Raw genomic sequence first — 205492 nt, 5'->3', positions numbered from 1 at the left:
AAAAAAAAAAAAAAGTATTTGTACTTAATCAGAATTCCCTTCAATTCAACCGTTTTATTCCCTTACCTAAGTTACAAAAAATGGGGACATACTAATCTATATACTATTAAAAAGATAGTAATCCCATTACAAAAAGTATTTCCGCGCTTACTCCTTTTAACAGCTTGATTGTAAATAACTTTAAAAATTTAGCGTGTAATATGCCTGAAAATACCAACTAATAGGAATAGCTCCAAAATACATCTAATAAATGTAATCTTCATTAAAATTACAAGAACCATAGAAATCTTATTTTTAATCTTTACTTAAAGCTGCACTCAAGCGTTCAGTTTGTTCTGAAAAACCGATCGATCATTCTTCCACTCGAATCCCTATGATTAACTCATCAGTATAAAAAAAAGAGAGAACCTACTTGTTCTCTCTTTACTGGTCATCTGCATAACTATTCTTCTGTTGTTTCAATCTCATCTTCATTTTCTAGAGTTGTTAATTCAGCTTCATTTTCAGCTTCTTCATCAACTTCCTCTTCTTCTTTCGCAGCAATTGCTACAGTCGCAACATGGCCTTCTTGATCCAGTTTTATTAATTTAACACCTTGAGTAACTCGACCTAAACGAGAAATTTGCTCAATTGGCATACGGATCATTACACCAGACTCAGTAATTAACATTAGATCCTGTTCGTCACTTACACATTTTAATGAAATCATTTTACCGTTTTTGTCTGTAACGTTAAGAGTTTTTAAACCTTTACCACCACGACTTTGAATTCGGTATTCTTCCTGTGCAGTTCGCTTACCATAACCTAATTCTGTAACAACAAGAATATCTAAGTGCTCTTCAACGACTTCCATTCCTACAACATAATCGTCATCAGAAAGTGTAATTGCTTTAACACCTGTTGCTGTTCTTCCCATTGATCTAACATCGTCTTCATTAAAACGGATCATCATACCTTTTGAAGTACCGACAACAATATCTTTTGTACCGTCAGTTAAACGCACCGAAATTACATCATCATCTTCTTTCAAATTAATCGCAATTAATCCGTTAGTACGAATATTTGCAAAGGCAGATAAAGGTACACGTTTTGCTATTCCTTGTTTTGTTGTAAAGAATAGGTACCAATTCTCTAAAAATTCACTTACTGGAATAATAGCGTTAATATTTTCATCTCGATCAATTTCTAGTAAGTTTACGATTGGTAAACCTTTAGCTGTACGACTATACTCTGGAATCTCATAACCTTTCGAACGGTATACTTTTCCCTTATTCGTAAAGAATAAGATTGTATCATGAGTTGAAGTTGTTAGTAAGTGTTCTAAGAAGTCATCATCATTAGTACCCATTCCTTGAATACCGCGTCCACCTCTTCGCTGAGATCGGTAAGTAGAAACTGGAAGACGTTTAATATATCCATTATGAGTTAAACTAACAATGATATTCTCCACTGGTATTAAGTCTTCATCTTCAATGATTTCAATACCACCAGGAACAATTGCAGTTCTTCGTTTATCATTATACTGCTCCTTTAGCACGGTTAATTCTTCTCGAATAATTTCAAGAACTCTTTCCTCATCAGCAAGAATTGCTCTTAATTCTGCAATTAACTTGATTAGTTCTTGATATTCTTCTTCTATTTTTTCGCGCTCTAATCCAGTTAAACGTTGTAACCTCATATCTAAAATTGCTTGAGCTTGCTTTTCAGATAAATTAAAAGTTTCCATTAAGCCATTTTTAGCTATTTCTCCTGTTTGAGAAGCTCTAATTAAGCTAATTACTGCATCTAAATGGTCTAACGCAACCTTCAAACCTTCTAAAATATGTGCACGCGCTTCTGCTTTTTCTAATTCGAACTGTGTTCTACGTTTAATAACAACAATTTGATGATCTAAATAGTGTTTTAAACAACTCTTTAGAGATAGAACTTTTGGTTCACCATTTACAAGTGCTAATAAATTAATACCAAAACTTGTTTGTAGCGCAGTTTGTTTATAAAGATTATTTAAAAGTACATTAGCGTTCGCGTCTCTTCTAACTTCAATGACAACACGCATACCATTTCTGTCAGATTCATCGCGTAAATCAGTTATACCCTCGATTTTCTTATCTCGAACTAGTTCAGCAATTCTTTCAACAAGTTTAGCCTTATTTACTTGATATGGTAATTCTGTAACAATAATCGTTTGTCTACCATTTGCTTTTTCTTCAATTTCTACTTTTGCTCTAATAATTATTGAGCCTTTACCAGTTTCATAGGCCTTACGTATTCCGCTTTTACCTAGAATCATACCTGACGTTGGGAAATCAGGACCTTGAATATACTCCATTAATTCTTGTGTAGTGATTTCTGGTTCTTTACTTAATGCAAGAACACCATCAATTACTTCACCTATTTGGTGAGGAGGAATATTCGTAGCCATACCAACTGCTATACCCGTTGCTCCGTTTACTAACAAGTTAGGGAATCGTGCAGGAAGAACAATTGGCTCTCTTTCCGAACCATCATAGTTATCTTGATAATCAATCGTATTTTTATTAATATCACGAATTAATTCCATCGAAATTTTAGACATTCTAGCCTCTGTATAACGCATCGCCGCTGCTGCATCTCCATCAACCGATCCAAAATTTCCATGGCCATCTACTAACATATATCTGAAGTTAAAGTCCTGAGCCATACGTACCATTGTTTCATATACAGCAGAGTCACCATGCGGGTGATACTTACCAATTACTTCACCAACGATACGCGCTGACTTTTTATAGGCTTTATCAGCTGTCATACCTAAATCATTCATTGCATATAAAATTCTTCTATGAACAGGCTTAAGGCCGTCTCGTACATCTGGTAACGCTCGAGAAACAATTACACTCATTGCATAATCTAGGAAGGAATTACGCATTTCATGACTAATATTTATTTCTTTAATTTGTTGATTTTCACTCAACATCGGCACCTCCCTTTAGTTTCCTTATCTACCTGAGAAAAGGAGCATAAAAGCTCCTTATAAATAATTATTAAATATCTAAATTCTTTACATACTTAGCGTTATCTTGAATAAAGTTACGTCTTGGTTCTACTTTTTCACCCATTAATGTTTCAAACGTTTCATCAGCTTCAATTGCATCTTGAAGGTTAACTTGCAGTAACGTTCTAGTTTCAGGATTCATTGTAGTTTCCCATAACTGTTCAGGGTTCATTTCCCCTAAACCTTTATATCGTTGAATAACAGGTTTTGGTACTGCATTTAAAGTCGACATAATCTCATCCATTTGTCGATCATTATAAGCATATTGTATTTTTTTCCCTTGTTGGATCTTATATAAAGGTGGTTGAGCAATATAAATATAACCACTTTCAATGATTTGACGCATATAACGATATAAGAACGTTAACAATAAAGTACGGATGTGGGCACCATCTACATCAGCATCCGTCATCAATATAATTTTATGATATCGTGCTTTCTCGATATCGAAATCATCGCCGATTCCAGTACCAAAAGCAGTAATCATTGAACGAACCTCGTTATTTGATAAAATTTTATCAAGTCGAGCTTTTTCTACATTAATAATTTTTCCACGTAAAGGAAGAATTGCTTGGAAGTGGCGATCTCGTCCTTGTTTAGCACTTCCACCCGCTGAATCACCCTCAACGATATAAATTTCACTTATGGAAGAATCTTTTGAAGAACAATCAGCTAATTTCCCAGGTAAACTTGATACTTCTAAAGCACTTTTTCTTCTTGTTAATTCACGAGCCTTTTTAGCAGCAACACGCGCTCTAGCCGCCATTAAACCTTTTTCAACTATTTTTTTACCCTCAGTTGGATTCTCTAATAAAAACTTTTCAAGGTTTTCTCCAAAAATTTGCTCAGTAATCGTACGAACTTCACTATTACCTAATTTAGTTTTTGTTTGTCCCTCAAACTGTGGATCCGGGTGTTTAACAGAGACGATAGCCGTTAACCCTTCACGTACATCCTCACCAGACAAGTTACTATCTTGATCTTTAATCAAACCATTCTTACGACCATAATCATTAATTACACGAGTTAAAGCTGTTTTAAACCCAACCTCATGTGTACCACCTTCGTGTGTATTAATATTATTTGTGAATGAGTAAATATTACTTGTATAGCTTTCATTGTATTGAAGTGCAATTTCTACACTAATTCCATCTTTTTCACCAATAACAAAAATTGGTTCGTCATGAATCACTTCTTTAGAACGATTCAAATGTTCAACGTAAGATTTGATTCCACCTTCATAATGGAATTCTTTCTTTTGTTTATTTTCTCTAAGGTCTTCAATTGTTAAGCGAATACCTCTATTAAGGAATGCTAATTCTCTTAAACGGTTTGCTAATGTATCAAAGTCATAAACTGTAGTTTCAGTGAAAATTTCTGCATCAGGTTTAAAATGAGTAATCGTACCAGTAACATCAGTTTCACCAACGATACTCATATCTGCAACAGGTATACCTTTAGCAAATTGTTGATAATAAATAGTACCTTCACGATGAACGTGAACTTCTAGCAAAGTAGACAATGCGTTTACTACTGAAGCACCTACCCCGTGTAATCCACCAGATACTTTGTATCCACCACCGCCAAATTTTCCACCCGCATGAAGTACCGTCATAATTACTTCTAGTGCAGGTCTACCCATTTTTTCATGGATACCTACAGGAATCCCACGGCCATTATCTTTAACTGTAATACTATTATCTTCTTCAATTGTTACATTAATCTCATCACAGTATCCAGCCAATGCCTCATCTATACTATTATCAACGATTTCCCATACTAAGTGATGTAATCCCTTACCGCTTGTAGAACCGATATACATCCCCGGTCTTTTACGTACGGCTTCTAAACCTTCAAGAACTTGTATCTGATTCTCATCATAATTATTTTCTTGCATCTTTTGATCCATTGTCATGAACACTCACCTACTTTTTTTATTTTACATAAAAGAATTAGTAAATTTCAGCTATGCTTATTAGGCGGCGTAGTAGAAATTTTATAAAAAATTTATTGAGAAGTACTTACAATTGTTCCATGTGAAACATTTATAATATTAGCTTGTTTTATCGTTTCGTGCTGAATCCCGTCGACACTTGTTGTTGTGACAAAAGTCTGTACTTTATTTTGAATTGCATTTAATAAGTGTGTTTGACGATAGTCATCTAGCTCTGAAAGAACATCATCCAACAAAAGTATAGGATATTCTCCAACTTCCTCTTTAATCAGTTCAATTTCTGCTAGTTTTAGTGAAAGAGCTGTTGTCCGCTGTTGTCCTTGCGATCCAAAAGTTTGAACGTTTTTATTATTTACCATAAAAACTAAATCATCTCTATGCGGACCAAGCAATGTAGTACCTCTTGATACTTCACGCTCTTTTTCAGCTTCGAATTGTTTTATGTACTCATCTTCCATTTTCGTCAAATCTGTTAAATCTGATACATTAATGCTTGGTTTATATATAATTTCTAGTTTTTCGGTCTCTCTAGAAATTTGACTATGAATAGGCGATGCCCAGTCTTGTAGTAATTTGATGAACGAAATTCGTTTTTCGATAATTTTTACGGCATGTTTTACAAGCTGAGATGTTAGGACTTCAAGCATTAAATAGTTCCGATCTCGGCTGGTTTGTAATGTTCTTAGTAGTGAATTTCGCTGTTGGAGGATTCTCTGGTACTGACTTAGTTCATGTAGGTAAACTGGCGAAACTTGTCCTAGTTCCATATCTAGGAATTTACGACGCACTTGCGGACTACCTTTTACTAAATGTAAATCTTCCGGTGCAAACATAACGACATTCATCACGCCTATATATTGACTTAACTTCATCTGTTCAAGATGGTTCAGCTTGGCTTTCTTACCTTTCTTAGAGAGGATTAGCTGTAGTGTTACTTGCTGATTTTTCTTCTGTAACGTACCTTTTATTGTACCATATTCTTCATCCCAACGTATCATTTCTTTGTCATTACTTGTGCGATGGGACTTTGTTAAAGCTAGCACATAAATGGATTCCATTAAATTTGTTTTACCTTGAGCATTCTCACCAATGATGACATTAACATTATTTTGAAAATTCAACTCAAGTTTTTCATAATTACGATATTGTTTTAGTTGTAATTCTTTAATATACAATGGGATTCCCCCAAAACTTATGAAGTTATAATATACGAACCTTTTCCAGTTATAGAAACTGTATCATTTAAAACTAATTTTTTCCCTCTTCTATTCTCAGGCTCATTATTTACAAAGATTTCGTGCTCCGATAGAAACCATTTAGCCATTCCACCTGTATCAATTACTCCAGCAAGCTTTAGAAATTGGCCTAATGTAATATACTCTGTATTTATTTTAACTTTTTCTGTTTTCATTTTTTATCACCCTCATTTATCCATTCCTTAATTGTACTAAACTTCTGTAAGAAAAAAAACACTTAACCCTTATTTTGTCTTTTAAGTACAAAAAGACTGACCTAAATGTACTATGCACTCCCCAAACAAATTTGTAGAATAAATTCTTTCTTCATTCTGATCGTTGGAGATTGCTAGTACATTCTATTAGGTCAGCCCCTTTCGATAGAATTTACTAACTAGTATGTGCGAACTGGTAAAATTAATTGCAATGTTCTTGAATCATTTACAGTACGAATTAAAAATGGTCTCATAGCCCCTGTGAATTGGATATAAATTTCTGGGCTTTCTATTGCTTTTAATGCATCCATTACATACTTCGCACTAAAAGAGATTTTTAACTCTTCACCTTTTATATCCTCACAAACAATTTCATCTACTACTTTACCAATCTCAGGAGAATAAGAAGAGACATTAACAACGGAGCTACCGACTGTTTCTAAGTGAACAACGTTATTTCTACCTTCTCTTGCTAATAAAGATGCACGATCAATTGCTTGTAAGAACTCTTTAGTCATTACAGTTAATTCTGTTTTACTTTCACTTGGAATTAACTTTGATGTGTCAGGATAATTACCTTCTAATAATCGAGTAAAGAACAATAGATGTTTTGTCTTAAATAAAGCTTGATGTTCAGTTAAGACGATTTCTACTTTTTCATTATTGTCATCTAGAATTTTACTTAATTCGTTTAAACTTTTCCCAGGAATTACTACGCTAGCTTTAAATTCACTTGTTATAGAATGATCGTCAATTTTAGCTTGTCTTAAAGCTAGTCGATGGCTATCTGTCGCTATGCACGTTAGATCACCATTTTCAATCTTCCAGTTTACCCCAGTTAGAATTGGTCTAGTTTCTGAAGTTGATACTGCAAATACTGTTTGACGAATCATAAATTTTAATAAATCTGCTGAAATAGAAATTGTTTCATGTTCTTCAATTTGAGGAAGCAGTGGATATTCCTCAGAATCAAACCCGTTTAAGCTAAATTCAGTTTTTCCCGCTCTTATTGTTGTTACATAATTATTATCAGATTCTAATTCGACAAAATCTGAAGGTAATTTTTTTACAATATCACTAAAATATCGAGCATTTAATACAATGCTTCCAGTTCTTTTTACATCAACCAGTTGCTGATCATTTACTACTGTTGGTAAATAAGATTCTATAGATATATCTGAATCACTACCTGTGAAAGTTAGTCCTTCATTTGTAACAACTAATTTAATACCAGTTAATATTGGAATAGTAGTTCTTGATGAAACAGCTCTCATAACATCTTGTACAGCTTTGACGAGATGATCTTTTTGTACAGTAAATTTCATTGTTTGTACTCCTTATATAATTTATAAAATAATATAGTAATAGTAGTAGGGCCTGTGAATTTGTGGATAACTGTATATTATTAAAGAAAAATAAGTCTATCAACATGTGGATAGACTGTGTAAAAAAAATAGAAAGTTATGCACAGGTAACTAAATCTACTGATTTAATTTTTCATTGATTTCTTTGATTTGAGATTGCAACTGTGAGTCAGTTTCGATTAATTTTGAAATTTTTTCATGTGCATGAATAACAGTTGTATGATCACGGCCCCCAAACTCTTCTCCTATTTTAGGTAAAGAATGGTCGGTAAGCTCTCTTGAAAGATACATTGCAATCTGTCTTGGGAATGCTACGGATTTTGTACGTTTCTTTGCTTTAAAATCCTCTAATTTAATACTAAAAAATTCTCCAACTGTTCGTTGAATGTCGTGTATTGATAATGTTTTAGGCTTCGTGGCTGTAATTAAATTCTTTAAGGCTTCAGCGGCCACACTAGCATTTATGTCTTTATTAATTAACGATGAATAAGCGACTACACGTATAAGTGCTCCTTCTAATTCACGGATATTCGTATCAATTTGATTTGCAATATATAACATTACCTCATTTGGAATATCTAATCCCTCAGCCTTAGCTTTTTTACGTAAAATTGCAATCCTAGTTTCTAAATCAGGTGGCGTGATATCCGTAATAAGACCCCATTCAAATCGTGAGCGAAGTCGATCTTCTAATGTAGGAATTTCTTTAGGTGGTCGGTCACTTGAGATAACAATTTGTTTGCTTTCTTCATGAAGAGTATTAAATGTATGGAAAAATTCTTCTTGAGTTTGTTCTTTTCCAGCTAAGAACTGAATATCATCTATAAGTAGCACGTCTACATTACGGTACTTATTTCTAAATTCAATTGCTTTGTTATCACGAATTGAGTTAATGAACTCATTTGTAAATTTTTCTGATGATAAATAAACGACTTTTGCATTTGGATTATGTTCGAGTACATAATGTCCAATCGCGTGCATTAAGTGGGTTTTTCCTAACCCAACTCCCCCGTATATAAATAGTGGGTTATAGGCTTTTGCTGGCGCCTCAGCAACCGCTAGTGATGCTGCGTGAGCAAAACGATTACCTGAACCAATTACAAATGTATCAAAAGTATATTTAGGGTTTAACATACTTTGTCCGAACTCTACTGGTTCTTCAAATTTTACTTTAGCTTTAACTGCCGGTATATTCATCTCTATTTCTTCTACATGATTTTGAGGAAGGATAAATTTTATTTCTAATTCCGCTCCAGTTATTTCTAAAACTGTATCCATTATTAAAGATGAATACTTTGACTCAAGCCAGTCACGTGCGAATTCATTTGGGGCAATAATTGTTAAAGTATCATTCTTTAAAGAAAATGCCTTTGTTGATTTAAGCCATGTTTCAAAGCTTGGTTTACTTATTTTTTTTTCTATTTCTGCTAGAACCCTGGACCACAGATCCCCTATATTCTCCAAAAAGTAATCCCTCCTTACAAAGCTTGTTCAACTTTTGTACAAGCACATAAATTGATTATTTATTTTTATTCATGTCTTTGAATATGCGTTATTTTATAAAACTGCAAAAATCCACTTTATTTGACAGTATTCACCTATGTGGATAACTTAAATATAGTACAAGTGTAAAACCTGTCCACAAGTTATTAACACCTGTGGACAAATAAAAATAAAAAACAACTTGTCCAAAGTGGAAAACAAATTAATAATATCAAAAATCTTTAGCTATTTCAATGAGTAGTTAATGTTATCCACATGCTAATCCACTTGTTTAAAAAAATTGTCCACAGAAAAAGAAGTTGTGTAAAAATTGTCGATAACTGTTGTGGGTAAAAAATGTGCAGTAAAATATTATCCACAGAGCACTTAACAATTTTTAAAAAAGGGGAAGTAATAATTTTTAGTAGATTTTTTTATTCACTTAAAAGTCAGGTAAAAAAAATCTTTCGACACCATTATTTTTTGCTCGGATTACTCGTTTATAAATTTATTGGCAGGAAATGATAGAAATAAATCGGATTTCTTATTAAATAAGTAATTACGTTTTATTTTTTTTACTAAAACTCACTGGATCAACCAATGTTCATAAATTGGAAATAATTATTCGTCATGATTTAACATCTTACATTGACATTAACAGTAGTTATTCTTTATAATTTATAGGACTGTCTATTACAGTAATTCCTCAGGGAGGTGTCATATAATGAAAAGAACATTTCAACCAAACAAACGTAAACGCAGCAAAGTACATGGTTTCCGTAGCCGTATGAGCACTGCAAATGGACGTAAAGTTCTAGCAGCTCGTCGTCGTAAAGGAAGAAAAGTATTATCTGCGTAGGCCACTGTCAACAGTGGTCTTTTTCACTAATAAGAAGGCCTTTTTTGCTTTTATGTCACAATTTGTAAGTAAAAAAGGCCTCATTTTTTATAAAAAAGTTGTTATGATAATTGAAGGAATCATTTGAGGTGTCAGTGGAACATGAACAAGAAAAACAGAATAAAAAAGAATGCAGATTTTAGTCGCGTTTTTCAAGAGGGATCGTCAACTGCGAATCGACAATTTGTAATCTATACATTAAAAAAGGAAGATCAAAAACAATTTCGTATAGGATTATCTGTTAGTAAGAAGTTAGGTAATGCTGTAGAGAGAAATCATATTAAACGGTATATAAGACAAGCTCTTACTGAATTAAGTGATGATCTTCGTGTGAATATGGATTATGTTGTAATTGCAAGAAAGCCCTGTACTGAACTACCTTTTAATGAATTTAAAAAAAGTTTAATTCATGTATTGAAAAGGGCGGAAGCGCTTAAAATACGTGATTCAAAACATAAATTAGATAAAAATCAAATTAAGTAATTACATATTTAAATGTAACTTCTTAAAGGAGGAACTAGTTTGAAGACTAAGAAGTACCAATTGCTAGTTACAGTTCTTTTATTAGTAGTCGTGTTAGCCGGATGTTCGCAAACAAACCAACCGATTACATCTGAAAGTACGGGGATTTGGAATGAGTATTTCGTTTATCCACTATCATGGTTAATCACAGCTGTATCTAAAATTTTTGGTGGAAGTTATGGTATGTCGATCATCGTCGTAACACTTTTAATCCGTTTAGCATTATTACCATTAATGATTAAACAAATTAAAAGCACGAAAGCGATGCAATCAATCCAGCCTGAAATGGCCAAACTTAAAGAAAAATATTCTTCTAAGGATCAAAAAACTGTCCAAAAATTAAATGAAGAAACAATGAAGTTGTACCAACAACATGGTGTAAATCCATTATCTGGTTGTTTACCAATTTTTATTCAAATGCCAATCTTAATTGCTTTCTATCATGCAATTATGAGAACAATGGAAATTAAAGCACATGACTTCTTATGGTTCCAATTAGGTCATCCGGATCCAATTTATGCTTTACCAATCATTGCTGGTATTACAACTTTCATTCAACAAAAGGTATCAATGAGTACTGGTTCAATGACAGGACCTGCTGCTCAACAAATGAAAATCATGCTTTATGTTATGCCAATCATGATTTTAATATTTGCTGTTAGACTTCCATCTGCTTTAGCTTTATATTGGGTAGTTGGTAATACATTTATGATTCTACAAACATTATTTGTTAATAGAGGTAATACTACCGTAAAAAATAACAATGTAGGAGGGGCTAGTAAGTGAGAGAAGTAACTGCTACTGGTCAAACAATCGAACAAGCAGTTCAAATAGCACTTCAGCAACTTAGTTCAACAGAAGAAGAAGTAGAAATTACAGTAATCGAAGACGGTAAAAAAGGATTTTTAGGATTTGGTGCTAAACCTGCTAAAGTTTTAGTTGTTAAAAAGAAGACTTTAATCGAGAAAGCATATGACTACCTTTTAAACATTGTTAAGAGTCTTGATGAGACTGCAGATGTACACTTTGAATTACAAGGTACTAAAGAACAAACCTTCTTATTTACGATAAAGGGTGATAAGGTTGCTCTTATTATTGGTAAAAGAGGTAATACTTTAAATGCTCTTCAATTCTTAGTTCAAACATTTGTAAATCGTCATTCAAAACAATTGATTCATGTTGTCGTTGATGCAGAAAACTATCGATTAAAACGTAAGGAATCGCTAGAGATTCTTGCAAAAAAGACTGCTCAAACAGTTTTAAAAACAAGAAAAGCGATCTCTTTAGAGCCAATGCCTTCTTTTGAAAGAAAAATTATTCATCATATACTGACGGATATGCCAAATATTTCTACGAAGTCTGTAGGCCAAGATCCACATCGTCAATTAGTTATAGATTTAAAGAAACCAATTAAGGGTTAATCCTTAATTGGTTTTTTAATGTTCTACATTCAAGTCATATAAGTTTACTTGTACTTTCGTACGGTTATAATATAAAAACATTCAATTATAAAATTCTTTATGCTATGCTATAGATTTAGAAGTAACATGTTAACTTTTGTTTAACATGCTCCGAGGTGATTTTTTGATGGAATTCGATACAATTACAGCAATTTCGACACCAAAAGGCGAAGGTGCAATTGCGATCGTTCGTTTAAGTGGCGATGAAGCTGTTCAAATAGCGAATAAATTATTTAAAGAAAAAGATTTAAATATAGTAGATTCTCACACAATTCATTACGGGCATTTAGTTGACCCAAGTTCAGGGAATACTGTTGAGGAAGTCATGGTCTCAATCTTAAGAGCGCCAAAAACGTTTACACGTGAAGATGTTGTCGAAATAAATTGTCACGGTGGAATTTTTTCGGTTAACAAAGTACTTGAATTAGTACTATCACAAGGGGCTAGATTAGCAGAGCCTGGTGAATTTACAAAAAGAGCATTTCTTAATGGACGAATCGACTTATCTCAGGCCGAAGCAGTAATGGATTTAATCCGTTCTAAGACTGATCGAGCAATGGCCATAGCAATGAATCAAGTAGAAGGTCGGTTATCTAAGTTAGTTAATAGCTTAAGACAAACATTACTTGAGATTTTAGCCCATATTGAAGTAAATATTGATTACCCAGAATATGATGATGTTGAAGAAATGACAAATACTGTTTTAATTGAAAAAGCAAAAACAGTTCGAGTTGAAATACAAAAACTGCTAGAAACATCAAAACAAGGTAAGATTTTACGCGAAGGTCTGTCTACTGTCATTATAGGTAGACCAAATGTTGGGAAATCATCTCTTTTAAACACACTTGTCCAAGAAAGCAAAGCAATTGTTACTGATATTCCAGGTACAACGCGTGATGTAATTGAAGAGTACGTGAATGTAAAAGGTGTACCATTACGACTAATTGATACTGCCGGTATACGTGAAACTAAGGATGTTGTAGAAGCAATCGGTGTCGAAAGATCTAAAAAAGTATTAAATTTGGCCGACTTAGTATTATTTGTTTTAAATAATAATGAGAAATTAAGTGAAGAAGACCGTAAATTATTTGGCGAAATGATCGGTAAAGATGTAATTGTGATCATTAACAAAACAGATTTGTCACAAAAGCTTGATATAAATGAAGTAAAAGCGTTAGTTGGTAATGCTACAATTGTTACGACTTCCTTAAAAGAGGAAAAAGGTATTGATGATTTAGAAAAAGCAATTGCTGACTTATATTTTGAAGGGCAAATTGAGGCACAAGATTTAACTTATTTATCGAATGCTAGACATATTGCGCTATTAAACCAATCAGAAAAGACAATCAATGACGCAATTGAAGCAATGAAAAATGGCATGCCGATTGACTTAGTACAGATTGACTTAACAAGAGCGTGGGAGTTGTTAGGTGAAATCGTTGGAGATACAGTTCAGGAAAGTTTAATCAACCAACTATTTTCTCAGTTCTGTTTAGGAAAATAAAATGGTTAGGAGGAGAAAAAAATGAGTTTTGAAGCAGGCAATTATGATGTAATCGTTATTGGAGCTGGTCATGCTGGATGTGAAGCCGGTTTGTCATCTGCTCGAATGGGTGCAAAAACATTAATGCTGACAATAAATCTCGATATGGTAGCATTTATGCCTTGTAACCCATCAGTAGGTGGTCCTGCCAAGGGGATTGTTGTACGTGAAATTGATGCACTTGGCGGTGAAATGGGTCGAAATATCGATAAAACACATATTCAAATGAGAATGTTAAATACGGGTAAAGGTCCTGCAGTACGCGCGTTGCGTGCTCAAGCGGACAAATTCGCGTATCAACACGAATTAAAGAAAACGATAGAAAATACTGAGAATCTAACACTAAAGCAAGGTTTAGTAGAAAGATTAATTGTAGAAGATGGACAATGCACAGGTGTAATTACTCAAACAGGTGCAATTTATCGTTCAAAGACAGTTGTTATTACAACTGGAACCTTCTTACGTGGAGAAATTATTGTAGGAGAATTAAAATACTCAAGTGGTCCTAATAACCAACAACCTGCAATTAAGCTTTCTGAGCATTTAGAGGAATTAGGAATAGAGCTTGTTCGTTTTAAAACGGGTACTCCTCCTCGCGTAAATAGTCATAGTATTGATTATTCAAAAACAGAAATTCAACCTGGCGATGATGTACCTCGTGCATTTTCATTCGAAACAGAACCAGTTGAAACAGAACAAATTCCATGTTGGTTAACTTATACAAGTGAAACTACTCACCAAATCATCGACGATAACTTACACCGTTCGCCTATGTACTCTGGTATGATTAAAGGTACTGGGCCACGCTATTGTCCTTCTATTGAGGATAAAGTTGTCCGATTTAACGATAAACCGAGACATCAAATTTTCTTAGAACCAGAAGGAAGAAATACTCAAGAAGTTTATGTACAAGGATTATCAACTAGTTTACCTGAAGATGTACAAGAAAAAATGCTTCGATCAATTGCAGGTCTTGAAAATGTTCAAATGATGAGAACTGGATACGCAATTGAATATGATGCAATTGTACCTACTCAATTATGGCCAACATTGGAACTTAAGCAAATTAAAAATCTGTATACTGCTGGTCAAATTAACGGAACTTCTGGTTATGAAGAAGCAGCAGGTCAAGGTTTAATTGCAGGCATTAACGCTGCATGTCGTTCACTAGGTAAAGAAGAGTTAATTCTTGATCGCTCTGAAGCTTACATTGGTGTTTTAATTGATGACCTAGTAACTAAAGGGACAAATGAACCATACCGTCTTCTAACTTCTAGAGCGGAATATCGATTATTATTACGTCATGATAATGCAGATTTACGCTTAACAAAAATCGGTCAAAAACTTGGATTAATAAGTGATGAAAGATATGCAGAGTTTGAAGAAAAGAAAATGTTAATTGAAGAAGAAATAGAGCGTTTAAAAGCAACTCAATTAAGACCGACAAAAGAAGTACAGGAATTAATTGTAAAAAATGGTGGTAGCGAACTGAAAGATGGCATTCGTGCAGCAGATCTTTTACGTCGTCCAGAAATGCTTTATGAACATATTCATCTTCTTGCTCCATCTGAAAAAGACTTACATTCAGATGTTAAAGAGCAAGTTGAAATACAAATTAAGTATGAAGGTTATATTGAAAAATCATTAAATCAAGTAGAACGTATGAAGAAAATGGATTTAAAGAAAATCCCTGAAAATATCGATTATCAAGCTATTCATGGCCTTGCTACTGAGGCAAGACAAAAGCTTGAGCAAGTGCGCCCGCTATCAGTAGGTCAAGCTTCTCGTATATCTGGTGTTAATCCAGCAGATATTTCAATTCTACTTGTTTATTTAGAACAAGGAAAAATTGCAAGAATATCGAACTAATAATAGATAGGGGTATTACTAGTGAATAAAGAACAATTTATCGCTGCTCTTAAAGATAAAGGAATCCATTTGTCAGATTTTCAATTAAAACAATTTGATATATATTTCCACACATTAGTTGAGTGGAACAATAAAATGAACTTAACTGCTATTACAGAAGAAGATGAAGTATATTTAAAGCATTTTTATGATTCAATTAGCGCTTCCTTTTATTTCGATTTCTCTGATGAAATTACTTTATGTGATATTGGTGCAGGAGCGGGTTTCCCCTCTATCCCAATTAAAATATGCTTCCCGTCTATCAAATTAACGATCGTAGACTCCCTTCAAAAAAGGATTACATTCCTAAATCATTTAGCGAAGGAATTACAATTAGAGAATGTATCATTTATTCATGATCGAGCAGAAACTTTTGCTAAAAGACCTGGCATGAGAGAATCCTTCGATGTTGTAACTGCGAGAGCTGTTGCAAGAATGTCTGTGTTAACTGAATTATGCTTACCACTTGTTAGACAAAACGGCCACTTTGTTGCACTTAAAGGCGCTGCAGGTCAAGAAGAGTTGGAAAAAGCAAATTATGCTATAAAAACTCTTGGAGGAGAAGTTAAATCAATTAACTACTTTACTCTCCCAGGTGAAGACAGTGATCGAAATATTGTTATAGTAGAAAAGAAACGTAAAACACCAACTAAGTATCCTCGTAAACCGGGTACTCCTGGTAAAGAACCGTTAGAGGTTTAATATGATAAACTAACAAATGTTTCACGTGAAACATTTGTTATGTTTATTCTATTGTGAACGAAATTCTAAAAGGGTGGGAATCACATTGAAAAGCACATTATCTAGGTTATTTGGCTTATCAGAAAAAGAAATTAGTGATGATGTTCAAGATTCGGTTTCGAGTAATGAAGTTATTCGCCAAATTCCAGTATCAGACATTGTACCGAATCAGTATCAGCCTAGAACATTCTTTGATGATGAAAAAATTAAAGAACTAGCGCTAACGATTCGAACTCATGGTATTATTCAACCAATTGTTGTAAGGGAAATTAGACCAAACTTTTATGAAATAATTGCCGGGGAAAGAAGATTCAGAGCTGTTTCATCTTTAGGTTGGGATACAATTCCTGCAATTGTGAAAACGTTTAACGATACAGAGACTGCCTCCGTCGCTCTGATTGAAAATTTACAACGTGAAGAATTATCTCCTTTTGAAGAAGCTGTAGCATACCAAAAACTAATTGATTTACATAACTTAACACAAGAGGCACTAGCACAGCGATTAGGTAAAGGCCAATCGACTGTTGCAAATAAATTGAGATTGTTGAAACTTCCTGGAGAAATACAACAAGCATTATTGGATAAGTCGATTACAGAACGTCATGCGCGAGCACTTATTCCATTAAAGTTGCCTCAACTACAAATTACACTTCTTCAAGAAATAATGGAAAAGCAATTGAATGTTAAACAAACAGAAGAACGAGTAGTTACATTACTTACCGAGAAAAAACCAAAGGCTAAACGTAAATTTAAGGCGATTAGTAAAGATATAAGAATTGCGATGAATACAATCCGTGAATCTTTACAAATGGTTTCTAAGACAGGCATGAATATTGATAGTCAAGAAGAAGAACATGATGACTATTACCAAATAACAATTAAAATACCAAAGAAATAAACATTAAATTCACCTCTTTTCAGTGGTGAATTTTTTTATTCATTTTTAAATCTAGACACAATGATGAATCTATTCATGGTAAAATAGAGAATAAGAATTGTTTGTTGTGGAAGGAGTAGATTACATAGTGGTTAAAGTGATCTCTATAGCTAATCAAAAAGGTGGTGTTGGTAAGACTACAACATCGGTTAATTTAAGTGCTTGTTTAGCTCACTTAGGAAAAAAAGTATTACTAGTCGATATAGATCCTCAAGGTAATGCAACTAGTGGTATTGGAATTGAAAAAGCTGATGTAAATCAGTGTGTTTACAATGTATTAGTTGATGATGTTGAGGCGAAAAATGTCATTTTAAACACTGCTATTCCAAATTTTGATATTATTCCAGCAACAATTCAACTTGCTGGAGCAGAAATTGAATTAGTACCTACTATTTCTAGAGAAGTACGATTGAAACGTGCTTTAGATACAGTAAAAGGTAACTATGATTATATTTTAATAGATTGTCCTCCATCACTAGGGTTATTAACTTTAAACTCACTAACTGCTTCTGATTCAATTATTATTCCAGTTCAGTGTGAGTATTACGCACTTGAAGGTTTAAGTCAGCTATTAAGTACTGTACGGTTAGTACAAAAACATTTAAATAAAAATTTAGCAATTGAAGGCGTATTATTAACAATGCTAGATGCTCGTACAAATTTAGGGCTTCAAGTTATAGAAGAAGTAAAAAAGTATTTTCAAGATCGCGTCTATAAATCAATTATTCCAAGAAATGTACGCTTAAGTGAAGCACCAAGTCATGGTAAACCGATCATTACATATGATCCAAAGTCAAGAGGTGCAGAAGTATACCTCGATCTAGCAAAGGAAGTGATTGATAATGGCTAAAGGTTTGGGTAAAGGTATTGGAGCATTTTTTCAAGATATTAATCAGCAAGAAGAGTTAGTACAGGAAATTGATCTAAAAGAACTTAGACCTAATCCATACCAACCTCGCAAAGTATTTGATGAGACTGCAATGTTAGAATTAACTCAATCAGTGATTGAACATGGAATTCTTCAACCAATCATTGCTAGAAAAAGCATAAAAGGTTTCCAAATCGTTGCTGGAGAAAGACGATATCGCGCTGCAAAAAACGCTGGTTTAAATACAGTTCCAGTTATTGTTAGAGACCTTACTGAAGAACAAATGATGGAATTAGCTGTTCTAGAAAATTTACAGCGAGATGATTTAAATCCTCTTGAAGAAGCTGAAGCATATCAAACTTTAATTGAACAATTACACTTAACGCAAGAACAACTTGCAAAGAAACTTGGAAAAAGTCGTCCACATATTGCTAACTATTTAAGAATTTTGACGTTACCTAATTCTGTTCAAAAAATGGTTGAAGAAGGTACTCTCTCAATGGGACACGGAAGAGCACTTTTAGGGCTAAAACGAAAAGGGTTAATTGAAGGTACCGCATTGAAAGTAATTGAAAAAAATCTAAGTGTTCGTGAGGTTGAAACGTTAGTCAATGATCTAAATGAAAATGTTTCACGTGAAACACAAAAGAAAAATCCAACTAAAAACATATTTTTTAGTGAGTACGAGGATCTTTTACAAGAAAAATTCGGAACATCAGTTAAAATTAAATCGGCTAAAGATAAAGGGAAAATAGAAATCCAATTCTTTAATAAAGAGGATTTGGAAAGAATTCTTTCAATTATAAAATGAGTTACTCATAGGGAATATTAAATGTGTTGGCTTCCAATGCAGTTAATACTCCCTTTTTGTTTTTATCTGACCTTTTTGTAATTGAAAGTTAGGAAACTATTATGTTAAAAATCTAATTGGCAGGTAAATTTTCTTTCAGTTTCTTTAATAGAATTCGCAATAAACTTAGCCATTTTCATTACAAGGCTTAACCTAGTATTCTGTAATACGTAGAATTCCATAAATCCACTAACATTTACAACGCCTGTTAAGTTGATTTCACCTACTAAAGGTAATTCTTTTTTCATTGCAGCGCCAGGTTTTAATGGACCATTGGATAGGCGCACGCTTCCGATACTTTTTACTCGACCTAAACATGCATCTACAGCAATAATAAAAGGGTTGTTATACTTACCTTTAATTATTTCAAGTTGTTCTGAAAGATTTAACGCATGAATCGGCTCATCAAGAGTACCATAATAATGGAATCTACTTAAGTTTAATTCTCCTAACATGGTTCCAACTAAAGGACCTAAAGAGTCTCCCGTGGAACGGTCAGTTCCAATACATACAAAAACAATTTCTTTAGTGCGTACACTTGGAAGCGACTTACATAAACGATCTGCAAATCTGTTAATAGCGTTTTCGTCATCTAGAAATACAGAATAATCATCCTTGAATAGGTTACGCAAAGGATTTGCTGAAAATTGCATAATATCGCCTACTTTTCATTTAAGAGAGTAGTATTAGTTTATGCAAAATTTAAACAATTTATACTTTCAGCAACCGATCTTCATTATTAAATTAAACTATTATTACATTTGTTCATATTTTGTAGTTTTAAGATAACAATTCAGTTAGTATTACGTTTGAAGTCATTTGAAAATAGATAGGGGGAAAAAGACAAAATGAATGATACATCAGATAAATTAGAACATGCTGAGAGTGTAATAAAAAAGAGCATGCTAACGCCAGAACAATGGGACAAAATTTTTAGTTCATCAATAAAAATAGCTCTAATTATTATTGTTTCAGTATTGGCTGTAAAACTCGGAAGAAAGCTAATCCGTAACCTCTTAAAGGTTAATGCGAGAGGACCATTACAAGTATCAGAAAGAAGATCAGTAACACTTATCAAACTGATGGAAAATGTACTTGCATATGTAATATTTTTTATTGCTGCTTTGACGATACTTCCGATATTTGGTGTGGAAATAAAAGGACTTTTAGTTGGAGCTGGAATAGGTGGTGTAGCAATTGGTTTTGGTGCACAAAGCTTAGTAAAAGATATCATTTCTGGATTTTTTATTTTGTTTGAAGATCAATTTTCAGTTGGTGACTACATTAGAGTTCAAACTTTCGAAGGAACAGTATTATCAATCGGTTTAAAAACAACTAAAATTAGAAGCAGTACTGGTGAACTTCATATTATCCAAAATGGAATGATTACTGAAGTAACCAATTTTTCATTACATAATGCTGTGGCAATGGTAGATGTTAGTATTTCATATGAGGGCGATATTGAACATGCGCAAAATGTAATCGAAGAGCACTTAGAAACAATGCCAGCTAGATATGAAGAAATGGTAAAACCTCCAGAGTTTCTTGGAATACAAAACTTAGGTCCATCTGAAGTAACATTGCGAATCGCTTCAGAAGTTAAACCAATGACACATTTTAAAATTTCTAGAGCAATTCGAAAAGAAATTAAGGAAGTACTTGAAAGAAATAACATAGAAATTCCATATCCAAAGATGGTATTATATAAACAACCAGAAACTAAAAATGAAAATGCGAATGTATAGTTTGTATGCTACTATTTTAAGGAAGTGAAGTTTTCGCGTGGAAGAAAAAAATTTTAACCTAAATGATATAGTAGAAATGAAAAAACCTCATCCTTGTGGTGTGAACAGATGGAAAATTATTCGAATGGGTATGGATATTCGATTAAAATGTGAGGGATGTGAGCATAGCGTATTAATACCTCGCAGAGAGTTCACACGAAAATTAAAAAAGGTTTTAGTTCGATCTGAAGAGTAGGGAGATTTTAAAACAATGGGTATCTAGTAGAGCAATCTCAAAGAGCGCTCGTATTAGATACCTTTCGTATGTTTAGAAATAATATTCAGATTTTCTTGTTATTTTTTTTTGAAATCAATATAATTGTGAAAGATTAACTAAGTTCGTATAGGAGTGGAAAATATGCCATTAACAGCAGGGATCGTAGGATTACCAAACGTAGGAAAGTCGACATTATTTAATGCAATTACACAAGCGGGGGCTGAATCAGCAAACTATCCGTTTTGTACAATTGATCCAAACGTAGGTGTGGTAGAAGTACCGGATTACCGTTTAGAAAAATTAACTGAATTAGTTCAACCTAAAAAAACTGTTCCAACAACTTTTGAATTTACTGATATCGCAGGGATCGTTAAAGGCGCAAGTAAAGGTGAAGGATTAGGAAATAAGTTTTTATCTCATATTCGTGAAGTGGACGCAATTTGCCAAGTAGTACGTTGCTTTGCTGATGATAATATTACTCACGTATCTGGAAAAGTAGATCCAATTGCAGATATTGAAACAATTAATTTAGAGCTAATTCTTGCCGACTTAGAATCAGTTGAAAAACGTATTGATCGTGTAGCTAAATTAGCGAAGCAAAAAGATAAAGATGCATCTTATGAACATGAAATTTTAGTGAAATTAAGAGAAGCATTTGAAAACGACAAGCCAGCTCGTTCAGTAGAGTTTACGGAAGAGCAAATGAAAGTAGTAAAAGGATTACACTTATTAACGACAAAACCAATGCTTTATATCACAAATGTTGGTGAAGATGACATCGCAGATTCTTCAACTAATGAATACGTTGAAAAAGTAAGAGAGTTTGCAGCTGAAGAAGGTTCTCAAGTTATTGTAATCAGTGCAAAAATTGAGGAAGAAATTGCTGAGTTAGATGATGAAGAAAAACGTACATTCCTTCAAGAACTAGGAATTGAAGAATCAGGTTTAGATCAATTAATTCGTGCAGCTTATTCTTTATTAGGATTGGCAACTTATTTTACAGCAGGTGTACAAGAAGTAAGAGCTTGGACATTTAAAAAAGGTATGAAAGCTCCACAATGCGCTGGTGTAATTCATAGTGATTTCGAACGCGGCTTTATCCGTGCAGAAACAGTTTCTTTTGAAGATTTAGTAACTAATGGTAACATGACTGCAGCAAAAGAAGCAGGTAAAGTACGTCTTGAAGGTAAAGAGTATATCGTACAAGATGGAGATGTAATGCATTTCCGATTTAATGTTTAATAAAATAGCAATACAATTATTGGTTTGCTATCTTAAAAAAACTATGCTATAATTTTAACTCGTGAGTGATTAATTAAATTGCTCCTTGCCCTTAATTGGGCCGTTAGACCAAAAGGAGGTGACATTGTGATGAATAAATACGAAATCATGTACATCGTTCGTCCAAACATGGAAGACGAAGCACAAAAAGCATTAGTTGAGCGTTTCAACAGCGTTTTAACTGAACAAGGTGCTGAAATCACAAACGTTAAAGAGTGGGGTAAACGTCGTTTAGCTTATGAAATTAACGATTTCCGTGATGGACACTACATGCTTGTAAATGTTTCTGCTAAGCCAGAAGCTGTACAAGAATTCGATCGTTTAGCGAAAATCAGCGAAGATATCATCCGCCACATCGTTATCCGTGAAGAAGAAAAATAATATTTTTTAAATGCTTTAGGGAGGTAGGAATCAGATGATTAATCGTGTTGTACTTGTAGGTCGCTTAACAAAGGATCCGGACTTACGTTATACACCAAGTGGGGTTGCCGTAGCAACATTTACTCTAGCGGTGAATCGTACCTACTCAAATCAGCAAGGTGAAAGAGAAGCGGATTTTATTAACTGCGTTATCTGGAGAAAGCCTGCTGAAAACGTAGCAAACTTCTTGAAAAAAGGAAGCTTAGCTGGCGTTGAGGGTCGTATTCAAACTAGAAGTTTTGATGGTCAAGATGGTAAGAGAGTATATGTAACTGAAGTTGTAGCCGACTCTGTTCAATTCTTAGAACCAAGAAATGCATCAGGTAACCAAGGTGGTTCATTCGGTATGAATCAACAAAATCAAGGTTTTAACGCTGGAAATCCTTTCGAAGCACCATCCGAGAAGCCTAGCTTTAACGATGATCCGTTTGGTGGGACAAGCAAAACGATTGATATTACTGATGACGATCTTCCTTTCTAATAATAAAAACCAATGTAATGTTGAACGGTTAGCATTACTAAAAAACTAATTTTTAAGTAGAGGAGGGAAATAACAATGGCAATGGGTGGACGCAAAGGTGGACGTGCTAAACGTCGTAAAGTTTGTTACTTTACTTCAAACGGCATCACTACAATCGACTTCAAAGATACTGAGTTATTAAAACGTTTCGTTTCTGAGCGTGGTAAAATTTTACCTCGTCGTGTAACTGGTACTTCTGCAAAATACCAACGTAAATTAACGATCGCAATCAAACGTGCTCGTCAAATGGCTTTATTACCATACGTGGCTGAATAAGCTGAATAATAAAAAGTACAGCATTCTCGTGCTGTACTTTTTTTGTATTTATGAAAAAATAAGTTTTATGGTAAAATAAGAAATAGTATGCTTATCGCGAAATAAGTAGGGGTAGTTGAAAGGAGCTTTATTTTGAAATCGACTCGCTTTATTACCGAGGGTGCAGTACTTTTAGCTATTTACTCAGTACTACTGTTAATATTTAGATTTGTACCGTTTCTCTCAATTATTATGGCATTCCTTATGCCGTTGCCGTTTATTATTTTTAGTATTAAATACTCAATTAAGGAATCACTTCTACTTTGTTGCGTGGCGCTGGGATTAACAATTGTGATTACCTCATTTAATTTACTTCCAGTTTCTTTAATGTACTCAACAGTTGGTATAGCATTTGGATATCTACTGAAAAATGAGCGAAGTAAAAGCGAGATTTTACTTACTAGTACTTTTTTATATTTAATACATACTGTACTAATGTACATAATATTCAAAGCTGTTTTTCATATTGATTTCGTTAAAGAGAATATAGACTTAGCAACGGAAGCAATAGAAAAAAGTAAGGAAATTAGTGCCAGTCTTGGTTCAAACACTAATGAAAAGGCTCTAGATAGCCTTACAGATGCTATTAAATTAATCCCTACATTAATCCCTTCATTACTGTTAATGGTTAGTTTTATACTTGCTTTTTTAACACAACTAGTAACTTTTCCATTAATAAGAAGATTAGGTTATAAAACACCTAAATTTAAGCCGTTTAGAGAGTTTAGACTCCCAGTTGGATTCATGTGGTTCTTTTTAATTGTAATGATTTTTTCGTTCTTCAATTTAAAACAAAGTAGTTTCCTCAGTACAGCAGTGATTAACTTAACATATGTACTTCAAATATTACTGCTAGTCCAAGGTTATGCATCAATCTTTTATTTTAGTTATTTAAAACAGTTTTCTAAAGCGGTACCAATAATTATATTGATCGCAAGTTTTATCATTCAACCATTAATTTATATTGTTTTACTAATTGGAATTGTCTCAATTGGAATATTTAATAGAAGAAAAATTTAAACTTAAAAACATATTAGTTACTAATTAGTTGTGTAAAAATGAATAAACTTTAATATGTGAGTTAGATTTTATTTGGTTTAGGGGTTGAACTTATGCAAGATTTTCATAAGAAACAGATGTTTCTTATACCCGTCTATCTTTTAACGGCTCTTTCAGTATTTCTGATTGGAACTGTAGTCTATATTCAACCTAAAATAGGGATAATTTTTATAGTTATCTTTTTATGCGTTATTTTTCTAGTTGTAAAGTTAGAAATTAAGTATCGCTACGTTTTAGATATGTATATAGAATCAGTTATGTCGAGAGTGAAAAATTTAAGTAACGAAGCAATTACTGAAATGCCAATTGGAGTATTACTTTATGATAGAGAGTACCATATTGAATGGGGCAATCAATATATTTTAAATATTTTAGACGATCGTTCATTAATTGGTAAACACATTTATGATCTATCTGAAGGATTAATGGCTTTAATTTCAAAAAAAGAGAAAAAAGAAGATGTATTAAATATAAATAAAAGAACATATCGCGTAGTTATTAAAAGAGAAGAGCGATACATTTATTTATTTGACGTGACAGAACAGGCACAATTAGAGAAGTTATATGAAGATCAAAGAACTGTTATCGGAATTATTTTACTAGATAATTACGATGAAATGACACAGGGATTAGATGATCAGGAGCGCTCTAGTGTAAATGGCGCAGTAACAACTATGTTAAATAGTTGGGCTAATAATCATGGTATCTTCTTAAAACGTGTTTCATCAGATCGATACAGTGTAGTTTTAAATGAAGGAATTCTGGCTTTATTAGAAAATAATAAATTCTCCATTTTAGACCAAGTAAGGGAAGAAACGACAAAACGCAATTTACCTCTTACTCTAAGCGTTGGTGTCGGAGTAGGAAGTTTAAATTTAACCGAACTTGGTCAACTAGCTCAATCTGGTTTAGATTTAGCACTAGGGCGTGGAGGAGATCAAGTAACTGTTAAAAACATTAACGGTAAAGTAAAGTTTTTTGGTGGAAAAACAAACCCTGTAGAAAAAAGGACGAGGGTTAGAGCAAGGGTAATCTCACATGCTTTAAGAGATTTAATGAAGAGTAGCACTAATGTTATGATAATGGGTCATAAGTTACCTGATATGGATGCTCTTGGTTCAGCAGTTGGTATCTTAAAGATGGTAATGCATAATGAAGTTGATGGCTATGTAGTAATAAATAAAGATGAAGTAGATAAAAGTGTTAATCGGTTGATGAAGGAAATGTCTAAAAATGAACAATTCTTATCTTGTTTTATTTCACCTGAAAAAGCAAAAGAACTTATTTCTGAAGACACATTAATAATCGTAGTAGATACTCATAGGCCAACAATGGTTGAAGAAGAATCACTTTTAGATGAGACAGATAAAATTGTTGTTATAGATCATCATCGAAGAGGAGAGGACTTCATTAAGGATGCAATTCTTGTTTATATGGAGCCGTACGCTTCCTCTACTGCAGAATTAGTAACAGAGTTATTGGAGTACCAACCTAAAAAGATAAAATTAAGCATGCTTGAGGCAACAGCCTTACTAGCTGGTATTATTGTTGATACAAAGAGTTTTACGTTTCGAACAGGGGCTAGAACTTTTGACGCAGCGTCATACTTACGTTCGAATGGTGCGGACACGATCCTCGTTCAAAATTTATTAAAACAAGATATGAATGAATATATTCGCAAAGCAGAATTAATAGAGGAAGCCTATATGTACAAAGAGGGCTTTGCGATTAGCTTTGGAAAAGACAATGTAAACTATGATCAAGTTTTAATCGCGAAGGCTGCAGATACATTATTAACGATGACTGATGTCATTGCATCTTTTGTTATTGCAAAAAGGTCAGATAATGTTGTAAGCATCAGCAGTCGTTCATTAGGAAATATAAATGTTCAATTAATAATGGAAGAGCTTGGCGGTGGCGGTCACTTAACAAATGCTGCTGCACAAATTGAATCTTCTTCAATTAGAGAAGTAGAACAACATTTATTGAGAATAATCGATGAATATATTGAAGGGAGAACAAACAAATGAAAGTAATTTTCTTAAAAGATGTAAAAGGAAAAGGTAAAAAAGGAGAAACTAAAAATATCGCAGATGGCTATGCAAACTTCCTAATCAAAAATGGAGATGCAATTGAAGCTACTGCAGGTAATATGAAAACACTTGAAGCGAAAAAAAATAAAGAATTAAAAGATGCACAAATCGAATTAGAAAATTGTAAAAAGCTAAAAGAAACAATTGAAACGCTAACAGTAGAATTAAAAGCTAAATCAGGTGAGGGCGGTCGTCTTTTTGGGTCAATCACAAGCAAGCAAATTGCTGACGAGCTTCAAAAAGTACATGGTATTAAACTAGATAAACGTAAATTCGAAATGAATGATGCGATTAGAGCACTAGGTGTAACAAATATTAAAGTGAAATTGCATCCTGAAGTAAGTGCAACTTTAAAAGTACACGTTAAGGAACAATAAGAAAAAACAAGCATCTGGAGGACTAGAAATGAGTGATTTGCTAAATGATCGTACTCCACCACAGAATATAGAAGCTGAACAGGCTGTATTAGGTGCCATACTGTTAGACTCAGAGGCGCTAATATCAACTTCAGAACGGCTTTTACCAGATGACTTTTATCGAGCTGCCCATCAAAAAATATTTGAAGCAATGCTTAAGATTGCTTCAAGGAATGAGCCTCTAGATGTTATCACGCTAACTTCTGAATTAGCTAATCAAGGAGTGTTAGAAGAAGTTGGAGGAGTATCATACTTAAATGACTTGCTGGCTTCAGTACCAACGGCATCTAACGTTGAATACTATGCAAAGAGTGTTGAAGAAAAATCTACTTTAAGAAGACTGATCAGAACCGCTACTAATATTGTAACGGAAAGCTATGCACCAGATATTCCAGTAGATGTTGTACTAAACGAGGCTGAAAAAAGTATTTTAAAAGTAGCTCAGCGCACAAACGTTTCTGGTTTTCAAAGTATTAAAGATGTAGTATTTACTACATTTAGTAAAATTGAGACATTATTTAATCAACGTGGCGAAATCACAGGTGTACCGACAGGCTTTACTGATTTAGATCGAATGACAGCTGGATTTCAGCCAAATGACTTAATTATAGTAGCTGCTCGTCCTTCAGTAGGTAAAACAGCTTTTGCATTGAATATCGCGCAAAATGTAGCTACTAAAACAGATGAAAACGTAGCAATCTTTAGTCTCGAGATGGGTGCAGATCAGCTTGTTATGCGTATGTTGTGTGCGGAAGGAAATATTAACGCACAGGCATTGCGTACAGGTAATCTTGAACAAGAGGACTGGAATAAGCTTACGATGGCTGCTAGTAGTTTAGCTGGTACAGGTATATACATCGATGATACACCTGGTATTAGAGTTAATGATATACGTGCTAAGTGTAGAAGACTGAAGCAAGAGCATGGCTTAGGAATGATTCTAATTGATTATCTTCAGCTTATTCAAGGTAACGGTAAAAGTGGAGAAAATCGGCAACAAGAAGTATCTGAAATTTCACGTTCTCTCAAAGGACTGGCGAGGGAATTAAAAGTACCTCTAATTGCTTTATCTCAGCTATCACGTAGCGTAGAGTCCCGACAAGATAAACGTCCAATGATGTCTGATATTCGTGAATCAGGAAGTATTGAGCAAGATGCGGATATTGTAGCGTTCTTATACCGAGACGATTACTACGATAAAGAATCAGAGAATAAAAATATTATTGAAATCATTATTGCTAAACAAAGGAATGGTCCAGTAGGTACTGTTTCATTAGCATTCGTAAAAGAATATAATAAGTTCGTAAACTTAGAACGAAGGTTTGATGAAGCACCAGGTGCCTAAAAATAGTTTGTCATCAGAAGGTCGAAAATACATTCAATCAGTCTGATCTTTACTACTTGAAATGTCATTTAAAAAATAATCACATAGTGAATCTATGTGATTATTTTTTTTTGTTAGGGCAAACTATTTTTATCAAATTCTTTAGTTTGTATTTACGAACAAATAAAACTTAGAACAGAAATAATCAAAGAGATTTATTGACAAATCCCGTAAGTTTGATATACTAGTTTTGGTTTTAGTTCGGAAATAGCGTATTTTAATCGGAGGTGCAGTACATTGTCATCAGTAGTAGTAGTTGGTTCTCAATGGGGAGACGAAGGAAAAGGAAAAATTACTGACTTTTTATCACAACAGGCAGAAGTAGTTGCTAGATATCAAGGCGGTAACAATGCAGGTCATACAATCGTATTTAATGGTGAAAAGTACAAACTTCATTTAATTCCATCAGGTATTTTCTTCTCAGATAAAATCTGTGTTATTGGAAATGGTATGGTTGTAGATCCTAAAGCTTTGGTTCAAGAGCTAGCATACTTACATGATAAAGGTGTTACAACTGACAACTTACGTATTAGTAACCGTGCTCATGTTATCTTACCTTATCATTTAAAACAAGATGAGCTAGAAGAAGAGCGTAAAGGTGATAATAAGATTGGTACTACTAAAAAGGGTATTGGACCAGCTTATATGGACAAAGCTGCACGTGTGGGGATCCGTATGGCAGACCTTTTAGATAAAGAAGAGTTTTACGAAAAATTAAAACGTAATCTTGAAGAGAAAAATAATTTATTTGAAAAAATGTATGATTCAAATTCATTAAATATCGAAGAGATTTTTGAAGAATATTACGAGTTCGGACAACAAATTAAAAAATATGTGTGTGATACTTCTGTTGTATTAAATGATGCAATTGATGGTGGAAAGCGCGTATTATTTGAAGGTGCACAAGGTGTAATGTTAGATATCGACCAAGGTACATACCCATTCGTTACTTCTTCTAACCCAGTAGCGGGTGGAGTAACAATTGGTTCTGGTGTTGGTCCAACAAAAATTAATCACGTTGTCGGTGTATGTAAAGCTTACACTACTCGTGTTGGTGAAGGTGCATTCCCGACTGAGCTTTTCGACGAAATCGGAAATACAATTCGTGAAGTAGGTCGCGAATACGGTACAACTACTGGGAGACCAAGACGTGTTGGTTGGTTTGATAGTGTAGTAGTTCGCCATGCTCGTCGCGTTAGCGGTATTACTGATTTATCACTTAACTCAATTGACGTATTAACAGGCCTAGAAACTGTAAAAATTTGTGTTGCTTATAAATTCCGTGGAGAAACAATTACTGAGTTCCCTGCTAGCTTAAAACAACTTGCAGAATGTGAGCCAGTTTATGAAGAGCTTCCAGGTTGGACAGAAGATATTACAGGAGTAAAAACTCTTGATGAACTACCAGTTAATGCAAGACATTATGTAGAACGTGTGTCTCAATTAGTAGGTATTCCATTATCTGTATTCTCTGTAGGTCCGGATCGTAACCAAACAAATATCGTACGTAACGTTTACGGAGCTTAATATAATAAAAAGCCCTTAAATAAAAATTTAGGGGCTTTTATTATTTTTTTTAAAAAAACAGTTGCAAATTTATTAGAAAGTGTGATAAGATAAATCTTGTCGTCATAACTAGTACATAGTTTATGAACTTAATCATTTTATGAGCCATTAGCTCAGTAGGTAGAGCACGACTGAATAAGCTTCGAAGCAATTACTTCAGCGTACTTGTCGAGCCGCTACTTGAATTACTACCCTGAGACAAGGACGTCATTAGAGTAGGGCTAATAAAATATTCAAACTGTTTAAGTAATATATTTTTAATTGTGAGCCATTAGCTCAGTAGGTAGAGCATCTGACTTTTAATCAGAGGGTCGAAGGTTCGAATCCTTCATGGCTCATCTTTTCTTAAATTAATGTGGCCCGTTGGTCAAGCGGTTAAGACACCGCCCTTTCACGGCGGTAACACGGGTTCGAGTCCCGTACGGGTCATCCTTTTTTATTAAACATATCTTGGTCCCGTGGTGTAGCGGTTAACATGCCTGCCTGTCACGCAGGAGATCGCCGGTTCGATCCCGGTCGGGACCGCCATATAATGGCTCGGTAGCTCAGTCGGTAGAGCAGAGGACTGAAAATCCTCGTGTCGGCGGTTCGATTCCGTCCCGAGCCATCATAGAAACTACTGTATATACAGTAGTTTTTTATTTTATATCAACCTTATAGAAATAGATTTCTAGTTTAAATAAAACAGTTCGATTTTACAAAAAAACCTACTTAATTTAAAATAGAAGTAAGTGGAATAGACCTCTAGCAACAAGCTAGAGGTTTTTTTCAAAAAATCTAGTGTTTGTATATAAAAAGAACAACACGTAAGATGTAGTCGTATTATATTTGGAGAGATAGTCCACAAAACGAAATTACTATGAAAAGTTTATTTGTTGCCTAATTTAATATTAAATTGCAAAAGATATGTATAGAAATTGATGGTAGCAAAAACTGACTAGAAAAGGAGTGCGGGGAATGAATAAAAAAATATTAATAGTCGATGACGAAAAACCAATTGCTGATATATTGAAGTTTAATTTAGAAAAAGAAGGTTTTGAAATTGTTTGCGCGTATGATGGAGAGGAAGCATTACAAAAAGTAGATGAGTTTCTTCCTGATCTAGTTTTATTAGATATCATGTTACCAATTAGAGATGGTTTAGAAGTTTGTAGAGAGATTAGAAAGAATCATGAAATGCCGATCATTATGATTACAGCAAAAGATTCTGAACTAGATAAAGTATTAGGTTTAGAAATGGGAGCAGATGACTACGTAACAAAGCCATTTAGTACACGCGAGTTACTTGCCAGAGTAAAGGCAAATTTACGAAGACACCAAACAGGAACTACATCTGAAAAAGAGGAGTCAGTTGAAGTTATTATTGGTTCACTTGTTATCAATCCAAATGCTTATATCGTAACGAAACGTGGCGAGAAAATAGAATTAACTCACCGCGAATTTGAATTACTATATTACTTAGCGAAGCATATTGGACAAGTTATGACGAGAGAACATTTACTTCAAACTGTTTGGGGTTATGATTATTTTGGAGATGTACGAACTGTCGATGTAACAATTCGAAGACTTCGTGAAAAAATTGAGGACAATCCAAGTTATCCACTTTTCATTGTAACAAGAAGAGGAGTAGGATATTACCTGCGTGATCCGGAGCAAGATTAATGGCAGCTTATAATAAAGTTGGTTTATTTAAATCAATTGTATTTAAATTTGTACTTGTTTATATTTTGCTCATATTGGTAGCTATGCAAATTATTAGCGTTTATTTTTCGCGAGAGCTTGAAAAGCAACTCGTAAACAGTTTTACAGTTGCGATAAACGAACGTGCTAAGCTACTAGCTTATAATATAAAAATTGAGTATGAAAAAAAGAAAACGCTGGATGATCCAGAAGTAAAAGATAATATCCAAAAAATTGTTTCTGACTTTGGAAACAATATTGGCATATCAGACGTAAGAGTTATTAACCAAAATAGTGAAGTCATTGCTACTTCGGATGCTAGTAATCGCTCTATTGTAGGTAAAAGGACAACGAATATTTTAGTTAAGAGAGCACTTTTAGTAGGTACTAGAACTGAAAAAGTGTTAATTGATCCTAAAAATGGTCATCGAATGAAAACGATTGTAACCCCAGTAATGGAAGGTGACGAAATTGTTTCGGCCATTTACACGAGTGCATCAATGGAAAGCACGTATGAAAGAATGGAACTAATTAACCGTATTTTTTCAACTGGTACACTTATAGCAGTCGCGATTACATCGATTCTAGGAATATTATTGGCTAAAGCAATAACGAAGCCAATCTCTGAAATAAGAAGACAGGCCCAAGAAATGGCGAAAGGAAATTTCTCTCGCAAATTAAAGGCTTATAGTGAAGATGAGATTGGTGAATTAACGGTATCATTTAATAATCTATCACGTAATTTACAGCAAGCTAGAGCTTCAACGGATGGAGAAAGAAGAAAGCTTCAATCAGTACTAGAGCATATGTCTGATGGGGTTATTGCAACTGACCGCAGAGGGAAGATTATTCTCTTAAACGATCCAGCTGAAACGATGCTAAATGTTTCACGTGAAACAGTATTAAATAAATCTATCTTAGAGGTATTAGGAATCGAAAAGATTAATACTCTAGATGATTTATACGATGAGCCAGATTCAATTATGTTAGATTATAGTGATAATAAGAGACCAATGATTATACGAGCTAGCTTTTCAACTATTCAAAAAGAGTCTGGTAAAGTTAATGGTCTAATCGCTGTACTCTATGATGTAACTGAACAAGAAAAAATAGAGCAAGAACGTAGAGAGTTTGTTGCAAATGTTTCGCATGAATTAAGAACGCCGTTAACAACAATGAGAAGTTATTTAGAGGCATTGTCAGATGGAGCTTGGGAGAATAAAGAAATTGCACCTAAGTTTTTACAAGTAACTCAAGACGAAACAGAACGAATGATTAGGCTAGTAAATGACCTATTACAATTATCTAAGTTAGATAGCACAGAATATCGGTTAATGAAAGATTGGGTTAACTTTACAGAATTGTTTAATCGCATAATTGATCGACACGAAATGAGTAAGTCTCAAAAAGTATCGTTCAAACGTGAGTTTATGAGTAAAACAAGATTTGTATTTATAGATGAAGATAAAATTACACAAGTGTTAGATAATATTATTTCAAATGCATTAAAGTATTCACCAGAGGGTGGGACTGTAACTTATCGTATTAAAGAATCTAGAGATCAAATATTAGTTAGTATTACTGACGAAGGTATGGGAATTCCAAAAGAAAATCTATCAAAGATATTTGATCGTTTCTATCGAGTAGATAAGGCTAGATCTAGACAAGTTGGAGGCACTGGACTAGGGCTTGCTTTGGCAAAAGAAATGATTTACGCGCACGATGGTCATATATGGGCTAAAAGTGAAGAAGGAAAGGGTACAACAGTCTATTTCACACTTCCAGTGGCTGATGACCAAGAGGATGAGTGGGAATGAGAAGAGAACATATAAAATCAGTTATATTAACTACTCTTGTTATAGTAAGCTTAGTTCTTTCATATAGCGTATGGTCATATCAACCAACATACGATGTACTTCAAAATCAAGATTATGTAAAAAAAGTTTCTATTGGTGCAAAAAAAGACTTTAAGGACATAGTAATTCCGAATTTATTAGTTGTTCATGAATCAAATAAAAATTATGTAACAACTAAACAAAGTAATATATCACCAATATATAGGTCATTACAGAAATCTAAAATCACAAATTTCGAAAATCTGACAAATAAAACATCTGAAGTTGGCTACCAATCAATAACAAAAGGAAAAAATAAATTAGAAATTATTTTTCCAACTGTAGTGCCAGTGGAGACATTAAGTAGAGTGTTTAATTTAGATGCCAAACGATTACAAAATGTTTTATTTGACCGAATGATTATCAATTTATCTACTAAACAGGATTCTACAGCAAGGATCTATTTTTCAAATGAGGCACAAAAAGTTCTCTATGGAGCAACTTTTGATAACTCATCAATCATTGAATCAGTTGAAAAGATAAGAGACAACTACCAAAACTTTACTGAAAGTTTAAGATATAAGTTAGAATCAGGTAAGATAATTTATTTACCTAAAAAACCAATCAAATTAACATCAATGGAGTACCTTACTACGGATATAGATGTTGATAAATTAAAAGATGCTATATTTAGTGATCCTTCAAATGTTCGAAAAGAAAGTACTGATTCAGGAGATACGTTCACAGACGGTACTAGATTAATGTCAGTTTCGCCATTAAATCGTTCGATTTCATTTGTTAACCCGACAACACCTGAAAATAATAATAACCAAAGTCCTAATTTATTAGTCCAAAGAAGCGTTGATTTTATTAATGCTCATGGTGGCTGGACTGATGGGTATATTTTGTCTGGAGTTAAACCTGAAAATAATGAAGTTTCATTTAGACTTTTTGTAAATAATTTACCTGTGTATAATAATTCAACAATTACGACGAGCTGGGGAGTAGACGATATAGAAACCTTTAAACGTCCATTGTATAAATTTACTAGAATCCAGGTGGACAAGAAGGAAAGTGAAATGGAATTAATGGCTGGTTCTCAAATTATGGAGATCATATCTAATAATAAGTCTATTAACAAATCCCTTATTAAGGATATTAGCTTAGGGTACGAGACGATATTTGATGAAGATAATTCAACAATCAATCAACCGTACTATAACAGAGCAATTCAGTTAAAACCTGTTTGGATCATAAATTACGATGATTCATATAAGAAGATTGATCAAGATTTGCTAAGTAGAACTGGGGTGAATATTGTTGGATTGGAGTAGAATCAAAACAATATTTATTTTAACTTTCTTAGTATTAGATTTATTTTTAGCGATTCAATATTATCAAAAGCGAAGTAGCGATCAGTTTGATACGATGGCGGAATCGAGTATTGAGGAGCAATTAAAGGAAAATGATATCACATATGTGACATTACCTAAAAATTCTTTAAAGGAATCTTATATATCGGGTAATAGTAAGGATTTCTCGAAGAAAACTATTGCTGATAGAAAAGGGCAGAATATACAAATATACAAAGATATATTACAAAGTCAATTGAAAAAACCAGTTCCAATTGCGGAGACAAATAAAATACTCTTCTTAGAAAACTTTGTGAAGGAGTATGTTTGGAATGGTAGTAACTATCGTTATTGTCAAATAGATGAAACGTCAAAAACGATATACTTCTGTCAAACCTATAAAGATCGCCTAATTTATAATATCGAAAGCTCAGTAGTTGAAATAAAGTATAACGATAATAATGAGATTTACGGGTATCGTCAAAGATATTTAGAGAACTTAAAGGAAATGATTGATAAAAAGAATGTGCAAGAGGCTTTACCGGCAATTAAAGCAATTGAAAATTTGTTTGTTAAAGATGAATTAAAACCGAGTGATCGAATTACAAAAGTTGATTTTGGCTATTATACAGTAATCCCGTTATCGAATGGAGTTAAATTCATTGCACCAGCGTGGCATATAGTCGTCAATGAACAGCAGGATTACTTTGTAAATGCAATAGAAGGACAAATAATTAAGATTGATAAAGAACAATGGAGTGAATAGCGATGAGTCTGCATTTTAGTGTACTTGCAAGTGGAAGTACCGGAAATGCGTTATACGTTGGGACGGAGAAAACTAAGCTTTTAGTTGATACAGGGTTGAGCGGTAAAGCAATGGAGTCTTTATTTAAAGAAATCAACAGGGATATAAAAGAAGTTTCCGGCATTTTAGTCACGCATGAGCATAGTGATCATATTAAAGGACTTGGAGTTCTTGCCAGAAGATATCAAATCCCTATTTACGCGAATGAAAAAACATGGAAAGCAATGAACCATTTAATTGGAGAAATTCCAACAGAGCAAAAGTTCATTTTTAACATGGAAACGACGATTCAATTTGGGGATATAGAAGTTGAATCATTTGGTGTATCACATGACGCTGCTGAACCAATGTTTTACGTATTTCATCATAACGAGAAAAAATTTGTTACAATTACGGATACAGGCTATGTAAGTGACCGAATGAAGGGAATTATTTCAAATGCGGATATGTACATTTTTGAAAGTAACCATGATGTCGAAATGCTACGCATGGGTAGATATCCATGGAGTATTAAACGCCGTATATTAAGTGACGTCGGTCACGTATCAAATGAGGATGCTGCACTTGCAATGGCAGATGTAATTGGAGATAAAACAAAACGTATTTATCTTGCTCATTTAAGCCAAGATAATAATATGAAAGAGCTTGCCAGAATGTCTGTGACACAAACATTAGAGGGAAAAGGATTTGAAGTTGGAATGCAATTTGAAATTCATGATACGGACCCTCAAAAACCAACAGATATAGTGTATGTATAAAACAAAACGCATACTTTAGGGGAGAGTTTACTTTCTCCTCTTTTTTTTTACGTTAAAAAAGTATAAATTGGCAGCAAGGAATTTTACTCGACGTAGTAGCCAATTTTAGGAATTAAGTATAAGTGCAACTACGCCTCTGAACGTGCCTTTAAGGCTCGTCAATCTACGAGTTTTCTTTATGTGATAAAAAAGGAGCTGTGTATAAGTGAAAAAAACAATTTTAAGCTGTGATGAGCATGTAGAATGGGCTCTTGATGATTTTGTGGATAAGTATAGTGAAACACCTCTGTTGAATAAAGTCGAAAAAACGCATAATATATCCACAACCTGTGAATATTGTCAAAAGGATGCCATATATATTGTATCGAACATAGATTCCCCCACTAAATGTGGATAGAAATTGTGGGTATGTGGATAACTTTTGTGGATAACTTGTTTGTAAAGTGAGGATATAGTGTGAATATCTCAATTATTAGTGTTGGAAAGTTAAAAGAGAAGTATTTAAAGATGGGGATAGATGAATACATAAAACGATTATCCAGTTATGCAAAAATGGATATTGTCGAAGTAGCAGATGAAAAGGCACCAGAGAATTTAAGTGATGCAGACATGCTAATCGTAAAGGAAAAAGAAGGCGAAAGAATTTTAAGTAAAATAGCAGAAGATGCTTATGTAATTGCATTAGCTATTAAAGGGAAGGAACATACTTCAGAATCACTGGCCAAAAAAATAGATCAGCTTGCTACATATGGAAACAGTAAAGTAGCATTTGTGATTGGTGGTTCATTAGGTCTAAGTGATGCTGTTATGAAAAGAGCGGATGATACATTATCCTTTTCAAAAATGACTTTTCCACATCAATTAATGAAATTGGTTTTAGTTGAGCAAATATATCGCTCATTTAGAATTAATAGGAATGAACCTTATCATAAATAAAAATAGTATTTTCTAAAATAGAAAAGGGAATGTGCTACCAAAAGTTTTTTGGATCACATTCCTTTTTCAATATATTTAATCTATTTTTCATCAATAAGTGAAGAAATTATTTTCTGACTTAATTTGTAGGACCATTGTCAACGCTAGCTTCGATGGTACTTTGAATGTTAGCAGGCACCGAGGATAGAAAGTCATAACCAGTCAAAGACTCAATTGAATCTACACTTACTCTGTAGTAGCTCCACGGATGGCTTGAAGTTGTTTGATCATTTGGTAGCATTACAGCTATTACTCTAGTAGAAGCTGTAATTTGACTTAGGTCATTACTTCCATTAGGAATTACAACAATCACTTTCCATGTTTTCGCTGGTACGACAACGCCATTCCCAACAGTAGTCTTAAATCCATTAGACCCAGTACCTCCAGATCCATAGCCTCCAGATATTACATATAATTCATTTCCAGCTGATACAAGTGAACGACTATACTCTTCTAAATTTGCCCAAGTAATCTCGTTGTTATTTGGAGCTTGAGGAATCATATTGCTCATTAGAAAAGTTGCTGAATTGTTAGTAACAGTGGATGTACGGTCAGCTGATGGGCACATGTGACCTCGATCAAATCCACTTCCTGAAAATTCACTAGCAGTCACTTGATACCACCCTGAAGGCAATGATGTATCGGCACGGAAGTCATCCTGGCGAGATGCACTTCCAAGGTCAGATGAACCTACATGCCAGCTAACCCAGTTAGGCTCGTGTTTGCTATTATTGTAGGATAGATCATACTGAGGTTTGACCATCAAATAATTATTAGAATTGGCTATATTACTCGTAGCACCACTAGGATTCCCCAATCCGATATGATCATTATCAGTGCCCGTTTGTGTTTGTGCCTCCGGTTCAGCTGTAGAAGACGAATTTTGAGGAGCTAGACTACTTGTAATTACAAAGTCATTAGCATTATTATTCGTGTCCCAACCGTTTCCTTGACCTTGAACAGTTCCACCATTATTGTCTTTGCGTTCTATACTTGTCGTTGCAGAAAGAGTACCTACAGGACTAGTTTCTGAATCGTTTACAGAGCCGAAACCAACAAAATCTACCACATTTGAATTCGTGGATCCTGGTACCGCTGTGGTAACTTTTGCTAGTGCAACTTTTCCGCTGCTTGCACTTAAGTTTATTGTACCTGTAACATCAGCAGTTGGTAGATCAACAGTTCCTCCACCACCACTTGCTTGTTTAATTAAATAGTACTGATGTGGACCAATGCTGCCCGTTAAATTTGTAATGTTGCTGAATGTACCTGTTGAAGAAGCATATTGGACGGACCATCCAGACAAGCTAACACTAGAATCAGTAGGGTTATAAAGTTCAATATAATCATTTTTGTAGGAAGAACCGCTATTACCTCCGCCACCATAAACCTCGCTAATAACAACATGAGTTCCCGCAGCAGCCTGTACAGGTTTCGTAAATAAATTACCTAATGCACTACTAAAAAGAACTAAGCTTGAACAAACGAGGAAGGATGTCTTCCTTTTTAAATTTTTCTTAATTTTTTTTGATAAGATTGTATTTTGTACCGTTCGACTTTCTAACATTGAATGAAAACCTCCTACTAAGTTTTGGTAGAGTAGTTGAAACAACCCCAAAATAAGAAGCCCGTGAAGGGTTGGAGTTAAAAAATAAGATAGTAGGGTGTCCTAAAGATGGAGTTCTCGTTGAGGTTTTCTTGTGGTACCCTGGTACCTGGTTATAGAGAAAATGGGCTAATATGATAATTTGCTCGAGATGAGTATGAAAGTATTCTTTAAATAGGGAAAAAATCAGTACCTATTCTAGAGTAAGAATGTTTACATGGTGCCTCTAAATAACGCCTCCTTATAGTATTTTTAGTGAACCCAATTTTGGCAAATGAGTATTCTTACAAAACACACCGTGAATGATTCGAATAAGTATTATATGTCCCTTGCCTAATTCCACAATATCACAAATGTTTTCTGAAAAATTTTAATTTATTTGTAAATATTTATTTATCTTGTATTAAGTACGTAATTTTATGCTCAAAATTTTATCCAATAAATATTTAAATGGCTGTTTTATAATAACGTGTTCAAAGAAGCGGACCTCTCAAAATACTAAGTGACTTTTCATTACTACTTATGAGTGGGCGACATTATAAAAGAAGCCAAAGTCTATATTTTTTAATAATCGTAAGAAAATCTTAAGATTTACATTGAGAGGTTATTAAGATTTTACTGATATCATCCTCTTAACATGAAAAATAAAGAGGTGATACAATTTTGAAAAAGGTAAATAGGAGAGAGTGTACATGAACATATTAGTTTGTGATGATGATCAGTCAATTGTAGAAGCTATTTGTATTTATTTAGAAAATGAAGGTTATAGCATGTTTAAGGCTTATAACGGAGTAGAGGCTCTTGAAGCTATTGAAAACCAAGAATTCCATCTCATTATTATGGATATTATGATGCCTAAGCTAGATGGGATTCGGACTACGATGAAGATTAGAGAAAATTATGGGGTGCCTGTCATTCTGCTGTCAGCGAAATCTGAGGACTCAGATAAAATTTTAGGTTTAAATTTGGGAGCGGATGATTACATAACAAAACCATTTAATCCTTTAGAGCTAATTGCCCGAGTTAAATCACAATTGCGAAGATATACAAGCTTAGGCAGTCTTGAAACTAAGAATAGTTTGTATCGTAGTGGAGGGCTTGTAGTCGATGATGAAAGCAAAATCATTACAGTTGAAGGTGAAGTTGTCCATCTTACTCCAGTTCAGTATAAGATTGTAAAGCTCTTGACTGAAAATGCAGGGAGGGTATTTTCAATTGAGGAAATTTATGAAAGAGTATGGAACGAAACAGCCTTTAATCCTGAAAATACAGTATCTGTCCATATTCGAAAAATTAGAGAGAAAATCGAAATAAATCCTAAAGAACCAAAATATTTGAAGGTGGTGTGGGGAGTTGGATATAAGGTCGAAAAAATATAGTCATTCACTAACAACAAAAATAATTGTTTTTACGGTCGTCGTTCTATTTTTTTCAGGCATACTTAAATCGATTTCAAATGTCTCAGCTTTAACTGACGATGATTTTGGAATAGTCTTTGAAGATAATTACTTTCTCAGCAAATCCTATATGCTTGAAGTTGAACCTATTTTAAGTAGCATGTCTCAATTAGTAGGTGAGTATAAGAGTGAAGAGAATATTACAAAGGGCGGAGCAATTAGCACAGAGGATATGAAAACAATTGAAGAATCATTATATCCTGACTTTATGGCACGGTCGAAAGTATATAATCCAAGCTTAAGTGAAGAAGAAAACTTTAAAAATTTTAAAAAGGCTTATGTAAAAGAAATTAATCAAGCAAAGAACCAAATGATAACGGATGATTTAAAAAGATATCAAGGCCTATTGCAAAGTTTAGCTGAAAAGAAAGATTTATTATATTATGCCAATGATGGTGTTAATGAATTTACAAATAACACTCTAAAAGGTCAATTTAAAGGGAATCCTTCCTATGTAATTTATAAAGATTATAAAAGAGAAATTTATCCATCTACGATTGAAAAGAATAAACGGTTTAACTGGATTACTGAAGATTTAGATCAGTTAAATGCAAAAAATATGGTAGTTTCTTTGGCGTTCACACAAGAAGCTTTGGATCAAAAAATAAAAGACTGGAAAGAAAATAAGTCAATTGCAACGAATGCATTCATTCTATTTTTAACTAGTTCAATCGGATTTTTACTATCTTTAGCGTACTTAGTACTTATTATTGGTAGAAAATCATTTAATGACCGAGAACTACATTTAAACGTAATAGATAAATTATTTAATGATGTTAATCTTGTATTGTTAATGGCTCTCATTGCTTCTTGGATATCATTAGTAGACTCGATCACAATAGATGTTATTAATGAGTTAGCTTTCATCCTTACAATTCCATTTTTCATCGTGGCACTAGTATTGATTTTGTCTTTAGTAAAGCATATTAAAAATAAAACATTGTTAAAACATACATTAATTTATCTTTTATTAAGTAAGTTGTTTACTTTTAGTAAAAACGTCTATAAAAGCGGCAGTACTGGCGTTAAAACAGTACTACTTGTAGTTGGTTACCCAATTGTAATTGCGTTAACATTATTTATTTTTCCGATCACGATCGGCTTTGCGGCATGGATTACGTATAAACAAGTAAAAAAATTTAATGCGATTAAAGAAGGGGTTGGGAAAATAAAAGCAGGCGATTTCCAACACCATATAGAGGTAGATGGGAAAGGTGAGTTTGCAAGTCTTTCAAATAATATAAATAGCATCACAGAAGGTTTGAAAACGGCTGTTGATCGGGAACTAAAGAGTGAGAGGATGAAAACAGAGCTCATCACTAATGTATCACACGATATAAGGACACCACTTACGTCGATCATTACGTATGTCGACTTATTGAAAAAGGAAAAGGATCCTGTAAAAATAGAAGAGTACGTTGAAGTTTTAGATCAAAAGTCACAAAGATTAAAGCTACTAACCGATGATTTGTTTGAAGCAGCGAAGGCATCTAGTGGAACGATACCCGTTCACCTTGAGCGAATAGATATTTTATCACTACTAACCCAGGGTCTAGGAGAAGTTAATGCAAAAATTGAAGCTTTAGATTTAGTCATTAAAATAAATCATCCTCAAAATAAACTTTATGTTGCAGCGGATGGAAAACTTTTATGGAGATCTGTTGAGAATTTACTATCGAATATATTCAAATATGCACTTAGAGGATCAAGAGTATATATCAATATAGAAGACGTAGGGAATGATGTAGTTCTTACATTCAAAAACATTTCAGCTTATGAATTGAATATTTCAGCTGATGAACTAATGGAACGATTTAAAAGAGGCGATGAGTCGAGAAATAGTCAAGGAAGCGGTTTAGGTCTTTCAATAGCGAAAAGCCTAATTGAAATTCAAAAAGGACAGTTTACAATTCAAGTTGATGGAGATTTATTTAAGGCGATGATTCGAATACCTAAACATAATAATTTGATTTCATAATTATATATAAATAATAATCAGCACTTCATTTTTTCGCAATGGAGTGTTTTTTTGATATACTTCATATTTATTTAATGAGTTAACATGATAATCACGATTCGTGCAAAAATTTAGTAAAGCAAAGTATACTTAATATAGACAAAATAGCACGACCAATTTCAATAAGGGGGGATTTACATATTGAGGGGAAACATAAAAAGAATACTTATATCATTATTAATAAATCCGATTTTCTTAATTGGATACTGGATTTTTGGACAAAAGTTAGCTTCAATATGCAAGTATGGGAGTATTAATAAAAATCTACCTATTTTATTATTAAGCATATTCTTATTAATATCGGTCAGTTTCTTTACCACAAGAAAAATCATAAAAAATGGCGAATACAAGCTAAAAAAATTAGTAGATTTAAAAGCGTGGAAATACATTTCTATTATCTTCTTTGTTTCAATTACATTATTTTATGGAGTAAATATTTATAAAAGTGCAACCAATTTTGGTGGTAAACTCGCTTGGTATATCGAGCGTTTAAAGAATGAAAGGTCAGTTAAATTTGAACATAACAATCTTTATAGAGATGGCGTAGAAGGTATTTTTGAAGATATTAATAAAAAAATTACCTTGCCAAAAAAATTATATGTTGTTAATAATTTTTCAATTAAATTTAATTCAGATGGAATAATTACATCATTATATACATTTATCCATGGGAAAAATAACAATGGGAAAGAAGAAACTTACCTAATATCTTATGACAAAAATAAGTCTGAAAATATTACTATACATTTAAACGGGTATGCCACTCCTAATTATAATGATGACAAACTGTTAGAACCTCTAATTGAAACGGTTAATGTAATTCCAATTAAACAAGCGGTTAGTAAATGGAACGAAGAGAAATATGGCTTGGTCTATTACGGTAAAAGAAATTGGGGATATAATACAAATGGAATCATTAACATTGATAAGGAAGGAAAAGAATATAGTCTGGAGAATGCAAGTTCCGAAATAATAGGATATACAGTTTCCTTATTTGTCCCTGGAAAGGAAAAAGTGATTACACCTGCTAGATATAACTTAATAGGTAATCGTAATCCAAATTGGAGTAAGCCATCTACTACTCCAAATCAAGCTCCTTCAGATGGGAAGAAAAATGAACTAACAAATACAAACGAACAGTTTTTTCAATCTAAAGAAGTCGGTTATAAACTAAATGTGGCAGACAAAGCCCTGGGAAGCACATTTTATTCATTAAGCAAAACCACTGATGGTGGAAATACATGGACCGTTATTAATAATGACCCATATAGCGGAACAGTTGGTGGTGCTTCAGGAATCGTCTTTTTGAATGAAAAGCTTGGGTTTTTAGGAGCAGTTAACCCATCCGGAAATGAAGGAGCCTTATATCGCACTGAAGACGGAGGCATAACTTTCAAAAGAGTAAACTATACACCTCACGAAGTAATGTTGAGTAATGGACATTTCATAAGACCTTTTGATACCCCGAGTATTCCTTTTGAGAAAGACGGAGTTTTAAGTATGTTAGTTGGTCAAGGTTCAGATGGAGATTATAACGGTAATAGTAGTGAACTTTATCAATCAGAAGATAAAGGGCAAACATGGAAATTTGTCCAGGAAATAAAAAAATAGATCGCATTAGACAAAAGTTGTAGTAAAAATTATTGAAAGATACTATAAGCTTGAGGAAGTTAAAACGGAATTGATGGAAAAGGCGGTGTATTAGTACTCAGTAAAGTGAATTTCAAATTGATTCTGGTAAATCAGATACTTACAAATACCTCATATAATAGAAAATATATTTTTTCAATTGAAGGAATTAAAGGGCTCATTTTGAGTCACATCAGTCTGTCGGGTCATTCTCGGCAGTCTCTTTTTTTGTGTACAAATCAATTAAATCGGAGTAAATTTAAACTAAAGTTAGTTCAATTAAATAATTTTAAAATAATAAGCAAATCTTTCCTTCAGTTATTTTGTATTGTTCACAAGACAAAGTTAAAATAAGCGCTTACTATATAGAGGTAGTTTTCACTAAGTAATAGTGAGTGAGAATTTATTTTTCTAAAATAAGGACCTTAATGATAGATTTTTAACTTTTTTACATTGTTTAAATAGTTTATAATTATCAGATAAAGAAAAAATTTTTTTTAGGGCAATTAATAATAGAATTATACTATTAATTCGATATAATTAAATAGTGATATACTATTATTAAAATGTGATATAAATGTGTTATACTATTAATAAGATATAATCGAGACAGAAAAGGTGTGTTCCTAGGTGGTGCCTTGCTTTTTGTGACACCTAAGCAGGAAAACCTACTTTTTTGCAAATAAAGGGGAAAAGGAAGGTTATTATGAGCAACAGACAAACTAGAACAGACATTATCTTAATTGGTGCCGGAGTCATGAGCGCGACTTTGGGATCATTACTAAAAGAGTTAGCACCGGAAATGGAAATTAAAGTATTTGAGAAATTAGAAAAAGCAGGAGAAGAAAGCTCTAATGAGTGGAATAATGCAGGTACGGGACATGCTGCATTATGTGAGCTTAACTATACATCAGAAAAAGCTGATGGATCGATCGATATTAGCAAAGCAATAAAAATTAATGAACAGTTTCAACTTTCAAGACAATTTTGGTCATATCTTGTAAACAACAACTTGATTGGTAATCCTCAAGACTTTATCATGCCAATTCCTCATATGAGTTTAGTGCAAGGTGAAGAAAATGTGGAATTTTTGAATAAACGATTTGAAGCGCTTTCTAAAAATCCACTATTTAAAGGAATGGAATACTCGGAGAACGCTGAAGTACTTAAGAAATGGATCCCGCTGATCATGGAAGGACGCACATCTAATGAACCAATAGCGGCGACAAAAATAGATTCAGGAACGGACGTAAACTTTGGGGCATTAACGCGCATGATGTTTGAACACTTAGAGAGTAATAATGTAGAAATAAACTATAGACATGCCGTGGAAGATATTAAGCGCACTAGTGATGGTCAATGGGAAGTAAAAGTGTATAATATGAGAACTGGTAATATTGAATCCCACATTGCAAAATTCGTCTTTATCGGTAGCGGAGGAGCTAGTCTACCTTTACTGCAAAAAACTGGGATCCCTGAGTCAAAACATATCGGAGGATTCCCTGTAAGTGGATTATTCTTAGTATGTAACAACCCAGAAGTTGCGAAGCAGCATCATGCAAAAGTATACGGAAAAGCTAAAGTTGGCGCGCCACCAATGTCTGTTCCGCATCTTGATACTAGATTTATCGATAACCAAAAATCATTATTATTTGGACCTTTTGCTGGCTTCTCACCAAAGTTCTTAAAAACTGGTTCAAATATGGATTTAATTAGTTCTGTTAAACCAAATAATGTCATGACTATGTTAGCAGCAGGCGTAAAAGAGATGGCATTAACTAAATATTTAATCCAACAAGTCTTATTATCGAATGAAAAACGTATGGAAGAATTACGTGAATTTATTCCAAACGCTAAGAGCGAGGATTGGGATATCGTAGTAGCTGGTCAACGTGTACAAGTTATTAAAGATACTCCAGCTGGAAAAGGAACACTCCAATTCGGTACTGAAGTAGTTAGTGCAGCCGATGGCTCGATCGCGGCATTGCTTGGAGCATCTCCAGGTGCTTCGACTGCTGTTCATGTAATGCTTGAAGTATTAGAAAAATGCTTCCCCGGGCATATGATGGAATGGGCTCCAAAGATTAGAGAAATGATTCCTTCATTTGGTCTATCTCTTGAAGAACACCCAGAACTTCTAGAGGAAATTCAAGCTTCAACTTCAAAAGCACTTGGGTTAAACGAAAAAGAGCTAGCTTATAGTTAATTCATTAATTAGTAAAGAACCTTCAATTGAGATTGGATTGGAGGTTCTTTTTGTGCGGTAGGAAATAGGTGAGTAATGCTAAATGACGAAGATAATGATGAATCATGTCGATTTAAATTTTTTGAAAAATTAAAAAAAGGTATTCATGAATTAAAAAAGAGATGATATACTACTTACAACTGGTAATGACATCATTACTAAGTGGTTTTATGAAAGTTAAACAGGGGGTGTTGAGCTTATATATAGAAAATAAACACTTTTGTAAGCCTTTACAAATAAACTGGTAATAACATCATGACAACAGGTTCAGATGTGTAGTTCATTATCGAAAAGATGTCTTTTAAAGAAACTACTAGATTGTATGGCTATTAAACTTTTAAGAGAAAGAAGGGGAATGGGATGAAAAAATGGCTTATTATGCTATTAACCTTGGCTTTAGGCTTACTAGGTTTAGCTGGATGTGGTAGCAATAACACATCGGGGGATGCAAAAGATGGAAAGGTTGAAATTACCTACGGTTTTTGGGATAAGAAGCAAGTTCCCGCAGTTGATGAAATTATAAAATTATTTAATGAAAAGTACCCTGATATTAAAGTGAAAACAGAGCTTACCCCATATGCACAGTATTTCCAAAAGCTGGAAACAGCTGCAACGGGAGGAGCATTGCCGGACGTTTTATGGATGAATGGTCCACATATAGTCCAATATGCGGAAGGTAAAGTAATTGCCCCACTTGGTGACTTGGCATCAAAAGACAACTATAGTCTAGACAATTATCCTAAGTCATTAGTCGACCTTTATACAGTTGACGGAAAGCTTTATGGTATCCCAAAAGACTTTGATACAACTGGATTTTGGTATAATAAAAAGATTTTCGATGAAGCAGGTGTACCTTACCCAGATGATACTTGGGATTGGAATAAGTTAAAAGAGGTAGCTAAGAAGCTTACAAATAAAGAAAAAGGAATTTATGGATTTGCAGCTTTAATGGGTAATCAAGGTGGATATTATGATTTCATTTGGCAAAATGGTGGACATATTATTTCTGATGATGGCAAGTCAGTAGGATTTGATCAACCTGAGGCAATTGAAGCACTTAAATATAATATTAGTTTCATAAAAGAAGGGATTTCTCCAACACAAGCTCAAATGACAGAAACAGCACCGTCGGAGTTATTTGCTTCAGGAAAAATTGCAATGATGTTTGATGGACCTTGGATGGTACCAGAATATAAGAAAAATCCAGATTTAAATGTAGCTGTCGTACCTAAAGGAAAACAACGTGCAGTTTCTATCCATGGATTAGCAAACGTTATTGCAGCAAATTCGAAACATAAAGAGGCTGCTTGGAAGTTTGTTCAATTCCTTGGTTCTAAAGAAGCGGCAGAAGTATATGCGAAAACAGGCACGGTAATTCCTGCTTATAATGGTACACAAGATGCTTGGTTAAAATCTGTTCCAAATTTAAATCTTCAAGCCTTTATCGATGAAGTTGACTACTCAGTTCCGTTACCAAGTGTAAAAAATACGGGTGAAATCTGGCAATATGAAACAGATATCTTGAAAAAAGCTTGGAGCAATGAAGAAAGTGTTGAAGATGCTGCAAAAGAACTAACGAAAAAGGCAGACGAGGCACTAGCTAAGAACTAAAAAAAATGAAGAGAAGAAGCTTGCTAATATAGGTTAAGTCATAACTTCTTCTCTTTATTTCCCTTAAAAGGAGTGAATACAGTGAAGGAAATGCCTCTACAAGTTGAAATGAAATCAAAAAGTAAACTAAGCATACCAAGTTTAACAAAGACGAGAAAACGATCAGATTATTTTTGGGCGTATTGTATGATTGCACCAACAATGATTGGTTTAACGATTTTCTACTTATGGCCAATCATTCAAACGATTTACTTCAGTTTTACGGAATGGGGAGCATTTGGACAATATGAGTGGACAGGATTAGATAATTATAAACGAATGTTAGAAGACTCTAATCTTTTACAGTCATTTAAAAATACAGGCATTTATATTATTTTTACAGTTCCTATTGGTATTTTTTTATCGATTCTTATAGCAGTTCTCTTAAACCAAAAAATTAAAGGCAAATCTGTTTATCGAACTTTATATTTTTTACCTGTTATTACCATGCCAGCAGCAATCGCTATGGTTTGGAGATGGCTATATAATTCAGATTATGGGCTGCTAAATTATCTTTTATCTATCTTTGGAATTAAAGGTCCGCAGTGGGTAAGTGATCCTAAAATAGCATTGTATTCAATAATTGTCGTAGCAATTTGGAGTGGACTCGGTTATAACATGGTTATTTTTCTTTCAGGACTCCAAGGGATTCCAAGAACATATTACGAAGCAGCGGAGATAGATGGTGCTGGGCCAATTAGGGTCTTCTTTAAAATAACACTACCGTTACTTTCCCCAGTTATATTCTTCGTAACAATCATGTCCTTTATTGGAGCCTTCCAAGTGTTTGATTTAATTTTTATGATGATTGGGAAAAGCAGTACAGCACTCGAAAATACTCAATCAATCGTGTACTTATTTTATCAGCATGCATTCGTGTTAAATGACAAAGGCTATGCAGCTGCAATTGCAGTTTTATTGTTAATCATTATTTTAATCATTACAGCAATACAAATGGTTTTACAAAAGAAATGGGTTCATTATGATTGAAGGAGGAGTAACCATTGGAGAAAGCAAGACATCAGATCATAAGTAAAACAATCTTAATTCATTTAATCCTAATTGTCGGCGCCTTGGCTATGGTCTTCCCTTTTATATGGATGTTACTAACTTCATTAAAAACTTATGCTGAGTCGATTCATGTTCCACCTGTTATTGTTCCGAAACATTTACAATGGGTGAATTATAAAGATGTTTTTGACTTACTACCGTTCTTTAAATTTATGTTTAACACGTTAATCATTACAGTGATACGTACAATTGGACAATTATTATTATGTTCTTTAGCTGCTTACGCTTTTGCGAGAATTGAATTTCCAGGAAGAAATATTCTTTTTTTAATAGCATTATCAGTTTTAATGGTACCAGGACAAGTCTTTTTATTGCCACAGTATATGATCATGGTGAAATTGGGCTGGTTAAACACTTTACAAGCAGTAGTAGTTCCAGGTTTATTTAGCGCATTTGGTACATTCCTTTTAAGACAATTTTTTATGGGGCTACCAAAAGAATTAGAGGAAGCAGCTAGATTAGATGGTTGCAATCATTTTCAAATTTACTGGAAAATCATGCTTCCATTAGCAAAGCCAGGTTTAGTTGCATTAGGTATTTTTACAACTTTATGGAGCTGGAATGAATTAATGTGGCCAATGATTGTTAATAGCTCACCAGAATCAATGACGTTGTCAGTAGGTTTGTCATCATTACAAGGACAATATTTAACCAATTATCCAGTTTTAATGGCAGGATCATTTTTAGCAATTTTGCCAATGCTTGTTTTATTTATGATTTTGCAAAAACAATTTATTGAAGGAATTGCAGTTACAGGAAGTAAATAAAAATTAACAAAGCTTGGAGGAAACTGATTATGAAAGCAGCTTTAATAGGAGCGGGAAGCAGAGGATTTTACGCATACGGATCATATGCACTACAGTATCCACATGAAATTCAATTCATAGCTGTAGCGGAGCCAAATAAAGAAAAAAGAGAAAAATTTGCGGAAGCTCACAATATCCCCGAGAATATGAGATTTGAAGACTGGACTGAGTTGTTAGAAAAAGAACAGCTGTGTGAAGCATTATTAATTTGTAGTCCAGACCGTAATCACTACAAGCCTGTTATGAAGGCAATTGAAAAAGGATATAGTATTTTGTTAGAAAAACCGATGTCACCAGAACCAATTGAAACGTTAGAAATTGCTGAAGCAGCTAAAAGGCATAATACATTATTAACGGTTTGTCACGTTATGAGATATGCGCCTTTTTATCAAGCATTAAAAGAAGTTGTTGATCGAAAAGTAATTGGCGACATCGTATCAATCCAGTGGAATGAGAATGTAGGTTACTTTCATCAAGCTCATAGTTTTGTACGTGGTAACTGGCGTAATTCATCTGAATCAAGCTCAATGCTCTTACAAAAAAGCTGCCATGACATGGATATGCTTGCGTGGCTCATTGGTACAGAGTGCAAGAGTGTATCTTCATATGGAAGTTTAACTTACTTTAAAAAGGAAAATGCACCAGAAGGTTCAACATACCGCTGTTTGGATGGTTGTAAGGTGGAAAAGGAATGTCCTTATTCAGCAGCTAAATGGTATTTACATGACCGTGATGTTTGGCCAGCAAATGTCATTTCAGCAAGTTGTAGTCTTGAAAGTAGACTAAAGGCAATTCAAGAGGGACCGTATGGTCGTTGTGTATATCATTGTGACAATGATGTTGTTGACCATCAGGTAGTTAATTTATTATTTGAAAATGACGTAACAGTTGCATTTACTATGACGGCATTTACAAATGAAACATTCCGTAACTTCAAAATTATGGGGACAAAAGGCGAAATAATTGGAAATGATGCTAAAAATGAAATTGAAGTTAACTATTTTTCAGGTAAGAAAGAGTTAATTAAGCCTTCAACTGTCGACGGTGGCCATATGGGGGCCGATACAAGTATTATGGCTGATTTCATTCAACGTGTATCTAAGAAGGATAAAGGCAGCTTAACATCTGCTATCGTATCAGCTAAAAGTCATATGATCGCTTATGCTGCAGAGGAATCAAGAGTTTCAGGAACAATGGTTTCACTAGATGATTATATGAAAAAACTAAAAATGACAGAAGAGGGAGTCTTGTAGAAAATTCTGTTGCGACATAATGTGGTATCTTTTTCAATATTATGTATAATAGATGTATATTTAACTGGTTATGACAAAGATACCACCTAAAGGAGCTAATCATGGTAGAAAAGGATTCCCGACTTCCTCTTTATTATCAATTAATGGATATTTTATTAGAAAAAATCGAATCAGGTGAACTTGCTGAAAACGATCAGCTACCATCTGAACGAGAGTTATGTGATACGTATCAAGTTAGCCGAACAACAGTAAGGCAGACGATGCAAGAGCTTGAAAAACAAGGGTATATTTATAAAGTTCATGGCAAGGGGACATATGTCTCTCCTAGAACGCACAACCAAAGTCTTGTAAAATTTTATAGTTTTACAGAAGAGATGAAAAAAGCAGGGAAAATCCCTACGACAATAGTCGTTTCATTTGAAATAATCAATTGCACTAGTAAAGTAGCAAAGGTCATGAATATACCGGTAGAAGAAGAGGTATTTAAGATCGTTCGGTTAAGACTTGCGGACCAGGAGCCAATGTTATACGAAACCTCCTATGTACCCGTAAAGGATTTTAAAAATCTTTCCAGTGAAGAATTGCAACATACGCCAATGTATGAAATCTTCAGAACCCAATATAATGTGAATATTTCTAGTGCTTTGGAAAGTTTTATGGCTGTTAGTGCTAATAAAGTGGAGTCAGAAATGCTAAAGATAATCGAAGGTGCACCATGTCTAATGCTTAAACGAGTAACTTATGATCAAAGCAAAGTAATTGAGTATACAATTTCTATTGCAAGAGGAGATAAATTTACTTATACAGTGGAGCTTAAATAGATACAAGATGTATCTATTTAAGCCAACTGGTAATGATGACATTAACAGTGAAATAGGAGGAAGAAGTATGGAGCTATTAAAATCGAGTGAATATGAAAGAATGAATGTTGGCGCAAGCCACACAGCAAAAGAAATAGCCCAGCAACCTAGATTGTGGAACGAAACAAAGGATATTCTTTTATTTAATAGAGACCGAATTCTTGCATTTTTAAAAAGTATTGAAAATAAACACGATCAGTTACGAATTATTTTAACCGGTGCGGGTACATCTGCATTTGTTGGTGACACAGTGCTTCCTTATTTAAAGCAAATCATTAACAATAAAAAATTAGTAGTAGAAAGTATTGCTACGACAAATATTGTTTCAAATCCGTATTCTTATTTAAACAAGAACCTTCCAACAATTATGATTTCATTTGCTCGTTCAGGAAATAGTCCAGAGAGTTTGGCTGCTATTCAATTAGGAGAACAAATTATTAATGATTTTTATGGAATCGTTTTTACATGTAACCAAGATGGACTACTGGCTCAAAAGAAGAAAAATGATAAAAATCATTTGGTCATTTATATGCCAGAAGAAGCAAACGACCAAGGATTTGCAATGACGAGTAGTTTTACGACTATGCTTCTATCAGCATTATTGCTCTTCAATATTGAACAGATTCATACTTTGGAGAAGAAACTTGATGAACTTATACATGCTGGTAATTCAATTATTAGTGGGAGTGAGCAAAGTATTAAACAGCTGGCGAATTCGTCTTTTCAAAAAGTTGTTTATTTAGGCTCAGGAGTTTTTGAAGGATTGGCAAGAGAAGCCTCATTAAAATTATTAGAGTTAACAGGCGGAACAATTCCTTCTACTTTTGATACCTCATTAGGTTTTAGACACGGTCCTAAGTCCATTTTAGATAAAGATACCGTTGTATTTGTATTTTTATCTTGTGACCCTTATACAAGGCAGTACGATCTTGACATATTAGAAGAGATTTATAAAGAAACGAATCGGGGAAAAGTAGTGGCAATTTCATCTTTAAAGGATCAGGTGGCTGAAATTTATAGTGATCTTTTCTATCATGTGGATCTTCCTAAAATTAATGAAGATATTTTTCTAACTTTTCCTTTTATCTTATACGCACAAACTTTTGCAATGTATAAATCTATTAATCTCGGCTTTTCCCCAGATAACCCTTCTCCATTAGGAGTAGTTAATAGAGTTGTTAAAGGAGTTACGATTCACCCTTTCACAAATGAGATGAAGAATGGAGGAGATTTATCTTGATTACATCAAGAAGTACGATTCTTTTAGAGGCAAAATCCAAAGGATACGCAGTTCCGGCATTTAATATTCATAACTTAGAAACAATGAAAACAGTTTTAGACACTGCTGAGGAGCTGCGTTCACCGGTTATGATTGCAGCTACACCAAGTACAGTTACTTATATCGGGGAAGAGTTTCTAATTAGTATGATGGAGGCTGCTAAAAAAAGATACGATATTCCAATTTGTTTTCATTTAGATCACCATGAAAAAATTACAGATATTAAAGCTTTAATTGAGAGTGGAATTCATTCGGTCATGATTGATGCTTCTCACCATGACTTTGAAGAAAATATTCGAATCGTTCGTGAAGTAGTCGATTATGCTTCTTCATTTGGAGTTACTGTTGAGGCGGAGCTTGGTCGTCTAAGTGGAGTGGAGGATGACCTGGAAGTGGATGAAAAGGATCAAATTTATACAAATCCGGCACAAGCTAAAGAGTTCGTCTCTAGAACAGGAATTGATTCATTAGCTGTTGCTATTGGAACAGCCCACGGACTATATAAAGGAGAACCTAAATTAGATATAGAACGATTAAGTGCAATCCAAAGAGAAGTTGATATTCCATTAGTTCTTCATGGAGCTTCGGGCTTGCCTGATGAATTAGTACAACAAACGATCAAAAGAGGAATATGTAAAGTAAATATTGCTACTGAATTAAAAATTGCTTTTGCTAAGGGGTTACGTGGCTACTTAAAAGAACATCCAGACGCCAATGACCCTAGATATTATTTTAAAGATGCAGTAAGAGAAATGAAAATAGTCGTTGCTGATAAAATTAAAATGTGCGGTAGTATGAATCGGGGTTAGAAAAATGATTGCTACAATTACATTAAATCCAGCTATAGATATTCGGTATAATCTTCCTGCCTTTCATTTAGATGGAGTTAATCGTGTTACAAGTGTAGATAAAACGGCTGGTGGAAAAGGACTTAACGTTTCACGTGTATTATCTCAGCTAGGTGCTAAGGTTACTTGCACCGGGTTTTTAGGTGGAAAAAGCGGCGAGTGGATAGCTGGTGAGCTCCCAAATTATAATTTAATTAATTGTTTTGTAGGAATAAAAGGAGAGACAAGATTTTGTTTAGCAATTGAATCTAAAGAAAGTCATACAGAAATTCTTGAACAAGGGCCAGAGATATTGGAGAATGAAAGAGAAGAATTTTTGAAAAATTTTGATACTATACTAGAATCGAATAACTATATTGTAGGATCAGGTAGTTTGCCATACGGAATCGATTCTGATTTTTATAGATACCTAGCAGAAAAAACAAAGCAAAAAGGGAAGTATTTTCTTTTAGATTCTAGTGGAGAATCACTAGCCCAAGGTATAAAGGGAAAACCTTTTTTAATCAAGCCGAATAGAGATGAGTTTTGCAAATTGGTCAGATCAAACCAGTTATCATTAGAAGATATGATCAAGCACGCCCGAAAAATATGCCAGAACGGTACCCGATACGTTTTACTTTCTTTAGGAAAAGAAGGTGCTCTTTTAATTAGCAAAAGCATTACACTGCTGGCAGTTATTCCAACTTTGACAGACGTGCACCAAGTTGGATCAGGAGATAGCATGCTTGCAGGCTTTACCTTTGCTCATTCGAAAGGTTATTCAATTGAAGATATTTTTAAGTGGTCATGTGCCTGCGGGATGTCCAACGCTGCCTCGGAGCGGACTGGTGCAGTTGAATTATCACAAGTACAATATTACTTTAATCTCATTAAGGTGAAGGAATTAACAGGGGGCGATCAAGGTGGAAAATATAGTTTGTTTTGATATCGGAGGTACATTTATCAAATTTGGACTAATAAATCGTGATGGGCAAATGGTTTACAAAGATAAGGTACCAACACCTAAAAGTAATATACAAAAGCTGCTTCCTGAACTTTTAGCTGAGAAAATAAAAAAGCTTCAAAATGATTTTTTAATAGCAGGAATCGGAATCTCCTCGTGTGGACTTGTAAACCCTGAAACAGGTGAAATTTTATTTTCCAACAATATACCTGATTATTCAGGAATGAATTTGGGCGAAATACTTTTCAATTTATTTAAATTACCAGTTAGTGTTGAAAATGATGTGAAAAGTGCTTGCTTCGGCGAAATGTGGAAAGGTGCAATTCAAGGGGAGAAAAATGTAGTTTTTTTAACACTAGGAACAGGTATTGGAAGCACCATTATCATAGATGGGAATATTATAAGCGGATCTCGTCATTTAGCTGGAGAACTAGGGCATACCGTAATCATTAATGACGGACGGTCTTGCGGATGCGGACGAAGAGGGTGCTTTGAAAGATATGCCGCTACATCAGCCTTAGTAAATGACTTTATTGATGAAAAGAACAAAAATGGTGAAGTTATTGAGAAGATTTCTGGAGAAGAAATTTTGGCTCTAGTGGAAGAAGGAGATTCAATTGCAACGGGTGTATATAAAAGATTTATCCATTACATTAGCATAGGTCTATCAAATATAGTCCATCTTCTGAATCCGGAGGCAATTATTATCGGGGGAGGAATTGCTGAGCAAAAGGAGCGGTTTATTCAGGACATCAACTCTGAGATTAAAAAGGAGACCATGCCAATTTATCATCAAGAAACAATCGCATTTCCTTCGATACTTGGGAATGATGCCGGGTTGTATGGAGCATGTTACTTAACTTTAAAAAAATTAAACTACTTACACGTATAAGTATTAAGCTGACAGGCAGCATCCTATTTTGGTGTTGCCTATTGTTCTTCTAAAAAAGTATTCCTGTGAACAATAGAGGGGGAAGTGTTATGAAAGCAATTAAGGTAGAAAAAGTTTATACACCCGATAAAATAATTGAAACTGGATATATACTGATTGAAAACGGAAAAATAAATGAAGTAACAGCGAATAGACCCTCCTGTGAGATTTTGGATTATTCAAGTCTTGTAGCCATCCCGGGTATGATTGATATACATGTTCATGGAATTGCGGGAAATGATACGATGGATGGCAGTATTCATTCATTACAAGAAATGTCTGTTTCGCTTGCACGTCATGGAGTTACAGGATTTTTGCCAACTACACTGACTCATGATTTCGAAAAAATAAAAAAAGCTGTAATGACCGTTGGCGAAGCGATGGGACAAACAGAAGGAGCGGAAATCATTGGGTCGTATGTAGAAGGCCCATACATTACAACTGAGCATCGCGGTGCTCACCCGGTCAAGTATATTCGTGAACTAAATACGGATGAGTTAATCGAACTCATAAAGGTTTCCAATAATACGGTTAAAGTGATTACAATAGCGCCAGAAAAACAACATGCAGAGGAAGCTATTAAATTGATAACAGATATAGACATTCATGTATCAATGGGTCATACAAATGCAGATTATGACACAACGAATAACGCAATTGAACATGGTGCAAGGATTTCAGTACACACTTTTAACGGCATGAGAGGATTTAATCATCGTGATCCTGGGTGTCTTGGTGCCGTTCTAACAAATGATCAATGTTATTGTGAATGTATAGCTGATTTACAGCATGTCCACCCTGGAGCAATTAAGCTGCTATACAAAGCAAAAGGGAAAGAGCGTATCATTTTAATAAGCGATTCAATGGCAGCTGCAGATTTACCAGATGGGTCTTATACTCTCGGTTCATTAGAAGTTAAAGTGGAAAATAAAATTGCACGAACACTAGAAACAGGCTCGTTAGCGGGAAGCACGACTAATTTAATGGAATGCTTAAAAAATGTAAAAGAAGTTTTAGAAGTACCGTTAGAAACAATTTTACCGATGGTTAGTCTCAACCAAGCAAGATTGCTTAATATTGACAATGAAGTTGGAAGTATAGAACGTGGGAAAAAAGCAAATATCGTCTTAATTGACCATAAATTTAATGTTAAAGCCACAATTGTTAATGGAGAATTTGTATTTAGGAATGATCATAAATAATTTGGTCGATTTTAATAAAAATGTAAAATTTCATAAAAGGTAACTGATCGAGGTATGTACAGAAAAAATAAATAAATAATAATGATGACCTTACTATAATTGATTAAATGATCATTTTTGGGAGGGTCATTTTACTTTTTTTAGTGTGCGAAAATTAGAAATTGAGAAGAAATAATGATGATTTCAAACGAGGACTATTGCTTAAAACATAAAAACGTGGTAGATTAGTACAGTATATATAATTAAAATTTTATAATAGGTCACATTTTCCCTACTTTAATTTTACTATACAAATCCTCTTGAGTCAACCCCCATTTTTATCTTTTAAAGGAGTGCATGATATGAACACGGAACTTCAAAAAGAACAAAAAAGAGTAAATGCTGTATTAGATCTAATCACGGACAAAATTAGTAAACTAACAGATGAAACGGCCCAACGTCGAAACGAAGTAATCAATGTTCGTAAAAACTTTTGGGATGAGGTTAAAGTTAATACAGATAGCTTTGATGACTATTTAGAAACGATTATTAGTTTAAGACAACAGTCACAACTTTTGGCAATTGGCCAAATTAATCATAAGCAATCCTCTAACCGATTATCCGCTCTTCGTCGAATGAAAGAGGTTCCTTATTTTGGGCGTATTGATTTTACAGAAGAAGGTATACCTGAAACAGAACGTATTTATATTGGCGTTTCAACTCTAATGGATGAAACTGGAGAAAATATTTTAGTTTATGATTGGAGAGCTCCTGTATCGAGCGTTTACTATGATTATCCACCAGGTCCTGCAGAATATGATACACCTGGGGGAAAAGTGAGTGGAGTATTAGACCAAAAATGGCAATATATTATTCGTAATGGTGTAATTGAATCAATGTTCGATACTAGTCTCACAATAGGTGATGAGATTTTGCAACATGTGCTTGGTAAAGGAACAAACAAACACATGAGAAGCATAGTAGCCAGTATTCAAAAAGAGCAAAATCAGATTATCCGTTATGACAAAGGTAGATTACTTATTGTACAAGGAGCGGCTGGAAGTGGTAAAACATCTGCAGCTTTACAAAGGATTGCCTATTTGCTTTATAAATATAGAAATTGGATAAAGGCAGATCAAATCATCCTATTTTCACCTAACGCAATGTTTAACAATTACGTATCAAGGGTTTTACCTGAACTAGGCGAAGAAAATATGCAACAAGTTACATTCCAAGAATACCTAGTTCATAGACTAAGTGATGCGTTCTCGGTGGAGGATAATTATGAGCAATTAGAATATGTGCTAACTGCTATGGATGAACCTTCCTATAAGACTAGAACTTCAAGCATTCGATTTAAAGCTTCAACTCGTTTCTTTGAGACGATTAAGGCATACAGACAATCACTGGAATTATCCGGAATGGTTTTTAGAGGATTTAAATTTAGAGGGAAGCCAGTCGTTACAGCTAAACAGATTTCTGAAAGATTTTATAACACCGACACTTCTTTAAAATTTAACAATCGATTAGAGAAATTGACGGAATGGGTAAACAAACAAATCGATGAAATGGAAAAGCTTGAATTGAAAAAAACATGGGTACAAGATGAAATCGAGTTACTTGGCAAAGACGATTATCAAAAGGCATATAAGTACTTGCAGAAAAAACAAGGATCTACAGAGGATTCATTCGACGATTACGAACAAGAAACTAAAATATTAGGTCGAATGGTCGTCCGTAAAAAACTAAAGCCACTACGTGAATGGGTTCGAGCATTGCGATTTATTGACATAAAGGGTGTATATAAACAGTTATTTTCCAATCCAACTCAAATTGAAAAATGGATTGAAGGGGATACCCCTGAGAATTGGGTAGATATATGTCAGTTAACATTAAATATGTTAGATGAAGGCAAATTGTTTTATGAAGATGCTACACCGTATTTACTTTTAAAAGAATTGATTCAAGGCTTCCAATCGAATGTTACAATTAAATTTGTTCTTGTAGATGAAGCCCAGGATTATTCTCCTTTCCAGTTTGAGTTTTTGAAACGACTGTTTCCTTCTGCAAAGATGACCGTGCTAGGTGATTTTAATCAAGCTATTTTTGCGCATGCTAGTGAGATGGTAGATTTTAATGTCCTTAAAAGCTTATATGGATCAGAAGAAACAAAAGTGATTAATCTGACTCGCAGTTACAGATCAACAAAACCAATTGTAGAGTTCACACGTAGACTCATACCTGGAGGCAATCTTATTACTCCTTTTGAACGAGTTGGGGATAAGCCTGTATTAACACAGCTATCTAGTCGAGAAGATTTGCACAGTCATATTACATCTAAAATCGAGGTCTTAAAGAAAAGTGAATTTAATACAATTGCTGTTATTTGCAAATCTGCTGAAGAAAGCTCAGATGCATTTGAAGCATTAAAAGATATTGAAGGAATTAAGCTAGTGAAGAGGAGTTCAGTTGAATATGAACAAGGGATTGTCATAATTCCTGCATATTTAGCAAAAGGAATTGAATTCGATGCAGTTATTATTTATGATGCATCAGCTCAAGTTTACGAAGACGAGAGCCTCCGTAGACTATTCTACACTGCATGTACACGAGCAATGCATCAATTACATTTATATAGCTTAGGAGAAACGACTCCTTTTATACATGATATTGACTCAGAGTTCCTAATATTAAATCAGACTATAGCTCACGATTAAATTTTAAAAACTTCCCTTAATTTAAATAAGGGAAGTTTTTCTATTAATTTCAAGGATTGGATCGCCGACTTGTATCTATTCGTAAAGATAATTTTTTAAAAAAGTTCATACTTAATTCATAATTAGTCGATATATTCAACTTGTAATAAGTCGTGAAGAGTGAAGGAGGAATTAAATTGGAATTTTTAAATAAAAAAATAATTACCCCCAATAATGGAGATTTAGCTGTAGAAGCAAACGGTTTAGTTAAAATATTCGGAGATAATCGTGCGGTTGATGGGGTAGATTTAAATGTTCGTGCAGGTAGTATATACGGTGTACTTGGACCAAACGGTGCAGGGAAAACAACAACAATTAGAATGCTAGCTACACTACTTAGACAAGACGCAGGTACGGCACGGATATTCGGACATGATGTATTAAAAGAGGCTCAAATTGTGCGTCAATTAATTGGCGTCACAGGTCAATATGCCTCAGTTGATGAGTCACTAAGTGCTACAGAGAATCTTATTATTTTCTCGAGATTATTAGGTCTAGGTAGAGCGGAAGCACGAAAGAAAGCAGCTGATTTATTAGAGGAATTTGGTTTAACGGAAGCAGCAAAACGCCCACTGAAAAATTTCTCAGGGGGAATGCGTCGTAGATTAGATTTGGCTGCAAGTTTAATTGCTAGGCCACCACTTATCTTCTTAGATGAGCCGACAACTGGCTTAGACCCTCGCACAAGAAATCAAATGTGGGATACTATTCGTCGTTTAGTAAATGAAGGATCAACAGTGCTATTAACAACACAATATCTTCAAGAGGCAGATGAACTAGCTGATCGAGTTGCAGTAATAGATTGTGGTCATGTAGTTGCGGAAGGTACTGTTGATGAATTGAAAGCTTCAGTTGGTAGTTCATCATTACAATTAAAAATTCAGGATAATAGAGATGTTCAAAAGGCGCGTCAAATAGTTGAACACGTACTAAAAGTAAAATCCAATATCATATTAGAAGAAGGAAAGATTACAGCTCCTATGGCAGATGCTGATCGAGTAACCGACTTGCTAATCGATTTACGCGATGCAGGTATTCATCTAGCCGAGATGAGTGTACAAAAGCCAACTCTTGATGAAGTATTCCTTACTATTACTGGTAACAGTGTAGAAAATGATGGATCAAAGGATTCAAATAAATCAAAAGAAATGGAGGGAGTAAGGGTATGAGCACTTCAATAAAACCAGCTACTTATCGTGATTTAAAAAATAAAACTAGTTTTAGTCAATCAGTAAAAAATTCATTTACGATGGCCTATCGTGGTCTACTAAAAATTAAGCGTACACCAGAACAATTATTTGATGTAACGTTACAACCTATTATTTTTACACTTATGTTTACTTATATCTTTGGTGGGGCAATCTCTGGGGATGTTAAGAGTTATTTACCAGTAATCATACCAGGAATCTTAGTACAGACAGTCATCACTACTTCGATTGTTACAGGTGTACAATTGCGTGAAGATATGGATAAAGGTGTATTCGATCGATTCAAGTCACTACCGATTGCACGTATTGCACCACTGGCCGGAGCTTTATTGGCGGATACGATTCGTTATACGATCGCTACTGTCCTTACTTTCACTATGGGGTATATAATGGGATATCGTCCTGATGGTGGCTTGGGCTTTGTAGTTTTAGCTGGGCTACTTGTAATTGTATGTTCATGGGCGATGAGTTGGATTTTTGCCTTCTTCGGAGTAATTGCACGTACGGCTTCAAGTGTACAAGGGATTTCAATGCTTGCACTCTTTCCGTTAACATTCCTTTCAAATGCCTTTGTACCAGTAGATACAATGCCAAATTGGCTTCAGTGGTTTGTAAAAATAAACCCAGTCTCTCATCTAATAACTGCAGTAAGAAATCTCACGAACTCAGGAACTGTGGGATCAGATTTAGTAATCTCACTTATTGGAGCTGCTATAATCGTAGCAATTTTTGCACCGCTAACTGTAAAAGCTTATATGCGTAGAACATAATAAAAAGGTGTTCCATTAGTTTTTTCCTAATGGAGCACCTTTTCCTGCATTTTCTACTTGAAAATATTGTTTAGCCTGTGTAACATAATTTAGGTACAAATATATATATAACTCATATAATCATGGGGATATGGCCCATAAGTTTCTACCGGACGACCAATATAATCGACCGACTATGAGTGAAAGCACATCTAGGGTTCCGCATTTTTGTATAAGGAAAATGGCTGGTCCAAGCGATGTGGGCACTACCCGTGCTACACCATTAGGGATAAAAACCCAGAAGGACAGGTTTCACTTGAGAGAAACATACTCAAGTGGAACCTGTCCTTTTTTGTTTTATAAAGAGTAATAACGGTACGCTAATAAATATAGATAAATCTAGCAATGACAAGGGAGAGAATCAGATTGTTAAGTAAACAAAAAGCATTTACATTAGGTTTTCAACACGTCATGGCTATGTATGCAGGTGCAGTTGTTGTGCCTCTTATTATAGGTGGCGCGCTTAAACTTACGCCAACTCAAATCGCGTATCTCATTGCAGCAGATTTATTTACTTGTGGTATAGCAACGATCCTGCAAAGCATGGGGACAAAATATATTGGTAGCAGATTGCCAGTTGTTTTAGGATGTACTTTTACAGCAGTAGGTCCCATTATTGCGATTGCATCCTCTTCAAATTTACCGACAGCATACGGTGCAATAATCATTTCTGGGATCTTTGTTATACTAGCTGCCCCATTTTATGGAAAGCTTTTAAAATTTTTTCCCACAATTGTAACAGGATCAGTTGTAACGATTATTGGACTATCTCTAATACCAGTAGCTATGAATAATGCAGCAGGTGGGCAAGGGAGTCCAGACTTCGGTCAAGTACACAATTTATTACTAGCTCTTCTTACACTTATCGTCATTTTAGTTGTTAACCGATTTGGTAAAGGATTTTTACGTACAATTTCCGTACTTGTTGGTTTGGTTGTAGGAACAATTGCTGGCTATGCAATGGGAATCGTTCACTTTTCAAGCGTATCAGAGGCATCATGGTTTAGTATCGCTCAACCATTCTATTTCGGAGCACCAAAAATCAGTATTACAGCTATTATCACAATGATTATCGTATGTATTGTTAGTATGGTGGAATCAACTGGAGTCTATTTTGCAGTTGGAAAAGCGACTGACCAGAAGGTTAAACAGGATCAGATCGTAAATGGCTTGCGTTCAGAAGGTCTTGCAATTATGCTCGGTGGTATTTTTAATGCATTTCCGTACACAGCCTTTTCTCAAAATGTTGGTTTAATCTCGCTTACAAAAGTTAAATCTCGAGAAGTTATTTATGCTGCGGGAAGTATCATGGTTGTTCTTGGATTATTACCTAAATTAGCAGCGTTAACGACTGTTATTCCAAATGCCGTTCTTGGAGGCGCAATGATTGTTATGTTTGGATCTGTCGCAGCTGCTGGTATATCAATCCTTTCAGAAGTCGATTTAGGTAAAGGAGAAAACCTATTAATCGCAGCTTGTAGTATAGCTGTAGGGTTAGGTTCAGCAACACTTCCACAAATGTTTGACCAACTACCTGACTTTTTAAAAATGTTAATGCAAAATGGAATCGTAACAGGTTCATTAACTGCGATTATTTTAAATTTATTCTTAACAAAACGAAATGTAGCAATAGAAGTACAAGTTACGAAAAAAGTCTCGTAATTTATCCAAAAATGTTTACTGTACTTTGTCGACAGTCTGAAAATCAAGTTTTTGGACTTTGTCTACACACTAAGACCCCTACTAATAAGTAGGGGCCTTTTTAGTATTTGTTACTAATAAACTTCGATTTTAAATAATGAAAAATCATGTGTGAACTAACGACTAACCTAGCTGTACTGCCATAAACACTAATAAATTTACCTTGAATTGCTGAAATCTCGATATTAAATTGCATACGTTTTGAATACCGATCCCAACACCCAAGCAGAATGACCGTCAGGAAACCAATTTGTGGAGAGAACACTGGCTCATCAAATACACCTGTAAACAAAATAACTGGTAGGCCAAGAAAAAAACTGTTAAAAAAACATTTTTTACTGCGCTCAAAAAAGAATAAGTGAATGCATTTTACAATATTTATACTAATTAGTGTTATAAAGGCCAATCCTCCTAATGTTCCATATTCTGCAAACATACCCAGCAATAAATTATGTGCATGGGGGATGAAATGACCATATTGTATTTCATATTCTTGACCAAATCCAATCGGTGTCACACCAAAGAATGGGTGATTTTTCCACATAGTATATGCGTTTTTCCAAATGTCCAACCTTTTTTGCCCTGCTTGAATAACAGAATCGGCTCTTGGCATTATATAGAGCAACCATTTCGAAAAGAATAGTCCGATGATTGTACAAACAAAGAAAAAGATTCGATTAAGTCGGAAGATAAAAAGTAAATAAATCAAAATCATCGTTGCAAATCCAGCTCTTGAACCTGTAAGAAAAATTCCATAACTAAGTAGTAGTTGGATCGGAAGCTGCCACGCTAAGTTAATATAGTGTTTCCTCTCTAAACTAGAAAGTAGGCTGGCAAAGAGAAAAGAAATAGCGATTAATAAAATAAAAACAGTAAAATTGGGATTATATGCACAACCTATTAGCCGGTTAAAATGCTTAGGTTCAACTTCCCCAAAAAGCACAGTCCCTAATAAATAACCAATAATTTTAGGAAATACAAACCATTTGGATATCCATCCAATTACACAACTATATACGCCCCCAAAGATTATAATCATACGAAATCTCTGAAATAATTGACCTTTTTCAGTTATTAAAATCCTACAATATATACCCCAATAACCAAGAATCATGATACTAACCAATAAAAATAATATATTTCTAAATAAAAGGGCAGCACCAATAGTAGAAATAAATAGGCATAAGAAAAAGTACGAACTAAAAGAATAAATAAAACGCTTATTTATAAACCAATGAGTATAGAGTGTACGAAGCCCGATTATCAATAGCAACGAAATACCTACTGGAGGTAAGAGAAAGCAGAGAAGTGCGCTTTTCTCCACTAACGAGAAATTTTTATAAAACTGTAAAAACTTTTTCATTGTGTACCCCTAGTTAAGTGACATAAATATCCTTAATCATATGGAGGATGTTGTGTTTTCATTTAAAATGAAATGTATTTTAGATATGTTGTCATCAGATTAACAAACAATTTAAAATACATAGGTTTAAAATACCACAATAATATAGTAATTATGTTTTGAAATTGTAAATTGAGTCTAAACTTTTATGTCGGTCTAATTAATGTACAGATTATAGATTTATACTTCTTTTAAAAGAAAAATTGTTAGTAGTAATTTTTATGAATGTGACGTTTATGTAAACAAATATACGAAAATAAAATATGAAATTTCTTCCTTATGAACTTTTATATTGAAATTTTATTTCAATAATAGTTATAATAAGTATGAAATTAAATTTAGTTTAAAAAATTACTTGAGGTGAAGCAAACATGCTTGAGAATTTAACAACCGAAACAAGAAATGAAAAAACAATGAATTTAGATGAGATGTCTATAGAAGAATTTTTGACCGTAATGAACGAAGAGGATGCAAAGGTTGCCGCTGCTGTTCGAAATGAAATTCCTAATATATCTAAAGCTGTTGAAAAAATTGTAACTGCTTTCAAAAGTGGGGGTCGCTTGATTTATATAGGTGCAGGTACAAGTGGCCGCATAGGACTTTTAGACGCAGTTGAATGTCCTCCTACATTTGGAACAAGCCCAGAAGAGGTAGTAGGGTTAATTGCAGGTGGAGAAAAGGCTTTTATAAAAGCAGTTGAAGGCGCAGAGGATAGCGAAGAACTTGCAACTAACGATTTAAAGGAAATTAAGTTGAGTAAAAATGATATTGTAGTTGGAATTGCAGCAAGTGGTCGTACGCCATATGTTATTGGTGGTTTAAAATACGCCAAAGAAATTGGAGCTTCTACTGTAGCAGTTAGTTGTAACAAGGGCTCGAAGATTGGTCAAGAGGCAGAAATTGCAATCGAAGTTGTTAATGGACCTGAAGTATTAACTGGTTCTACACGATTAAAGGCCGGTACTTCTCAAAAGTTAGTTTGCAACATGTTATCTACGGCATCAATGGTTGGTATTGGAAAAGTATACGGTAATCTAATGGTTGATGTTCAATCAACAAATGAAAAATTAGTTGAGCGTTCAAAACGCATTGTAATGGAAGCAACTTCTTGTACGTATGAAATTGCAGAAGAGTATTTAATGAAGTCGAATCAAAGCCCAAAAGTTGCCATCGTTATGATTCTTACTGGATTTAGTTACGAGCAAGCAATTGAGCAATTGAAAAAATCAGAAGGATTTGTTCGAAAAGCGATACAAAAATAAATTTTAGGGGGAGTAGAAGATGGATAAATATCAAAGATTAGCTTCTGAAATTGCTGATGCTATTGGCGGTACTGGTAATGTAGTTTCATATACAAACTGTATGACAAGACTTCGTGTCAATGTAGCTGATCGCAGTTTAATCAATGAAGACCAAGTTAAAAAAATTAACGGAGTTCTTGGAACTGTTGATGATGAGACTTACCAAATCATCTTAGGTCCTGGTACAGTAACAAAAGTTGCTGAACAATTTGGTCTATTAGGAAATGGTTCAACTGGAAAACAAGGAACTTCATCAGCGGCTTTAAAAGATAAGGGCGCAGATATGAAAGCTGAGTTAAAAAAGAAAAATAACACAACTTTTAAAAATTTCTTACGCAAAGTCGGTAATATCTTTATTCCATTAATTCCGGCATTCGTTGGAGCAGGTTTAATTGCAGGTATTGCTTCGATTTTATCAAATAATATTACGGCTCAAAATTTAGATGCAGCGACTTGGTCACAGTATGTTACAGTTTTAAATGTAATTAAAAATGCAATCTTCTCATATTTAGTAATTTATGTTGGTATCAACGCAGCGAAGGAATTCGGGGCGACACCATCCCTTGGGGGAGTAATTGGTGGTGTAACACTTTTGACAGGTATGCTTCCTGAACAACCAATTAAAAATATCTTTAATGGTGACCCGTTAGCTCCTGGTCAAGGTGGCGTTATTGGTGTTCTACTTGCAGTATATTTACTATCACTTTTAGAAAAACAATTACGTAAGATTGTTCCTGATTCTTTAGATATCATTATTACACCTATGATTGCTTTACTAGTAGTTGGTTTACTGACAATTTTCTTCATTATGCCATTCGCAGGATTTATTTCTGATAACTTAATTGGCTCTATTAACTGGATTATTGCAAAAGGCGGTATTTTTGCAGGATTTGTATTAGGTATGGGATTCTTACCATTAGTTATGTTAGGCTTACACCAAGTATTAACACCGATTCATATCGAGTTAATTAACACAACTGGTGCAACACAATTATTACCAATTCTAGCAATGGCAGGTGCTGGACAAGTCGGAGCAGCTTTAGCACTATGGTTACGTTGCAAAAAGAATAAATCATTATCAAACATGATTAAAGGTGCTCTTCCAGTAGGTATTTTAGGAATTGGTGAACCATTAATTTATGGTGTTACTTTACCTCTTGGTCGTCCATTTATCACTGCGTGTATTGGTGGTGGTATTGGAGGTGCAGTAATTGGAATGTTTGGACACGTTGGTGCAATTGCAATTGGTCCTTCAGGAATTGCTTTAGTTCCACTTATTGCAAATGGAATGTGGTTAAAATATGTGATCGGATTACTTTCTGGTTATGCTGGCGGTTTCGTCCTAACGTATTTCTTCGGCACACCAAAAGATGCAATGGCTGAACAAGAATAAAACTTAAATAAAACCCGGATAATTAGAATTACAGTCTAATTATTCGGGTTTTTTATTCAATTTACATTTGAATCGATATACTGGACAATTCTTTCGCAAATTTCATGAGTAATCAATGAATCATTAATTGATGGATTTGGGGTTTTATTCTGTTCTATGCAGTCTAGAAAGTGGTCTACTATTTGGTAAAAACCACGTTTAAATAAAGTCGGTTCCCAATCGCCAAATTTCGAAATGTTGATTTCTTTATTATGATAATGGGTTGTTTCAACTAAGCTATTTACTACATATTTATTTTGTGGTGTCATATAATCAATAATTTCTTCCGTAACACCATTGTTTCTGTTCATTATTCCAATTGCTGTGCATCCTTCACCTATAAGATGAATGACTAGGTGTTCAAGCATATTATTATTTTTTAAGAAATTGATTTTTAAATCAATTACATTAGTAGCCATTAAATACCTAAGTGTATCCACCACATGAATAAAATCCTCTACAACAAATCTTCTAGTATATTCAGGAGAGTTAAATCTATTTTTTTGCATGAGTATTAAGTTAGCCTTTCCATGCATAGTAAGATCTTTTACTTTAGGGATAAATCGTCTATTGAATCCAACCATCGCTATTTTTCCTTGTTCTTTTGCTAGAGTGACAATTTGTTCAGTTTCATGAAAATTCATCGAAATAGGTTTATCAATATAAACGTTTATACCATTTAATAATAACTTTTTAGTTATCTCAAAATGAGCTTCTGTAGTTGTACTAACAAAAGCTGCATCAAGATTCTTTTCTAACAATTCTTCTACTGAATGAACGGTTTCATTGATCCGATATTTGTTTGATAAATAGTCTAGTGTTTCATTACTTCTTGTACATAGAACCAATTCGATCTTTTCTTTTTCGGAAAGAACTGGTAGATAGGCCTTTGTAGCTATATCTCCTAAACCAATTATTCCAATTCTCATATGATAACACCTCACTTGTTATTTATTGAAACATAGAAAAGTTGTAAAGTAAGTAATTGTATGTATTTCAGTTAAGTTAAAATGTTTTTTAAATTTTCGAAAAACTATTTATTCATTTAAGCCTTTCCATTATAATAAGTTCTAAAGGATTTTTACAAAGATTTACTATTCCTTTTTCCATTCAAACTTGTCTTCCCACACTGAACTTAGCAATTGCCTCATTTTGCAATTTACTTTCAAATAATTTCAAAGATAATATTAAAAGCAAAATATTTTGTAAGCGTTTTCTGTTAGAAGGTTATTCATTAAGTAGAGATCATATATGAATATTTATCCTGAATTTTTTTGTTAATGACAAAATATTTAAAACATAAAAGAAAGTACTGTCATATTAAAAATTAAATATAAAAAGTAAATAAACGGAGGGAAAATTATGAGTACTTCACATTTTGCATATTGGCCAAAAAGGGTTTCGAAATCTTTAACTGTACCTGAGACGACACTCTATGATAATTTAGTCGTTTCGGCAAAAAGATATCCAAATAAAACGGCAATAGAGTATTATGGTGCTTCAAAAACGTACAAGCAGCTTCTTGAGGAGGTTGATCATTTAGCAGGATATCTTGAGCATAGGTTAGAAGTTTACCCTGGTGAACGCGTAATGCTTTATATGCAAAACTCACCTCAATACGTCATCGCCTTTTATGCAATTTTAAGAGTAAGAGGAATTGTAGTACCAATTAACCCGATGAACACCACTGATGAACTCGAATTTTATATTAATGATTGCGAAATTAAAACTGCATTCATTGGCCAAGAATTATCCCCTCAAATTGAACCTTTACAAGCTAAAACTGGTTTAGAGAATTTAGTAGTTGCAGTTTACTCTGAATACTTACCAGCAATTCCTTTAGTTTCTGATTTATCGACAGAAATAACTCAGCCAAAGAAAATTTATGAAAGCGAAAATATATTTTATTGGGAGGATGCTATACAAACACAGCTAACTCCATCATTATATGAAGGTAATTGTGAAGATGTTGCAGTCCTTCCATATACTTCAGGAACAACAGGTTTACCAAAAGGCTGTATACACACACATAAAACGGTACAAGCAAATGTAGTAGGATCTGCAGTTTGGATGAATATTTCTGCAAATGCTGTTAGTTTTTCAACTTTGCCACTGTTCCATGTAACAGGAATGGTTCATGGAATGCATACACCGATTTTTACCGGTTCAAGTATGGTATTGCTAACGAGATGGAATCGAAACCATGCATGCAAACTAATTGAAAACTATCAGTGTACCCATTGGGTAAATATTAGTACAATGCTAATCGACTTTTTAGCGAATCCAAGTTTAAATACAGATGACATCAAGTCTCTTGTAAATATTGCAGGTGGTGGAGCTCCTCTTCCAGAAGCAGTAGGTGAGCATCTATTTCAATTAACAGGTTTAAAGTTTGTTGAAGGCTATGGATTATCAGAAACAATTGCACAAACTCATTTTAATCCGCCAGATCGACCAAAACTTCAATGTCTTGGAATTCCATCATTCGACGTAGACGCTAGAATTATCGAGCCAATAACAATGAAACAGCTAGGTGTTGGTGAAGTTGGCGAAATTGTTGTAAATGGGCCACAAGTATTTAAAGGCTACTTTAACCGCCCAGAAGAAACAAAAGACGCCCTTATTGAAATAGACGGAAAACTGTTTTTCCGTACAGGAGATATCGGTCGGTTTGACGATGAAGGGTATTATTTTATCGTTGACCGTGTTAAAAGGATGATTAACGCGTCGGGCTTTAAAGTGTGGCCAACCGAGGTGGAAAACCTACTTTATAAACATCCAGCCATTCAACAAGCTTGTGTTGTTAGTAAGCCTGATGAAAAAAGGGGCGAAACGGTAAAGGCATATGTAATCTTAAATCCTGTTTATTTAGGCAAAGTAAGTGAGGATGACATTATCGATTGGTCAAAAGAGCATATGGCTAGCTATAAATATCCTAGATATGTCGAATTTACTAAAAAATTACCAACTACGGCAAGCGGGAAAATTTTATGGAGGACTCTTCAGGAAGCAGAATGGAGTAAAGTTGAACAAGTTAGTGAGTCAGAATAGCTAGAAATATGGGCAAAGAGTAAATGAATAGTAAATAATAAAATGAAAAGGGAACCTAAACAAGTGAAGTTTTAGGCTCCTTTTTTTCGTGTTGTTTTTAATTTAATTAAATTTCCTCTATCCCTAAATTGTCCTTTATTCTGGAAGTTATTACTAGATAGTTGTTTTTAATATTCAGACTAATACTAAATATAGTATGATAATTTTTAAAGAAAACCCTTACATTAACTTACTACTGAAAAGGTGATTACAATCTTCAAAATTAGATTACGGTTAAAAAAATTAAACACTTTACGAAATCAAATATTGGCCGTCTTCTTGATTGTTATGGTGATTGTTTTATCCATTATGGTATATAACCAAGTTGGAACTTTAATGAAGGATACAACAGAGAAGCAAATCAAACAAACGGCAGTTGAAGCAAACGGAAGAATGGAAACCTTGTATAAGCAAATTGATACTTTATCGAATCAATTAATGACGAACGAGACGGTTCAACAAATATTACTCGGATTGAAAAACGGAGATAGTGTTGATTTTGCAAAAAGACAATCATTGATTAGAGTAATAAATAACTTTTTAGCTTATTCAAATGGAATCTCTTCTTTTGAGTTATATTCTTCGGAAGGAAATCGTATTTTTCCATTCGGTGAAAAAAATTTATCAAGTGTAATCGATGAGAAATGGGTAAAGGAAGCAGAAGCAGAAAAAGGAAGATTAGTATGGGTAGGGAAAGATCCTAAAAATGGTAACTATTCATATGCAATAAGAAGAGTAAGTTTAATGGATCGATGGTTTTCAAATGGAGGATATTTAGTAGTAAGAATCGTTAATAGTTACTTTCAGGTTGAAGAAAGTAATTTATCTCCTGGGGAGAAGGATTATATGATGCTTCTTGATAGGGATTTAACACCAATAACAGATAATTACGGCATTGATATTCAAAAATTTTTACTAGAAGGATATGAATCGATAAAGATCAATAAAAAACAATATATGATTGTGACACAACCATCTCAAAAAACAGGCTGGACGCTTGTCATTTTAAAACCTACAAGCTTTTTAAATGAGCGGGTAACACCGGTAAGAAAAGCGACTCTTTTTTCTGGTGTGATTGGATTTATTATTTTTGTCGTATCTTCAATTATTCTAGCAACAATGATCACAAGACCAATAAAAAAACTTACAAATACAATGAAGAATGCGAAAATGGATGAGTTGAAAATTAACAAGGAAAGTGCAGCTTCATTAGAAATAATTGAATTAAATAGAACTTATAACCAGATGGTAGAAAATACAAATCATTTAATACAAGTCGTTTATGAAAAGGAATTACTTCGAAGTCAAACTGAGTTGAAGGCGCTACAAGCCCAAATTGATCCGCATTTCCTTTATAATACGCTAAATGCACTTTACTGGTCTTTAGATGATAGGGGCGAAGATGATTTAGCTGAAATAGTCATTGCAATGTCAGGGTTATTTCGCTATACAATTGGCAATGCAAACAGTAGTGAATGGGTAACTATACAAGCTGCTCTCGAGCAAATTGAACGTTATTTACAGATTATGAAAATGAGATTAGGAGAACGGTTGTTATGGGAGATATCTGTTGATCCAAATCTATTAAACATTAGAATTCCTAAGCTGCTAATCCAACCATTAGTTGAGAACGCCATTATGCATGGTATTGAAAGTAGTCGCGAACAAGGAATTGTTTTAGTAAAGATTAAAAGGATTAATGACTCATCTAATTTGTTAGTGACTGTTAAGGACAATGGACCAGGTATTAATAAGGATGATCTTAATGCTCTTAATCTAGCAATAAAAAATGATAATGTATCGTCCTTTAAAGGAATGGGTATGGCGCTTACTAATGTAAATAAAAGAATTAAATTATATTACGAAGGATATGACTTAAGTGGTCTTCGTTTAGAAAGTGAGATTGGTAAAGGTACAACTGTATTATTCGAAGTTCCAGACAAAGGTGGGGAATAATAGTGGATACAAAAACAATTCTAATTGTTGATGATGAACAAGCAACTAGGCAAGGGCTAAAAAAAACATTAGAGAAATGGTCAAATGGTCAGTTTGAAATTCTTAGTGCGGCGAATGGTCAAGAAACATTTGAACAAATGAGTAGAACAAAAATTCATCTATTAGTAACGGATATTTGTATGCCTGAAATGGATGGTTTAGAGCTTTTAAAAAACCTAAAGAATAAAGGCCATAAGTTTGTTTCAATTATTATTTCTGGACACCCTGACTTTGAATATGCCCAGGAGGCTATTCGTCTAGGAGTTGTAAACTATTTATTAAAACCAGTAAGTAAGCAAAAATTAATTGAAGCCATTGAACAAGCGCTTGAAAAGGAAGCGAATATTGAACGTATTGAGTATATGGAAAAGGTGACTGATCAGAAATTATTAAAACTAGATCAAGTTAATAGCCGCTCTAAATCCATTAAGGCAGCAAAAACATTTATAAATAAAAATATAAGAAACCAAATTTCATTAAAGGATGTTGCAGAAGCTGTACATCTAAATGCAAGCTATTTTAGTGTGTTATTTAAAGAGCAAGTCGGGTTAACATTTAGTGAATATTTAACTAGAAAGAGACTACAAATTGCAAAAAATCGTCTACTGACGACGGATTTGCAAATTGAAGAAATTGCACTAGAAGTAGGCTATCAGACAGCAAAATATTTCATTAAGATCTTTAAGGATTACGAGGGAATTACGCCAAGTAAATTTAGAAAAGTGTCAGAACTTGATGATTCCCTAATCCAAAAATAGTGGAATTTTATCCAATCGTGGTTACCTTACCGCGATTTTTTTTTAGTGCTAGAATTTACTTGTAACGAAAAATTCAAAAAAATGGGGGTTTGACATGTTTAAGAAAGCGTCTTCATTAATGTTAGCACTAGTTCTTATACTGATGGTTGCTTTAACTGGCTGTGGTAAATCTAATAACGCGTCAAGTGAAAGCGGTTCCAAAAAAGTAATTAAATTTATGCATCTTTGGCCAGCTGGAAGTTCCAAGCAGCAAAACTTAATTGTATCTGACATTATTAAGCAATATGAGGCTGAACATAAGGATGTAAAAATTGAAGTAGAAGTACTTGAAAATGAGCAATACAAAAATAAGATTAAAGTTCTTTCTTCTTCTAACGAACTTCCTGATGTAGGGTTTACATGGGCAGCAGGATATATGACACCATTTGTAAAAGGCGGTCTTTTTGCTGATTTAGATGACGTGTTAAATAACGGGTTAAAAGATTCTTTTGTAAGTGGAACAACTGAAGCATATGCAATCGATGGTAAAACTTATGGATTACCTCTGGAACTGAACATCGCTCCAATTTATTACAATAAAGCAATTTTTGAAAAATATAATCTTCAAGTACCACAAACTTATAGCGAATTCCAAAATGTTGTTAAAACACTTGCTAAAAATGGGGTTGCTCCAATCGCCTTAGGAAATAAAGATCGTTGGACAGGTTCACTTTGGTATATGTATTTAGCAGACAGAATTGGTGGGTCTGATGTATTAAATAAAGCAATTAATCGTACAGGCACATTCGAAGATCCTGCACTTGTATCAGCGGCTCAAGAGGTTCAGAACCTAGTTAAAGAAAAAGCATTTAATAAAGGTTTTAATGGATTATCTAATGATGAAGGTAAATCTGAATTCTTAAATGGTAATGCAGCTATGTACTTAATGGGAACATGGGAGCTTCCAAACTTTACGACAAATGAAGAAATATCAAAAGATTTCCGTGATAATGTAGGTTTCTTTAAATTCCCTACTTATGAAGGCGGAAAAGGTAATATTAACAGCTGGGTTGGTGGCCCTGGAGTAGGACTATTTGTATCAGAACATTCAAAGGTTAAAGCTGAAGCGAAAGACTTTGTTAAATTCTTTGTAGAGAAGTGGGGAGAACAATCGGTTGAAAAAGCGGGTGTAATTCCAGCAACTAAAGTTGATACATCAAAAGTAAATTTACCACCGTTATATATTGACGTGTTAAATGAATTAAATAAAGCTAGCAACTTAACATTATTTGCAGATGTTCAAATGAGTGCTTCAGTAGCAGAAACTCACTTAAACCTAATTCAATCTCTATTTGGAAATGAAGTAAAACCAAAAGATTTTGCTAAACAACATGAAGATGCTTTAAAGGCAGAAGATAAATAATTTCTGATTTATTAAAGAAAAGGGCATATAGATTCATTCTTATATGCCCTTGATTTTAAAATTAAGGGGAAGGAGTTGAATCGAAGTGAATAAAACTATGTCTAATAAAAAAATAATTGCCCTGTATATTACACCAGCTCTTTTTCTGATCCTTGCTTTGATATACGTTCCAATCGTACAAACTGGATACTTTGGCTTAATGAAATGGAATGGAATTGGGGAAAAGGAGTTCATAGGTTTAAAGAATTACTCCCACTTACTACATGATCCTCTATTTTGGAAAAGTGCTTTCCACTCCTTTTTATTAGCAGTATTTTCGGCAGTTAGTTTAATTGGTTATTTGTTCATCTCATTTATACTTGCAGGAAAAATTAAAGGTGCAGACCTTCTTAGAAAAATATATCTTATTCCAATGCTACTTGCTTCTGTTGCAATTGCTCAGCTTTGGCTTAAAATTTATCACCCTACTAACGGTATTCTAAATAGCTTACTTGTTTCACTAGGAGTTAATAATCCACCAGCATGGTTAGCAGAAACAAACTTAGCATTATATGCGATTATTATTCCGATTATTTGGCAGTATGCCGGTTTTTATATTCTGATTTACTATGCAGCTCTTAAAAATATTCCAGACTCTCTTATTGAAGCTGCAAGAATTGATGGGGCGACACCAATACAGATCGCACTAAAAATAAAATTACCATTAATAATGAATGTTGTTAAAGTAACGATTGTTCTTGCTGTCGTTGGATCACTTAAATATTTTGATTTAATTTACGTTATGACAGGTGGGGGTCCTAATGGTTCAAGTGAAGTAATGGCTTCCTATATGTATCAAAAAGCATTCAAAGGTTTTGATTTTGGATATGCAAGTGCGATTGGATTTTTCTTATTAGTTATTTGTTTAGTTGTTACTTGGATTATTCGAAAGTTTACTGAATCAAATAATGACATTTACTAAAAGAAAGGGGGATTTTAAATGGATACGGTAAGAGCTACTGGTTCACAAGCCATTGTAACTGAAAAGAAAATTGACCGTAGCAAGAATAGTATTTTTAGTAAAATTGCTTACGGATTTATGTATCTTTTCCTTATAATCGTAGCGATTTTTCAAATATTTCCGATCATCTGGTTGTTTCTTTTTTCACTAAAAAATAACCAAGAAGTTTTCAATATGTCTCCTTTTTCATTACCTGAAAGCCCAAAGTGGGAAAATTATACGAAAGTTTGGACTGAAGGAAACATTAGCCAGTATTTCTTTAACAGTGTGACTTATACAATCGCTGCTGTTATCTTAACGGTTGTATTAGCAAGTATGGTGACCTTCGCAATTACAAGAATGAATTGGAAAGCAAGTAAATGGGTATTGGGATTATTTATGGTAGGTTTAATGATTCCAGTCCATTCAACACTGATTCCTTTATTTAATACTTTTACAAAAATAAATTTAATTGATAATCCACTCTCGGTAATTCTTACGTATACAGCTTTTAACCTGCCAATTACGATTATGATTTTAATTGGTTTTTATGAAGCTCTACCAAGAGAAGTAGAAGAAGCAGCGATAATGGATGGGGCATCAATTAACCATATCTTTTTTAAGATTACTTTACCAATGACATCACCAGTAATTGCTACAGCTGCAATTATTAATATGATTTACAACTGGAATGAGTTTGTTTTTGTTAATACATTTATTAGTTCCGATCAATTTAAAACACTCACTGTTGGTATTCAAAATTTTATTGGGCAGTATACGACTGATTGGGGAGCAATTGGAGCTACATTAGTTATTAGTATTCTACCAATCCTGATTGCCTTCTTTATATTGAGTAATCGAATTGTAGAAGGAATTGCTTCTGGGTCAGTAAAAGGTTAATTACATTAAATAAAGCTATAGATGAGTTCGTAAAGGAGGGTGATTAATGATACTCGGAAAAACAATGGGAAAATTGTTTACGATATGTGAATGGATTATGAAATTAGCATATGTCAATCTACTATGGTTCCTTTTTTCAATAGGAGGGTTAGTCATATTTGGTTTTTTCCCTGCTACGGTAGCCCTTTTTACAATTGTTCGTAAATGGATCGTAAAAGAAACGGATCTTCCAATTTGGAGAACATTTCTAACTGTCTTCTTGAAGGAATTCAAAAGTTCTAACAAACTTGGGCTAGTATTCATTTTTAGCGGCATCTTCCTAACGTTTGATGTATTTTACATTCGAACGATCGAAGGGTTGTTCCAATTAATCTTAATCATGGCTTTATTAATCATTGCAGCAGTTTATTTAATGGTTTTACTTTATATTTTCCCACTATATGTACATTACGAATTTAAATTTAAAGACTATTTAAAAAATGCATTCTTCTTAAGTATATTTCATTTTCACATTACCTTGCTAATGCTAGTTAGTCTAATCGCTATACTATTTTTGTTGCTCTATCAGCCAGGATTAATTCCATTCTTTAGTGTCGTATCAATTGCCTGGATTTTGATGTTCTGCGGTATGTACAGCTTTAATCGAATAGACGAAAGACAAGGTAAGATTAGCAAAGTCTAAATGTAGAAATTATAACAGAACGGGGAATATAGATGAATACTTATGCAAAGGAAATCTCTTTTTTAGAAGAACCGGCGATTAAAGCAGGTAATAGTGAATTGGAGATTATCATTATTCCTGGATGGGGATCAAACTTGATTTCCATGGTTCATAAAAAATCAAATACTGAGCTTTTGAGAGTCCCTAACTCAACCGAGGAATATTTGAATAATCCGGTTCTGTTCGGTACACCAATCTTGTTCCCACCAAATCGAATTGACCAAGGTAAGTTTAGATTTGGCAAAAGAACGTATCAGTTTGAAATTAATGAAATAGACAAGCAGAATCACATTCATGGTTTTGTTCACACAAGGAAGTGGAATATTTCGAGTGTAGAAGTTAATGAGCAAACAGTGAAAATTATAACTGAGTTTGATTCAAGTAAGCACGAAGATGTAATGGTTCAATTCCCACATCATTTTATTATAAGGATGAGCTTTATTCTGAATGATAATTTATTTGCTAAAAAAGCAGAAATTATTAATAAAAGTAAAGAAGTTTTACCGTTTGGCTTTGGATATCATACTAGTTTTTTATTCCCAGAAGAAACTTCAATCTTCAAGCTGCCAGTTGATAAACGTTGGAAACTAAATGATCGATTTTTACCAACGGGGGAATTAGAAGATATTGAGTACAAGTATGAGTTGGGTGAGGGAATGAGCTTGTCCGGGCTAGAGTTAGATGATGTATTTCTATCTAATCCCAATAACAGTGGCCTTCACACGGCACAAATAACGAACAATTCAACCGGAGTTGAGATTAATTATACCGTTGACCAAAGTTTTAAGCATTGGGTCGTTTATAACAAGGATGGGAGAAGCGGTTTTTTATGCCCAGAGCCTTACACATGGGTAACTAACGCTCCTAATCTTGAAGTAAATGAAGAATTGACTGGCTTACAAGGAATTGAGCCAGATGATATGAAGGTATTGCGCACATGGATTGTTATTTCAAATAAGTCATAGAATTTTAAACTACTATTTTAGGAGGAATTAAACATGAGTTACTTTACTAATATTAACAAAATTAAATTCGAAGGTCCTAAATCAAAAAATCCATTTTCATTTAAGTATTATGATCCTCAAAGAATAATTAATGGCCAAAAAATGGAAGATTTACTTCGTTTTTCAGTTGCTTACTGGCATACATTTACTGCAGATGGTTCAGATCCGTTTGGAGCAGGAACAATGCAACGTCCTTGGAACCATTTAACGGGAATGGATCTTGCTAAAGCGCGTGTAGAAGCATCGTTTGAGTTTTATGAAAAGCTAGATGTTCCTTTCTTCTGTTTCCATGATTCAGATGTTGCTCCTGAAGGAAATACACTAGGTGAAACTTATAAAAACTTAGATGTAATTGTAGAAATGATAAAAGAATACATGAAAACAAGTAAAACAAAATTACTTTGGAACACGGCAAATATGTTTACTCATCCTCGCTATGTAAATGGAGCTGCAACTTCTAACAACGCGGACGTATTTGCATATTCGGCAGCAAAAGTGAAAAAAGGTTTAGAAATTGCGAAAGAACTTGGTGCAATTAACTATGTATTCTGGGGTGGACGTGAAGGGTATGACACGCTTATGAATACAGATATGAAGCTTGAGCAAGATAACTTAGCACGTTTCTTCCATATGGCTGTGGATTATGCAAAAGAAATCGGATTCGATGGTCAGTTCTTAATTGAACCAAAACCAAAAGAACCAACGAAACATCAATATGACTTTGATGTGGCAACTGGACTAGCTTTCTTACAAGCTAATGGATTAGAGAAACAGTTTAAATTCAATATTGAAGCAAATCATGCAACGCTTGCTGGTCATACATTTGAGCATGAATTACGCGTTGCTCGAATGAATGGAATGCTTGGTTCAGTCGATGCAAACCAAGGTGATAAGTTAATTGGTTGGGATACAGATGAGTTCCCTACAGATCTTTACTCTACTACATTAGCAATGTATGAAATCTTAAAAAATGGTGGCTTAGGAAAAGGCGGCCTGAACTTTGATGCAAAAGTAAGAAGAGGATCATTTGATGTAGAAGATTTATTCCATGCACATATTGCTGGAATGGATAGCTTTGCAATTGGCACATTAGTAGCAAATAAACTAATTGAAGATAAAGTATTTGAAAGCTTTATTGAAGATCGTTATAGCAGCTTTACTTATGGTATTGGTAAAGAAATCGTAGAGAATAAAGCAAATTTCCATACACTTGAAGCATATGCATTAAATTTAGGTGATATCCAAAATAAATCTGGTCGTGAAGAGCGTCTTAAATCAGTATTAAACCAATATTTATTAGAAGCGATTTCTGAATTCGCAACAGTTTAAAAATCTCTTGACCATAAAATGTGCTGGGAAATTCACTATTTCCAGCACATTTTTCTCATACGATACGATCAAAAACAAAAAAGGGATGATTTTTATGAAATATGTAGTAGGTATTGATTTAGGTACAAGTGCCGTAAAAATTTTGTTAGTTAATCAATCTGGAGAGGTATGCCAAGAAGTATCTCGTGCCTATCCATTAATACAAGAGAGATCCGGGTATAGTGAACAAAATCCAGAAGAATGGGTTGAAAAAACAATCGATGGACTTGCCGAACTAGTTAGAGATTTTAATGGTAATCCGAATGATATACAAGGGATTAGTTTTTCAGGTCAAATGCATGGTCTAGTGTTATTGAATAAAGAAAATGAAAGCCTTCGCAATGCAATTTTATGGAATGACACAAGAACGACTAAGCAATGTGACTATATCAATGAAATAGTAGGAAAAGAACGACTACTTGAGATAACGAAAAATCCAGCGCTTGAAGGATTTACTTTACCAAAACTTTTATGGGTAAAGGAATTTGAACCGGAGATTTATCACCAGGCAGCAGTATTTTTGTTACCTAAAGACTATCTTCGTTATCGTCTAACTGGAAAAATTTATACTGAATACTCGGATGCTGCTGGAACATTACTTTTAAACGTAAAAGAAAAGCAGTGGAGTGAAGAGTTATGTAATAAATTTGATATACCATTACACCTTTTCCCACCAATTGTCGAGTCTCATGATTGTGTTGGAACAATTACAAAAGAGGTTTCTAATTTGACAGGACTTAATCGTGAAGTGAAAGTATTTGCGGGCGGGGCGGATAATGCATGTGGCGCAATTGGCTCAGGTATTTTAAAAGAAGGCAGTACGCTATGTAGTATTGGTACCTCAGGAGTTGTCCTTTCTTATGAAGAGCATGGAGAACACAATTTCAAAGGGAAAGTTCATTATTTTAACCACGGGAAAGAAGATGCTTTCTATTCAATGGGTGTAACGCTAGCCGCAGGGTTTTCGTTAAGCTGGTTTAAAGATACTTTTGCTGAGAATGAGCATTTCGAACAGTTATTAGAGGATGTCGATAGCGTTTCAATTGGTTCAAATGGTTTAATGTTTACTCCGTATTTGGTTGGTGAAAGAACGCCTCATGCTGATTCAACTATTAGAGGTAGTTTTATCGGTATGGATGCGGCACATAAGAGAAGAGATTTTACGAGGGCTGTCATGGAAGGTATTACTTTTTCATTGAACGAGTCAATTGAAATTTTCCGAAATAACGGTAAAAAGATTGATTCGGTTATTTCAATTGGAGGCGGTGCAAAAAATTCTGTATGGCTTCAAATGCAAGCAGATATTTTTAATGCGACGATTATTAAGCTTTCAAGCGAGCAAGGTCCTGGGATGGGTGCGGCGATGCTTGCTGCTTATGGATGTAATTGGTTTGAATCATTAGAGGCTTGTGCAGAAGAGTTCATAAAGCCAATCACTTCATATAAACCAGTTAGTGAAAACGTTAAACAATATGAGAAGCTTTATTCTATTTATAAGCAAGTTTATTCCAAAACGAAGGAACTAAATACAATGTTATCTGAATTTAGAAAGTAGTATGAGACGCTAAAAATAGCACTAAAGGGGGAGTTTTACTTGAATTATCGAGAACTTGGTAATACAGGTTTAATGATTAGTGAAGTTAGTTTTGGCACTTGGGCAATAGGTGGTGCGTGGGGAAAAACAGATGATACTGAAGCTTTAAAATCTTTACAATATGCAATCGATCAAGGCGTGAATTTTTTTGATACTGCAGATGTTTATGGTGATGGTCATAGCGAAGAACTATTGGCTAAAGCTACAAAAGGGCTTGAGGACAAAATTTATATCGGAACAAAGTTTTGTCGAAAAGGTGATATATTTTCTCCGGAAAATTACTCATATGATGCGGTTAAATCGTATTGTGAGGATAGTCTAAAACGCTTAAATCGTGAAGTGATTGATTTATATCAAGTACATTGCCCAGCAACTGAAATTTTAAAAGATGGACAAGTATTTGATGTACTTGACCGTTTAAAAAGTGAAGGAAAAATCCGCCATTACGGGGTAAGTGTAGAAACGGTTGAAGAAGGAATGATTTGTTTAGAAAACCAAAATGTGAAAAGTTTACAGGTTATCTTTAATATTTTTAGACAAAAGCCATTAGAAGTATTACTTCCAGAGGCTTATAAGCGTGGGGTTGGAGTTCTTGTAAGATTACCACTAGCTAGTGGACTTTTGTCTGGAAAGTATAAGGCTGATCATGTTTTTGAAGAAGATGACCACCGAAATTTTAATGAAAATGGAGCGGCTTTTAATATCGGAGAAACATTTGCAGGATTAGGCTTTAAAAAAGGAGTAGAATTGGCAAATCGAATTAACTGGATTGCTGAAGGAAGGTCATCAATGGCAAGTGCGGCACTTAGATGGATTTTAGATCAAAAGGAAATTACATGCGTAATACCTGGATTTAGAAACGAAAGCCAAGTGAATGCAAACTTAGAAGCAATGAGTATACAATCCTTTTCGAAAGCTGAATTGGATCAATTAGAGCTTTTCTATGAAAAGAATGTTTCTGAATTTATCAAAGGTGCTTACTAAAAAAGTAATGTAATAAATTATATAGATGCATATGGAGGAGTTTAAAATGGCTAAAATTAGTAATCCAATTTTACCGGGATTTAATCCGGATCCAAGTATTTGCCGAGTTGGGGAAGATTATTACATTGCAGTTTCAACATTCGAATGGTTTCCAGGAGTTGGAATCTATCACTCAAAGGATTTAAAGAATTGGCGCTTAGTATCAAGACCTTTGAATCGTTTAAGCCAATTAAACATGACAGGTAATCCAGATTCGGGTGGAATTTGGGCTCCTGCATTATCATATCGAGACGGACAATTTTGGTTAATTTACACTGATGTAAAAGTAGTTGAAGGTCAATGGAAAGATTGTCACAACTACCTCGCAACATGTGAAACGATTGATGGAGAATGGTCAGATCCAATTTACTTAAATAGCACTGGATTTGATCCATCGCTATTCCACGATGAGGATGGTAAAAAATATTTAGTTAATATGGTTTGGGATCATCGCGTAGGAAATCATCATTTTTATGGTATTTCATGTCAAGAATACAGTGTTGAAGAACAGAAACTTATTGGAAAAGCAGAGGTTATCTTCAAAGGAACTGATATTAAACTGACGGAAGCACCGCATTTATATAAAATCAATGATTACTATTACTTACTTACGGCAGAAGGTGGTACGAAATATGATCACCAAGCTACAATTGCTAGATCAAAACAGTTAAAAGGTCCATATGAAGTACACCCAGAAAATCCGTTAATTTCGTCATTCCATGCGCCAAGAATTCCTCTTCAAAAAGCAGGACATGCATCAATTGTTCAAACGCATACTGATGAATGGTTCCTTGTGCATTTAACAGGAAGACCATTACCAAGAGAAGGGCAACCGTTGTTAGACCCAAGAGGTTTCTGCCCATTAGGAAGAGAAACTGCTATTCAAAGGCTTGAGTGGAAAAATGATTGGCCGTATGTCGTAGGAGGGAATAGTCCATCACTTGAAATAGAGGGTCCAAAAATAGAAGAAGTAAAATGGGAAAGTGAATACCCCATGAAGGATGACTTTAACTCAGAATTATTAAACCCTCACTTTCAAAATTTGAGAATTCCATTAGGTGAAAACATCGTTTCACTAAAAGATAATCCAGGAAATCTACGTCTTTATGGAAGAGAGTCATTAACATCTAAGTTTACTCAGTCATTTATAGCTAGACGTTGGCAACACTTTAACTTTATTGCAGAAACAAAAGTAGCATTTAATCCAAATACATTTCATCAATCAGCCGGTTTAGTCAATTATTATAACACTCAAAATTGGACTTCATGTCAAATTACTTGGAATGAAGAAAAGGGTAGAATTCTTGAATTAGTAACATGTGATAATTTTACGTTCGATCAACCTCTTCAAGGCAACGAGGTTATCATTCCAGAACATATTGAATATGTGTATCTTCGAGTAGATGTGAAAACGAATGTTTACAAGTACTCTTATTCATTTGATGGGGAAGAGTGGACAACTATCCCTATATCTCTATACTCATATAAACTGTCTGATGACTATATTCAAGGCGGAGGATTCTTTACAGGTGCATTCGTTGGAATGCAATGTCAGGATACAACTGGACAAGGTCTTCACGCTGATTTTGATTATTTTATTTATAAGAGCTAATAAAAAAGTTCAACCATTTACTGGTTGAACTTTTATTTTTACTTGAGATTAAAACTATTAATTCTCTGCTAACTTTTTCTTAAAATTTGTACTTGTGTTAGTACTAGTGTTTTCCTTCACTACAGCGTCTTCGGCTGGTGTTGAACGCTTGATAAAGAATGCAAGAACCAATGCAACAGCCGCAACGAAAACAGTCACATAAAATGAGAAGTTAATTCCATCTAACATTGCTTTCATTGTTATCTCTTGTTTAATTTGAGCAAGCATTTCAGGTGTAGGTTTACTAGTCACATGCTTCATCGCTTCAGCAGCAAGTTCTTTAGCTTTTGAATCTGTACGATTTGACATTACTGTTACAAGTAAAGCAGTACCAATCGCACCAGATACTTGTTGTAAAGTATTATTCATCGCAGTACCATGTGGATAAAATCGCTTAGGTAATTGATTTAAACCATTTGTTGATACTGGCATCATTACCATCGACATACCTAACATACGTAATGAGTATAAAATAATAATATGAGTATAAGTTGTATCCATTGTTAACTTACTTAGAAAATAAGTTGTTACCGTCATAATTGTTAAACCAGTTACTGCAAGTATTCTTCCGCCAATTTTATCAAATAATTTACCATTAATTGGCGACATAATTGCCATTAATAAGGCACCTGGTAACAGCATTAAGCCTGCATCAAAAGGTTTAATGCCTCGAAGCGTTTGAGTATAAATCGGTAAAAGCATCATTGCTGAGAACATAGCCATTGTAACAACAATTGAAATCGCTGATGATAAAGCAAACATAGGGTAGCGATAAATTCTAAAGTTTAGCATTGGTGTATCAAGTTTTAATTGACGTAAGATAAATAGTACTAATGAAATAACCCCTACAATTAGAGTAACGTAAGCTTCTGGACTATCCCATCCTTTTGTTCCTGCAGTACTAAAACCGTACAATAATCCACCAAAACCTATACTAGATAAAAGAACAGAGAAAAGGTCAATGGTACTATTTGATTTTTCTTTTTTATCTTTAAGCAAGAAAAAGCCAATAATTAAAATCGTCAATGCAATCGGTGAAACAACATGGAAAAGCATTCTCCAGTCATAATGTTCAATGATCCAACCAGATAATGTTGGTCCGATTGCTGGTGCACCCATCATTACTAAGCCAAAGAAGCCCATCGCAGTTCCTCGTTTTTCAACAGGGAAACTTGTTAGCATAACATTCATTAATAATGGCATTAAAATAGCCGAACCGGAAGCTTGAATCATACGGCCCGCTAATAAAAAAGGAAATACATGTGCAAATCCTGCAGTTAAAGTACCGATATTAAATAAAAGTAGTGCAGTTATAAATAAATGTCTAACAGAATATTTTTGGATTAAAAAAGCAGTAGTCGGAATTAAAATTCCATTAACTAGCATATATCCAGTAGAAAGCCATTGAACAGTCGAAGGCTCAACGTCCAAATCCTTCATAATAGAAGGTAAAGCAATATTAAGTAATGTATTGTTTAAGAAAGCAATAAACGCCCCAATCATTAGGATTGTAATAATCCCATACGGTGGACGAACCGATTTATTCATGGAATGATCCATGATTTCCCCTCCTTTGTACATCTAGTTCAAATTTTTGAACTATGTTTCCATCTTCTATATAACACAATATGATATACCATTCATTCATTAGATGCAATTATAATAACCATTAGAAATCTTTAATAAACTAATCAGATATTTACTAGTTAAAAATGTTAAAATAATGTACTATGTTTTTTAAACAGTTATTAACTAGAACCAAGGTGATTATATGAATGATCGTAAACAACATGTTGTAAAAATAGCTCATGAATTGTTTATTGAAAAGGGATTTCAAGCAACGTCAATTCAAGACATATTAGACTATAGCGGTATTTCTAAAGGTACATTTTATAATTATTTTTCGTCTAAAAGTGATTTAGTAGTCGCATTATTTAATATGATTTATAAAAAACTTGAACATGAAAGAAATGAGTTGTTAATCGGACAGAGCCCTTCAAATATTGAAATTTTTATTAAACAAATTACCTTATTAATGGAGGCAAATAGGGATAATAAATTGATTTCTCTATTTGAAGAAGTAATTTATATAAATGACTTAGATATAAAGCAGTTCATAAGAGAAGGTAATTTTAAGACATTAAATTGGGTGTATACACGTTTTTTAGACATTTTTGGTAGTGAAAAGAAAGATTTTTTATTAGATAGTGCCATTATGTTTTTAGGGATTATACACCATAATGTGAGATATTATGACCTTGCTAAAGATATCAGCATTAGTATGGATCAAGTTGTCCGCTATAGTGTTAAACGAATGATAAAAATCGTTGAGGATGTTGAGGAATCTGGTGAGCAATTATTCAATTTGGAATTATTAGATAGATGGTTACCAGTAAGAAAGACCGAAGAAAATCTTCAACAAAAGCTTTGTAGTATTATTTGTATAATGAAAAAATCTGTGTTAAATAGTGATGAACAACAAAAATACAATGAGTTACTAGACTTTTTACAAAACGAATTGTTACAGTCAAAAACACCACGAAAGTACTTAATTGAGAGTGCTTTAGGATCCTTAAACGAAGGGAAAACCTTACTAGGAGAAAAAGAACTACAAAGACTGAATGAACTAATCGACATTAATTTCATTCAACACGTTAAATAACCTGAAAATCATCCTTTAACTTTTAATGTTAAGGATGGTTTTCTTTTTGCTTAAAAAAAGTATTAAATGATCTTAAATATTATTATAGCTAAAGTTGTATTTTCCCTTGAAATTCTTCTGTTAGAAAACTTCAATACAACTTTTGTCTACTTTTATGAAGAAATCCCACTTTAAAATCAGTATAAATGTCGTTATTATACTTTTTTTACCATTAATTGACAAAAAATTCTGAATTGATGATATACTTTCTTTTATAAATGAAAAAGGAGGTTGCTTGTTTGTGAAATCTTTGAAATCAATAGTAGTTTGGGGATTAATTTCAGTACTTGGGGCTTTCTGTTTTTCTGTATTAGCTTTAAAAAGAGGGGAAACAATTAATGCAATTTGGCTCCTCACAGCGGCAGTTTGTACATATGCAGTGGCTTATCGTTTTTATAGTAAGTTTATTGCGGAAAAAGTATTTAAACTTGATGAAGATCGTAAAACACCTGCTGAAATTAATAACGATGGTAAAGACTTTGTACCGACGAATAAGTGGGTATTATTTGGTCATCATTTTGCAGCGATAGCAGGGGCTGGACCATTGGTTGGACCAATTTTAGCTGCGCAAATGGGTTATTTACCCGGAACGATTTGGATTATTGTAGGAGTTGTATTTGCTGGAGCAGTACAGGATTTTGTCATATTAGCTGCTTCGACACGGAGAAATGGTAAATCGCTTGGAGAAATGATTAAAGAAGAGATTGGTCCAGTAACTGGGGTCATCGCTTTAATAGGTATTTTAGGAATTATGGTTATTTTATTAGCTGTATTAGCTCTTGTTGTAGTCAAAGCGCTTGCAGGGAGTCCGTGGGGAATGTTTACGATCGCGGCAACTATCCCAATCGCGATTTTTATGGGTATTTATATGCGATACATACGTCCTGGCCGAGTAGGAGAAGGATCTTTTATTGGTGTGATTTTATTACTACTTTCATTATATGCAGGACAATATGTAGCAGAAAGTCCAACACTAGCGGCAATGTTTACGTTTAAGGGCGAAACGATTGCTCTTATGTTAATTGGTTATGGATTTATAGCATCTGTACTTCCAGTTTGGCTACTATTAGCTCCACGTGATTATTTAAGTACTTTTTTAAAGGTTGGTACGATTTTAGCTTTAGCAATTGGAATTATGATTGTAGCACCAGACTTACAAATGCCGGCCGTTACAAAATTTATTGACGGAACAGGTCCAGTATTTGCCGGAAATCTATTTCCATTTTTATTTATAACAATTGCTTGTGGATCTGTTTCTGGATTCCACGCATTAGTTGCTTCTGGCACTACACCTAAAATGATTGAGCGTGAAACGCATGCACGTGCTATTGGTTATGGTGCTATGTTAACGGAGTCTTTTGTAGCAGTAATGGCTATGATTGCAGCTTGTTTATTAACTCCAGGAGCATATTTTGCCATAAATAGTCCACCTGCCATAATCGGAACTGATGTGAATCAAGTGGCCCAAGTAGTTTCAAGTTGGGGTTTTACAATAGCTCCAAATGATTTGACTTCGCTTGCCAAAGATGTAGGTGAACAAACGATCCTTTCTCGTACTGGTGGGGCACCGACTTTAGCAATCGGCATGGCAGCACTGTTTTCTAAAGTAATAGGTGGTAAGGCATTAATGGCTTTTTGGTACCATTTTGCTATTTTATTTGAAGCTTTATTCATATTAACAACAATCGATGCTGGAACTAGGATTGGGCGTTATATGACACAGGATATTTTAGGAAATGTGTACAAGCCATTTGGAAAGACGGATTCACTTCCTGCAAATTTAATTGCGACAGCTATTTGCGTTTTCGGCTGGGGATATTTTCTATATCAAGGAGTTATTGATCCACTTGGAGGCATTAATACTTTATGGCCATTATTCGGTATCGCAAATCAAATGCTTGCAGCGATTGCATTATTGCTAGGCACAACGATATTGCTGAAGATGGGGAAAAAGGCATATGCATGGATTACACTAGTGCCAACGATTTGGATATTAATCGTCACAATGACTGCAGGTTGGCAAAAGCTGTTTCATTCATTACCAAAAATAGGATTTTTAGCGCATGCTAAAATTTTTAAAGATGGTTTAGATGCTAGTAAAATCCTTGCTCCGGCAGCTAGTAAAGCACAAATGAAACAAATTATTTTAAATGACTACATTGATGCCACAATTTGTGGATTGTTTATGGTGATTGTGCTTTTAGTTCTAATTGCTTCAATTCGAAATTGGATAAATATATTGTCTAATAAACCAATAAAATTACATGAAACTCCGTACATTAAACGCGAAGAAAGTGAATCGAAAAATTATGCATTATAAGATGAAGGAGTTCAGAAAATATTATAAACAGTTTATTAGTTTATTAGTAGGTGTACCTAGCTATGAGAAATATGTTGAACATATGAAGGCACACCATCCTGATCAACAAATTCAATCTAGAAAAGAGTTCTTTATCGAAGCGCAAGAATCACGTTTTAATTCTAAAGGTGGTAAAGTTACTCGTTGTTGCTAAAGAATAGAAACCGTCTAAAATGATCTAGTAAGTGAAGAAAATCCACGAGGAATTCCTTGTGGATTTTTGACTTTTGCAATCTTATTTTTTATCTCTACGATATAAATCCATCGTTTTATAACCAGCGCCAAGGGCCATTTTCATTTCGTCACGTCTTTTTGCTTTCGTTGCTTCTTGCTTAGCACTATATATGTGGCGAGCCCAATCTTTACGATATCCAGGAGTTAGAGACTTATAGATCGTAAGTAATTCAGGAGAATCTTCTAAATCCTTTTCCACGTTTGGAATCATATCGATATAATCATCTACACATTGACTTGCTTTTGATGAGTTAGTAGCTTTTGTTTTAGATTCATCCTTTAATCCAACAACCGTAAAGACGTCATCCAACCCAACCATTCGAGCAAATTTAATTGTACTTGAACTTGAACCAATATAGCCACTCTCATCTGCACCTAATCCTACAAATAAATCATCACGATGAATATAGGTAGGATATACTTTGTTTCCTTTTTTAGGATAAGCAATAAAAATATAGCCATTTTTATCTAAATAGTGATTCTTAATAATTTTTGTAACTAGTTCTTTAAGCGAGTCCATATCTAGTACAAAAGCAAATATAAGATCGTAAGGATTGTTTAGTAAATCCGTATCAAAATGTGGTAAATCTGTAAAATAATTTGTATCACTTGGTTGATTTAAAACGGTAGCTTTTTTATATTTTTTTAAGTTTAGCTTTTCAACAATTGTTTTTGTCATCCCGATCCACCTTTAAATTCGTATAAGGTTATTATAAATCATAAAAGTAAAAAAATAATAGAAGCTCAGTTCGAGCTTCTATTATTTTTAATGCGATAGAGTAGAAGGGAGGAGAAAAAATTTTAATAATCTTCCCTTACTTATACATTTCATTTAAAGGGCCTCTTTAATCACTTTTTTATAATAAAGAACGGATAGGAGACCAAATATAGAATATAAAACAGCATATAAAACCATCACGATAATCATTGGTGTCCAGACTTCAGTACCAAATAAGAACCATCCAGATTGGACTGCAAAGTAGCTATGAATCAGTCCGATTACTAATGGGATACCGAAATTAAACAATTGCTTAGAACGTATGCCTCTTAATAAGTCTCTACGGGAGAAACCTAGTTTACGTAAAATTGTATAATTTGGTTTTTCGTCAACACTTTCATCCATTTGTTTGAAGTATAAAATACATCCTGATGTCATTAAGAACGTTAGTCCTAAAAACCCGACGATGAACATAATTAGTCCCATATTTGCTTTCTGACTTTTAACGATTTCAAGTCGTGAAGCATTAGGATAATTCTTATCAAATTGATGGTCCACATAAATATTATTTGCTTTTTCTATTAATTTTTCATCACTTATATTAATCCCATTGTAGACAGTAGAATCTTTTTGAATTGAAGAATCAAGATTCTGTTTTAACGTTTTATACACTTGATCGTCTACTATGACAGTAGGAAATCCTCCATTTGTGAAATAGGAAGGTATAATCTTTTCTCTTTTTAAACCTAAATAGTTTAGTTTAAATGTTTTCTTGCTGCTAGTTAATTCAATATGCCCTGAATCCTTTAAGGTCATAAATTTTTGAAGCATATCATCATAACCAGTAAATAGCGCTTCATTTGAGGAAAGGTTTACTTTAACTGCTTTTTCACTTACGACAGCAAGTGGAAACTTGTCTGCATCCTTCATCATGCCTTCTAATTCATTATCGAGTATATTCTTTATATTTGCATTAACTTGAATAACCTCAGTGTGTTTTTCTGTATATTTAATGCCATTGTCATTTAGCGCAGACGTGAAAGTTTGTAAATCCTTCTTATTATTTAAGAAAAAATTAGCAGGGACATGGCTCTCGGCCGTCTTTTCTGCAGAATAATAAGATATATAGCTTAAAGATAATAAACCAATCGCTAGTGCTGAAACAGTTGTTATAATTGTTAGTAATAAGGCATTAGACTTCATTCTAAACATAATTGATGATAAAGATAGAACGTCATTAATATTTAAATATCCATTTTTCTTTTTGCGAACTATATTTAAAATAAAACGAACAGAGCTTTTATACACTAAATAAGTTCCAATAATGACAGACGCTAAAATACAGATCATTACTGTAAACAGTTCAGTCATAGTTGTAAAATCACCATCAAATAGTTTTGATGATAAAAAGTAGCCAGATATAATTAATAATATACCTAAAACTCCAATGGAAATCTCAAAAATAGACATCTTTCTAAGCTTTCCTTCAGTCGATGAGACTACTCGGAATAAAGATAAAATAGTTTGTCTTTTAATAAAACTATAATTCATTAACATAATGAACGCGTATATTACAACAAATACAATTAATGTTTGTACTAATGCTTGTGTAGAAAAATGTAAAGTCGCAATCGCTTTAACTCCTACGATTTTATATAAAATCATAATGATCAGTCTTGAAATTGAAAAACCTACTAAGATACCAAGTATCAATGAACTAAAATAAAGAATACAATTTTCAACTGTTAAAATACCAAATATCCTGTTTTTAGTCATTCCGATTAATTGAAACAAACCAATTTCTTTACTTCTTCTTTTTATAAAAATCATATTTGCATATAAAAGGAAAATCGAAACGATTGCAACAAGTAAAATTGACGCTGAGCGAATTGCAGCTCCTCCTTTAATCGAACCTTTTGTTGCTTCCATTGAAGGGTCATACTGCAATGTAACGAATGAGAAGTACAAGGCAGCACTAAATATTAAAGCAAAAACATATAGATAATAATTTTTTAAATTCTTTTTTAAATTTCGGAATATCAAATGATTAATGCTCATGGTGAACACCACCTAATACACCTTGGGTTTTCATGATATCTTTAAAGAAATTCTGTCTCGTTTCATCGCCTTTGTGTAGTTGTGAATAGATTTGTCCATCTTTAATAAAGACAACTCGATTGCAAAAGCTTGCTGCCACTGGATCATGTGTGACCATTACAATAGTCGCATTTCTTTTTTCGTTTAGTTCACTTAATTTATTTAATAAATCAGATGCAGATTTTGAATCTAATGCGCCTGTAGGTTCATCTGCGAAAATAATACTAGGTTCATGAATAAATGCTCTAGCGGCTGAAGTACGTTGTTTTTGTCCCCCAGAGATTTCGTTAGGATACTTATCTTTTAATTCATAAATACCAAGCTCTTTAGCAATTACATCAAACTTTTGATTGGCTTCTTTTGCTGACGTATTTGTTATTGATAAAGGTAGAAGAATATTTTCTTTTACAGTTAATGTATCTAGTAAGTTGTACTCTTGAAAAATAAAGCCTAAATAGTACTTACGAAATTCAGCTAATTGTTTTTCTCTCATATCCGTTATATCTTTACCTTCAATTGCAATCGTTCCGCTATTAATCTTATCAATCGAGGAAAGAACGTTTAGTAAAGTTGTTTTACCAGATCCAGATGGACCCATAATACTAACAAATTCACCTTTTTCAATGTTTATATTAATACCACTTAACACTTCTTGTTTATTAAATTTATTTCCGTAACTTTTATGAATTTTATTTGCTTCTAAAATATTCAAATCGTCCACTCCTTTATTTTCATTCGATAAATTTAGTATAAATGGTTACAAAGACCGTTTCCTTTGATTAACCGAACAATAAACAAAAGCATGTGACAATTTTGTCACATGCTTGTTATTTTTACAAATTCATTTCGTTTAGGGAAGGTTAGCGTGAAAATTGAACCTTTATCCAACTCTGATTTTACTTGGATAGTTATATGAAGGGACTGTGCAGCCTTCTTTGCTAAATATAAACCCATCCCTGTTGAAGCATTGTCTTGATGCTGAATCGTAGAAGTAAATCCTTTTTCGAATATTCGCGGCAAATCTTTTGAATGAATGCCACGACCAAAGTCTTCAATTTCAAGAATTACTTGCTCATTTTTTTGCTTACTTATAATCCGAATGTCTGAAGATGTACTATATTTCACTGCGTTTGTTAATAGTTGTCGTATTATATACGAAAGCCATTTAGCATCACTGAATACTTCTAGCTCATCTAATTCAATATCAAATCCTAAACCTTTATGTATGCACCATGATTGCAAAGTTTTAATCTCAGGATAAATGACATCTTCAAGCTGAATTTTTTCTATATAAAGATCATTTTCAATAAAAGGTATTCTTTTTTGGTGAAGCTGCTGATCTAGTAATAAGTGGATACGTAACCATTCATAGGTCAAATTTGATTTCAACTTTTCATCCTTCATACGATCAATCATTAAATGCATTGCTGTTAAAGGCGTTTTTACTTCATGAATCCACGATAGGAGCTCGTCTTTTTCTTGCTCTAAATAAGTTTGATTCTGAATGGCTATTTTTTTTAATAGGCTTGTTTGGTTCGTTAAACTGTTTTCAACAATTTCTTCAAATGGACTATTTGAATCTTCAATCCCTGTCAAGTCAAGGTTGTCTTCACGTTCGACAAGACTCGTATAAAATTTTGTTTCGTTAGGATATCGAATAAATAAAAAAATGATAAACAATATTAGGGATAAGAAGACAATATAAAGTAGTGATTTTAAAGGTATTGACGAATCAATAAATGAAACAAATACAACAAGGACCTGTGTAAGTAGAAAAAAAAGAATCCAACTAAATCGCTCAATTAGAAATTTTTTAATCATTAGATGACCTCTTCTAAAGCAATATAGCCTTGTCCAACCTTTGTTTCAATAAATTGTCCTAATCCTATTTCATCTAGTTTTTTACGCAATCGATTTACGTTTACTGTTAAAGTGTTATCACTAATAAATCGTTTATCGTCCCAAAGGGCATTAATTAAATCCTCACGACTTACGATTTTATTTTTTTGTTCAATTAGCAGTTTTAAAATATAGACCTCATTCTTTGTAAGTTCAATTGCTCCATTTTCATTTGAAACAGTATTTTTTTCATAGTCGACGGTTGCACCACACCAAGTTTTAAGAGCAATTTTTTCAGTATTGTAATTATAGACACGTCTGAGGGTAGCCTGTATTTTTGCAATTAGTACATCAAAATGGAATGGCTTTTGTATAAAATCATCTGCTCCAAGCTGCATCGACATGACCATATCTGAGGGGTGATCTCTTGAAGATAGAAAGATAATTGGTACGTTTGAATGGGAGCGGATCATACGACACCAATGGAAACCATCATATTTTGGGAGTTGTATATCAATGATGACTAAATCTGGTTTTATCTCTGTAAATTCTTGAATTACCTTACTAAAATCTGTTATCCCATATACCTCGTAGGACCATCCTGATAAGCGATCTTTAATTTCAGTGAAAAGAGAAGAATCATCTTCAATGAGTAATAGTTTAAACAAATGGTTTCACCACACTTTTTATTTACTTTCCATTAATTGTAAAATAAAAACAAATTAAGTGCCATAAACGAATATAGTATTTACTTGAATAAAAAAAGTACACTGTATTTTATACAGTGCACATTTTTTATTCAGACTGATTGCAAGCGTTTATCAATAGTCTGAAAGTTATTTCTTATCGATTATCAATCTTTTCAGGATATAAATCATGGTTCATCATACGATGTTCAGCCATTTTTTCGTATTTTGTACCTGGGCGACCATAGTTGCAATATGGGTCAATTGAAATTCCGCCACGTGGAGTGAATTTTCCCCAAACCTCAATATAACGAGGATCCATTAATTTGATTAGATCATCCATAATGATATTCATACAATCTTCATGGAAGTCACCATGATTACGGAAGCTAAAGAAGTATAGTTTTAATGATTTACTTTCAACCATTTTTTTCTCAGGAATATAGCTGATATAAATTGTTGCAAAGTCTGGTTGACCAGTTTTTGGACAAAGTGAAGTAAATTCAGGGAAATTAAATTTTACGAAATAATCACGATCAGGGTGAGTATTATCAAATGTTTCTAATATTCCTGGATCATATTCAAATAAATATTTTGTGTTGTTGCTGCCAAGTAATGATACATCTTCAAGTGATCCTTTTGATCTTCCTACCATTTTGGTTAAACTCCTCTCTTATTTCCCCAAACAAATGCATGTAATTGAGGTAAAACTTTTACATTTTTAAAGACTTTTGATTTCATTGCTTCATCTATAAGCCATTCATAACGATTTAGCATGTATTGCAATAAAGTGCCATCATCTGCATTTAGCCAACTATTACCGACTTGTAAGAAGAACGGAACGTGTGGAAACTTTTGATGAACAGTTTCAGCATAAGCTAAATCTTTTTCATCAAAAATAACAACCTTTAAGCAAAATTTAGGATGGTTTTCTAAATTTTGAATGATATTTCCGAGCATATCAAAATCAGTATTCATGCCGCTGCTAGGCGGTTTAGGTGATAAAGTTACTTCATCAATAGAAGGTAACCAAGTTTGCCACTTACTACCTTGAGTTTCAAGAGCCAAAGTCATATTCTTTTCTTTTAAAAACTCAACTACAGGGCCTAATGAAGGAAGAAGCGCGGGGTTTCCACCAGAAATCGTTATATGAGAGAATGTATCGCTACCTAAATTCACTAAATTCTCCCAAACTTCTTCTGCAGTCATCCATTTTATATTCTCTTTTTCACTACCATCCCATGTGAAAGAAGAATCGCACCAACTACAAGAATAATCACAACCAGCAGTACGAATAAACATTGTTTTTTGACCGATTGCCATTCCTTCACCTTGTACAGTAGGTCCGAATATTTCAAGTACTGGAATTTTACTCATTGATCATCCACTCCCTACGAGCTTCTGCATAGCTTGTAGGCGTTTCAAATAAACGAACAAACTCAACTCTAATATCTTGTGCAGGATTTGTTTCATCTTTAAGCGCATTTTCCATTTGCTCAAAAATCCAAACAACCATATTCTCTGCTGTTGTATTCATCAGAGGTAGCATCTCATTTAAATAACGGTGATCTAAATAAATTTCAATTTTTTCTTTCCAAATTTGTTTAATATCACCGAAGTCGATTACTAAACCGATCTCGTCAACAAAACCACTAATTCCAAAAATAACTTTATATGTGTGGCCATGTAGGTTCTTGCATTTACCTTCATAGCAGTGTAAGTGATGTGCAGCATCAAAGGTAAATTCTTTATTAACAAGAACGCGTTTATGGTGATATTTTAAGTCTTCTTTTTTGATATGTTCATCAATTTTATGAAGTCTTTCTACGATGCGAAAATCAAACATGCTTTGTGGCTCCCTTCGATTGTAGGTAACGATCTAAACCAGCCTGACGAAGCTCACATGCCGGACATTCTCCACAACCATCAGAAATAATGCCATTATAGCAAGTTAATGTTTTATTTTTAACGTATTCAAATGCGCCTAAATCATCAGCTAATTTCCATGTGTCAGCTTTATCAATCCACATAAGTGGAGTATGGATAACGAATGGATAATCCATTGATAGATTAAGAGTTACATTTAATGATTTAACAAAGATATCTCGGCAGTCAGGGTATCCGCTAAAGTCAGTCTCACAAACACCAGTAATAATGTGCTTTGCTCCTTTTTGTTTAGCAAGTACTGCTGCAAAAGATAGGAATAATAAGTTACGTCCATCGACGAATGTAGAAGGTAGTTCACCTTCTTCGTGAGTTATATCAATATCTGATCTTGTTAAAGCATTTGGTGCAAGCTGATTTAACAAGGACATATCAAGGATATGGTGGGGAATATTTAATTCCTTGCAAATATCTGCAGCTACATCTAATTCTAGTTTATGGCGTTGATTGTAATTAAACGTAACAGCTTCAACCTCACCAAATTGTTGCATAGCCCAGAATAAACAAGTAGTACTGTCTTGGCCACCGCTAAATACAACGATTGCTTTTTCATTTTTCATATTTCTTCTCTCCTTTACATGATTAAAAAGAAGAGGGCATCCCGAATAACAAAAATAAAAACAATACGACAAATATTGTTTTTCGCCTTATTTTTTTGTAGAGGGGAGTTTGCGACCTCTACCATAAGTAATATAACTTATGGATTTTTTTATTTAATTTTCTATCTATTAAATTGTACTAGAAAAGTACAATCATAATTCCCATTATAATCGTTTCATGTTAAAAGAACAAAAACTTTTGTAAGAAAGTAAAAAATTACAAATAGAAGGTTAAAAAAACACATTTTCCACCTAGCGGGGGAAGATAAGGTGTTGGAACGTTAAATCCAAGAATTCGACATCGCGATGCGCTTCGGAGTAGATTACAAATAGTAGAATATGCTTCTATTATTGGAGTTATAAAAAGTTCACAAAGAACGTTAGGTAAAATGATGACTTTATTTGGCAAGTTGTTGCATTTCGGAAAAAAGTACTTGTCGATATAGGATATGGGAAAGTGACATGATTAAAGAGGATATAGCAGTATGTTGGAAGCTTCAAGAAAGGTTCTGGTTTTGGGGTATTCGCTATGAATTACGTACACTGTGCCGGATGTTAGTCCCTGAAACATTAAAAGGAATTTGGAATCAATGAATTCGTTAGGCGCAAAGTGGACAAGAAATAATTATGCGATATTGGCTACTATTATTAGACTGTTGAGATAGGAGATATATTGGGTTTTAAATGCAATAATTGTGATGTTTACATAACCTAAAGCAATTAAATCAAGAATAAAAGGTGGTTATTCAACATGAACGAGTCTAGACAGGGGGAAGGGGAAGCTGGAGTAATCGCCAAAGAAAAATTGGCTAAGTGAAGTGATTAGTACTATTACAAGCATAGTAGTTTGGATCTATTACATAATTGAAATAGCTTTTTTCAATAGTTCGCTAATAAATTACAATAATCGATCTATAAAAATAGTAAAGTTCTATTTCAAAATGATGAATCATGACATACGTTTTTTTATTTTATTTGGAGTCTTTTGTGGTTTTTCTTTGAAGAAAATCCTATTCAAAGGCTAGTTAATCATTATAAAAAAAGTAATCCACATGTGGATACTATTAATAAAAGGATTTATCCACATGCTGACAGGTAGAAGCCATCTGCCTGTTTTTTAATTTTTAGAGGAAAATCGATTTAAAGAGAATTGTACACATGTTTGTAAACAAGAATACATTTTGTAAACAATTGTATACGATAAAGTATACTTGTACACGAATTGTACACATTTTATTAACAGGTAGGAAACAACGATTCTGAAAAAAATTTTAGAATAAAAAGGATAAGTATACACTTATGTGTACAAGTACACGTTTTTGTAAACAATTGTATACATTTTTGTACACATGTATACGAAAATGTATACAAGTTTATGTGTTTACATTTTTGTATACAAGATGTCAATTCAGTTACATTTTTATAATAGTTCAGTATGGGACATTGACCGGATGGCTAAATTTAGATAATCTAATATCAGAATTATCTATTAATATGTAAACCTATTAACGAAAGGGATGATTTAGGTGGTAAATGCTCGTATAGCTGCTATTGATGTAGGAAACGATTCACTCAAAGGAATTTTTGGGAAGATGGAATCTGAGATAAATATTCCTAATATTATTGCAAGGGATACAGAAGATCGTCCAATCATTGGGATAGAAGAATTAGACAACCAAGATCCAGTTGATGGAATACATATTCGCGTTCACTCCCCTACTTTGAAAGAGAATAACACTGTTTATCGTGTAGGAAACTTAGCAACTAAAAGTGGTAATGCAACAGAACTAGATCCTGGGAGTAATAAGTCTGAAGAGGATCAAACACTTATCATGTTATTTGCAGCATTAGCGTTAGATGCAGCTAGAGAAGAAAACAAACAGATTGTAAAGAACTCTAATAATGTAATCGAAGCAACTTACGTATTAGGAACTGGTCTTCCGCTTAGAGAAGTTAAGGAAGGAAAGGACGTTGGTTATCGATCACGATTACTAGGCTCAGTTCACCAAGTAGAGTTTTTAGTAACACCAAGACATCAAGGATTAAAAGTTAATATTAAATTTGAAGAAGTTAAAGTTTATCCTGAAGGATTTGCTGCTTTTATTAACTTAGTTATGGACAATCATTTAAACATAATTAATAAAGACCTTATAGATAAAAAAATCCTTATTCAAGACATCGGAGGATTATCAACTGATATTGCAGTCATTAGGAATCGAAAGGTAGATGACGATAAAGCTCAAGGCTTTAATCTCGGCGTTGCAGAGTCGTTAGAAGCAATTCGTGAAGAGATTCGTTCTAGACATGGAGTTGAACTTGATAGCCGAAGAGACGTTGTAGAGATCATTACTAAGAAAAGTGACCGAAATCATATAATGGTTAAAGGTAGTCGGACAAGCGTACATGATATTGTAGACCGAATTCTGTTAGAATTAGCAAAAAAACAGTATCGCCATTTACGAAATATTTGGCAGAAAAACTCTCAAACTGAAATATGCTATTTCATTGGTGGAGGATCGCTAATCTTAAAAGAATATCTTAAGACACTTAATAATAATCTAGATGGATATAATATTGATTTCTTTGAGGATGAGAAGGAAAGTATCTGGATGATGGCGAATGCTTATTATAAGCTAATCGCTGATTTTGAAATAAAAAGAGTAAGAGAATCCAGAAGAGAAACTCAACAAACTCAAAGAGAAGAACAAAAAATGTCTAAAGCAAAATAAGGTGATTCCATGAAGGAAAAAGAATTGACGAGGGGACAACCTATTACATTTCGTATCCCTTCCGATACGCCTGAACAAATCATAAAACATTTGCAACAGCTTAAGCAAAGCGAAAGGCGAAACTTTTCAAGTAAGATTGCTGAGTACGTAATAAGCGGAATTAATGACTCATTATCCAAGCAAAGGCAAACAATAACGATTCCACTTCCGAAAAGCTTAGATAAAGCTCAAAGAGATTGGTTAAAACATGAACATTCTGAGGCATTATTAGGTAGTATAGTGTATCAACTATTATCCAACCCAATTCGTACGGCATCTCTTATTACATCGCTAAATAGTAATAGTTTAGCGATTGAAGAAGCTCTATATCTTCAAGAAGAAATGAATGAGTTAGAGCCAGAATTGGAACCCGTTCAGACCAATATTCTTACAAACGAACGGAAAGTAATAAATCTAGATAACATTGGAAGCAAAAGCGATCGTGATGATGATTTAGATAACTTTAATTGGGAAGTTGCAAGCAAAAATGAAATTTCAGCAGCTGAGGAAGAAATTGAAGAGGAAGATATGGATAGTCTCCTTGGAGATTTTCTTGCACAAATGAATAAATAAGGAATCATAAAAGGGACCGAGTGAAACTACGGTCCCTTTGTTCATTTTAAAATTATTGAATATCATTCTCTGAGATTTGTGACAACGCTTCGCCAGCACTTTCGTCCGACTGCTCTTGTACAGCTAAATCACCCAGTGAAAGCATTCCTACAAGATTACCATTCTCAACGACCGGTAGTCTTCTTATCTGATGCTGAGCCATTAAATTTGACGCTTCTTGAAGACTAGCATCACAATCAATTGTCACAATATTATTGGACATAACTTGAGAAGCATTTGAGTTTCCACTTTGACCAATACCACGTAAAGCTAAATCTCGATCTGTAATCATCCCAACTACTTGTCCGTTTTCAACAACTGGAATTGCACCAACATTTAACGATTCCATTTTACTTGCCACAGATTGTAAAGAATCCTGATTTGAACAACATTCAACATTACTAGACATGACGTCTTTTACTCTCATAATAACACCTCCATAATATAACAAAGATATTATTTGGAATATCAATTAAATTATTCATTGCATTGGACATTATTTTGCGAATTGAAGTGATTTTCTTTTAAGGAATTCAGGTAAAATGATACCGATTAAAATTAAAATAATACCAAAATATTGTGATGATCCAATTGCTTCCTTTAACACAATCGCTGACATTAATGTAGCCGTCGGTAACTCTGCCGCTCCTAAAATAGAGGCAAGACCAGAACCTGTTAAAGGAACACCCTTTGAAAACATTAAAGTAGAGAAAAACGGACCTAGAAAGCCAAGAATCAAGCCATACTTTATTGAAAGTTCTACAAATAAGTGCCAATTTGTGAAAAATGTAGGTGGGAGGAAGATTGCACAAATTATAAAACCACCTGTTATCATTAATGCTGTTTTTGTAATCGGGTTGGCCTTTAAAGCAACTCTACCGCTAAGTAACACAAAAGTACTATATGAAAGTGCGGACAACGCCCCAAATAAAACTCCTAACCAATTCAATGAACCAAGTCCATCGGTTAAAACATTTGTCGCAAAAATCGTGCCGACTACGAGTGGAATCAATGAGAGTAATTTACTTTTTTCTGGAAGTTTTCGATTGACGACTGATTCTAATAAAACACCAATCCATGTGAACTGGAACAACAGCACAATGGCTAATGATGCGGTAATATATTGTAAAGCCAAATAATAAAACATCCCTGTTAAGCCAGTGGTAGACCCTAATACAACAAGTAATAAAATATCCTTCTTTGTAGGCTTTATATATTGTTCGTTATTTGAATTAGCGGATCTACTTTTATTAAAAAGTACGATGGACCATAATAATATAGCCCCAACAAACATTTGCATACCGACTACATCATTTACAATAAAACCATCACCATAAGCCAATTTTACAAAGGTAGACAAAACGCCATAACAAATAGAACCTATAATGATATATAGTATACCTTTCAAGATAACACCCCGTTCTAATAAAAAGAAGTAAAGAGGAAAAACCTCTTTACTTCAGACTGTTGACAAACGCTCGCTTTCTTCGTTGCTTCGCCTGTCGCGGTGCTCATTACCGTCTAAGGTAACTCCGCTCCTCACCAGGTTTCGCGCCTCGAAAGACAAGCGCTTGCAATCAGTCTGAAAATCAAGTTTTTAGTACTTTGTCCACACACCGAAGTAAAGAGGAAAAACCTTTTTACATATATCTAATTTCATATTTAATTACGGACTAATCAGGCAATTAATTTCTCCGGGAATATTTCCCTTATAGGGCTGATCAAACGCCTTCCGCATTTCGTATTGTCTAGCTCCAGACGTTAGCCCCTCGAGGTCATAAGCCAAAGCCCAATAAAGGTTAAAGACCACCTTTATCGTTCTTCGTCTTATGCTTGTCGGGGCTGATCAAACGCCTTCCGCATTTCGTATTACATTTCTTCTAATATGCCTTTAACTAAGTTAACGAATTTAGTTCTAACCATGCTTGCTACTTCAATTACTTCTTCGTGGTTTAATGGTTGGTCTAGGATGCCACAAGCCATGTTTGTTAGGCAAGAGATACCTAAAACTTTCATACTTCCGTGAACAGCAACGATTGCTTCAGGAACTGTTGACATTCCTACTGAATCAGCACCAAGTGTACGGATCATTCGGATTTCAGCAGGTGTTTCGTATGAAGGGCCACTCCACCAAGCATAGACACCTTGTTGTAATTTAATATCTTGTTTTGTTGCTACATTTAATGCAAGGTTGCGTAATTCTTTGTTATATACTTCAGAAACATCAGGGAAGCGAGTTCCTAGTTCTGGGTTATTTGGTCCGATTAAAGGATTTGTTCCTACTAAATTAATATGGTCAGTAATTAACATTAAGTCGCCTGGATTAAAGCTCGTATTAACAGCGCCACAAGCATTTGTTACGATTAACTTTTCTACTCCAAGTGCTTTCATTACACGCACAGGGAACGTTACTTCATCTAAAGTAAAGCCTTCGTAATAATGGAAACGGCCTTTCATTGCTACTACAGCTTGTCCCTTTAATTCACCGATTACTAATTCATTTGCATGTCCAACTGCCTCAGACTTTGCAAAGTGAGGTATTTCACTGTAAGGGATTACAACAGAGTTTTCGATTTCATCTGCAAGAGTTCCTAAGCCAGAGCCTAATATTAATCCAACCGTTGGACGGTAGCTAGTTTTACTTAAAATAAAATCTCTTGTTTCTAAAATATGTTCAGTTTTATGCATTTATTTTTCCTCCTGAAATGAGCTATAAGGATGTTAATAAGAAATCTATAAAATAATAATGCTTTCACCATAAGTCTAATGGATAATTCCTTACTTGTAAATAAACTAAAATTCATTTTGGTAAAAAGTTTATTCTTTTTTTATAAAAATACTGTAATTACATCGTATAAATAGCTATACTTAATTCATAAAATATAAAAAGTTAATCGATGTGTGGGTAGGAAAATCAGATTAGAGTTTAGGAGGAGCTAATGATCAGGCAATTTATAGGCTATCAGTCGCCTAAAACCAAAAGTTTAAAGCTTTTATATAGCTTAATACGAAAATTAGGACCAATTAAAGTTAGTTCATTAACTGAAATGACAGGATATAAGCATACTACTTGTGTCCGGTTATTAGACGAGTTAACGCAGGATGGACTTATATACGACAGTGGTTTAGGGGTTTCTAGCGGTGGAAGGAGACCAGCAATGTTTGTGATTAACCCAACTGCATTCTACTTAATTGGTGTCGAAATTACGAATTTATTTACAACGGTACTACTGCTTGACCTAAATTTAACAATTGTCGAATCAAAAAAATTAAAAATGAACAATGAGAATACTGGAGAATATACATTAAATTTTGTAACGAAAAGTGTAAGTGAATTATTAGATCAAAATAAGATTAATAGAGAAAAATTATTAGGTATTGGTATTGGAGTTTTGGACCCAATTGATCATGAAAAGGGAGTAATAATAAAATCGGAATCATTTTTAGCTGATGGGTGGGACGATTTAAATATTGTTAAGTACTTAGAAGAAGCTAATCAGTGCCTCGTATTACTTAATAACGGTACAAATTTAGCTGCCTTAGCAGAGTACCGACTAAATTATAGTAAAGAAAATGAAAATATTGTTTTTGTCTCGAGTGATATGGGAATTCGATGTGGCATTATTCAGCAAGGCAAACTAATAAGTAATAAAAACGAAATGGACGATGCCTTTGGACATATGATCGTAGATATTCATGGTAAACTTTGTTCGTGTGGTACTTATGGTTGTCTACAAGCGTACAGTAGTTTACCCGCGATTCGGGAAGAGGTTATCAAACGTGTTAAGCGGGGAGAGATCACTTCTCTGAAGGGCGAACTAAACGATGCCGAAAATATAAGCTATCATCAAATTCTTGAAGCTTTAGAGAAGGAAGATCCACTTTGTTTGGAAGTAATAAAAAAGGCAGCAAATTACTTTGGAATTGGACTTACTAATCTTATTTATATCGTGCGTCCAGATATTGTAATTTGTGGAGGCACATTAGTTCCAAAGCCATTATTCTTTGACGTAGCATGCGAAATAGCACAAGGAAGAATGAAAAAATATCCAAGCAGCTCTGTTCAAATTATTAAATCTTCAACAGCTTATAATATTGTTGCACAAGGAGCGGGCTGTATTGTTTTGGATTACTTTACAGAAGAAACTATATAATAAAAGCTAAAACCGTTAATGCTCTAACTGAGAACAGATAGAAGTTAACGGTTTTTTTGTGCTTTTTATGTCTTAAATATCAAATAAAATATAGTCTGCTAGTACTTGGTTATCGTAATTTTCACCTAGTTAAAGGACCGGTGTTTTAAATTGGGGCCAAGCTGTTAATTTCCCCTGTGCACTAGGAAATAAAAATTCTTGGTATTAGACTATCAAAATTATTAGTGGTTAATAGTAGCAATTTCCATGGAAATTACTAAGAAGTGATAACGTTTACAAAAAACGCTTGCAATCCTGTACGTACAAGAATATACTTATCTTGTACGTACAGGATTGTTTTGAAAAATTATAAATATATAATAGATTGCTCGAGGAGGGGATATCATGAGCCGATTTGGTGATGAAGCAAAACAATTACTTCAATTTATTGGTGGTAAAGAAAATATTGCTACTGTATCTCATTGTGCAACACGTATGCGTTTTGTGCTGAAAGATGTTAAAAAAGCTGATGAAAAAAAGATTCAAGAAATCAAAATAGTTAAAGGTACTTTTACGCAAGCTGGGCAGTTTCAAGTAATTATCGGTAATGAAGTTTCTATTTTTTATAATGATTTTGTGAAATTAGCTGGGGTAGAAGAAACATCAAAAGAAGAAGCTAAAGTAGCTGCAAGGCAAAATATGACATGGATTCAAAGGCTACTTGCTCACCTAGCGGAAATCTTTTCACCATTAATTCCAGCCATCGTTGTAGGGGGTCTGATTTTAGGTTTCCGTAATGTAATTGGAGATATCAAACTTCTAGATCACGGTACAAAAACGCTTGTCGAAACCTCTCAATTTTGGGCAGGTACACATTCATTTTTATGGTTAATTGGCGAAGCCATTTTTCATTTCCTACCAGTTGGTATTACATGGTCAATTACAAAGAAAATGGGTACGACTCAAATTCTAGGGATTGTTTTAGGTATTACACTTGTTTCACCACAGTTACTAAATGCATACGCAGTAGCAGGTGGGGCTGTACCGCCAGTTTGGGATTTTGGTTTTGCTAAAATTGATATGATTGGTTACCAAGCGCAAGTTATTCCAGCTATTTTAGCAGGTTTCACTTTAGCCATTTTAGAGACAAATATTCGAAAAATCGTTCCAAGTGCAATTTCAATGATCGTGGTACCGTTCTTTGCACTAGTACCAACCGTTTTAATTGCACATGTAGTATTAGGTCCAATCGGTTGGAAAATCGGTTCAGTTATCTCACATTTAGTTTATTCAGGATTAACATCTTCATTTGGATGGCTATTTGCATTAGTATTTGGATTCTTTTATGCGCCATTAGTTATTACTGGATTGCATCATATGACTAACGCAATCGACTTACAACTAATGAGTCAGCTCCATGGTACAAATCTGTGGCCGATGATCGCTTTATCAAACATAGCTCAAGGTTCAGCTGTTTTAGCAATCATTTATTTGAATAGAAAGAATGAAGAAGAAAAGCAAGTATCAATTCCTGCTGCTATCTCTTGTTTCTTAGGGGTAACAGAGCCAGCTATGTTTGGTATTAACTTAAAGTATGCTTATCCATTCCTAGCTGCTATGATCGGTTCTGGTATAGCTGCAATTGTTTCTGTTGGTACAGGTGTAATGGCTAATTCAATTGGGGTTGGAGGTCTTCCAGCGATTTTATCTATCCAGCCTAAACATATTGGAATGTTTTCGATTGCTATGCTAGTTGCCGTCGTAGTCCCATTCGTACTAACAATTATCTTTAACAAGAAAAAACTGCTAGTGAAAAACTCATAATTATTTAAGAGGAAGGAAAGTAATTTTTCCTTCCTTTCGTTCTTTATTATTTATAGATCAAGGAGATTATCAAATGAAGGATTTTAAGAACAGTGTCGTATACCAAATTTATCCTAAGTCTTTTTATGATTCAAATGGAGACGGTTTTGGAGACCTAAGAGGAGTTACAAACAAGCTTGATTATTTAAAAGAATTAGGTATTGACTACATTTGGCTTACTCCATTTTATGTATCTCCTCAAAATGATAATGGTTATGATGTCGCAGATTATCGAAAGATTGATCCAGCATACGGAACAATGGAAGATTTCGATGAATTAGTAAAGGTTGCAAAACGCTTTGATATAGAAATAATGCTAGATATGGTTTTTAACCATACTTCATCAGAACATGAATGGTTTAAGAAAGCTCTTGATGGAGATGAAAAATATAAAAATTACTATATTTTTAGAGAAGACAAAGACGGGAAAAAGCCAACGAATTGGATCTCAAAATTTGGTGGTTCAACTTGGGAAAAAATTGAGAACTCGAATGAGTATTACCTACATCTATTCGATAAAACTCAACCAGATTTAAACTGGGAAAATTCTGAGGTACAAAACGAAATATTTGATATCGTAAATTTCTGGATTAATAAAGGAGTAAAAGGATTTCGTTTGGATGTCATTAATCTTATTTCTAAGCCAGAAGTTATGGTTGATGATGAAACAGGTGATGGCAGAAAATATTATACAGACGGACCTCGTATTCATGAGTATTTAAAGAAGTTAAATAAGGAGACATTTGGTAAGAGTGAGGAAATCATTACTGTTGGTGAGATGTCTTCAACTTCAATTGATCATTGTATTCGATACTCAAATCCATCTGAGAATGAGTTATCAATGGTTTTTAGCTTCCATCATTTAAAAATTGACTATAAAGATGGACAAAAATGGTCATTAATGGATTTTGATTTTATGTCGCTTAAGTCAATTTTGGATCAATGGCAAAAAGGTATGCAATCAGGAAATGGCTGGAATGCCTTATTTTGGTGTAACCATGACCAGCCGCGCATTGTTTCACGAATTGGAAATGACCAGAAATATCATAAAGAATCTGCCAAAATGCTTGCTACTTCAATGCATTTATTAAGGGGAACTCCATATATTTACCAAGGTGAAGAAATAGGAATGCCTAATCCTAAATTTGATGCAATTGAAGACTATCGAGATGTGGAAAGCTTAAATTATTATAAAATATTAAAAGAAAATGGGGTTCCAGAAAGCGAAATATTAGCCATTTTACAGAGCAAATCAAGAGATAATTCTCGTACGCCTATGCAATGGGATGATTCAAAACATGCAGGATTCACAACTGGAACACCATGGATTTCAACTGGAAAGGACTACGAACAAATAAATGTCGAAAGGTCTCTTGCTGATGGAGATTCAGTGTTCCATCATTATAAAAAACTAATTAATTTAAGAAAAGAATTCGACATTATTTCGACAGGTACGTATGATTCTATATTAATGAATCATGAACAAATCTTTGCATACACTCGTAAGCTGGGTAATCAAATGTTGTTAGTAGTTAATAATTTTTATGGCGAGGATACACTATTTAAACTACCAGAAGAACTTGTTATTGGTGAGTATAACAAGCAGATCTTAATTTCGAATTATAGTGATTCTAGTCAGGATATAACCGAATTTACGTTGCGTCCATATGAGTCTATTTGTTACCTTCTTGAGAAAAATGGGAGAATATAATAAAATTTTTTTAGGTGATGAAAATGAACGCAAAGTATATTTCAATCTATCATAAGTTAATTGAACAGATTGAAAAAGGGGCTTTTACTGTTGGTAGTAAAATCCCTTCTGAAAAGTCATTAATGGAGCAATTCGGTGTTTCTAGAGATACAATTAGAAAATCATTACAAATGCTTGAGCAAAACGGTTATATTAATAAAGTCAAAGGTAAAGGTTCCTTTATTTTAGACACTGCTAAATTAAATTTCCCGGTAACAGGTTTAATTAGTTTTAAAGAATTATCAAATCAAATCGGTAGAGAAGCAGAAACGATTGTAGAAATTCTTGAAAAGAAGAGACCTAGTAAATTTATAAGCGAACAATTAGAAATAGATGACCAAACGGCGATTTGGAAAGTAGTTAGAGCTAGAAAAATCGATGGGAAAAAAATTATTTTAGACAAAGAGTACTACAATAGTGCATATGTCGAAAAGCTTTCAAGGTCGATCTGCGAAGGGTCAATTTTTGACTATATAGAAAATACACTACACTTAAATATTGGCTTTGCAAAAAAAGAAATTGTTGTACAAGCTAGTACTGAAGATGACCAAAAATATTTAGATTTAGATGGCTATGATATGGTAGTAGTTGTAAATACTTTCGTATACTTAGACGATGGTTCTCTATTACAATACGGTCAGTCTAGACATCGCCCTGATAAGTTCAAATTTGTCGATTTTGCTAGAAGAATTCAACAGGTTAACGAATGATATAAAGAACCTTATTCAATTGGATAAGGTTTTTTTATTTTTTCTTAGCTTAAAATTGCTATTCATTCAAGTGTATACTATGCTTAATCAAGCTTATAAAGAAAATAAATATAACTCATTATTAAAATAAGAAAACGAGTAGACTAAATCTACACTTATGTTTTTTAGATAAAATTTGCAATACTTATCTGGATATTAAAACTCTACGGTTTTGTAGTGTTTCTAAGAAAAATAAAGAATATTACTCAAATTAACAATTTTATCTAAAAGGGTCACAATATAAAAAATGTGGAAATAATGAGTAAAAAGAAAGTGAATGGATGGGCTTATGGATAAAGAAATGAATCTTAAAATTAAACAAAAATTTGTAAGAGATTATAAAAACGGGTATCCATTAATTTCAAAAGATTCGATATTGAATAGTAAGGATTTAAAAATTGAGGGTACACCCATTAAACTAGTGGATGAACGTAATGGTTTTATTGGAAAGGGTTACTATGGAAAGCAAAATAAGGGCTTAGGTTGGATCCTTAGCTTAAAGGAACATGAAAATATTGACGCTGGGTTCTTTGAAGATAAAATTAAACAAGCAATCGAAAACCGCCAACAGCTTTATAATAGCTCTGATACGACAGCGTTTAGAGTATTTAATGGAGAGGGCGATGGTATTGGCGGGTTAACGATTGATTTTTTTGAAGGATTTTATTTGATTAGTTGGTATAGCGAAGGGATTTACCAATTCAAAGATTGGGTTATTCAATCATTAAAAAATATTGTCGAATTCAAAGGGATTTATCAGAAAAAGCGTTTTGATACAAAAGGTCAGTATATTGAGGAAGATGACTATGTGATGGGGGAAAGAGGTCAATTTCCTATTATCGTAAAGGAAAACGGCGTTAATTTTGCTATATATTTAAATGATGGAGCAATGGTAGGTGTCTTCTTAGATCAACGTGAAGTTAGAAAACTAATTCGAGATAAATATGCTTACCAGAAAACAGTTTTAAATACTTTCTCTTATACAGGCGCATTCTCTGTCTTTGCAGCAGTCGGAGGGGCAAGTAAGACAACAAGTGTTGACTTAGCAAATCGAAGCTTAGATAAAACAAAAGAACAATTTAAAATTAATGGAATCGATCCTGCTACTCAAAGCATTATTGTTGAGGATGTTTTTCATTATTTTAAATATGCAGTTAAAAAGAACCTATCATTTGATATGGTTATATTAGATCCACCAAGCTTTGCAAGATCTAAAAAACATACATTTAGTGCCGAAAAGGACTATAAAAACCTGTTGAAAGAAGCAATTACGATTACAGAAAATGATGGTGTAATTGTTGCATCGACGAATTGTAGTACTTTTGGAATGAATAAATTTAAAGGGTTTATTGATACAGCGTTTAAAGAATTAGGCGGGCAATATAAATTAATGGAAGAATTCAGTCTTCCTAATGATTTTAAAACAATTAAACAGTTTAAAGAAGGTAACTATTTAAAGGTTGTATTTATTCGTAAGATTAAATAAGGAAAAAGGGTGTCCAAAAAGTGGGGCACCCCTTTTTTAGCATAAAAATAAGAAATTCGTTCTTTTGGATTCATGAAAATATCGAAAAATAAAAACCGACGTGGAACTGGTATTTTTGACAAATAATCGAATGCATTTCCAAAAACTTTAATAAAAATCAAAAACTGACCCAAAAAGTCATTTTTCAACAACTTTTTGGGTCAGTCCTTTCGTTATTTACTTAGAAGCTTTTTGTTCATATAATTTGATAACTTCAATCATAACATTTGTTGCTTTCATCATATTGTCGATTGAGATGTATTCAAATTTACCGTGGTAGTTTTCTCCACCTGTAAAAATATTTGGAGTAGGTAGTCCCATATAAGAAAGCTGTGAACCATCTGTACCACCACGAATTGGTTCGACAATTGGTGTAATTTCAAGGTTCGTCATTGCTTCGTGAGCAATATCAACAACTTCTTTAACAGGTAAGATTTTCTCACCCATGTTATAGTACTGGTCTTTTAACTCTAAAATTATGCTGTTTTCACCATGTGTTTCTTTTAAACGATTTACAATATTCGTTAATGTCTCTTTTCGATTAGCAAATTTCGTTTTATCATGATCTCTAATAATGTAGTGCATTTTTGTTAACTCTACATCACCTTCAATTGATACTAGATGATAAAAGCCTTCGTAACCTTCAGTTGATTCTGGCGCTTCTTCAACAGGTAATAAATTATTTATTTCCATGGCAATTTTCATAGAATTTATCATTTTACCTTTAGCAGTACCTGGGTGTACATTTTTACCTTTTACTGTAATCTGTGCACCTGCAGCATTAAAGCTCTCATATTGAAGCTCTCCAAGTGGACCGCCGTCCATTGTGTAAGCATATTTAGCATCGAATGCCTTTACATCAAATTTATGTGGACCTCTACCGATCTCTTCATCCGGTGTGAAAGCGACTCTGATTTTGCCGTGTTTGATTTCTGGATGTTGAACTAAATACTCCATCGCAGTCATAATTTCGGCGATTCCAGCCTTATTATCTGCACCAAGTAATGTCGTCCCATCAGTTGTCATTAATGTGTGACCTATATATTTACTAAGCTCCGGTGAATGACTTGGAGATAATACAACGTTTAAACTTTCATTTAAAACGATGTCATTTCCGTCGTAATTTTCAACTAACCTAGGATTAACATTTTTTCCAGTAAAGTCTGTCGCTGTGTCTAAATGTGCTAAAAATCCAATTGTCGGAATATCTTTGTCGGAATTTGCTGGAAGCGTAGCCATTACATAACCGTTGTCATCCATTGTTACGTCAACTAATCCAATTTTATTTAACTCACTAACTAACATGCGGCCCAAAGTTAATTGGCCAGGTGTAGAAGGGCATGTTTCACTACTTGCATTTGATTGTGTATCAACTTTTGCATAACTAATTAAACGATTAATTAACTCATTTTTCATATGAAAATCTCCTTTTTTACATTTCATAATCCGTAGATAATGCGCTTTCATTTTTTATTTTTAGTGAAAAGAAGCTACACCTATATTGTAGTTCTTTCGTTGATTGAAAGTAAAATATTACGCAGTTCTCTTTAAATTTAAAATGCTTTTAGCAATTAAAAACTGTGCTGAGTAATAGGTAATCATAATCAATTCATGACCATATTTAATGCTTTCTACAAACAGGTCCCACGATAATATAGAATCTGAAATGATGAATAATAGACTCCCTAAAATGGCCCATTTATTTCCAGTCATTACCGCTGTAAATACCATCATTGAAATTGCAACTGAATATGCAATTACCGGAATAACTAAGTTATCTTTTCCACTTTCGTTTAAAGAGTTTACTAAATTAGAGCATAGAAAAAACGCATAAATTGCAATTGGAATGATCGCTAGTACGCGATAAATTGAAAATTTCCATCCAGATATAAAACCGGCAGAGTAAAACAAATGCCCAATTAGAAATGCACTTAAACCGATTACAAACCATATTAATGTACCGTCACCAACCATACAAAAAATAAGACCTATAAGTATTAGCGTGCGATATTTAGTTGATTGATAAGGAGTTTGTGAAAAGGCATAACTAATAATCAACAACATTGGGATTAACTTAACTAGTATTTTTATGCTTACTGGCTCTGAAGGAATAAAAAAGATATAGAGAATACTAAAAAACAAAATAAATATAGGTAGATACCTCTTCAAAATAAAATTACCCCTTTCTAACTATTTCCTTTTTACTAAATATTATCAGTGAAAAATGAAAAGAATGCTATGAGAAATAAAGATAGCAGTCTATTAAACTATAAAAAAAGCAAACCATAATTGGTTTGCTTTTATACGATGGAAATACCATATGAGTGAGCAATTTGCCCATTTGTATTAGAAGATTTTGCAATAATAACTGTCGTTCCAACATTTAATTGATCGAATAACCATTGAATTTCACTGTTATGCATTCGGATACAACCTGAACTAACTGATTTTCCGATTGAACTTTCATTAGCGTTTCCATGTATCCCGTATGAGCTTCCAGGAGAGCTACCCATGCTTAAGCCCATCCATCGTTTACCAAGAGGATTATTTGGTGCGCCGCCGGGAATATTTCCCTTATACCAAGGTCTATTTTTAATCTTATTTAAGATTTTAAACTTACCAGTAGGTGTAGGTGTAGAAGCTTTTCCTGTTGCAACACTAAATGTTTTTACTAGTTTTCCTTTATTGTAATAAGAAAGTTTATTTGTTTTTGTATTAACAATAATTAACTGCCCATTCGAAAGTGGTTTGGAGCTCTTTGCCTCGGTAGATGAAGGCTTACTTTGATTTCCAGCTGCGTCAATTGATTGTACTTTTATAGGAGTAAATACTTTTAATTTACTGACCTTAAAAGTATAACTACCATTCTTTAACGCAGACGTTTTAGCCGTATATTTACCGTTTAGATATAGTTTAACGGAAGCATTTGGTTCTGTTTTTCCACTAATGACAGTAGCGTTTTCCTTAACTGTTTGGATGGTAGGTGCTGAAGGTGCAGTACGATCTAACACACGAATTGTAACAGGTTTACTTTGATTTTTACTCTTATCAACTGCAACAACTTGAAGAACTGTATTTGCCTTTTGCTTCACCATTTTTATCGTAAACTTTCCTGCTGTGTTAACTTTACCTTTTGCTAATACTTTCTTGTTAAAGTAAATGAGAACATCAGCATTCGGCTCCGATTTACCTGATATACTTTGAGATTGATCTGAGATTGAAGGTATAGAAGTGATAGAAGGTGCGATTACATCAGAAACATATGATGTAGTAGTCTTACTTTTTAATCCAATTGAAACACCAACTGCATTTATTTTAGTAAATTCCTTTAGAGGTTTAGTATTGTATTGAAAATTGCCTTTTGCATCCGTTTGTACAGTGCTTACTAATTTATTATTAATCTGAATTTGGACGCTACTTTTTTCTAAAAATATTCCTGTCACGGAAGTAGATTTATTAGTCATTGGATTGATTTTCGGAGTTGGTAAATCTTTAATCATAAATTTAATATTTTGGTCTGAAACAGTTAGAGTTTGATCACCTAACGTGATTGAACTTAGTTGATAAGTACCTTTTGTAAAGGAAGCTGTAACCCCTATTTTTCCAGAATAGTAAAGATCTGATGACGATGAATTTTTTAGTAAAACATCCGTCAAATTAGTCCCGTTTTTAAACGTAAGAACTACATTGTCGAAATGTTTTTTAGTTGTTAATCCAATTTCAATAGATTGTCCAAAAGTGGCTTCAGTAGTGTTTAAATTTAGATTATCTATATAATTTGATAACTCATCATCACTAAAACTTTGTGAAAAAGAAGTCGCGTTGGCTGTGGGTAATAGGAATAAAAATACCCCTAAAAGTACAGATACAATCTTATTAATCATGGTCTCTCTCCTTATATATGGAATTAATTACTAAATTTGCCATATAGAGAGTAAATTCCTTTGTTTTATTCATAAAATAAAACGTCAATTTTCTGCAAAAAAAAGAAAAAGTCGGCATTTTTCAATGATGGCTTTTTCCGTAAGATACAACAGATACTGCAATAATACATATAATTGATGAAATTAAGAGTGCAATCCAACTGCACTTAATCCAATCCCTTCCCACCTTCCTACTACAATTCCAAAAATTATTAAAGCGAGGCTTACGATTGATATAATTAATGGTAAAACATATTGAAATAATGATTGTTTTCTATTAAGAAATAATAAAATAAATATAAGAAAACAGCTTGAAATAAGGGTAATTAACAATATAGAATACATGGTTATATTTACTCCTTTCCAATGTGAATAACAAAAAATATATAGTTAATTTAATTTTCAATTGTTTTTATTATATAAGCTAATAGCCGAGATTAAGGGTGCAAAATGTGGACAAATTATGTGAAAATAAACTCTAGCATTCTTTTGAGTGACGAATAGTATTGGTGAACCAAAGTAATTTAGATTTTGAATTTAGATAAGTAGAAGTGTTAAAGTTAGTTAATAAGAAAATTGAAAATAAGCTAAGGAGTATTATATGAGCAAAACTGTAGTATTAGCGGAAAAGCCTTCAGTTGCTAGAGATATAGCTAAAGTGCTAGGGTGCAATCAAAAAGGTAATGGTTTTTTAGAAGGTAAAAAGTATATTGTGACTTGGGCGTTAGGGCATCTTGTGACTTTGGCTGATCCAGAGGGATATGATAATAAGTATAAGTCATGGAATTTAGAAGATTTACCAATGATTCCAGAGAAATTAAAGCTTGTTGTTATTAAAAAGACAGGTAAGCAATTTCAAGCTGTCAAAACTCAATTATTAAGAAAAGATGTTTCAGATATCGTTATCGCAACGGATGCAGGACGAGAAGGTGAACTTGTTGCAAGATGGATTCTTCAATTGGCAAAGGTTAATAAACCAATTAAAAGACTGTGGATTTCTTCTGCAACAGATCAGGCGGTAAAAAAAGGCTTTGAAAATTTACGTAGTGGTAAGGAATATGAAAATTTATATCTTTCTGCTGTAGCAAGAGCTGAGGCAGATTGGATTGTAGGGATTAATGCAACGAGAGCACTAACTTGTAAGCATAATGCTCAACTTTCATGTGGTAGGGTTCAAACTCCGACACTTTCGATGATTTTAGAGCGTGAAAAGGAAATTAAAGAATTTAAGCAGCAAACTTATTACGGGTTACAAGTATTAGCAAATAATGTAACCTTTACGTGGCAAAATCGTAAGTCCAATGACCAGAAAATTAAAACGTCCGAAGAATTACAAACAATTATTGGAGCGGTAAAAGGAAAACAGCTAAAGATTAAGGAAGTTTCGACGACGGAAAAAAAATCTTTTGCTCCACAGCTTTATGACTTAACTGAGCTCCAAAGAGAAGCGAATAAAAGATTTAACTTTTCACCAAAAGAAACCTTGTCCATCATGCAAAAGCTATATGAGCACCATAAGGTTGTCACGTATCCACGAACTGATTCTAGATACTTATCATCGGATTTAGTTGATACATTAAAGGAACGCTTATTAGCATGTAACATAAAACCTTATGGAAAAATTATTATGAAGTTAACGAATCAACCGATTAAAGTAAATAAGTCATTTGTCGATGATAATAAGGTTTCGGATCACCATGCGATTATACCGACAGAACAGGCACCTATAATAAGTGAACTTTCTTCAAAAGAATTTAAAATATATGATCTTATTGTAAGAAGATTTTTAGCAGTCTTACTACCTCCGTACGTTTATGAACAAGAAAAAGTTATCGCAGAAATTGATAATGAGGTATTTGTTGCGAAAGGTAAAAGGGTTATATCACTAGGCTGGAAAGAAGTCTTTAAAGACGAAGACGATCTTGATAGTGCAGAAGATCAGAGATTACCAATTATGAATGAGAATGAGCGTATTGAAGTAGCTAATGTTATTGAAACCAAAGGGTATACGAAACCACCAGCGTACTTTAATGAAGCCACACTATTAAGTGCAATGGAAAATCCAGTTCATTTTATGTCTGGGAATAGTAATGATTTAAAGAAGACGATTGGCGAAACAGGAGGATTGGGAACAGTTGCAACAAGAGCGGATATTATTGAAAAACTTTTCAGTAGCTTTTTAATTGAAAAAAAGGGAAAAGATATTTTCATCACAAATAAAGGCAAACAATTATTAAACCTTGTTCCAGAAGCTTTGAAGTCACCAGCCCTAACGGCTGAGTGGGAGCAGAAGCTTCAAGCCATTTCCAAAGGTAAGTTAGCTAAGTCAATATTTATGAGTGAAATGATTAGTTTTTCTTCAGATGCTGTTAAAGAGATAAAACAAACTGAACAAAAATTTAAACATGATAACATGACTAGTACAAAATGTCCGGACTGCGGTAAGTTAATGTTGGAAGTAAATGGTAAGCGCGGTAAAATGTTAGTTTGTCAGGACAGGGAATGTGGTCATCGTAAAACCATTTCACAGTCAACTAACGCGAGATGTCCTAATTGCTTCAAACGTTTAGAACTAAGAGGCGAAGGAGAAGGTCAAATTTTTGTATGTGCATGTGGGCATAGAGAAAAACTTTCTACTTTTAAAGATAGACGTTCGAAAGAAAAAAATAGTAAAGTTTCAAAACGAGATGTTCAAAAATATTTAAAGCAACAGAACAAACAAGATGATGAACCATTTAATAACCCATTTGCAGAAGCCTTAGCAAAACTAAAAAATAAAAATGCAGAAAAATAGGGAAACTACCCCTGGTTCTGCTCTTAAAACCAGTCATAAAAGTCTACTCTATGACTGGTTTATTTCGTTCAATTGCATATTCATTTACGATTTCACTATAATGATCGTCAAAATGACTTTCTAATTCCTTTTTTAACTTTTTTGATAGGACTGGACTTTTACCTGAAGTTGAGACTGATACAATAAGGTCTCCTCTACGAACCACAGCCGGAGTATGGAAATCACTATTATTTTGATCACTTACATCATTAAACCATTGGAAATCTGAGGTACAATCTTTGACGAATTTATTTATACTTTTATCATCTGTAGCTGCAATAACAATATGAACTCCATTAAGATCATCTTTTTCAAAATACTTTTTCATCCATTTTATAGTAGGTAACTGTTTAAATTCATCACATAGTTGAGGGCTAATTATCGTAATAGAAGCACCACTTTTTATAAATGCTTTTGCTTTACGAAAAGCGATTTTCCCTCCTCCGATGATTGTTATCTTTTTGTCTTGAAGTGAGAAAACTAATGGAACCATTTCAGTCATTTAATTGCTCCTATCTTTTAATTTGATTTGATTGGATAAATTTTGTTCATTATTAATTTTATCACAAGTATTGCCAATTTTTAGAACTAGCTGATTAATGATAAATGGTAGGATTTTCATGTCTTTTATTGTAGAAATGATACAGTTTCGTTAATATTTCAATAAAAGTTCATCTTTTCTTTAGCATAAAAGTATTTTTTCTGTTAGGATAATTAGTATTATTTTTTTTGAAAAGATAATGATAAGACTGGAATCTAATTTAAAGAAAAGGTGAGTAATATGTTTAACAAATTAAAAAAAATGTTCGGTTTAGAGGAAAATGAACAACAACAAGGATCTGCATCAGTAACTACAGGAGCAGCTAAGGAAGTTGTTATTAAAGCGCCATTAACTGGACAAATACATCCACTATCTGAAGTACCAGATCCTGTATTTGCAGAAAAAATGATGGGTGATGGATTTGCTATTACACCTTCAGAAGGTGTTGTTGTAGCGCCATTTGATGGAGAAATCGTACAAGTATTCCATACGAAACACGCTATTGGAATTCGTTCAAAAGAAGGTGTGGAAATCTTAATTCACGTTGGACTAGAAACAGTTAAATTAAATGGTGAAGGTTTCGATGCTCATATAACAGAAGGACAAAATGTTAATGCTGGAGATCATTTATTAACATTCAATATGGACTACATAAAAGAAAATGCAAAAAGCACAATTACTCCAGTTATTTTTACAAACGGAGATGCGCTAGAAAATATTAAAGTTACAGCAACTGGCTCAATTCAAAAAGGTTCAGATGCAGCTGTTGCTACAATAAAATAAAAAAAATAGCCCTTCCTAGGGCTATTTTTTTTATGCAGTTCTTACTTTTAAATGTTGTTTTCGTTTTACATTTAACCCAATGAACAGGGGTTTTATGGTAGGTTGTGATTCAATAATAAATTTCTTTGCGATCATAGGGACGGCTAAACCGATTATGGTGTACAACAACGGACCATAATCGAAAAACTGCGATAATACAGCATTTGCAAAAATGTGAATGTACATAATTGTTAACGATTCCTTACCAAAAATTGTGCAAGGCTGAATAAATTGTAATTTAGCAAGCTTTTGACATAAATAAAGCACTGCAATCGTCATTGTTATTGGAATTAATGCATCTAAAAATAAATGGTTATATCTTAAATATTTAAGACTTAAATGATAGTCTAATTTATTCAATTCATATAAGGTCATATAAAAGATGCTAAGCGCAATACATGAAATTCCAAAGAAGTTAGAAATTGACGCGATCAATTTTTTTGAAAAGAATCCTAACCCTAAAAAGAAAATTGCCAGTAGAGCAACATCCATATTCCACGGAATCGAAATTTGATTAAAGGTGTTTTTACCAATTTGTGGAATTAATTTAATTGTTTCAAAATGTGCAAGTAAATAGCATGCAATAACAATAATCAGACGGGTACTATTCTTTTTAAAGTATAAACAGATTAACGCAAATAATATTTGTGTAATAAATAAACATGTCACATACCAAAATACGCCGTGGACTCCAGTAATAAATCTACCACCAATTAACAGTGAAAGGACTTCTTTTGATAAATTTGATTGGTTAATAGTTCCGTTTAGTACTTCAATTGTAATGTTATATAAACTAAATAAAAATAAATACGTACAGTAAGGTACAAGTAATCTACATGTTAGTTTTTTTATAAAAAATTTGAGTTCATTAATCGAATTGACCGGTTTAAATAAATAGCCACTAATAATAAAAAACAGAGGCATATGGAACCAGTAAATAAATGTAATAGAATTCGGACCTTCTGTAGAATGACCATAAACAACCAAAAAGATGCCGATCATTTTGGCAACATCCAACCATTTTTCACGTTCTATTCTCATTTTATCACCTTGTTTTTATGGCTCGCTTAAAGTAAATAACTTTAAATCATAGCCAAATTTTTTTAATAATGTCCAACATATTGTAACTGATGAGTATTACAAAGTGACAACATGGACGTTACAATCAAGTAATAAAATGTAAATGATTATTTCATAAATTCTGCAAATAAATTTGGAGATAAGTATAGCATCGGATGACACGAGTTGGTAAAATATGTAAGTTTTATTAAAAATTATTAATAACCAGTTCTTTCGACATATAAATTATGTTCTGCATTATATACTTAGCAGGCTGAATTAAAAAAGAAAGTAACTTTTTAAATAACCATTTAATTAGTCGAGGTGAAGGAAATAAAATGGGCTCAATTATTAACGTTGAAAATCTTAAAAAGAGATATGGAAATTTTTACGCTGTAAATGGTATTAGTTTTGAAGTTGAAAAAGGTGAAGTTTTTGGATTACTCGGTCCAAATGGAGCTGGTAAATCTACAACAATGGAAATGCTTGTAGGATTAAGAAAACCAGATGAAGGTACGGCTACTATTGCAGGGCATGTGATCGGTAAAGACTCATATAAAATCAAGCAAGAGATTGGAATACAACTCCAATCAACATCATTATTTGAACTGTTAAAAGTTAAAGAAATCATTGAAATGTATGCAAGCTTTTATCCAAGCCATATCCCAATTCAACCGTTGATTGATGAAATGCTTTTATCCGAAAAACAAAATAGTCTAGTAAAAGGATTATCAGGTGGACAAAAGCAGCGATTAGCGATTGCATTAGCATTAATTCATGATCCTCAAATCATATTTTTAGATGAGCCAACTACAGGGCTCGATCCACAAGCTCGTAGAACGTTGTGGGATATCATATTAAAACTAAAAGAACGTGGTAAAACAGTTGTGTTATCAACCCACTATATGGATGAGGCTCATGTACTAGCCGATCGTATCGGTATCATGGATAAAGGAAAATTAATTGCGCTAGATACACCAAACAATCTAGTTAGTTCAATATCTGCAGAGAGCGCGATTGAATTTAAAACAAAACTACCAGAGCAAGAAGAAAAGTTCGCACATTTAGACAGTGTAATGAATGTCGTGATCAATCATGATTTCGTAACATTATACACTCGTAACTTACAAGCTTCATTAATGGCATTGCTTGAATATACAAAAGATCAAGATATGACGATATCTGATTTATCGACTAGAACTGCGACTCTTGAGGACGTATTCTTACATATGACTGGAAGGGGGTTACGTGAGGAATGAAGGCTTATTATCAATTGACTTTAGCGCAACTCCGGATTTATGTACGTAATCGTCAAGCACTAATTTGGACACTCTTATTTCCTTTTTTCTTTATGATTATTTTTGGATTAATGTTTAACGACGGGAATACAACTAGCTATTCAGTAAACTTAATTGATTATGACAACAGTCAAGCAAGTAAACAAATTACATCTGTTTTAGATAAACAAAAATCGCTTAAAATTCATAAAAAAACGAATGAATTAAAGTCTAGGAAATTATTATCTGATGGTAAAACAGATTTTGTAATCGTCATTAACAAAGGTTTTCAAAATCAAGTTACCTCTAAACAACAAACCGCTCCTGCACAAATAAAAGTTCTCTATAATGAAAGTAATGCGGGCCAGCTCCAAGGTGGAATAGCAACGATTACAGCATATGTTGATGCCGCTAGTAAACAAATGGCAGGGTATACACCTAAAATCGTTACAGACTTTAAAGGTGTAGCTGGAATTACTCTTTCATATTTAGATTTTTTAGTGCCTGGAATTATTGCAATGCAAATCATGAATAATAATATGAATGGTGTCGCTGGCCAAATTGCTTCTTGGAGAGAACGAGGAGTTTTAAGACGAATGCAAGGCACCACATTAAGAGCCTCAACATTTATTGCCGCGCAAATTACAGCAAGGCTAATATTGAATAGCTTACAAGCCATCTTAACAATTCTAATTGGCTATTTTGGATTTGACGTAAGTATTCGAGGATCATTCCTATTAGTCGTACTGTTTGTAGTATTAGGTACATTAACATTTATGAGCATTGGATTTATTATAGCAAGTTTAGCGAAAAGTCCAGAAAGTGCTGGACCAATTGCAGGCTTCATTTCGTTCCCACTAATGTTTTTAGGTGGAGTGTTTTTCCCTGTAAATAATATGCCTGAATACTTACAACCGATTATAAAGACAATTCCAATTACGCATCTATCAACTGCAATGCGTGATATCATGAATGTCGGAGCAACTTTTGGAGATTTACTTCCAGATTTCGGCTGGTTATGTGTCTGGATGGTCGTAAGCTTCTTAATCGCTGCTCGTACATTTAGATGGGAGTAAGGGCAGAAACTAGGAAAAGATCGAAACTGTAAAGCATAACAAAGATAATAAGTATTAGTCAGAAAAGACTTTCTCTATATTTAGAGAAAGTCTTTTTTAATGCATAGCGTCTTGAAGAACCATACCATTCTTGCCTTTAAGAATAGTTATACATTATTTATTGCATACTATTTAAAAATTAAGATTAGGTGAGTTATAGGTGAGTTCAATATTTGAAATCTATTTTCGTGATGTAAAGCGGGTTGTAACGAATTGGGCTGCATTGATGATTATAATTGGTTTAATTATTATGCCGTCAATGTATGCATGGTTTAATATAAAGTCTTCTTGGGATCCGTATGGAAATACAAAAGGCTTAAAGATTGCAATCGTAAATGAGGATAATGGTGCTACCGTTCTAAACAATAAAATTAATATCGGAAACGAAGTAATAAATTCTTTAAAACAAAATCCTTCTTTAGGTTGGAGATTTACAAGTAAGCAAGTCGCTAATGAAGGAGTTAAACAAGGGAAATATTACGCTAGTATTTTAATACCGAATGATTTTTCAAAGAAAATTAGCACGATAGTAACAGATCATCCTCAAACACCCGAACTAGTTTATCAAGTGAATGAAAAGCTAAATATCGTTGCGCCCAAATATACTGAAAAAGGAGCAACCGGAATTGCAAGTGAGATTACAAAGAAATTTGAAAAGACCGTAAGTAAGGAAGTATTGCAGGAGTTTAATAAAATAGGAATTAATTTACAAGCCAATATACCTGAAATAAAAAAATTTGAGCAAATGGTTTTCAAGCTTGAAAACGATTTACCCGAAATAAGGACAACGGTAAATACAGCCTTAAATGACTATAGAAAAGTACAAAGCGTTATTCAAACTACAAAAAAAGACATGGAATTGATTAATAATATCTTAGCAAATGGTGAAAAATTAACAGTTAGTTTAAGTGGGTTTTTTAATCAAATTAATCAAGCAATTCAAGATTCAACTCCATTTATTAAAGAGACACTTAACCTACTCCAAAATCAGTCTGTTGTTATACAAAGTACATTATCACAATTACAGAATCAAACTATTAGTCAGGACGAATCGATGAGGTTAATGAATGAAATCGGAAAAATACTACCTAATTCGAGAAATATGGTTTCTTCTTTAAATCAAGTTCTTCAATCGTTTAATGGTTTAGGTACTAAAGTAGATTTTAGTAAAGATGTTAGTGCATTAAAAGATCTAGAATCAGATCTAGCGATGATTCAAAATGAGAATGATCGATTAAAAAGTACAATCCAAAGCGGAAACGATGTACCGAATGATTTACTTCAAAAAATGAATGAGACAGCAGCAAGTATAAATAACAAGATAAACAGTTTAAATGGAAATTTTGATCAAAATTTAGCGCCAAAAATAAGGGAAGCTTCAAGACTAGTAAATGAGTCAATAAAAAATACCCAGATTGTTTTGGCTGATGCAAAAACGAGTATTCCTACAATAAAAGGTGTACTCGAAGATACTTCAAGTTTATTAGCAACAAAAAAGGGTGATATACAACAATTAGTAAATGAGTTACCAATAATTGAAATGAAAATAAAAAAAATAGCAAATGAGATTAGAAAGGCAGAAGAAAAAGGAAGTATCGAGGATTTAATTAATTTTCTTCGAACAGATATAGAGAAGGTAAGTGACTTTTATTCAAGTCCAATCGATATAAAAAAGGAGCGAATGTTTCCAATACCAAATTATGGTACAGGCATGACCCCTTTTTATACAACATTGTGTTTATGGGTAGGAGCTTTATTAATGGTATCTTTATTAACTACAGAAGTTCATGAAGAAAAATCATATAAAAGTAGAGAAGTTTATTTTGGAAGACTATTGACCTTTCTTACTATTGGGGTATTACAGACATTAGTCGTAACTATTGGTAACTTTCTGATACTAGGTACTTATGCGGCAAGTAGAGGATATTTTATCTTATTTGCACTATTGATTAGCATTGTATTTACATTTATTGTATATACGCTTGTTTCCGTTTTCGGAAATATTGGAAAAGGCATAGGTATTATCTTTTTGGTTCTTCAAATATCTGGAGCGGGAGGAGTTTATCCGATCCAAGTAACTCCACCATTTTTCCAAAAAATATACCCGTTTTTACCTTTTACCTATGCATTAAGCTTGTTAAGGGAGGCGACTGGTGGAATCGTATGGGAAACTATCCAAAAGGACCTTCCAATGTTAGTTCTTTTTGTCATTATCGCAATCATAGTAGGAGTTGTTCTTAAAGCCCCTATTAATAAAAGAGCAAGTAAAATTGTTGATCTTTCGAAGAAAAGTAGACTCATCCATTAGTCGTTAAAAAAAATAAATTCATATAAAAATCATTGAACTGTTTTGCCAAGTGCTATAACATAGATAAAAGTTATATCTTCATAGCTTTTAGGAGAAGTAGGTGTTTTGTATGAAATTATCAGTTGTTGTATATTGTTATAACAATGGAGAAAATTTTGAGAGATTTCACGTTAATTTATCAAATACAGTAAAGTTACTTAAAGAAGATTATGAAATTATATATATAAATGACGGAAGTGTTGATGATACACTACTAGCACTTCAAGTTGTTGCAAATCATAGCAGTCATTTGAAATATATCTCGTTTACTCGCCGCTTCGGAAGAGAGGGAGCAATTTGTGCAGGACTTGAACACGCTAAAGGGGATGTAGTCATTCTAATGGATGGAAGCTTTGTACATCCAGCGAATGTTATTCTAGAGATGATGGATGAATACAAAAAGGGTCATAACCATGTAGTTGCTTCAAAAAAATTAGAGAATTCAGTTCTAAAAAAAGCGAAAAAAGGCATTTTTGAGAAGGTCATTAAAAAATTTGTGGACCCTGATATTTTGCAAAACGAATCAGACTTTCGTTTGTTAAGTAGAAAAGTAGTGAACGCTATTTTAAGTATGCCTGAATCAAACCGATATTCAAAAGGTATTTTTAACTGGATTGGTTATAAAATAAAAACGATTGAGTATGAAATAACATCAAGAATCATTAACAAAGAGTCAGAAGTTAAAAGGCTAGATTCGTTAAAAAGATCAATTGAATATATATTGTGTTTTAATACAAGACCATTGAGACTTTTAACGAAAGTCGGATTATTATTAATTGGTATGAGTCTTGTAATCTTTATTATGATGAGCTTTAAAGTACTTTTAGTTGGGATTAGAATTCCTGGTTTATATACGATTTCCAATTTCATTATGTTATTTGGCGGAGTTCAAATCTTGATGATTGGCGTATTAGGAGAATATTTAGGAAAGATATATTACGAAACAAAAAGAAGACCACAATACATTGTTGAGGCTTCTAGCTATGATGAAAATTAAATTTTACGATATGATAAATTTGGAAATTCGACAAGAATCTTGTCGAATTTCTTTTTTCGTTACATAATAATTAAAGATAGAATAATATTTTAGTGAAAGCTTGGAGAATAATATGGGGAATATTTTTAAAGTTATTCCAGGGTTACTTCTTTGCCTTATTATTGCACTTATTAGTCAAACACTTTCTTATATATTGCCGGTTGGGGCTGCTACTTTTTCAATTTTAATCGGATTAGTTGTAGGTAATACAGTACAATTAAAGCCTTATATTGAAGGCGGTAGAAAGTTTGCAGAAAGTAAATTATTAGAGATCTCAATATGTTTATTGGGAGCAACTATAAGCGTTCAAATGATTAGCTTACTAGGATTAAAAGGAATTTTGTTAATCGTAATACAGATGTGTTTAGTCATTATTTTTACGATTTGGTTAGGTGATAAATTAGGTTTTGGATTGAATTTTAGCTATTTAATGGCAAGTGGAAATGCAGTTTGTGGTTCATCGGCAATTGGCGCCACAGCCCCTGCTATCCAAGCCACTCAAGAAGAAAAGGGACTAGCTGTGACACTTGTAAATATGATGGGTACAGTCTTAATGTTTGTCATGCCTTTAATAGCTTCAGTATTATATCACTCGGAAACGTTGCCGACCTCTGCATTAATCGGAAGTACATTACAATCAGTCGGACAAGTAGTTGCCAGTGGTAGTTTAGTGAATGATGAAGTAAAGAATTATGCAACTTTATTTAAATTAATTCGGGTAGTTTTTTTAGTTTTTGTAGTTTTTAGTTTATCTACCATAAAAAAAAGACATATAGCGGAGGATTCAATTGAAAAAGTAAAAATTCAATTTCCTTGGTATGTAATTGGTTTTGTCATTCTTTGTGTTTTTTATAGCTTAGGAGTGCTACCGAGTTGGACTGCGGATATTTCGAACAAGACTAGTCATTTATTTGAAATTATTGCACTTGCTGCGATTGGTTTAAATGTAAATTTAAAAATGATCATCAAACAAGGAAAGTCACTTTCACTCTACGCATTAAGCATTGTAGGTTTTCAAATCATTATAGCGATTTTGCTAATTCAAATAATTTATTAATAATCGCTAACAACGACAAGAAACAACAAATCATATCTATTTCTCGGGAAATTTCGTCAGGAAAGGTGGTATTTCATTGCTTCAACTATCATCAAATTGGAGAGAAAAACTAAAACCAGAGTTTGAAAAAACGTATTTTAAAGATTTATTGCAATTTCTTGAAAAAGAATACAAGGAACAAACAATATACCCTGCCAAAGAGCATTTATTTCAAGCTTTAAATGAGTGTTCATATGAAGCTTGTAAAGTAGTGATTATTGGACAAGATCCTTATCATCAGCCAGGTCAAGCGCATGGTTTAAGTTTTTCTGTATTACCGGGAGTTAAAATACCGCCTTCTTTAAGAAATATTTATAAAGAATTAAATAGTGATTTAGGTTTAGAAATACCAACAAGCGGATATTTAAATAATTGGGCAAGACAGGGAATTTTATTATTAAATACTGTTCTAACTGTTCGTGAAGGTGAACCAAATTCCCATAAAAATAAAGGGTGGGAATTATTTACGAATACAATCTTATCCGAGTTAAATAAGCAAAATCGTCCGATTATTTTTGTTCTATGGGGTAAACATGCCCAAGCTAAAGAAGAATTGATTACAAGTAACCACCATGTAATATTAAAAGCGCATCATCCAAGTCCATTGTCAGCAAGTAGAGGGTTCTTTGGAAGTAAACCATTTTCACAAATTAATCAAAAACTAGTTGAGCTTCAATTGGAGCCGATTGACTGGACTGTAGTCTAGTACAATAAAGGGTTGTCTTTTTTAGACAACCCTTTATTGTATTTATTATTTATTACTTAATATGAACTTTTCAACTACTTTCGCTACGCCATCTTCATTATTTGTAGCAGTGACATAATCTGCTTGTTGTTTAATTTCTTCAGGAGCATTTCCCATCGCAACGCCTAGTCCTGCAAATTTAATCATCGGTAGGTCATTATATCCATCTCCTACAGCGATTACTTCGTCCTGTCGAATACCTAAAATTTGAATTAATTGATTTAGACTTTTACCTTTATCTACTTCACTGTTCGTTAGTTCTAAAAAGAAAGGCTTCGAGCGCATGACACTAATTTTGCCTTCAAGCTCCTTTTGGAGTATTTTTTCAACTTGAGCTAGTTTTTCTGGATCCTCTAACATTAATAATTTAACAACATCATTTTGCACATGCTCGGTGAAGCTGCTTACCTCTTTAATTGGCATGCCTGTGAGCTGACCCTCAATATCAGTATATTGATTCCCTTTTTCTGTAATAATATCATTTTCAACATATGTATGAACAAAAACATTATGTTTCTTACTAATCTCATAAAGTTCATGTGCTTGCTCTTTTGTTAGCGTACATTCATAAACATTATTTTTAGTGCGATAGTCAGTAATGATTCCTCCGTTAAATGATAGGACATAGCTTCCATAATCATGGAGTAATAGTTCCTCAGCTAACTTATGCATTGCAAAGGTTGGTCTACCGGAAGCCAACACTACTTTTACACCCATATCTTGAGCTTTAAGTAAAGCTTCCTTCGTTCTTTGCGATATAACATGTTGATCCGTTAAAAGTGTGTCATCGATATCCAAAACGATCATTTTATAGTTCAAATTACATTACCTCCTAAAAATTAACTTTTTTAGTATACCACCGTTCGATTAAAATTGTGCTTAATTTGGTTCGTATTCGCTTTCAGAAAAAAGCCATAGTATAATAGGGTTTATTGAATTGTGTTTATAAAGTTTGGTGGTGATTTATCTGAATATCAGTGTAGAAAAAGTAATCCAGCAAATTGAAAATGAGTTACATAAGGCAAAAGTAAGTACTCAAAAAACTGGACAATTTCGAGAAAGAATTGCAAGTATTCGATCTTTGTGCGAGCTACTACTTGAAGACGAGAGCAGTGTAGAGGTTCCAAAAAGTATAGTTACTAGTAGTTTCGTTCAATCAATACCAAGTCAACCTATCATGTCCGGGCCTTCTGTTATGTCTAAATTGGATGACTCGGAACAAAGTGGATCATTATTAGATTTTTAAGATAAAGGGGGAGAAGAAGTGAAACTATTTTTCTTGTTCGGTAGTATTTTCGCATTTTTATCAATCGCATTAGGTGCATTTGGGGCACATGGACTTGAGGGGAAAATTTCCGAAAGATCACTTCAAATTTGGCAAAAAGCTGTTCAATATCAAATGTTTCAAACAGGTGGACTATTTATTATTGCATTTTTAATTGATAAATTTGGTTCAACAACTCAATTAATGTGGGCGGGATGGTTATCTATAATAGGAATCATCTTATTCTCAGGAAGCTTGTACATATTAAGTATTTCTGGAATTAAAATACTAGGTGCAATTACTCCATTAGGTGGTTTAGCATTTTTAGTAGCTTGGATATTAGTAGGGATTTCAGTAATGAAATAAAAAAAGTGTTCAATAAGTGCAATTATTGCACTATATTGAACACTTTTTTTTAAAGTTGATAAGGCAAAGCTATTTCTTCGTCAAACGTGACGTAATCTAAGTAGATTGTCAATAATATGAAAGTTTTGGTTGTATTTACATCTCTGAGTACAATATGATCACGTCCAGCTCCCATAATATACCCGACAAATACTTGTTGTTGGTGACCAGTGAAAGTCATGTAAACCGTAGCAATTTTCCCACGATTTGCTCTAAGTATATTTTCTACATAGGATTGTTCAAACATTCCAGCCGAGGCGGTAACTTGACCTTGTTGGGTTATCATACCGCCTGATGGGGCTGCAAACCCTTGGCCTTGGCCCTGGCCGGTTTGTTGTTGTCCTTGTTGTGGAGTAGGTTGCGCCGCACGATAAATATTTGGATAGTATTCGTAAGGATTACTCAAAGAAAAAACCTCCCTTAGTTATATCAATTTAAACACTGTAAACTTTAGGACAATCTTGAGAAGTTGGTTGATAAAAGCAATGCGACTTAAATCTCCCTGCTAGTTTTTGGTTAAACCAAGTCCCTGGGCATGATCCGGCTGGTTTGAAGAACCATAGGCCGTAAGTAGCAGGCCAAAAACGCTGCCCAGCTATTACTTTTCTAGAAAGTTCAATATCTTGGTCTCTGGCACGTTGGTAAAAGTAAGATTTTTGAACAGCTTCGAATCCACCAGGATTTTGATATACCATATCTGTTATACTTCGAATGTCTCTAAAATCTAAGCAATCACATAAAACCCTATTAACACAAACATTTCCAACCATTAACATACCTTCTTTACCTTCACCTTCAGCTTCAGCACGCATTAACCTAGCAAGCAAAGAAACCTCGGCGTCGGTATAACGAATTACAGCCATAAAAAAGCCTCCTCATCCGAATTAAATATTCTGCATAAATCCCATTGGTGATCGGAAAGCGAGGACTAATTAGTTCATTCACTACTGTAACTATATTAAAATTGAAAGAAACATATGACATCTTTTCCAACAGGAAAATAAAAAAACTTCTCAAAAAAGAGAAGTCTTTTAATTTATATACTATGACTGATCGTGTTTTATGGATACTCTTAAGTATTCAATTATACGTAAAGATATTTCGAGAATGCGTCTTCTTTTAGAATCGTTCCAACAAAGAATGAACCAAATACTCCGTAACGAGCACTTACTTCGTCAAAGCGCATTTCGTAGATTAATTTTTTGAATTGTAGTACGTCTTCAGAGAATAAAGTAACGCCCCATTCATAATCATCAAAACCTACTGAACCAGTAATAATTTGTTTAACTTTACCAGCATAAGTGCGACCAATTTTTCCGTGGCTGTACATCATTTCTTTACGTGCACCTGAAGGAAGCATGTACCAATTATCTTCACCTTCACGCTTTTTATCCATTGGATAGAAGCATACGTATTGAGATTTTGGTAAAGCAGGGTAAAGTCTAGCGCGAACATGCGGATTTTGATATGGATCGCCATCTTCTTCGCTTAAGTAATTACTTAATTCAACTACAGAAACGTATGAATAAGTTGGAATCATAAACTGAGATAGTGTAGTTTTATTAATTTCTGTTTCAATATGTAATAACTCATCCATTGTAGGTCGTAAAACCATAAACATAATGTCTGCTTTTTGACCTAAAATATTGTAAATAGCATGGCTACCTTCACCAGAATCAGCAACTTGATTCCATTTTGAGAAAACTTGTTGGAACTCTGTGATTGCTAGTTGACGCTCATCACTACTTAATTGTTTAAAAGCATGCCAATCCATACTTCTAAAATCATGTAAACAATACCAGCCATCTAAAGTTTTTGCAGCTTCACTCATTTTAAATCCCCCAAACGTTATCGTATTGATTTTCATTTAAATAGCATACTACAAATAAAAGTATTTTGTAAAAACATACAAAATTATACAATATCCAAATTTAGTTAGAAAATTAGGAATTAATTTACTTTAAATGATAGCGCTTTATTAAATATATTATATTTTTCATTATTCTAAAAAGGTTTTATTCTAATTATGTACAAATAAAATAATTTTAAAGATTTTGGAGGCTATTATGAGCAATCTATTTGAAAGTATTAAGCAAAAAGTATCAGGTAAAGGTATTTCAATTGTTTTACCAGAAGGTACAGATGAGAGAATCTTAACAGCAGCTGACAGACTAGCGAAAGAAGATGTATTAAAACCGATTTTAATAGGTAACGTAGAAAACGTGAAAGAAAAAGCAAGTAGCTTAGGTTTAGAGCTTCAAGGAGTAGAAATTTTAGACCCATCTACTTACGGAGAAATGGACCAATTAGTTGCATCATTTGTTGAACGCCGTAAAGGTAAAGCGACAGAAGAGCAAGCTCGTAAAGCATTATTAGATCCAAACTACTTTGGAACGATGTTAGTATATGCTAACAAAGCTCATGGATTAGTTAGTGGTGCTACACATTCAACAGCAGATACAGTACGACCAGCGCTTCAAATCATTAAAACAAAACCTGGCGTTACAAAAACATCTGGTGTATTTATCATGGTTCGTGAGGATGAGAAATACGTATTCGCAGATTGTGCGATTAATATTGCTCCTAATAGCCAAGACTTAGCTGAAATTGCAATTGAAAGTGCAAAAACAGCTAAACTATTTGATATTGACCCTAAAATTGCAATGTTAAGCTTTTCAACTAAAGGATCTGCTAAATCCCCTGAAACTGAAAAGGTTGCTGAAGCAGTTAAAATTGCAAAAGAACTTGCTCCTGAATTAACTTTAGATGGCGAATTCCAATTTGATGCAGCATTTGTACCATCTGTTGCAAAAAGCAAAGCTCCTGATTCAGTAATTCAAGGAGATGCTAATACATTCGTATTCCCAAGCTTAGAAGCAGGAAACATCGGCTACAAAATTGCTCAACGTTTAGGTAACTTTGAAGCAATCGGACCAATCCTACAAGGGTTAAATATGCCTGTTAATGACCTATCTCGTGGGTGTAACAGTGAAGACGTTTATAAATTATCAATCATCACAGCTGCTCAGTCACTATAATGAGCCAAAGTTAAGGAATAAGAGTGCTCTTTAAGTCAATGAACTTTTGAGCACTCTTTTTTTATTAGAACACTTTGTGAAATTAGTTTATTTAATGCAGAAATTCACTCAAATATTGATAAATCCAAATCTTAATAAAAACATAAAAAACCAAAAGGAATATTAATCAGCCTTTTGGTTTTTTCATTTTAAGAATGCTTTTTTTGTTCTTATAGTTCTTGCATAGAACTTATTTCCGAATTACGATTGATCATTCGTTGTAAATGATAATTATATAATTCTATCTCATCACCAAATAAGGAGTTAGGAGTTAGTTTTGGAGTTAATTTAATTAATGATTGTAGTAGTCTCGTCATTACATCAGTCACTGTAAGATTTACTGATAGTAGTTCGGAAAGAGATGCCATTGTATTAGGAATAATTGTAGGATATTTAAATGAAGTTTCTTTGTTATTGATCGCAATTTCATAAAAATCTTTAATAATTGAAGCACGTTTTGAACCACTTTCATTAATACATAAATAAATTTGAACAGCAACCCCTTTACGTATGCGACGTTGAGATATACCAGCAAATTTCTTGTCATCAATACTTAAATCAAAATCTCCTGGACAATATGATCCGACTATTTCTTTTGCAACTATTTTATCTGTTAAATCCTTAAACATATCTTGAATTAGTGCATACATCGTTTCATAGCCATCATTAATTTGCAGCTTATGTTCAGCCTCTGGAAAGAGGATTGATATATTTAGTACACCTTCATCTAAAACAACAGCAAGCCCACCTGAATTTCGTACGATTGCTTTGTATCCTTTGTTATTGAGAAATTTAACCCCATTTGCTAGATTTGGTAGCCTAGTATCTTGTATTCCTAAAACAATTGTGTTGTGGTGTACCCATGTTCGAATTGTTGTTGGAGACTCCATTTTCCCAATTTTTGTACATAATGTGTCATCTAATGCAAAAGATTGGATCGCCTCAAAGGATGGCCCTAAAGTTGAGCCGTCAATAAAACGTATTTCATCTGTTTGTAACCGATTCAAATGTTGATTCATTAAATAAGCCCCTTGCGTTTTGCTTTTGTTTTCCTATTTTAGCATGATTTTAAACTAAATAAAAAAACTTCATATTCTGAATAGTTATAGGTTGACAATATTTCGATTCAAATTTATAGTAAATAAATTAATGAAAATGATAATCGTTATCAATTGAGTTCAAATTGATAATAATTTTATAAAAGGAGATTCAAATGAAAAAGTTATTATTACCGCTTATTCTTATTTTTGTATTATCCATAAGTGCATGTAGTCATAGTTCGTCAGATAAGAAGGCGAGTATTTCAAATATAGACGATCAACCTAAAACATTTACATATCAATCGGAAACTGGTCCCGTTGAAGTACCAACGCATCCAAAACGCGTTATCTTACTCTCAGGTTTTACTGGTAATGTCATTTCTTTAGGAGTAAATGTTGTTGGGGTAGATGTTTGGTCAAAGAATAATCCAACATTTAAGAAAGAATTAAAAGATGTGACAGAAGTATCAGATGAGAATCTTGAGAAAATTATTGAATTAAAACCTGATTTAATTATTGGATTATCAAATATTAAAAATATAGATAAATTGAAAGAGATTGCTCCAACAGTTACATACACATGGGGTAAGTTAGATTATTTAGAACAGCATATAGAAATTGGCAAACTCTTAAACAAAGAGAAGGAAGCCAAGGAATGGGTAGATGACTTTAAACAACGTGCGGAAAAAACCGGTGATGAAATTCGCGCTAAAATCGGTGAAGATGCAACTGTATCAGTATTTGAATCATATGATAAACAGCTATATGTATTCGGCAATAATTGGGCTCGTGGAACTGAAATACTATACCAAGCAATGAAATTAAAAATGCCCGAGAAAGTAAAAGAAATGGCTCTAAAGGACGGTTATTATACACTTTCTACAGAAGTGCTACCTCAATATGCAGGGGATTATATTATTTTAAGTAATTACGCAGATGCAGATATTTCGTTCCAAAAAACAGATACATATAAATCTATTCCAGCTGTAAAAAATAATCGCGTATATGAAATGCTTGGCAATGGAGCTTCATTTAGTGACCCAGTTACACTTGAAAAACAGCTAGCATTCTTTAAAAAATCATTTTTAGGAAATTAATAGATTGTAGAGGGAATTTAAAATTTAGTGAGTATAAAAATAGAGGAACTAAATCAAAATTTAGATTTAGTTCCTCTATATTATAACCGACAATGTTATTCTGCAATTTTTTCTAAATTTCCGTTTTTATCCATTCTAAAGGATGTTGCTGCTGGTTTCTCTTCCTCTTCAAATAATACTAATTTTCTAGCACGGTTCATTATTTTCATCATTGTTTCATAGTCTTCTTGAACAGTAGTAGCATCTTTTTCAAGCTTTTCTACTTGTCTCTGTAACTGTGAATTTCGTTCCTGTAATTGCATAAGCTCTCTTTTTAGTTGGTCATTTTCACGAACTAAACGGTCGCTACCAATCTGACTACTTGAAAGACCTTGTAAGAACTGGATTACATCAAACATTGTAATTGAACTTTTTCTTGTATTCGCTGGTGAAACTGGTGAAGTTTGTGCTTGATACTGATTTTGAACTGAAGGAATACTTGAAAATATCTCAGTTGTTGATTCCTCATTATGTGTAACCTCAACACTTGTGTCATTTTCATTATCAGTTTCCACAAAAGATCCAAATTCTTGATCGAGATCAACACCGTATTCTAAATCTTGTTCATCATTCAAATAACGATCAAAATTACTAGATACATCTGTTTGTATATAGCTAGATTCAGAAGGTGTATATAGCAATTTTTTCTTTGCGTCTTCACCTTTAGCGTGACGAAGCTTTTCTTTACGGAATTTCTTTGCTAATTGAAGTGCTTTTTCATAATTATAGCGAACTACAGCATTCCATCGAAAACCACATGCAGCCGAAGTACGTTCTAAAATGTCGCCCACTTCCTCGAAGGCGTTTAATTGGGTACTTCCTTCTCGTACATGACGTAAAACAGTTTCCGCTAAAAGCAAATCATTTTCTTCAGTCCAAGCATCTTGTCTTAATTTCATCATAAAAATTTCCCCTCAACTTTCTTTTATTCATTTGGTCGATTTAATTTCCTAGCTGATTAATAGAAGTTTGGACAAAAAAATAGAAAACTATACAAAAAATAGAAAATAGTAGAATACTATTTGGAGTGATTTATTTGGAAAACTTGCATGTCCTTTTTGGAACGAGTAAAATTACTGCTGAGTATGTTCAATTTAGAACAGAAAGGATTGTAGAAAAATGTCAAATGAATTTAGAATATGTGATGATTGCCAGGCGACAAATATTAAAACATTAGTCCCTCGCTTAAAAAGAATAGATGAAGAAGCAGAGATTAAAATTGGTTGTCAATCTTACTGTGGACCAGGACGAAAAAAATCATTCTGTTTCGTAAATAACCGTCCCTTATCTGCACCAAACGAAGATGATCTACTTGTAAAGATAAAGTCAAAACTAGGTAAGAATTAAACGTTCCTTCATCTTCAGGAGCGTTTTTTTGATATAATAAGAAAAGCGGAAGGCCTGTTCAGAAAGTAAAGCCATTAGCATATAAAGAAATAGTGTACATATTGAAAGGGGGCCAACATATGTCGTATCGTTTCCAGAAGCTTTATGAGGAAAAAGTATTTAAAGATCCCGTACATCGTTATATTCACGTAAGAGATCAAGTTATATGGGATTTAATAGGAACTAAAGAATTTCAGAGACTACGCAGAATTAAACAGCTTGGTACTACATATTTGACGTTTCATGGAGCTGAGCATAGTCGATTTACTCATTCGCTTGGCGTTTATGAAATTATAAGACGTATGGTAGATGATGTTTTTTCTGGTCGTCCTGAATGGAATGATGATGATCGCTTATTAGCTCTTTGTGCTGGATTGTTACATGATGTTGGTCATGGTCCTTTTTCGCATACATTTGAGAAGATATTTAATTTAGATCATGAAGAATTAACGAGAGAAATTATTGAGGGTTCAACAGAAATTAATGAAATTCTAAAAAAAGTAGGGGATGACTTTCCTAAGAAAGTTTCGGAAGTCATTGAGAAAACATCGGTGAATAAGTTAGTTACGAGCATGATTTCAAGTCAAATTGATGCAGATCGAATGGATTATCTTCTTAGAGATGCATATTACACTGGCGTGAGTTACGGCAATTTTGATATGGAGCGTATTTTGAGAATTATGCGTCCTAGACCTGACGGTGTCGTTATTAAACAATCGGGTATGCATGCTGTTGAACATTACTTAATTAGTCGATTCCAGATGTACTGGCAAGTTTACTTTCACCCTGTGTCTAGAAGTGCGGAAGCCATTTTACAAAAGATATTACAAAGGGCAAAATATTTGCATGAAACAGGTTATCATTTTAATTATGTACCAGTGCATTTTGGGCATATGTTTGAAGGAAAAGTTGACTTAGATGAATATATCAAATTAGATGAATCAGTTCTTCTGTATTATTTCCAAGTATGGCAGGAGGAATCTGACCAAATCTTAAGTGATCTGTGTCAGCGTTTCTTAGATCGAAAATTATTTCAATATGTAGATTTTGATACGCAAAAACATACTGAAAAGTTTGCTGAATTAAAAGAGTTATTTTTAGAAATAGATATAGATCCAGAATACTATTTAGTCATCGATACAATTTCAGACGAGGCTTATGATTACTTTAGATACGGTGAAGAAGGCGGAAAGAAGCCTATTTTACTATTGCAAACTAACGGTGATTTGAAAGAAATCTCACGTAAATCGGAGCTAGTAGATGGAATAACTGGTAAAAAGTTATTCGATTCTAAATTATATTTTCCTCATGATTTAATCTATAAAAATCCTGATGAAAAGAAAAAGAAAGTAATCGAAATGATTGAAGAAATAGCAGGAGCAAAAAGAAGATAAAAACAGTAAACGGAAGTTACTCCCGTTTACTGTTAATGTATGTAAGAATTCTACTCGTCACTAAGGCGTTTACCTGCAACGGCGTAATGGTTCTTTGTCATTTCTTCAATGAAAACAACAATCTTTTCAGTTGGAGCACCTGTAGTTTCACTTACAGCTGAAGTAACTTTTTCTACTAAAGCTTTTTTTTGTTCATCAGTGCGACCTTCTAGCATTTTTACTGTAACGTATGGCATAATATGACCTCCTTCGTTTTGTCATTTTTATTATAACTCAGGAAGTCAGAATAATAACGATTAAAACGATTAACATTGAAGAAATCATAAAGAATAATTTAAACTATTAATAAATCCGTTTAGTGATCAAAACAGCAATATCTCGAGAGGAGCAAAGAATGGGATCATTTTTTCAATATCCATTAAAAGATATACCATTAATATTACTAGTTGTTGCAATTTCGTTATCAGTTCACGAATTTGCACACGCTTATGTAGCTTATAAATTTGGGGATGACACGGCAAAAAGACAAGGCAGATTAACTCTTTCTCCATTTAGACATTTAGATATTTTTGGAACAATTGCGATTATTATATTAGGCTTTGGTTGGGCAAGACCAGTTCCTGTAAATCGTCATAACTTTAAAAATCCGAGACTAGCAGGAATCTTGACAACCGCAGCGGGTCCGATTAGTAACTTGATACTAGCGACACTAGGTTTGATTGTTTATTTACTATTAATAAAGCATGGTTTCTTTCATTCTTTCCCACAGGCTTTATCAATTACTTTAGATTCTTTCTTTAGTCTTTTCATTCAAATGAATATTGTATTATTTGTGTTTAACTTAATTCCTCTTCCACCATTAGATGGATATCGAATTTTAGAGGATTTGGCACCAAATGATATTCGTGCAAAAATGTCACAATATGAGCAATATGGAGCATTTGTATTTTTAGTTTTAGTATTAACTCCATTAGATAACTATACAATACAACCAATTTTCCAGGTTGCTATACCTTCAGTTTTCCACTGGATTAATTCAATTGTTACACCATTAATTATGTAATTTACTATATAGGAGGGGTACAATGACTGATCAACCAAAAAAGAAATCACTAGGATTTAATATATTAAAAAATGATTCAACGAGTGGGCATGGCGGATTTGGTGTTGGAGCAATTAGTTTAGAAAATATTTCTCCAGTCTTTATTGATATTCAAGAGAATGATGTTTTTGTAGATATTGGTGCAATGCATGCAAGAAGTTCAGTTGAAAAAGGGATCAAGTTTTTAACAAATGAGGATGAAGTACCTAATGGAAAACCATATTGGTTAGTGTGGGTTGCAACTGAGCGAACTGAAAGTGGACCTTATTATGCTGGAGTAACAGGCTGTTACATGACAGTTGATCGTGAAGCAAGAAGGGGATACAAACTTCTTCCTGACCATGTAAATAAAATGGATAAAGCGATGAAACGTAAAATAATGGTTGAACAGATGGATGAAAAGTCTCGTAAATTGCTAGCCAATTTCTTAAAATCGCACAATGAAGAGATGTGGAATAATTCATCTGACCAATTAAAAACTGAACTTTTAGGTTAGTATACTTTTTGCCTATTAAGAATGTATAAATTGGCAGCAGGGCAGAAAAAGTGACGATAAGTGCAACTACGCATATTTCATCCTAAAGGCTCGCCAATTGGCAAAGTTTTCTTTGGAAAAATATATAAAAAATTTGAAGAAATCGTCGAATAATCTTTTTACATTTATGACTAAATAAAGTAAACTAATAATAGCTTGGACAAAGCTAGGACTAGGACAAACAAAAGACCTTACCAATTTGGTGAGGTCTTTTGTTTTTAAAGTAAATATTGCGAATACCAAGGCTTGTTATCTTTATTTTCCTTTTTTTGTTTTTTGGTTGTTTTTTTATTCATACAAGGTTTTGTAGGTTGTGTCCCTTTACGAAAATAAAGTGAAACCTTATCACCACAGCCTTCTTTATACAAAAGGCCAGTCTTTTCGTCTACAGCTACTTTAACTAGTTTATTAGGTAGTTTCGTGTCTATATTTTTATCCGATAAATTTGTCATTATTGATGCCCATACCTTCTTGGATAGTGAACTTTCCTCTACAGTTAAATTTTTTGAATGATCATACCCAACCCATACTCCAACAATAAGATTCGAATGGAATCCAATCATCCAGCTGTCAGTTTTTGTAGTGCCAGTTTTACCATAATAATCTTTTGACAATTCAGGAATGATACTTGTACCTGTTACAGGTAAGTAGCTTGAAAAACTAGTATTGAACATTCCATTCATTAATTGTTTAAGGATAACTGTCTGATCTTTTTCTAATCTTTGCTTACTATTAATTTTTTCTTTATAGATCGTCTTTCCAGATTGAGTTTTAATCTCCTTTACGAAATGAGGTATAACTTCTTTACCATTATTTGCAATTAAAGCATAAGCCCTTGTCATATCGAGCAATGAAGCATCTTGTGTGCCGAGTGCCATTGAAGGTAATTTATTATTTGGTGTGGTTAAATGGAATAGCTTCTGTGCTTTAATAAATTCGTCCGTACCAACTGCCTGTTGAGTTTTTACTGCGTATATATTATCTGAAACAGCAATAGCTTTAGCTAGAGTAATTGAATCATGTGCGTATAGATTACCACTATTTTTTGGACTATATGAATCTCCATTTTCAAAGTGAAATATAGTAGGCTTACTTTGAAGTCTTGTTGATGGAGTATATCCATTTTCAAGTGCACTGTAATATAGAATTGGTTTTATTGTACTCCCTACCTGTCTTTTCGACGCAATTGCACGATTAAATAAAAACTGTCCTTTCTCACGACCTCCAGTCATGCCTAATACTTCACCATTTTGACTATTTAAGACGATCACACTAGCCTGTAAATCAGGGTTTGGTCTAATATATTTGTCAAATGCTTGATCAATATGCTTTTGAATAGATGGATTAAATGTTGTATAAATTTGGCTGCCATTGTTATTAATCGATTGTCCTGTTGAAGCCGTAATCTCTTTTTGAACACTTTGTTGAAAATAGGATGTAAAAGAAGAATTAGAAGTATGTGTTATTGGTTTTAACTTAATCTTTTCATCAATTGCATTTTTAACACTTTTTGAGTTGATTAATTTATTCTGTTCAAGTGCTGTTAAAATTCGTTGTTGTCGTTTCTTTACAGATGAAAAATGAACGTAAGGGTCATACTTTGAAGGATTAGCCGGAATACTTAATAAAAATGTAGATTCACCAATAGTAAGCTCGTTTGTCTCTTTTCCTAAAAAGGTATTCGCTGCAGTTTCTAGACCATAAATACCATGTCCAAAATAAATGGTGTTTAAATACGCTTCTAATAATTTATTTTTACTATAAGCGGATTCTAGCTTCATAGTTAAAAAAGCCTCTTTTATTTTACGGCTAAGCGTTTTTTCTTGAGAAAGATATAAATTTTTTGCAAGTTGCTGAGTTATTGTACTTGCTCCTTGAGCGTATTGTCCTTCCGCTATATTAATTAAAATAGCAGAACCCAACCTTTTTAAGTCGAAGCCATGATGATGAAAAAAATTTCGATCCTCAGAAACTAAAATACTATTGATCGCAATCGGAGGTACATCTGTAATTTTAAGTGTTTTTCGATTTTGAAGTAGCTTAGTTTTACTAATTAATTTATGATTGTGATCATAATAACTTGAATTTGACTCAATAAATAGTGAAGGTTTTGTAGAAGTAATAGCGATCATATAGACACAAGACAAAAATAATGTACCTGAAATTGAAATAATAGTAAGTAAAATGCCGACCTTCTGAAGTGTACGCCAATGATAAGAGTAGTTGATATTATACAAAAAGTATCCTCCTCTCGATATGTTTCTCTAATTTAATACTAGTATGGTAGATTAAGAGAAATTTTATTCAAATTACCGTAGTAAAAAATATCAAATAATTTAGCTTTAAAAATCTTGCATTTCACAAAAATTACTCTATACTTTTCTTTTGTACGGCAAAAAATTGTTGTAACAACACAAATCCGATAGGAATTAGGAAGAGTGGGGATAATACGAAACACATTCGAAAAGTGGAGGCGCCATAGTCAGCTCCGAAACTGGACAAAACGTGTTTCAGACTAAATCTTGATAAAGAAGGGTAGATGCTTTAAATGGAATTATGGTTTACTGAAAAACAAACAAAAAACTTTGGAATTACTGCTAAAATTAATAAAACTTTACATACAGAGCAAACTGAGTTTCAAAAGCTTGACATGGTAGAGACAGAAGAGTTCGGAAACATGCTTATTTTAGATGGAATGGTTATGACAACTCAAAAAGATGAGTTCGTTTACCACGAAATGGTTGCGCATGTACCTTTATTCACACACCCAAATCCTGAAAATGTATTAGTTGTAGGTGGTGGTGACGGTGGTGTTATTCGCGAAGTACTAAAACACCCAAGCGTAAAGAAAGCAACTCTAGTTGAAATCGATGGAAAAGTAATTGAGTACTCTAAAATATACTTACCTGAAATTGCAGGGAAATTAGAAGACCCACGTGTAGAAGTAAAAGTAGACGATGGATTTATGCATATTGCAAATAGTGAAAATGTGTATGATGTAATTATGGTAGACTCAACTGAACCTGTTGGTCCTGCAGTTAACTTATTTACAAAAGGCTTCTATGCTGGTATCTCAAAAGCGTTAAAAGAAGACGGTATTTTTGTAGCTCAAACGGACAACCCATGGTTTACACCTGAGTTAATCACACAAGTTCAACGTGATGTAAGAGAAATCTTCCCAATTACTCGTTTATACATTGCAAATATTCCTACATATCCAAGTGGAATGTGGACATTTACAATCGGTTCGAAAAAACATGATCCTCTTGAAGTAGAAGAGAATCGTTTCTTCGATATTGAGACAAAATATTATACAAAAGAGCTACACAAAGCAGCGTTCGTATTACCAAAATTTGTAGCTGATCTTACTAAATAAGGGGGCTTTATTATGCGTTTTGATGAAGCTTATTCTGGAAATGTATTCATAAAGAGTCATCCAAGCTTTGAAGAAAGTAAAGCAGTTATTTACGGTATGCCTATGGATTGGACTGTAAGTTTCAGACCAGGCTCTCGTTTTGGTCCTGCACGTATTCGTGAAGTTTCAATTGGACTAGAAGAATATAGTCCGTATCAAGATAAAGAACTAGAAGAAGTTAAATATTTCGATGCAGGGGATATTCCATTACCATTCGGTAATGCTCAAAGAAGCCTTGATATGATTGAAGATTATATTGACGGCTTATTAGCTCAAGGTAAATTCCCTCTAGGAATGGGTGGAGAGCATCTTGTATCATGGCCAGTAATGAAAGCTATGTATAAGAAATACCCAGATTTAGCAATTATTCATTTTGATGCTCATACTGATTTACGTGATTCATATGAAGGTGAGCCATTATCTCACTCAACACCAATTAAAAAAGTTTGTGATTTAATTGGACCAAAAAATGTTTATTCATTTGGAATCCGTTCTGGAATGAAGGAAGAATTTGAATGGGCTAAAGAAGTTGGAATGAATTTATTCAAATTCGAAGTGCTTGAGCCGTTAAAGAAAGTACTTCCAACTCTTGCTGGACGTCCAGTATATGTAACGATTGATATCGATGTATTAGATCCTGCACATGCACCTGGAACAGGAACTCTTGAAGCAGGAGGTATTACTTCAAAAGAAATGCTTGATAGCATTTTAGCAATCGCAAACAGTGATATAAATGTTGTTGGGGCAGACTTAGTAGAAGTAGCTCCAGTTTACGATCATGCAGAGCAAACTCAAGTAGCAGCAAGTAAGTTTATACGTGAAATCTTATTAGGTTGGGTAAAATAATAAGATTTATAAAAGGCGATTTTTCGTTCATAAGAACGAAGAGTCGCCTTTTTTATTTTAGTTTGAAATTGAAAAACTTGAAGTCACTTAATAAAAATTTACTAAAAATGTAAAAATGTTATTGATAATGATAATCATTACCTTTATAATTGAGAACGATTATTGTTATCATATTATGGGGGAAGATGAAAATGAAAAAAGGGGTAAGGAAATTTATTTTGACACTACATTTGGTGTGCAGCTTAGTTTTTGGACTTTTTATTATTGCTGTTTGTGCAACAGGTAGTGTATTGGTGTTTGGGAATCAGATTGAGCATATATTAAATCCGCAGTATTTTAAACCTGCAAGTAGTGAAAGAAATGTTGGAATTAAAGAAGCAGAAAAGATTTTTCTTGAACATTACAAAGGTTTTCAAATTTCGAGGATGGATGTGCCTTCAAAGTTAACAGATGTATATCATGCAAGTATGTCAAAAGGACATAATGAAATTGACGCATATGTAGATCCTAGCAATGGTAAATTATTAGGTAATTTTGATAGGGAGAAATCAATCGTTTCTTTTGTTAAAGAGTTACACACACATTTATTGTTAGATGAGATTGGTGAAACAATTATAGGTATCGTTGCAATTGCATTTATTTTAATTCTTATTACAGGTATTTATTTATGGTATCCAGGCATTAAAAGAATGTTTAAAAGCTTAAAAATTAAATGGAATAAAAGCCAAATGGCAAAAAATCTATCATTACATAATTTCATAGGGGTTATTACCTTACCATTTTTACTTGTTGTAGCAATAACAGGAATGCTATTTCCTTTCCAAGAAAAGATTGAAGAAACTTTGAAATTGAAATTTACATCGAATTATCCTGAAGAACTTAAATCAGTTGATAATGGTAAACAACAAATTGGACTAGATGCTATAGTTGCCCAAATTAATAAATTACACCCAGAAGGTGAGTTATACAAGTTGAGACTACCAACAGAAAAAGATGGTGTTATAGAAGCACAATTAAGTGATGGTAGCTACGATCCTGAAGGTAAAGGAAATACAACTGAATTCTTCGATCAATTTTCTGGAAAGCATTTAGGAACTTTTTCGAAAAAAACTGAAACAGCCTATGACAAATTTTTTGTTTGGCGAGAAAGTTTACATAGAGGAACTTTTGGCGGGGTGTTTGTAAAAATAGTTTATGCCCTAGTTGGAATAGCTCCACTTGGATTAGGAATAACTGGAATTACAATGTGGGCGTTAAAACGAAGAAATAAAGCTAATAAAGTGAGAAGAAAATTACAACAAACAGCGTAAGATGAACGAAATTTTATATGAATTAACTATGTCGGTTAAATAATTTGCTAGAACCCGAAAGAAAATACGCTAAAGCCGTATTTATCTTTCGGGTTTTTGTGTTTGGTAACAATATGATTATTTGTACAGTTTTTATAGTAAAACGATAATTTTGTAGAAAGATAAAAATAGAAGAATGTACAAAGTTAACGTTGACGTTAACGATATATTAGGAGTAAGATAGATAAGTGATAAAAATTTAAAATATAAATTCATTTTGAAAGGAGGAAGTGATTTGCTATATAAAATAGATGAAGTAGCGAAGGAATGTGGATTAACAAAGCGATCGATTCGTTACTATGAAGAAATCGGATTAATCTCCCCACCTGAAAGAAGTGAAGGAGGATTTAGGCTTTATTCAGACTCGCATATCGAACGACTGAAGAAAATAATGAATGTTCGTGATGTTCTTGGTTTTTCTTTGCAGGAGGTTCAGGAGTATATGGCAATTAGTGAGGCGTTTGAAGAATTCCGATTGCAATATAGGGAAAACAAGGAAAAGATGAATGAAGATGAAAGAAAGAATAGTCTATTAGGAGCTGAAGAAGTACTCGCTCAACAATTAAAAATGATTGATGAAAAGCTTAAAAAAATGAACGATATTCGAGATGAAATGAATGAGATGTATCAGAGGGTGCGAAAAGCATTAGAACAATAAATAAAATGGGAGATGGATGAAATATGTCAAACTTGGCAAAAGGTAAAAATCAAAAGACAAATGTAAATCAAAAGTCAGGTCTTTTGAATCAACCAAAAGCTATATGGGCTGTTGGATTTGCATGTATTATCGCATTCATGGGAATTGGTTTAGTTGACCCAATTTTACCAGCAATCGCTGAAAAGATGCATGCTTCTAAAAGTGATGTAACGCTTCTTTTTACAAGTTACAATTTAGTAATGGCAATCGCGATGTTAATAACAGGTTTTATCTCTTCACGTATCGGAATTAAATGGACGCTACTTTTAGGAATACTAATTATTGCAGTTTTCGCAGGTCTTGGAGGAAATTCAAGCAGTATATGGGAATTAGTATGGTTACGTGGAGGCTGGGGTTTAGGTAACGCGCTATTCGTTGCGACTGCATTATCTGCAATTGTTTCATTATCTAGATCAGGTGTTGCACAATCAATTATTTTATACGAAACTGCGATTGGTCTTGGTATATCAGTTGGTCCGCTTTTAGGTGGAGAATTAGGTTCAATCTCTTGGAGAGGTCCGTTTTTCGGCGTGGCTTGCTTAATGGTAATTGCATTTTTATCTCTATCATTTATGATGCCAAAAACACCTATAACACAAAATACTAAAAGAACATCGTTCCTTGATCCATTCCGTGCTCTTAAACATAGATCATTATTAACATTAGGTATTACAGCATTTTTATATAACTTTGGATTCTTTACTTTATTAGCATTCTCACCATTTTTTATGGGATTAAAGGAACATGGTTTAGGATTCGTTTTCTTAGGTTGGGGACTTTTATTAGCAATTACATCTGTATTTATGGCACCAAAATTACAAAAGAAATTCGGTACACTTAAATCGATGTATGCTATGTTAACACTTTTTGCTATTACACTGATCGTTATGGGAATTGGAACAGAAACAAATAGTGTCATTATCGTCTGTGTAATAATTGCTGGTGCATTTTTAGGTAATAATAATACATTAATTACGACAGCAGTAATGCAAGCAGCACCAGTTGAACGTTCAACTGCATCAGCTGCATATAGCTTTTTACGTTTTCTTGGTGGAGCAATTGCTCCTTATCTAGCTGGTAAACTTGCTGAATGGTATAATCCACATGTACCTTTCTATGTAGGTGGATGTTTTGTATTACTATCGGTACTTTTCTTATTTATTAATAAAAAGCATTTAATTCATATTGATAAAGCAGAGTCTGCACATTAATTATATGGTGTACTTCTCAATTAGTGAAAGCCCGCTTGGAATTACGTATTCCTGGCGGGTTTTTTATTTTGAGTGTAGTGATAGGACGATATGAACAAACAAAAAACAGCCGTTTTCGAGGCTGTTTGTCATGGTCCGAAATGACCGAACATCATCAGATAAACGATGAATCCGATAAGTGCGAGTAATCCGATTAGTGCAGCTGTAAAACTGCCGAACATGATTGCTTTTCGTTTGAAAATGAACCACAAGATGAGTCCCACAACGAATGGCACGAAAAAGGCGTACAAATAAATGAGGAAAATACTCGATAATGAAATGATTCCAATGCCTAATCCAATGAAAAATAGTTTGCTTGAAGATTGTTGTGCGATTGTTTTCATAAAGTCCCCTTTTAATTATCATATGTTCTTTATTGTCTCACAAACAGTTTTCAATTGAAAACAATAATCTTCTCAATTTACATGAACTCTCACCTTAAATCGCTCCCAAAAATTTTATGAATAGAAGTCATCATTATAAAAAACAAAACTATGTACAATAAGTCAAAAAAACCACTATGAACCCCGTTTTAAACCAAGAGGGAATACCGACTTTTGAGATAGACTTATAATTTCGTTCATTTTAATGAATATTTTTCACAACTTTTTTCTTACCTATTTTATTTTTTTTATTAGATTATGCTAAAATGGGAAAAGATGATTTTTGGATGTGATTCGTTACGTTCATTGGGAGAAAAGGACGTGTAAAAGTGAAAGGACAACAAGGCATACCCGTCTCAATTGATTTTGAGACTTTGATAAAAGATCCACACGGGCGTGATAAAATCAGTTTTCAAGCAAATGGCCTATACTATAAAAAAGATGATGTTTCATATTTATTATTTGATGAAAATCACGAAGATCGAAAAGTAAAGGCTACTATGAAAATAGGTAAAGGGGAAGTAACAATTATTCGTAACGGCGGAGTTATGATGCGCCATCAATACCGAGTAAATGAAACAACTGAAGGTACTTTCTCTAATGAATTAGGAGTATTTCAAACTAAGGCTTATACAAAAAAACTACAATTTCTAGTATCAGAAGGACCTCTAAAAGGAGTACTTCAATTAGGATATAAGTTATTCGTAGGAGATGAAAATGCAGGGTCGTATAACATTACAGTATCAATTAAGGAGGCAACGATATGAATACATTAGAACAAGTAAAAAGTCGTTTAAAAAATGAAATCGAAGCTGCTGTATTAAAAGCAGGATTAGCAACGGAGGAACAATTACCACAAGTCGTATTAGAAACTCCAAAAGATAAAGCGCATGGAGATTTTTCAACAAATATGGCGATGCAATTAGCACGTGTTGCTAAAAAGGCTCCTAGAATGATTGCAGAGGAGTTAATTAATGCTTTTGACCAAAGTAAGGCAAGTATTCAAAAAGTAGAAATTGCTGGACCAGGTTTCATCAATTTTTATATGGATAATAGTTACCTAACTGATCTAATCCCAGCAATTATAAAATCAGGAAATGAATATGGTCAAACAAACTTTGGTAACGGTGAAAAGATTTTAGTTGAGTTTGTTTCAGCGAATCCGACTGGAGATTTACATTTAGGTCATGCTCGTGGAGCAGCGTTTGGAGATTCACTATGTAATATTTTAGACAAAGCAGGTTATGAAGTAACTCGTGAATATTATATTAATGATGCTGGAAACCAAATTAATAATTTAGCATTATCAGTAGAAGCTCGTTATATGCAAGCTCTTGGAATGGATAAAGAAATGCCTGCAGATGGTTACCATGGTGCAGACATTATTGAGATTGGTAAAACATTAGCTGCTGAATTCGGTGACCGTTATATGAATGAACCAGAAGATACTCGCTACAAATTCTTCCGTGAGTATGGTTTAAAATTAGAAATGGAAAAACTGCAACGTGATCTACGTAATTTCAGAGTAGACTTTGATGTGTGGTACTCAGAAACTTCATTATATGAAAATGGCAAAGTGTTAGAAGCGCTTGATGATTTAAATCAACGTGGCGAAACATATGAAGAGGAAGGCGCAACTTGGTTCCGTTCTACAACATATGGAGATGACAAAAACCGTGTACTAATTAAAAGTGATGGCTCTTATACTTATTTAACTCCTGATATTGCTTATCACCGAGACAAACTTAGTCGCGGAGCAGATAAATTAATTGATATTCTTGGAGCTGACCATCATGGATACATTCCTCGAATGAAAGCAGCAATTCAAGCGTTGGGATATAATGCGGATACGCTAGAAGTAGAAATTATCCAAATGGTTCAGTTATATCAAGACGGTCAAAAAGTAAAAATGAGTAAACGTACAGGTAAAGCTGTAACGTTACGTGATCTAATGGAAGAAGTAGGTATCGATGCGACACGTTACTTCTTTGCAATGCGTGGCTGTGACTCACATTTAGACTTTGATATGGACTTAGCTGTTTCTAAATCAAATGAAAACCCTGTGTATTATTCACAATACGCTCACGCTCGTGTATGTAGTATTCTTCGTCAAGGTGAAGAAATGGGTATGGTTTATAATGGAGAAGCAGATTACAGCCTTGTTTCTTCTGAAAAAGAATATGAGTTATTAAAGAAATTAGGAGAATTCCCAGCAGCGGTTTCATTAGCTGCTTCAAAACGTACTCCTCATCATATTACAAACTATGTGTTTGAATTAGCGGGTACATTCCACAGCTTCTATAATGCAGAAAAAGTGCTAGATGCTGAAAATGTTGAAAAATCAAAAGCTAGACTAGCTTTAATGAAAGCAGTTCAAGTTACATTACAAAATGCATTAGCTTTAGTTGGAGTTTCTGCACCAGAAAAAATGTAAGTAGTAAATTAATGAAAGTACCATGTCCCAATTTTGGGTATGGTACTTTTTTTGTAAATTAGAAACATTTAAATGTATGAATTTGTAATATTTTAGTTTATTAATTTATAAAAATTTGTCGGTAAATAAGGAAATAAAACAAGTTTCGCCATTTTTTTATTAATTTTTTTTAAATGACCCCCTAAAAAATGAAATTCTCTTCGAATAGTTATAGTGAGAATATATTAAGAAGTTTTTACAAAGGGGAAAAATTTATGAAAAAGTTATTGGTACATACAACTGCAACGGCATTATTATTATCTCAGTTAGGATTCTCTAGTTCAGTACTTGCTGCTGAAAATGATACGGTTTCGTCAACTGACCAAAAGGAAGAAGCACCTGCATTAGTTAAAGGCGATTTCTTTTATTTTGTAAAAACAACTGTAGAAAAGATTCAATTGTTACTAACAACAGACAAGGTTAAAGAGGCAGAACTTTTATCGGATTTTGCACAAGAGCGTATTCATGAAGCAAGAGAATTAATTAAAGAAGGCAAAGAAGATTTAGCAAAACAAACAATAAAAGAAGCTTTAGGTCAGATGGAAAATGCTCAAGGCCAACTTGACGATAAGCTTCCAACTGTTACTGAGCCAACGACTTCAGAAACAACAACAGAAAGCACTGTTACTACAAAGCCAGCTGAAGATTCAACTGATGTAGAAAAAGAAGATCAAGAAAAAGCTGAAACAGAAAAAGAAAACGTTGAAAAACATGAAAAACAAAAATTAACAAAAGAGCAAAAAGAAATTACAAAAATTCAACACCATCTAAATAACAATTTACTTGTTTTAGCAAATGTTTTAGACCAAGTTAAAAATCCAAAAGCAAAAGCTGCGATTGCTAAAAATATTGAAAAGAGCTTTAACAAAATTTCTGAAAGATTAGAAAAAGTCTTAAAGCAAACAGAACAAGAAAAAACTGCTCTAACACCAGTTATTACAATTCAATACCCTGATGCAACAACAGATCAGTCAGCTACACCAGAAGTGATTACAACAATCACTAAAATTGAAGATGTTGAAGATACAGACGTGAAAACTGTAAACGTTAACGAAGATAATCAAGGTGAAAATGATGATAAAGATGCTACTGAAGTTGCTACACAACCTGTAAAAGTAGAACATAAGGAAGATCATCAGAAAATTGAATACAAGTCAAAAGAAGTAAAACCAGTTAAAGTAAAAAAAGTAAAAGTTGAAAAAGAAGAGAAGCATGTAGTGAAGCACGAAGTAAGACAAGAGGTAAAGCACGAAGTAAAACACGAACATGAAAATCGTGGAAACCATAAGGGCAATGAAAAGCATGAGTTGAAAAAAAACGAGGATTCAAAAAAACAAGGTGAAAACCACGGAAAGGGACATGGTAAAAATTAATAAGTAATTACCTCCATTTACCTTTCAATAAAATCACATGATACATTTCATAAGATGCGATATTCTTAAGTTTAACTGATTAAAAAATAATGGTGCCTCATACATTCATTTGAATATATAATGAGTGGAGGCGCCTTTAAGTTTTATTGGCTAAGCTATCCTCTTTTGAAAGGAGATGGGGTCTTGTTACTTACAATTTTTCAGACGCTTTATAAAAGAAAAGAAAAAATTGAAGATATTGTATTAACAATACAACAATCTTCATCAAAAGAACTAGATGATTTTATAGTTCAATATACTCCTTTTATAAACAAAACTGTTTCTACTATTTGTGGAAGATTTATTACTAATCAAGAAGATGAATTTAGTATTGGTTTAAATGCATTCCATGAAGCAATTAAACTATATTCGTATAAAAAAGGAGCGTCATTTCTATCATTTGCTAAATTGATTATAAAAAGAGAATTAATCGATTATTTTCGTAAGGAATCTAAATATCAATCAATGACTTCTGAACAAACCGGTACGGAAGATATACATAAACAATATGATGACCATGTGTATAGCTCTTATATAAAAAACTTTGATGAAATAAATCGTAAAGAGGAAATTATTCATTTCAGTGAGATGCTTAAACAATTTGGAATTTCATTAGAATCTTTAGTAGAAGTTTCACCTAAACATGAAGATACAAGAAAGCATATTTTTTCAGTAGTAGACCTCATTACAACTGATGAAGAAATGTTAACTTTTCTATATAAAAAGAAAAAATTACCGATGAATAAACTAGAAACTAAAGTTAATATAAGTCGAAAAACACTCGAAAAACATAGAAAATACATTATTGCCATGAGTATTATTAGTGTCAATGATTATATTTATTTACAAAACTATTTGAAAAGGGGGAACTGAAGATGAACAATGGTATTGTTTTAAAGGTAAATCATTCTTCCGTAGTTGTACTAACTGCTAACGGAGAGTATTTAAAATGTAAAAAATTATTGTCATCTTATTCAATTGGTGAAGAAATTCAGTTCCCTAACAATGCAATCATTTTAAATAATAAATTGAAAATAAGTATTCCTAAATTGATACCTGTCGTAATTGCTAGTAGCTTAATTCTTTTCTCATTTTTATTTCTGAATTTGGACAATAAAGAGGCATTAGCTGCAGGGAAGGTTACAATTAACTCAGAGGCAAAGGTTTCATTAATATTGGACAAACATTTAAGAGTTATTGCATTAAAAGGTCACAATGAACAAGGTAAAAAAGTGATCGATAAATTAGATAACTGGAAACAGGTGCCTTTACGTACAGTTATGGATGATTTAGTTGGAGAAATGGAGAAATCTAAAGTAATTCAACCTGATGAAAAGATCAAATTAACTGGTGAGATGAGAAAAGAATTTAAAAATAAACAAAATGAGCTAAATAATGAATTGAAAGATATTCAAGAAATCACTAATTATATTAATATCCCAAATTCTAAGGATATAGATCAACCAAAGGTTAAAACTCAAAATCATGGTCAAAGCCAAAATAAACAAGAAAATAGTTTTGATTCTCATTCAACGAATGTAACAAGAGATGAAAATAATTCTAAAGAGAAATCTTCTTTAAAGTCATCTACAGTCGAAAATAACAAAGTTAAAGAAAATACTCATTCAAAAGAAGTTAAGAATAATATACATCAAGAAGAGCACTTGGAAAATAAGCAGAGTCAATGGAATCATAGAAATCGAAATGAACATCAAGAATCATCGAAGCAAAATCAAAAGAAACAGTACAACAACCATAATAAGCATCAGGATAAAAAAAAAACTGAATACAATTATGACCGCGATATAAGAAGAAATAATAATGATCAACGAAAAAATAAAAATAATGAAGGATGTCATGGGTGCAATAATCGTTATAAAAACAGTGGAAACGAGAACAAGCACAATAATGGCTGGCAAAATGGTAGTGGAAAACGCTCAGATTGAAAATCTGAGCGTTTTTTTATCCAAATAACATATTAAACTCATGAAAGGGTAAAGGCTTAGGAACTGCCACTCAAATGCTCATGAATAACCTTCCATTCGCCATGCTCATTTTTAATAAATACATTAGTAGCTCTACCATGACCGACTACAACGTTCCCGTTAATATGGCCTTCATATTGAAATTGATAAGTACATGATGCTGAATTTTGATCAGTAGTTAACCATTTTACATTTGTAGCTGTGTAAACTTCATCTTGAATTAGATTCCAAGCATTTTCAAAATAATGCTGAATTTCTACTAAAGATGTACAGGTTTTGTTTGAAAACCAATAAATGGCGTCATTGTGAATAAATTTTTTTACCTGATTAAAATCATGTGTATTAGTAGCCATTATATATTGTTGTAATGCATTTTGATAGCTCATTTACAAACCACCTTTATGTAGAGTCGAAGTAAGACTTTAGGTGAATGTCTATTAACAATCTTATCATTTACTAACCTATAATTAATCAATTATTTTAAAACCATTTCTAAATGAAGAAACCCACAATGTAAGTTAAACTTCCTTGAGGGTTTTATTAATTCTGGCTATTTTTTGTGCAGATGAACTTTTTGAAACTTTTAATTAACTTCAATCATACCACCACTTATTCGCTTATAGCCTCTCCATTTCGATAAATCTTCCATTAATTGCAATAAAGCTATATCCTTTTTTTTCGATTCAATCATTATATCAATGTCACTTCCAATTGATCTGACGATGTCAAAAAAAGGCTTAATAAAATTAAGGTCAATTAAATCTGAATGTGCTCTAAACTCTTTATCGGATTTTGGAGATGATATATGTATTTTAGGCTTTAAATGCGTTTGCTCCCAAGTAGAGAATATAAGAGGCAATAAATTCTCTAACGGCTCTTCACATAAGTTTGCCATATGATGGTGATAGTCAAATACGAGTGGGATCCCTTCGTTTTTGCAAACCATTAGTGTTTCAGTCGTATTATATGTTTTATCGTCGTTTTCTAGCGTCATTTGTTTTTTTATGTGAGTAGGGAGCTTTTTTATATTTTCATAAAAACGCTGGATCGCCAGTTCTTTATTTCCATAAGCTCCTCCTATGTGTATATTAATGACACTTTGGTCTGAAATGCCCATTGCTTCAAGAACTTTATAATGATATTCCATATCAATTACAGCATTATCAGTTATATGTGGCTTATCACTTGTAAAAAGCGTGAATTGGTTAGGGTGAAAACTAACCCTTAATTCATGCTTCTTTATAAAATCACCGATTTCTTTAAATTGTTTGTGAAAAATATTTATATAATCAAATTCTACATCTGGATGAGTCGCCAAAGGGACCATTGAAGATGACATTCTATATAAGGGAATTTGTTGTCCCACATTATAATGAATTGCTCTAAATGTATTTTCAATGTTTTGTGATGTAACATACATTAGTTTCTCTATACGTTCGTCTTTATCTAAGGCTTTATAGCGCGTAAATGTAAGAGTTTTTGCAGGTGAACAATTATATAATGATAATGCATGTGATACATATCCAAATCGAATGATCATATTTTGTTCACCTCTACCTTCGTTTTTGTATATGTACAAAATATTACATTAATGGAGAAAGAAGTTTGGATAAAAGCTTGCGACACTTCCACAAAAATGTTGTTTTTTTATAATGCAAAATAGGATATGATTTTGAGCGTTCTAGGTCCTTCATAAACATTTCTTTAATCTTCAATATGAAAGTCTCACTTGAAAAAATACAGCTCCATTCATCGTTTATGCAAAGACTTCTACGATCGAAGTTAACAGATCCTACATCACAGCAACAATCATCGATTAATAGTATTTTGGCATGAAAGAAACCCTTTTGATAATGATAAACTTCTCCACCACCTTCTAAAATTAAAAGGAGATGCGGAAAACTCGCCTCTTTAACTAGTCGGTGGTCTTCTTTTTCAGGAACCATAACGCATATATGGACACCTCGATTAAGTGCCGCAAGTAAAGAATTCATTAGTTTTTTTGTAGGAATAAAGTAGGGTGTACCAATATAAATATGTTTTTTTGCCCGATCTATTAATTCTTTATACAGATTCTCAATGCGTATAAAGTCTGATGAATAGAAGTGATGCTCGATTTTTCCTTTTTCTAATTCATCGTCACTAATTAACGTAAAGGATTCTCCGCCACTTCTAACCCAGTCTATCAAAAATTGAGAGTGTAAATCTTTTACACCCTCGCCAGTCATCCGAATATGATAATCTCTCCAATAACCTAATTCTTCATCAAAACCAATATATTCTTTGCCAATGTTGAATCCACCAAAATAGCCGATTTTTTGATCGATCACCGTAATCTTACGGTGGTTTCGGTGTTGAAACCGATAGATAGTGTATGGAAATCCCGTTCTTCGATTAAAAAGTACTTCTACACCATTTTCTTTTAGTTTTTTAATTCTTTTCCGCTTAAGCCTAAAACTTCCAATCCAATCAACAAGTAAACGTACTTGTAATCCCTCACAAGCCTTTTTTTCGAGTAAGGATAAAAATTTTTCAGATGTTTCATCATTTCGAACAATATAAAAAAGCATAGAAATACTACTATTTGCTTCTTTCATATCGTCTAGAAGATGCTCGTATAAGACATTACCATCCGTAATTAACATTGTTTCACTATATCTTTTTTTAAATGGACAAGTTTTATCATATTTATGAAAAGCTTTATAGCCAAAATAAAGATCTAAGCTAGCAAGGAGTATAAGAAAGAGTAGAGCAAATAAGCAAATACAAAGAATCATATAATTAACTCCTTTAACTTTTACGTGTTGATAGTATGACCATTTCCTTTGAAGATTATCAAAAAGGGCTAATTTAATATGAAAAAGTATTTGACTGAATAGTCATTCATTATATAATTAAAGTATATATTTTCTGAATATTATTATGGTTATAAATTTTTAAAAAGTAAGCGTTTTATTTATAGCCGGCAAAATTGGGGGAGGAATACATCATGGATCATGCACTTTTGTATTTGAACGCATTGGGGTTTGTGGCAATTACAGTTTATGCAATTTATTTATTCATTTACCTAATTAAAACAAGAATTGCCTACATTAAACTAGGTAAAAAAGAAGAGTTTGAAAGAAATTTGAAAGAACGCTTTCAAAAAATTTGGGTGAATGTTTTTGGACAAAAAAAGTTATTAAAGGATAAGAAAAGTGGATTTATTCATTTGTTATTCTTTTATGGATTTATTTTAGTTCAAGCAGGAGCTTTAGACTTTATTTTAAGAGGCCTTGTTCCTGGAGTACATTTACCACTAGGACCTTTATATGGTGCATTTACATTTTTTGAAGAAATCGTTGCGTTACTAATATTGGTGGCTGTTGTTTGGGCCTTCCATAGACGATATATTGAAAAATTAGTTCGACTAAAAAGAGGTTGGAAAAGCGGTTTAGTTCTAATTTTCATTGGTTTATTAATGTTATCCACTCTGTTTGGTAATGGAATGGGCATCATTTGGAGTGGAGAAGGAACGAGCTTCCACGAACCAATTGCATCTTTAGTTGCTACAATTTTTAATGGTATTAGTGAACCTTTAGCAATTTCATTCTTTTACGTTGCATGGTGGATTCACTTAGTTACACTTTTGACGTTCTTAGTGTATGTACCTCAATCGAAGCATGCGCATTTACTTGCTGGTCCAGCAAACGTGTATTTTAACCGTTTAACGAAAGCAGGAAAGTTAGAAAAAATAGATTTTGAAGATGAAACACAAGAGACATTTGGTGTTGGAAAAATCAGCGACTTCCGTCAGTCACAATTAATTGACTTATATGCTTGTGTAGAATGTGGTCGCTGTACAAATGTCTGTCCGGCAACTGCAACTGGAAAAATGCTGTCACCAATGGACTTAATATTAAAGCTTCGTGATCATTTAACTGAAACTGGGGCTGTTGTTACGTCTCGTGCACCTTGGGTTCCAACTGTTGCATTTTCAAAAACAAAAGGAAATCAATTAGCATTTGCTTCACAAGGTAATCAGGAAACAGCAGCAACATTGGAATATAGTCCAAGTTTAATTGGTGACGTAATTACTGAAGAAGAGATTTGGGCTTGTACAACATGTCGTAACTGTGAAGATCAATGTCCTGTAATGAATGAGCATGTTGAAAAAGTAATTGATTTACGTCGTTATTTAGTTTTAACAGAAGGTAAGATGCAACCTGATGCTCAACGTGCAATGACAAATATAGAGCGTCAAGGAAATCCATGGGGATTAAATCGTAAAGACCGTGAAAACTGGAGAGAACTTGATGAAAGTATTCATATTCCAACAGTAAAAGAAGCTCAGAAAGCTGGAGAAGAATTCGAGTACTTATTCTGGGTTGGTTCAATGGGTTCGTATGATAACCGAAGCCAAAAAATCGCATTAGCATTTGCAAAACTTATGAATGAAGCTGGAATTAAGTTTGCTATTTTAGGTAATAAGGAGAAAAACTCTGGTGATACACCTAGACGATTAGGTCAAGAATTCTTATTCCAAGAGTTAGCAAGTAATAATATCGCAGAAATTGAAAAAACGGGAGTAAGTAAATTAGTAACAATTGACCCGCATGCTTATAACATATTTAAAAATGAATATCCTGATTTTGGTTTATCAATCGAAGTTTATCATCACACAGAATTATTATCTAGGTGGGTTAAAGAAGGTAAGTTAAAGCCAGTTCATCAAGTAAATGAAGTGATTACTTACCATGATTCATGCTATTTAGGTCGATACAATGAAGTTTACGAAGCTCCTAGGGATATTCTTCGTGCTATTCCTGGCGTCGAGCTTGTCGAAATGGAGCGTAAACGCGAAACAGGTATGTGCTGTGGAGCGGGTGGAGGATTAATGTGGATGGAAGAGCATGTTGGTAATCGTATTAATGTAACGCGTACTGAACAAGCACTTGCAGTTAGTCCGAATGTGATTGGAACAGGTTGTCCTTATTGCTTAACAATGCTATCGGATGGAACAAAAGCAAAAGAAGTTGAAGAAAGTGTTAAAACACTAGATATAGCAGAACTTTTAGAGTTATCGATTTTTGGTGACAAACAAAACCAAGCTTCATAAAAGTTCTATAACTTTTCAATCTTCATAAAATTACAATGAAAGGTGTGCAACTTGTACACCTTTCAGACAGTTAACTAAGCATTTTTAATCAGTCTCCGAATTAGAGTATATAGTTTTTTATATAGCTTTGTATGCCTTTTATGTAGTGAATTGATTTATTTAGGATTTTTTATAAGGAGAAATAGATAAAAGTTTAAGGGGGAAAATGGGATGAGTAAAACAGTTATAGTAAGTGCAGTTCGTACACCAATAGGACGTTTTGGAGGCGCGTTAAAGGGCTTTAGTGCTGCTCAGTTAGGTGGTATCGCAATTAAAGAAACTTTAAGCCGCGTTAACCATTCATTAGAAACAATTGATGATGTAATAATGGGAACTGTTTTACAAGGGGGACAAGGACAATTACCTTCAAGACAAGCACTTCGTAATGCAGGATTACCTTGGGAAACGAGATCTGAAACAATAAATAAAGTATGCGCATCTGGTATGCGTAGTGTTATGCTATCTGATTTATTGATTCGTTCTGGTGAAAGTAAACGTATAGTTGCAGGTGGAATGGAATCCATGAGTAATACACCTTTTTATCAAACCTCTTTAAGATGGGGAAATAAAATGGGTAATACAGAGTTAAAAGATGGCCTTCTATTGGATGGTTTAACTTGTTCATTTACTGGAGTTCATATGGGTACATATGGAAGTGAAGTTGCTAAATTAGAAGATATTTCTCGTGAGCAACAAGATGAGTGGGCACTTCGTAGTCACCAACTTGCGGTTGAATCGATTAAAACAGGTAAATTTAAAGAAGAGATTGTAACGATTGAGTCAGTTGGCAAAAAAGGAGTCGTAACAAAAATTGAAGTAGATGAGTGTCCAAGAGAGGATACTACGATTGAAAAATTGGCTAAACTATCACCAGCATTTGATCGTGACGGAACAATCACAGCTGGAAATGCACCTGGACTAAATGACGGAGCTGCAGCACTTTTATTAATGAGTGAGGAAGATGCGAAACTAAATGGCTACTTTCCATTAGCTACAATTGTTGCAACAGAATCAATTGCTGTAGAAGCAAAGGACTTCCCAAGAACTCCTGGATATGTCATTCAAAAATTATTACAAAAAACAAACAAAAAGATATCCGATATTGACTTATTTGAAATTAACGAAGCATTTGCAGCAGTAGTTTTAGCCAGTTCGAAAATTGCGGATATACCTTTAGAAAAAATTAATGTAAATGGTGGCGCAATTGCTCTAGGACATCCAATTGGAGCAAGTGGTGCAAGAATCATCGTTTCATTAGTTAATGCTCTTAAAGCAAGAGGTGGAGGCTTAGGAATAGCTGCGATCTGCAGTGGCGGTGGTCAAGGAGATGCAGTTTTAGTAGAGGTACGTTAAGAGGGAAAAGCAAGAAAAGCAGGGTATAGGAAGAGCAGGCTAGGTTTAGAGGGAGATACTTCCCTCTACCTAGGAACTGCTTCCCTTACGCTGTTATTTTTCTTGCTTTTCTACTTACCTATTAACTTTGTCCTGTTTTTCCTTCCTTCTAGACTTGAAAATTTTTCTACAAAAAATAACAGGAATTTTCAGATTTTTGTCTAATATTATACGAAGTAGACTATCTTTTTAGTCAAAGTAGAAAATATTATGTTAACGCTTACAAAAATCGACAAAACAACATGGCAGTGATAAGGGAGCAATTAAGTTAAAGGGAATAGGATATAAAATAATTATCTTTAATTAAAGCCTTTCATTGATTGTGATCCTTATCCTAGCAAAAATCGGGGGAAATGATCTATGCAATTTCGTTTAAGTGAAGAACATGAAATGATTCGTAAAATGGTAAGAGATTTTGCTAGAAATGAGGTTGCTCCGTCAGCTGCTGAGCGTGATGAGCATGAAAAATTCGATCGTTCAATTTTTGACCAAATGGCAGAGTTAGGATTAACGGGTATTCCATTCCCAGAGGAATATGGTGGAATCGGTAGTGATTATTTAGCTTACGTTATCGCGGTTGAAGAACTTTCTAGAGTTTGTGCTTCAACAGGTGTAACTTTATCAGCGCACACTTCATTAGCTAGTTGGCCGATATATAAATTTGGTACTGAAGAACAAAAACAAAAATTCTTAAAACCGTTAGCACAAGGAACAAAAATTGGTGCTTATGGATTAACTGAACCAGGATCTGGATCGGATGCTGGTGGTATGAGAACGACTGCTAGAAAAGAAGGAAACGAATATATTTTAAATGGTTCAAAAATATTTATTACTAATGGTGGAGAAGCGGAAATTTACGTAGTGTTTGCAGTGACTGATCCTACAAATAAACACGGAGTTTCTGCATTTATCGTTGAAAGTGATACGCCAGGTTTTTCAGTTGGTAAAAAAGAAAGTAAATTAGGTATTCGTTCATCGCCAACAACTGAAATTATCTTTGAAGAATGTCGTATACCAGCTGAAAACCTATTAGGTGAAGAAGGTAAGGGATTTAAAGTTGCAATGCAAACTCTTGACGGCGGGAGAAATGGTATAGCTGCCCAAGCAGTAGGTATTGCGCAAGGTGCTTTAGATGCGTCTGTTGATTATGCTAAAGAGCGTGTTCAATTTGGAAAACCCATTATTGCTCAACAAGGTATCTCATTTAAACTTGCAGATATGGCTACAAGTATCGAAGCTGCTCGTCTTTTAACATATCAAGCGGCATGGTTGGAATCTAATGGTCTTCCATACGGTAAGGAATCTGCTATGTCAAAATTATATGCTGGAGATACTGCAATGAAAGTCACAACAGAGGCAGTACAAGTTTTCGGTGGATATGGATATACGAAGGATTATCCAGTAGAACGCTTTATGAGAGATGCTAAAATTACTCAAATTTATGAAGGAACACAAGAAATTCAAAAACTAGTAATCTCAAGAATGCTATAAAAATAGATCTTTATTCTTCTTTCCGCATTACGAATGATTAGGATAGCTTGGTACAAGGATTACGTATTGCCCTTTACCAAGTTTTCTTTTACAAAAAGGTAATTATAATTCCGGGGGATGATTAGTATGGTAGAAAAGTATCAAGCTAAACATAAGATTCGTTTCGTTACTGCTTCAAGCTTATTTGATGGCCATGACGTGTCAATCAATATGATTAGAAGATTATTGCAAGAAAATGGTGTTGAAGTTATTCATTTAGGGCATAATCGCTCTGTTGAAGAAATTATAAACGCAGCAATTCAAGAGGATGTACAAGGTATTTCAATTTCTTCCTACCAAGGTGGACACATGGAGTACTTTAAATATATGTACGACTTGCTTCAAGAAAGAGGCGCTGCTCACATCAAGTTATTTGGTGGAGGTGGTGGCGTAATTTTGCCTAAAGAGCAAGAGGAGCTAGAAGCATACGGAATCACTAAAATCTATTCACCTGAAGACGGCCGTATAATGGGACTTCAAGGAATGATCAATCATATGCTACAAAGCACAGACTTTCTTCCTCCTTTGAAGGATTTAGAAAACGTTCAAAAACTATCTGCTACAAATCATAAAGAAATTGCTAGATTTATTACTTTAGCTGAAAATAAAGGATCTCTAGATTCAAGCTTAGAGATGGCCGCAACATTAGAAAAATCAGAAACTAGCAAAAGTGTAGTAATTGGTATGACTGGTACTGGTGGAGCGGGTAAGAGTTCATTGACAGATGAGCTAGTACGTCGTTTTATTCAAGAGTTTCCAGACAAAACAATCGGTATTGTTTCAATTGATCCAACAAAACGAAAAACAGGTGGGGCACTATTAGGTGATCGTATTCGAATGAATTCAATTCACCATCCAAATGTGTATATGAGAAGTTTAGCTACTCGAGATAGTCAATCTGAGATCTCAAATGCATTAGAGGATACTATATCAATCTTAAAAACAGCTGATTTTGACGTTATTTTTGTTGAGACAAGTGGTATAGGTCAAGGTGATGCAGCAATTACTAGGTACAGTGATATTCATCTGTATGTTATGACAAGTGAATTCGGTGCACCTTCTCAGTTAGAAAAAATTGATATGATTGACTTTGCAGACTTGATTGCAATTAATAAATTCGAACGTCAAGGCTCAGAAGATGCTTTACGTCTTGTTCAAAAACAATATCAACGTAGTCGCCATCTTTTCCATGATGATATAGCAACAATGCCTGTTTACGGAACGATCGCTAGCCAATTCAACGATGCAGGAACTAATAATTTATTTTTAGCTTTAACGAAATCAATTGAAAAACATACTGCAAATGAATGGAATACGACGTACATTAAACCGGGTAATGTTGAAAAACAACATGTCATTATTCCAAGTAATCGCCGTTTTTACTTAAGAGAAATTGCAGAAACTGTAAGAAACTATCACGAAAATACTGAAGTTGAAGCAGCAAAAGCTTCAAAGCTTTATCAAATAGAAGGAACTCTGGCTGAAATAGAGTCACAAAATATTGAAGATGGAAAGCAGACATTAGTAGATTTGAAAAATAAATTTGAAGAATCTCTTGCTCCATCTACAAAGCAGGCTCTAAACCATTTTAAATTGATTAAAGAAGCTTATTCACAAGATCAACTAATTCAAAAAATTAGAGATAAAGAAATTAAAGTTGAGTTAACAACTACAACTTTATCTGGCATAAAAATACCGAAAGTATCTGTGCCTACTTATAGAGATTATGGAGATTTACTAAGATGGGTAGCGAAAGAAAACGTGCCTGGATATTTCCCATTTACAGCTGGAGTTTTCCCATTCAAACGTCAAGATGAAGATCCAAAGAGACAATTTGCTGGTGAGGGACCTCCAAGCAGAACAAACAAACGATTCCACTATCTATGTGAGAATGACCCAGCTAAACGTTTAAGTACAGCATTTGATTCAGTAACTCTATACGGTGAAGACCCTGCAATCCGTCCTGATATTTTTGGGAAAATTGGTGAGAGTGGAGTAAATGTATGTACTTTAGAAAATATGATTGAGCTATACAATGGTTTTGATTTATGTAGTCCTTCAACATCCGTTTCGATGACAATTAATGGTCCAGCACCAATTATTTTAGCAATGTTCTTAAATACAGCTATTCATCAACAAGTTGAAATAAAAGAAAAAGAATTAGGCCGAATTTTAACAGTTGAAGAATTCACTGAAGTAAAGCGAGTAACATTACAAAAAGTTCGTGGTACTGTTCAAGCTGATATTTTAAAAGAAGATCAAGGGCAAAACACATGTATTTTCTCAACAGAATTCGCTTTAAAAATGATGGGAGATATTCAACAGTATTTTATTGATAATAGTGTACGTAATTATTATTCAGTTTCAATTTCTGGATACCATATTGCTGAAGCTGGAGCAAATCCAATTTCGCAACTTGCATTCACTTTATCAAATGGATTCACTTACGTTGAATATTATTTAAGTCGAGGCATGAAAATTGATGATTTTGCACATAATTTATCGTTCTTCTTTAGTAACGGACTTGATGCTGAATACTCAGTAATTGGACGTGTAGCGAGAAGAATTTGGGCTGTCACGATGAAAGAAAAATACGGTGCATCTGAGCGTAGCCAAAAACTTAAATACCATGTTCAAACATCTGGTCGCTCATTACATGCTCAAGAGATGGCATTTAATGATATACGTACAACGTTACAAGCATTATTGGCTTTATATGATAACTGTAACTCACTTCATACAAATGCATATGATGAGGCTGTCACGACTCCTACAGAGGAATCTGTACGTCGAGCAATGGCGATTCAGCTTATTATTCAAAAAGAAAATGGTCTATCGAAAAATGAAAATCCAATCCAAGGATCATTTATCATTGAGCAACTTACGGACTTAGTTGAAGAAGCAGTCTTAAAAGAGTTTGAGAGAATTAGTGATCGTGGTGGCGTATTAGGTGCGATGGAACTTCAATATCAACGTGGTAAAATTCAAGAAGAGTCACTTTATTATGAAACACTTAAACATAATGGTGAGCTACCAATCATAGGAGTAAACTCATATATCAATCCTAACGAACAAATGGAATCAATCAATACAATGGAAATTGCTAGATCAAGCTACGAAGAAAAACAATCGCAAATTGATCATGTAGAGCAATTCCAAGCTAAACATAAATCTGATGCACAAGTCGCTCTAGAACAATTAAAGCAAGTTGCTCGTCAAAATGGTAATTTATTCGAAGAGTTAATGAATACTGTTCGCGTTGCTAGCTTAGGACAAATCACTCAAGCATTATATGAAGTAGGCGGACAATACCGTAGAAATATGTAATAAAGAAATGCGAAAAGCCGTTTGTCCCGCTTTATGACACTACAAGGGACATACGACTAATGGTAGGAAGAATGGGCGTCTTTTAGACGCTCATTTTACTATTTTCGCGAAAAATTAATCTAATATTGAAAAATATAGACAAGGTGCTAGCATATTTAACTTAGTTTTGTTTATAATGAAAGATATGTATTTTATAACTAACTAGTAAAATTTATACATAAAGTTATTGAATTATGGTGAAAATATTATTTTTAAAGGAGTGCTTACCTTGAGTTTAAAGCAATACTCGGAAGAGCAATTAAAAGAATTATCGCTTATTGAATTAGCATATGAACTTTTTTCTGAAACAAAGGAACCTATTTCTTTTTATGATTTAGTTGACCAAATGGCAACAGTCTTAGGTGTAACTAGAGAGGCATTATTAGAAAAACTTCCTCAATTTTATACAGAATTAAATATTGATGGACGTTTCGTATGTTTAGGTGAAAATCGTTGGGGATTACGTGCTTGGTATCCATATGATCAAGCTGAAGAAGAAGTATTACCTGTTGCAAAACCTAAGAAGAAACGTAAACAATTGGAAGAAGAAGATGAGTTTGAAGATTATGACGTATCTGATGACGATGATTTTGAAGAGGAAGAACTTGAATTAGACGAGATAGATGAAGATCTAGTTGATGATGACGATACTGATGAATTTGATGACGAAGAAATCGATGAAGACGATGAAGATCTGGAAATAGATGATGAAGACTTAGAGCTAGAAGATGAAGAAGATGAAGAATTAGAAGAATTTGAAGAGGAAGAAGAACTATAAGTTCTTGACTTTTAAGTACTGAATGAGTAGAATTCTTATTGGGCTCTTTAAAAAGAACGAAATATATTTTGACGCTCCCTATTTTAAATAGGGGGCGTCTTTGTTTTTTTACAAATACTTAATGTAATCAAACAATAAATGAAAAGTTTGCTTAGATTCAAATGTTAAAAATTTGCATGAAAAAACCCAGTTTTGGATGACAATAAAGCATGCATACAAAATGTTATTAAATAATTTTTATAAAGGTTTAGCTTTGTAATTTCTTGCTAGGAAAAATAAAATACGAATGCTAAAAATGAAAGGGGCTCAATTATGACAAAGTATATTTTTGTAACAGGTGGCGTAGTTTCTTCTCTTGGTAAAGGGATTGTTGCAGCATCTTTAGGACGACTACTAAAAAACAGAGGATTAAATGTAACAATTCAAAAGTTCGATCCGTACATTAACTTAGATCCAGGAACAATGAGTCCTTATCAACATGGTGAAGTTTTCGTAACAGATGACGGTGCAGAAACAGACTTAGACTTAGGTCATTATGAAAGATTTGTTGATATCAACGTTACTAAATTCAACAATGTAACTTGTGGTAAAGTTTATTCTACAGTTTTACAAAAAGAACGTCGTGGAGATTACTTAGGAGGAACTGTACAAGTTATTCCACATATTACAAATGAGATTAAAGATAAAGTTTTCCGTGCGGGTCGCGAAACAAATGCTGATGTTGTTATCACGGAAATCGGTGGAACTGTTGGTGATATCGAGTCATTACCGTTTATCGAAGCTATTCGTCAAATTAAAGGCGATGTAGGTCGTGACAACGTAATGTATGTACACTGTACACTTCTACCTTATATTAAAGCAGCTGGTGAGTTAAAAACTAAACCAACTCAGCACAGTGTAAAAGAACTTCGTAGTATTGGTATTCAACCAAATGTCATCGTATTACGTTCAGAAACATCTGTACCACAAGAAATGAAAGATAAAATTGCTCAATTCTGTGATGTGGATGCTAAAGATGTAATCGAATGTGTAGATGCAGATACTCTTTATGAAATCCCATTAGCATTACAAGCACAAGGATTAGACAGTATCGCATGTAATCATTTAAAACTACAAACAAATGAAGCAGATATGACAGAGTGGATTGCTTTAGTAGATAAAGTTAAAAACCTAACTAAATCAACAAAAATCGCTCTTGTTGGTAAATATGTAGAATTACAAGATGCTTATATTTCTGTAGCAGAAGCATTAAAGCACGCAGGATATGCTTTTGATAGTGAAATTGAAATTAAATGGATTAACGCAGAAGAAGTTACATCAGCTAATGTAAATGAATTTTTAAGCGATGTAGATGGAATTCTTGTACCAGGTGGATTCGGAGATCGTGGTGTAGAAGGAAAAATCTTAACTGCACAATTTGCTCGTGAAAATAACGTACCATTCTTAGGAATTTGTCTAGGTATGCAAATTGCGTCAATCGAATTTGCTAGAAACGTTTTAGGATTAAAAGGTGCTCACTCAGCTGAAATCGATCCTACGACTAACTATCCAATTATCGATTTATTACCTGAACAAAAAGATGTAGAAGATTTAGGTGGAACATTACGTTTAGGTTTATATCCATGTAAATTAATTGAAGGTTCAAAAGCATACGAAGCTTACGGTGAAGAAGTTGTTTACGAACGTCACCGTCATCGTTATGAGTTCAATAATGAGTACCGTCAACAAATGGAACAAGAAGGATTTATCTTCTCTGGAACTAGCCCTGATGGTCGTTTAGTAGAAATTATTGAGTTGCCAAACCATCCATGGTTTGTAGCATCTCAATTCCACCCAGAGTTTATTTCTCGTCCAAATAGACCACAACCATTATTCAGAGATTTTGTAGGAGCATCACTACAAAACCGAGGTTAATGAAATAAAAAACACCCAACAGATTCTATTAAAATCATGTTGGGTGTTTTTGTTACTTTAGAATTTTTTTAGTCAAAATCTGATAGGATTTCGCTCATTGTAAGTAGTAAGCAGTGATATATAAATAATCCAGTGAGTAGGGTAGGTAAACAGATTCGGTCTCCTTCGTCAGTTGGAACAAGTTTCTTTGTTAATTCATAGTTAATAAATACATCAGCTAGTTCTGATAAATGGTCTTCTCCATTAATCGTGGTAGAGACGATAACTAAACCAATAGCTGATTCTGAAAGTTTTTTAGCGAGAAGAATAGCTTCTTGATCATCCGTCTGTCTTGTGAATAAAAGTACTCGATCTACTGGAGATAAAGACTGGATTTCGCCGTTAATAAACAAAGGTTTAATTGAGTCGTTTTGTTCTGCTCCATCAGTTATTTCTGAAACAATACCAGCAAATTCTTTTGTACCATGAACATAAACGCATCCTTCGCCTATAACAGCCTGTGCTAGAATGCGTGAAGCATCTTCAAATACTTCCTCTTGTTTAACTATTTTTTGAAAAACTCCATTCAATTGTGTCGAAAAAATTTTTAACATTAAATAATACTCCCTCTTATAAAAGTATGTTCTAACCATTATACTGTAATTTAGGTAGATACAAAAAATTTTAAAAAAGTAATTCTTTGTAAAATTTACAAGCTAATGCAGGAAAAAAGGATTTTAAGTAGAATGTAAAAATTTAGGGGAATTTGTATTTTTTTAAGCAAGGTTATCTGGTTTAGAAAGGTGGTACTACTTTTGGGAAGTAAATTACTTATAGTAGACGATCAGTACGGAATTCGTTTGCTTTTACACGAAATTTTCAAAAAAGAAGGCTATGAGGTATTTCAAGCAGCTAATGGTTTTCAAGCAATTGATATTGTAGTGAAGGATTGTCCCGACTTAGTTATTCTTGATATGAAAATACCAGGTATGGACGGAGTGGAGATTCTAAAACGAATCAAAGAAATTAATAAAGATATTAAAGTTATTTTGATGACGGCTTATGGTGAACTCGATATTATTGAAGAAGCTAAAAAATTAGGAGCACTACAATATTTTCCAAAACCATTTGATATTGATGAAATTAAAAAGGTTGTTAGAGAGCATACTTCACAACCACAATCTCAGCAGTAAAATAGCAGATGGGTAGCGGACCATCTGCTTTTATTTTATCCACTAATTGAAAGCGTTTTCGGAAATAACGGATAAAACCGGTAGAAATAGTGTTTAATTGTCTAATATGTTACGATAATACGAACATTAGATGATATTTGTTGTGTTTTTATTTCATTTTTTGTATTCTTATGTTGTGATATAAATACCTTATAATTTACATAATAAAGAACAATTTGTAGCATTATATTCTTGTTAGTAAAATTATGGGTGCAGATTAATTTTCATAAAAGAGTATATAAGGAGGGCTTAAAATGCCTTTAGTATCTATGACTGAAATGCTTAATAAAGCAAAAGAAGGTAAATACGCTGTTGGTCAATACAATATTAATAACTTAGAGTGGACTTTTGCTATTCTTACTGCAGCTGAAAGAGAAAAATCACCTGTAATTCTTGGTGTTTCTGAAGGTGCAGCTAAATACATGGGTGGATTTAATACTGTTGTAAAGATGGTAGAAGGTTTATTAATTGATTTAAAAATTACAGTACCTGTAGCAATTCATCTTGATCACGGTTCAAGCTTTGAAGCATGTAAAGCTGCAATTGACGCTGGATTTACTTCAGTTATGATTGATGCTTCTCACGATCCGTTTGAACAAAACGTTGAAACAACTAAAAAAGTTGTAGACTACGCTCATTCTCATGGTGTATCTGTTGAAGCTGAATTAGGAACTGTTGGTGGACAAGAAGATCACGTTGTTGGAGACATTATTTATGCTGACCCAGCAGAGTGTAAAGAACTAGTTGAGCGTACAGGCATTGATTGCTTAGCTCCAGCTTTAGGTTCTGTTCATGGACCATACAAAGGTGAACCAAAATTAGGTTTCGACGAAATGGAACAAATCGGTAACGAGACTAATGTACCATTAGTTTTACACGGTGGAACTGGAATCCCAACTGAACAAATTCAAAAAGCAATCGCTCGTGGAACTGCAAAAATTAACGTAAACACTGAGAACCAAATTGCTTTCAATAAAGCTGTTCGTGAATTTGTTGCAAATGATCAAAAACAATACGATCCACGTAAAGTTCTTGGACCAGGTCGCGAAGCAATTATCGCTACAGTAGCTGGCAAAATCCGTGAGTTCGGTACTAGCAACAAAGCATAATATTTTAAGTTTTTTAGCTTAAAATATGATATATTATAATAAATTAAGCCGTCTAAATTATGTTTAGACGGTTTTCTTGTTTAACAAAGTAATTTTTAGTAATAAATTTATATGTTTTTTCATTTAGACTTGAAGATTTAAGATAATAATGATTAGAATTAGGTTAGGTCTAGTTAAGAATTTACCAAATATCTATTTCTACTTTAATAACTAATCAAAAGTTATTTAAAGGTTTTTTTCAATTTTTATTGAAATTGAAGATATTGTAATTAACCAAACCCCAAGCAAAAGTCTTTACATTAGACTGTAGCCCTCGTATCAACTAAGATTAGAGAAGTAGAATTTTGGAGAAAATAGGTAGAAACTATTCGACAGTTGAGGAGTTTACAAACTTTACTTCTCTACTATTTTCTTCTGCTCATTAGAAGGGAGTATACTATGGAAAAGCTTGTATTAGAAGGCGGTATACCTTTAAAAGGGACAATTCGTGTTAGCGGTGCCAAAAATAGTGCTGTAGCTTTAATTCCAGCAACTATCTTAGCAAGCTCACCTGTAACACTTGAAGGTGTTCCTTCTATTTCAGATGTTCAAACACTATGTGACCTTTTAGAGGAAATAGGTGGTCAAGTAGAAGTATCTGATGAAAAAATAATGATTGATCCAACAAATATGGTTGCAATGCCACTTCCAAGCGGGAAGGTTAAAAAATTGCGAGCGTCTTATTATTTAATGGGTGCAATGTTAGGTAGATTTAAGCAAGCGGTCATAGGCTTACCAGGGGGATGTTATCTTGGACCAAGACCTATTGATCAACATATAAAAGGTTTTGAAGCATTAGGTGCAAAAGTAACGAATGAGCAAGGTGCAATCTATTTAAGGGCAGAAGAACTAAAAGGTGCACGTATATACTTAGATGTAGTTAGTGTTGGTGCAACGATTAATATCATGTTAGCAGCGGTTTTAGCAAATGGTAGAACTGTTATTGAAAACGCTGCAAAAGAGCCTGAGATTGTTGATGTTGCTACTTTATTAACAAGTATGGGTGCTAAAATTAAAGGCGCAGGTACTGATGTTATTCGAATTGATGGAGTAGAATCCCTATCTGGCTGCACACATACAATTATCCCTGATCGAATTGAGGCAGGAACTTATGCAATATTAGCTGCTGCAACTGTGCAAGAAGGGGACAAGGTTATTGTTGATAATGTTATTCCTCACCACTTGGAATCACTCATAGCGAAAATGAGAGAGATGAATATAGATATTGATACGAATGACGATCAAATTATCGTTTCAGGATCAAATAAAGAACTGAAATCAGTAGATATTAAAACTTTAGTTTATCCAGGGTTTCCGACTGATTTACAGCAGCCATTTTCTGTGCTATTAACGAAGGCGAATGGGACAGCCGTTATAACTGATACAATTTATGGTGCAAGATTTAAGCATATTGATGAGCTTAGAAGAATGAGTGCAACGATTAAAGTCGAAGGTAGTACGGCTATTATTTCAGGTCCTTCACAGCTACAAGGTGGTCGTGTAAAAGCAAGTGATTTACGTGCTGGAGCAGCATTAGTTATAGCAGGCCTAATTGCAGAAGGTAAAACAGAACTAACCGGATTAGAGCATGTGGATAGAGGATATGAGGATTTAGTAGAAAAGCTTTTAGGATTAGGAGCTAATGTATGGCGTGTTCAACTAACTAAGCAAGAAGTTGAACAATTAAAAAATGCGTAAGATTGGGTGTCTACATACTCCAGTTTAACATAATAAAGATAGTTTTCATTTACATCAAAGGGGGAGTTTTAAATGGAAAGAAGTTTATCAATGGAGTTAGTCCGTGTCACTGAGGCAGCAGCACTAGCATCTGCAAAATGGATGGGTTTAGGTAAAAAAGATGAAGCAGATGATGCTGCTACAACAGCAATGCGCGACGTATTTGATACGATTCCAATGAAGGGAACAGTTGTAATTGGAGAAGGGGAAATGGACGAGGCTCCAATGCTTTATATCGGTGAGAAACTTGGGAATGGTTATGGTCCAAGAGTAGACGTAGCAGTTGATCCGCTTGAAGGTACAAATATCGTAGCATCTGGTGGATGGAACGCTTTAGCAGTTATTGCAATTGCTGATCATGGCAATTTATTACATGCTCCTGATATGTACATGGAGAAACTTGCAGTAGGACCTGAAGCTGTGGGTAAAGTTGATATCAATGCATCTGTTCTTGAAAACTTAACTGCTGTAGCAGAAGCAAAAGGAAAAAATATTAATGAAGTCGTTGCAACAGTATTAAATAGAGAACGCCATGCGAAGCTAATTGAAGAAATTCGCTCAGCAGGAGCTCGAATTAAATTAATTAACGATGGTGATGTAGCGGGTGCAATCAACACGGCTTTTGATCATACAGGTGTTGATATTTTATTTGGAAGCGGCGGAGCACCTGAAGGAGTTATTGCTGCAGTAGCTTTAAAATGCTTAGGTGGAGAACTTCAAGGAAAGTTATTACCTCAAAATGAAGAAGAAATTGAACGTTGCAAACGCATGGGTATTGAAGATACAAACCGTGTGTTATACATGGACGATTTAGTTAAAGGTGATGACGCAATTTTTGCTGCTACTGGTGTTACTGATGGAGAATTACTTAAAGGTGTACAATATAAAGGGAATGTAGGATCTACGCAATCATTAGTTATGCGTGCTAAATCAGGAACTGTTCGTTTTGTAGATGGACGTCATAGCTTAAACAAAAAACCAAACCTAGTTATTAAATAATGAACTCGGTTCAATCTTGGTTTTGATAATGGTGAATAAGGAATTAAAATTCTTTGATAACGAAATCAGAATCTAGCTATTAATTTATTAGTATAATGACTCTTTCCTTTATTTACCAAGGGGAAGAGTCATTAAATAGTTTAGTCGAAAAATAGTTGGCATAAAAAACTCTTTCGAATTATAATCTCAATAGATAGTAAACCTATTAATTCTAATTACTTAGAATATTTTTAGGGGAAAAGGTTACACTAAAGAGTAATACTTTATGTAAGTTTCCTTCAAAAAACCTTCTAAATAACCTTCCGAATTAAGAAAACCCTAATTTGAACGAATAAAAGTAAAGAGTGGTGTTATATGAGTTTAACAATCTCTGCATTAGAAAGCATGAAATTAAAAGAGTTGTATGAACACGCGAAAGTAATGAAAATTTCGTATTACAGCAAATTAACGAAAAAAGAACTTATTTTTGCAATCCTTAAAGCGCAAGCGGAAAAAGACGGATTAATGTTCATGGAAGGCGTACTAGAAATTATCCCATCAGAAGGATACGGATTCTTACGTCCAATTAATTATTCACCTAGTTCAGAAGATATTTATATTTCTGCATCTCAAATTCGTCGTTTTGATATGAGAAATGGTGATAAAGTTTCTGGAAAGGTACGTCCACCGAAGGAAAATGAAAGATACTTTGGTTTACTTCAAGTAGAAGCAGTCAATGGAGATGACCCTGAGAATGCTAAAGAACGAGTTCACTTCCCGGGATTAACTGCATTATATCCAAATAGACAAATGAAGCTTGAAACTTCTCCTGCTAAGTTTTCAACTAGAATTATTGATATGATCGCCCCTGTAGGATTTGGTCAACGTGGTTTAATTGTTGCCCCTCCAAAAGCTGGTAAGACAGAGTTATTAAAAGAAATTGCAAATAGCATCACTACAAATCACCCAGAAGCAGAACTAATTGTATTGCTAATCGATGAGCGACCAGAAGAGGTAACGGACATTGAACGTTCTGTAAAGGGAGACGTTGTAAGTTCGACTTTCGATGAAACTCCTGATAGTCATATAAAAGTTTCTGAATTAGTATTAGAGCGTGCTATGAGACTAGTAGAGCATAAGAAAGATGTAATTATTTTAATGGATAGTATTACTAGGCTTGCTCGTGCTTATAATTTAGTTATTCCACCAAGTGGTCGTACGTTATCAGGGGGTATTGACCCTGCTGCATTCCATAGACCAAAACGATTCTTCGGTGCTGCACGTAATATCGAAGAAGGTGGAAGTTTAACGATTTTAGCAACAGCTCTAATCGACACTGGCTCACGTATGGATGATGTTATTTATGAAGAATTCAAAGGTACAGGTAATATGGAGCTACACTTAGATCGTTCATTAGCTGAACGTCGTATCTTCCCAGCAATTGATATTCGTCGATCTGGAACACGTAAAGAAGATTTATTAATACCAAAAGAGCATCTGGACAAGCTATGGTTAATGAGAAAAACAATGTCAGATATTCCAGACTTTGTTGAACGTTATTTCAGAATGCTTCGTCAAACAAAAACAAATGAAGATTTCTTCAATACGATGACTGAAGAAAGTAGAAAAACGCCAGTCTCTAATAAATAGTTGGAAGATATAAGCAACCAGAAAGAGAAATAGTGGGTTGCATTCTCCCGGGTTAGTTGCTATAATTTCATTTGTATGTGAAATGTAAATTATGTGGTATACACATGGTTTCTTATAACTCTGATTTCAAGGATTTCAGGGCGGAAGGAGATGAAAAACATGAAAGCGAATATTCATCCTAATTACAAGAAAGTAGTGTTTATGGATATTAACACTGGTTTCAAATTCTTAAGCGGATCAACAAAATATTCTAACGAAACAATCGAATGGGAAGATGGCGAAACTTACCCTCTAATCAAAGTTGAGGTTTCTTCTGATTCTCACCCATTCTACACTGGACGTCAGAAATTTGCTAACGCTGCAGGACGTGTTGAACGTTTCAACAAAAAATACGGCCTTAAGTAATATTGATGAAAAGCAGGCGGGTTATTGCTACTTTGCCTGCTTTTTTTACGCATTTATAGTCAAATAACATAAACAAGTTTAATTCAAAATAATGAATTTTTATATAAATAGACAAGATACTTACATTAATTATAAATACTGAAGAATTAACCAGCGTTTAAAATATATAAATAAAATAGTCTTTGTACTGATATAGAAAGGTGAGACACGAGATGTTCTTTATGATGAAAAAAAATGGTTGGATTGAAATGATTTGCGGAAGTATGTTTTCTGGAAAATCAGAGGAACTAATTCGCCGTGTTCGTCGTACACAGTTTGCTAAGCAAAGCTGTGTTACATTCAAGCCATCAATCGATAATCGATACAGTGAAGTAGAAGTGGTGTCTCACACAGGAATGAAAGTACCTGCTTATGCAGTAACACACTCATCACATATTCTTAAATACGTTACAGAAGAAGTTGAAGTAGTTGCAATCGATGAGATTCAATTCTTTGACGATGAAATAGTTCAGGTAGTTCAACACCTTGCGAACTCTGGAAAACGTGTGATTTGTGCAGGTTTAGACCAGGATTTTAGAGGGTTACCATTTGGTAAAGTACCTGAAATATTGTCAGTTGCTGAACATGTAACGAAATTAAACGCAGTTTGTGCTTCATGCGGATCACCCGCAAGTAGAACTCAAAGATTAATAAATGGGAAACCAGCTTTATTTGAAGACCCTATTATTTTAGTAGGTGCATCTGAATCGTACGAACCAAGATGTCGTCACTGTCACGAAGTACCAACGAAAACAATTCAACCAGCACTTCAAAGTCAGAACGATTAATACAGTAGGTTGAAAATTAGCTATTAAGACCATATACTAAGAAATGTGGAGAAAGCTAAGCCTAGCTCTGAATGGAATATTTTCGAAGAGCTAGCTTACGAAACTGAACACTAATATTAGAATAAAAGAAGCGATTTAGAATCGCTTCTTTCGATATATATTTAGAAACTATTTAAGACGAAAATGTCGAGGTGAAAATTATGTTTGATCGATTACAAGCTGTAGAGGATCGCTATGATAGATTAAACGATTTACTTAGTGACCCAGAAATTATAAACGACTCAAAAAAGTTACGTGAATACTCAAAAGAACAATCAGACATTCAAGAAACAGTTGATGTATACCGTCAATACAAATCAGTTAAAGAGCAGATTAAAGATGCAAAAGCTATGCTTGAAGAGAAGCTTGATGCTGATATGCGCGAAATGGTTAAAGAAGAATTAAATGATTTGGAGAACGAATCAAAGGATTTAGAAGAACGACTAAAAATCCTTTTAATTCCAAAAGATCCTAATGATGATAAAAACGTTATCGTTGAGATTCGTGGTGCTGCAGGAGGGGACGAGGCTGCATTATTTGCTGCTACGTTATACCGTATGTACAGCCGTTTTGCTGAGGTTAATGGGTGGAAAACAGAAATCATTGAAGGTAACTATACAGAGTTAGGTGGCTTTAAAGAGGTTATCTTTATGATAAATGGTAAAGGTGCATACTCGAAATTAAAATTTGAAAATGGTGCACACCGAGTTCAACGTGTTCCTGAAACAGAATCAGGTGGACGAATTCATACTTCAACTGCAACTGTAGCAGTATTACCAGAAGCTGAAGAAGTTGAAATTGAAATCCATGAAAAAGATATTCGTGTAGATACATTTGCTTCAAGTGGCCCTGGTGGTCAATCAGTAAATACAACGATGTCTGCAGTACGTTTAACTCATATTCCTACAAATACAGTTGTATCTTGTCAGGATGAAAAATCACAAATCAAGAATAAAGAAAAAGCGATGAAGGTTCTTCGCGCTAGGGTTTATGATAAATTCCAAAGAGAAGTACAAGCAGAATACGATCAAAACCGTAAGCAAGCTGTAGGTACAGGTGACCGTTCTGAACGTATCCGAACTTATAACTTCCCACAAAACCGTGTAACTGACCACCGAATTGGATTAACAATTCAAAAGCTTGATCAAATCATTGAAGGTAAAATTGACGAAATTATTAATGCGTTAATTATGGATGATCAAGCAAAACGAATGGAACAAAGTCAATAATGACAACAAAGATATATGAAGCCCTAAAATGGGCTTCTTCTTTTTTAAAAGAACACGGTCGTGATGAAAATGTGGGTGAAATTGCATTAAAACATATTTTGGACTGCAATCGAACAGAATTGTTGTTAAATATGAGAGAAGATTTAAAAGGGCATCATTGGATGCAGTTTCAAGAAATGATTCAAAAGCACACTGGAGGCCAACCAATCCAATATTTGATTGGATATGAATACTTTTATGGCCGAAAATTCTTTGTTAATGAAGAAGTGCTAATTCCAAGACCAGAAACAGAGGAACTAGTAGAAGGTGTTCTGCACCGTATTCAAAAACATTGGAAGTATACAGATCAATTTGAACTAGTAGATGTAGGTACAGGTAGTGGGGCGATTGCAATCTCACTTGCGCTTGAAAGTGAACAACTAACAGTTCATACAGTTGATATTGCAGCAGAATCAATTCAAGTTGCTAAACGAAATGCACAAGAGTTACAGGCAAATGTACACTTTATACACAATGATTTACTGAATTACTTTATTGAAGAAAATAAGAGAGTTGATATTGTTGTATCAAATCCACCATATATTCCTCATGAGGATTGGTTAGGTTTAGATGAAGTAGTTAAGAATCATGAGCCATACCGTGCTTTAGTAGGTGGCGAAGATGGTCTAGATTTTTATCGTCGTTTTGCAAATGACTTACCTAAAGTATTAAAAGAAAAATCACTTGTTGCTTTTGAAGTAGGAGTCAACCAAGGTGAACAAGTTGCAGACATTTTAAGGAAGGCCTACCCGAATTCAAATGTTGAAGTTGTTTTTGATATTAATGGCAAAGACCGAATGGTTTATATGGTAAATGGCTAATTTAAATAGTGAATCGTAATGATATAGACTAGAAAAAGTCCATGTATTGCGATTCTTTTTTTTTGTGTTAAAGTTGTAAAAGATGAGTGAATTTCAATCAAGAAAAAACAAAAACATTACGAAAGAAGATAGTTAGAATGAAAAAGTTTAAAGGTTGGATTGTATTTAATGGTCATATTACAGCTACAAAATTTACCGAACTTTTCGAATGGTTACAAGCTACAGCAATCGCAAAAGGAATAGATGTTACTTTAGTTAAACATTATGAATTAGTCTCAGTAATCGAAAAGGGTAAAGCGATTTTAAAAGGGAAATTTGCGAATGAAAAACCTGATTTTGTAATTTTCTGGGACAAGGATGTTCATTTAGCAAGGCATTTAGAAAACATGGGACTAAAATTATACAATTCTGCGAGAACAATAGAAGTCTGTGATGATAAGGCTTTAACTTTTCAGGCATTATCGAACTTCGATATCCCTATGCCAAAAACAATAACCGCTCCGCTGTTGTTCCCTAATTGTGATTTAACAAACTATGATTTTTACGATGAAGTTATAAAGGAATTAGGTTTTCCTTTAATTATAAAAGAGTCATTCGGTTCATTCGGTAGACAAGTTTATTTAGTTGAGAATAGAGAAGATTTTTTTAAGAAGGTAGGCGAACTAAAGCACAAACCGCATATTTATCAAGAGTTTATCGAATCTAGCAGAGGAACTGATATTCGCATTCAAGTAGTAGGTAAACAAGTAGTAACAGCAGTGTTAAGAAAATCAGAATCAGATTTTCGTGCAAATGTTACGAATGGTGGAAAAATGTATAAATATGAGCCGACAGAAGAGCAAATTAATTTAGCTCTAAAATGCTCTGAAATATTGGGAGCTGACTTTGCAGGGATTGACCTATTGTTTGGTGAAGACGGAAAAACATATATATGCGAAGTTAATTCAAATGCACATTTCAAAAATATTTATCTATGTACAGACGTGGATACAACGAAATATATAATTGATTATATTACCTGGGACTTGGAGAAAAACGTATGATTGGTTGGCTAATCTATTCAGAAGCGGATGCAGAAAGAAATAGAACTTATATCGACTGGTTAGTAAGCGGAGCAATGGAAAGTGGATTTGAGCTAAAGTTACTCTATACAGAAGATATAGTAATAGGTATCCGAAACAGTGTTAATATAGTTTACTATCAAGGTAAAGAATTAAATAAACCGGCCTTTGTAATCATGAGGACAATATCACAAATATTATCTTCCCACTTTGAAGAAATGGGAATTAGAATATTTAATAACGAGGCTATTTCAACAATGGCCAACCATAAGTTTCTAACACACCAGAAGCTTTCTAATTTAGGCATTCCAATGCTAGACACATTTTATTATAAGAAAAGTACAATTACAAAATCCTTAGATACAATCCATTTCCCTTGTGTGCTTAAAAATTGCACAGGAAGAGGCGGAAGTGAAGTATTTTTTATAAATAATCAAGAAGAGTTACTGGAGACCGTACAAAACTCAAATTTTGATGAATTATTAATTCAAAACATTGCAGAGCAATTAGGTAAGGACTTAAGAGTATTCATTATCGGTAAAGAAATTGTTGCAGCCGTTTTAAGATATTCAGAAAAAGATTTTCGTGCGAATTTTTCTTTAGGCGGAGGCGCAATACTATACGAACTTTCCGAAAATGAAAAAGAACTCATTCAAAAAATAGTAGATCATTTTGACTTTGATTTCGTAGGAATTGACTTTATGTTCGATGCAAACAACCAACTAATCCTAAATGAAATTGAGGACGTAGTAGGAAGTAGAACACTATATACGGTATCAGACATAGATATTGTTTCGTTGTATATGGATTATATTAAAAAGCAGATAAAATGTTAGAGAGAATAGGGATTGTAAGATAAATAGTGTATTTCATACTTCCCATTTTAATAGATTGTTAATAGACTTGTTAGAGTAAATCTTCTTATCTACAAGTAGATCGGAACGTAAGATGCTCGACGGCTTGAGATCTCGCAGCGGCGAACATGATGAGGTGCTCAACAAAAAAACTTGCACCCTGAACAGGAAATCATTGTTTACTTCTCAATCAAAAAAGAATCTATTAAAAAAATAGAATACTAGTGTTTAAGAAATAGCCAATTTGTCTACACTGTTCCTAGAGGGATGGTGGAGAGAATGAAAACTAAAAATAAAACAAAAATAACATATAAAATTATTTCTTTATTTATCATATTATTAATTAGTTCATCAGTGTTAATGCCACTTCGAGATACAAATGCAAAAGGTAATGAAATGGTAGTAATTCCTAAGAAAGCTGTACGACTAAGAATTCTAGCGAATAGCGATTCTAGTGAAGACCAAGCTCTTAAACGTAAAGTTAGAGATGAAGTTAATGCTCAAATTAATACTTGGGTAAAAGATTTAACAACCTTTGAAGAGGGACAAAAAGTTATTAAAAGTCATATTCCAGATTTACAAAAAACAGTTGCACGTGTTATTAAAGAAGAAGGCTCAAATCAATCATTTACAATTACTTACTCTAAAAAAGTTAAATTCCCTACAAAATTATATGGTAGTTTCTTATATCCTGCCGGTGATTACGAAGCAGTTTTAATTAAACTTGGTGCAGGTCAAGGGGCAAACTGGTGGTGCGTATTGTTCCCGCCATTGTGCTTCCTAGATTTCTCAAACGGTGATGCAACTTTAAGTAAAGAGTCATTACAAGCTCAACAAAAGGTTGATCATGAAACAAAAATTGAAAAAGAACCTAAAGAAGTGTCTAAAAAACAAGTAGCATTACGTTTAAGTGATGACGATACTAATGCTGCACCAAAACAAAACAATGAATCATCTCTTCAGGATGATACTGAGATCAAGAGCAATGAAGATGCGGTTGTGGCTTCTACTCTACCTAATGATGTACAAAAAGATGATATTAAGGTAGAGAGCTTCTTTGTACAAATGTTAAAGAATTTATTTTAGTTCTAGCGTTCTCCCTACGTGCATAAAGTATTACAAGCATACTAGGGAGGTTTTTTTATGAAAATACGTTCAGCGATTCAAGAAGATTTTGAAACTATTTTTTCATTCTTGGGACAAGCAGGATTATCTACAAACGGACTTGAAGAGCAACAAGAATCTTTTTTCATACTGGAAGATGAGTTTGGAAAAGCGCAAGCTGTAATAGGATATGAACAGGATGGAGAAGAAGCGTTATTAAGATCACTAGTAGTTGCACCTACCATTTATTCACAGCATATGGTACTCTTTTTACAAAGTGTTCTTGAAAAACTAAAAGAAGAAATGATTAGTAAAGTATATTTATTAACAAGACAGCATGTAGTTCAAGACTTATTCCTTTTACTAGGATTCGGGCAAGTCGAACAGGAAAATGTTTCGAACAGTATTAAAGAAATGAAGCATTACCAAACTACTATTACGAATGAAGAAGTATTAGTTTATCAAAAAGAACTATACACAAAGTTATCCACAAATTAGCAAGTTTTGTCCACAATTTGTGGATAAAACTTGCTTTTCATTCTTTGGATAATGTCTAAATTTGTAAAATATACACTATTATTCACTCTAGAGAGAGGTGCTACGTATGGAAACGAAATTATGGTATGTGGATAATCCTGTGAATAAAGAAGAAGTTTACCCACAGATTGTGGATGCAGCAAAAAATTTACAGTTAGGACAAGTTGTCGCTTTTCCAACTGAAACTGTTTATGGGTTAGGGGCAAATGCTCTTTCAGATGAAGCAGTTCAACGAATTTTCCAAGCAAAAGGTAGACCAAGTGATAATCCACTTATTGTACATATTGCCAACAAAGAACAGTTAGATCAACTAGTAGAAGAAATTCCATTAGATGCAAAAAAACTAATGGATGCTTTTTGGCCAGGACCATTAACGTTAATTTTAAAAAGTAAAAAAAATGTTTCAAAATATGTAACGGCAGGGTTATCCACAGTTGGAATAAGAATGCCCGATCATCCAGTTGCTCTAGCGTTAATAGAAGCTTGTAATTTGCCACTAGCAGCACCAAGTGCAAATACATCAGGGAAGCCTAGTCCAACTTCTGCTAAACATGTATTTGAGGATTTAAATGGACTAATTGTAGGGATTGTTGATGGTGGAAGTACAGGTGTCGGAGTTGAATCAACAGTTATCGATTGTTCTCAAGATATTTTTACAATATTAAGGCCAGGTAGTATCACACCAGAAATGATTAAAGAAATAATTCCTACTGTTGAAGTAGATCCAGCAACAATGAAGGAAAATGAAGCACCGAAATCACCAGGTATGAAATATAAACATTATGCACCAGATGCTCAAATGCATCTTGTAAATGGAAGTATTGAGTTTATGTACAAGCTTATACACAATTCCAAAACAGAGGGAAAAAGAGTAGGGATATTAACAACTGAAGAAAATGCGAAGCAATATGATGCTGAAGTAGTTCTTACATGTGGAAAACGTAGTGACTTATCAACCGTGGCTGCAGCATTGTATGACTGTATTCGTAAATTTAATGAAGAACATGTTGATATCATTTATTGCGAAACTTTCCCTTATGAAGGTATTGGAATTGCCATTATGAATCGATTGTGGAAAGCTTGTGGACATTCAGTGATACAAGAAAAATAATAGAAGCTCTATTCGAGCTTCTATATTTTAGTTTGTAAACAAAGTACCGATTGCAAGTAAGTCTTTTATGAAGCCTAGTGAGGAGCTCAGTTACATTAGACAGTAATGAGCAACTCGCAGGCAGGCGAAATAGCGAAGAAAGCAAGTATCTTTCAACAGTCTGAAAAAAATTATGTAATTTCCCTCATATGACCTGTAGGACGTGCATATCTTTTAATAGCAAGTCCTAGGGGGGGGAGCATGAGTAGCTCATTAATCAATGAACTGATTACATTAACTATTATGGGATCTGCGCTAGGTTTAGATGCATTCTCAGTTGGGTTAGGAATGGGAGTTATACAACTTAAATTTAAACAGATCATAAATATTGGCATCGTAATCGGACTCTTTCATGTAATAATGCCCTTATTAGGAATGATCATTGGATATGAGTTATCCGAGAATCTGGGACGGTATGCTGTACTACTCGGTGGATTCTTATTGATGGGAATAGGCTTTCACATGATCTATGCAACGCTATTTGGAAAAGAAGAAAATAAATATTCACCTACAGGAGTAGGTTTACTTCTTTTTGCATTTAGTGTAAGTGTAGACAGCTTTTCGATTGGAATTAGCTTGGGAACATTCGGTGCTAAAACATGGCTAACAATACTCCTATTTGGTTTTATCAGTACAATTTTAACTTGGGCTGGATTACTTCTAGGAAGAAGAGTAGAACAGGAACTTGGTAAATTTGGAGAACTATTAGGTGGTTCGTTCTTATTGATTTTCGGAATAAAACTATTATTTTTTTCCTAAGATACATATGGTGAATAAGTGCTAAGGATGGAGACAATTGCCCCATCCTTTTATTTTTTAGTAAAATAGATTAAATAAAACGTTCAGAAAAATGAGGGTGAGGTATTGAGATGAAAAATATATTATTTGTTTGTACCGGAAATACATGTAGAAGCCCAATGGCAGAAGCACTTTTAAGACATCATGGTAATGAGTTCTATCAGGTCAAGTCTGCTGGAGTATTTGCTATGTCAGGCGACCCTGCTTCTCAAAATGCAATATTAGCTCTAAAAAATAAGGGGATTGAAACGAATCATTCTTCGCAGCAAATAAATGAAGATCTGCTAGAATGGTCTTCGCAAGTTTTATCAATGACATTGAGCCATAAAGAAATGTTAGTTTCTAAGTTTCCTCAGTATAAGGATAAAATATATACATTTTATGAATATATAAACGGTCAAGCTAAAGATATTTCTGATCCTTATGGAGGGTCTTTAACAACTTATGAAAATACTTTGAGTGAATTAGAAGTGTTGGTAAAACAGATTGTACAGAAACAAAACGAACATTAATTCAATTAGTAATTGGATGTTAATTAGTTTCCCTAAATTTGAACATAATAGTGTAAGATAGAAATTGAAGTCAATTCAATACGAAAGAAATTGAATCAAAGATATCAATACGGGGGTTAACTAATGAAAGTAGCAATAGCATCTGATCATGGTGGATTAAATATACGTCAAGAAATCATGAATTTAATGGATGAAATGGGCATTCAATACGAAGATTATGGTTGTGAGTGTGGTACATCTGTAGACTACCCAGACTATGCATTCCCAGTTGCACAAAAAGTAGCAAGTGGAGAAGTAGACCGTGGAATATTAATATGTGGAACGGGAATTGGAATGTCAATTGCCGCAAATAAAGTTGAAGGAATTCGATGTGCATTAGTACATGATACTTTCAGTGCAAAAGCAACTCGTGAACATAATGATACGAATATTCTAGCAATGGGTGAACGAGTAATCGGACCTGGTTTGGCAAGAGACATTGCAAAAATATGGTTAACGACTGAATTTGAAGGCGGTCGTCATGAAAATCGTGTAAACAAAATTAAAGACTACGAAAAAAATCATCAATAATAAAACCTAAACAAAAGCCGCTAATCCAAAACAGACTGTGAAGATTATCGGCTTTTTTAATAATGAGTAAATTATCCTATGAAAGGAGCATATATAATGAGTAAAGAATTAAGGTTAGTAGCCAAGCAAATAAAATCATTATTGAACGAGCTTAACGATCATGTGAATTTTACAAGTGAGCACGTTTTAGTCATTGGTTGTAGTACTAGTGAGGTTAGCGGTCAAAGAATTGGAACTTCTGGAACAAAAGAAGTAGCGGAAGTTTTATTTAATGAAATTAAGGCTTTTCAAGATGAAACAGGAGTGCAATTAGCGTTTCAATGCTGTGAACATTTGAATAGGGCTTTAGTTGTTCAAAGAAAGACGGCAAAAAGTTTACAACTGGATGAGGTAACTGTTATACCAGTTCGTACTGCAGGAGGAGCGCTTGCTTCATACGCATTTAGGCATTTAGATCATGCTGTAATTGTTGAACATATTAAAGCAGATGCAGGGATTGATATTGGCGATACTTTAATCGGTATGCATTTAAAGCATGTGGCAGTTCCTTTAAGAACAAGTATTAAACAAGTTGGACAAGCTCATATTACGGCGGCAAAAACTCGTCCAAAGTTGATTGGTGGAGCGCGTGCAGTTTATTCAATAGATGAAGACGTGAAATAAAGTGTTTTTATTATAATAGAATAGTTAAATGTTAGTTAATTGAAAGATATATCTTTCATTTTTAATACGAAACATGGTAAAATAGAAAGGAATTCGGTCGTTTTATCGAATAATACCGTAAATTTATACTAGTAATGTTCGTGTTTTATAAAAAGGGGGATATAACTGTGGAAAATTTAAAAAAGCAAGATCCATCATTGTATGAGGCAATACAGTTAGAGTTAGGTAGACAACGTACTAAAATCGAGTTAATTGCGTCTGAAAACTTTGTAAGCGAAGCAGTAATGGAAGCCCAAGGTTCAGTATTAACTAATAAATATGCTGAAGGATATCCAAACAAACGATACTATGGCGGTTGTGAATATGTTGACATCACAGAAAACATTGCAAGAGACCGTGCAAAAGAAATTTTTGGAGCAGAACATGTAAATGTTCAACCTCATTCAGGTGCTCAAGCAAATATGGCAGTTTATTTCACTATTTTAAAACATGGTGATACAGTATTAGGTATGAATTTATCACATGGTGGTCATTTAACTCACGGAAGTCCAGTAAACTTCAGTGGGGTCCAATATAACTTCGTTGAGTATGGAGTAGATCCAGAAACTCAAGTAATCAACTATGAAGATGTATTAGAAAAGGCGAAAGCACATAAACCGAAATTAATCGTAGCTGGCGCAAGTGCTTATCCAAGAGCAATTGACTTTAAAAAATTCAGAGAAATTGCAGACGAAGTTGGAGCTTACTTAATGGTGGATATGGCACATATCGCTGGTTTAGTAGCAACAGGTCTTCATCAAAATCCAGTTCCATTTGCTGATTTTGTTACAACAACTACTCATAAAACATTACGTGGACCACGTGGTGGTATGATTTTATGTAAAGAAGAATTCGCAAAAGCGATTGATAAATCAATCTTCCCTGGTATCCAAGGTGGACCATTAATGCACGTAATTGCTGCAAAAGCTGTAGCATTTGGTGAAGCATTACAAGAAGATTTTAAAAAGTATGCACAAGCTATCATCGATAACGCTGCTCGTTTAGCTGAAAGCTTAAAATCTCACGGCTTAAATTTAGTATCTGGTGGCACGGATAATCACTTAATTTTAATTGATGTTCGTTCATTAGAGTTAACTGGTAAAGTTGCTGAGCACGTATTAGATGAGGTTGGTATTACATGTAACAAAAATACAATTCCATTTGATCCAGCAAGTCCATTTGTAACAAGTGGTATCCGTATTGGTACAGCTGCTGTAACTTCAAGAGGATTTACTTTAGAAGATATGGATGAAATTGCATCAATCATTGCTGAGACATTAAAAAACCACGAAAATCAAGAAGTACTAGAAGCATCTCGTAACCGAGTTAATGCATTATCTAGCAAATACGAATTATACCCTACGTTTTAATAAATAAAGTATAAAATAAGCTATCTTTAGAACTGTATTTTCAAATGCAAATAGCATTGATGGTGCAGTCATACTAAAGATAGCTTTATTTATCAAAAAGTTTGTGATGAAGTTCACAAAAAGTTCATTTAAATTTGTGAAATAGTTCACATTATTCTTTTGGAATGGAGTACAATAACTCATGTAAACAGCAATTAAAAATTACACAAACGGAGGCAAAAAAGTTATGTTTATTAATTTTTTAAGAACTAATAAAATTGCATCTGGTTTCTTAACTATTATTCGTCTTTATTTAGGTTATGAGTGGATCCATGCAGGTTGGGGTAAGTTATCGGCTGGTGGATTTGATGCGTCAGGATTTTTAGGATTTGCAGTTAAAAGTGCGACAGGTGAACATCCAGCAGTACAAGGCTGGTGGGCAGACTTCCTTACAAACTTTGCAATACCAAACATCGATTTATTTAACTTTCTAGTACCTATTGGAGAATTCGTAATCGGACTTGGACTTATTCTTGGATGTTTTACAAAAACAGCAATGTTCTTTGGTTTAATGATGAACTTTGCATTTATGTTTAGTGGTACAACTAGTACAAACCCGCAAATGGTATTATTAGGAATCTTCATTATAATTGCTGGTTCAAATGCAGGTCGAATCGGATTAGATCACTATATTAGCAAGTTTATAAATCGAAAAACTTCTTTCACTCCAAAAGTACCAGATCATAATTTAAGGAAAGCATCTTAACTATACACAGGTTGTGTAGGCAAAGTATGAAGAGAGAGCCAATAGGTTCTCTCTTTGGTGTGTATAAAATAAAAATTTTTCTGCCACTTATATTAATAAAGAAGAGGAGTTTTTTGAAAAAAATGGGTGAAAATAGCAAATGATTAGTAAAAAAAGGAAATAATGAAGTAAGATCTAAATTAATTCAAAGCGATTGTATGATGTGGCTTGAATTATTTAACCGCTTTCGGTATTCTTTTTAAGAATAATAAATTACTAAGTATTTGCAAGGAGCGATAAAAGTGAGCAAAGTATACGTTTTTGATCATCCGTTAATTCAGCATAAAGTTTCTTTAATTCGTAAAAAAGACACTGGAACAAAAGAATTTCGTGCACTAGTTGATGAGGTTGCAGGCTTAATGGCATTTGAAATCACACGCGATCTACCATTACAGGAAGTGGAAATCGAAACACCAGTAGCAATTGCTAAGTCAAAAGTTATTGCTGGTAAAAAATTAGGGATTGTACCAATTTTACGTGCAGGTTTAGGAATGGTTGATGGCTTCCTTCAGTTAGTTCCAGCAGCTAAAGTTGGACATGTTGGATTATACCGCGACCCTGAGACTTTAAAACCAGTTGAATATTATGTTAAACTTCCTACGGATGTAGAAGAACGTGACTTCATTGTGATTGATCCAATGCTTGCGACAGGTGGATCAGCAGTTGAAGCAATTAACTCTTTAAAAACACGAGGTGCTAAAAATATTAAGTTTATGTGCTTAATTGCAGCTCCAGAAGGTGTTGAAGTTTTACAAAAAGCACACCCAGATGTGGACATTTACATAGCTGCCCTTGATGAAAAATTAAACGATCATGGTTATATTGTTCCTGGTCTTGGCGATGCTGGAGATCGTTTATTCGGTACAAAGTAATTACATTTTAAAAGCTTTCCTAGCATAGGAGAGCTTTTTTCACATTAAGAAAGCAGCGAGGTAGCTTGCTCGACGTAGTCGCAAATTTTAGGAATTAAGTATAAGTGCAACTGCGCCTCTGCCTTTGCCTAAAAGGCTCGTCAGTAGACGAGTTTTCTTTAATTTAAAAGGGGTATAATAATTAAAAATTTGAACGTGAAATAAGGATTGGTAAGTTAAAGGGGATTAATGGAATGTCACTCGAAAAACAAAGGTTAATAATAGATGCTGCAAGACTATACTATGATTCTGATTATAGTCAACAAGAGATCGCGACACAATTAGGTATCTCTCGTCCAACTGTATCAAGATTACTTCAACAAGCAAAGGAATTGGGATATGTACGCATTGAAATTATTGATCCCCTAGAAGGCAATCAAGATTTAGCCAGAGAGTTAAAGAAAAAATATAATTTACAATCTGTTGAAGTTTGCTACTCACCCATTGATGACTACAATGAAGTTTTGCAAACTATCACTAAAAAAGCTGCGGATGTGTTAGTAGATCTAGTCCATGATGGTGATGTTGTAGGTGTAACTTGGGGAACAACGATGTATCATATTGCAACAAAGCTAAGTAATAAACAAGTAAAAGGTGTAGAAGTAATTCAGCTAAATGGTGGAGTAAGTTACTCTAAAACGAATACTTATGCATCTGAAACGGTAAATTTATTTGCCGAAGCATTTAACACCGTTCCAAGATATTTACCACTACCAGTTATATTTGATAATCCACAAGTAAAACAAATGGTCGAGGAAGACCGCCATATTGGTCGGTTAATCGATTTGGGAAAACAATCAAATGTCGCAATTTTTACTGTAGGAACTGTAAAAAAAGATGCCTTGTTATTTAAAGTTGGCTACTTAAACGAAAAGGAAGAGACGGATTTACAAACATTTGCTGTAGGAGACATATGCTCACGCTTTTTTGATAAAGAAGGAAATATTTATTCTGAACTTCTTAATCGTCGGACGATTGGAATTGAGTTAGATGAGCTAAGAAGTAAAGAAAAGTCTATTTTAGTTGCAGGTGGAGAAAGAAAAATAAACGCTATTCATGGTGCTTTAATGGGTAAATATGCAAACGTATTAATAACCGATCAATTTACTGCCAAAAGATTGCTAGAGCAGAGCTAAGAGGGATGCTGCCGAACATTTAGAGAGAGTGTGTTAAAATTGCCAACTTTTTGGAGACCCTCGTTTTTAAAATGGAAATAATAGAAATTCGTTTGTACATTCAATTAAAAAAGAGGCGTCTTCTGTGTCAGTTAATCTGATTTATGAGACAGCCTCTTTTTATATTTTATAGGTAAAATTATCCTTGAACATAAGTTCAAATTGTATTTTACAAAATTTCATAGCGGTGTTATAGTAAAGACATATTCAAAGTAACTTAGTAAATAAACATTTATTTTTAACAAAACCATTAAGGGAGCGACTATATATGAATTACGCAAATTTAGTAGATCACACATTATTACGAGCTGACGCAAAAAGAGAGGAAATTGCAAAACTAGCTGAAGAAGCAAAAGAATTTAGCTTTGCATCAGTTTGCATCAATCCTACTTGGGTTTCTTATGCAAGTGAATTATTAAAGGATTCAACTGTAAAAGTTTGTACGGTAATTGGTTTCCCTCTAGGGGCAAACACACCTGAAGTAAAAGCATTCGAAACTACAAACGCAATTGAAAATGGTGCCAAGGAAGTTGATATGGTTATCAATATTTCTGCATTAAAAGAAAAAAATGACGAATTAGTTGAAAGAGATGTACGTGCAGTTGTTGAAGCTGCTAAAGGTAAAGCTTTAGTAAAAGTAATTATTGAGACTTGTCTTTTAACTGATGAAGAAAAAGTTAGAGCATGTGAATTATCTGTTAAAGCTGGTGCTGACTTTGTAAAAACATCAACAGGATTTTCAACTGGTGGAGCAACAGTAGAAGACGTTGCATTAATGCGTAAAACTGTTGGAGAAAACGTAGGCGTTAAAGCTTCTGGTGGTGTTCGTAACTTAAAAGACGTAGAAAATGTAGTAGCTGCTGGTGCTAACCGTATCGGAACAAGTTCTGGTGTTAAAATCGTTCAAGGTGAAGAAGCAAACACAGCTTATTAATTTCTAAATAATTTTAAAATAAAAAAAAGTGAGTGAGTTATTGCTCTTTAGCTCTTACGTTGGTAATATGGTAAAGCGAAGACAAAACTCACACACTTTAATAAAGAATTACCTAACAATTCGTTAAAGGGTGATATATATGAATACACAATCATTAATCAGTGAAGCTTTAAAGGCTCGTGAAAACGCATACGCTCCTTACTCAAAATTTAAAGTAGGTGCAGCAATTTTATTGAATAACCAAATGGTCTACACAGGTTGTAACGTAGAAAATGCTTCTTATGGACTAACAAATTGTGCAGAAAGAACTGCTATATTTAGTGCGGTAGCTGCTGGTAATGGTTCAGCAAAGATCGAATCAATTGCAATAGTAGGGGATACTGAAGGCCCAATTTCACCATGTGGTGCATGTAGACAAGTAATCGCAGAATTTAGTGATGAGAACACAAAAGTATACTTAACTAACTTAAAAGGTGACATCGCTGAAACAACTGTTAAGGAATTACTTCCTGGATCATTTAGTTCAAAAGATTTACAAGGTTAATCCTTGTCTGACATCTAACTTCTATATGATGTCTGACATCCAACAAATAAAAAGTTGTGTTCGTTTTGAAAGCGCTTATATTAAAAAATAAATTTATTGGATTTTCGGGGGAGAAACATGAAATATATTATTGCTCTTATTGGACTACTAGTTGTTTTCGGTCTTGCTTTCATCGCTAGTAGTGATCGTAAAAACATAAAATACCGTCCAATTTTAATCATGGTCGTTATTCAAATCATTTTAGCTTTCTTATTATTAAACACAGAAGTCGGTTTAGTTCTAATTAAAGGTATTTCAAATGGATTTGGAAAGTTATTAGAATATGCTGGTGAAGGTGTAGATTTCGTATTTGGCGGAATGGCAAATAAAGGTGCATTTCCTTTCTTCACAGGTGTACTATTACCGATCGTATTTATTTCAGCTTTAATTGGTATTTTACAGTTTACAAAAATTTTACCATTTGTCATCAAATATATTGGTTTAATTTTAAGTAAAATCAATGGTATGGGTAAACTAGAATCTTATAATGCTGTAGCTTCTGCAATTTTAGGACAATCTGAAGTATTTATTTCAGTAAAAAAACAACTTGGTCATTTACCTAAAAATCGTTTATATACTCTTTGTGCATCAGCGATGTCAACAGTATCTATGTCAATCGTAGGTGCATATATGACAATGGTTGAGCCAAGATACGTAGTAACGGCAATTGTATTAAACTTATTTGGTGGATTCATTATTTCTTCAATTATTAATCCATACACTGTTACAGCTGAAGATGATATATTAACTGTTCAAGAAGAAGAAAAACAAACATTCTTTGAAATGCTTGGCGAATATATTTTAGATGGTTTTAAAGTAGCAATTATCGTTGCAGCAATGTTAATCGGATTTGTTGCATTAATTGGTGGAATCAACAATATTTTTGATATGATTTTTGGAATCTCATTCCAAGGAATCTTAGGTTATGTATTTGCTCCATTCGCGTTCATTATGGGTGTGCCATTTAAGGAAGCGGTTGATGCAGGTAGCATTATGGCAACAAAACTTGTTTCAAATGAGTTCGTTGCGATGATGGATTTAGCAAAACAAGGTAAAGAATTCTCAGCTCGTACATTAGGAATTGTATCAGTATTCCTTGTATCATTTGCTAACTTCTCATCAATTGGTATTATTGCAGGTGCAGTTAAAGGTTTACATGAGAAACAAGGTAATGTTGTAGCTCGCTTCGGTTTAAAATTATTATTTGGTGCAACATTAGTAAGTGTTTTAACAGCGATTATCGTAGGTATCGTTTTAAAATAATTAAATCCAAGCGTTTGACTTTGATCAGGCGCTTGTATTTTTTTTTCTAATCTTAAAGTAGGAGGGTTGAGTTAGAAAGTTAATTTTTAACAATTTTCTTTTTAACAAGTCACTATGGGATCTGTAGGTTTACTTTTATCAGGTGCAACTCTATTTTTAAATAGTCTTGTTTTATTAAATAAAGCGAATGCTAAAAGTGCAGCTTTATTAAACTTATTTGTTGGTACATTACAAATCGTTTTTCCTTTCTATTTATTAATGCATTTAGGTGCTGGAAAATGGGAATTATTTAATACGGCAAGCATTTTCTTTTTTGGTATTACTTATGTATATAATGGATTCACAAATCTTAAAGGTTTTAATGGAACTGGCTTAGGTTGGTTCTCACTTTGGGTATCAATTATGTCTGTACTTTGGGCTTTCGTGAACTTCGCTATTATTCATGATGTTGTAGGCGGACTATTATGGGTTATGTGGGCATATTTATGGTATCTATTCTTTGCAGGCCTAGTATTAGGTAAGAAAATAGAGCGATACACAGGAATCGTTGCAATGATTCAATCTTGGACTACTATTACTCTTCCTGCATTTTTTATGCTTTTAGGTATTTGGCAGGAGACAGTAATTTCAAATGCATGGATCGTAGTATTAGGTGCATCAATATTGTATTTTGTTATACATGAAGTTAAAGCGTATATTACAAATAAAAGATTTCAGTTGTTTAACCAACCTGAATTAAAAAATTAATGTTAATACAACAAAAGACTAACTTTTTAGGCAAGCTTAATGCTTCACCTAGAGTTAGTCTTTTTTTTATTTTGCAATTTTTGTAGGTACTAGAGAAAATTTCCTTTTTATACATGAATGAACGATTAGTGAGAAAGCTAAAAGAAAATATCTATATAAAGGAGAACCTGCATTGAATGAAAAAATATTTTCTTAAAATAATTATTTGTTTAGTTTTTTTACTACTTCCATTTAAAGATGTTTACGTAAATGCACATGAACAACAAAAACAAGTAGCACTAATTTCGATTAAAGATGGAATGATTACACAGGCCATAAAATATATTGGTGAACGTTTCCCAAATATAACTGTAAGACAACAATATACGGAGACGTATTATGGTTTTTCGGTATCGGGTTCTCTTGAAGAGTTATCGCAGTTAGCTAAAATGCCATTAGTAAATGATATTCATTTTGTTACAACTTATAGAGCCCATTTAGAAGACAGTATCCCTTTTATCGGTGCGGACGAAGCCCAATTATACAAGGATCAAAGGGGAAGAAAGATTACTGGTGAAGGCGTTAAGGTAGGAGTAATCGATACTGGTGTAGATTACAGGCATCCCGATTTGAGATCAAATTATGGTGGCGGTTACGATACGATTGATTTAGATAAAGACCCAATGGAAACTAAGCTTGAAGAAAAAAGTACATTTCATGGTACACATGTAGCTGGTGTAATAGCGGCTAATGGAAAAAGAAAAGGAGTTGCTCCTAAGGCAAAAATCTATGCATACCGTGCTCTTGGCCCTGGTGGCGTTGGTACATCTGAAACTGTTATGGCTGCAATTGAGCGAGCGGTGAAGGATAAAGTAGATATTATTAATTTATCGCTAGGTAATGATGTGAACGGACCAGACTGGCCCACAAGTATTGCATTAGATAAGGCAGTTGAGAAGGGGGTACTTGCAATTACGGCTGCAGGAAACTCTGGTCCAGGATTATGGACTGTTGGTTCTCCCGCAACGGCATCAAAGGCTTTAACGGTTGGTGCGAGCTACCCACCTGTTCTTTTCCCTTCTATACACGTGAAAAATAAAGAAACAATTATTAGTCCAATGATCGGATCAGCTAAATGGAGTAAAGGATTAAATGGACGATTCGTATTTAAGAAATATGGAGAAAAAGGTGATTTAAAAAGAGTGAAAGACAAAATTGTCTTGCTTGAAAGGGGAAAAATAACATTTACTGATAAAGTAAAAAATGCTCAAGATGCTGGTGCGAAGGCAGTTATAGTATTTAATAATATTAATGGAAATTTCATCGGACAAATTAAAGGGAAATTTACTGTTCCAGCAGCGACTATTTCAAGAAAAGAAGGCTTAATGATTAAGAAGATCATTGAAAAAGATAAGGTAGAGGCTAAAACCGGAAATGAAAAGAAGGTTGATGTTCTTGCGGATTTCAGCTCAAGAGGACCGGTGACAGGCACTTGGCAAATGAAACCGGATTTATTAGCTCCAGGTGTACAAATAAAAAGTACAATACCAGGTGGGTATTTAGCACTTCAAGGAACGAGTATGGCAAGTCCACACGTTGCAGGGGCAGCAGCTCTAGTAAAACAATTACACCCAGATTGGAGTATGGATGATTTAAAAAGTGTGCTAGTCAATACAGCAACACCATTATATAAGAATAATAAAAAGATGTATCATGCATACGAACAGGGGGCTGGAAGATTAGATATTGAAAAAGCACTAGAGACTGAGATAACATTATTCCCAATGTCTTTATCTTTAGGAGTAACTAGAAAAACAGATTTAGAACTAAAGAAAGATTTTGTAGTAAGAATTTCTAATAAATCAAATATGCCAAAACAAGTTACAGCTATAAATAATCAGCCAACCACTGGAATACAATGGGTATTACCAAAGCCTTTTACAATTCCAGCACATACTAGCAAAAAGATTAGTCTTACTGCAACAGTAGATACGAAAGTATTAAAAGATGGATTTTATGATGGGGCAATTACGTTCAGTACAAATGATGAGGAAAATTTAAGAATGCCGTTTTTATTACTACAAGGAGAACCGAACTTTCCGTCAGTAATGGGATTTCACTTTGGAAGAGTAAAAGGTAAGAATCGCTATAAATATGAACTCTATTTACCAAGTAAGGTTGAGGAATACAAAATTGCAGTTTTTGAATCCGAAACATTCCGTTTGTTAGGTGTAATTGATGAACAGAAGAATAGTAAAAGAGGAATTATCAAGAAGGAACTAGTTTTAAAGGACTTTCCTAAAAATGGGATTTACAAGTTTGTAATCTTCTATAAACGTAAACAATATGAAAGTGCAACGGAATCTTACGTTAATGTCGCTAAAATTTATGTAGAAGACTAAAAATTGGTAAGTAATTTTTAATAGTTTTTTAATTTAGGTAATTGACACATTTTTGTAACATATTGTATGCTTAACATGAATGTTTAAAAGGGTTTTCAATGTATGTAAATACTATGTTATTAAAATTTTTTGAACGTTATGTGAACAATTTGTGAACGTTTTCAATGTTTAGAGATTTTAGCAAATATTTGTTGTAGAATTAACCATGATAAGACTTTTGGCAATTTTTTGAGAATGATAATTGACATGGAGGGATTTTGTATGAAAAACAATAATCAACATCCTCTTAAAGCAATGGCACTCATGTCTTCCATTCTAGCTCAGCTTGTCGGTTCGATTCTCATAGGCATCTTTTTAGGAAGATGGATTGATTCATTTTTTAATTGGCCAGTACCAGTATTTATGATCATCTTTTTACTCTTAGGATTATTTACTGGAATCTACGGCACGCTTAAATTAGTTAAGCAATTTACACCAGGGGACTAGTTACATGCAAAAAGATAATTTTAGACGATTCACACGAGATATGTTGTATATCATTGCTTTAGCTGTTTTGGGTTGGGCATTTACCGACTATAAAACAATATTCACAGGCTATATTCTCGGGACAGTAACTAGCTTTTATTGTATATGGATTCTACACAGAAAGATAAATACCTTCTTTGACCGAGTTTTAAAGCAACAAAAAGTTCGATCTTTAGGTACTGTAATTTGTCTTTCAGCGGTGGCTCTAGCTATGGTCATCGCGCTTCGGTATGAAAATTTTGTGAACATACCGGCACTAACTGCGGGACTAATGACAGGACATCTTGTCATTATGATACATTTTGCATTACAACAAACGTCTTTTGCAAGGAAGAGAGGTGAATAAATTGGAACACGGCACTTATGGTTTTAAATTTATTGGTTTAGATTTTACGTTAACAAATGTTCTAATGACAACCATTGCTGCAGTAATCGTTTTTATCATCGCAGTTACATGCGCAAGAAGTCTACAAATACGCCCAACAGGAAAGCAAAACTTTTTAGAGTGGGTTATAGATTTCGTTAAAGGCATTATCAACAGTACAATGGATTGGGAAACTGGTGGTCGCTTCCTTACATTAGGTGTGACATTACTTATGTACATATTTGTTTCAAATATGTTAGGTCTACCATTCGATATCTCATTCGATGGAAACTCAGTTTGGAAATCACCTACATCAGACCCAGTCATTACTTTATCATTAGCAATCTTTATAGTTGGTTTATCACATTATTATGGTATTAAGATGCGAGGTTTTGGAGCGTATGGTAAAACATTCTTCCAACCAATGCCATTCTTATTCCCATTAAAAATTATTGAGGAATTAGCAAACACATTAACGCTAGGTCTTCGACTTTACGGTAATATTTACGCGGGTGAAATCTTACTAGGTTTACTTGCAACAATGGGTACACATGCTTATGCAGCAAGCGCAGGAGAAGGTGTTCTTTGGACAATTGCAGCTGCAATTCCAATGATCGTTTGGCAGGGATTCTCTGTATTCGTTGGTTCAATCCAAGCTTTTATCTTCGTAATGTTAACAATGGTTTACTTGTCACATAAAGTGGCGGACGAGCATTAATCTGCTCATTAAATTTGGTAGTTTGATAAAAATTATAAAAAAAAATATATTTCTTATGATTAAGAAGGAGGAAATTTAAAATGGCTTTAATCGCAGCGGCAATCGCAATAGGTTTAGGTGCACTAGGTGCAGGTATTGGTAACGGTTTAATTGTATCACGTACAGTAGAAGGTGTTGCTCGTCAACCAGAATTACGTTCAACTCTTCAAACTTTAATGTTCATCGGGGTTGCATTAGTTGAGGCACTTCCAATCATCGCGGTAGTTATCGCATTCATGGCATTCGGTAAAGCTTAAGATTTATACAAGCAGTTAAAAAAATGGCGAAGTTTGTGTTCACATTTACTTCGCCATTCCTTTATGACACTTTAGTTATGAAGTTTAAATTTTGAAAGTAAAGCATAGGTCGGTTAGTGTCCTAGGCTATGGTATAAAAAGAAAAATTATTAAATGATACCCTCGAAGGGAGTGAAGGCTTGTGTTAAACGGATCATTATTCGTAATAGGTGAAGCACACGGACATGGTATACCTTGGGGCGATGTAGCGTTTCAATTAGTAATCTTCTTAATCCTACTTGCTTTATTACGTAAGTATGCATTAGGACCAGTTATGGGAATTATGAAACAACGTGAAGATCACATCGCAAATCAATTAGATTCAGCTGAGAAAAACAACGCTGATGCAATGAAACTAGTTGAAGAGCAAAAGCAAGAGTTAGTTGCTGCTCGTACAGAAGCTCGTGAGCTTCTTGAGAAAGCTAGAAAGCAAGCTGATGTACAACGTGAAGAAATCGTTGCAGCAGCAAAAGCAGAAGCTGAAAACTTGAAAGAAAGCGCTAAACGTGAAATTACTCGTGAAAAAGAGCTTGCAGTACAATCAGTTCAACAACAAGTGGCTTCATTATCTGTATTAATCGCTTCTAAAGTACTTGAAAAAGAAGTGAAGTCTGAAGACCAATCTGCTATTTTTGATCAATATCTTAAAGAAGTAGGCGAAGCTAAATGAGTAACGAATTAGTTGCAAAACGCTACGCAAACGCTCTTTTTGAATTAGCAACAGAACAAAATTTAGTAGAAACTGTTGAACATGACCTACAAGTAGTGAAAAAGGAATACGTAGGAAACTTAGAATTAAATAAGTTTTTAAAACATCCTGGAATCACAAAAGAAAGCAAGAAGTCTGTCTTAAATGACACGTTTGCTTCAATTTCTGAAACGGTATTAAATCTAGTTTGCTTACTAGTTGATCGTGGGCGAATAAGCACTATATCTAACTTAGTAACTGAATATGTAAAAATTGCGAATGAAACTCGTAATATTGCAGATGCAACAGTTTACTCTGTAACGGCAATGTCTTCTGAAGAACTAGATAAAATTGGAGCGTTATTCGCTTCTAAATTAGGTAAAAGCTCAATACGTTTGAAAAACGAAATTGATCCATCTTTAATCGGTGGTTACAAAGTTCGTGTTGGAAACCGTATTTTTGACGGAAGTATAAAAAATAAACTTGTTCGAATTGAACGTGAATTAATCGCAAAATAGTTTGTAGATAGGGGTGAAATGCATGAGCATCAAAGCTGAAGAAATCAGTGCGCTGATTAAAAAGCAAATCGAAAATTACCAAACTGAAATAGAAGTTAGTGATGTTGGTACAGTTATCCAAGTTGGTGACGGTATCGCTCGTGCTCATGGTCTTGACCAATGTATGTCTGGAGAGCTAGTTGAGTTCTCTAACGGCGTTATGGGACTAGCACAAAACTTAGAAGAAAACAACGTAGGTATTATCATCTTAGGGCCTTACACAGGCATTAAAGAAGGCGACGAAGTTCGTCGTACTGGACGCATCATGCAAGTTCCAGTTGGTGAAGCATTAGTAGGACGTGTAGTAAACTCATTAGGTCTACCAGTTGATGGTTTAGGCCCAATCGAAACAACGAAATCTCGTCCTATCGAAAACGCTGCTCCAGGCGTAATGGCACGTAAATCAGTACATGAGCCATTACAAACAGGTATTAAAGCGATTGACGCTCTTGTACCAATCGGACGTGGACAACGTGAGTTAATCATCGGTGACCGTCAAACTGGTAAAACAGCTGTTGCTATCGATACAATCCTTAACCAAGCTGACCAAAACATGATCTGTATCTATGTTGCAATTGGTCAAAAAGAATCAACAGTTCGTGGCCTTGTTGAAACTTTACGTAAGCATGGCGCTTTAGATTACACAATCGTTGTAACAGCACCTGCTTCATCTCCAGCTCCAATGTTATACTTAGCTCCTTTCGCTGGTGTAACAATGGGTGAAGAGTTTATGTACAATGGTAAACACGTATTAGTAGTATACGATGATTTATCAAAACAAGCGGTAGCTTATCGTGAGCTTTCATTACTATTAAAACGTCCTCCAGGTCGTGAAGCATATCCAGGGGATGTATTCTACTTACACTCTCGCTTATTAGAGCGTGCAGCTAAGTTAAATGATGAGTTAGGTGGCGGTTCGTTAACTGCATTACCATTCATCGAAACACAAGCTGGTGATATTTCAGCTTATATTCCAACAAACGTAATCTCGATTACTGACGGACAAATCTTCTTACAGTCTGACTTATTCTTCTCTGGCGTACGTCCAGCGATTAATGCAGGTCTTTCTGTATCACGTGTTGGTGGTTCAGCGCAAACTAAGGCGATGAAATCAGTAGCAGGTACGCTACGTCTAGACTTAGCGTCATTCCGTGAGCTTGAAGCATTTGCTGCGTTCGGTTCTGACTTAGATAAAGCAACTCAAGCGAAACTTAACCGTGGTGCTCGTACAGTTGAAATCCTTAAACAAGGTTTACACAAACCATTAAAAGTAGAAAAACAAGTAACATCTTTATATGCATTAACACGTGGTCACTTAGACAGCGTAGCAGTTGAAGACATTACTCGTTTTGAAGAAGAAATGTTAGCTTGGATGGATGTTAACGCAAAAGGTCTTTTAGATGCTATTCGTGATACTGGTAAATTACCAAACGAAGCTGACCTTGACGCTGCAATCACAAGCTTTAAAAAGAACTTTATTGCTTCTAAATAAGAAGGCGATTTAAATATCTGGATTTGAAGGATCGGGCTCTAGCTCGTCCTTCATTTAACTGTTTACCAAAAGGTGGTGAAAACCTGTGGCATCATTACGCGATATAAAAACAAAAATTAATTCAACAAAAAAGACAAGCCAAATCACAAAAGCGATGGAGATGGTTTCTGCTGCGAAATTAAACCGTGCTGAGCAAAACTCTAAGCAATTCGTTCCTTACATGGACAAAATGCAAGAGGTAGTTGGTAGCGTGGCAAAAGGTGTAAACAGTAGACATCCGATGCTAGTAACCCGTCCAGTTAAAAAGACTGGTTATATTGTCATCACTTCTGACCGTGGTTTAGCTGGTGCATTTAATAGTAACGTATTACGTGCTGTAACAAATACAATTAAAGAACGTCATAAATCAAATGATGAATTTGCAATTATTGTACTAGGTCGAGTTGGACGTGACTACTTTAAGCGTTTAGGTTATCCAATCGTTGAAGAGGTTCTTGGAATTCCAGATCAACCTTCATTCGATGATATTCAAAAGTTTGCTAATCGTACAGTTCAAATGTACACAGACGGCATTTTTGATGAGCTTTACTTATCATATAACCATTTCGTAAGTAAAATTTCTCAAGAGGTTACTGAGAAAAAGCTATTACCTTTAACAGATATTGACACAGGTAAGGCAACAACTAATTACGAATTTGAACCTTCTGATGATGAAATCTTAGAAGTTTTACTGCCTCAATATGCAGAAAGCTTAATCTTTGGTGCATTATTAGATTCTAAAGCTAGTGAGCACGCTTCACGTATGACAGCGATGAAAAGTGCAACTGATAACGCGAAAGAAGTTATTAGTAAGCTTACTCTTCACTATAACCGTGCGCGTCAAGCAGCAATTACACAAGAAATTACTGAAATCGTCGGCGGAGCAGCAGCACTTGGCTAATCTGCTTACAACGGCTATATAAATTGATCGGCTTTTAATGAAACAATGCTAGGAGGAAAAGCGATGAGCAATGGTATTATTACTCAGGTATTAGGACCGGTTGTAGACGTAAAGTTCGAAAACGGCCAATTACCACAAATATATAATGCGTTACGTGTTCGTAAAGAAGCGGGAAGCGCTAATGAAGTAAACATTGATTTGACATTAGAAGTTGCTCTTCACTTAGGTGACGATACTGTTCGTACAGTTGCAATGGCTTCAACTGATGGATTAGTACGTGGAATGGAAGTAGTTAACACAGGTAAACCAATTTCGGTTCCAGTTGGTGACGCTACATTAGGACGCGTATTCAATGTATTAGGTGACAACATTGACTTAGACGAAGAACTTGGAGAAGACGTACGTCGTGACCCAATTCACCGTCAAGCACCTAAATTTGAAGAATTAACTACAAAAGTAGAAATCCTTGAAACTGGTATCAAAGTAGTAGACTTATTAGCTCCTTATATCAAAGGTGGAAAAATCGGTCTATTCGGTGGTGCAGGTGTAGGTAAAACTGTATTAATTCAAGAATTAATTAACAACATCGCACAAGAGCACGGCGGTATCTCAGTATTCGCAGGTGTAGGTGAGCGTACTCGTGAAGGTAACGACTTATACCACGAAATGAGCGATTCTGGCGTTATTAAGAAAACAGCGATGGTATTCGGTCAAATGAACGAGCCACCTGGTGCACGTCAACGTGTTGCCCTAACTGGTTTAACAATGGCTGAATATTTCCGTGATGAGCAAGGACAAGACGTGTTATTCTTCATCGATAACATCTTCCGTTTCACTCAAGCAGGTTCAGAGGTTTCTGCCCTATTAGGTCGTATGCCATCTGCGGTAGGTTACCAACCAACTCTTGCTACTGAAATGGGTCAATTACAAGAGCGTATCACTTCAACAAACAAAGGTTCTGTAACTTCGATTCAAGCGATTTACGTTCCTGCCGATGACTATACGGATCCAGCACCAGCTACAGCGTTCGCTCACTTAGATGCAACAACAAACTTAGAGCGTCGTTTATCTGAGATGGGTATTTACCCAGCGGTAGATCCATTAGCATCTACATCTCGTGCATTAAACCCAGAAATCGTTGGTGAAGAGCACTATGAAGTTGCTCGTCAAGTACAATCAACTTTACAACGTTATAGAGAACTTCAAGATATCATCGCAATATTAGGTATGGATGAGTTATCAGAAGAAGATAAATTAGTCGTAGCTCGTGCTCGTCGTATTCAATTCTTCTTATCTCAAAACTTCCACGTTGCGGAGCAATTCACAGGACAAAAAGGTTCTTACGTACCAGTTAAAGAAACTGTTAGTGGATTCAAAGAGATCTTAGAAGGTAAATATGATACTCTTCCTGAAGATGCATTCCGTTTAGTTGGACGCATTGAAGAAGTAGTAGAAAAAGCAAAAACATTAGTATAATAATTGTCTAATCGAAGGCTTGTTCATCATTCTATTTGGATGAACTTGATTAGCTCACGAAGCTAGACAGGAGGAGTTCACTATGAAGACAATGAAAGTCAGTATCGTCACTCCTAATGGACCGGCTTATGAAGGCGAAACAGAATTCGTTAGCACGAAAGCAACTAGCGGTGAGCTAGGTATTTTACCAGGACACATTTCAACTGTGGCGCCGTTAGCAACAGCACCTGTTAAAATTAAATCACCAGCTGGAACAGATTACGTTGCAGTTAGTGGAGGATTCATTGAAATTCGACCTGAAGCCGTTACAATATTGGCTCAATCTGCTGAAGCATCAACTGAAATCGACGTTGAGCGTGCAGTAGAAGCAAAAAAACGTGCAGAACAACGTCTACAAGACAGACGCCCTGACACAGATATCAAACGTGCAGAACTTGCTTTACACAAAGCAATGAACCGTTTAAACGTAGCACAATATAAGTAATTAAAAAGAGCCCTTGTTGGGCTCTTTTTTTGTGTTTTGCAAATTGATGTGGATTGACAATAATCCGTTGAAGAGTGCAAATAAACATGGGCTAATCGCAAGTTAAATCTCGATTCGTAAATAAAAATCAAAAATCGCAATTAAAAAAGTCAAATCGCAAATAAAAATTGAAAATGGCAAATAAAAATAGTGAATCGCAAATAAAATCTGAGAATCACAAATAAAAAGCTCAAATCGCAATTAAAACTAGGAAATCACAATTAAAATCATACAAGTCGCAAATACAAACCGTTATTTTTTAAAATTAAGCAAAAATATTACTTAAAACATCATATTTTTTTAGATTTAGATTCACATATTAAAGAATTATCTAAGTTCAGATTAAATTACTTTTAAACAGCTTAAAAACTTTAGAAAAGTCAACATTTCACTTAACTTTTCTAAAATCTTGATTGGAGGTTAAATGATTTTAAAAGAAAGATCTATTCCGCTTACTATAAAGAAGTTAGAAGCTTTATTGAAGAGAATCCCTGTAGATTATAATCAAAGAGTTAAAATAGAAGAGGATTCGCAAAGTTTAAGGCTGGATATTAAGGTGAAAAGTCTTTAGATTATCATTTGAGCTTTTTCAATAAGGAAAGGTATATTATTATTCATGATTTAAGACTAGTAGACAATGAAAAGCGTTTTTTCCAGATCGATACTATTATCCTTTCGCCAAGCCTTTTATTAATTATAGAAGAGAAGAATTTTGTTGGAACACTTTATTTTGATCAAAGCTTTAATCAGCTTATTCGTAAAACTGAAGGGAAAGAAGAAGCCTTTATAAATCCAATAATTCAAATTGATCGGCAAAAGCTTAAACTTCGCAATTTGTTAGTGCAATATAAGTATTCGAATTACCCAATAGTTCCACTTGTTGTATTAAGTAATTCAAAATCTATTATAAAAGCTTCTACCAATATCCAAGAGATTTCTAGTAGGGTTATTCATTCAGATTCGCTTTATAAGAAAATAGAAGAACTCGAAAAAAAATATTCTAAAAATTTATATGCATATAAGGAAAATCGTAAGTTAGCAAAGCTTTGAATAAAGCAAAATCAACTATTAGATCAAAATATACTCGAAAAATACAATATTGCAAAAAACGAATTATTTACTGGAGTAATATGTCAAAATTGCAATTTATATTCGATGGTCAGAACCAAGGGCTCTTGGTATTGTTCGCATTGTTGTTGTGTTTCAAAAGATGCTCATTTACAATCGTTATATGATTTTTATTTATTAATTGGAAATACCATGCAAAATAGCCAACTTCGCGAATTCCTACATATATCTTCAATTTATTCAGCTTCAGTACACCTTCGCAAACTTAACCTGCCATCATCAGGACCAAAAAAAGACAAAACACACTATTTAGACGAATTGTCACAGCAATCTTCTTGTTAGTTTAACTCCAATCCCGCTGTTGTTAAAATTCCATTTCTTGAGATTTTTAAAAGGTACTCTGCCATTTGTTTTTTTGTGTATGGCATATCATTTTCAACCCAAAATGAGATTACGCTTAGAGTGGCTCCAGAAATATAACTTATAAGCAGGTCACCTGGAACAAGATATTTATTCTTTTTCGGTTGTATGAATAGAATGCCCTTTTCGAACGTGGTTGATAGCACCTCATAAAGTCTTCTTCTAAATATATTTGGCCCTTGTCTTCTAAGTAGGACTTTGTAGAAGTAACTGTTTTTTTCAATATGTTCGAATAGATGGAAGTAGGATTGAAAGGCAATTTCATCAAGTGTGTTCGAGTTTCCGTCATATATTCTAAAGTCTGCATTCTTCATGGCGCTGTCCAAATCCACTAGTTTTTCTCTAACGATTTGGCGGATCATTTGGTATTTGTCTTCATAGTGGCTATAAAAAGTTGCTCGGTTAACATTTGCTTTTTTAGTTATATCTTGAACACTAATCGATTCGAATTCATTATCAGCTAATAGAGTAATTAATGCATCTTGTAAAAGTTGTCTAGTTCGAATGACACGAGGGTCAAGATTATTCTTTATGCTCATTTTAAAACTCCTTTATTAAATAACTTTAAGAAATTAAACAATTGATAATAGTAGTGTTGCTTAAGCAACAAAATTTTAATTATTAACGGTTGAGTACGTTTATAAATCAATTATAATTAAAAACTATGAGAAGTAAACCGACAATGTGTTGCTTTACTTTTGTAACCTATATAGAGAAACGATTAAAATATTAGGAGGAATTTTATTTATGGGGAACATGAAGAAAATGGTGTTTGTTAACATAATTACTTTAATCATATTAGTTGCTGGTGGATTTGCAGGTTATTACTATTATGATCAATCAACAAATTATATAAAAACTGATAATGCCAAAATAGATGGGCAACAAATTGTAATTTCATCTCCTGCTGCTGGTAAGCTTGAGTCATGGTCAGGTACATTTGGAAAAACATTTTCACCAAATCAATCAATCGGTAAAGTTTTAACTGCGCCTCAAGGAGCTGGAGATACTGCACATGAAGTATCAGTTTCAGTGCCAACAAATGCTACGATTGTTCAAGCAAATGCAATTAAAGATCAATTAGTTGGAACAGGTTCAACACTTGGTTATGCATATAATTTAGATAATCTTTGGGTTACCGCAAATATTAAAGAAACTGAAGTAGAAGATGTGAAAAAAGGTCAAGAGGTTGATGTGTATGTTGATGCATATCCAGATACTACTTTAACAGGTACTGTAGAATTTGTTGGCTTAACAACTGCAAATACATTTAGTTTATTACCTTCTGGAAACTCTAATGCAAACTATACGAAAGTAGAGCAGGTTGTACCTGTAAGAATTGCTTTAGATCATAATAAGTCATTTGAAATTGTTCCAGGAATGAATGCTTCTGTTCGTATCCATAAGTAAGGAGGAATTTCTATGTCTACAGGAATGATCATAGCATATGGAGGGTTTTGCTTAATTGTTTTCTTTATTATTAATCGAATTGCATTAAGAAATAAAGAAAATGACATAAAAATAGATAAAATAGAAGAAATGGTCCAATCCGAAGAACCAAATAAAATAGAAAAAATTGAAGAAGTTCAAAAGAAACCAATTCCATCTGAGTCGAGTGAAAAACAAAGCTTTAGTATGGGAAAAGTTTTGACAGTACTATTACTTGGTATGTTCGTGTCTATATTAAATCAGACATTAATAAATGTTGCTTTACCGAAGTTAATGGCAGATTTTAATGTAACTACTTCGACTGCACAATGGTTATCTACTGGTTTCATGTTAGTGAATGGTATTTTAATTCCGGTCAGTGCTTATTTAGTTGATACATTTACGTATCGAAAATTATTTATCTTTTCGATGATTGCCTTTACAATTGGTTCAATTATTTGTG

186 protein-coding genes, 4 tRNA genes and 1 riboswitch (1 of these 191 cut by a window edge) are annotated in these 205492 nt (G+C 33.8%); of the genes, 147 read left to right on the top strand and 43 right to left on the bottom strand.

The features are described 5' to 3' along the window. Window positions 1-442: 442 nt before the first annotated feature. The 6 genes from gyrA to dnaA form a co-directional block, all read right to left on the bottom strand. Window positions 443-2950, bottom strand: coding sequence for a DNA gyrase subunit A (gene gyrA, locus B6K90_RS10595; protein WP_088012683.1), 2508 nt, complete (start codon window positions 2948-2950; stop codon window positions 443-445). Window positions 2951-3020: 70 nt separating this feature from the next. Continuing rightward, the gene (gene gyrB / locus B6K90_RS10590) at window positions 3021-4940 is read right to left on the bottom strand and encodes a DNA topoisomerase (ATP-hydrolyzing) subunit B (protein ID WP_088012708.1); all 1920 of its coding nucleotides are present in this window, start codon (window positions 4938-4940) and stop codon (window positions 3021-3023) included. 98 nt (window positions 4941-5038) lie between these two features. Continuing rightward, window positions 5039-6160, bottom strand: coding sequence for a DNA replication/repair protein RecF (gene recF / locus B6K90_RS10585; RefSeq protein ID WP_088012682.1), 1122 nt, complete (start codon window positions 6158-6160; stop codon window positions 5039-5041). A gap of 17 nt (window positions 6161-6177) precedes the next feature. Next, window positions 6178-6396 carry a S4 domain-containing protein YaaA gene (yaaA, locus tag B6K90_RS10580; RefSeq protein ID WP_088012681.1) on the bottom strand — a complete coding sequence of 73 codons (219 nt, stop codon included), beginning with the start codon at window positions 6394-6396 and terminating at the stop codon, window positions 6178-6180. 218 nt (window positions 6397-6614) lie between these two features. Continuing rightward, on the bottom strand, window positions 6615-7760 hold the full coding sequence (gene dnaN, locus B6K90_RS10575) for a DNA polymerase III subunit beta (protein ID WP_088012680.1): 1146 nt from the start codon (window positions 7758-7760) through the stop codon (window positions 6615-6617). 156 nt (window positions 7761-7916) lie between these two features. Next, entirely contained in the window at window positions 7917-9263 is a 1347-nt protein-coding gene (gene dnaA, locus B6K90_RS10570) for a chromosomal replication initiator protein DnaA (RefSeq protein ID WP_088012679.1), read from the bottom strand. 742 nt (window positions 9264-10005) lie between these two features. Between dnaA and rpmH the strand changes: the two genes are divergently transcribed. The 10 genes from rpmH (at window position 10006) to B6K90_RS10520 (ending at window position 18969) form a co-directional block, all read left to right on the top strand. Continuing rightward, window positions 10006-10140, top strand: coding sequence for a 50S ribosomal protein L34 (rpmH, locus tag B6K90_RS10565; RefSeq protein WP_056467137.1), 135 nt, complete (start codon window positions 10006-10008; stop codon window positions 10138-10140). A gap of 141 nt (window positions 10141-10281) precedes the next feature. Further along, complete coding sequence (gene rnpA / locus B6K90_RS10560; protein ID WP_088012678.1) at window positions 10282-10662, top strand: ribonuclease P protein component; 381 nt, start codon at window positions 10282-10284, stop codon at window positions 10660-10662. Window positions 10663-10701: 39 nt separating this feature from the next. Next, the gene (gene spoIIIJ / locus B6K90_RS10555) at window positions 10702-11487 is read left to right on the top strand and encodes a YidC family membrane integrase SpoIIIJ (RefSeq protein ID WP_069033639.1); all 786 of its coding nucleotides are present in this window, start codon (window positions 10702-10704) and stop codon (window positions 11485-11487) included. Further along, a complete protein-coding gene (gene jag / locus B6K90_RS10550; RefSeq protein ID WP_088012677.1) occupies window positions 11484-12122 on the top strand; it encodes an RNA-binding cell elongation regulator Jag/EloR in 639 nt (212 codons plus the stop codon). Before spoIIIJ ends, jag begins: the two co-directional genes overlap by 4 nt. 166 nt (window positions 12123-12288) lie before the next feature. Further along, window positions 12289-13665 carry a tRNA uridine-5-carboxymethylaminomethyl(34) synthesis GTPase MnmE gene (gene mnmE, locus B6K90_RS10545; protein ID WP_088012676.1) on the top strand — a complete coding sequence of 459 codons (1377 nt, stop codon included), beginning with the start codon at window positions 12289-12291 and terminating at the stop codon, window positions 13663-13665. A 21-nt stretch (window positions 13666-13686) separates the two neighbouring features. Further along, window positions 13687-15573, top strand: coding sequence for a tRNA uridine-5-carboxymethylaminomethyl(34) synthesis enzyme MnmG (mnmG, locus tag B6K90_RS10540; protein WP_088012675.1), 1887 nt, complete (start codon window positions 13687-13689; stop codon window positions 15571-15573). A gap of 21 nt (window positions 15574-15594) precedes the next feature. Further along, the gene (gene rsmG, locus B6K90_RS10535) at window positions 15595-16314 is read left to right on the top strand and encodes a 16S rRNA (guanine(527)-N(7))-methyltransferase RsmG (RefSeq protein WP_088012674.1); all 720 of its coding nucleotides are present in this window, start codon (window positions 15595-15597) and stop codon (window positions 16312-16314) included. A gap of 130 nt (window positions 16315-16444) precedes the next feature. Continuing rightward, complete coding sequence (gene noc, locus B6K90_RS10530) at window positions 16445-17251, top strand: nucleoid occlusion protein (RefSeq protein ID WP_407920509.1); 807 nt, start codon at window positions 16445-16447, stop codon at window positions 17249-17251. Window positions 17252-17378: 127 nt separating this feature from the next. Continuing rightward, window positions 17379-18140 (top strand): ParA family protein, encoded by a 762-nt coding sequence (locus B6K90_RS10525; RefSeq protein WP_025568951.1) that lies wholly within the window; start codon window positions 17379-17381, stop codon window positions 18138-18140. Then, window positions 18133-18969 carry a ParB/RepB/Spo0J family partition protein gene (locus B6K90_RS10520; RefSeq protein WP_088012672.1) on the top strand — a complete coding sequence of 279 codons (837 nt, stop codon included), beginning with the start codon at window positions 18133-18135 and terminating at the stop codon, window positions 18967-18969. Before B6K90_RS10525 ends, B6K90_RS10520 begins: the two co-directional genes overlap by 8 nt. Before the next feature lie 104 nt (window positions 18970-19073). Here the strand turns inward: B6K90_RS10520 and yyaC are convergent, their stop codons facing one another. Then, window positions 19074-19661, bottom strand: coding sequence for a spore protease YyaC (gene yyaC / locus B6K90_RS10515; protein WP_088012671.1), 588 nt, complete (start codon window positions 19659-19661; stop codon window positions 19074-19076). Window positions 19662-19856: 195 nt separating this feature from the next. On the opposite strand from yyaC, the gene B6K90_RS10510 reads away from it, so the two are divergent. The 22 genes from B6K90_RS10510 to rlmH all read left to right on the top strand — a co-directional run bounded on the left by B6K90_RS10510 (window position 19857) and on the right by rlmH (window position 37429). Beyond that, window positions 19857-20753: a mechanosensitive ion channel family protein gene (locus B6K90_RS10510; RefSeq protein ID WP_088012670.1), complete on the top strand. Its 897-nt coding sequence runs from the start codon at window positions 19857-19859 to the stop codon at window positions 20751-20753. Between the two features lie 37 nt (window positions 20754-20790). Beyond that, a complete protein-coding gene (locus B6K90_RS10505) occupies window positions 20791-20988 on the top strand; it encodes a DUF951 domain-containing protein (protein ID WP_088012669.1) in 198 nt (65 codons plus the stop codon). A 162-nt stretch (window positions 20989-21150) separates the two neighbouring features. Beyond that, window positions 21151-22251, top strand: coding sequence for a redox-regulated ATPase YchF (gene ychF, locus B6K90_RS10500; RefSeq protein WP_088012668.1), 1101 nt, complete (start codon window positions 21151-21153; stop codon window positions 22249-22251). Window positions 22252-22380: 129 nt separating this feature from the next. Then, window positions 22381-22671 carry a 30S ribosomal protein S6 gene (gene rpsF, locus B6K90_RS10495; protein ID WP_088012667.1) on the top strand — a complete coding sequence of 97 codons (291 nt, stop codon included), beginning with the start codon at window positions 22381-22383 and terminating at the stop codon, window positions 22669-22671. A gap of 34 nt (window positions 22672-22705) precedes the next feature. After that, complete coding sequence (gene ssb, locus B6K90_RS10490) at window positions 22706-23191, top strand: single-stranded DNA-binding protein (RefSeq protein ID WP_088012666.1); 486 nt, start codon at window positions 22706-22708, stop codon at window positions 23189-23191. An 81-nt stretch (window positions 23192-23272) separates the two neighbouring features. Further along, window positions 23273-23506 carry a 30S ribosomal protein S18 gene (gene rpsR / locus B6K90_RS10485; RefSeq protein ID WP_025568960.1) on the top strand — a complete coding sequence of 78 codons (234 nt, stop codon included), beginning with the start codon at window positions 23273-23275 and terminating at the stop codon, window positions 23504-23506. A gap of 132 nt (window positions 23507-23638) precedes the next feature. Continuing rightward, the gene (locus B6K90_RS10480; RefSeq protein WP_167555340.1) at window positions 23639-24565 is read left to right on the top strand and encodes a YybS family protein; all 927 of its coding nucleotides are present in this window, start codon (window positions 23639-23641) and stop codon (window positions 24563-24565) included. Between the two features lie 92 nt (window positions 24566-24657). Beyond that, on the top strand, window positions 24658-26634 hold the full coding sequence (locus tag B6K90_RS10475) for a DHH family phosphoesterase (protein ID WP_088012664.1): 1977 nt from the start codon (window positions 24658-24660) through the stop codon (window positions 26632-26634). Further along, window positions 26631-27074: a 50S ribosomal protein L9 gene (gene rplI, locus B6K90_RS10470; protein WP_088012663.1), complete on the top strand. Its 444-nt coding sequence runs from the start codon at window positions 26631-26633 to the stop codon at window positions 27072-27074. The genes B6K90_RS10475 and rplI overlap by 4 nt, the downstream gene beginning before the upstream one ends. A gap of 28 nt (window positions 27075-27102) precedes the next feature. Then, window positions 27103-28458 (top strand): replicative DNA helicase, encoded by a 1356-nt coding sequence (dnaB, locus tag B6K90_RS10465; RefSeq protein WP_088012662.1) that lies wholly within the window; start codon window positions 27103-27105, stop codon window positions 28456-28458. 276 nt (window positions 28459-28734) lie between these two features. Beyond that, the gene (locus B6K90_RS10460) at window positions 28735-30024 is read left to right on the top strand and encodes an adenylosuccinate synthase (protein WP_088012661.1); all 1290 of its coding nucleotides are present in this window, start codon (window positions 28735-28737) and stop codon (window positions 30022-30024) included. Between the two features lie 304 nt (window positions 30025-30328). Then, window positions 30329-30401: transfer RNA gene (locus tag B6K90_RS10455), tRNA-Lys, on the top strand. Window positions 30402-30420: 19 nt separating this feature from the next. Further along, window positions 30421-30492, top strand: a tRNA-Glu gene (locus B6K90_RS10450). Window positions 30493-30515: 23 nt separating this feature from the next. Next, window positions 30516-30591: transfer RNA gene (locus B6K90_RS10445), tRNA-Asp, on the top strand. Window positions 30592-30597: 6 nt separating this feature from the next. Then, window positions 30598-30670: transfer RNA gene (locus B6K90_RS10440), tRNA-Phe, on the top strand. Window positions 30671-31020: 350 nt separating this feature from the next. After that, on the top strand, window positions 31021-31725 hold the full coding sequence (gene yycF / locus B6K90_RS10435) for a response regulator YycF (protein ID WP_088012660.1): 705 nt from the start codon (window positions 31021-31023) through the stop codon (window positions 31723-31725). Next, entirely contained in the window at window positions 31725-33560 is a 1836-nt protein-coding gene (gene walK / locus B6K90_RS10430; RefSeq protein WP_088012659.1) for a cell wall metabolism sensor histidine kinase WalK, read from the top strand. Before yycF ends, walK begins: the two co-directional genes overlap by 1 nt. Beyond that, window positions 33557-34912: a YycH family regulatory protein gene (locus tag B6K90_RS10425; protein ID WP_088012658.1), complete on the top strand. Its 1356-nt coding sequence runs from the start codon at window positions 33557-33559 to the stop codon at window positions 34910-34912. The genes walK and B6K90_RS10425 overlap by 4 nt, the downstream gene beginning before the upstream one ends. Beyond that, the gene (locus B6K90_RS10420) at window positions 34899-35696 is read left to right on the top strand and encodes a two-component system regulatory protein YycI (protein ID WP_088012657.1); all 798 of its coding nucleotides are present in this window, start codon (window positions 34899-34901) and stop codon (window positions 35694-35696) included. Before B6K90_RS10425 ends, B6K90_RS10420 begins: the two co-directional genes overlap by 14 nt. Window positions 35697-35698: 2 nt before the next feature. Continuing rightward, window positions 35699-36493, top strand: coding sequence for an MBL fold metallo-hydrolase (locus B6K90_RS10415; RefSeq protein ID WP_088012656.1), 795 nt, complete (start codon window positions 35699-35701; stop codon window positions 36491-36493). 205 nt (window positions 36494-36698) lie between these two features. Continuing rightward, entirely contained in the window at window positions 36699-36890 is a 192-nt protein-coding gene (locus B6K90_RS10410; RefSeq protein WP_088012655.1) for a CxxH/CxxC protein, read from the top strand. Between the two features lie 59 nt (window positions 36891-36949). Next, window positions 36950-37429, top strand: a complete 480-nt coding sequence (gene rlmH, locus B6K90_RS10405; protein WP_088012654.1) for a 23S rRNA (pseudouridine(1915)-N(3))-methyltransferase RlmH — start codon at window positions 36950-36952, stop codon at window positions 37427-37429. Window positions 37430-37547: 118 nt separating this feature from the next. Here the strand turns inward: rlmH and B6K90_RS10400 are convergent, their stop codons facing one another. Beyond that, window positions 37548-39035 carry a DNA/RNA non-specific endonuclease gene (locus B6K90_RS10400; protein WP_088012653.1) on the bottom strand — a complete coding sequence of 496 codons (1488 nt, stop codon included), beginning with the start codon at window positions 39033-39035 and terminating at the stop codon, window positions 37548-37550. 731 nt (window positions 39036-39766) lie between these two features. Between B6K90_RS10400 and B6K90_RS10395 the strand changes: the two genes are divergently transcribed. The 18 genes from B6K90_RS10395 to B6K90_RS10310 all read left to right on the top strand — a co-directional run bounded on the left by B6K90_RS10395 (window position 39767) and on the right by B6K90_RS10310 (window position 63679). Further along, on the top strand, window positions 39767-40453 hold the full coding sequence (locus B6K90_RS10395) for a response regulator transcription factor (protein ID WP_088012652.1): 687 nt from the start codon (window positions 39767-39769) through the stop codon (window positions 40451-40453). After that, window positions 40428-42509, top strand: a complete 2082-nt coding sequence (locus B6K90_RS10390) for a HAMP domain-containing sensor histidine kinase (RefSeq protein ID WP_088012651.1) — start codon at window positions 40428-40430, stop codon at window positions 42507-42509. Before B6K90_RS10395 ends, B6K90_RS10390 begins: the two co-directional genes overlap by 26 nt. A 192-nt stretch (window positions 42510-42701) precedes the next feature. Beyond that, window positions 42702-44159, top strand: coding sequence for a WD40/YVTN/BNR-like repeat-containing protein (locus tag B6K90_RS10385; protein WP_088012707.1), 1458 nt, complete (start codon window positions 42702-42704; stop codon window positions 44157-44159). A gap of 724 nt (window positions 44160-44883) precedes the next feature. Continuing rightward, a complete protein-coding gene (locus B6K90_RS10380; RefSeq protein WP_088012650.1) occupies window positions 44884-46383 on the top strand; it encodes a malate:quinone oxidoreductase in 1500 nt (499 codons plus the stop codon). A gap of 399 nt (window positions 46384-46782) precedes the next feature. After that, window positions 46783-48033, top strand: a complete 1251-nt coding sequence (locus tag B6K90_RS10375) for an ABC transporter substrate-binding protein (RefSeq protein ID WP_088012649.1) — start codon at window positions 46783-46785, stop codon at window positions 48031-48033. A gap of 108 nt (window positions 48034-48141) precedes the next feature. Further along, complete coding sequence (locus B6K90_RS10370) at window positions 48142-49062, top strand: carbohydrate ABC transporter permease (protein ID WP_167555342.1); 921 nt, start codon at window positions 48142-48144, stop codon at window positions 49060-49062. Window positions 49063-49151: 89 nt separating this feature from the next. After that, window positions 49152-49910 (top strand): carbohydrate ABC transporter permease, encoded by a 759-nt coding sequence (locus B6K90_RS10365; RefSeq protein WP_088012706.1) that lies wholly within the window; start codon window positions 49152-49154, stop codon window positions 49908-49910. Window positions 49911-49936: 26 nt separating this feature from the next. Next, entirely contained in the window at window positions 49937-51202 is a 1266-nt protein-coding gene (locus tag B6K90_RS10360; protein ID WP_088012647.1) for a Gfo/Idh/MocA family protein, read from the top strand. Between the two features lie 101 nt (window positions 51203-51303). Further along, the gene (locus tag B6K90_RS10355) at window positions 51304-52023 is read left to right on the top strand and encodes a GntR family transcriptional regulator (protein ID WP_088012646.1); all 720 of its coding nucleotides are present in this window, start codon (window positions 51304-51306) and stop codon (window positions 52021-52023) included. 67 nt (window positions 52024-52090) lie between these two features. Continuing rightward, window positions 52091-53302, top strand: coding sequence for an SIS domain-containing protein (locus B6K90_RS10350; RefSeq protein WP_088012645.1), 1212 nt, complete (start codon window positions 52091-52093; stop codon window positions 53300-53302). After that, window positions 53299-54150 (top strand): tagatose-bisphosphate aldolase subunit GatY, encoded by an 852-nt coding sequence (gatY, locus tag B6K90_RS10345; protein ID WP_088012644.1) that lies wholly within the window; start codon window positions 53299-53301, stop codon window positions 54148-54150. Before B6K90_RS10350 ends, gatY begins: the two co-directional genes overlap by 4 nt. Before the next feature lie 4 nt (window positions 54151-54154). Further along, window positions 54155-55114, top strand: coding sequence for a 1-phosphofructokinase family hexose kinase (locus B6K90_RS10340; protein ID WP_088012643.1), 960 nt, complete (start codon window positions 54155-54157; stop codon window positions 55112-55114). After that, on the top strand, window positions 55092-56024 hold the full coding sequence (locus B6K90_RS10335; RefSeq protein ID WP_167555339.1) for an ROK family protein: 933 nt from the start codon (window positions 55092-55094) through the stop codon (window positions 56022-56024). Before B6K90_RS10340 ends, B6K90_RS10335 begins: the two co-directional genes overlap by 23 nt. Window positions 56025-56113: 89 nt before the next feature. Further along, window positions 56114-57265, top strand: coding sequence for an N-acetylglucosamine-6-phosphate deacetylase (gene nagA / locus B6K90_RS10330; protein WP_088012641.1), 1152 nt, complete (start codon window positions 56114-56116; stop codon window positions 57263-57265). A 341-nt stretch (window positions 57266-57606) separates the two neighbouring features. Next, on the top strand, window positions 57607-59961 hold the full coding sequence (gene helD, locus B6K90_RS10325) for an RNA polymerase recycling motor HelD (RefSeq protein WP_088012640.1): 2355 nt from the start codon (window positions 57607-57609) through the stop codon (window positions 59959-59961). Window positions 59962-60137: 176 nt separating this feature from the next. After that, window positions 60138-61169 (top strand): ATP-binding cassette domain-containing protein, encoded by a 1032-nt coding sequence (locus B6K90_RS10320; protein ID WP_088012639.1) that lies wholly within the window; start codon window positions 60138-60140, stop codon window positions 61167-61169. Next, window positions 61166-61978 carry an ABC transporter permease gene (locus tag B6K90_RS10315; protein WP_088012638.1) on the top strand — a complete coding sequence of 271 codons (813 nt, stop codon included), beginning with the start codon at window positions 61166-61168 and terminating at the stop codon, window positions 61976-61978. The genes B6K90_RS10320 and B6K90_RS10315 overlap by 4 nt, the downstream gene beginning before the upstream one ends. A gap of 92 nt (window positions 61979-62070) precedes the next feature. Continuing rightward, window positions 62071-62174: riboswitch (purine riboswitch) on the top strand. A gap of 209 nt (window positions 62175-62383) precedes the next feature. Then, window positions 62384-63679: a nucleobase:cation symporter-2 family protein gene (locus tag B6K90_RS10310; protein ID WP_088012637.1), complete on the top strand. Its 1296-nt coding sequence runs from the start codon at window positions 62384-62386 to the stop codon at window positions 63677-63679. A 100-nt stretch (window positions 63680-63779) separates the two neighbouring features. On the opposite strand, the gene B6K90_RS10305 is transcribed toward B6K90_RS10310, so the two are convergent. Next, a complete protein-coding gene (locus tag B6K90_RS10305; protein WP_088012636.1) occupies window positions 63780-65081 on the bottom strand; it encodes an O-antigen ligase family protein in 1302 nt (433 codons plus the stop codon). Window positions 65082-65491: 410 nt separating this feature from the next. On the opposite strand from B6K90_RS10305, the gene murQ reads away from it, so the two are divergent. Continuing rightward, window positions 65492-66382 (top strand): N-acetylmuramic acid 6-phosphate etherase, encoded by an 891-nt coding sequence (murQ, locus tag B6K90_RS10300; protein WP_088012635.1) that lies wholly within the window; start codon window positions 65492-65494, stop codon window positions 66380-66382. A 19-nt stretch (window positions 66383-66401) separates the two neighbouring features. Then, window positions 66402-67814: a PTS transporter subunit EIIC gene (locus B6K90_RS10295; RefSeq protein ID WP_088012634.1), complete on the top strand. Its 1413-nt coding sequence runs from the start codon at window positions 66402-66404 to the stop codon at window positions 67812-67814. A gap of 56 nt (window positions 67815-67870) precedes the next feature. Here the strand turns inward: B6K90_RS10295 and B6K90_RS10290 are convergent, their stop codons facing one another. Next, window positions 67871-68782 (bottom strand): Gfo/Idh/MocA family protein, encoded by a 912-nt coding sequence (locus B6K90_RS10290; RefSeq protein ID WP_088012633.1) that lies wholly within the window; start codon window positions 68780-68782, stop codon window positions 67871-67873. 433 nt (window positions 68783-69215) lie between these two features. On the opposite strand from B6K90_RS10290, the gene B6K90_RS10285 reads away from it, so the two are divergent. The 12 genes from B6K90_RS10285 (at window position 69216) to B6K90_RS10230 (ending at window position 84299) form a co-directional block, all read left to right on the top strand. Then, window positions 69216-70904 carry a long-chain fatty acid--CoA ligase gene (locus tag B6K90_RS10285; RefSeq protein WP_088012632.1) on the top strand — a complete coding sequence of 563 codons (1689 nt, stop codon included), beginning with the start codon at window positions 69216-69218 and terminating at the stop codon, window positions 70902-70904. A gap of 375 nt (window positions 70905-71279) precedes the next feature. After that, window positions 71280-72899 (top strand): sensor histidine kinase, encoded by a 1620-nt coding sequence (locus B6K90_RS10280; protein ID WP_235821771.1) that lies wholly within the window; start codon window positions 71280-71282, stop codon window positions 72897-72899. Window positions 72900-72901: 2 nt separating this feature from the next. After that, entirely contained in the window at window positions 72902-73696 is a 795-nt protein-coding gene (locus tag B6K90_RS10275; protein ID WP_088012631.1) for a response regulator transcription factor, read from the top strand. 94 nt (window positions 73697-73790) lie between these two features. Continuing rightward, a complete protein-coding gene (locus B6K90_RS10270; RefSeq protein WP_088012630.1) occupies window positions 73791-75098 on the top strand; it encodes an extracellular solute-binding protein in 1308 nt (435 codons plus the stop codon). 85 nt (window positions 75099-75183) lie between these two features. Further along, entirely contained in the window at window positions 75184-76059 is an 876-nt protein-coding gene (locus B6K90_RS10265; RefSeq protein ID WP_088012629.1) for a carbohydrate ABC transporter permease, read from the top strand. 18 nt (window positions 76060-76077) lie between these two features. Then, window positions 76078-76977, top strand: coding sequence for a carbohydrate ABC transporter permease (locus B6K90_RS10260; RefSeq protein ID WP_088012628.1), 900 nt, complete (start codon window positions 76078-76080; stop codon window positions 76975-76977). A 46-nt stretch (window positions 76978-77023) separates the two neighbouring features. After that, the gene (locus tag B6K90_RS10255; RefSeq protein ID WP_088012627.1) at window positions 77024-77659 is read left to right on the top strand and encodes a YesL family protein; all 636 of its coding nucleotides are present in this window, start codon (window positions 77024-77026) and stop codon (window positions 77657-77659) included. 32 nt (window positions 77660-77691) lie between these two features. Next, on the top strand, window positions 77692-78663 hold the full coding sequence (locus B6K90_RS10250) for an aldose 1-epimerase (RefSeq protein ID WP_088012626.1): 972 nt from the start codon (window positions 77692-77694) through the stop codon (window positions 78661-78663). A 33-nt stretch (window positions 78664-78696) separates the two neighbouring features. Further along, entirely contained in the window at window positions 78697-80031 is a 1335-nt protein-coding gene (gene xylA / locus B6K90_RS10245) for a xylose isomerase (RefSeq protein WP_088012625.1), read from the top strand. Between the two features lie 94 nt (window positions 80032-80125). Then, window positions 80126-81625 (top strand): xylulokinase, encoded by a 1500-nt coding sequence (xylB, locus tag B6K90_RS10240; protein ID WP_088012624.1) that lies wholly within the window; start codon window positions 80126-80128, stop codon window positions 81623-81625. 39 nt (window positions 81626-81664) lie between these two features. After that, window positions 81665-82648: an aldo/keto reductase gene (locus B6K90_RS10235; protein ID WP_088012623.1), complete on the top strand. Its 984-nt coding sequence runs from the start codon at window positions 81665-81667 to the stop codon at window positions 82646-82648. A 46-nt stretch (window positions 82649-82694) separates the two neighbouring features. Further along, on the top strand, window positions 82695-84299 hold the full coding sequence (locus B6K90_RS10230) for a glycoside hydrolase family 43 protein (protein ID WP_088012622.1): 1605 nt from the start codon (window positions 82695-82697) through the stop codon (window positions 84297-84299). Window positions 84300-84356: 57 nt separating this feature from the next. Here the strand turns inward: B6K90_RS10230 and B6K90_RS10225 are convergent, their stop codons facing one another. Beyond that, window positions 84357-85898, bottom strand: a complete 1542-nt coding sequence (locus B6K90_RS10225) for a DHA2 family efflux MFS transporter permease subunit (protein WP_088012621.1) — start codon at window positions 85896-85898, stop codon at window positions 84357-84359. Between the two features lie 211 nt (window positions 85899-86109). On the opposite strand from B6K90_RS10225, the gene B6K90_RS10220 reads away from it, so the two are divergent. The 3 genes from B6K90_RS10220 to B6K90_RS10210 all read left to right on the top strand — a co-directional run bounded on the left by B6K90_RS10220 (window position 86110) and on the right by B6K90_RS10210 (window position 89552). After that, on the top strand, window positions 86110-87000 hold the full coding sequence (locus tag B6K90_RS10220; RefSeq protein WP_088012620.1) for a TetR/AcrR family transcriptional regulator: 891 nt from the start codon (window positions 86110-86112) through the stop codon (window positions 86998-87000). Window positions 87001-87280: 280 nt separating this feature from the next. Further along, window positions 87281-89359 (top strand): carbon starvation CstA family protein, encoded by a 2079-nt coding sequence (locus tag B6K90_RS10215; RefSeq protein WP_088012619.1) that lies wholly within the window; start codon window positions 87281-87283, stop codon window positions 89357-89359. Beyond that, entirely contained in the window at window positions 89349-89552 is a 204-nt protein-coding gene (locus B6K90_RS10210; protein ID WP_088012618.1) for a YbdD/YjiX family protein, read from the top strand. The genes B6K90_RS10215 and B6K90_RS10210 overlap by 11 nt, the downstream gene beginning before the upstream one ends. 81 nt (window positions 89553-89633) lie before the next feature. Here B6K90_RS10210 and B6K90_RS10205 read toward each other — a convergent pair whose 3' ends face one another. The 9 genes from B6K90_RS10205 to queC form a co-directional block, all read right to left on the bottom strand. Continuing rightward, window positions 89634-90311: a YdeI/OmpD-associated family protein gene (locus tag B6K90_RS10205; RefSeq protein ID WP_088012617.1), complete on the bottom strand. Its 678-nt coding sequence runs from the start codon at window positions 90309-90311 to the stop codon at window positions 89634-89636. 153 nt (window positions 90312-90464) lie between these two features. Further along, on the bottom strand, window positions 90465-92408 hold the full coding sequence (locus B6K90_RS10200; RefSeq protein WP_088012616.1) for an FtsX-like permease family protein: 1944 nt from the start codon (window positions 92406-92408) through the stop codon (window positions 90465-90467). Beyond that, a complete protein-coding gene (locus tag B6K90_RS10195) occupies window positions 92398-93159 on the bottom strand; it encodes an ABC transporter ATP-binding protein (RefSeq protein WP_088012615.1) in 762 nt (253 codons plus the stop codon). Before B6K90_RS10195 ends, B6K90_RS10200 begins: the two co-directional genes overlap by 11 nt. Window positions 93160-93263: 104 nt before the next feature. Beyond that, the gene (locus tag B6K90_RS10190) at window positions 93264-94268 is read right to left on the bottom strand and encodes a sensor histidine kinase (RefSeq protein ID WP_088012614.1); all 1005 of its coding nucleotides are present in this window, start codon (window positions 94266-94268) and stop codon (window positions 93264-93266) included. Next, the gene (locus B6K90_RS10185) at window positions 94268-94954 is read right to left on the bottom strand and encodes a response regulator transcription factor (RefSeq protein ID WP_088012613.1); all 687 of its coding nucleotides are present in this window, start codon (window positions 94952-94954) and stop codon (window positions 94268-94270) included. The genes B6K90_RS10190 and B6K90_RS10185 overlap by 1 nt, the downstream gene beginning before the upstream one ends. Window positions 94955-95129: 175 nt before the next feature. Continuing rightward, complete coding sequence (gene queF / locus B6K90_RS10180) at window positions 95130-95627, bottom strand: preQ(1) synthase (RefSeq protein ID WP_088012612.1); 498 nt, start codon at window positions 95625-95627, stop codon at window positions 95130-95132. A gap of 5 nt (window positions 95628-95632) precedes the next feature. Then, complete coding sequence (queE, locus tag B6K90_RS10175; protein WP_088012611.1) at window positions 95633-96349, bottom strand: 7-carboxy-7-deazaguanine synthase QueE; 717 nt, start codon at window positions 96347-96349, stop codon at window positions 95633-95635. Then, window positions 96342-96818 carry a 6-carboxytetrahydropterin synthase QueD gene (gene queD / locus B6K90_RS10170; protein WP_056469092.1) on the bottom strand — a complete coding sequence of 159 codons (477 nt, stop codon included), beginning with the start codon at window positions 96816-96818 and terminating at the stop codon, window positions 96342-96344. Before queD ends, queE begins: the two co-directional genes overlap by 8 nt. Continuing rightward, window positions 96811-97476: a 7-cyano-7-deazaguanine synthase QueC gene (gene queC, locus B6K90_RS10165; protein WP_088012610.1), complete on the bottom strand. Its 666-nt coding sequence runs from the start codon at window positions 97474-97476 to the stop codon at window positions 96811-96813. Before queC ends, queD begins: the two co-directional genes overlap by 8 nt. 1565 nt (window positions 97477-99041) lie before the next feature. Between queC and B6K90_RS10160 the strand changes: the two genes are divergently transcribed. Together B6K90_RS10160 and B6K90_RS10155 are read left to right on the top strand one after the other, a co-directional pair. Beyond that, on the top strand, window positions 99042-100244 hold the full coding sequence (locus B6K90_RS10160) for a ParM/StbA family protein (protein WP_088012609.1): 1203 nt from the start codon (window positions 99042-99044) through the stop codon (window positions 100242-100244). Window positions 100245-100253: 9 nt separating this feature from the next. Then, window positions 100254-100856: a hypothetical protein gene (locus B6K90_RS10155; RefSeq protein ID WP_088012608.1), complete on the top strand. Its 603-nt coding sequence runs from the start codon at window positions 100254-100256 to the stop codon at window positions 100854-100856. Between the two features lie 52 nt (window positions 100857-100908). On the opposite strand, the gene B6K90_RS10150 is transcribed toward B6K90_RS10155, so the two are convergent. The 3 genes from B6K90_RS10150 to B6K90_RS10140 form a co-directional block, all read right to left on the bottom strand. Next, window positions 100909-101325, bottom strand: a complete 417-nt coding sequence (locus B6K90_RS10150; protein WP_088012704.1) for a CBS domain-containing protein — start codon at window positions 101323-101325, stop codon at window positions 100909-100911. Between the two features lie 66 nt (window positions 101326-101391). Beyond that, window positions 101392-102303 (bottom strand): EamA family transporter, encoded by a 912-nt coding sequence (locus B6K90_RS10145; protein WP_088012607.1) that lies wholly within the window; start codon window positions 102301-102303, stop codon window positions 101392-101394. Between the two features lie 461 nt (window positions 102304-102764). Continuing rightward, complete coding sequence (locus tag B6K90_RS10140) at window positions 102765-103583, bottom strand: purine-nucleoside phosphorylase (RefSeq protein WP_088012606.1); 819 nt, start codon at window positions 103581-103583, stop codon at window positions 102765-102767. A gap of 251 nt (window positions 103584-103834) precedes the next feature. Between B6K90_RS10140 and B6K90_RS10135 the strand changes: the two genes are divergently transcribed. From B6K90_RS10135 to B6K90_RS10115, 5 genes are all read left to right on the top strand, one after another. Continuing rightward, window positions 103835-105049, top strand: a complete 1215-nt coding sequence (locus B6K90_RS10135; RefSeq protein WP_088012605.1) for an ROK family protein — start codon at window positions 103835-103837, stop codon at window positions 105047-105049. Between the two features lie 384 nt (window positions 105050-105433). Further along, on the top strand, window positions 105434-106852 hold the full coding sequence (treP, locus tag B6K90_RS10130; RefSeq protein WP_088012604.1) for a PTS system trehalose-specific EIIBC component: 1419 nt from the start codon (window positions 105434-105436) through the stop codon (window positions 106850-106852). Window positions 106853-106925: 73 nt separating this feature from the next. Further along, window positions 106926-108602, top strand: coding sequence for an alpha,alpha-phosphotrehalase (gene treC / locus B6K90_RS10125; protein WP_088012603.1), 1677 nt, complete (start codon window positions 106926-106928; stop codon window positions 108600-108602). Between the two features lie 17 nt (window positions 108603-108619). Beyond that, window positions 108620-109351, top strand: coding sequence for a trehalose operon repressor (gene treR, locus B6K90_RS10120; RefSeq protein WP_212667529.1), 732 nt, complete (start codon window positions 108620-108622; stop codon window positions 109349-109351). A 328-nt stretch (window positions 109352-109679) separates the two neighbouring features. Further along, on the top strand, window positions 109680-110876 hold the full coding sequence (locus B6K90_RS10115; RefSeq protein WP_088012601.1) for a class I SAM-dependent rRNA methyltransferase: 1197 nt from the start codon (window positions 109680-109682) through the stop codon (window positions 110874-110876). Between the two features lie 216 nt (window positions 110877-111092). On the opposite strand, the gene pepT is transcribed toward B6K90_RS10115, so the two are convergent. The 4 genes from pepT to B6K90_RS24540 form a co-directional block, all read right to left on the bottom strand. Continuing rightward, window positions 111093-112331 (bottom strand): peptidase T, encoded by a 1239-nt coding sequence (gene pepT, locus B6K90_RS10110; protein WP_088012600.1) that lies wholly within the window; start codon window positions 112329-112331, stop codon window positions 111093-111095. A gap of 117 nt (window positions 112332-112448) precedes the next feature. Next, window positions 112449-113084 (bottom strand): lysoplasmalogenase, encoded by a 636-nt coding sequence (locus B6K90_RS10105; RefSeq protein WP_088012599.1) that lies wholly within the window; start codon window positions 113082-113084, stop codon window positions 112449-112451. A 131-nt stretch (window positions 113085-113215) separates the two neighbouring features. Next, window positions 113216-114799: a L,D-transpeptidase gene (locus B6K90_RS24435; RefSeq protein WP_167555338.1), complete on the bottom strand. Its 1584-nt coding sequence runs from the start codon at window positions 114797-114799 to the stop codon at window positions 113216-113218. A gap of 183 nt (window positions 114800-114982) precedes the next feature. After that, window positions 114983-115183: a YesK family protein gene (locus B6K90_RS24540; RefSeq protein ID WP_088012598.1), complete on the bottom strand. Its 201-nt coding sequence runs from the start codon at window positions 115181-115183 to the stop codon at window positions 114983-114985. A 256-nt stretch (window positions 115184-115439) separates the two neighbouring features. Here B6K90_RS24540 and B6K90_RS10090 point away from each other — a divergent pair, with 256 nt between their 5' ends. Continuing rightward, the gene (locus B6K90_RS10090) at window positions 115440-117632 is read left to right on the top strand and encodes a DNA topoisomerase III (protein WP_088012597.1); all 2193 of its coding nucleotides are present in this window, start codon (window positions 115440-115442) and stop codon (window positions 117630-117632) included. Between the two features lie 43 nt (window positions 117633-117675). Here B6K90_RS10090 and B6K90_RS10085 read toward each other — a convergent pair whose 3' ends face one another. Then, window positions 117676-118173 carry a precorrin-2 dehydrogenase/sirohydrochlorin ferrochelatase family protein gene (locus tag B6K90_RS10085; protein WP_088012596.1) on the bottom strand — a complete coding sequence of 166 codons (498 nt, stop codon included), beginning with the start codon at window positions 118171-118173 and terminating at the stop codon, window positions 117676-117678. A 279-nt stretch (window positions 118174-118452) separates the two neighbouring features. On the opposite strand from B6K90_RS10085, the gene B6K90_RS10080 reads away from it, so the two are divergent. Then, on the top strand, window positions 118453-118995 hold the full coding sequence (locus B6K90_RS10080; protein ID WP_235821770.1) for a PTS sugar transporter subunit IIA: 543 nt from the start codon (window positions 118453-118455) through the stop codon (window positions 118993-118995). Window positions 118996-119025: 30 nt separating this feature from the next. Here B6K90_RS10080 and B6K90_RS10075 read toward each other — a convergent pair whose 3' ends face one another. After that, window positions 119026-120075 (bottom strand): acyltransferase family protein, encoded by a 1050-nt coding sequence (locus B6K90_RS10075; protein ID WP_088012595.1) that lies wholly within the window; start codon window positions 120073-120075, stop codon window positions 119026-119028. A 356-nt stretch (window positions 120076-120431) separates the two neighbouring features. Here B6K90_RS10075 and B6K90_RS10070 point away from each other — a divergent pair, with 356 nt between their 5' ends. From B6K90_RS10070 to B6K90_RS10045, 6 genes are all read left to right on the top strand, one after another. Beyond that, entirely contained in the window at window positions 120432-121352 is a 921-nt protein-coding gene (locus tag B6K90_RS10070) for an ABC transporter ATP-binding protein (RefSeq protein ID WP_088012594.1), read from the top strand. Continuing rightward, window positions 121349-122446 (top strand): ABC transporter permease, encoded by a 1098-nt coding sequence (locus tag B6K90_RS10065; RefSeq protein WP_088012593.1) that lies wholly within the window; start codon window positions 121349-121351, stop codon window positions 122444-122446. Before B6K90_RS10070 ends, B6K90_RS10065 begins: the two co-directional genes overlap by 4 nt. Window positions 122447-122645: 199 nt before the next feature. Then, window positions 122646-124793 (top strand): YhgE/Pip domain-containing protein, encoded by a 2148-nt coding sequence (locus B6K90_RS10060; RefSeq protein ID WP_088012592.1) that lies wholly within the window; start codon window positions 122646-122648, stop codon window positions 124791-124793. Window positions 124794-124902: 109 nt separating this feature from the next. Further along, window positions 124903-125829 carry a glycosyltransferase family 2 protein gene (locus tag B6K90_RS10055; RefSeq protein WP_088012591.1) on the top strand — a complete coding sequence of 309 codons (927 nt, stop codon included), beginning with the start codon at window positions 124903-124905 and terminating at the stop codon, window positions 125827-125829. Between the two features lie 112 nt (window positions 125830-125941). Continuing rightward, window positions 125942-126925 (top strand): YeiH family protein, encoded by a 984-nt coding sequence (locus B6K90_RS10050; RefSeq protein ID WP_088012590.1) that lies wholly within the window; start codon window positions 125942-125944, stop codon window positions 126923-126925. Window positions 126926-127001: 76 nt separating this feature from the next. Continuing rightward, complete coding sequence (locus tag B6K90_RS10045; protein WP_088012589.1) at window positions 127002-127670, top strand: uracil-DNA glycosylase; 669 nt, start codon at window positions 127002-127004, stop codon at window positions 127668-127670. 45 nt (window positions 127671-127715) lie between these two features. Here the strand turns inward: B6K90_RS10045 and B6K90_RS10040 are convergent, their stop codons facing one another. Further along, on the bottom strand, window positions 127716-128528 hold the full coding sequence (locus tag B6K90_RS10040; protein ID WP_088012588.1) for a Cof-type HAD-IIB family hydrolase: 813 nt from the start codon (window positions 128526-128528) through the stop codon (window positions 127716-127718). Between the two features lie 139 nt (window positions 128529-128667). On the opposite strand from B6K90_RS10040, the gene B6K90_RS10035 reads away from it, so the two are divergent. Continuing rightward, window positions 128668-128955, top strand: a complete 288-nt coding sequence (locus B6K90_RS10035) for a YwdI family protein (protein ID WP_167555337.1) — start codon at window positions 128668-128670, stop codon at window positions 128953-128955. An 18-nt stretch (window positions 128956-128973) separates the two neighbouring features. Beyond that, window positions 128974-129339: a DUF423 domain-containing protein gene (locus tag B6K90_RS10030; protein WP_088012586.1), complete on the top strand. Its 366-nt coding sequence runs from the start codon at window positions 128974-128976 to the stop codon at window positions 129337-129339. Between the two features lie 49 nt (window positions 129340-129388). On the opposite strand, the gene gerQ is transcribed toward B6K90_RS10030, so the two are convergent. The 3 genes from gerQ to hemQ form a co-directional block, all read right to left on the bottom strand. Next, window positions 129389-129784, bottom strand: a complete 396-nt coding sequence (gerQ, locus tag B6K90_RS24535) for a spore coat protein GerQ (RefSeq protein ID WP_407920506.1) — start codon at window positions 129782-129784, stop codon at window positions 129389-129391. A 28-nt stretch (window positions 129785-129812) separates the two neighbouring features. Continuing rightward, window positions 129813-130241, bottom strand: a complete 429-nt coding sequence (locus B6K90_RS10020) for a cell wall hydrolase (RefSeq protein ID WP_088012585.1) — start codon at window positions 130239-130241, stop codon at window positions 129813-129815. A gap of 221 nt (window positions 130242-130462) precedes the next feature. Next, complete coding sequence (gene hemQ, locus B6K90_RS10015; protein WP_088012584.1) at window positions 130463-131209, bottom strand: hydrogen peroxide-dependent heme synthase; 747 nt, start codon at window positions 131207-131209, stop codon at window positions 130463-130465. Between the two features lie 235 nt (window positions 131210-131444). Between hemQ and pta the strand changes: the two genes are divergently transcribed. Further along, window positions 131445-132416, top strand: a complete 972-nt coding sequence (gene pta, locus B6K90_RS10010; protein WP_088012583.1) for a phosphate acetyltransferase — start codon at window positions 131445-131447, stop codon at window positions 132414-132416. Window positions 132417-132625: 209 nt separating this feature from the next. Here the strand turns inward: pta and B6K90_RS10005 are convergent, their stop codons facing one another. Further along, window positions 132626-133474, bottom strand: coding sequence for a lipoate--protein ligase family protein (locus tag B6K90_RS10005; protein WP_088012582.1), 849 nt, complete (start codon window positions 133472-133474; stop codon window positions 132626-132628). A 194-nt stretch (window positions 133475-133668) separates the two neighbouring features. Between B6K90_RS10005 and B6K90_RS10000 the strand changes: the two genes are divergently transcribed. Beyond that, window positions 133669-134592, top strand: a complete 924-nt coding sequence (locus B6K90_RS10000; protein WP_088012581.1) for an iron-hydroxamate ABC transporter substrate-binding protein — start codon at window positions 133669-133671, stop codon at window positions 134590-134592. Between the two features lie 95 nt (window positions 134593-134687). On the opposite strand, the gene B6K90_RS09995 is transcribed toward B6K90_RS10000, so the two are convergent. Next, complete coding sequence (locus B6K90_RS09995) at window positions 134688-135530, bottom strand: RsfA family transcriptional regulator (protein ID WP_088012700.1); 843 nt, start codon at window positions 135528-135530, stop codon at window positions 134688-134690. Window positions 135531-135750: 220 nt separating this feature from the next. Here B6K90_RS09995 and B6K90_RS09990 point away from each other — a divergent pair, with 220 nt between their 5' ends. Both B6K90_RS09990 and B6K90_RS09985 read left to right on the top strand, forming a co-directional pair. Further along, window positions 135751-135978, top strand: a complete 228-nt coding sequence (locus B6K90_RS09990; RefSeq protein WP_088012580.1) for a DUF1450 domain-containing protein — start codon at window positions 135751-135753, stop codon at window positions 135976-135978. Between the two features lie 119 nt (window positions 135979-136097). Continuing rightward, entirely contained in the window at window positions 136098-137411 is a 1314-nt protein-coding gene (locus B6K90_RS09985; protein WP_088012579.1) for an HD domain-containing protein, read from the top strand. A 50-nt stretch (window positions 137412-137461) separates the two neighbouring features. Here the strand turns inward: B6K90_RS09985 and B6K90_RS09980 are convergent, their stop codons facing one another. Further along, window positions 137462-137647: a 2-hydroxymuconate tautomerase gene (locus B6K90_RS09980; protein ID WP_088012578.1), complete on the bottom strand. Its 186-nt coding sequence runs from the start codon at window positions 137645-137647 to the stop codon at window positions 137462-137464. Window positions 137648-137805: 158 nt separating this feature from the next. Between B6K90_RS09980 and B6K90_RS09975 the strand changes: the two genes are divergently transcribed. Together B6K90_RS09975 and B6K90_RS09970 are read left to right on the top strand one after the other, a co-directional pair. Further along, window positions 137806-138474: a site-2 protease family protein gene (locus B6K90_RS09975; RefSeq protein WP_088012577.1), complete on the top strand. Its 669-nt coding sequence runs from the start codon at window positions 137806-137808 to the stop codon at window positions 138472-138474. A gap of 22 nt (window positions 138475-138496) precedes the next feature. Then, the gene (locus B6K90_RS09970; RefSeq protein WP_088012576.1) at window positions 138497-139009 is read left to right on the top strand and encodes a YwhD family protein; all 513 of its coding nucleotides are present in this window, start codon (window positions 138497-138499) and stop codon (window positions 139007-139009) included. Window positions 139010-139266: 257 nt separating this feature from the next. On the opposite strand, the gene B6K90_RS09965 is transcribed toward B6K90_RS09970, so the two are convergent. After that, a complete protein-coding gene (locus B6K90_RS09965) occupies window positions 139267-141285 on the bottom strand; it encodes a transglycosylase domain-containing protein (protein WP_088012575.1) in 2019 nt (672 codons plus the stop codon). Window positions 141286-141596: 311 nt separating this feature from the next. On the opposite strand from B6K90_RS09965, the gene speE reads away from it, so the two are divergent. The 5 genes from speE to B6K90_RS09940 all read left to right on the top strand — a co-directional run bounded on the left by speE (window position 141597) and on the right by B6K90_RS09940 (window position 146566). After that, window positions 141597-142424, top strand: coding sequence for a spermidine synthase (speE, locus tag B6K90_RS09960; RefSeq protein WP_025671010.1), 828 nt, complete (start codon window positions 141597-141599; stop codon window positions 142422-142424). A 12-nt stretch (window positions 142425-142436) separates the two neighbouring features. Then, window positions 142437-143309, top strand: coding sequence for an agmatinase (gene speB, locus B6K90_RS09955; protein WP_088012574.1), 873 nt, complete (start codon window positions 142437-142439; stop codon window positions 143307-143309). A gap of 191 nt (window positions 143310-143500) precedes the next feature. Continuing rightward, the gene (locus tag B6K90_RS09950) at window positions 143501-144619 is read left to right on the top strand and encodes a PepSY-associated TM helix domain-containing protein (protein WP_167555336.1); all 1119 of its coding nucleotides are present in this window, start codon (window positions 143501-143503) and stop codon (window positions 144617-144619) included. A gap of 274 nt (window positions 144620-144893) precedes the next feature. Beyond that, on the top strand, window positions 144894-145316 hold the full coding sequence (locus B6K90_RS09945) for a MerR family transcriptional regulator (RefSeq protein ID WP_088012572.1): 423 nt from the start codon (window positions 144894-144896) through the stop codon (window positions 145314-145316). A gap of 23 nt (window positions 145317-145339) precedes the next feature. Next, window positions 145340-146566: an MFS transporter gene (locus B6K90_RS09940; protein WP_088012571.1), complete on the top strand. Its 1227-nt coding sequence runs from the start codon at window positions 145340-145342 to the stop codon at window positions 146564-146566. A 128-nt stretch (window positions 146567-146694) separates the two neighbouring features. On the opposite strand, the gene B6K90_RS09935 is transcribed toward B6K90_RS09940, so the two are convergent. Then, window positions 146695-146949, bottom strand: coding sequence for a hypothetical protein (locus B6K90_RS09935; RefSeq protein ID WP_088012570.1), 255 nt, complete (start codon window positions 146947-146949; stop codon window positions 146695-146697). Window positions 146950-147317: 368 nt separating this feature from the next. Here B6K90_RS09935 and B6K90_RS09930 point away from each other — a divergent pair, with 368 nt between their 5' ends. From B6K90_RS09930 to B6K90_RS09910, 5 genes are all read left to right on the top strand, one after another. Beyond that, window positions 147318-147755 (top strand): DUF1934 domain-containing protein, encoded by a 438-nt coding sequence (locus tag B6K90_RS09930; RefSeq protein ID WP_165346951.1) that lies wholly within the window; start codon window positions 147318-147320, stop codon window positions 147753-147755. Then, entirely contained in the window at window positions 147752-149422 is a 1671-nt protein-coding gene (argS, locus tag B6K90_RS09925) for an arginine--tRNA ligase (protein WP_088012569.1), read from the top strand. The genes B6K90_RS09930 and argS overlap by 4 nt, the downstream gene beginning before the upstream one ends. Before the next feature lie 254 nt (window positions 149423-149676). Next, on the top strand, window positions 149677-150834 hold the full coding sequence (locus B6K90_RS09920) for a DUF5667 domain-containing protein (protein WP_088012568.1): 1158 nt from the start codon (window positions 149677-149679) through the stop codon (window positions 150832-150834). A gap of 183 nt (window positions 150835-151017) precedes the next feature. Further along, window positions 151018-151746, top strand: a complete 729-nt coding sequence (gene sigI / locus B6K90_RS09915; protein WP_235821769.1) for an RNA polymerase sigma-I factor — start codon at window positions 151018-151020, stop codon at window positions 151744-151746. Between the two features lie 2 nt (window positions 151747-151748). Next, window positions 151749-152819 (top strand): anti-sigma factor domain-containing protein, encoded by a 1071-nt coding sequence (locus B6K90_RS09910; protein ID WP_088012566.1) that lies wholly within the window; start codon window positions 151749-151751, stop codon window positions 152817-152819. Between the two features lie 56 nt (window positions 152820-152875). Here B6K90_RS09910 and B6K90_RS09905 read toward each other — a convergent pair whose 3' ends face one another. From B6K90_RS09905 to cls, 3 genes are all read right to left on the bottom strand, one after another. Next, window positions 152876-153244, bottom strand: a complete 369-nt coding sequence (locus tag B6K90_RS09905) for a YybH family protein (RefSeq protein WP_088012565.1) — start codon at window positions 153242-153244, stop codon at window positions 152876-152878. Window positions 153245-153441: 197 nt separating this feature from the next. Beyond that, window positions 153442-154398, bottom strand: coding sequence for a UV DNA damage repair endonuclease UvsE (uvsE, locus tag B6K90_RS09900; protein ID WP_088012564.1), 957 nt, complete (start codon window positions 154396-154398; stop codon window positions 153442-153444). 43 nt (window positions 154399-154441) lie between these two features. Next, window positions 154442-155635, bottom strand: a complete 1194-nt coding sequence (gene cls, locus B6K90_RS09895; protein ID WP_088012563.1) for a cardiolipin synthase — start codon at window positions 155633-155635, stop codon at window positions 154442-154444. Between the two features lie 212 nt (window positions 155636-155847). Between cls and B6K90_RS09890 the strand changes: the two genes are divergently transcribed. The 6 genes from B6K90_RS09890 (at window position 155848) to B6K90_RS09865 (ending at window position 166975) form a co-directional block, all read left to right on the top strand. Further along, on the top strand, window positions 155848-157956 hold the full coding sequence (locus tag B6K90_RS09890; RefSeq protein WP_088012562.1) for a heterodisulfide reductase-related iron-sulfur binding cluster: 2109 nt from the start codon (window positions 155848-155850) through the stop codon (window positions 157954-157956). Window positions 157957-158166: 210 nt separating this feature from the next. Next, complete coding sequence (locus tag B6K90_RS09885; protein ID WP_088012561.1) at window positions 158167-159348, top strand: acetyl-CoA C-acetyltransferase; 1182 nt, start codon at window positions 158167-158169, stop codon at window positions 159346-159348. Window positions 159349-159747: 399 nt separating this feature from the next. Further along, the gene (locus tag B6K90_RS09880; RefSeq protein ID WP_088012560.1) at window positions 159748-160878 is read left to right on the top strand and encodes an acyl-CoA dehydrogenase; all 1131 of its coding nucleotides are present in this window, start codon (window positions 159748-159750) and stop codon (window positions 160876-160878) included. Between the two features lie 126 nt (window positions 160879-161004). After that, on the top strand, window positions 161005-164244 hold the full coding sequence (gene icmF / locus B6K90_RS09875) for a fused isobutyryl-CoA mutase/GTPase IcmF (protein ID WP_088012559.1): 3240 nt from the start codon (window positions 161005-161007) through the stop codon (window positions 164242-164244). A gap of 268 nt (window positions 164245-164512) precedes the next feature. Next, window positions 164513-165061 carry a DNA-directed RNA polymerase subunit delta gene (gene rpoE / locus B6K90_RS09870; RefSeq protein ID WP_088012558.1) on the top strand — a complete coding sequence of 183 codons (549 nt, stop codon included), beginning with the start codon at window positions 164513-164515 and terminating at the stop codon, window positions 165059-165061. Between the two features lie 312 nt (window positions 165062-165373). After that, a complete protein-coding gene (locus B6K90_RS09865; protein WP_088012557.1) occupies window positions 165374-166975 on the top strand; it encodes a CTP synthase in 1602 nt (533 codons plus the stop codon). A 68-nt stretch (window positions 166976-167043) separates the two neighbouring features. Here B6K90_RS09865 and B6K90_RS09860 read toward each other — a convergent pair whose 3' ends face one another. After that, window positions 167044-167568, bottom strand: a complete 525-nt coding sequence (locus tag B6K90_RS09860) for a DUF2529 family protein (RefSeq protein WP_167555335.1) — start codon at window positions 167566-167568, stop codon at window positions 167044-167046. Between the two features lie 201 nt (window positions 167569-167769). Here B6K90_RS09860 and B6K90_RS09855 point away from each other — a divergent pair, with 201 nt between their 5' ends. From B6K90_RS09855 to B6K90_RS09670, 39 genes are all read left to right on the top strand, one after another. Beyond that, window positions 167770-168147, top strand: a complete 378-nt coding sequence (locus B6K90_RS09855; RefSeq protein ID WP_025671030.1) for a response regulator — start codon at window positions 167770-167772, stop codon at window positions 168145-168147. Window positions 168148-168440: 293 nt separating this feature from the next. After that, window positions 168441-169295, top strand: coding sequence for a class II fructose-bisphosphate aldolase (locus B6K90_RS09850; RefSeq protein ID WP_088012555.1), 855 nt, complete (start codon window positions 168441-168443; stop codon window positions 169293-169295). Window positions 169296-169733: 438 nt separating this feature from the next. Next, window positions 169734-171032, top strand: coding sequence for a UDP-N-acetylglucosamine 1-carboxyvinyltransferase (locus B6K90_RS09845; RefSeq protein WP_088012554.1), 1299 nt, complete (start codon window positions 169734-169736; stop codon window positions 171030-171032). A 72-nt stretch (window positions 171033-171104) separates the two neighbouring features. Then, window positions 171105-172070, top strand: coding sequence for a class II fructose-bisphosphatase (gene glpX, locus B6K90_RS09840; protein WP_088012553.1), 966 nt, complete (start codon window positions 171105-171107; stop codon window positions 172068-172070). Between the two features lie 354 nt (window positions 172071-172424). After that, on the top strand, window positions 172425-173699 hold the full coding sequence (gene rho / locus B6K90_RS09835; protein WP_088012552.1) for a transcription termination factor Rho: 1275 nt from the start codon (window positions 172425-172427) through the stop codon (window positions 173697-173699). A 159-nt stretch (window positions 173700-173858) separates the two neighbouring features. Then, the gene (locus tag B6K90_RS09830; protein ID WP_025671035.1) at window positions 173859-174104 is read left to right on the top strand and encodes a type B 50S ribosomal protein L31; all 246 of its coding nucleotides are present in this window, start codon (window positions 173859-173861) and stop codon (window positions 174102-174104) included. A gap of 212 nt (window positions 174105-174316) precedes the next feature. Then, a complete protein-coding gene (locus B6K90_RS09825; protein ID WP_088012551.1) occupies window positions 174317-174931 on the top strand; it encodes a thymidine kinase in 615 nt (204 codons plus the stop codon). 200 nt (window positions 174932-175131) lie between these two features. Next, window positions 175132-176199, top strand: a complete 1068-nt coding sequence (prfA, locus tag B6K90_RS09820; protein WP_114345131.1) for a peptide chain release factor 1 — start codon at window positions 175132-175134, stop codon at window positions 176197-176199. Continuing rightward, window positions 176199-177059 (top strand): peptide chain release factor N(5)-glutamine methyltransferase, encoded by an 861-nt coding sequence (gene prmC / locus B6K90_RS09815; protein WP_088012549.1) that lies wholly within the window; start codon window positions 176199-176201, stop codon window positions 177057-177059. Before prfA ends, prmC begins: the two co-directional genes overlap by 1 nt. Before the next feature lie 137 nt (window positions 177060-177196). Next, on the top strand, window positions 177197-178102 hold the full coding sequence (locus tag B6K90_RS09810; RefSeq protein ID WP_088012548.1) for an ATP-grasp domain-containing protein: 906 nt from the start codon (window positions 177197-177199) through the stop codon (window positions 178100-178102). Continuing rightward, window positions 178099-178956: an ATP-grasp domain-containing protein gene (locus B6K90_RS09805; protein WP_088012547.1), complete on the top strand. Its 858-nt coding sequence runs from the start codon at window positions 178099-178101 to the stop codon at window positions 178954-178956. Before B6K90_RS09810 ends, B6K90_RS09805 begins: the two co-directional genes overlap by 4 nt. A gap of 378 nt (window positions 178957-179334) precedes the next feature. Beyond that, the gene (gene spoIIR / locus B6K90_RS09800) at window positions 179335-180060 is read left to right on the top strand and encodes a stage II sporulation protein R (RefSeq protein WP_235821777.1); all 726 of its coding nucleotides are present in this window, start codon (window positions 179335-179337) and stop codon (window positions 180058-180060) included. A 57-nt stretch (window positions 180061-180117) separates the two neighbouring features. Further along, on the top strand, window positions 180118-180576 hold the full coding sequence (locus B6K90_RS09795) for a GNAT family N-acetyltransferase (protein WP_088012545.1): 459 nt from the start codon (window positions 180118-180120) through the stop codon (window positions 180574-180576). 106 nt (window positions 180577-180682) lie between these two features. Next, window positions 180683-181726, top strand: coding sequence for an L-threonylcarbamoyladenylate synthase (locus B6K90_RS09790; protein ID WP_088012544.1), 1044 nt, complete (start codon window positions 180683-180685; stop codon window positions 181724-181726). Window positions 181727-181966: 240 nt separating this feature from the next. Continuing rightward, window positions 181967-182524: a manganese efflux pump MntP gene (locus B6K90_RS09785; protein ID WP_088012543.1), complete on the top strand. Its 558-nt coding sequence runs from the start codon at window positions 181967-181969 to the stop codon at window positions 182522-182524. Window positions 182525-182634: 110 nt separating this feature from the next. Beyond that, window positions 182635-183075, top strand: a complete 441-nt coding sequence (locus tag B6K90_RS09780; RefSeq protein WP_088012542.1) for a low molecular weight protein arginine phosphatase — start codon at window positions 182635-182637, stop codon at window positions 183073-183075. Window positions 183076-183198: 123 nt separating this feature from the next. Then, on the top strand, window positions 183199-183645 hold the full coding sequence (gene rpiB, locus B6K90_RS09775) for a ribose 5-phosphate isomerase B (RefSeq protein WP_088012541.1): 447 nt from the start codon (window positions 183199-183201) through the stop codon (window positions 183643-183645). 96 nt (window positions 183646-183741) lie between these two features. Further along, window positions 183742-184308, top strand: a complete 567-nt coding sequence (locus tag B6K90_RS09770; protein ID WP_088012540.1) for a TIGR01440 family protein — start codon at window positions 183742-183744, stop codon at window positions 184306-184308. Window positions 184309-184475: 167 nt separating this feature from the next. Continuing rightward, window positions 184476-185717, top strand: coding sequence for a serine hydroxymethyltransferase (gene glyA, locus B6K90_RS09765; protein ID WP_139840708.1), 1242 nt, complete (start codon window positions 184476-184478; stop codon window positions 185715-185717). Between the two features lie 226 nt (window positions 185718-185943). Then, window positions 185944-186462, top strand: coding sequence for a DoxX family protein (locus tag B6K90_RS09760; protein ID WP_088012538.1), 519 nt, complete (start codon window positions 185944-185946; stop codon window positions 186460-186462). A gap of 281 nt (window positions 186463-186743) precedes the next feature. Then, window positions 186744-187373 carry a uracil phosphoribosyltransferase gene (gene upp / locus B6K90_RS09755; RefSeq protein WP_025568588.1) on the top strand — a complete coding sequence of 210 codons (630 nt, stop codon included), beginning with the start codon at window positions 186744-186746 and terminating at the stop codon, window positions 187371-187373. Between the two features lie 233 nt (window positions 187374-187606). Then, a complete protein-coding gene (locus tag B6K90_RS09750) occupies window positions 187607-188548 on the top strand; it encodes a sugar-binding transcriptional regulator (RefSeq protein WP_088012537.1) in 942 nt (313 codons plus the stop codon). A gap of 307 nt (window positions 188549-188855) precedes the next feature. Beyond that, entirely contained in the window at window positions 188856-189521 is a 666-nt protein-coding gene (gene deoC, locus B6K90_RS09745; RefSeq protein ID WP_088012536.1) for a deoxyribose-phosphate aldolase, read from the top strand. A gap of 139 nt (window positions 189522-189660) precedes the next feature. Continuing rightward, window positions 189661-190065 (top strand): cytidine deaminase, encoded by a 405-nt coding sequence (locus B6K90_RS09740; protein WP_088012535.1) that lies wholly within the window; start codon window positions 189661-189663, stop codon window positions 190063-190065. Window positions 190066-190182: 117 nt separating this feature from the next. Continuing rightward, on the top strand, window positions 190183-191367 hold the full coding sequence (locus tag B6K90_RS09735; RefSeq protein ID WP_088012534.1) for a NupC/NupG family nucleoside CNT transporter: 1185 nt from the start codon (window positions 190183-190185) through the stop codon (window positions 191365-191367). A 114-nt stretch (window positions 191368-191481) separates the two neighbouring features. Continuing rightward, window positions 191482-192114 carry an AmiS/UreI family transporter gene (locus B6K90_RS09730; RefSeq protein WP_088012533.1) on the top strand — a complete coding sequence of 211 codons (633 nt, stop codon included), beginning with the start codon at window positions 191482-191484 and terminating at the stop codon, window positions 192112-192114. 176 nt (window positions 192115-192290) lie between these two features. Further along, window positions 192291-194495, top strand: a complete 2205-nt coding sequence (locus B6K90_RS24345; protein WP_088012532.1) for a S8 family serine peptidase — start codon at window positions 192291-192293, stop codon at window positions 194493-194495. Window positions 194496-194756: 261 nt separating this feature from the next. After that, window positions 194757-194981 carry an AtpZ/AtpI family protein gene (locus tag B6K90_RS09720; protein ID WP_025568596.1) on the top strand — a complete coding sequence of 75 codons (225 nt, stop codon included), beginning with the start codon at window positions 194757-194759 and terminating at the stop codon, window positions 194979-194981. Between the two features lie 43 nt (window positions 194982-195024). Next, on the top strand, window positions 195025-195366 hold the full coding sequence (locus B6K90_RS09715; protein WP_167555334.1) for an ATP synthase subunit I: 342 nt from the start codon (window positions 195025-195027) through the stop codon (window positions 195364-195366). A gap of 64 nt (window positions 195367-195430) precedes the next feature. Continuing rightward, a complete protein-coding gene (atpB, locus tag B6K90_RS09710; protein WP_407920508.1) occupies window positions 195431-196102 on the top strand; it encodes a F0F1 ATP synthase subunit A in 672 nt (223 codons plus the stop codon). Window positions 196103-196182: 80 nt separating this feature from the next. Further along, on the top strand, window positions 196183-196398 hold the full coding sequence (gene atpE / locus B6K90_RS09705) for a F0F1 ATP synthase subunit C (RefSeq protein WP_025568599.1): 216 nt from the start codon (window positions 196183-196185) through the stop codon (window positions 196396-196398). A 205-nt stretch (window positions 196399-196603) separates the two neighbouring features. Beyond that, on the top strand, window positions 196604-197107 hold the full coding sequence (atpF, locus tag B6K90_RS09700; protein ID WP_088012699.1) for a F0F1 ATP synthase subunit B: 504 nt from the start codon (window positions 196604-196606) through the stop codon (window positions 197105-197107). Next, window positions 197104-197643 carry a F0F1 ATP synthase subunit delta gene (locus B6K90_RS09695; RefSeq protein ID WP_088012529.1) on the top strand — a complete coding sequence of 180 codons (540 nt, stop codon included), beginning with the start codon at window positions 197104-197106 and terminating at the stop codon, window positions 197641-197643. Before atpF ends, B6K90_RS09695 begins: the two co-directional genes overlap by 4 nt. A 22-nt stretch (window positions 197644-197665) precedes the next feature. After that, a complete protein-coding gene (atpA, locus tag B6K90_RS09690) occupies window positions 197666-199174 on the top strand; it encodes a F0F1 ATP synthase subunit alpha (RefSeq protein ID WP_025568602.1) in 1509 nt (502 codons plus the stop codon). A gap of 85 nt (window positions 199175-199259) precedes the next feature. Continuing rightward, complete coding sequence (locus B6K90_RS09685; protein WP_088012528.1) at window positions 199260-200114, top strand: F0F1 ATP synthase subunit gamma; 855 nt, start codon at window positions 199260-199262, stop codon at window positions 200112-200114. A gap of 63 nt (window positions 200115-200177) precedes the next feature. Further along, window positions 200178-201590, top strand: coding sequence for a F0F1 ATP synthase subunit beta (gene atpD / locus B6K90_RS09680; protein WP_088012527.1), 1413 nt, complete (start codon window positions 200178-200180; stop codon window positions 201588-201590). Between the two features lie 82 nt (window positions 201591-201672). Then, a complete protein-coding gene (locus tag B6K90_RS09675; RefSeq protein WP_088012526.1) occupies window positions 201673-202074 on the top strand; it encodes a F0F1 ATP synthase subunit epsilon in 402 nt (133 codons plus the stop codon). Window positions 202075-202537: 463 nt separating this feature from the next. Then, window positions 202538-202684 (top strand): hypothetical protein, encoded by a 147-nt coding sequence (locus B6K90_RS23690; protein WP_167555333.1) that lies wholly within the window; start codon window positions 202538-202540, stop codon window positions 202682-202684. Window positions 202685-202692: 8 nt separating this feature from the next. Further along, a complete protein-coding gene (locus B6K90_RS09670; RefSeq protein WP_088012525.1) occupies window positions 202693-203163 on the top strand; it encodes a nuclease-related domain-containing protein in 471 nt (156 codons plus the stop codon). A 356-nt stretch (window positions 203164-203519) separates the two neighbouring features. On the opposite strand, the gene B6K90_RS09665 is transcribed toward B6K90_RS09670, so the two are convergent. Next, the gene (locus tag B6K90_RS09665) at window positions 203520-204140 is read right to left on the bottom strand and encodes a TetR/AcrR family transcriptional regulator (protein ID WP_088012524.1); all 621 of its coding nucleotides are present in this window, start codon (window positions 204138-204140) and stop codon (window positions 203520-203522) included. Between the two features lie 226 nt (window positions 204141-204366). Here B6K90_RS09665 and B6K90_RS09660 point away from each other — a divergent pair, with 226 nt between their 5' ends. After that, the gene (locus tag B6K90_RS09660) at window positions 204367-205011 is read left to right on the top strand and encodes an HlyD family secretion protein (RefSeq protein WP_407920507.1); all 645 of its coding nucleotides are present in this window, start codon (window positions 204367-204369) and stop codon (window positions 205009-205011) included. A gap of 12 nt (window positions 205012-205023) precedes the next feature. Further along, window positions 205024-205492, top strand: partial view of a DHA2 family efflux MFS transporter permease subunit gene (locus tag B6K90_RS09655; RefSeq protein ID WP_088012522.1) — the beginning only. The gene runs 1304 nt beyond the window's last position; the window shows 469 of its 1773 coding nt (coding positions 1-469); its start codon is at window positions 205024-205026; the stop codon falls past the right edge of the window.

This window comes from Gottfriedia acidiceleris (assembly GCF_002128425.1).
Lineage (GTDB): Bacteria > Bacillota > Bacilli > Bacillales > Bacillaceae_G > Gottfriedia > Gottfriedia acidiceleris.
The sequence above is the reverse complement of the archived record's forward strand: the minus strand, read 5'-3'. Positions and strand labels throughout refer to the sequence as shown.

Bases quoted from the DNA above. Each gene is read 5' to 3' on its own strand.
- xylA (WP_088012625.1), top strand. From the start codon at position 78,697: ATGAGTTACTTTACTAATATTAACAAAATTAAATTCGAAGGTCCTAAA.
- treR (WP_212667529.1), top strand. From the start codon at position 108,620: ATGAAAATGAACGCAAAGTATATTTCAATCTATCATAAGTTAATTGAA.
- walK (WP_088012659.1), top strand. From the start codon at position 31,725: ATGGCAGCTTATAATAAAGTTGGTTTATTTAAATCAATTGTATTTAAA.
- B6K90_RS10285 (WP_088012632.1), top strand. From the start codon at position 69,216: ATGAGTACTTCACATTTTGCATATTGGCCAAAAAGGGTTTCGAAATCT.
- atpE (WP_025568599.1), top strand. From the start codon at position 196,183: ATGGCTTTAATCGCAGCGGCAATCGCAATAGGTTTAGGTGCACTAGGT.
- rpsR (WP_025568960.1), top strand. From the start codon at position 23,273: ATGGGTGGACGCAAAGGTGGACGTGCTAAACGTCGTAAAGTTTGTTAC.
- B6K90_RS10000 (WP_088012581.1), top strand. From the start codon at position 133,669: ATGAAAAAGTTATTATTACCGCTTATTCTTATTTTTGTATTATCCATA.
- xylB (WP_088012624.1), top strand. From the start codon at position 80,126: ATGAAATATGTAGTAGGTATTGATTTAGGTACAAGTGCCGTAAAAATT.
- cls (WP_088012563.1), bottom strand. From the start codon at position 155,635: ATGATTCTTTGTATTTGCTTATTTGCTCTACTCTTTCTTATACTCCTT.
- B6K90_RS09950 (WP_167555336.1), top strand. From the start codon at position 143,501: ATGAAAAAAGGGGTAAGGAAATTTATTTTGACACTACATTTGGTGTGC.
- atpA (WP_025568602.1), top strand. From the start codon at position 197,666: ATGAGCATCAAAGCTGAAGAAATCAGTGCGCTGATTAAAAAGCAAATC.
- B6K90_RS09785 (WP_088012543.1), top strand. From the start codon at position 181,967: ATGAGTAGCTCATTAATCAATGAACTGATTACATTAACTATTATGGGA.
- B6K90_RS10115 (WP_088012601.1), top strand. From the start codon at position 109,680: ATGGATAAAGAAATGAATCTTAAAATTAAACAAAAATTTGTAAGAGAT.
- yycF (WP_088012660.1), top strand. From the start codon at position 31,021: ATGAATAAAAAAATATTAATAGTCGATGACGAAAAACCAATTGCTGAT.
- B6K90_RS10270 (WP_088012630.1), top strand. From the start codon at position 73,791: ATGTTTAAGAAAGCGTCTTCATTAATGTTAGCACTAGTTCTTATACTG.
- hemQ (WP_088012584.1), bottom strand. From the start codon at position 131,209: ATGAGTGAAGCTGCAAAAACTTTAGATGGCTGGTATTGTTTACATGAT.
- B6K90_RS10510 (WP_088012670.1), top strand. From the start codon at position 19,857: ATGAATGATACATCAGATAAATTAGAACATGCTGAGAGTGTAATAAAA.
- B6K90_RS10090 (WP_088012597.1), top strand. From the start codon at position 115,440: ATGAGCAAAACTGTAGTATTAGCGGAAAAGCCTTCAGTTGCTAGAGAT.
- B6K90_RS09825 (WP_088012551.1), top strand. From the start codon at position 174,317: ATGTTCTTTATGATGAAAAAAAATGGTTGGATTGAAATGATTTGCGGA.
- B6K90_RS10005 (WP_088012582.1), bottom strand. From the start codon at position 133,474: ATGAATCAACATTTGAATCGGTTACAAACAGATGAAATACGTTTTATT.
- B6K90_RS10085 (WP_088012596.1), bottom strand. From the start codon at position 118,173: ATGACTGAAATGGTTCCATTAGTTTTCTCACTTCAAGACAAAAAGATA.
- speB (WP_088012574.1), top strand. From the start codon at position 142,437: ATGCGTTTTGATGAAGCTTATTCTGGAAATGTATTCATAAAGAGTCAT.
- B6K90_RS10225 (WP_088012621.1), bottom strand. From the start codon at position 85,898: ATGGATCATTCCATGAATAAATCGGTTCGTCCACCGTATGGGATTATT.
- atpD (WP_088012527.1), top strand. From the start codon at position 200,178: ATGAGCAATGGTATTATTACTCAGGTATTAGGACCGGTTGTAGACGTA.
- B6K90_RS09935 (WP_088012570.1), bottom strand. From the start codon at position 146,949: ATGAAAACAATCGCACAACAATCTTCAAGCAAACTATTTTTCATTGGA.
- queF (WP_088012612.1), bottom strand. From the start codon at position 95,627: ATGGTAGGAAGATCAAAAGGATCACTTGAAGATGTATCATTACTTGGC.
- B6K90_RS09750 (WP_088012537.1), top strand. From the start codon at position 187,607: ATGTCACTCGAAAAACAAAGGTTAATAATAGATGCTGCAAGACTATAC.
- B6K90_RS10190 (WP_088012614.1), bottom strand. From the start codon at position 94,268: ATGATTAAAAAATTTCTAATTGAGCGATTTAGTTGGATTCTTTTTTTT.
- B6K90_RS10140 (WP_088012606.1), bottom strand. From the start codon at position 103,583: ATGCATAAAACTGAACATATTTTAGAAACAAGAGATTTTATTTTAAGT.
- atpB (WP_407920508.1), top strand. From the start codon at position 195,431: ATGACAACCATTGCTGCAGTAATCGTTTTTATCATCGCAGTTACATGC.
- rho (WP_088012552.1), top strand. From the start codon at position 172,425: ATGAGTTTAACAATCTCTGCATTAGAAAGCATGAAATTAAAAGAGTTG.
- B6K90_RS09890 (WP_088012562.1), top strand. From the start codon at position 155,848: ATGGATCATGCACTTTTGTATTTGAACGCATTGGGGTTTGTGGCAATT.
- ssb (WP_088012666.1), top strand. From the start codon at position 22,706: ATGATTAATCGTGTTGTACTTGTAGGTCGCTTAACAAAGGATCCGGAC.
- uvsE (WP_088012564.1), bottom strand. From the start codon at position 154,398: ATGATCATTCGATTTGGATATGTATCACATGCATTATCATTATATAAT.
- B6K90_RS10020 (WP_088012585.1), bottom strand. From the start codon at position 130,241: ATGGCTGTAATTCGTTATACCGACGCCGAGGTTTCTTTGCTTGCTAGG.
- B6K90_RS09780 (WP_088012542.1), top strand. From the start codon at position 182,635: ATGAAAAATATATTATTTGTTTGTACCGGAAATACATGTAGAAGCCCA.
- B6K90_RS10230 (WP_088012622.1), top strand. From the start codon at position 82,695: ATGGCTAAAATTAGTAATCCAATTTTACCGGGATTTAATCCGGATCCA.
- argS (WP_088012569.1), top strand. From the start codon at position 147,752: ATGAATACATTAGAACAAGTAAAAAGTCGTTTAAAAAATGAAATCGAA.
- B6K90_RS09990 (WP_088012580.1), top strand. From the start codon at position 135,751: ATGTCAAATGAATTTAGAATATGTGATGATTGCCAGGCGACAAATATT.
- B6K90_RS24540 (WP_088012598.1), bottom strand. From the start codon at position 115,183: ATGTATTCTATATTGTTAATTACCCTTATTTCAAGCTGTTTTCTTATA.
- nagA (WP_088012641.1), top strand. From the start codon at position 56,114: ATGAAAGCAATTAAGGTAGAAAAAGTTTATACACCCGATAAAATAATT.
- yaaA (WP_088012681.1), bottom strand. From the start codon at position 6,396: ATGAAAACAGAAAAAGTTAAAATAAATACAGAGTATATTACATTAGGC.
- speE (WP_025671010.1), top strand. From the start codon at position 141,597: ATGGAATTATGGTTTACTGAAAAACAAACAAAAAACTTTGGAATTACT.
- B6K90_RS10315 (WP_088012638.1), top strand. From the start codon at position 61,166: ATGAGCACTTCAATAAAACCAGCTACTTATCGTGATTTAAAAAATAAA.
- B6K90_RS10050 (WP_088012590.1), top strand. From the start codon at position 125,942: ATGGGGAATATTTTTAAAGTTATTCCAGGGTTACTTCTTTGCCTTATT.
- spoIIR (WP_235821777.1), top strand. From the start codon at position 179,335: ATGCCACTTCGAGATACAAATGCAAAAGGTAATGAAATGGTAGTAATT.
- B6K90_RS09975 (WP_088012577.1), top strand. From the start codon at position 137,806: ATGGGATCATTTTTTCAATATCCATTAAAAGATATACCATTAATATTA.
- B6K90_RS10365 (WP_088012706.1), top strand. From the start codon at position 49,152: ATGGTCTTCCCTTTTATATGGATGTTACTAACTTCATTAAAAACTTAT.
- B6K90_RS09885 (WP_088012561.1), top strand. From the start codon at position 158,167: ATGAGTAAAACAGTTATAGTAAGTGCAGTTCGTACACCAATAGGACGT.
- B6K90_RS10250 (WP_088012626.1), top strand. From the start codon at position 77,692: ATGAATACTTATGCAAAGGAAATCTCTTTTTTAGAAGAACCGGCGATT.
- rpiB (WP_088012541.1), top strand. From the start codon at position 183,199: ATGAAAGTAGCAATAGCATCTGATCATGGTGGATTAAATATACGTCAA.
- B6K90_RS23690 (WP_167555333.1), top strand. From the start codon at position 202,538: ATGATTTTAAAAGAAAGATCTATTCCGCTTACTATAAAGAAGTTAGAA.
- B6K90_RS10375 (WP_088012649.1), top strand. From the start codon at position 46,783: ATGAAAAAATGGCTTATTATGCTATTAACCTTGGCTTTAGGCTTACTA.
- B6K90_RS09735 (WP_088012534.1), top strand. From the start codon at position 190,183: ATGAAATATATTATTGCTCTTATTGGACTACTAGTTGTTTTCGGTCTT.
- B6K90_RS10340 (WP_088012643.1), top strand. From the start codon at position 54,155: ATGATTGCTACAATTACATTAAATCCAGCTATAGATATTCGGTATAAT.
- B6K90_RS10400 (WP_088012653.1), bottom strand. From the start codon at position 39,035: ATGTTAGAAAGTCGAACGGTACAAAATACAATCTTATCAAAAAAAATT.
- deoC (WP_088012536.1), top strand. From the start codon at position 188,856: ATGAATTACGCAAATTTAGTAGATCACACATTATTACGAGCTGACGCA.
- B6K90_RS10380 (WP_088012650.1), top strand. From the start codon at position 44,884: ATGAGCAACAGACAAACTAGAACAGACATTATCTTAATTGGTGCCGGA.
- B6K90_RS10075 (WP_088012595.1), bottom strand. From the start codon at position 120,075: ATGAGAATAGAACGTGAAAAATGGTTGGATGTTGCCAAAATGATCGGC.
- treP (WP_088012604.1), top strand. From the start codon at position 105,434: ATGAGCCGATTTGGTGATGAAGCAAAACAATTACTTCAATTTATTGGT.
- murQ (WP_088012635.1), top strand. From the start codon at position 65,492: ATGCTTGAGAATTTAACAACCGAAACAAGAAATGAAAAAACAATGAAT.
- B6K90_RS09795 (WP_088012545.1), top strand. From the start codon at position 180,118: ATGAAAATACGTTCAGCGATTCAAGAAGATTTTGAAACTATTTTTTCA.
- B6K90_RS10065 (WP_088012593.1), top strand. From the start codon at position 121,349: ATGAAGGCTTATTATCAATTGACTTTAGCGCAACTCCGGATTTATGTA.
- treC (WP_088012603.1), top strand. From the start codon at position 106,926: ATGAAGGATTTTAAGAACAGTGTCGTATACCAAATTTATCCTAAGTCT.
- prmC (WP_088012549.1), top strand. From the start codon at position 176,199: ATGACAACAAAGATATATGAAGCCCTAAAATGGGCTTCTTCTTTTTTA.
- yyaC (WP_088012671.1), bottom strand. From the start codon at position 19,661: ATGCAATTTTCAGCAAATCCTTTGCGTAACCTATTCAAGGATGATTAT.
- B6K90_RS10135 (WP_088012605.1), top strand. From the start codon at position 103,835: ATGATCAGGCAATTTATAGGCTATCAGTCGCCTAAAACCAAAAGTTTA.
- B6K90_RS10355 (WP_088012646.1), top strand. From the start codon at position 51,304: ATGGTAGAAAAGGATTCCCGACTTCCTCTTTATTATCAATTAATGGAT.
- B6K90_RS10210 (WP_088012618.1), top strand. From the start codon at position 89,349: ATGCATTATAAGATGAAGGAGTTCAGAAAATATTATAAACAGTTTATT.
- B6K90_RS09845 (WP_088012554.1), top strand. From the start codon at position 169,734: ATGGAAAAGCTTGTATTAGAAGGCGGTATACCTTTAAAAGGGACAATT.
- rplI (WP_088012663.1), top strand. From the start codon at position 26,631: ATGAAAGTAATTTTCTTAAAAGATGTAAAAGGAAAAGGTAAAAAAGGA.
- B6K90_RS09985 (WP_088012579.1), top strand. From the start codon at position 136,098: ATGTCGTATCGTTTCCAGAAGCTTTATGAGGAAAAAGTATTTAAAGAT.
- rpmH (WP_056467137.1), top strand. From the start codon at position 10,006: ATGAAAAGAACATTTCAACCAAACAAACGTAAACGCAGCAAAGTACAT.
- ychF (WP_088012668.1), top strand. From the start codon at position 21,151: ATGCCATTAACAGCAGGGATCGTAGGATTACCAAACGTAGGAAAGTCG.
- B6K90_RS09940 (WP_088012571.1), top strand. From the start codon at position 145,340: ATGTCAAACTTGGCAAAAGGTAAAAATCAAAAGACAAATGTAAATCAA.
- B6K90_RS10415 (WP_088012656.1), top strand. From the start codon at position 35,699: ATGAGTCTGCATTTTAGTGTACTTGCAAGTGGAAGTACCGGAAATGCG.
- B6K90_RS10055 (WP_088012591.1), top strand. From the start codon at position 124,903: ATGAAATTATCAGTTGTTGTATATTGTTATAACAATGGAGAAAATTTT.
- B6K90_RS10370 (WP_167555342.1), top strand. From the start codon at position 48,142: ATGAAATCAAAAAGTAAACTAAGCATACCAAGTTTAACAAAGACGAGA.
- rpsF (WP_088012667.1), top strand. From the start codon at position 22,381: ATGAATAAATACGAAATCATGTACATCGTTCGTCCAAACATGGAAGAC.
- icmF (WP_088012559.1), top strand. From the start codon at position 161,005: ATGGTAGAAAAGTATCAAGCTAAACATAAGATTCGTTTCGTTACTGCT.
- B6K90_RS09980 (WP_088012578.1), bottom strand. From the start codon at position 137,647: ATGCCATACGTTACAGTAAAAATGCTAGAAGGTCGCACTGATGAACAA.
- B6K90_RS09790 (WP_088012544.1), top strand. From the start codon at position 180,683: ATGGAAACGAAATTATGGTATGTGGATAATCCTGTGAATAAAGAAGAA.
- mnmE (WP_088012676.1), top strand. From the start codon at position 12,289: ATGGAATTCGATACAATTACAGCAATTTCGACACCAAAAGGCGAAGGT.
- B6K90_RS09865 (WP_088012557.1), top strand. From the start codon at position 165,374: ATGACAAAGTATATTTTTGTAACAGGTGGCGTAGTTTCTTCTCTTGGT.
- helD (WP_088012640.1), top strand. From the start codon at position 57,607: ATGAACACGGAACTTCAAAAAGAACAAAAAAGAGTAAATGCTGTATTA.
- B6K90_RS09720 (WP_025568596.1), top strand. From the start codon at position 194,757: ATGAAAAACAATAATCAACATCCTCTTAAAGCAATGGCACTCATGTCT.
- B6K90_RS10520 (WP_088012672.1), top strand. From the start codon at position 18,133: ATGGCTAAAGGTTTGGGTAAAGGTATTGGAGCATTTTTTCAAGATATT.
- dnaN (WP_088012680.1), bottom strand. From the start codon at position 7,760: ATGAAATTTACTGTACAAAAAGATCATCTCGTCAAAGCTGTACAAGAT.
- queD (WP_056469092.1), bottom strand. From the start codon at position 96,818: ATGTTTGATTTTCGCATCGTAGAAAGACTTCATAAAATTGATGAACAT.
- B6K90_RS09730 (WP_088012533.1), top strand. From the start codon at position 191,482: ATGGGATCTGTAGGTTTACTTTTATCAGGTGCAACTCTATTTTTAAAT.
- dnaB (WP_088012662.1), top strand. From the start codon at position 27,103: ATGAGTGATTTGCTAAATGATCGTACTCCACCACAGAATATAGAAGCT.
- B6K90_RS09970 (WP_088012576.1), top strand. From the start codon at position 138,497: ATGACTGATCAACCAAAAAAGAAATCACTAGGATTTAATATATTAAAA.
- B6K90_RS09760 (WP_088012538.1), top strand. From the start codon at position 185,944: ATGTTTATTAATTTTTTAAGAACTAATAAAATTGCATCTGGTTTCTTA.
- gyrB (WP_088012708.1), bottom strand. From the start codon at position 4,940: ATGGATCAAAAGATGCAAGAAAATAATTATGATGAGAATCAGATACAA.
- pepT (WP_088012600.1), bottom strand. From the start codon at position 112,331: ATGAAAAATGAGTTAATTAATCGTTTAATTAGTTATGCAAAAGTTGAT.
- glpX (WP_088012553.1), top strand. From the start codon at position 171,105: ATGGAAAGAAGTTTATCAATGGAGTTAGTCCGTGTCACTGAGGCAGCA.
- B6K90_RS10080 (WP_235821770.1), top strand. From the start codon at position 118,453: ATGTTTAACAAATTAAAAAAAATGTTCGGTTTAGAGGAAAATGAACAA.
- B6K90_RS10475 (WP_088012664.1), top strand. From the start codon at position 24,658: ATGCAAGATTTTCATAAGAAACAGATGTTTCTTATACCCGTCTATCTT.
- B6K90_RS10255 (WP_088012627.1), top strand. From the start codon at position 77,024: ATGATACTCGGAAAAACAATGGGAAAATTGTTTACGATATGTGAATGG.
- B6K90_RS09830 (WP_025671035.1), top strand. From the start codon at position 173,859: ATGAAAGCGAATATTCATCCTAATTACAAGAAAGTAGTGTTTATGGAT.
- queE (WP_088012611.1), bottom strand. From the start codon at position 96,349: ATGAGTAAAATTCCAGTACTTGAAATATTCGGACCTACTGTACAAGGT.
- B6K90_RS10220 (WP_088012620.1), top strand. From the start codon at position 86,110: ATGAATGATCGTAAACAACATGTTGTAAAAATAGCTCATGAATTGTTT.
- B6K90_RS10200 (WP_088012616.1), bottom strand. From the start codon at position 92,408: ATGAGCATTAATCATTTGATATTCCGAAATTTAAAAAAGAATTTAAAA.
- B6K90_RS10425 (WP_088012658.1), top strand. From the start codon at position 33,557: ATGAGAAGAGAACATATAAAATCAGTTATATTAACTACTCTTGTTATA.
- B6K90_RS09850 (WP_088012555.1), top strand. From the start codon at position 168,441: ATGCCTTTAGTATCTATGACTGAAATGCTTAATAAAGCAAAAGAAGGT.
- B6K90_RS09770 (WP_088012540.1), top strand. From the start codon at position 183,742: ATGAGTAAAGAATTAAGGTTAGTAGCCAAGCAAATAAAATCATTATTG.
- B6K90_RS09860 (WP_167555335.1), bottom strand. From the start codon at position 167,568: ATGTTAAAAATTTTTTCGACACAATTGAATGGAGTTTTTCAAAAAATA.
- queC (WP_088012610.1), bottom strand. From the start codon at position 97,476: ATGAAAAATGAAAAAGCAATCGTTGTATTTAGCGGTGGCCAAGACAGT.
- pta (WP_088012583.1), top strand. From the start codon at position 131,445: ATGAGCAATCTATTTGAAAGTATTAAGCAAAAAGTATCAGGTAAAGGT.
- B6K90_RS09880 (WP_088012560.1), top strand. From the start codon at position 159,748: ATGCAATTTCGTTTAAGTGAAGAACATGAAATGATTCGTAAAATGGTA.
- mnmG (WP_088012675.1), top strand. From the start codon at position 13,687: ATGAGTTTTGAAGCAGGCAATTATGATGTAATCGTTATTGGAGCTGGT.
- B6K90_RS10260 (WP_088012628.1), top strand. From the start codon at position 76,078: ATGGATACGGTAAGAGCTACTGGTTCACAAGCCATTGTAACTGAAAAG.
- B6K90_RS09805 (WP_088012547.1), top strand. From the start codon at position 178,099: ATGATTGGTTGGCTAATCTATTCAGAAGCGGATGCAGAAAGAAATAGA.
- rnpA (WP_088012678.1), top strand. From the start codon at position 10,282: ATGAACAAGAAAAACAGAATAAAAAAGAATGCAGATTTTAGTCGCGTT.
- B6K90_RS10295 (WP_088012634.1), top strand. From the start codon at position 66,402: ATGGATAAATATCAAAGATTAGCTTCTGAAATTGCTGATGCTATTGGC.
- B6K90_RS10205 (WP_088012617.1), bottom strand. From the start codon at position 90,311: ATGACAAAAACAATTGTTGAAAAGCTAAACTTAAAAAAATATAAAAAA.
- B6K90_RS10290 (WP_088012633.1), bottom strand. From the start codon at position 68,782: ATGAGAATTGGAATAATTGGTTTAGGAGATATAGCTACAAAGGCCTAT.
- B6K90_RS09675 (WP_088012526.1), top strand. From the start codon at position 201,673: ATGAAGACAATGAAAGTCAGTATCGTCACTCCTAATGGACCGGCTTAT.
- B6K90_RS10280 (WP_235821771.1), top strand. From the start codon at position 71,280: ATGAAGGATACAACAGAGAAGCAAATCAAACAAACGGCAGTTGAAGCA.
- B6K90_RS09665 (WP_088012524.1), bottom strand. From the start codon at position 204,140: ATGAGCATAAAGAATAATCTTGACCCTCGTGTCATTCGAACTAGACAA.
- B6K90_RS10395 (WP_088012652.1), top strand. From the start codon at position 39,767: ATGAACATATTAGTTTGTGATGATGATCAGTCAATTGTAGAAGCTATT.
- B6K90_RS09910 (WP_088012566.1), top strand. From the start codon at position 151,749: ATGAACAATGGTATTGTTTTAAAGGTAAATCATTCTTCCGTAGTTGTA.
- prfA (WP_114345131.1), top strand. From the start codon at position 175,132: ATGTTTGATCGATTACAAGCTGTAGAGGATCGCTATGATAGATTAAAC.
- B6K90_RS09695 (WP_088012529.1), top strand. From the start codon at position 197,104: ATGAGTAACGAATTAGTTGCAAAACGCTACGCAAACGCTCTTTTTGAA.
- B6K90_RS09995 (WP_088012700.1), bottom strand. From the start codon at position 135,530: ATGAAATTAAGACAAGATGCTTGGACTGAAGAAAATGATTTGCTTTTA.
- B6K90_RS24435 (WP_167555338.1), bottom strand. From the start codon at position 114,799: ATGATTAATAAGATTGTATCTGTACTTTTAGGGGTATTTTTATTCCTA.
- B6K90_RS24345 (WP_088012532.1), top strand. From the start codon at position 192,291: ATGAAAAAATATTTTCTTAAAATAATTATTTGTTTAGTTTTTTTACTA.
- B6K90_RS09740 (WP_088012535.1), top strand. From the start codon at position 189,661: ATGAATACACAATCATTAATCAGTGAAGCTTTAAAGGCTCGTGAAAAC.
- B6K90_RS10155 (WP_088012608.1), top strand. From the start codon at position 100,254: ATGAAGGAAAAAGAATTGACGAGGGGACAACCTATTACATTTCGTATC.
- B6K90_RS09920 (WP_088012568.1), top strand. From the start codon at position 149,677: ATGAAAAAGTTATTGGTACATACAACTGCAACGGCATTATTATTATCT.
- B6K90_RS09810 (WP_088012548.1), top strand. From the start codon at position 177,197: ATGAAAAAGTTTAAAGGTTGGATTGTATTTAATGGTCATATTACAGCT.
- B6K90_RS10350 (WP_088012645.1), top strand. From the start codon at position 52,091: ATGGAGCTATTAAAATCGAGTGAATATGAAAGAATGAATGTTGGCGCA.
- B6K90_RS10305 (WP_088012636.1), bottom strand. From the start codon at position 65,081: ATGAAAAAGTTTTTACAGTTTTATAAAAATTTCTCGTTAGTGGAGAAA.
- B6K90_RS09660 (WP_407920507.1), top strand. From the start codon at position 204,367: ATGGTGTTTGTTAACATAATTACTTTAATCATATTAGTTGCTGGTGGA.
- B6K90_RS09905 (WP_088012565.1), bottom strand. From the start codon at position 153,244: ATGAGCTATCAAAATGCATTACAACAATATATAATGGCTACTAATACA.
- B6K90_RS10070 (WP_088012594.1), top strand. From the start codon at position 120,432: ATGGGCTCAATTATTAACGTTGAAAATCTTAAAAAGAGATATGGAAAT.